The organism is Pseudobutyrivibrio sp. C4 (assembly GCF_900111635.1).
In the GTDB taxonomy this organism is placed as follows: Bacteria; Bacillota; Clostridia; order Lachnospirales; family Lachnospiraceae; genus Pseudobutyrivibrio; species Pseudobutyrivibrio ruminis.
Window position 1 is genome coordinate 288,358 of the sequence record NZ_FOHF01000001.1, and the last position, 230,686, is coordinate 519,043.

The window sequence follows — 230,686 nt, forward strand, 5'->3', positions numbered from 1 at the left end:
TGAGGTAGGTGGGATACAGTAGCGGTAGCCTCGTCATGCTCCTCAGGAGTAAGCTGGATTGGAATGGCTCCAAGGCTTTTTATATAATCTGCAAATTGAGAGTATGTATCTGCATTCATTTCTGAATCAGCTGTAAGGATATAATAAGCGTTTTCTAAAAGTGAAGCAGAAGAGTGCTCGAGACCTGTTAATTCAGAACCTGTCATTGGATGTCCACCAATAAATTGATTGGTCATTTCAAGCTCTCTGGCAACTGCAGTAATATCCCCTTTTACTGAGCCTACATCTGTGATGATACAATCTGGCTTAACTACATCTTTAAGTTTTCTTAAATAGTCACAATTGACTTTAACAGGAGAGCAAAGAAAAATAATATCACACTGACCAAACTGGTGAATCTTAAGCAATCCGTTATTATCTATAAGTCGTTCTTCAAATGCTGTTTCAATAGTTGATTCTCTTGAAGCTGTTGCAAGAATTCTAGTGTTTGGATATGTTTTCAATATCGCTTTTGCGATACTGCCTCCAATTAAACCTAGCCCAACAAATCCTATTGTTTTACTTTTCATAATTACCCTCACCTCTAATTCACTTTCACACTTTAAAGCGATTATTTTCTTTTATAATATCACATTTACTCATTGTAAATAGTCTGAATATTAAATATAATAATTATAAGTTTTATAAACAACATGGCGCGGCGGGGTAAAGGCGTCAAATAACTATTGGGAGGTACGGCACATGAAGGTTTTTACTACGGACAAGATTAGAAATGTTGTGTTACTTGGTCACAGCGGGGCGGGCAAAACCAGTCTCATCGAATCAATGGCTTTTCTAGCTGGTCAAATCAGCAAGCCGGGCACTATCGAGGCTGGTAATACCATTAGTGACTATGACAAATTGGAACAAAAAAACAAGTTTTCTATCTACACATCTTTAGCACCTATCGTATGGGGCGATACCAAGATTAATTTCCTAGATACACCAGGATTCATTGATTTCGTTGGAGAAGTTGAGGAAGCTGTTAGTGCAGCTGATGCAGCTATTATTGTTATATCTGGAAAAAGCGGAATTGAAGTTGGTACAAAAAAGGCCTGGGAGATGTGCGATAAGTTTAATCTTCCTAGAATGGTATTTGTAACTGACATGGATATAGATGATGCCAGCTATAGAGAAATCGTTGAAGAACTTCAAGGCTTGTATGGTAAAAAGATTGCTCCTTTCCATTTGCCAATTCGTGAAAATGGAGAGTTTGTTGGCTATGTAAATGTTATACAGCAAATTGGAAAGCGCTGGAAGGCAGATGGCACTGTAGAACATTGCGACGTACCTGATTATAGCAAGGAATACTTAGAGAAATATCGTGAGGCTTTGATGGAATCTGTTGCCGAGACATCAGAGGAATTCATGGACAGATATTTTGGCGGCGAAGAATTTTCTGAGGATGAAATTCGTCAGGCTCTTCGTGCAAATGTAGGCACAGGCGACATTGTTCCTGTTATGATGGGCTCAAATCTTACAAATCGCGGGCAGTATACAATGCTTACAGACGTTGTAAAATATCTTCCTAGTCCAGAGGATCGCAAGGTTTCTGGAATTAACGCAAATACGAATGAGGTTTACGAAGCAAATTATGATTTTGCTAAGCCAAAGAGCGCGTACGTATTCAAGACTATTGTAGATCCATTTGTTGGAAAGTATTCATTGATTAAGGTTAATTCCGGCGTTCTTAAAACTGATGATTTGCTTTACAACAAGCATAAGGAAACAGAAGAGAAAATCGGAAAACTTTACATTTTAACAGGTAGTAAGGCAGAGGAAGTACCTGAGCTTCATGCTGGTGATATCGGTGCTTTATCTAAGCTTTCAAAGGTTGCTACAACAGATTCTCTTTCTACAAAGGCTAATCCAATCCTTTACATCAGAACACCTTTATCTACACCTTATACATACAAGAGATATAAGGCGAAGAATAAAGGGGACGAGGATAAGATTGCTCAGGCACTTGCAAAGCTTTGCGCCGAAGATTTAACTTTAAAAGTAGTTAACGATGGCGAAAATAGTCAGTCACTTATCTATGGTATTGGCGACAGACATATCGATATGCTTGTTCAAAAGCTCAATGAAAAGTATAAAGTTGATATTGAACTGAGCCAGCCAAAGATTGCATTTAAAGAGACAATCAGAGGTAAGGCTGATGTTGAATACAAGTATAAGAAGCAAACTGGTGGACATGGTCAGTATGGACACGTAAAGATGACTTTCGAACCTTCAGGAAATATGGAAGAGCATTATAACTTTACAGAATCAGTTGTAGGTGGCGCTGTTCCTAAAAATTATTTCCCAGCTGTAGAAAAAGGCTTGCAGGAAGCAGTACTTGCTGGTCCACTTGCAGCATACCCAGTAGTTGGAATTCATGCTAATCTTTACGATGGAAGCTATCATCCAGTTGATTCTTCTGAAATGGCATTCAAAGTTGCCGCAAAAGGTGCTTTCAAGGATGGTATTATGAAGGCTAATCCTATTCTGTTGGAGCCAATTGAAACTCTTAAGGTTATAGTTCCTGATGCTTACACAGGTGACGTTATGGGCGACTTGAACAAACGCCGTGGCCGTGTGCTTGGAATGAATCCTACAGAAACAGCTGGCAAGACAGAAGTACTTGCTGAGGTTCCTATGGCAGAGCTTTATGGATACGACACAACACTTCGTTCTATGACAGGTGGATATGGTACATTCTCTTATGAATTAGCTCGTTACGAGCAGGTTCCATCAGATGTTCAAGCCAAAGAAGTTGAGCGTCGTGCTAATAAGATAAAGGATGTTGATGAAGAGTAAATAACAGATAAAAAGTAAACTAAGGGGCTACCGAATGGTAGCCTCTTTTTTAGTAGTCAATTGCAACTTTAGTATTGACTTTGCATATAGAAAGTATTAATATACTACCTAGATAAACAATTCAAAGGAGAAAAGTTATGTTAATTTTATTTGGTACACGAAGAATGAATAAAGAGATGGGAGTAGACAATCGTCAGTTATACAAATGTCCACATTGTAACAATGTTTCCCATTACAAGATTGTAAGAAATAGGCTGTATTTTACATTATTCTTTGTTCCGGTTCTTCCGTTGTCGTCAACATATTATGAGGTTTGCCCAATCTGCGAAAGAGGTGGAATTATAACAAAAGCTATAGCTAAAGAAGCAATTGTAGCTCCAGAAGCTATAGCGGTTAATCAGTAATTATTTAACAGAAGAGCAACGTAATCTTTGTATTCCTGGATTTTGTTTGCTTTTCTGATTTTTTTGATTGCTTTTTCACAGTTATTAAAATTTGATTGCCAGAAAGACCAGAATTCCTTCATACGATGAAGAACAGGTTTCTCACCTGAAAGGATATCAATGTATTGATTCAGTAATTCATCGTGGAGCTTTTTGAATGTATCTAAATCAATAGTTTGGTTATCTATTTGATTATTGTAGTTTGATGCTAATTCTGGATTTGAAATCAAACCGCGGCCAAGCATTATCGCATTTACGTTAGGATATTCTTCCTCGATTAGTTTGATGTCATTAACGGAAGTCAAATCTCCATTATATACAATAGGGTGTTTGGAATTTTCCATTGCATAATCAAAGAATTCCATTTTGATTGGCTCTCTATAATAATCTGATTGAATTCTTGGATGGATAGTCAATTCTGAAATAGGATATTTATTATATATACTCAGTATTTCATAGAATTCTTCTGGTTCTACTTTGCCAAGGCGAGTTTTAATTGATATATTTGGTACCTTAGCATTTTTGATTGCACATTCTGTTTCAAGTCTGTTGAAGATGCTATCAAGCATCATATCCAATTCCTCAGGGTAATACAAAAGTCCTGAACCTTTTTTCTTGGCAACAACAGTACCACTTGGACAACCAAGGTTAAAATTGATTTCTTTAAAGCCTAAAGCTGCTATTTCAGCAGCTGCCCATAAAAAATGATCTTCGTTATTGGTTAATAATTGAGGAACGGTGATATTGACATCATTTTTATCAGGATCAATATCTTTAAATTCTCTTGTTGTAAATTTAAAAGTAGAATTAGGAGATATGAATGGGGTGTAAACCTTATCTACGCCGCCATAATATTTGCAAAAAGTATTTCTATATATGCTGTCTGTTACGCCCTCAAGTGGAGCTAAATATAATTTCTTCATATGGGTATTTTATTAGGCGCATGTAGGAATTGCAATAGAATTAAATTTTTATATGACAATACTTGAATTCTTTTAAGTATTATACGAAAATATATTTTGTTTTAACGGGAGGAATGTATTTATGAATAAGTTTATGACAAAGTATTTCATGGCCATCTTTGGTGGTATTTTCGCGCTTGTTGGAACTATTATCATTATTGTTGGTATTATAACCAATGTTAAAACGTCTCAGTTCAAAGAATCCGCAGTTGAAGTGAATGGTGTAATTGAAGATATCGTTATTGAGGAACATACAGATGAAACCGATTACGATGTATACGTATCCTATGAATATGATGGAGAGTATTACGAAGATGTTCACTTAGATTTCTATTCAAGTAGTATGTATGAGGGGCAAGAAATAGATTTGCTTATTGACCCTGATAACCCTACAGATGTTCATACCAGCGACGGTGATTTATTCTTCACTTTGATGTTTGTTGGCTTAGGAGGACTCTTTGCCTTAATTGGTTACATTATTCTTATTGTTAGTATTCTTAACAAGAAAAAGAAGGCAGGATTGCTGGAAAGTGGCCAGCATATTTATGGTGAAATTGAATCTATGGATCAGGATTACAGCATAACAATTAATGGTAGACATCCTTTTAGAATTTATTGCAAATATAAGAATCCTACTGATGGATATATTTATAAATTTAAAAGCAATGTTTTAGATTTTAATCCATGGGATTCTTATAAGATTGGAGATTCTATTGATATTTATGTGAATCCTAATAATTTCAAAAAGTACTACGTAGATGCTGTAGATAAGGCTGCAGACATAGTAAGAGACTACACCTAATAGGCGGGAGGATATAATTCAATGACAGAATATGATTATAAAGTACATGAGTCTGGTATCGTTATAGGTTTGGGTATTTTTGTTGAGATAGTTGCAATTGGATTAGCTATTTTAGGCCTATTTATAAGCCCTGAAAATGGACAGTCAGTATGTTTTGGAGCTGCTATAATAATAGCGCTTTTAGGCGGACTCATAATATTAGAATACTATAGACGTAGCTTATATATCGTCAGAGAAGGACAGGAATATTTATATAGACCATTTATTGGCTCATCAAAAAGCTTTCGTAGATCTGATATAGCTAGATATGAGATTCGTCCAGTGAAGCTTTCTCCACAGGATGAATGTATTGTTTTATATGATTACGAAGGTAAAAAGCTTGTAGGTCTTGAGCTTAATATGGTAAACGCCAAAAGATTTGCCGAGGAGATTTCCAGTGCAGAGGAAGTAGATGCTCGTATCCAAGAGGATGCCAATAAATCAGTCGGAGATTATTTCGTGGAGGATAATTGGTCCACTGACAAATCCATTACAAAAGAAGAAAAGGATTCTAGAAGAAATAAAGTAAATATTTTGCAGACTATAAATTATGTTTTAGGATTTGTATTGTTTGCTGTGCCATGCATTTCGTTGATTATCGACACTAAATTATTCTGTATGATTTATATCTTTTGTATTATTGGTGCTTGGATATACTTTATCATCTTTAGAAATTACATGGTTTTCGAGCATAAGGACAATACTAATTACGATAAAAACATGTATGCATCAGGAGAAGTACCTATCTGGTGCGCCGCAGTGTCTTCTCTGTTTGGCTTGTTAAAAGTATTCTTAAATATTAATCATGTAAATTATATCGTATTTACGATTGAAATTATTGGCTTTGCTGTTATTGTCACTTTACTGTTTGGCGTTCTTCCAAAAGAAAGAGAATATAAAAAATATTTTTATATTTGTGTAGCAATTCTTGGAGTATATAGTGGGTGGCTCTTATCTGATTCAGTATCTGTAGTTACAGCAGAGGTTGAATCAGCGGAAGAGCTAACTATTGTCGATGCCGAAATTCATCACAATAATAGAGGTCCTGATACTCACTATTTGACAGTGGATTCTGAGTCATTCGAGGATGAAGAATTAAGTGTTACTGATGACATTTATTATCTGGCCACCGAAGGTTATGAGGATGAACTTAGATTATATATTGCAAAAGATATTTTTGGCGTAGAGGTATATTACATAGATGAAGTTCAGTAAGATTTGTATTATTTCTGTTTGCTTATCAACATTATTATGTTTTCTTGGTTGTGGCAGCATTGAGCCCTCCCATGAATATGGCGTATACATAGGGGCTAATCCTGAGGATTTAGAGGACAGAGATTTACCATCTACAATTGTTATTGATGCTCAGTATTATTCTTCTGAAGAGATTTCAAGCTTACAAGTTGATGGTCATATCGTTTATACGTATCTTAATATAGGTTCTATAGAGAATTTTAGAGATTATTATAGCGATTATGAAGATATTACTCTAGGAACATATGAAAACTGGGAGGATGAACAATGGGTTGATGCATCCCAGGCAAAATGGCAGGAATTTATTTCTGCTAAAGCTGATGAACTTATGGATAAGGGAGTAGACGGATTCTTCGTAGATAATTGTGACGTTTATTATCAGTATCCTACGGAAGAAATCTTTTCTGGTGTATCAAACATACTGGAGGATTTAAAAGATAAAGGCGGATATGTTCTTATCAATGGTGGGGATTCCTATGTAACCGAGTATTATAATCGCTATTATTCTTTGGATGCCATTCTTGATGGAGTTAATCAGGAGAGTGTATACACCTGTATAGATTGGGATAACGATTCCTTTGGAGTTAATTCCGATGAAGACAGAGAGTATTTTAGTGATTACTTAAATATGGTCTTGGATGATAATAAAGATGCATATGTACTGGAATATACAAATGATTCCGAGGTAGAAGAAGAGGCATATAACTATGCTAGCAAAATGGGTTATATCCCATATATATCACATTCACTTGAATTAAAATAAGTTAGACAACCTTGTCTAATGGCTTAAAACAGGGCACTCTCGTTTTGTGTCCTGTTAATTTTTAGCTTATATTTTATACTTCAATTATCAACGAAAGGAGGAAATTCACTTTGGATCAACAGAAAATTGGCAAGTTTTTAAAACAACTTAGAAATGAAAAACAAATGACTCAAGAAATGCTTGCCCAGGTTTTCAATGTGAGCTCAAGAACTATATCAAGATGGGAGACTGGAAGTAATTTACCAGATATATCTTTGCTGGTAGAAATAGCTGACTTTTTTGATGTAGACGTTCGTGAGATAATTGAAGGTGAAAGAAAAAGCGATATGATGAATGAAGAATTACATGATGTTGCTGAAAAAATGGCTGATTACGCAGATGCTGAAAAGACTAATCTTCTTAATTGGGTGAGAGGCTTCAGTTTGGTGGGGACCTTTTTACTGACTCTTGCTATTGCACTTCAATGCATTAATTATGAGCCCAATTTTATGAGGGCTTTGGCTATTCTTTTTTCTTTTCTTGGCTTTGTTGGTATGGCAATAACCACTTTGTATACTAATGGCATTTTGCAAAAGCTGGCGAAGAAAAAGCATTTTAGTCTAGTTGTAAAAGTTATTGTAGGAGTTCTTGCTATATTTAGTTTGCGATTTATTCTTGTGTTTTTATTTATATATGTTCTTTGCTTTTATGAAATGTCGCAACCTTATGTACATAAAACGGGAATTGAAAACTATGATAAAGAATACATATTAGAGGAATACGGAGGAGATCTAAACAGTAGTTTATTAATATTTCCTGACGATGTATCTGATATGTTATCCTCAGACTATGAGTATTTTCTTAAAACAGGGCTTTTTGATACAGATGGCGACATAATTTTAGAGGCCACGTATACAGATGAGAATTATGATAAGGAAGTAGAACGTTTATCTGAAATTAAATGTACTATCTATGACACTACCAAGGAAGATAGTGACTATCATATAAACGAGATTTTGTATGACGATGAGTCTTATAATTATCCTGCATATATCGCATCTGATGGTCAAAGTAGTGTATATGAGTATGCGTTACTTGATGACGATGATAATAAAATTGTTTATGTATATCTATCATATCCGGATAGCCTTATTAATGGAGGGCATCTGGTAAAATATAAAGACTATTTATTGAAAGATTTATCTTCATATGTTTTTGAGGGTAATACATTAGAGCGATTTAGCATTTATTATTACAATTTTGGTGACGACATTTGGACAGGATATGACCCAGAGGAAGAAGGTCGTGTCACCACAGGACAAGAGCGATAATTATTAATAAGCTGTAGATGTTTTCATTGCAAAACTCTACAGCTTTTATTATAATTTCGGGTAGTTGTATAGATTACGAGGTGAGAAAATGAAACATAACTTTAAAGCTATTGAGAAAAAATGGCAAGCAGCTTGGGAAAAGGACGAGATTTTCAAAGCTGTTGACGGTTCTGATAAGCCAAAATTCTATGGTCTTGTAGAGTTCCCATATCCATCTGGTGCTGGTATGCACGTTGGACATATCAAGGCTTATTCTTCAGTTGAGGTAGTATCTAGAAAGCGAAGAATGCAGGGATACAATGTATTATTCCCTATCGGTTTTGATGCATTTGGTCTTCCTACAGAGAATTACGCTGTAAAGACAAACACTCATCCAAGAAAGATTACAGATGACAATATCAAGAAATTTACTACTCAGCTTAAGAGTGTAGGATTCTCTTTTGATTATAGTCGTACAATCGACACTACACAGGAGGACTACTACAAGTGGACTCAGTGGATTTTCCTTAAGATGTTCGAGAAGGGCCTTGTTTTCAGAGATAAGACTCTTGTTAACTACTGCCCACATTGTAAGGTAGTACTTTCAAACGAGGATTCACAGGGCGGTAAATGTGATATCTGCGATACAGACGTTATCCAGAAGGAAAAGGACGTTTGGTATCTTCGTATCACAGAGTACGCTGATAAGCTTCTTCAGGGACTTGATGGTCTTGATTTCCCAGAGAATATCAAGCAGCAGCAGGTTAACTGGATTGGTAAATCAAAGGGTGCTTTCGTAAACTTCACACTTGAAGGAATCGAAGACAAGCTTGAAATTTACACAACACGCCCAGATACACTTTGCGGTGTTACATTTATGGTTATTGCTCCAGAGCATCCATATATTGATAAATATGCAGACAAGATTTCTAACATGGACGCTATCCTTGCTTACAGAGCAGAGTGCCAGAAGAAGTCTGAGTTTGAGCGTACACAGCTTGTTTCAAAGGATAAGACAGGCGTTCGTGTTGAGGGATTTGATGCAATCAACCCAATCACAGGAAAGAAGATTCCTGTATTCATTTCAGATTACGTAATGATGGGCTACGGTACTGGTGCAATCATGGCCGTTCCTGCTCATGATCAGCGTGACTGGGACTTCGCTACTAAGTTTGGTATCGATATCATCCCTGTTATTGAGGGTGGAGATGTTACAAAAGAAGCTTACACAGGCGAAGGAAACATGATTAACTCTGAGTTCCTTAATGGTCTTAACAACAAAAAGGACTCAATCGATAGAATGATTCAGGAACTTGAAAAGCTTGGATGTGGTAAGGCTGGTGTTCAGTTCAAGATGAAGGATTGGGCATTTAACAGACAGCGTTACTGGGGTGAGCCTATTCCAATCGTACATTGTCCTACATGTGGTGATGTTGCAGTTCCTTATGAGGAGCTTCCACTTAAGCTTCCTGTAATGGAGAAGTTTGAGCCTGGTACAGATGGAGAGTCTCCACTTGCTAGAGTAGAAAGCTTTGTAAATTGCAAATGTCCTAAGTGTGGCGGCGCTGCAAAGCGTGAGACAGATACTATGCCTCAGTGGGCTGGTTCTTCTTGGTATTTCCTTCGTTACATCGACCCACATAATGACAACGAATTTGCTGCTAGAGAAAAGCTCAACTACTGGATGCCAGTAGATTGGTACAACGGTGGTATGGAGCACGTTACTCGTCACTTGATTTACTCACGTTTCTGGCATCACTTCCTATATGACCTTGGTGTTGTTAATACTCCAGAGCCATATAAGAAGAGAAGTGCTCAGGGTATGATCCTTGGCGAGGACGGACAGAAGATGTCTAAGTCTCGTGGCAATGTTATCGATCCACTTGATATCGTAGATGCATACGGTGCTGATACACTTCGTACATACGTATTATTCATGGGTGACTATGGCGCAGCTGCTCCTTGGTCAGATGCTTCAGTTCGTGGATGTAAGAGATTCCTTGAGAGATTTGCTGGTCTTACAGATATCATTACAGATGAAGCAAATAGCGAAAAGATTGAAACAGGAATTCATAAGACAATAAAGAAGGTTACAGAAGATATCGAAGCTATGAAGTTCAACACAGCTATCGCTGCAATGATGGGACTCCTTAACGATATCGTAGCAGAAGGTCATATTACAAAGGATAACCTTATGCTTCTTGTAAAGATTCTCAGCCCATTTGCACCACATCTTTGCGAAGAGATGTATGCAGAACTTGGTGGTGAGGGATACTGCTCACTTGCACAGTGGCCAGAATTTGATCCTAAGAAGATTGTAGAATCCTCAATTGAGATTGCTGTTCAGGTTAACGGAAAGCTTAAAGCTACAATCACAATCCCTAACGGATGCGATAAGGATGAGGCTCTTTCAATCGCTAAGGCTGATGAAAATGTAGCAAAAGCTCTCGATGGCAAGAACCTTGTTAAAGAGATTTACGTACCAAACAAAATCGTAAACCTCGTGGTAAAGTAATACTGTAATTTGATTGTTAATTGAGCCAGTAGCTTGATAGCTACTGGCGGACTGGGTTAAGGAGATAATGTATGAGCAAAATTCAGATGACGACACCTTTGGTTGAGATGGACGGAGACGAGATGACTCGTATCCTTTGGCAAATGATTAAGGACGAGCTACTTCTTCCATTCATTGATTTAAAGACTGAGTATTATGATTTAGGTTTAGAGCACAGAAATGAGACAGATGACAAAGTTACAGTGGAGTCAGCTGAAGCTACAAAGAAATATGGTGTTGCTGTAAAGTGCGCCACCATTACTCCTAATGCTGCACGCATGACTGAATACAACCTTAAGGAAATGTGGAAGAGTCCAAATGGTACAATTCGTGCAATCCTTGATGGCACAGTTTTCCGTGCACCTATCGTTGTTAAAGGCATCGACCCAAATGTTAAATCTTGGAAAAAGCCTATTACAATTGCTCGTCATGCTTACGGTGATGTATACAAGAATACTGAAATGAGAATTCCAGGAGCTGGAAAAGTTGAGCTTGTATACACAGCTGAAGACGGAACAGAAGAGCGTTCTCTTGTTCATACATTTAATGGTCCTGGCGTTGTTCAGGGGCAGCACAATCTTGACAATTCTATCGAAAGTTTTGCTCATAGTTGCTTCAAGTACGCTTTAGATACAAAGCAGGATCTTTGGTTTGCTACTAAAGACACTATTTCAAAAAAATATGATCATAGATTCAAGGATGTGTTCCAGGAAATCTTTGATAAAGAGTACAAAGAAGCATTTGATAAGGCTGGTATAGAATATTTCTATACACTTATCGATGATGCAGTTGCTCGTGTAATGAAATCTGAAGGCGGTTTCATATGGGCATGTAAGAACTATGATGGTGATGTAATGAGCGATATGATTTCATCAGCGTTTGGTTCACTTGCTATGATGACTTCAGTTCTAGTTAGCCCAGCAGGCTATTATGAATATGAAGCTGCTCACGGTACTGTTCAGCGTCACTTTTACAAGCACTTAAAAGGTGAAGAGACATCTACAAACTCTGTAGCTACAATCTTTGCTTGGACAGGAGCACTAAGAAAGCGCGGTGAATTAGACAATATTCCTGAGCTTTCTGCATTTGCTGATAAGCTTGAGCAGGCTTGTATTAAGACAATCGAAGATGGTAAGATGACCAAAGACTTAGCGCTCATCACATCCATCGAGAACCCAACAGTCCTTAATTCAAGGGATTTCATCATTGAAATCCGCAAGACTTTAGAGTTACTTTAAAATTGTCTGACAACTACATATAGTGGTATATCGTGTTGACATACACAATATAGTCTTTTATAATGGTCTCATACGTGGTCTAGGCGTACGAGACCATTTTATTTTCGTAGAAGATTGAATTTAGATACAAGTATTAAATATTTAGATGAGTCTGTAGGCGTAACAGACGGACTATAGGGAGAGAAAAGCTTGGAAATGAATGTAAAGCTTCAGGCGTTTGAGGGGCCGCTGGATTTACTTCTTCACCTGATAGATAAAAACAAAGTTGATATTTACGATATTCCTATTGTTGAGATTACTGATCAATATATGGAATATGTCCGTGCTATGGATCAAAGTGATTTGGATGTCATGAGTGAGTTCTTACTCATGGCCACCACACTTTTGGATATCAAGAGCCGTATGCTTCTCCCTCGAGAAGAAAAAGAAGAGGATGGAGAGGAAGCTGAGGATCCACGTGCAGAGTTGGTACAGCAGTTATTGGAATACAAAATGTACAAAACAATTTCTTACCAGCTTAGAGACAGACAGATGGATGCAAGCCTTGTATTCTACAAGGAGCCTACTATTCCTGAGGAAGTTCTCAAATATGAGCAGCCAGTTGATTTAGAGGAGCTCATGAGCGACTTAACTCTTAACAAGCTTAACGACATTTTTAATCAAGTTCTTAAGAGACAGGATAATCGCCGAGATCCAATTCGTTCTACATTCGGCAAAATCAAAAAAGAAGAAGTTAGCCTTGAGCAGAAAATGGAATGGACCATTGCTTTTGCAAAGGCTCACAATACATTTAGTTTTAGAAATCTTCTTGAGGCAGCTCATTCAAAGACAGAGGTTATCGTTACATTCCTTTGCATTCTTGAGATGATGAAGGCTGGTCAGATTAATATTACTCAGGAAGATACATTTACAGATATTCTTATAGAATCAAAGATTGCTGCCTAGACAGCTTTTGAAGGGGTATTATGGAATTAAAAGAAATCGAAAACATAGTTGAGGGTATACTTTTTGCAATGGGTGGCACTGTTGAGCCATCTAAGATAGCAAAGGCTCTTGAAATAGAAGAAAAGCAGGTAGTTGAAGCTATTGAATCTTTAAAAAATAGCTATAAAGAACAAAATAGAGGTATTACAATCACAGAAATCGACGGGGCTTATCAGATGTGCACTAGCCCTGATATTTACGAATACCTTATTCGTATAGCAAAACAGCCTAAGAAATATGTTCTTACTGATGTTTTGCTAGAGACACTTTCTATTATTGCTTACAAACAGCCAATCACTAAATCAGAAATCGAAAAGATTCGTGGTGTTTCCTGCGACTTTGCTGTTTCAAAGCTTGTTGAGTTTGGTCTTTGTACAGAGCTTGGCCGTCTCGATGCGCCTGGTAGACCTATGCTTTTTGGTACTACAGAAGAGTTCCTTCGTTCTTTTGGTGTAAGTTCAATCGAAGAGCTTCCAGAGCTTTCTCAAACTCAAATTGAAGAGTTCAAAATCGAGGCTGAAAATGAGGCTAGCAATGTAGAAGTTACCATTTAATTTTACATGCGTTTTATATAGTCAATCCATCCCTTGGATTGGCTATTTTTGTGCCTATTTTTCAAGGAAAATAATGACCAATCTTTTTAACATAAATTTATGACAATTTTTTAACACATTCGCATTGAAATGGGGGCTAAAAATGGTTATCATTAAACTTGCGAGAAATTTTGAAATAATTTATATAAATGGAGGTATAAGATGGGTAATGATTTAAGTCAGGCTCAGGCTAGAATTAACGCGTTACTTGATGACAACAGCTTTGTTGAGCTTCAGTCATTAGTAACAAGTCGCAACACTGATTTTAACCTTGATGCGAAAAAGGAACCATCAGACGGAGTAATTATTGGACATGGTCTTGTGGATGGAACTTTAGTATTCGTATTTAGCCAGAATGCCGATGTTTTGGGTGGCACAATTGGCGAAATGCACGCTAAAAAGATTCTTTCTGTATATGACATGGCACTTAAGGTTGGTGCACCAGTAATCGGCTTTATTGATTGTGGTGGAGTTCGTCTTCAGGAGTCGTTCGATGCACTTGAAGCACTTGGTTCTGTTATTGAAAGAGCCGCTGATGTTAAAGGGGTTATTCCACAGCTTATTTGTGTAGCTGGCAACTGTGGTGGAGGTCTTTCAGTATTACCTGCACTTGCAGATTTCACATTTATGGTTGATGGAGCAAAGCTTTTCATTAACTCACCAGATACAATTTCTGGAAACAGTTCTGATAAATGCGATACTTCTTCAGCTACATTCCAGTTTGAAGAAGCTGGTACAGTAGATATGCATGGTTCACTTGCAGAGGTTGTTTCATCTATGAGACAGGTTATTTCTATGATTCCAAACGACATCGTAGAAGCAAGTGATGATCTTAATAGAGCAGCAGAAGGCCTTGAGGGTAAGCTTACAGATGCAGCTGCAGTTGCTACAGAGCTTGCTGATAACAGACAGTTTGTTGAACTTAAGGCTGGTTTTGCTAAAGAAATGGTAACAGGTCTTATTAAGCTTGATGGTGTTACTATCGGCGTTGTTGGTAATAGAGAGGTTGATGGCGAAGCTGTTCTTTCAGCTGCTGGCTGTGAGAAGGCTGCTGATTTCGTAGATCTTTGTGATATGTATGAAATCCCAGTTCTTTCAATTACTAATGTTGCAGCTTTCAAGTCTTGCACATGTCAGGAAAAGAGACTTCCAAGAGCTCTTTCACAAATGACACAGCGCTTTGTAGATGCTAGCGTTCCAAAGATTAATCTTATTACAAAGCAGGGCTACGGCACACCTTATGTACTTATGAATTCTAAGTCACTTGGTGCAGATTTAGTTTATGCTTTTGATAGCACATCTGTTGGAGCAATGGAAGCTTCTAAGGCTGCAAAGATTCTTGCAGATAATGGTACAGATGCTGCAGCAATCGAAAAAGATTATGCTGAGCTTCAGGATAGTGCCCTTACAGCAGCTGCTCACGGACATATCGATAGAATCGTTTCAATGGCAGATGCTAGAAAATATATTATTGCAGGATTTGAAATGTTCTTTTAAGAGCAGGAAGGTGAACATATGAAGAATAAATTAAAGATTTGCTTATGCACCTTAGCGCTTGCTCTTGGTTTGATGGCGTGTGGCGGCCAAAAGGATGATACATTAGGTGGTCGTACAGAAGCTGACTATCAATCAGAATTGTCTAGCATGCTTACACAGCTTTCAACACTTGATGAAGCAGCAATTGACTACAATATTTCATATATTTCGTCATATGAAGATGGTGCAACACTTGTAACACTTCTTGAGGATTACAAGGATTGTTACGATGAGTCCAATGAATATGTTGGAATCGGCGAATTTAATGTCGAGAAATCTGGTAAGACAATCACTGCAACACTTATTGGAGATTACTCAAAAAGAGATTTAAAGATGACTTTTGTTTACAGTACATTAGATGCATCTACTCCAACTGCAATGAATATCGAGCCAGTATACACTTTAGGTGAGACAATGCAGAAGGCTGCTTTGAATACAGTAATGGGTATCCTTATTGTGTTCTGTATGCTTGTTGTAATGTCTGGCGTAATCAAGCTTTTTGAAATTATTCCTAAGCTTGAAAAGAGATCTAAAGAAAAGAAAGAGGGTGCTGTGGCTGCTCCAGTTGTTAGCAATACACCTGCACCAGTTAAAAATGAAACAGATGATTTACAGCTTGTTGCTGTAATTGCCGCAGCAATCGCTGCTAGTACAGGAGCTTCTACAGATTCGTTTGTAGTTCGTTCTATCAAGAAAAGACATTAGAATTAGGAGGATTTTTCCATGAAAAATTATACAATCACTGTTAATGGAACAGTATATGATGTTACTGTAGAAGATAAGGGAGGTTCTGGTGTTTCTCCAGTTACTCCTTCAGCTGCACCTAAGGCAGCAGCACCAGCTCCAGTTGCTACAGGCGCTGCAGGCGGTGTTAAAATCGAAGCTGGAGCAGCTGGTAAGGTTGTTAAGATTGCAGCTGCAGCTGGTACAGCAGTTAAGAAGGGTGATCCTGTAGTAGTACTTGAGGTTATGAAGATGGAAACACCTGTTGTTGCACCACAGGATGGTACTGTTGCATCAATCAATTGTAACGAAGGACAGCAGGTTGAGGCTGGCGCATTACTTGCAACTATGAACTAATAGGAGGATTACACATGAGTTACGTTGGAGAGACATTGTTAAATCTCGCCGGTCAAACTGCATTTGCAAATTTGACTTGGGGAAACTTTGTCATGATAGCGGTTGCCTGTGTTTTCCTTTATCTTGCAATTAAAAAGGGATATGAACCACTTCTTTTATTACCAATCGCATTTGGTATGTTATTGGTTAATATTTACCCTGACATTATTGCATCACCAGAGGAAACATCTAATGGTGTAGGCGGCTTGCTTTATTATTTCTATACTCTTGATGAGTATTCAATTCTTCCTTCGCTTATTTTCATGGGCGTTGGAGCAATGACTGATTTCGGTCCACTTATCGCTAATCCAATAAGCTTTTGGCTTGGCGCTGCAGCACAGATTGGTATTTTCACAGCTTACCTTCTTGCAATCCTTTTAGGATTCTCAGATCAGGCAGCAGCTGCTGTATCAATTATCGGTGGAGCAGATGGACCTACATCTATTTTCTTGGCTGGTAAACTTGGACAATCAGCACTTATGGGACCAATTGCTGTAGCAGCATACTCATATATGTCACTTGTTCCAATCATTCAGCCACCAATTATGAAGGCACTTACAACAAAAGAAGAGCGCTCAATCAAAATGGCACAGCTTAGACCTGTATCAAAGCTTGAAAAGATTCTCTTCCCAATCGTTGTTACAATTATTGTATGTTTGATTTTACCTACAACAGCTCCTCTTGTTGGTATGCTTATGCTTGGTAACTTATTCAAGGAGTCTGGTGTTGTAAATCAGCTAACAGAGACAGCATCAAATGCACTTATGTACATCGTAGTTATTTTACTTGGTACATCAGTAGGAGCGTCTACATCAGCTGAAGCATTCTTGAATCCAGCTACACTCAAGATCGTTGTTCTTGGTCTTGTTGCTTTCGTATTCGGTACAGCTGCTGGTGTATTATTCGGAAAGCTTCTTTGCCATATTACAGGTGGAAAAATCAATCCACTTATTGGATCGGCAGGTGTTTCTGCTGTACCAATGGCAGCCCGTGTTTCACAGAAGGTCGGTGCAGAGGAAGATCCTACAAACTTCTTACTTATGCACGCTATGGGACCTAACGTAGCAGGCGTTATCGGAACAGCCGTAGCAGCCGGTGTATTCATGGCTATATTCGGTGTTTAGTTCTTATATATTAATTATTCAGGAGGGAATTACAAATGGCAGATATTAGTCCAAAGCCAGTTAAAATTACAGAGACAGTGCTCCGTGATGCGCATCAGTCTCTTATAGCAACACGTATGCCTACCTCAATTATGCTTCCTATCATTGATAAAATGGACCAGGTTGGATATAACGCAGTAGAGTGCTGGGGTGGTGCTACATTTGATGCATGTCTTCGTTTCCTTAAGGAAGATCCATGGGATAGACTTAGACAGCTTCGTGATGGATTTAAGAATACAAAGCTTCAGATGCTTTTTAGAGGTCAGAACATCTTAGGATACAGCCAGTATCCAGATGATGTTGTTGAATACTTCGTTCAGAAGTCAATTGCAAATGGTATCGATATCATTCGTATTTTTGACTGCCTTAACGATATCAGAAACCTTCAGACAGCAGTTAATGCTACAAACAAAGAGAAAGGACATGCGCAGGTTGCCCTTTCATACACTCTTGGTGAGGCTTATACACTTGATTACTGGAAGGATATTGCAAAGCGTATCGAAGATATGGGTGCATCTTCAATCTGTATCAAGGATATGGCTGGTCTTCTTGTTCCAGCTAAGGCTTCAGAGCTTGTTTCAGCATTAAAAGAATCTACAAGCCTTCCTATCGAGCTTCATACTCACTACACATCAGGTGTTGCAAGTATGACATATATGAAGGCTGTAGAGGCAGGATGTGATATCATCGACTGCGCAATTTCACCTTTTGCACTTGGTACATCTCAGCCTGCTACAGAAGTTATGGCAGCTGCATTCGAAGGAACACCTTATGATACAGGATTTGATCAGGAACTTCTTTCAGAAATTGCTGATTACTTCAGACCATACAGAGAAGAGTGCATCGAAAGTGGTCTTATGTCAACAAAGGTACTTGGCGTAAACATCAACACACTTCGTTATCAGGTTCCAGGCGGTATGCTTTCAAACCTTATCAGCCAGCTTAAAGAGCAGGGCAAGGAAGATAAGCTTCGCGAGGTTCTTGAAGAAGTACCACGTGTACGTAAGGATCTTGGTGAGCCACCACTTGTTACACCTTCTTCTCAGATTGTTGGTACACAGGCTGTATTCAATGTTCTTATGGGTGAGAGATACAAGGTTGTTACAGAGCAGACTAAGGATATTCTCCTTGGAAAGTATGGTCAGACAGTTAAGCCTTTCAACCCAGAGGTTGTAGAGAAGGCACTTGGTGCTGACAAAGATAAAGCTATCACATGCCGTCCAGCAGACTTACTTGAGCCAGGACTTAAGAAGTTTGAAGAGGAATGTGCTAGATGGAAACAGCAGGATGAGGATGTGTTATCATATGCATTATTCCCAAAGGTTGCTACAGAGTTCTTCGAGTATCGTGAGGCTCAGCAGACAAAGGTTGATCCTGCAAAGGCAGATAAGGAAAATAAAGCTTATCCAGTTTAATTTCAATAGCGATGAGGCAATGCAAGATTTCTTGCATTGCCTTTTTTTGCATAGTATAATAAATATCTCAATGATTAGTAAAAGGAGTGTTTATGGCTACTACAACTGATTTAATTTCAAAAATTAATGAAAATTACGGCAGAATGTCAAAGGGACAAAAGCTTCTCGCAAATTATATTATTGATAATTTTGACAAGGCTGTTTTCCTTACTGCAGCAAAGCTCGGAGATATTATTGGCGTATCTGAATCTACCGTAGTACGATTTGCTTCTTTTATTGGGTATAAGGGTTATCCAGAGTTCCAGCAAGCTTTAGAGGAAATGGTTAGAACAAAGCTTAATACTACAGATAGAATTGAGCTTACAAATGGAGGCATCGAGCAAAATGGTGTTTTGCGTTCTGTATTATCTGCAGATGCCTTAAAGGTTAAAAACACCATGGAATCTATTGATGAAGCTGCTTTTGAAAATGCAGTTGAAGCAATTAATAGTGCTAGAAGAATATACATCGTAGGTCTGCGTACATGCGCACCATTGGCTTCATTTTTAGCATTTTATCTAAATATGATTTTTGATAACGTAATTAATCTTCAAACAAGCTCTACTTCAGAGCTATTTGAACAGATGATTCATATTAACGAGGAGGACTGTATCATTGGTATTTCCTTCCCACGCTATTCAATGCGCACATTGAAGGCTTTGGAGTTTGCAAATAATCGCAGAGCTCATGTAGTGACTATTACTGATTCTATTCATTCACCTATGAATCTTTACAGTTCTTGCAATCTCATTGCAGAAAGCGGAATGCATTATGTAGTAGATTCGCTAGTGGCCCCTTTGTCTGTGATTAATGCATTAATCGTTGAGCTTTGTAATCGCAATCAAGCTACGGTTGCCAACAATCTAGATATGATTGAAAACATATGGAATGATTATCAATTCTACGAAAATGATGAAATAGATTTGGTGGATGATTCTATTAAAATGAATTATTCAGGAGATTTTTAATGAGTAAAGTTATTGTTGTTGGCGGCGGTGCTGCCGGCATGATGGCAGCTTATGCCGCTGGTATGTGCGGCCATGATGTCACTTTGTTAGAGAAAAACGAAAAGCTAGGAAAAAAGATTTATATCACAGGAAAGGGTAGATGTAATTTTACAAATGCCTGTGATGAGACAGATTTTTTCAAGAATGTTGTTAGCAATCCTAAGTTTTTGTACAGTGCATTATATACCTTTAATTCAGATGCTATGATTGGCTTGATTGAAATGCATGGCACCGAGACAAAAGTTGAAAGAGGAAATAGAGCCTTTCCTGTGTCGGACCACGCTTCGGATATTACAAAAGCCTTAAAAAACGGTCTTGATGAATACAATGTAAATATTCTTCTTAACACAGAAGTTTCTAATATATTAATTGAAAATGATACAGCTGTTGGAGTATCACTTAAGGATAAAACTCAGTTAAAGGCTGATCATGTTATTGTTTGTACCGGAGGGCTTTCATATCAGACTACCGGTTCTACAGGTGATGGTCTTCGCTGGGCTAAAAAAATCGGCATAGGTGTTACTGATACAAGACCGGCTTTAGTTCCACTTAATGTTAAAGAAGACTATGTTATGTCTATGCAGGGCCTTTCTCTAAAGAATGTAAATCTTTCAATCTATAATGGAAAGAAAAAGCTCTATGATAATTTTGGTGAAATGCTATTTACCCATTTTGGTGTATCTGGTCCACTTGTGCTTTCAGCAAGCTCTATAATTGGCAAGACTTTACAAAGTGAAGGGAAGCTTAATGCTTTTATCGACTTGAAGCCTGCTCTTTCTGTTGAGGAGCTGGATGCCAGAATACTTAGGGACTTTAATGACAATATGAATAAGCATCTTAGCTCAGTTCTTAGGGGTCTTCTTCCTTCATCTATGGTTCCTGTTTTTATAGAACTCTTGGATATTGATGACAGTAGACAAATCAACTCTATCACCAAGGAAGAGCGAAACAATATTATTAAGCTCCTTAAGAATTTCCCTTTTACTATTACGGGACTGAGAGATTTCAAAGAAGCAATTGTCACTCAGGGTGGAGTTTGCGTCAAGGATATTGACCCATCCACTATGAAATGTAAAAATATAAATGGCCTTTCTTTTGCTGGAGAGGTTTTGGATTTGGATGCCTTTACAGGCGGATTTAATCTTCAGATAGCATGGTCTACAGGTTATCTTGCTGGACTTAGTATTTAATTATTTTACGGAGGATATATATTATGGCAATGAATGTTGCAATCGACGGACCTGCAGGTGCAGGTAAATCTACAATAGCTAAAGCTGTTGCAGCAAAGAAAGGATATGTATATGTAGATACTGGTGCTATGTATAGAGCAATGGCACTTTATTTTCTTAGAGCAGGTATCGCTTCAGATGACGAGAAATCTATTTCTGAAAAGGTAGATGAAATAGTTGTTTCTATTAAATATGAAGATGGTGCTCAGCATGTAATCCTTAATGGCGAGGATGTTACTGGCCTTATCAGAACAGAAGAGGTTGGAAACATGGCCAGCGCAACATCAGTTTACTCTGCAGTTAGAACAAAGCTTGTTGCTTTACAGCAGGAGCTTGCTAAAACTACAGATGTAATTATGGATGGAAGAGATATTGGTACAGTAGTTCTTCCTAACGCAGATGTTAAGGTTTTCCTTACAGCTTCTGTTGAATGCAGAGCGAAGAGACGTTTTGATGAGCTTAAGGCTAAGGGAGTCGAGGCTGATTTTGACCAGATTGCAAAAGATATTGAAGAGAGAGATTATAGAGATTCTCACAGAGAAATAAGCCCATTAAAGCAGGCTGATGATGCAGTATTAGTTGATAGTTCAGACATGACTATTGATGAAGTGGTTGCTGCAATTATAGATTTATGTAAATAAAGGTATTTTATATGGAAGTAATCTTAGCTAAATCTGCAGGTTTTTGCTTTGGAGTGCAAAGAGCTGTTGATGTTGTAAACAAACAAATAGAAGAGGGAGTTTCTCCACTTTATACCTATGGTCCTATTATTCATAATGAAGAAGTTGTAAAAGACTTCGAGAGCCATGGAGTTCAGGTTATGGACGAGGATTCCAATAAGAATTATGAGCCAGGAACTGTTATCATTCGTTCTCACGGTGTTACAAAAGCTGTTGAGGAAGGTTTGAAGGCTGCTGGTCACAATGTTATTGATGCTACATGTCCTTTCGTAAAAAAGATTCATCGTGCAGTTGATGAACATTCTAAGAATGGAGAGTACATTGTAATCATTGGAAATCCGGATCATCCTGAGGTTCGAGGCATAGTTGGTTGGATTAACGGAGATAAGTATACAGTGATTTCAGGAGAGCAAAGCGCTAAAGACTTTTCAGTTAATTCTCACGATACTATTTGTATTGTTTCTCAAACCACCTTTAACCACAATAAATTTCAAGAATTAGTTGAAATTATAAAGCAAAAAGGTTATCATATTATTGTTTTGAATACAATATGCGATGCGACTAATAAAAGGCAGGTTGAGGCTTTTGACATTGCGTCACAGGTCGATGCTATGCTTGTTATTGGAAGTAAAAATTCATCCAATACACAAAAGTTGTACGAGATATGCAAAACACGATGCAACAATACTTACTATATACAGACGGCTGATGATTTCCAGCCATCTGACCTTAGTTCCATTGAAAGTGTAGGTATTACCGCAGGGGCATCCACCCCAAACAATATTATTGAGGAGGTTCAAAAGAAATGTCAGAAATGAGTTTTGAACAAATGTTGGAGGAATCATTTAAAACTATACACAATGGAGAGGTAGTAGACGGTACTGTTATTAGCGTAAAGCCAGATGAAATCGTTTTAAATATCGGTTACAAGTCAGATGGTATCATAACACGTTCAGAGTACACAAATGAGTCAAACGTCGATCTTACTACTGTAGTTAAAGTTGGTGATCCTTTATCAGCTATCGTAATCAAGGTAAATGATGGTGAGGGTCAGGTTCTTCTTTCATACAAGAGACTTGCTCAGGAAAAGGGCAACGAAAGACTTGCAGAAGCTTTTGAAAGCGGAGAGGTTCTTACAGCTACAGTTGATAAGGTTCTTAAGGGTGGCCTTACAGTTGTTGTTGATGAGGCTAGAGTATTTATTCCAGCTTCATTTGTATCAGATGTTTATGAAAAGGATCTTGGAAAGTACCAGGGTCAGGAAATCAGCTTTGTAATCACAGAGTTCGATCCAAAGCGTCGTAGAATCATTGGTAACAGAAAGACACTTCTTGTTGCTGATAGAGCAAAGGCTCAGGAAGAGCTTATGTCTAAGATTGCTGTTGGACAGGAATTCGAAGGAACAGTTAAGAATGTTAAAGACTTCGGTGCATTCATCGATTTAGGTGGTGCTGATGGTCTTCTTCATATCTCAGAGATGAGCTGGGGCCGTGTTGAGAATCCTACAAAGACTCTTAACGTTGGCGATACAATCAAGGTATTCGTTAAGGAAATCAAGGATGGCAAGATTGCTCTTTCTTGCAAGTTCGATAACGAGAATCCATGGAACGGCGCTGCAGATAAGTATGCAGTAGGTTCTGTAGTAAAGGGTAAAGTAGTTCGTATGAAAGACTTTGGTGCTTTCGTAGAGCTTGCTCCTGGAATCGATGCACTTCTTCATGTATCTCAGATCTCTAAGGATCGTATTGAAAAGCCTTCAGATGTTCTTACAATTGGTCAGGACATCGAAGCAAAGGTTGTTGAATTCAACGATGCTGAGAAGAAGATTAGCCTTTCTATCAAGGCTCTTCTTGAGCCAGAGGCTGCTGATGATGCAGATGTTGCAGATGTAAATATCGAAGAAGTAGCTGCTACAGAAGAATAATCTTTTGACTATTTTTAAGGTCTAGGTTTTAAATCTAGACCTTTTTTCTATTTCAAATGCAATTATTCTTAGAAAAATAACAATAAATACACAAATAATGTATATAATGTATCTATTCCGAGTTACAGAAAGAAATATAAAAATAGATAGGAGAAGATTTTATGGACAATTACGATGGATTCAAGAAAGAGGTTTATGATCTTACTAAAATCGATTTAAGTTCCTATAAAGAGAAGCAGATGCGTAGACGTATCGATTCTCTTGTTACTAAACATAAATGCAAGGAGTATCACGATTATGTTGCTCTTTTAAAGAGTGATAAAGAAGTTTTTGATGAGTTCGTTAATTTCCTCACTATAAACGTTTCTGAGTTTTATAGAAATCCAGAGCAGTGGGATCTTCTTACAAAAGAATTCATTCCGGAGCTTATCAAGCATTCTGGCCAGAATCTTAAAATTTGGAGTGCTGCTTGTTCCACTGGAGATGAGCCTTATTCGTTGGTAATGGCTTTATCGCAGCATCTTCCTCTTAATAAGATTAAGATTCTTGCAACAGACATTGACAAGCAGGTAATTGCAACTGCAAAGGTTGGCCTATACAATGCTAAAAGTATTGCAAATGTTCCTGCAGATTTAAAAAAGAAGTACTTTACACCAGTAGGAAATTCATTCCAGATAAGTGAAGAAATAAAGAAGTGTGTAGAATTTAAAGAGCATAATTTGCTTCGCGATACATATCCTACAAACTACGACATGATTGTTTGTCGAAATGTATTGATTTACTTTACAGATGAAGCAAAGGACGAAGTTTATGATAAATTCTGCAAATCACTTCGTCCTGGTGGCATTTTATTTATCGGCTCTACAGAGCAGGTTATTAATTACAAAGATCTTGGATATAAGCGTCGTTACTCTTTCTATTATGAGAAGAACTAGTGCTTAAGCATGTATCTTACAACCTTCAGTAGAAGATTAGGAGTAATGTCATTGACATCCACAAATGCCTCCTTTGATTCATATGAAGGTTTGAATATTCGGGTAGTTCCAATATCGATTTTTTCAGGGAGGGCAAGGAATTGTCCTTCCTTTTTTACTTTACAATCTTGTTTTTTAGCTGGACGTCGACTGCTTTTATCCATGCTTTCTCCCAATGATTTAGGTATTATCATATCCTCATTTATCAGATAATAATAGTTCTTGTAATCAGGCAGGAAGGTGAGCAGTTCTCCGTCAAATAAATCCAGCGTAACGTATATACGATTGTCCTTTATAATGTATAATCCGTAATCTCGCTGCTTATTAATTGAATTCGGAATTGCGATATCAGTTTCTACTATAAATCTGAGTTTATCAGCTTCAAGTTCATAAGATACATATCGTAATTGCGAATTAAACAAATCAGGGTATGCCAAAATATCGGTAATATATATCATACCTTGAACATCTTCATAATTATGGAGAAGAATAAGTTTTTTGGACTCTAAATCGCCTGTTTGAGAGTATTTTTCGTATACAGGTATAAGTTCTCCTCCGTTGTATTTATCATCGCGATTTAACCCTAGATATTGCTCGATAGTCTTTTGTTTATAATTTGGAAGATCAAGAAGGCATCTGGCTTTTGTAGTTTTTAAATACATATCCATATGATTCTTAGATTTAATCTTGGTGTTGAAATTGTATTTTCTACATCTTTCTACAATAAAAGATTCATCGAATCGTGTAGAGTTGAATCCGAGCAAATTATCGTATCCAGACATGACGTTTTCAAATTCTGTAATAATATCGATTTCCTCAGATTCATTCGCTGCCAATAACTGTGTGATAGTAACTGTATTTTCGCTTCTTGTAGCATATCCAATTAAATAAATGAAAGATTTCCTAGGAGATAGGCCTGTGCACTCAATATCGAAGAAAAGTGTGGTTTTATCAAAATATTTGTCAATTGCATAGCTTAAGTTATCTAATTTGTAAGTATTTTTAATTATTTCCATAATATAACGTGCCTTTTAAAGTTTTTTTCATTAAATTATACACAAATTTTTCATACTTTGGTATTTAAAAATGTACAATATTAATGATAAATTTTCTCTACTTCAGTATTTTAAATGATATAATTTAATTAACGTTAAAGAAAGAGAGGAGTAAATGCTAATGGGCCTTAGAACATTTAAAGGTGGCGTTCACCCTTATGAAGGCAAGGAACTTTCCAAAGAAAAGCCTATTAAGGATATTAAGCCACAGGGCTTGATGGTATATCCATTATCCCAGCACATAGGTGCACCAGCACAAGCATGTGTCGCAGTAGGCGATAGTGTGCTCAGAGGTCAGAAAATTGCTGAAGCAGGCGGATTTGTATCTGCACCAATTTTCTCAAGCGTTTCCGGTACAGTCAAGGCTATTGAGCCAAGACGCGTCGCAACAGGCGACATGGTTAATTCTATCATAATTGAAAGTGATGGCCAATTCATTGAGACAGGTTTTGAATCTTGCGAGGATTTCACAAAACTCTCCAATGAAGAAATCATCAAAAAAATTCAGGATGCAGGTATCGTAGGCATGGGAGGAGCTGGTTTCCCTACTCATGTTAAGCTTTCACCAAATAATCCTGAGAAGATTGAATATATTATTGCAAACTGTGCTGAATGTGAACCTTATCTTACATCAGACTATAGAAGTATGGTTGAAGAGCCTGAAAAGCTTATCACTGGCATGAAGATTATTCTTCAGCTTTTCCCAAAGGCAAAAGGTTTACTTGGCGTAGAAGACAATAAATCTGATGTTATTGCATCATTAGAGAAGCTTGTTGAGAACGAGCCACGTATCGAAGTGGTTCCACTTCTTACAAAGTATCCTCAGGGTGGTGAGCGTCAGATTATCAAGGCGTGTACAGGTCGTGAAATTAATTCAAAGATGCTTCCTGCTGATGCTGGATGTATCGTAGACAACGTTGCTACTATAAATGCTATCTATACAGCAATTGTTGAAGGAAAGCCAGTTATGGACCGTATCTTCACACTTACTGGTGATGCAGTTATGGAGCCACGCAACTACAGAATCTGCATTGGTATGAGCTGCAAGGAAATCCTTGAAGCAGCTGGCGGATTCGTTAGAGAGCCAGCAAAAATCATTTCAGGTGGTCCTATGATGGGATTTGCTGTTATGGATGCTGATATCCCTACAACAAAGACATCTGGCGCACTTGTTTGTTTATCAGAAGATGAAGTTTCAATGTACGAAACTACTGCTTGTATCAATTGCGGTAGATGTGTTGAGGCTTGTCCTGAAAAATTAATACCTTCTAGACTTTCTAAGTTCTCTGATCACGGAGACAAGGAAACGTTCGAAAAATGGTATGGTCTTGAATGTATTGAATGTGGTAGCTGCAGCTTTGCTTGCCCAGCTAGAAAGCCACTTGCTCAGTCAATTAAGACTATGAAAAAACAAATTCTTGCAGATAAGAGAAAAAAGTAGAAAGGATGGGGTAGAAAGTGAGTAATTTATTAAAAGTTTCTTCATCTCCACATGTCAGAGCGAAGGACGACAGTAGTATTATCATGTTATATGTGATAATTGCCCTTATGCCAACTACACTATTTGGTATTATCAATTTTGGAATTCGTGCATTATTACTTATAGCAGTATGTATCACATCTTGTGTATTATCAGAGTTCTTATTTGAAAAAGCAGTAGGGAAGAAGAATACAATCGGCGATTTAAGTGCAGCTGTTACTGGACTTCTTCTTGCACTCAACTTACCACATACACTTCCTGTATGGCAGGCAGTGCTCGGTAGCGTTTTTGCAATCGTAGTTGTAAAGATGTTATTTGGCGGATTAGGTCAGAACTTCATGAACCCAGCACTTGGTGGACGTGTATTCTTGCTTATTTCATTCGCAGGAACAATGACTCATTTCGAGTACGATGGCGTTGCTGGTCCTACACCTCTTGCATCAATCGGTGGTGGTAATGTAAACACTCTCGATATGTTGATTGGTCGTACAGCAGGTACAATTGGTGAGACTAGTGCTCTTTGTATTCTAATTGGAGCAATTATCCTTATTTTATTAGGCGTAATTGATTTAGTTATTCCTGGTGTTTATATTCTTACATTCTCCATTTTTGTTATTTTATTTGGAGGACATGGATTAGATACAACATTCCTTGTTGCACACCTTTGCGGTGGTGGATTAATGCTTGGTGCATTCTTCATGGCAACAGATTATGTTACATCACCAATCACACCTCTTGGCAAAGTTCTTTTTGGTATTTGCCTTGGTGTTTTAACAGGTATCTTCAGATTCTTCGGAAACAGCGCAGAAGGTGTTAGCTACGCTATCATCTTTAGCAACCTTCTTGTTCCACTTATCGAGAAGATTACAGTACCTAGAGCCTTTGGAATTTCAAAGGAGGTGAAGTCTAATGAATAAATTGGTAAAAGACGCTTTAGTCCTTACCTGTATTACTCTTGTAGCAGGCTTCGCTTTAGGACTTGTATACGAAATCACAAAAGCTCCTATTGAGAAAGCTCATCAGGATGCTATGAAAGAAGCATATTCTTCAGTATTCGCAGATGCAGCTTCATTCGCTGAAATTGAGGATTTTGATTCTTCAGCTGCAACTGATTATGTTAATCAGGCAGGATACGGTACAGAGACAATCGATAATTGCGTAGAGGCACTTGATGCATCAAACAACGTAATCGGATATGTTATTACAGTTACTACATCTGCTGGTTATGGCGGAAATATTACATTTTCTGTTGGTATCACAAATGATGGCATTATCAATGGCTATTCAATTACAGATATCTCAGAAACAGCTGGTCTTGGTATGAAGGCTAAAGATACAGGTGATGGTTCATTCTCAGCTCAGTTCATTAACAGAGCAGCAGAAATCTTTACAGTTACAAAGACTGGCGCATCTTCATCAAGCGAAGTAGATGCTATTTCAGCTGCCACTGTAACATCACGTGCTATGACAGGTGGTATTAACGCATGTGTCACCTACTTCGAATCTATTGTAGGAGGTGCTTCTAATGAATAAGAACCTAGAAAGAGTTTATAACGGACTTTGGAAGGAGAATCCTACCTTTGTATTAATGCTTGGTATGTGTCCAACACTTGCTGTTACCACATCAGCAATTAATGGTATTGGTATGGGTCTTTCTACAACAGTTGTTCTTGTTTTATCTAACATGCTTATTTCTGCACTTAGAAATATCATTCCAGATAGAGTAAGAATGCCAGCTTTCATCGTTGTAGTTGCATCCTTCGTTACAATTGTTCAGTTTTTGATGGAAGGTTTTACACCTTCATTATATGAATCACTTGGAATTTATATTCCACTTATCGTAGTTAACTGTATCATCTTAGGACGTGCAGAGAGCTACGCTAGCAAGAATCCAGTTATACCTTCAATGTTTGATGGTATTGGTATGGGTCTTGGTTTCACAGTAGGACTTACTCTTATTGGTATTGTTCGTGAAATTCTTGCAAACGGATCTATCTTTGGAGCAGTTATTGCACCTCTTAATGATTATCATATTACATTATTTGGTCTTGCTCCTGGAGCTTTCTTCGTGCTTGGTTGTCTTGTTGCAATCATGAACGTCGTTAGACGTAACATGGAAGCAAAAGGCAAGCCACTTCCAGCAGTGCAGGGATGCTTAGGCGGAGATTGCTCAGGTTGTAGCTTATCAAGTGCATGCACAGGAAAGTCTTTGGTTCACAAGGCTGATGAGGTTCCACCGGTTGACCCTAAGGATGTTGCTAAGCCACAGGCTGTTCCTACAGAAACAAAACAGACTGCAAATGCAAAGAATACAGAAGACGTAGAGAAATCTGGTTCTGATTCTTCATATGCTGACGATATCGCTGGAAAGGAGGAGAAATAATGAGTTACGTAACAAGCTTAATTCTTTTATTAGTAGCTTCAGCTATTGTTAACAACGTTGTTCTTTCTCAGTTCCTTGGTCTTTGTCCATTCCTTGGAGTATCAAAGAGGGTTGAGACAGCAGCAGGTATGGGTGGAGCAGTAATCTTCGTAATTACTATTTCATCATTTGTTACATCACTTATTTATAAGTTTATTTTAGCTCCTACTGGATTTGAATATATGCAGACAATCGTTTTCATTCTTGTTATTGCTGCACTTGTTCAGTTCGTAGAGATGTTCCTTAAAAAGAGCGTACCTTCACTTTATAAGTCGCTTGGTGTATACCTTCCACTTATCACAACAAACTGTGCAGTGCTTGGTACAGCTATCAATAACGTAACTAAGGAATATGACATTCTCGAATCAGTAATTAACGGTTTTGGTGTTGCACTTGGTTTCACAATTGCAATCGTTATCATGGCTGGTATTAGAGAAAAGATTGAATACAACGATTTTCCACAGGCCTTCAAGGGCTCAGCTATCGTTCTTGTTACAGCAGGACTTATGGCTATGGCTTTCATGGGCTTCGCTGGAGTAATTTAAGGAGGGCTAACAAATGAGTATAACAGGAATTTTACTGGCAGCTGTTATAGTTGGCGCTACCGGTTGTATAATTGGATTTTTCCTTTGCTTTTCATCTGAAAAGTTTAAGGTTGAAGTTGATCCACGTGAAGAGGCTGTTCTTGCAGCACTTCCAGGAAATAACTGTGGTGGTTGTGGATACGCTGGATGTTCTGGCTTGGCTGCAGCTATCGCAAAGGGAGAGGCACCTGTAAATCAGTGCCCAGTTGGTGGCACACCTGTTGCGGCTCAGATTTCTGAGATTATGGGTGTAGCTGCTGAAGAAGGTGTTCGTAAAGTTGCATTTGTAATGTGTCACGGAACATGTGAAAATGCTACTCAGCTTTACGATTACACAGGCGTCGAGGATTGCCAGGCTATGGCATATGTGCCAGGTGGCGGTCCTAAGGCTTGCTCTTATGGTTGTATGGGCTTCGGCTCATGCGTTAAGGCTTGTCCATTTGACGCTATTCATATTGTTGACGGTGTAGCTTTAGTTGACAAAGAAGCTTGTAAGGCTTGTGGTAAGTGTGTGGCTGTATGTCCAAATCATCTTATCGAGCTTATTCCTTACGATTTTGGTCACGCTGTTCGTTGTCACAATAATGACAAGGGAAAAGATGTTATGAGCGTTTGTAAAGTTGGCTGTATTGGTTGCCACAAGTGCGAAAAGGTCTGTGAAAGCGATGCTATTCATGTTGATGGATTCTTTGCTCACATAGATCAAGATAAATGTACAAGCTGTGGCAAATGTGCAGAAGCTTGTCCAAGAAAGATCATTTTGTAAGGAGGAAATATGCGTAATAGTACAAAGAAAATTTTAGGTGTAACAATCTGTATATTACTTGCATTATTCTGTGGTTTAGCTCCACTCGTAAAGAAAGGAGCTTCTGGTAAGTCTTATGTTGCTAATGCACAAGGCTTTGGAGGTAACATCGAAGTAACTGTATATGTTGATGGTGACACTATTACAGATATTACTTACGAGGCTCCAGATGAAACACCTTCAGTTGGTGGTGTTGCAATGAGCAACTTAAAGACTCAAATTATTGAAGAGCAGAACAGTAATGTAGACGTTATCGCTGGTGCTACATACAGTTCTACAGGTTTCCTTGAGGCTGTAAATGCAGCCCTTAATGAAGCTGGCGTTGTTGCTGATGGTTCTAATGGTACAAAGACTGTTGCCGAGGACTACGAAGGAACTGCTGATATCGTAGTTATCGGTGGTGGTGGAGCTGGTATGACAGCTGCTATCAGTGCTGCAGAGGAAGGAAAGTCAGTTATCCTTCTCGAGAAGAACTCAATCCTTGGTGGTAACACTGCACGTGCAAGTTCTGGTATGAACGCTGCTGAGACTCATTATGAGGAAGAGCAGGGTGTTGAAGATTCAGTTCAGTCATTTATCGATGATACAATGGCAAGTGGTAAGAACATGAACGATCCTGAGCTTGTAAAGGTATTAGCTGAAAATACATCAGGTGCTATCGATTGGCTTGATTCAGAGGGTATCGAATTAAACGGACCTCTTGCAACTATGGGGGGGTTAAGTGCAAACCGTACACATAGACCAGTTGATGCTGACGGAAACATTATTCCAGTTGGTTCTTACCTTGTAGATAAGCTTTCTGCAAGAATGGATGAGCTTGGAATCGAAGTACATACAAACACAGCTGCTACAGAAATCATTATGGAAGATGGTAAGGCTGCAGGCGTTAAGGCTACAGGCTCATCTGGAAACAATGTTACAATTCATGCTGATGCTGTAATTGTAGCTACAGGTGGTTTCGGTGGTAACATGGATAAGGTTACAGAATATCGTCCTGACTTAGAAGGATACATTTCTACAAACGTTACTACAGCAAGTGGTGATGCAATTGATTTCTTAGGAGATCTTAACGCTGATTTTGTTGATCTTGATCAGATTCAGCTTCATCCTACAGTTGTTCCAACAGATGGTACATTAGTTGGTGAAGCTCTTCGTGGTGATGGTGCTATCCTTGTTAATAAGGAAGGCCACAGATTCTTCAATGAGACAGGTACTCGTGATGAAGTTTCAGCAGCGGAAATCGAGCAGCCTACAGGTAATGTATGGCTTATCGTAAACCAGGATATGTATGAAGGTTCAGCTGTTATTTCTAAGCTTGAAAAGGGTGGATACCTTGTAAATGGTGATACTCTTGATGATCTTGCAAAGGCAATGGAGTTTGATGCTGATGCAACTGCAGCTTTAAAAGAAACAGTAGAGACATGGTCTGGTTACGTTGCATCTGGAGTTGATGAAGACTTCGGACGTGAAATCGGTGCTGTAAAGACTGACCTTTCTTCTGGTCCTTACTATGCAGTAAACGTTGGACCTGGTATCCATCACTGTATGGGTGGTGTTAAGATTAACACTTCTGCAGAGGTTATTGATACTGATGGTAATCCAATCGAAGGCTTATATGCTTGCGGTGAGGTTACTGGTGGTATCCACGGCGCTAACCGTCTTGGTGGTAATGCTGTTGCTGATATCGTTGTTTATGGTAGAATCGCAGCTGAAAGCGCAATTGAATACATTGATAAATAAGCATTATTTATATTTATGCTCCTCGTTTATTACGGGGAGCATTTTTTTGTTAACAAAAGTTTAAATATTTGTTAGAATTATCTTTGTTTTTTGAATTAATTCTACTGGAGGAATTTGATGATATTAATTAGAAATCAATTACATATAGCTTTTTTTACAGCAGCTCTTGCAATAACGATATCTATTCTTTTGTTGACTTTACTTAAAAGAAGAACAGAAAAAGCTCAGCACAGATGGTTTTTGTTTTTGCTTTTTATAATTGCGTTTAATTCATTATCCCAAATATTTACAGCATATTTTGAAATAACTTCTTCGGAATCCATATATAATCAATATTTGTTGCTGTTATCACAAAATACATATTTTATATTTCACACAGCATTATGTCCTGCTTTGTATAATTATGTATGTAGTGTAACTGGCAAAAATAGAAGACGAGATTTTATTTCTGGAATGCTTTTACAGGTTCCTTTTTTTATTACAGAAATAATTGCACTGTCAAATCCTTTTACAAATTGGGTGTTCTACTATGATTCCAACAACGTGTTCCATAGAAATACTGGCGAGTACTTCATATATTGGGCGGCAATTTTCTATTTTGTATTAGCATTCTTTGAAATATTGTTTTCATGGAAAGCACTTACTCACAGAAAAAGTGTGGCACTCATCTATTTCTTCTTTATTGTCTTTATCGGTGTATGGATACAATACAAATTTATAAATATTAGATGTGAATTGTTGGCGGAAGCTTTAGGAATGATGGGAGCTATGCTTGCAGTTGAAAATGAGGACGATAGAATCGATGCAGGAACCCGCCTTTATAATAGAAGAGCCTTCCAGATGGATGTTCACAATATGCTTGTTATGAATGAACATTCAACTTTGATCTTCGTAAAAATCTTAAATGCTAATAAACTTGAAAGAATAGCCCGTTCTTCAAATTATGACTTACTTATTTTATCCTGCGCAGAGTTTTTTAAATCGTTAATTCCTGCTTACCAAATATATCATCCAACCAGAGAGACTTTTGTACTCATATGCAGCAAAAACGAGAGTAGTCTTGTAGAAAAACTTATAACTACCATTGAGAACAGATTTAGTAACATCTGGGAATTAAATGATTCTGCCATTAAGCTTGATGCAAATGTTTTTCAAATGTCTATACCTGGCGATTTAAAGAATATTGACGATATTATGTACATTTCTGATTGCATTGTTCCTTCAAGCGTAGCCAACAATAACGCTACAATAGAGTGGATAATGCGTCGTTCTGATATAGAGAAGGCTATCAGAAAGAATATTGCCAACGATGGCTTTGAAGTATACTATCAACCTACTATTTATATGAAGGATTTTAAACTTCATGGAGCGGAAGCTTTGATTAGAATGAAGGATAAAGAACTTGGTTATATTTCACCTGAGGAATTTATCCCTATTGCAGAACAAATTGGTATGGTTGAACAGATAGATGATTATGTTCTTAGAGAAGTGTGCAACTTCATAAAAGAGAACATTCAAACAAATAACATAATTGATTGTATAAATGTAAATCTATCAGTTGTTCAATGTCTTAAGCCTGGTTTCTTTAAACATATTACTAACATAGTAGATGAATACAACATAGATTATTCTATGATAAATTTTGAAATCACTGAAACAGTTGGTGCTGAAGATTATGATATACTTGCAACTGTCGCGCACAAGCTCAAATCAGTTGGTTTTTCAATATCTATGGACGATTACGGAACAGGATATTCCAACATGGAAGGCATTTTCTCATTGGATTTTAATGTTATAAAAATCGATAAGACTTTACTTTGGAATGCTGAAAATCATGAAAGAGGAAGGATTATTCTTAATAATACTGTCAAGATGATTCATGATTTAGGCTGTGAGATTTTAGTTGAAGGCGTGGAAACGGAAAAACATGTAAAAATGTTGCAAGATCTAAATGTAGATTATTTGCAGGGATATTATTTTTCAAAACCAATTCCTAAGGCCCAATTTATTGAATATATGCAAAAATAGTGGTATTATGTACCGGATATTATTTGGGGGAAGAATATGTACGGTGTAGATTTTACAAAAAAGAAAAGAGTTATTGTAAAGGTTGGTTCATCAACCATAACACATGATGCAACTGGAAATATTGATTACACGAAGTTGGAACGACTTGTTAGACAGCTCTGTGATTTGCGTGCTCAAGGCAAGGATGTATGTCTTGTATCTTCAGGTGCGATTGCTGTTGGACGATATGCAATTGGTTTAAAAGAACGTCCTTCAGATTTGGCTACAAAGCAGGCTTGTGCTTCTATTGGCCAGGCTTATCTTATGTCGGTTTATCAAAAGCTTTTTTCTGAGTACAATCAAAGAGCCGGCCAGATTCTTATGACCAAAAAGACAATGACCGATCCAGAATCTAGAGAAAATGCTCGTAATACTTTTGAACAGCTGTTTAATCTAGGGGTTATTCCTGTAGTTAATGAAAATGATACTGTTGCCACTCATGAAATTCAGTTTGGCGACAATGATTCATTGTCAGCTATCGTTGCAGCCCTTGTTAACGCTGATGCACTTATTCTTTTATCAGATATAGATGGTCTTTATACTGACAATCCAAACACAAACCCTAATGCTGAGTTTGTGCCAGTTGTAAAGGATATAGACTCTGTTTTTGAAATGGCTTCATCTGATAGTACATCAAATGTTGGCACAGGAGGAATGACTGCAAAGCTTAGAGCAGCACAAATAGCTACATATTCTGGTGCGGATATGGTTATTACAAACGGCACACATATAGGAAATATTCATCGTATTTTCGAAAATAAAGATAAAGGCACACTCTTTACAGCAAATAAAAGAGATGATGTCCATATATTAGATTTGTTAGAGGATTAATTATGATTACAGAGAAAGATATCGCAAGAATTAATGAACTTTACCATAAGCAGAAAGGTGAAGGTCTTACTGATGCTGAAAAAGCAGAGCAGGCTAAGCTTAGAAGAGCTTATATTGATGCAATTAAAGGCAATATCAGAACCCAGCTTAACAATATCGATATCGTAGACGAAGATGGTAAGGTAGAAAACCTTGGCGAAAAATATGGAAGTAAGTCAAACTAGTAATGATATTAGATTAACTTATAAAAGAATTAGAGATGGTATTTCAATTTCAGAAAGAAATCGATTGTCATCCCTTATTAGTGAAAATGTTTTGGCTCTTTTAGAATCTGATTTTAAAGGAGCTAATATTTTTTTATGCTTTTATCCATTTGGAAGCGAAGTTGATTTAAAACAGTTATACTCCATTTTATTACAACAGGGAAAGCATCTATATTTCCCAAAATGTGATAAAAAGAATCATCAGTTGTATTTCTATGAAATAGTCGATTTAGAAAAGGATTTTTCTATTGGTTCATACAATATTATGGAACCGAAATCTGACATGAATTTACTTACTGATTTCAATCAGTCAATTATTTCTATAACCCCAGGGTTGATATTCGATAAAAAGCTTAATAGAATTGGTTATGGAGGCGGCTTTTATGATAGATTTTTCGAAAAGCATCCAGAAATAACAAGCATTGCGCCTTGCTTTTCAAAGCAGCTGGCGGAGAATATACAAATCGAATCCCATGATATACCGATGGATTATATTGTTACTGAAAACTTGGTTTTGAAAGGAAGTAGATCATGACATTAATTGAGCAGGCAACAAAAGCAAAAGCAGCAAAGTACAAAGTAGCTTTATTATCTACCGAGGCTAAAAACAAAGGAATATTAGCAGTTGCAGATGCTCTTGAGGATAATAGCTCTGATATTATTAGTGCTAATAAAATCGACATGGCTAACGGTGAGAAAAAGGGCTTATCCCAGGGACTGCTAGATCGATTGAAGTTAGATGAATCTCGAATTAGCGGAATGGCAGAGGGATTGCGTCAGGTTGTAGAACTGGAGGATCCAATCGGAAAAATCACCGAAGAATGGGATAGACCTAACGGGCTCCATATAGCCAAAAGGCTTGTGCCAATTGGTGTTGTTGGCGTCATTTACGAGGCTCGTCCTAATGTAACTGCCGATGTGTTTGGCTTATGTTTCAAGACTGGCAATGCAACTATCTTAAAAGGTGGTTCGGATGCTCTTGAATCAAACAAGGCTATTGTAAAGATTATCAGGGATACTCTTGTGAAGGAAAATCTTCCAGTTGATGCTATTACATTAATCGAAGATACTACAAGAGAATCTACAAATCAGCTTATGCGAATGAACGGATATGTAGATGTTCTTATTCCTCGAGGAGGAGCTGGCCTTATCAAATCAGTTGTAGAAAATGCTTCTGTCCCAGTAATAGAAACAGGTTCTGGCAACTGCCATATTTACGTAGATTATGATGCAGATATCGATATGGCTATATCTGTTATCGAAAATGCGAAAACACAGAGAATTGGTGTATGTAACGCCTGTGAATCTCTTGTTATACATAAAGATATAGCAGCCAAGCTACTTCCTGCTCTAAACGCAAAGCTTAGAGAGCACGGCGTACAAATATTTGCCGATGCTGATTCTAAGCAGTACCTCGAGGGTTCTTTTGATGTAACAGAGGAAGATTTTGGTAAGGAATATTTAGATTATATAATTTCAGTTAAGACTGTTTCTTCAGTAGAAGAGGCAATTGAACATATTAATAAATACAATACAGGTCATTCAGAATCGATCATTACTAATGACGAAGCTAATGCTAATATGTTCTTGAATGGCATTGACGCATCTTGTGTTTATGTTAATGCTTCAACCAGATTTACAGATGGATTTGAGTTTGGGTTCGGAGCAGAAATAGGAATTAGCACACAAAAACTTCATGCAAGAGGCCCTATGGGACTTTTAGCATTAACAAGTTATAAATATACAATCCGTGGTAACGGACAAATTAGATAATAGTTAGGAATTAAAATGAGTATTACAGATTTATTAAACAATGCTCCAACAGAGGAGCCAGAACGCCAATATTATTTCATTAAGGAGGCTGCAAAAATTGTAGCTAAAAGAGAAGAAGAGCTTGGAAGAAAGCTTACTTGCTGTGTTGTTACATTTGGTTGCCAGATGAACGCAAGAGATTCCGAGAAGCTTCTTGGTGTTCTTAAGGAAATTGGTTATGAAGAAACAACAGATGAAAACGCTGATTTTGTAATCTACAATACATGTACCGTTAGAGAGAACGCAAATAATAAAGTTTACGGTCATCTTGGTATTCTTCACGGTTACAAGAAAAAGAATAAGAATATGATGATTGGTCTCTGCGGTTGTATGATGCAGGAGCCTACTGTTATCGAGCACTTGCAGAACAACTACAAATTTGTAGATTTAATCTTTGGAACACACAACCTTTACAAGTTTGCAGAGTTATTTACAACAGCGTTACTCAATAAAAAGGGAATGATTATTGATATTTGGAAGGATACCGACAAAATCGTAGAGAATCTTCCAATTTCTAGAAAATTCCCATTCAAATCTGGTGTAAATATCAGTTTCGGATGTAATAATTTCTGTACATATTGCATCGTACCTTATGTTAGAGGAAGAGAACGTTCTAGAAAGCCAGAAGATATCGTTAACGAAATTAAATCATTGGTGGCAGATGGCGTAGTTGAAATTATGCTTCTTGGTCAGAATGTCAACTCATACGGCGTAGGCCTTGAAGAAAAGGTTACCTTTGCAGAGCTACTTAAAATGGTAAATGATATCGAGGGACTTGAGCGAATTCGTTTTATGACTCCTCATCCAAAGGATCTTTCAGATGACCTTATTGAGGCAATGGCTACACTTCCAAAGGTTTGCAAGCACATGCATTTACCTCTTCAGTCTGGAAGTAGCGAAATCCTTAAGAAAATGAACAGACGTTACACAAAGGAGCATTATCTCGGCTTAGTAGAAAAGCTTAGAGCTCGTATCCCTGATGTAGCGATTACTACAGATATTATCGTTGGTTTCCCTGGCGAAACAGAGGAAGATTTCCTTGAAACAATGGATGTAGTAGATAAGGTTCACTATGATAGCGCCTTCACATTCATTTATTCTAAGCGTACTGGAACTCCAGCAGCTACTATGGATAATCAGGTTCCTGAAGACGTAATCAAGGATAGATTTGATAGATTACTTGCCTTAGTACAAAAGCATGGACACGAAAAAGTAAAATCTCTTGAAGGAACTGTTCAAAAGGTGCTTGTTGAAGAAGTAAATGAACAGGATTCATCATTGGTATCAGGCAAGCTTGAAAACAATACAACAGTACATTTCCCAGGAGATGCATCTTTGATTGGAAAAATCGTTGAGGTTAAGTTAAACTGTTGTAAAGGATTTTATTTTATTGGGGAGAAAATATGATAGCATTCATTCGAGGCACACTTACTGATATTGATGGCAACGTCATTATCGTTGACAATAATGGAATAGGTTATGGTGTTAATTCTTCAATGAATACAATTGGCAGTCTTCCTGCTATTGGTTCAGAAATCAAGCTTAACACCAAGCTGATTCCAAAAGAGGATTCTCTTACTTTATATGGATTCTATGACAAGGAGGAGCTTAAGATGTTTGAGCTTCTTCTTTCTGTCAGCGGAATTGGGCCTAAGGGGGCTCTTGCAATCCTTAGTTCCATGACCGTTTCAGACATTCGTTTTGCTGTAGCAGGAGGCGATTCCAAGGCCTTTGCTAAAGTTCCTGGAGTAGGAAAGAAAACAGCAGAAAGAGCAATAATCGATTTAAAGGATAAAGTTGATATTGTAGATGCATTCGAAGGTAAGCTTTCAGCAGGCCAGACAAAGATTGCCACCACTTCAACTGTAAAAGAAGAAGTACTAGAGGCACTTGTAGCACTTGGTTATTCTCCAAGCAATGCTGCTAGAGCTTTAGACAAGATGACAATTACAGATTCTACAACCACTGAACAGTTGCTTTCTGATACACTAAAACAAATGTCATTTATTTAAGGGTGAGAATATATGCTTTCAAACAAACAAATAACATCTACAATTGCATCTCACGAGGATTTAGTTACAGATAACGCTCTTAGACCAAAGAGCTTTGATGGCTACATTGGTCAGAACAAAGTCAAAGAGAACATGCAAATCTATATCGAGGCTGCAAAAAAGCGTGGTGATGCATTGGATCATGTGCTTTTATATGGACCTCCAGGTCTTGGCAAAACCACTCTTGCAGGGATTGTAGCTTCCGAGATGAACTCAAATATTAAAGTTACATCTGGCCCTGCGATTACCATACCAGGTGAAATAGTAGCAGTTCTTATGACTTTGAAGGATGGTGATGTTTTATTTATCGATGAAATTCATCGTCTTTCAAAGCCGGTAGAAGAGACTCTGTATTCTGCAATGGAGGATTTCGCTGTAGATATTGTTATGGGCAAAGATACAACAGCTCGTTCAATCCATACAAAGCTTCCTCGTTTTACACTTATTGGAGCAACCACTAGACCGGGTCTTTTATCAGCTCCACTTCGTGATAGATTCGGAATAATCGGCCATATGGATTATTACACTCCAGAGGAGCTATCAACAATCGTCACAGCTTCTGCTGGAAAGCTGGATGCCCCTATAGATTATGAAGGAGCTTACCAAATAGCTCTTAGATCAAGAGGAACTCCTCGTTTAGCAAACAGGTATTTAAAACGAGTGAGAGATTACGCTGAAGTTAAATTTGATGGTGTTATCACAAAGGATGTAGCTGCCGCCACACTAGATTCTTTAGAGGTTGACACATTAGGATTAGATAATAACGACAGAAACATATTGCTTGCAATAATCGAGCGTTTTAACGGTGGTCCAGTTGGCCTGGACAATCTTGCCGCCACAGTAGGAGAGGACTCAGGAACAATTGAGGATGTTTACGAGCCATATCTTCTCCAAAACGGCTTAATTATCCGCACTCCAAAGGGTCGAGTTGCAACAAAAGAAGCATACGAACATTTTCACATGCCAATTCCAGAAAATGTAATGTGAAATCTTGTTTTTATGCAAAATAATATATATAATTATAATTGATTTTCTACAGGGAGGATGCGGTATATGGTTTCCGAGAAGAGCGCAAAAGTGCTTATAGGCGGAAAAGTTTATACGTTGAGCGGTTACGAAGAGGAGGAATATCTTCAGAAGGTTGCCAACTACATAAATTCAAAGCTTGACGAGTTTAATTCAATAGACGATTACAAGCGTATTTCTGCTGATTTAAAGGCTACTTTGCTTGAGCTAAATATTGCTGACGATTACTTCAAGGCGAAGACCCAGGTTGAATCCCTTGAATCTGATTTAGATATTCGTGATAAAGAAATTTACAATCTCAAACACGATTTAATATCAGCACAGCTTAAGACAGAGACTTTAGAAGAAACAATTACAAAGCTTGAAAGGGAGAACAAGGAGCTTCTTCTTCACAAGACAAAGCTTGAGGCTTCCCTAGAGGATGCCCTTCTAGGTTCTATTTCAGATGTATAATAATTGGGTCCCTTGATGGGGCCCTTATTTTATGAGGATATCTATGAATAAATTAGAATTACTTTCGCCAGCAGGCGATTTACAAATATTTAAAGCTGCTATCAATTCAGGAGCTGATGCAGTGTATTTTGGCGGAGATTTATTTGGCGCCAGAGCTTATGCTAAAAACTTCTCAATCGAAGACGCCAAAGAGGCTATTAAATATGCTCATTTACACGGTGCGAAGGCTTATCTTACTGTAAATACTTTGCTTAAAAATCTTGAAATCGAAGGCAAGTTATACGAATACCTTAAAGCATACGTAGAAAATGGAATCGACGCATTTATCGTTCAGGATTTTGGCGTATTTAATTTTATAAGAACATATTTCCCGGATACTCATATTCATGTGAGCACTCAGGCTAGTCTTTGTACCGAATATGGTGCCAAGTTTTTTGAGGATTTAGGTGCATCTCGTATTGTTACAGCTCGCGAGATATCTATCAATGAAATTAGCAGAATCCATAGTACTTGCCCCGATTTGGAAATCGAGTCTTTTGTGCACGGTGCTCTTTGCGTTTGCTATTCTGGACAGTGCTTGATGTCATCAATTTTAGGTGGAAGATCTGGCAACAGAGGAAGATGTGCTCAGCCTTGTAGACTTCCATACGAAGCTTTTGATGATAAAAATAATAAGCTTAACAAAAAAGGAAATTACATCCTTAGCCCTAAGGATTTTTGTACTATAAAGTATCTTCCTGAAATGATTGAAGCAGGTGTAATGTCCTTTAAAATCGAAGGAAGAATGAAGCAGATAGACTATGCAACGGGAGTTTTATCTGTATATAGACATTATATAGACCAGTATTTATACAAGGGTTCTGCTAATTATTCTGTATCAGATGAGGACATAACACGTCTTTTAAATTCAGGAAACAGAAGCGGATTTACTGATTTATATTTGCATTCCCACAACGGCCCTGAAATGATGACTTTCGAGGCACCATCACATACAAAAGCAGAATCTTCTAATGCAGAAATTTCAGAAAGAAAAATAAAAGTTAACTGCAAGGTTAGCGCAAATCTAGGAAAAGAGCTTCAGGTTACTTTCACGGATGATAACGGAAATGAAGGTAAATTTACAGGAAGTGTTATTGAAAAAGCTCAAAATAGAGCCACCAGCAAAGAAGATATCGTAAAAGCGATATCTGGTCTGGGAAATACATCATTTGAAATTGATAAATTAAATATTGATTATGATGATGATATTTTCTTGCCTGTTTCTGCTTTGAAGACCGCCAGAAGAGAAGCCATTGCAAAGCTTACTGCTGTATTATCTACTGAGAAGAATAAAATAGTGGTTCCATTTGAGGAATTAAAGGTTCAAAGCAATATTCAGACTTCCCCAAAGGCTTTCATCACATTGCTAAAAGAAGAGCAGATTAAAGCATTGAAAAACTTTGATTTTATTAATGCTATTGCGGTTCCATCCCATTTATTCGAGACTGCAAAACAATATTTCTCTGGCGAAGTATATATTTACCTGCCAGCAGTGTTTAGAAGCAGCAAAATCAAGTCTTTAGATATAGACGATAGAGCAGACGGTGTAATAGCAGCAAGCTACGATGAGCTAGGTTATTTATCTAGTATTAAATATCCTCAGGAAAAAGTTATTCTGGACCACAGGTTATATACTTTTAACAACCGAAGCGTTAAATCATTCGAAAAGCTTGGATTCAATTATAGCTGTATCCCTTATGAGCTTTCATTAAAGGAATTAAAGCACAGAGATAATCATAATTCTCAGATGATTATTTACAGCCGTATTCCTATGATGATTACAGCTAATTGCACTGTTAAGAACACTATCGGATGTAAAAAGGCCAACAGCCAGATTACACTAGTAGATCGAAAAAATGAAAACTTCATTGTAGCATGTGACTGTAATAATTGTTACAACACTATCTACAACAGCAAGATATATATGGCATTTGATTTAAAGGATGAATTGCTATCTCTCGGTGTTAAAGAATTACGATTAGATTTTACTGTTGAATCTGAATCAGAAACCGAAGAAATACTTAAGCTTTATAAAGATGTATTTATCAAGAATCAACCTTTTAAATTCAAAGAAGACTTTACTAAAGGACATTTAAAAAGAGGGGTAGAATAACGTTGGTTAGCGTTCTGATAACTTTTTCCAGAATTACAATTTTAATCTTTGTAATGGTGTTTACACTATTAGATGTTATACAGATATTTGAGGCAAAAATCGGTGAAGATTTATCGGGGATTTTATCTACTATTCAATCTATCATGGTGGTCTGTTTTCTGATAAACGGCTCCATCATTTTATACTATGTAAAAGAAGATCCTAGAATTATTCTATTGACTATCTTTCAGCTGGTTTTATTTATAGCGATAGGCATATCAATGTCAAAGCTCAACTATAGTAAATCTGGGGCATTATTAAACAATATGTTAATGCTTCTAAGCTTTAGTTTTATTGCGCTAGAAAGACTTGATATGAGCAGGGCAACCAGACAGTTTGTTTTTGCCATTGCATCTGCCGGATTTGCTATTTTAGCTATGCTGGTACTTAAAAACATCAAGCATATCAATCGAAAACTATTTATTTTTGCCCTTATTGGTATTGCGCTTCTTTTAATTGTGCATTTCGCAGGAAAGGTGGAGTATGGCGCAAAGCTATCACTTTCGTTTGGAGGCATAAGCATACAGCCTAGTGAATTTGTTAAGCTTACTTATCTGTTCTTTATCAGCGGTTGCATAGTCACTTACAAAGATATGCGTGGCTTTCTGTTTTCTACAATAGGAGCTGCATTACATGTTTTGGTATTAGTTTTTTCGAAAGATTTAGGAACAGCTATGATATTTCTTGTTGCCTATGTTTTTATCATTTTCATAGCTTACAAGAATTATATTGTTTTATCGTTGGAATTTATTGTAGCTTTTGCAGGCGGAATATTCGCATACAATAGATTTCCTCATATACAATCTAGATTTATTGCATGGTCTGACCCATTATCAGTTATCGATGATAAAGGATATCAAATTACACAGTCATTATTCGCAATAGGATCTGGAGGATGGTTCGGCTCCGGACTCACAAATGGTCAGCCAAATAAGATTCCGGTTGTTACCAAGGACTTCATATTTGCAGCTATTTCTGAGGAATTAGGGGCAGTTGTTGCTATATGCTTAATAGTTATTGTAATGTGCACCAGCATTATGCTTTTTAATAGAGCTTTTGCATGTTCTAACAGCTTTTATATGTTGATTATCAATGGAATCGCTATTATTTTTTCGATTCAAGCTATATTAAATATTGGTGGCGTAATCAAATTTATACCATCCACAGGTGTCACCTTGCCTTTTATCAGCTATGGTGGCAGCTCTTTACTTTCAATGTTTATTTGTTTCTACATCGCACAGTGTTCTGATGAATTAATTTATATAAACAAAGGCAGAAGACGTTATGACTAAAAAGAAGACTACTAAGAAAGCAATTCGAAAAGAAATATATGTTATAGCAATTATGTTTGCCATGGTTTTTATTGCTATGATTGTCTACCTTTCTTATTACGTGAAAGAAGGAGCAAAAGATTTCATATACAATTCTTATAATTCAAGATTTTCTGCTTTTTCAGATGATGTAACCAGAGGTAGCATATATACCGCAGACGGGCATATTATAGCCAAAACAAGCTACGATGATTCCAAGCAGGAAATACGTGTATATCCAGACGAAAGGCTATTTAGCCATGCTGTAGGCTATGTGGATCAGGGAATGGCTGGGCTAGAAGCCTATTATTCATTCGATTTGCTGAAGAGCCACATTTCGCTTAAAGATCAGATTAACAATAATCTCAGCGGCAAGAAAAGCCCTGGAGACGATTTATACACTACATTTGATTATGAAACTCAGCTAGCTGCTTACGAAGGTATGGGAATGTACGACGGGGCAGTAATAGCAATCGAGCCATCTACAGGAAAAGTTGTTGCCATGGTATCAAAACCTGATTACGATCCAAACACAATTGCAACATACTGGGATGATATTAATAGTGAATCCAACACTAAGTCAGTACTTTTAAATAGAGCCACCCAGGGAGCTTATCCGCCTGGTTCCACATTTAAAATTGTCACCACCATTGCCTATTTAAGAGCAAATAATGGTAATTCTGATTTCAGTTTTAATTGTAAGGGCTCCCTTAAAGTAGGAGATTATACAATTCATTGTAGTAGTAATGAATCTCACGGTTCAGAGAACCTATTAAAAGCATTTTCCAACTCCTGCAATAGCGCCTATGCATATATGGGAATCAATCTTGATAAAGATGAGTTCACTGAAACAGCAGAGGAATTATTATTTAACGATACATTGCCTACTCAGATTGAAGCTACTAAAGCATCCAATTTTTCTCTTGCAAATAGTAACGATAAGCTTGTCGGTCAAACATCCATAGGTCAGGGTAACACCACAGTTTCACCACTTCACATGTGCATGCTTGTTTCTGCAATTGCAAACGATGGTGAGTTGATGGAACCATATTACGCTGATAAACTGGTAAGCGCCGAAGGCGATATTGTTAGTCAGACAGATGAAAAGAGTTACGGACAAATTATGTCCGATTCTGAGGTAGATTTACTTAATGAATACATGGAAGCTGTTGTAATGGATGGAACTGCTGATAGCGTAGATTTTGGCGATTTAAAAGTATACGGCAAAACTGGAACAGCAGAGTACACAACAAATAAAAGTATGACCCATTCCTGGTTTGTTGGATACGCGATAGATAATACTGGAAAAGAACTGGCTATTGCTGTTATAATGGAAGGAGCAGGATACGGAAGTAAGCATGCAGCACCATTGGCAGCAAAGGTTTTTAATGCATATTTCCAGTAACACACTATATTTAAAAAATAAAATCAAGATATAGTGAAAAAATCATTGCAATTTACAATTTGCTTTGCTATAATTCGATTGTTGCGTTTAGTCAATGCAATTTGTTTTTGAAATAAATTACAAGGAGGTGCAATCATGGCAAAATGTGCAGTTTGTGGAAAAGGCGCTCATTTCGGTAACAATGTGAGCCATTCTCATAGAAGATCCAATCATATGTGGAAGTCTAATGTGAAGTCCGTTAAGTGTAATGTGAATGGAACACCTAAGAAGTTATATGTATGTACTTCTTGTTTACGTTCTGGCAAGGTTGAGCGTGCTTAATCTTACACACGATATTGAAAGTCACTCGGAAGGGTGGCTTTTATTTTTTGTTTTAGGCATTAATCCTTACTTTCATTTTTAGTAAACATAGTATATAATGTTCTCATCATGAGTAAATATGCGAATTTGGAGGTAATTTTATGCAAGGTCAAATGGAAACAGAGCTTGGTAAGATTGTTATAGACACAGATGTTATTGCTACTTATGCCGGTTCAGTTGCAGTAGAGTGCTTCGGTATTGTAGGCATGGCTGCTGTCAATATGAAAGATGGCTTGGTTAAGCTTCTCAAGAAAGATTATTTAAATCACGGAATTAGTGTCAATATCAATGAGGACAACACAATTTCGTTAGATTTTCATGTTATTGTTTCATATGGTGTTAGCGTTGCTGCAGTAGCAGAAAACCTCATCGAAACAGTAAAATATAAAGTTTCGTCTTTTACTGGTTTAACTGTTGATACAATCAATATCTACGTTGAAGGCGTAAGAGTTATTGACTAAGGAGGATTTATACGTGGAGATTCAAACTATCGATGCGTCTTTATTATCAAAGATGTTCCTTTCGGGCGCAAAAAATCTTGAATCTAAAAAGGAATGGATTAACGAATTAAACGTTTTCCCAGTTCCTGATGGTGATACAGGTACAAACATGACTATGACTATCATGTCTGCAGCAAATGCTGTAATGGAGCTTCAGGATCCAGACATGAAGACATTGTCTAAGGCTATTTCATCTGGCTCACTTAGAGGCGCTAGAGGTAATTCAGGTGTTATTTTGTCTCAGCTTTTCCGTGGTTTTACAAAGGTTATTTCAAGCCACGACGAAGTTGATATTCCACTTTTAAATGAGGCCTTTGAAAAGGCAGTTCAGACTGCTTACAAGGCAGTTATGCAACCAAAGGAAGGTACAATTCTTACAGTTGCCCGTGCTGCTGCTGACAAGGCTGCAGAGATGGCTACAAAGACAGACAATATCGTAGAATTTGCTGAAGCTGTTATCGCAGAAGCAGAGGATACACTTGCAAGAACTCCAGATATGCTTCCAGTTTTGAAGCAGGCTGGTGTTGTAGATTCAGGCGGACAGGGTCTTGTTCAGGTTCTTAAGGGTGCTTACGATGCCCTTATTGGTAAGGAAGTTGATTACACAACAGAAGCTGTAGAGGCTCCAAAGGCTAAGCCAGCTATTTCTAAGTATGCTGTTGAATTCGTTATCGAATCTGAGAAACCACTTGCTTCATACCAGATCAAAGAATTAAGAGCAAAATTAGAGAAGTTAGCATCTGGAAAGGTTTCTGATCTTACAATCACAGAGACAAATTCTGATGAAGTAGTATTCTCTAGCGAGAAAGAAGATGTTAAAGAAGAAGCTCCAAAGTTTACAGAGCCTGCAAAGGAAATGGGATTCGTTTCAATTGCTACAGGTGATGGTCTTACATCTATCTTTACAGAGCTTGGCTGTGACTACATGATTCCAGGTGGACAGACAATGAACCCTTCTACAGACGATATCCTTTCAGCCGTAGAAAAGGTTAATGCAAAGACTGTATTTGTTTTACCAAACAATAAAAACATCATTCTTGCAGCAAATCAGGCAGCTGCTATTTGTGAGGATAAAAAGATTATCGTTATCCCTACAAAGACAATTCCTCAGGGAATTACAGCTCTTATTTCATTCGCTGCAGACGCTAGCGTTGAAGATAACCAGGCAGCAATGACAGAAGAAATTTCTAATGTTAAGACTGGTCAGGTTACATACGCTGTTCGTGATACTGTTATTGATGACAAAGAAATCAGAAAAGATGACTGGATGGGTATGGGCGATTCAGGCCTCCTTTCAGTAAATGCTGATATTTCAACTGCATTCCTCGAGATGATCGATGAAATGGTTTCTGATGATTCCGCTGTAGTTTCTATCTACTGGGGTGAAGGTTCAAATCAGGATGATGCTCAGGCACTTGGAGACAAGGTCCTTGAGAAGTATCCAGATCTTGAAGTTGAAATTTCAGAAGGCGGACAGGCTGTTTACGCATATATCGTTTCAGTGGAGTAATATTATGGAGTTGTTATCACCGATTGACACTATTAAGGGCGTTGGAGAGAAGACAACTAAATTATTAAATAAGTTAGGAGTATATACCATAGAGGATATACTCCTTTTTTTTCCGCGTACCTATTTAATTTATCCTGAGGTATCTGTACCAAACAAAGATAACGTCAATTCACTTGTTAGTATAGCCGGGCGCATCAAGACAAGCCCAAAGATATTTAGAACAAGAAACAAACTGGATGTATTATCAGCAACAGCCTATGTGGATGATATGGCAGTTGATTTAGCCTGGTTTAATTCGAATTATATTAAATCCAGCTTGGAACCAGGCAAAATATATGTTTTCTACGGAAGGCTATTATTTGACAAGGGTCGATACAAGATTACACAGCCTTTAATATTTGAAAGAGATAAATATGAGGAAATCCGCAAGCAAATACAGCCTATTTATCATTTAACTAAAGGCCTAAGCAACAATCTTGTATTAAAATCAGTTAAAAGTGGATTTGAGCACTGTAACATTCCAGAAAACAGGTTGCCTGAGGATATAGAATCCAAAAATGATTTTATGTCATATAAGGATGCGATTTACGCCTATCATTTTCCTAAGGATTTTGATGAGCTGGTAAAAGCACGCCGTCGCCTTGCTTATGAAGAAATGTTTTTCTTTATACTTAATTCCCGTTTACAAGAAGAAAAGGGCGTTTCATATCCGAATACATTCAATATCACACATCACCAGGAAACGGACGATTTTAGAAACTCATTACCTTTCGCTTTAACTAATGATCAATTAAAGGTTATTGATGACATTTCTAGTGATTTGACAGGAGAATACATTACTCAGAGATTAATTCAAGGTGATGTAGGAAGTGGTAAAACCATCGTTGCCTTTTTGGCCATGTTGGATGTTGCATTATCTGGATATCAGGCAGCAATCATGGCGCCTACAGAAGTGCTTGCAAAGCAGCACTATGAAAGCTTCAAAAAATGGGTTGATGATGCCGGATTAGATATTCCAGTAGCTTTATTTACAGGCTCTATGAAGGTTTCTGAAAAGAAAGCTATGCAAAAGCTTGTAGATGAAAATGAGCAATGCTTAATCATTGGCACCCATGCCTTGATTTCGGAAGGCCGAACTTTTGGAGAATTGGCATTAGTAATTACCGATGAACAGCATAGATTTGGCGTACAGCAACGAGATAAGCTTTCCTCAAAGGGAAATCATCCTCATATTGTTGTTATGTCAGCAACCCCAATTCCTAGAACCTTGGCTATGATACTCTATGGAAATATGCATGTTTCTGCAATCAAGGAGCTTCCAGCTAATCGATTACCTATAAAAACATGTGTAATCAAAGAAAGTATGCGAGCAACCGCTTACAAATTTGTTTCCGATGAAATAGCAAAAGGACATCAGGTATATATAATTTGTCCACTTGTTGAGGCATCAGAAACAACTGAAGCGCAAAACGTTACGGATTACAGCAAGAAACTAAAAGAACACTTTAAAGATAAATATCAGATTGGTGTATTACATGGAAAAATGAAGCCTGCAGAAAAAAATCAGGTAATGGATGATTTTGCTAATCATAAAACTGATATATTGGTTTCTACAACTGTTGTAGAGGTAGGTGTAAATGTCCCAAACGCAACAGTCATGATGATTGAAAACGCCAATAGATTTGGTCTTGCAGCTCTTCATCAATTACGAGGACGAGTTGGTAGAGGCGACGCTCAGAGCTACTGTATTTTGATGAATTCAAGCTCTGATAATCATGAATCAGAACGTTTAAATATAATGCTTAAATCAAACGATGGTTTCTATATTGCTAAAGAAGATTTGAAATTACGAGGTCCAGGCGATATGTTTGGAGTTCGTCAAAGTGGCGAATTCAGCTTTAAGGTTGCAGATATTTATCAAGACGCCGACGAGCTAGAGATGGCTTCATCTGATGTAGATGAGATAATAAAAAAAGACCCAGAACTGGAAAATCATCCAGCTCTAAGGTCCACATTAAACTCATTCTTGGCTAATCAATTTTACGTGCTCTAAGGTAGGAGTAGCCATAAGAGAGTAATTAGTGTAATAAACTACAAAGCCTGCTACAGCGCTAGCGGGCTTTTTTACGTTCTTCTTTTGTAAGTAATCAATCTCAACTTTTTGAGAATCGCGACCAGAAGAATAGTAAGCGGCCAACTCTGCAGCATATTCATATGTACTGTCTGGTAATTCCTTACCATTTGCTTTAACAATTACATGACTGCCATGTATCTTTTTTGTATGGAACCACCAATCATTTCCTGTAGCAAATTTAAAAGTAAGTTCATCGTTCTGGTAGTTGTTTTTACCAACATAAATATCGAATCCATTATCATCAACAAAATGTAATGGTTTGCTTTTCTTGATTTTTTCTTTTTTATTACCAGAATGTTTCTTAATGAATCCGTGATCAGATAATTCGCGTCGAATTTCAGCTAAATCATTTTCATTTTCAGCGATATTCAAAGCAGCCTCGATAGATTGTAGTAATTCCAATTCCTGCTTTGACTGTTCAATATAAATATTGAGAGCTTCGGCTGTTCTTTTTAACTTTGCATATTTATCAAAATATTTCTTGGCATTTTCTGTAGCAGACAAATCAGGATCAAGAGGTATGGTCAATTCCTTGTTGTCATAGTAATTAATAACCGTTATGGATTTATCCTTTGGCTTTGCTTCGTAGCCGTAGGTGTGAAGCATTTCACCGTAAATCTTGTATTTATCGCGTTTCTCTGTATCTTTTTGCTGCTTTAATTGCAAATCAAGTTTCTTAGAAGCTCGCTCTATGTGATTTGTAATAATCTTACGTAAATCAGAGGATTTCTGACGAATGTTTGTGTATTGATTACGCTTAGCGTAAAACTCAATTAATACTTCAGACATTGTCTGGAAAGATTTTGCTTCCATATCCTGATACATTGTAAGGTTAACAGGCGCATATTCAATTGGCTTGCCATTTGCTCCATCTACAATGATATTGTAAGAGTAGTTATCATTTCTAATATCATCCATCAAGCCGGTAAAGTTATTCCAAAGCTTATCTTTGTGTTCGTCAAAAAGAGAAGCGCAGCTTGCATCAGAATCTATTCCCGCTCTGAAACAAATTTCATTGGCAATTGTAGGGCTTATACCAATATATGATGACATAAGTGCTCTAAACACGGATTCACTTCGTTTAAGAACTGTATTCTTAAAGGAATCCTCTGATGACTCCAAAGGATTTGTTTTGCCTTCCTGGGTTGGAATAAAGTAGTCTCGACCAGGCAAAACTTCTCTTACAGAACTAACTGAAGATGGAATATGCTTTATGGAATCCAAAATCATATTATCTTCGTTGCAAAAGATTATGTTAGAATGCTTACCCATAATCTCAATATAAAGATATTTGTATGTAATATCACCCATTTCGTTTAAATGCTGTATTTTAAAGCGAACGGCGCGTTCCATTCCCATTTGAGAAATTTCGATGATTCTTCCTGCGCCTATATGCTTTCTAAGCAACATACAAAATCCTGGAGCTTGGGCTGGTGCAGTTTTATTTTCATCTGTGATATACATAAATGGAAGAGAAGCGTTTGCCGATATTAACAATCGTTTGTTTCCATTTTGAGTATTTATAGTAATCAATAATTCCTCTTTTTCAGGCTGAGAAATTTTATTGATTTTTCCATTCAAAAATGTCTCGTTAAATTCATGTACTAATGCATGAATAGAAATACCATCTAATGCCATTTTCTTGTCCTTTCAAAGTACTAGTACTTCATCCTTTATTGTTGACTATCATGATACATTTAATTATAATTAATTACAACTGTGTACACTTCAGAGTAATGTAATTTTTATTATAAAATTCTAAGGAGAGACATCTTCACATGGTACGTAGTATGACTGGATACGGCAAGGGCTTTGCTGAAAATTCTGATGCCCGTGTCACAATAGAAATGAAGTCTGTTAATCACAGATATCTTGATTTAAATATCAAACTCCCAAAGAAACTTAATTTTTTAGAGAGTGTAGTTCGCAACAAAATTGGCGAAAGTATTTTTAGAGGAAAGGTAGATGTTTACATCACTTTACTCGAGCATTCTGATGCCTGCTATCAGGTATCTATCAACGATGCTATGGCAGCTAAATACTATGAATCTATTTCTGCTATGGCTGAAAAGCTCGGTGTCGACAACGATATGAAGGCTAGCAGCATTGTTCGTCTTCCGGATGTTATTGAGCTTACAGAAAATGATGCTGATGAAGATAGCCTGAAGGAATTAGTGCTTTCAGCTCTTTCAGATTGCATCGATCAATTCGTAGAGTCAAGAATAGCAGAGGGCCAGCGTTTAGAATCTGATTTAGTTTCTAAGATGGATGACATGCTTGTTCTCGTTGACAAGCTCGAAAAACGTAGTCCACAGATTATCGAAGAATACAAAGCTCGTCTTACTTCAAAGATTCAAGAGCTTCTTGATGATACTAAAATCGACGAGGCACGTATCGCTCAGGAAGTCACTATGTACGCAGATAAGATTTGTATCGATGAAGAAATGGTTCGTTTAAAGAGTCACGTAGCAGAAACAAGATCTGTATTTGATTTAGATAAGGAAGTTGGTAGAAAGCTTGATTTCCTTGCACAGGAGCTTAATCGTGAAGCAAATACCATTCTTTCAAAATCAACAGATGTTGAAATTGCTGATATCGGCATCACTCTTAAAACACTTATCGAAAAGGTTAGGGAGCAGATCCAAAATATAGAATAATATGGCTTTTATAAATATAGGTTTTGGAAACATTATTAATAGCAATAAAATTGTATCGATGATCACCTCCGATTCGGCACCTTCAAAGCGTATAGTTGCCAATGCAAAAGAAAAAGGCAACATAATTGACGCAACACAGGGGCGTCGCACTAGATGTGTGATAATATGCGATGAGTATGTGGTTTTATCTGCACTTATGCCAGATACAATAGCAAATAGAATTAGCGATAATTCATTTAAGGAGGAGATAGACAATGATTAGTGATAAAGGTCTTGTAATTGTCCTTTCAGGCTTTTCAGGAGCTGGCAAAGGAACAATCATGAAGCATTTGCTTGAGGCACATCCTAATGATTACAATCTTTCAATTTCCGCTACAACACGTGATATTCGTGCAGGAGAGAAGGATGGAAGAGAATACTTCTTTAAAACAAGAGAAGAATTCGACAAAATGATAGAAAACGACGAGTTACTTGAGTATGCAACTTTCAATGGTAATTCATACGGAACACCTCGTGCTTACGTTGAGCAGTTAATCGAGCGTAAAAAGGATGTTATCCTTGAAATAGAAATCCAGGGTGCACTTCAGGTTAAGAAAATGTTCCCTGATGCACTTTTACTTTTCACAATGCCACCATCAGCTAAGGAGCTTGAAAACAGACTTGTTGGCAGAGGCACAGAAACAGATGAAGTAATCAAAGAGAGACTAGCAATTTCTTGCAAGGAATCTCAAAACATGGACAAGTATGATTACCTGATTGTAAACGATTCATTGGAAAAAGCTGTAGATCAGGTTCATAATATAATTCAGGCTGAACATTATAGAGTAGAAAGAAATCATTCAGCTATTAAAGAAATGCAAGAAGAATTAAAGATATTTGAAAGGAGTAATTAATTATGATACATCCATCTTATGTTGAACTTATGGAAAAGGTAAATGAAAATGTTGAGGTTGGAGAGGAGCCAGTTGTAAACAGCCGTTACACAATCGTTGCTGCTACAGCAAAGCGTGCTCGTCAGATTATCGACGGAGCTGAGCCACTCATCAACTGCCAGAAGGGTGAAAAGCCACTTTCAATCGCTGTTAATGAGCTTAACGAAGGCGCTATTAAAATTATTAATGAGGATGCAAACAACTAACCTATGAATGTATTATTTGTTTCATTAGGCTGCGATAAAAACCTTGTTGATTCAGAGCACATGCTTGGTGATCTTATTGACCACGATTTCACAATTTGTGACAACGAGGAAGACGCAGATATCATTGTTGTTAATACATGTTCTTTTATCGCTGATGCAATGGAGGAAAGTATCCAGACTATCATCGATTTAGGAGCATATAAGGAGTCAGGCAAGCTTAAGGGACTTATTGTTTCTGGGTGTCTGGCTCAGCGTTTTACTGAGGATATTCTTGAAGAACTTCCTGAGGTTGACGCTATCATTGGAACTAATTCCTATGATGAATTAGTTAATGCAATCAATATAGTCTTAGAAAAGAACGGTGAAAAGCCTGTTTTCAAGAAAGAATTAAAAGGGCTTCCTAAGGATGGCCGAAGAGTTCTTACAACAGGTGGTCACTATGCGTACCTTAAGATTGCTGAAGGCTGCAACAAACGCTGCACCTACTGTATAATTCCATTCTTACGCGGCGATTATCGCTCTGTACCTATGGAAAAGCTTTTGGCAGAAGCAAAACAGTTGGCTGCAGATGGAGTAAAGGAACTCATTCTTGTTGCCCAGGAAACAACAGTCTACGGTATGGATATTTATGGCAAGAAATCACTCACAGATCTTCTTCACAAGCTTTGTGAAATCGATGGAATTGAATGGATTCGTATTCTTTATGCTTACCCTGAGGAAATCACTGATGAGCTTATAGAATGCATGGCATCTGAGCCAAAGATTTGCCACTATATCGATATGCCTATACAGCATTGTAATGATCAGCTTCTCCATAATATGGCTAGAAAAACAAATAAAGCTGACATTATGAATATAGCAGACAGATTGCGCAAGGCTATGCCAGATATTTCCCTTAGAACCACTTTGATTTGTGGCTTCCCAGGGGAAACAGAAGAGATGCATGAAGAGCTTTTACAGTTTATCAAGGATATGTCTTTTGATAGACTTGGCGCTTTTGCTTACTCAAAAGAAGAAGGTACTGTAGCTGCTACTTGGGACGATCAAGTAGATGAAGATTTAAAGAAAAAATGGTTAGATGAAGTTATGCTTTGCCAAAAAGATATATCTTTATCTAACAATAAAAAATACATCGGAAGAACACTGAGAGTTTTCATTGAAGGAAAGCTTCCAGAAGATGGAGTCTTTATAGGTAGAACATATCGCGACACACCTTCAGTGGATGGTTTTATTTTTGTAAATAGCGAAACTGAACTTACCAGCGGACAGTTCGTAGATGTTGAAGTTACAGGTTTTGACGAATATGATTTAATAGGAGATGTAAAGTTATGAATTTAAAGGAAATGAATTTACCTAACAAACTTACATTATTCAGAGTTGTACTTATTCCTTTTTTTGTTTTATTTTTACTTATCAACCCTGAAAATCAAGCACTTCGTATTATTGCTGATTTAATCTTTATTGTAGCGTCTCTAACAGATATGTTAGATGGAAAGATTGCACGTAAATACAATCTTGTTACAAATTTTGGAAAGTTTATGGACCCATTGGCAGATAAGCTTTTAGTTTGCTCAGCAATGATTTGTCTTATCTCTACAGGTCAGTTATATGCTTGGATTGTTATTATTATCGTAGCAAGAGAGTTTATTATTTCCGGCTTTAGACTTATAGCTGCTGAGAATGGTGTTGTTATAGCTGCAAACATTTTTGGAAAGCTTAAGACAGTTTCACAGATGATTATGATTATCATCCTTGTTGCAAACCTTCCATTCGGTTGGTTGCAGGTATTAGGACAGGTGTTCATTTGGGTATCACTTGTACTTACAGTTCTTTCACTTGTAATATACATTTACCAGAATAGTGAAGTTCTCAAGGAGCAAAACTAATTATGGAAATTTCCAATATTCTTGAAAGATTGATAGCTAACAAGCTTACAGTTTCAACTTCTGAATCATGTACAGGTGGTATGATTGCAAGCTCTATTGTAGATTTTCCAGGAGCTTCAAATTGTTTCAATGAAGGATATGTTACATATTCCAACGAGGCCAAAATCAAGAATTTAGGCGTAAAAGATGAAACACTTATGGCTTACGGTGCTGTTAGTGAACAGACTGCAAAAGAAATGGCTATCGGAGTCAAGAAAAAGGCAAGGGCTGATTTCGGTTTATCCTCAACCGGTATAGCTGGTCCAGGAGGCGGTTCTCCAACTAAGCCAGTAGGCCTAGTTTATATTGGATGTTCATATGGTGAGTCCAACGTAAAGGTTAAAGAATTGCATTTGACTGGAAGCAGAACAGAGGTTAGAGCGCAGGCTACAAATCTCGCATTTCAGCTTCTAGATGAATGCATGAGAGAACTTAACATATAATGAGGTAATAGTTTTGAGAATAATTTCCGGAAGTAAACGTGGGATGAATTTACAGACTCCCGAAGGCCTCGGCACCAGACCTACTTCTGATAGAATCAAAGAAACATTATTTAATATGATTTCTTTTGATATACCTGGTTGCAGATTCTTAGATTTGTTTTCAGGTAGCGGTCAAATGGGTATCGAAGCTCTTAGTAGAGGAGCAAGTGAAGCTGTTTTTGTAGAAAAAGATAAAACAGCCATCTCATGCATCGAGAATAATTTATCCAAAGCAAAGTTCACAGATGAAGCTACACTTTACAAAGAGGACGTATTTTCAGCTTTGAACAAGCTAAATGGAAATGAAGAATTTGATTTTGTTTTTATGGATCCTCCATATAACAAACTTATAGAAAAACAGGTTCTAGAAGTATTGGCAAACAAAAGCTATATTTCTAACGAAACCACCATTATAGTAGAAGCCAGTCTTGATACAGATATAGACTATGTTTCAGAATTAGGCTATACAATTACCAAAGAAAAACTATACAAGACTAATAAGCATATATTTTTAAAGAAGGCGTAAAATGAGACGAGCAATTTATCCAGGAAGCTTTGACCCAATCACTTATGGGCATCTTGACATTATTAAAAGGGCTAGCAAGCTTTGTGATGAACTTGTTGTTGGCGTTTTAAATAACAAGCAAAAAAATCCGTTGTTTTCCATTGATGAACGTGTTAACATGATAAGAGAATTGACTGAAAATTTAGACAATGTCAAGGTCGATTCTTTTGAGGGACTTACAGTAGACTTTGCGAAGGCAAAGGATGCACAGGTAATAATTAGAGGGCTTAGAGCTGTTACTGATTTTGAAATCGAAATTCAAATAGCTCAATCTAATAAAGTTCAATATCCTGATTTAGAGACTTTATTTATGCCTACATCTTTAAAATATTCTTATTTGAGTTCTACAGTCGCAAAGGAATTTGCGTCTTATGGAGGAGATATCAGCCTATTTGTTCCACCTCAGGTTATACCTCTCATAGAAGCCAAAATTAAAGACAAGGAGAAGTAATTACCATGGCAAGTACAAGCAAAATTGAAGATATCATTGACGAAATCGAAGCTTATATTGATGATTGTAAGCCATCTGCTTTTTCTACAAACAAAATCGTAGTTAACAAGGACGAGCTTGAATCACTTTTACAGGAGCTTAGAACAAAGACTCCTGATGAAATCAGAAAATATCAGCGAATGATTGCAAACAGAGAGCAGATTCTCGCAGATGCAAAAGCAAAGGCTGATGAAATAATTAGTCAGGCACAGATTCAGACAAACGAACTTGTTTCTGAACATCAAATTATGCAGCAAGCATATGCTCAGGCTAATGAAGTTATTCTTATTGCGCAGAAAAACGCTCAAGAGAAAATCGATAGAGCTACAGAAGATGCTAACAACATCAGAATGGGTGCTATCGCTTATACAGATGAGCTATTAGCAAATATTCAAACTATACTTGCAAATGCAATTGACACAACAAGAGCACGTGACGACGCATTCCTTGGCACTATGCAGGTTTACTTAGATACAGTTAATGGAAACAGAGCAGCGCTTGTTCCTGATTCATTAAATGACGGCGATTCTGATCCAGCTCAGAGTTTAGATTCTACAGGTGATGCAGCTGTGAATGAGCCAGCTCCACAACAGCAGGCAGATGTCACTTCAAACGGTAATGATGCTGATGAGGATTTACCAGCACTTGATATTCCTGAGCAGTTCTTTAACAAGGAATAATCATAAGTTTAGATTTTACAGCCAACTTGTATTACATACAGTTGGCTTATTTTATTTAAGAGGTTTATATGGCACAATTTTTACCAATTAGTAAGCAAGATATGAAAGATAGAGGTATCGAACAGCTAGATTTTGTCTACGTCTGTGGAGATGCTTATGTAGACCACCCATCCTTTGGTGCTGCAATAATCTGCCGTATACTTGAATTACATGGATATACAGTGGGTATTATAGCTCAACCAGACTGGAAGGATGATAATTCTATCAATATTCTTGGCGAGCCAAGACTCGGCTTTTTTGTTAGTGCCGGAAACATGGATTCTATGGTTAATCATTATAGTGTTTCAAAGCACCGTAGAGATTACGACAACTATTCTCCAGGTGGCAAAATTGGTCTTAGACCAGATTATGCAACAGTAGTTTACTGTAATTTAATTAGACACACATACAAAAAGAAACCCATTATTATAGGTGGAATAGAAGCATCCCTTAGAAGACTTGCTCATTACGACTATTGGTCAAATAAGGTTCGTCGTTCTATACTTTTAGATTCTGGTGCGGACTTGATTTCTTATGGAATGGGAGAGCGTTCTGTAGTAGAAATAGCTGATTGTCTTGCATCTGGAATGGATGTTAAGGATATCACATATATCGATGGCACTGTATTTAAAACTCGAGATAAATCCTTCACTGAAGATGCAATCATGTTACCTTCTTATGAAGATATAAAAGCAGATAAAGCTACATACGCAAAAAGCTTCTATACTCAGTACGTAAATACGGATGCATTCACAGCCAAAAAACTGGTTGAGACTTACGATGGTGCAATGTATGTAATTCAAAATCCACCTCAGAAGCCTTTAACAAGACAGGAGATGGATGATGTATATGCTATAGAATATATGCGCACATATCATCCTATCTATGAAAAAGATGGTGGTATCCCAGCTATCAAAGAAGTTAAGTTTTCATTGATTAGTAACCGTGGCTGCTTCGGAGGATGTAATTTCTGTGCCTTAACATTCCATCAGGGTAGAATTATTCAATCACGCAGTCATGAATCTATTATAAATGAAGCAAAGCTTATAACTCAGGATCCAGAATTTAAGGGTTATATCCATGATGTTGGTGGCCCAACAGCCAACTTCAGAAATCCTTCTTGTAAAAAGCAGATGGAAAAGGGCGTATGTATGCATAGGCAGTGTCTATTCCCTACTAAGTGTCCTAATCTAGAAGTAGATCACAAGGATTATGTAAGCCTTCTTACAAAGCTACGCAAGCTTCCAAAGGTAAAAAAAGTATTTGTACGTTCCGGCGTCAGATTCGATTATGTAATGTATGATAAAGACGACACCTTCCTTCGTGACCTATGTAAGTATCATGTTAGTGGCCAGCTGAAGGTAGCTCCAGAACATATTTCAAACAATGTACTCAGCTACTTAGGAAAGCCTGATATTTCCGTTTACAATAGTTTCTGCGATAAATATGCCAGGATTAATAAAGAGCTTGGTTTAAAGCAGTATTTGGTGCCATATTTGATGAGTTCTCATCCAGGAAGCACATTAGATGATGCAATCGCCTTGGCAGAGTATCTTCGCGACCATCATTTATCACCAGAACAGGTACAGGATTTCTATCCAACACCTAGCACAATCTCTACAACAATGTACTATACAGAGATTGACCCAAGGGATATGAAGCCCGTTTATATATGCAAGAATCCTCACGAGAAAGCAATGCAAAGAGCTCTTATACAGTACAAGAGACCTGAAAACTATGATCTCGTAAAAGAAGCTCTTATCAAAGCTGGAAGAGAGGATTTGATTGGATTTGGAGAAGAATGCTTGATTCCACCTAGAAAGATTAAAGGCAAGGAATTCAAAAAGAATAATAAAAATACTAGAAAACAGACTTCTGGAAAACAAAGTAAGACAAATGAAAGAACTAAAAATAGACGTAAACGATAGTAATCAGCGTTTTGACAAATATCTGAAACGTGTTCTTAGCGAAGCAAGCTCCAGCTTTATATACAAAATGCTTCGTAAAAAGAACATCACACTTAACGATAAAAAAGCTGATGGCACAGAAAAACTAAATACTGGCGATATTGTAAAGATTTGGTTTTCGGATGAAACATATGCAAAAATGACTGGAGCTGGAGAAAGAGATGAATTGTATTATTCTCTTAAAGAAGTAGACCATAATATCAATGTGATTTACGAAGATGATGAAATGATTATCATCAACAAGCCTGCTGGTATTAAGTCTCAAAAAGATACACCATCAGATATCTCGATTAATGAGATGGCTATATCTTATTTGATAAACGAAAAAGGCCTTACAGAAGAAAGCTTCAAGCACTTTCACCCTAGCATATGCAACAGACTGGATAGAAATACTTCAGGCATAGTTTTATTTGCTAAGACATTAAAGGCCGCACAGGAACTTGGGGAAGCTTTGAAGGAGCGTAGCTGTAAGAAATTGTATCGTGCAGTTGTGCTTGGTAATATCGAGCAAAATCAGCAGATAGAAGGCTTTTTATCAAAGGATGAAGCAACTAATAAGGTTTCTATAACACATACCGAAACAAAGGATTCTAAGCCTATTAAAACAGCTTATAGGCCTATATCCCATGTGGTTGATAAATTTACCTTACTGGAGATTCACTTAATCACAGGTAGAACCCATCAGATAAGAGCACACCTTGCTTCAATTGGTCATCCTATATTAGGTGATAACAAATACGGAAACACATCAATTAATAAAAAAGAAAATGTTAGAGGACAGCTTTTACATGCGTACTCAATAGAGTTTGAAGATGGTAGAAAGTTTGTCTGTGATTTACCAAGGGAGTTTAATGGCTACATATAAATCACGTGGACTTCGTGGTTCCACATTCGAAGAATTTATTAATAAAACAAATGAGGTGTACGCCGAAAACGGTTTGGCCCTCATTCAAAAGATTCCAACACCAATCACACCTATTGATATGGATAATAAGGGTCATATAACACTTGCTTACTTTGATCAAAAATCCACTGTCGATTATGTAGGTGCCATCCAAGGTATTCCTGTGTGTTTTGATGCAAAAGAGTGCAATAAAGACACATTCCCTCTCCAAAACATACATGAGCACCAGGTAAATTTCATGGGAAATTGGGAGGCACAAGATGGCCTGGCATTTATTCTGATTTTCTTTAGCGAGAGAGATGTATATTATTACCTGACCTTTGAAAAGCTAAAGGAATTCTGGGATAGAATGCAAGAAGGCGGCAGAAAAAGCTTTAGAATAGAAGAGCTTGATGAAAAATATTTCTTTACTACAAAGCCTAATCTGCTAGTACCTTATCTTGATATGATAAATATTGATTTGTCTTCAAGAACATAAAGCATTATAAATGAACATAAAAAAGAGTTGCCTGATTGCAACTCTTTTTTTCTTTTTATAAAATCTTCAATTTACAAAATATGGTGATTATTGTTAACAACTTCGTCATAATCCATTGATATAATCTTTCTTGATAAATATATTGAGGAGGTTATATTCAATGGGTGCGAAAAAAACTGCTTTTGAAGTATACCTGTCAGCTGTATTTAAGTGGGGTATTATAGCTTTAACAGGTGCATGTATGTTTGCTACTTGTATGTTCATAGTAGAAAAACTTTTAGGTTTCTACCAGACAATGCCATGGCTCGCCGTGATCTGCTTTGCTTTAATGGATGTAGGCTTCCTTTTGGCTGGAATGTTTATTTTAAAAACATCCTTTGATGACGAAGGATATCTTCTTGATGGAAAATTACAATTAGGTAAGATTTTCTGCTCAGTAGTTCTAATCATTCAATGGACTTACATTGTATACATGTGTCCTACCCGTAATTTCTGGGGATTTTTAGCTTTCTTTTTAACACTCATAGGATTTTTCTTGGATATTAAACAGTTACTAATAACAGGTGTCATTTGTATAGTTTCTCTTATAAGCGGTTGGATTGTAAGAGGAAGCGCATTATTGCCTGCTAAGGACGAACTTTTTGTAACTGATATTATAATGTGTATTGTAGGATTAACCATTTCATTGGCAGGTATTACACTGTTCATATTCTTTGTTTCTCAATTCCTTGTAACTGCAAAAAAAGACGAATTAGAAGAAAATAATAGAAGAGTTGTAGGCGTAATGGATGCAGTAAAAAGCATTTCTGAAAAAATGGTTACTGCAGGGTCGGCGCTACTTGATATTGCATCCGATGAAAGCGCTTCAGCAGAAGAATTATCAGCTACTAGTGATGATCTTGTTGAAAGTAGTAATCAGCTGAGTGTTAAAGCAGATGAAAGCATGAATAACCTTTCAGAGCTTAGCGATTGTGAGAACATCGTGGAAGAAAATGTAGGAAAGGTAGAAACAACTTCAGATAATCTCCTTATCAAATCTAATGAAAACGAAAGATCTCTTAATGATTTGCAAGGAATTAACACCGAAGTTTCTGAATCTATGGCTACTACAACTGATGTGGCGGAAAGATTATCAAAAGCAGTGGAAGAAATAGGAACTACCTTAGAATTAATTCAAGGAATTTCATCTTCAATAAGCCTTCTTGCATTAAATGCATCAATTGAAGCAGCTAGAGCTGGTGAAGCAGGCAAAGGATTTGCTGTAGTAGCAACAGAAGTTGGTAAACTTGCTGAAAGCACCTCTAATTCACTAAACGATGTAGGCGCTGTAATTGATAGAGTTCAAATGAATGTTAAAGAAATTACAACTCAAGTAGAAAACAATGCAACTAAGCTAAACGAACAGAATGAACAGTTCAAGAAAGTATTTGGCGATATTAGAGATATGAGCGTCATGCTTCGTGAATCTGTAGATGCAGTCAATGAAATGAATACCGCTATTCAAAGACAGGCAGATATTATAAGGCAAACCGTTGACATTAACCAGAATATTGCAGAAAGCATCAGAGATGAAAATGAGCAATTTGTTGCTATCAGATCTATGGCAGAAAGCAATGCCAAAAATACTGAAGAAGTCGCAGCTCAAGCTAAGACTATCAATGAAATGGTAGATGAAATAAGCAGATTGTTAAACAGCTAATATCCAAGAAATAGTGTGCCCCGAGGCCATGTTGACTTCGGGGCTTTATTAAAGTATAATAACTTTAGTTCTTTATCACGCTAAAGTATAGTTTTGTACAAGAGGTGCGAAATGAAAAATTTAACTTTACACACTCCAGAAGGAGTCAGAGACATTTATAACAGTGAATATGAGCAGCGATTGGATGCGCTTTATAATCTTAGAAAGTGTTTTAAGGAGGCGGGATATTCTCCAATATCTACACCTACATTTGAATATTTTGACACTTTTTCAAAAGAAGTAGGAAGCTGCAAATCTAACGAGATGTTCAAATTCTTTGACAGAGACGGCAATACACTTGTTCTCAGACCTGACATTACACCTTCAGTAGCTAGAGCTGCTGCAATGTATTTTTCGGATACAGATGAGGCAGTGAAGCTTTCCTATGAAGGAAATGTTTTTATTAATTATCATAGTCTGCAGGGTCGATTGAAAGAAAGCACTCAAGCTGGTTGCGAATTTATCGGAGATAGCTCTGTAGATGCTGATGCAGAGATTCTTACAATTACCGTAAATGCGTTAAAGAAGCTAGGCTTAAAAGAATTTGAAATTGGCGTGGGCCATATCGATGTTGTTAGAGGATTAATTGAAGCAGCAAACCTTTCTGACGACCAGGAAGAAAAGCTTATCAATCTTATCTCAAATAAGAATTTCTTTGGAGCAAAGGAGCTATTGCAGCAAGCAGAAGTAAGCAAGGGTTTAATAGATTTGTTTGATATTACAGGCAAAATCATGAATTCCCCTAAAGAATGGGCGCCTTATTTGGAGAAGGCAAAGAAATATAAAAAAGTATATGATGCCTTGGAATACCTTACAAAGCTTTACGAGCTTTTAAACAACAATAAGGTGATGGATTACATCTCATTTGAGCTTGGAATGATTTCTGAATACAAATACTATACAGGCATCATATTTACAGGATATTCCTATGGCGTTGGAGAGCCTTTGGTAAAAGGAGGTAGATATGATTCCCTCCTAAGCCACTTTGGAAAGGAAGCTCCAGCCATTGGTTTTGCAATTACAGTTGATCAATTAATGTTAGCACTTAGGAGACAGTCATGAGTGAAGATAGATATTTAACATTTGCCCTTGGAAAGGGACGTTTAGCAAAAAAGACCTTAGAGCTCTTTGAAACTATTGGTATTACTTGTGAAGAAATGAAAGATCCTGATACAAGAAAGCTTATCTTTGTTAATGAAGACTTAAAGCTTAAATTTTTCCTAGCCAAAGGCCCTGATGTGCCTACATATGTAGAGTATGGTGCTGCAGATATTGGCGTTGTTGGAGAAGATACAATTCTGGAGGAAAATAGAAATATTTACGAGGTATTGGATCTTGGCTTTGGAAAATGTCGCATGTGCGTCTGTGGACCAGCAGAAGCAGCAGAGCTGTTAAAGCATCATGAGCTTATTCGTGTAGCAAGTAAATATCCTAGAATCGCAAAAGACTATTTTTATAATATCAAAAATCAGACAGTAGAAATAATAAAGCTAAACGGTTCTATCGAACTAGCACCTATTGTTGGTCTATCTGAGGTGATTGTAGATATTGTAGAAACTGGATCAACACTTAGGGAAAATGGTCTTGTGGTTCTGGAAGAGGTTTGTCCATTATCAGCCAGAATGGTAGTAAACCAGGTATCGATGAAAATGGAAAACGAAAGAATTACTGACCTTATTGAAAAGCTGAAGGGAGCATTAGAAAATGAGAAAGCTTAAGCTCACTAAAGACACAATTAACAACATACTAGAATCACTACTTAAGCGTAGTCCTAGTCAATACACTGAGTATGAAAGCACTGTTAATGATATCGTAAATACGGTACGTGAAAAGGGAGACGAAGCGGTATTCGCATATACGAAGCAGTTCGACGGAGCAGATATTAACGCTACTAATATTGTTGTAACAAAAGAAGAAATTGAAGAGGCTTACAGTCTTGTTCCAGAAGAGCTTGTTGAGGTAATAAGAAAAGCCCTTGTAAACATCGAAAGCTATCACGCAAAACAAAAGCAGAACAGCTGGTTTACATCTGAGGAAGGAATTATCCTTGGCCAGAAAGTATCTCCTCTTGCAAGAGTTGGAGTTTACGTACCCGGAGGAAAGGCTGTATATCCATCATCGGTTCTAATGAATGTTATGCCAGCAAAGGTTGCTGGAGTTCCTGAAATATACATGACAACACCTTGTAACAAAGAAGGAAAAGTCAACCCAAGTACACTAGTAGCCGCTAATGAAGCCGGGGTTGATGTAATTTACAAGTGTGGTGGTGCACAGGCTATAGCAGCTCTTGCCTTTGGAACTGAATCTATTGCAAAAGTAGATAAGATTGTTGGCCCAGGCAATATATTTGTTGCTCTTGCTAAGAAGGCTGTATTTGGATATGTTTCAATCGATTCTATTGCTGGTCCTTCTGAGATATTGGTACTTGCAGATGAAACAGCTAATCCAACCTATGTAGCTGCAGACCTTCTTTCACAGGCTGAGCATGATGAATTGGCATCTGCAATTTTAGTAACTACATCAGCCGAACTAGCAGATAAGGTTGAGAGCGAGATAGAGCGTTTTGTAAAAATACTATCTAGAAAAGATATCATTCAAAAGTCTTTGGATAACTTCGGATATCTATTGATTGCAGAGAACAAAAAAGACGCCATAGAATGCGTAAATGCTATTGCATCAGAACACTTAGAAATCGTAACCGCAAATCCATTTGAAGATATGACTTATATAAAAAATGCGGGAGCAATTTTCCTTGGTCAGTATTCATCTGAGCCATTAGGTGATTACTTTGCAGGACCTAATCATGTGCTTCCAACAAATGGTACAGCGAGATTTTTCTCACCTCTATCAGTAGACGATTTCATCAAGAAATCAAGCATTATTTCATACTCAAAGGAAGCATTAGAAAAGGTTTATCCTGACATTGTTAAGTTTGCAAACAACGAGCAACTCACAGCTCATGCCAACTCAATTAAAGTGCGTTTTGAGTAATATAGTTACTTTAATATTTTGTAATATTTAGGTATAATAAAAAAGGTTGTAAAAATAATTATTTGGGGCGGTGTTATGTCGGAAGAACGTAGAGCACGTGTTGCTAGAAAAACAAAAGAAACAGACATTACCATCGATTTTAAAATAGATGGTTCAGGTAACTGTCAGGTAAATTCAGGCATTGGATTTTTTGATCATATGCTTGATGCATTTACAAGACATGGCTTATTTGATATGACTGCAGAAATCAGAGGGGATTTGCAGGTAGATTGCCATCATACCATCGAAGATACAGGTATAGTTTTAGGCAATGCTATCAAAAAAGCATGCGGCAGCAAAAAGAGCATGAAGCGATACGGTAGTTGCATTCTTCCTATGGATGAGACTTTAGTTCTTGTTGCAGTAGATTTATGCAATCGCCCATATTTATCCTTTGAAGCAGATTTTCCTACAGAAAAAATAGGATATATGGACACAGAAATGGTAAAAGAATTTTTCTATGCAATTTCATATTCTGCAGCTATGAACCTTCACATCAAAGTTTTAACACCAGGCAATTCTCATCATATGTGTGAAGCAATTTTTAAAGCTTTTGCAAAAGCCTTAGACCAGGCAACCACTATTGATCCTAGAATTGCAGATACAATGACAACAAAGGGTTCAATCTAGTATTAAAGGAGCGGTATTTACAATGGAGCACAAAAATATAGTTGCCACCATCTACATCAAAGATGGAATGGCAGTTAAAAGTCCAACAGAGCTTGAAAATAAAAAGGACGTATTAGAGCTTGCATCTGTTTATGATGATAGCGGAATCGATAAAATCATTTGCTACGATTTATCATCTACAGATGAAGAGCACGAGAAAAACATTTTAGCAATCAGAGAGATCAATCGAAACGTTCAGGTTAAGACAGCAGGCGGTGGAAATATTAAGCGTCTTGAGGACGTTAAAAAGCTTTTGTATGCTGGCTGTATCGAAGTCATTTTAAATGGTTCAAAGCCTGAGACAATCGACTTAATAAAAGAAGCATCTGCAAGATTTGGTGCTAACAAAATGCTTGTTTCACTTTCAACTGTAGATTTCCTTTTCAAAACAAAGGATTTCCTTCAGGATAATGTTCACGAGCTTTTAATCATGAACACCACTCTTTTGGAGGGCCTTGAAAATATCACAAGCATTCCATACATTGTTCAGGTTGATAACAATGATTTTGCATATGTAGAGAAATTACTTAAATCAGATCAAATCAGGGGAATCTCTGGTGCCTTTATCAATGATACCAATACAGATATCATGCAGTTAAAGAGCGAGCTTTCAGATTCTGGCATTAAAATGGACAACTTTGAGCCAAAGCTTAGCTGGTCAGATTTAAAACCAAACTCAGATGGCCTTGTACCAGTTGTAGTTCAGGATTTTCAGACAGGCGAAGTTCTCATGCTTGCCTACATGAACGAAGAGTCATTGAACTCTACAATACGTACTGGCAAGATGACATATTATTCTCGTTCAAGAAAAGCTCTTTGGGTTAAAGGAGAAACAAGTGGCCATACACAGTACGTCAAGTCATTGACTGCTGATTGTGATTTTGATACTATTTTGGCGAAAGTTTCTCAAGTTGGAGTAGCATGTCATACTGGCGCACCAAGCTGCTTCTTCAACGAAATAGTTAAAAAGGAGTATGTTGAGCGAAATCCACTTAAGGTTTTCGAAGATGTTTATGCCGTCATTATGGATAGAAAAAAGAATCCAAAGGAAGGCTCATACACAAATTATTTATTCGATAAGGGACTTGATAAAATCCTTAAAAAGGTGGGAGAGGAAGCTACAGAAATCGTTATTGCAGCTAAGAATCCTGACCCTGAGGAGACTAAATACGAAATATCTGATTTCCTTTATCATATGATGGTTCTCATGGCTGAAAAAGGTGTAACATGGGAAGACATCACATCGGAGTTAGCTCAAAGATAATTTATTTATGAAGAAATTAGCATTACCAGACGATATTCTGATGCAGATTGATAAGCCTGCACGTTATATCGGCAATGAATTTAATAGCGTAATCAAAAATCCTGCTGACGTAGACATCAGATTTGCCATGTGCTTTCCTGATGTCTATGAAGTTGGCATGTCTCATTTAGGAATTGCCATCCTTTACGATATGCTCAACAAGCGTCAGGATACATATTGTGAAAGGGTATATTCGCCATGGCCAGATTTGCATAATCTGATGAAGGAGCGTAATATACCTCTTTTTGCGTTAGAATCTCAGGACCCTATCAAGGGCTTCGATTTTATCGGTATGACACTTCAGTACGAAATGTGTTATACAAACATTTTGCAGATTCTTGATTTAGCCGGAGTTGCATTAATTAGCAGTGAAAGAGAAAATGACGATCCTATCGTTATTGTTGGTGGTCCTTGCGCCACAAATCCAGAGCCAATTGCTGATTTTGTTGATTTGGTATACGTTGGCGAGGGCGAAACTAGCTATCCAACACTTCTCGAGCTATACAAAGAACACAAGAAAAAGGGTTTCGATAGAAAGAATTTCCTCAGAGAAGCCAGCCATATTCCCGGCATATATGTACCATCACTTTATGAAGTATCATACAAGGAAGATGGAACAATAGCAGATTTCAAGCCAATCTATGATGATGTTCCTGCAACAGTCGAAAGACAGGTTGTTAAAGATATGGATTCATCTAGCTATCCTACAAAGATGCTTATTCCATTTGTCCGTGCCATCCAGGATAGAGTAGTTCTTGAGATTCAGCGCGGATGTATTCGTGGATGTCGTTTCTGTCAGGCAGGAATGATTTATCGTCCAAATCGTGAAAAATCAGTTGATGTTTTGAAGGCACAGGCCAAAGAATTATTAGCATCTACTGGCCACGAAGAAATCAGCCTTAGCTCCCTTTCATCTAGTGATTATCATGCACTTGGTGAGCTTATGGATTTCCTTATTGATGATTGCTTATCAGAGGGTGTAAATGTATCGTTACCATCCTTACGTATTGATGCATTTTCTTTGGATGTAATGAGCAAGGTTCAGGATGTTCGTAAATCAAGCATCACATTTGCTCCTGAAGCTGGTTCCCAGAGAATGAGAAATGTCATTAATAAGGGCCTTACAGTAGAAGATATTATCGGCGGTGCTACACTTGCATTTAAGGGCGGATGGAACAAGGTCAAATTCTACTTCATGCTTGGTTTGCCTGGTGAAACAGACGAGGACATGAAAGCCATTCCTCAGCTTGCAAATGAAGTTGCTGCTGCATACTATGATACAGTTCCAAAGGAACAGCGTCAGGGCAGATGCCAGATTACTATATCTACATCTTTCTTTGTTCCAAAGCCATTTACACCATTCCAGTGGGCTCCAATGTACGAAGCAGGAGAATATCTCCGTCGCGCAAAGGTTGTAAATGACGAAATGAAGGCACAGCTTAATCAAAAGTCGCTTAAATACAATTGGCATCATTCTGATGTTACTGTACTTGAGGGTGTATTTGCCCGCGGAGACAGACGTCTTTGCCCAGCAATATTAGATGCCTACAATAGCGGATGTTTCTTTGATGCGTGGGGTGAGTACTTCGATTTTGATAAATGGCTTGCTGCATTTGAAAAAAACAATATTTCAATTGATTTTTACGCTTACAGACAGCGTGATTTAGACGAAATCTTCCCATGGGATTTCATCGATTGCCATGTAACAAAAGATTTCTTAAAGAGAGAATGGAATAACGCCATGGCTGGCAAAGTTACTCCAAATTGTAAGATGGGCTGCAGTGGATGTGGCGCAAAATCTATAGGTTCGGGGGTATGTCACAATGCGCGTTAGAGTTAAATTTGAAAAAACAGGAATAATGAGATATGTTGGCCATTTGGATTTAATGAGATTCTTCCAGAAAGCTGTAAAAAGAGCAAATCTCCCAATAAGATATTCAGAAGGTTTCAATCCACATCAGATAATGTCTTTTGCAGCACCTCTTGGTGTAGGACTTACATCTACTGGCGAATATATGGATATCGATTTAAAACAAGAAGTATCTTCCAAAGAAGGCCTCGAAAGCCTTAATCAAAATATGGTAGAAGGCTTGGCAATTACAGGCTTCAAATATCTTCCAGATGATGCAGAAAAATGCATGAGCGCTGTGACTGCAGCAAGCTATATTGTTACCTATAAAAATCCTAAGGATGATGCTTGCTATATTGATAACATCATCGATTTAAAAGAAAAGTTTTTTGATGAAGCTGCTTCTATAAACATTGTAAAGAAAACAAAAAAAGGTGAACGAGAGCTTGATTTAAAGCCATTAATTTATCGCTTCAACCTTGAAGTAAAGGATAACGTTCCTGTATACGACTTGCTTCTTTCAAGTGGTAGTACAGATAATATCAAGCCTGAGCTTGTCGTTAAAGCATTTCACGAGTATTTAGGTTTGCCTGAATTTGATGAGCTTTCCTTAGATATTCAGCGTGTAGATATGTACACAGGAGAACCAGACAGCTTTGTTTCTCTAGGAGAAATAGGAGATGAACATTAAAAAAGTTGTAATTACAACAGGAATATATTTAGATAAGGAGCTTCGGCTCCTTGTTTCTTTTGATGAAAATGATAAGCCAGTAGATTTAATCAATCTGGATGTCACCAAAATCGGCGAGGTATACCTTGCTACAGTAGAAAAAGTGCTTAACGATGTAGACGGTTGTATCCTAAAGCTTGATTCAAACACAAAAGGATATATCGAGAATAAAAAGCTTATTCCAGATTCTTATGTCACAAGGCATTCCGACAAGAAAAAAGTTTGCCAGGAAGATCAATTCTACGTTCAAATTTATCAGGATAGAAAAGGAATTAAGCCATATTCTTGTAACTTCATAAAGCAGGAAGACTATACTGAGAATCCTACATTCATAAAATACTATTTAGGTAACTATTGTGATTCTGATACAGAAGTTATCACTGATATGCCGGACATCCATGAAGCTAATCCATCATTTAGATATTACATTGATGATTCCTTATCATTATGGAATCTCTATGGATTAACTAAACTATTAGATAATATTTGTTCTAGAATCTGTCATTTGAAATCTGGTGGAAACATCGTAATTGAACCAACAGAAGCTTTGACTGTAATCGATGTCAATTCCGGCAAAAACTACGGAAAACAAAAACCATTTGAGGTTAATGTAGAGGCACTGGAAGCAGCTTTCAGTGAAATCAGGTTACGTTCTATATCAGGAATAATCCTTATAGACCTACTTAAAGTGTCAAAAGCAGAAGAGGAGAAATTGATTGAAGTAGCAAACAGCTTGGTTGACGAGGATATTTCTAGAATTACGATCCACGGCTTTTCAAATCTGGGGCTTCTTGAGGTTACCCGCAGTAAAATCTTTTCAACCTTTACAATATAAAAAGAAATAGAGCCTAAAAAACGACTCTATTTCTTCCTGCTTGTTTTCCGAAGTATAATTTTTTATCAGCCGCTTCAATGGTTGATACCGTTCCGATGGTTCTTGAATATTCTTCCAAGCCAAAGGTCATTGTCACATTAAAGCTTTTATCTTTATATTTAAAATCAAAATTTCTAACCTTATTTCTTAAATCTTCCAATAGCAAAAGAGCTTCATCCCCATTTTTATTTACAAACACAAATAAAAATTCTTCTCCGCCCCAACGTGCCACAAAATTTGGAAGAGTCATGGAGGACTTGAAAAGCTCAGCCAGCTCCGAAAGAACATAATCGCCGCAATCATGACCATAGGTATCATTAATGTTTTTAAAGAAATCTATATCGCCAATAGCTATAGATATAAATGAAATGTCTTTTGCTTTTTCAATATCTTTCAATTCATTCTGAGCAAAACGTCGATTCATAAGACCAGTCAATGTATCAGTTTCAGACATTAACTTAAGCTGCTTATTATTAATACGAAGTGTTCTTTCAACATCTACATATAAGGTGCAGTAGAAGTATGCTGTCAATGAAAGGCAAATTGAAAATTCTATAATGTTCGCGCCTACTAAAATCTTAAATTCTAATGATTCAGGATTTAAGATTGTTCCGCCAAACGGAGTTAAAGTTGATAATGAAAGAAATATAGCTGTTATTATCAAGCTCAGACTTATTTTTACTTTTAATGAACTCATAGCATCATACCAGAGAATAAGGAAAGCAATATATATCATATTTTGAAAAGAACATCGCCATCCAAATCCATATGTAAGAATATAAGTAGATGCTATTGTTGTAAGAATAACTATGAAAGCGCATGCGCGAACTCTAATTTTATAGGAAAGATTTAATGCGATAGCATATATCACGACAGCTATCGCTAAAACTGCTGAATATAAAAAGTAGCCTCTTATAATGGTATAAATCAGAACAGCACAATAATAAGGAATCCACGCCAAAAGAAGATATCTAACAAGAGATATCATACTACTGGAATCTTCACTATGAGCTGGCGCTTTTTTTATCCATTCATTAAGCTTTTTAATAGGCATCTTTTATACTCCACTGTTGTATAAATTACATATTTTATTATAATTTTAATTGCATGCAATGTAAATAACGTCAGCCTCAGCTTTTTCAACAATAAATTACTTTTGAAATTAGGAATAATTACAAATCTGGTTCTATAACAGATTAAACATAATATGATGATATAATTCATATGATTTGGTGCAAAACATTGATTCAGAAAGGAATAATCCTTATCATGGGATAGGCATCTATTATGGAACTAAACGAAATAATTCCTGTAGTAGAGAAAAAGGCTGAACAGATTGCAGACCAGGAGATTGTAAAATATAACAAAGATTTTCCTGAGGTAAACTTAACTGACGATGCTAGAATTGCTGTTAAACAGCGTGCAATTTCACAGCTTACTTTGCAATTGAGCAAGTTTAGATTTAAATCAGACACTGACCTAGAAGAGCAATTCGATAAATGGTTTGAAACTACGGAGCAGGATGATTTGCACAGAGCTTGTAGGCATTGTCTTGAAGATGAAGCTAGAAAAATAAGAGAAAGTAATGGTCATAATCTTTCATCTTTAGATCAATATCTTAAGAAACATCTTGGAGATGTACATACAGTAGAGTAATCTTTAATTAAATTATTGACGATAGCCAATTGCTGTGCTATTATACTTGAGTATGCCGCTCAGTGTGGTTTTTGAAGTGTGTTTCATAACGAAGCACCACCGAAACTGGCGAGTAATGATAAAAAGGAGGAGCAACCATGTACGCAATTATTGCAACAGGTGGTAAGCAGTACAAAGTTTCTGAAGGCGATATCATTACCATTGAAAAGCTTGGCGTTGAAGCTGGTGAGAAGGTTACTTTTGATCAGGTTCTTGCTGTTAGCGACAAGGATCTCAAGGTTGGTGACCCTACAGTTAAGGGCGCAACAGTAGAGGCTTCTGTTGTTAAAGAAGGCAGAGGTAAGAAGGTAATCGTTTATAAGTACAAGAGAAAAACAGGTTACCACAAGAAGAATGGCCACAGACAGGCTTTCACACAGGTTAAGATTGAAAAGATTAACGGTTAATTATGGTTTCCGTGATTATTTCCAAGCAAGCAGCAGATATTAAACAGATTTCTTTGGACGGCCATGCCGGTTCCGAGGAAGCAGGGCAAAACATTGTTTGTGCTGCAGTTTCAGTATTAGCTATTAACACATTTAACAGCATTGAGCGTTTTACTGATGATGCTTTTAGTGTTGAGGCTGCTGAAGATGGAGGACATTTAGTTATGTCTTTTTCAGAAAAGCTATCTGATAGAGCTCAGCTTTTGATTGACTCTATGTTGCTTGGTTTGGGCGAGATTCAAAAACAATACGGTGATGAGTATATTTCACTAGAAATTAAGGAGGTGTAAGACATGCTACAGATGAACCTTCAGTTCTTCGCTCATAAAAAGGGTGTAGGCTCTACAAAGAACGGTAGAGATTCTGAGTCTAAGAGATTAGGTGCTAAAAGAGCAGATGGTCAGTTCGTTAAGGCTGGCAACATTCTTTATAGACAGCGCGGTACAAAGATTCTTCCAGGCAATAATGTAGGTCTCGGTGGAGACGATACACTTTTTGCTTTAGTTGATGGAGTACTTCGTTTCGAGAGAAAGGGAAGAGACAAGAAGCAGGCTTCTGTCTATCCTGTAGAGCAGTAATTATTTGACCCGACTATACGTGTTACGTAAAGTCGGGTCGTTTTTCATTTCAGTATAAGGAGATTTTTATGGCATTTGCTGATAGAGCAAAGATTATTATAAAATCAGGTAAGGGTGGCGATGGTCACGTTAGTTTCCGTCGCGAAAAATATGTACCAAACGGTGGTCCAAATGGCGGCGACGGTGGTAAAGGTGGCGATGTAATTTTCGAAGTAGATCCAGGCCTTAACACACTTACAGATTATAGACATCGTAGAAAATTTGCTGCAGCTCCTGGTCAGGAGGGTGGCAAAGACAATTGTCATGGCAAAAATGGAGAGGATTTAATCCTAAAGGTTCCAGAAGGAACAGTTATCAAAGATGCCGAATCAGGAAAGGTTATCGCAGATATGTCTGGCGATAATAAGCGTCAAATCGTTCTTCCTGGTGGTAAAGGCGGACTTGGAAATCAGCATTTTGCAACTTCTACAATGCAGGCACCTAAGTATGCAAAGCCAGGTGTAGATGCAATTGAATTAGAGGTTATCCTTGAGCTCAAGGTTATAGCTGATGTAGGTCTTGTAGGTTATCCAAACGTTGGTAAATCAACATTTTTATCACGTGTAACAAATGCAGACCCTAAAATTGGAAATTATCATTTTACAACACTTAGCCCAAATCTTGGTGTTGTAGATGTTGATGATATAAATGGTTTCGTTATTGCTGATATTCCAGGCCTTATCGAAGGTGCATCTGAGGGAATCGGACTAGGTCACGAATTCCTTCGTCACATCGAACGAACAAAGGTTATCATTCATATGGTTGATGGTGCTTCTGTAGAAGGCCGTAATCCTGTTGAGGATATTAAAACTATCTCAGCTGAGCTTGAAGCATATGATTCAGCGCTTCTTAAAAAGCCACAGGTTATCGCAGCCAACAAAATGGATGTAATCGGAGAGGAATCTAATCAGGTTCTTGAAGAATTAAAAGCAGAATTTGAGCCTAAGGGTATCAAAGTATTTGCTATTTCTGCAGTTAGCGGTCAGGGCATTAAAGAGCTTTTATACGAGGTTGTACGACTTCTTGATACATGTGATGATGCTCCAATCGTTTATGAGCAGGAGTTTGATCCTACAATCAGAGCATTCAATGATGAGCCTTACACAGTAGAAATTAACGATGAAGGCGATTACGTTGTTGAAGGACCACGTATTGAAAAAATGCTTGGATACACTAACCTTGAGTCTGAGAAGGGATTCTTATTCTTCCAGAACTTCCTCAAAGAGCAAGGCATCTTGAAGGAGCTTGAGGAAAAGGGTATTCAGGAAGGCGATACAGTTCGTATGTATGGTCTAGTATTTGATTACTACAAATAAAGAGGTATAGAAATGACAAATAAACAGAGAGCTTATTTATCATCTTTAGCAGCCGATATGAGCCCTATTTTACAAATCGGCAAGGCTTCACTTACACCAGAATATACAAATGCTGTTGATGAAGCTTTAGAGGCTAGAGAGCTTATAAAGATAAATGTATTAAAAAATTGTTTTGATGATCCTAAGGAAATCGCTCAAGTATTAGCTGAGCGTACACGTGCAGAAGTTGTTCGTGTTATCGGTCGCAAGATCGTGCTTTACAGAGCTGCTAAAAAGCCTGTTATTAAGCTTCCACAGTAAAGGAGACATCATGAGAATTGGCATTTATGGTGGTACATTTAATCCGATTCATAACACTCATATAGAAATTGCGCAGGCTGCTAAAAGGCAGTTTGACTTAGATATTGTCTATTTCCTTATTTCAGGCACACCGCCTCACAAGGATACTAGTGAGACAGTTGCTGATTTATGCAGATACGATATGGTGCGCCTTGCAATCGAAGGCATCGACGGGCTAGAAATAGACGACAGAGAAATATATAGAGCTGGAAAGAGTTATTCTTATATTACATTTACAGAATTACATCAAGAGCACCCGGATGATGAATTATTCTTTATTATGGGTAGCGACAGCCTAATCAATTTCAAGAATTGGGTTAAGCCTGAAATTATTTCCCAGTATTGTATTGTGCTTGCAGCACCTAGAGCCGGGGATGATATGAATAAAATAGAGCAATCTATCCATGAATGCAAAAATATCTTTGATGGTGATTTTTTCTTAATTGATTATATTGCAAACGATATTGCATCCTCATCAATAAGAAACAAAATCAGAATAAATCCAGATATTAAAAATCAGATGCCTGAAGCAGTTTATAACTACATTCTTGAGCATAATCTTTATGCCCCTGATTCATACACCATGGAAGACGTCATGCGTCTTGATGATGAAATGAAAAAGGAGTTAAAAGTAAGTAGATATGTTCATACCATAGGAGTAGCTCAAACAGCATATAGCTTAGCAATAAGATGGAATTATCCAGCCATAAACGCTATGGTTGCTGGTATGCTTCACGACTGCGCAAAATGCATCTCAGATGAAAAACGTATCAGCGTATGTGAGAAAAACAATATTCATATCACTGATATAGAGTATAAATATCCTCACTTACTTCACGGCAAAGTTGGAGCCTATTACGCCAAGGAAAAGTATGACGTAAAGGACAAGCAAATCGCTCATGCTATTGAAGTTCATACTACTGGATGTCCAAATATGAGTTTATTAGATAAAATCATATTTGTAGCAGATTATATTGAACCAGGCCGTGACAAGCAGCCAAGGTTAGATATTATTCGTTCTGTAGCCTATAGCGATTTAGATTTATGTGTATATATGATTCTTGAGGATTCTGTTAACTATCTTAATACCAATCCTGATATGGTAGATCCAACCACAATAGATACGTTTAATTATTATCGTAAATTACTTAATAAATAGAAGAGAGGTACAATATGGATTCAAGAGAAATGGCAAAACTCGTTTGCAAAGCACTTGACGATAAGAAAGCTATCGATGTTAAAGCTATCGATATTTCAAATGTAAGTATCATGGCTGATTATTTCATCGTTGCTTCTGCATCAAACCAGAGTCAGATGAATGCAATGCAGGACGAAGTAGATAGAATTCTTTACGAAAACGGAATTCACGCTAAATCTATCGAGGGTAACAGACAGAGCACATGGGTACTTATGGACTACGAAGATGTTATTGTTCACTTATTCTCTGAGGAAGATAGATTATTCTACGATTTAGAAAGAATTTGGAAAGATGGCATCCTTATTGATGCTGCTGACTTATAGAATTAATAAAAGCCAATCCGAAAGGATTGGCTTTTTTCATAGCTAAAATTAGAAGAAACGGAAAACACCGAATACTTTACCAAGGATTTGACAGTCTGGAACAATGATAGGATCCATAGTGTCATTTTCAGGCTGTAAACGAATGTGTCCATCCTCTTTATAGAATGTCTTAACAGTAGCGCTGTCATCCACGAGAGCAACTACCATATCACCATTTTTAGCAGTGTCTTGCTGCATAACAATAATAGTGTCTCCATCAAGAATACCAGCATTAATCATTGACTCACCCTTGACACGAAGCATGAAAGCCTGCTGATTAGGCATGTGCTCAGCTGGAATAGGGAAGTATTCATCGATGTTCTGAACCGCAAGAAGTGGCTGACCAGCAGCAACATTTCCAACTACAGGAACATTGACTACCTCACGACGAACAATATTAAAATTATCATCAACGATTTCAATAGCACGTGGCTTTGATGGGTCACGCTTGATATATCCGTTCTTTTCAAGAGTCTCCAAATGAGAGTGAACAGATGATGTAGATTTAAGATTACATGCATCACAAAGCTCTCTAACAGTAGGAGGATAACCTTTATTTAAAATTTCTTTTTTAATAACTTCAAGGATTTCGCGCTGTTTTGCAGAAATTTTTCCGTATGCCATAGGAAAGGCTCCTTTCTTTTTTATTAATTTTACAATAGCACAAAGAACATACTTTTGCAAACACATTTTCCGAAATTTTGTTCGAAAAAAGTATTGACAAAACGAACGTTCGGATTTATATTGATACCAGAACAAAGGTTCCGAACATTTATTTTGGAGGGTTTGATATTATGAAGGTATATAACAAGTCAGAACGTATCGTTAGAAATAGAAAAATCATGTTATTAGCAGCTATCATAGCTTCTTTATTATTTGGTTTTATCTTCTTTTCAAATAGAGCAGCAGCTGAAACAAATCGTCAAGTTTACACTTATTACACCAGCTACGAAATCCAGCCTGGTGATACTTTGTGGTCTATAGCAGATCAGTTCATGGGCCCGGATTATACTGACAAACAGGATTTCATCAGTAATATTAAATCCATGAATCATCTTCTGGACGATGATATTACAGCTGGGAATTATCTCGTTATCGAATACTCTTCATACGATATGTTGTAGTAAGTATTCACAGGGCTCCCCCATTTATGGTACTATCATATATAGAGAATATGGATAGGGAGTTATTATGATTCGTTTTTTAATAGCAATTCTGTTTAACGCAAAACGAGGACCTGAAATAGTTCCGACTATGCGTAAAATGATAAAACATAAAGAAAAATACCCAGAGAAAACAAGATACGCATATGCACTCCGACTTATACGTTATCTTAAGAAATCTGCCAGAATTACCACAGAGGTATATGGCACAGAAAACCTTCCTGAGGAGGGCGGATACATCATGTATCCAAACCATCAGGGCAAATACGATGCTCTTGGAATCATGTATGCGCATCACAATCCATGCACCTTCGTTATGGATAAGGCCAAATCATACGGTTTCCTTGTTCGTGAGATGGTTGATTTGCTTGGAGCCAAGCGCCTAGCATTGGATGACGTACGTCAAAACGTTCGTATCATGGCTCAAATAGAAGAGGAAGTAAAGGAAGGAAAGCGCTTCATTCTTTTCTCCGAAGGTGGATACGCCAGCAATGGTAATATTGTCCAGCGTTTCAAGCCAGGCAGTTTCAAATGTGCAATGAAGGCTCAGGTGCCTATCATTCCTGTTACACTTATTGATTCTTACCTTGCTTTTAATAGCTTTAAGCCTGGTCCAGTTACAACAAAAGTAATATTTGGTGAGCCTATTTATTACGAAACCTATAAAGATATGAAGACCTATGAGGTTGCAGATATCGTTAGAAATACAATTATTTCTACCATGGAAGAATTTGGAGTATATGTAAATAATCCAGAAAAGGATCCTGAGTATTAATCTGCATTTGAAATACAGGTATATGATATGAAGTTACATCTTTTCCATACATCCTACGAAGAAATCAAAAATCCGGACATTCATCACGGTCGCAAAAACGCCGATTTTGGTCAGGGTTTCTATACATCTGATGATTCAGACTTTGCCGGCCGTTGGGCCCGTGAAAAGGCAGGATATGACATCATAATTAATAAATATGAATTGGAATTAGACGGACTGCATATTAAGGAATTCAGTCGTAGCTCAAAGTGGGCTGACTATATTTTCAACAACCGCGCCGCCAAAGATGACTATTTATCTGAATACGACGTTATAAAAGGCCCCATTGCAAACGATACTTTGTACAATACCTTTGGCATTATAACTAGTGGCTTTCTTTCCAAAAAAGAAGCTCTTGAGTTACTTCTTCAGGGAGGATGTTACTATCAAATAGTATTAAAGACTCAGAAGGCTGCAACTCATCTTGAATGGATTGGTTCAGAAATCCTCAGTCACGAGAAAGCCCTATGTTATCAGGATATTGTTAAAAAGGAAGAGGAAGAATACCAGGAAGCAATATCTCAAATACTTTCATAAAATACTGTAAAAATGCTCCGTAATCATTTAAAATGATTTCGGAGTTTTTTATTGGAGAGTATAATATATGGAAAAATTTAAAAATACTACTAAGAATCTAGTAGATTCATTGATAATTCAAGATCCTCATATTACCGTCACAAGTCCTAGTCAGGGATATTATTACTTTTCATTATTTTATATTTTTGTTCATACTGCTTTAGAAGTTTTTTACATAGTTGCCGGTTGCACTCCAATGGCTATCATCAACGTATTTAGCATCGCTTTATATATATGTACATGTCATCTATGCAAGATCGGCTATGAGCTGGTGGCGTACAGAATGGGCATGACAGAAATCTATTTACACATCGTTTTAGCAACTGTATTTCTAGGCTATAGTTGTGGTTTTATTCTATGGTGTTTTGGTATGTTGTTGGGAACAGTCACTCCATACTATACCCCAATGAAAACAATAATTGACCGAGCAATCATGTATCTATTTGTGATTCTCATTATGGTGACATTTTTTGTTTTAACTATACTTGATTACAATGAAATCATATATACGCGATATTATGTTTCGGAAAACATCGCCAAAATTTTATTTGCCATTAATTCATTGTTAATCTTTATTGAAATTATTGTACATGTATACAATTCGTCCTTAAGAACCAATCAGTATAGTTATGATGTAAAAATGATAGCAAATACAGATTATCTTACTAAGCTGTATAATAGACAGTACATGCAAAGATATACAAATGATAGGATTACATGCTTCAACAAGTCAAAAGATACTACAGATATTTCGATAGCAATAATGGATATCGATTACTTCAAAACTATAAATGATACATATGGACATTTAGCAGGTGATTTTATCCTAATAGAACTATCAAAAATTCTCAGTTCTCAGAAACATATAAGAGTATCTCGATGGGGTGGAGAGGAGTTCTTGCTAATATCTTCAAGAGAAACAGATAATAAAACATTCCGCAATATAATTGAAGGTCTATGCAAAACTATAGCTAATCAGAATTTAAAGTATAATGGTACATCTATAAAGGTCACAGCATCATTTGGAGTTGCAAAATACCAGCCTAATGAAAGCCTAGAAAACTTCATCAAGAGTGCTGATGAAAAATTATACGAAGCAAAACAAAATGGTAGAAACCAGGTTTGCTAAAATAAATAATGTTTTAAAGGGGGACAATAATGTTTATTACTGATGACGGCATTAAGCTAAATGCAAAGCTTGATATGCCTACAAATGGGGCTACTAAATGTCCACTATGTTTAGTATTTCATGGATTTACAGGACACATCGAAGAGGACCACATCCTTGCAGTATCTAAGGGATTAAATGAAATAGGAGTTGCCACTTTAAGAGTAGATTTATACGGTCACGGCAACAGCGACGGTGAATTCAAGAATCACAATCTCTATAAATGGCTTAACAACATTCTTACAGTTGTAGATTACGCTAAAACTCTTGATTTTGTTACAGAAATGTATATGTGCGGCCACTCACAGGGAGGTCTTGCAGTTACACTTGCTGCAGCAATGGAAAGAGATGTAATTAAGGCTTTAATTCCACTTTCTCCAGCTTATGTTATAATAGAAGGAGCAAAACAAGGGGAATTGTTGGGGCAGCCTTTCGATCCTGAAAACATTCCAGATATGCTTCAGTCATGGGATGGAAGAGAGCTTAGTGGCAATTATATAAGAGTTGCTCAATCCATTGATTTAGATGCAGCCATAAAGAAATATTCTGGCCCAGTTCTAATTGTACATGGCGATGCAGATGAAGCTGTTCCTGTAGAATATGGAATAGAAGCCTCAAAGAAATTTGCTAACTGCACATTGAAGCTTATACCTGGTGATACTCACTGCTATGATTACCATCTTGATCAAGCTGTTGAAGCTGTAAAGGAATTTGTAAAAGGTTTATGATTTAATCGCGAGGGAGGCCAAAGAGCTGCACACCCTATACCACCAAGATAATACTTTAGGACCTATTCATAGAATAGGTCCTTTTTTCACACCTATTGCAACTTGTGGCGCTGGGACGTAAAATAAAATATGTAAAAGGAGACGGCTTATGGAATTATGTTATGACATGGTAATAAATATAGGGCTACTGGCGTTAATTGCTCTAGCTTTGACAAAAATTCCATATATTGACCATATTTTATGTCAGGATAGCGGTCACGCCAAGCTAGGACGGTTTGTGCTTGGCGGAATTTTTGGTGGATTTTGCATATTTTCAACCTGCACTGGAGGTGTCGTCCAAGGTGCCATCCCAAATACAAGAGTATTGGGGGTTTTAGCTGGCGGGCTACTTTGTGGACCAATAGTTGGCATTACAGCAGGAACGATAGGCGCAATTCATCGATTTCTATTTGACCCACATGGATTAACCACATTTGCTTGCGCATTTTCTACATTTTTAGAGGGAATACTGTCAGCTGTCATATATCAAATTCTTAAAAAGAAGAATTATACATTAAAATGGACCACGCTACTTGTAATTACAGCTGCTGCGGAAGGGTTTCATATGATAAATCTTTTAATATTCGTGAAACCATTTTCCATAGCAATAGAAATTGTAAAGACGTTAACAATACCAATGGTAATAATTAATTCCATAGGTATGCTTTTATTCTTTTCAATTTTTAAAGATGTATATATGAGACAAATGCTTCAAGCAGATAATGAAAGGCTTGAAACAATAAACAACGATTTACTTGAAAAGACAAAAGCCAAGCAAAAGATTGGCCCTTTTGGTCTACAAGCAGGAGATCACACAGAACTAGTTGAAGCTGATAATATATACTACATAGAAGCGATTCATAAAGGCGCTAAAGTATATTGTAAAGACCACGTTTATTTCAGTAATGAGCCACTAATTGAATGGGAGAAGAAACTAGAATCTGACGACAACTCATTTGTAAGAATTCATAGAAGCTATATTGCAAATCTTACAAAAGGTGATTCCTTACAACCAGATGCCAATAACGGATATGCTCTTTGTATGAAAGATGATAATCATACTATTATTCCAATCAGCAGAAAAATAATCCATGAAATAAAGGACTATTATAGCATGTAAATCAGTACCTGTTTTTAGCATTTCAGTCCGAACCCGTTGTTGTAGGTAAAATTAGATACTATACTCCAAGTTAAGAGATGTCCTTATAGGACAAAATAAATGTAACGGGGGTGAATGTATATGATTAGTTTTATTATTTGTCTGGCAGTACTTATGGGAGGGTACTTTGTCTACGGAAGGGTAATAGAAAAACTCTACGGACCAGATGATAGACAAACGCCAGCCGTGAGAATCAATGACGGCGTCGATTTCGTTGTAATGCCAAAATGGAAGCTATTTTTAATCCAGCTTCTAAATATTGCAGGACTTGGTCCAATTTATGGTGCATTAGCAGGAGCGCAGTGGGGCACTTCAGTATTTCTTTGGATTACACTAGGAACCATTTTAGCTGGTGGAGTTCATGATTTTTCTGTAGGATTTATGAGCATGCGTCACGATGGAGCCAGCGTATCAGAGCTTACAGGCTTATACCTTGGAAATGTAATGAAGACAGTTATGCGCATATTTAGCGTAGTTCTTCTTGTAATGGTTGGTACAGTATTTGCTGTTGGTCCTGCCGGTCTTATTTCCCTATTAATTGGAAATCAGGGTGGTACAGGTCTTCTGACTAACACGTATTTTTGGTTGGCAATCATCTTAATTTATTATTTCATTGCCACATTTATTCCAATCGATAAAATCATCGGAAAGTTTTATCCAGTATTTGGTATATGCCTTATCGTTATGGCTTTTGGTGTAGCCATAGGTATTTTTACACACGGTTATACCATTCCAGAGATTCAGTTGGCCAACTTACATCCAGATAACACACCAATATGGCCAATGATGTTTGTATCAGTTGCTTGTGGTGCTATTTCAGGTTTCCATGCAACTCAATCACCACTAATGGCTCGTTGCTGTTCTTCAGAAAAAGAAAGCCATATGGTATTCTACGGTGCTATGGTTAGTGAAGGTATCATCGCTCTTATCTGGGCAGCAGCAGGTAGTGCAATTTATGCAACAACAGGAGGTCTTACAACTGGTTTAACAGCAATGCTTGCAAATGGTCAGGCTACTTGTGTATACGATATTTGTACAAAAACAATGGGTGGTTTCGGTATCGTATTAGCAATGCTAGGTGTTATAGCATGTCCTATTACATCTGGTGATACAGCTTTCAGATCTGCACGACTTGTAATCGCTGACTGGTTCAAGATTGACCAGAAGCCATACCTTAGCCGTCTGTATATTTGCGTTCCACTTCTTGCAGCCGGTGCATTGATTAGCCAATTAAACTATGGTGTAATCTGGAGATATTTCAGCTGGTCAAATCAAACACTTGCAATGATAGCTCTTTGGACCGCATCAATGTATCTATATAAAAATGCAAAGAATTACTGGTTCACAGCAGTTCCTGCAACATTTATGTCAGCAGTTTCTGTCACATATTTCTTCTGTGCGCCAGAGTGCTTGCATCTATCTACAAAAATAGCTTATCCTATAGGAATAATTGCAGCCGCTGTTTTCCTTGGATTATTTATAAGAGCTACATTAAAGCAACATGATACAGTTTCTCATTTCAAAATGATGCATCACGTATGATATAATGCGAATAAATAGGAGCCGATAAGGTAAGCATATAGTACAAATCAAAACACTTATGGTTGATTAGAAATTTTCAATCATAAGTGTTTTTTATATACATCTCTCAAAAATATGGTAATTTACGCTTTAAATTATGCCTAAAAACAACTAAAATAAAGACAATTAATGACGTTAGAAGACGAGAAATTACAATGAAAAAGAGAAAAATCAAAGAAAACACAGAAAACCAAAAAATTATTAATAAAAAAATCCCAAAACATCTTAAAGAGATTCCTTTATATGAAACAGGCGAGGCTCTTATGAGTTCAGATTATTCATTCATAGGAGGCGTTATCTTATTTATAACAGGTATGATTTTCATATGTGATTTTGGTGATGATTCAATTCATTTGAAACCATGGGCCGCAGTGATTATGTATTTGCTGTTTCTCTTTGGATTATATTTAATCTTTGCAAGAAAGAAGGTTAGAGCATACAGAGAAAAACATATTCCATCTATGGATGGCGATGGTATAAATTACCCTTGGTTTTTTGGAATAGAAAATAAGCACAGCTATCTTGAATGGGCTGATTCGGCACTTGCTGGTCACTATAAAGTTGGTCCAAGAGGCTTTGAATTTAGGCTTGGCTTTGAAAAACTAGTATTTTTCTATAATGTAGGTATATCCAAGGAAAGAACAGATTCCCAAAGGAGATACAATATCTTTAGAGAGCATTTAGTAGAATGTCAGCCTATGTTGGATCAACAGCTCCCTAAATTTACAAAGGAAAACATAGATTTTCTCGACAAACGTTGTTTTTACAGATACAGTCGAAGGAATCAGTTTTTAGTTTTAGCTTGTAACATGGTAGCATTTTGGTTTTTCAGAGATGTTGGCGGAGAAACCGGAATTTTTCTTACATGCCTGGTATGTGGACTAGTAGAATTCTTTGTATTTTATTTTTTATTGAAGGGCGCATATTACAATTACCTAAATGAAAATAACATAAGAGAAGCACTACCAGATGATGTTGGCTTCATAAAAGATGATGGCATAGGCGCACTAAGACCTTACTGGGGCTTTATTTACCTGCTACTGTTACTAGCACTAAATTATGCACTCCAATGTCTTTTAATTTGGATGTAAAACAAAGGGAAAAATAATGATACGTGAAAAAATATATGAAATTCAAAAGTGGAAGGGTGTTGTACATACCACATGGAATCCTAATGGACCTGGTGTAATCAGAATTCATTTAATACCACCAAAATTCACCCCCTTCAAATTTGTTCCATCAGTTGTCATTTTAAATGGGCAAGATGTACTTCCTATAAATGAATCTTGGGCGATACTTTTAACCGAATTCATAAATGGTGTAAATGAATACGGTGATAGTCCAATGGATTCGGATGTTCTCGAGGAGATTTTATTAGACGCTTTTCATAGAGTAAGAGAAGTATACCCTACAGTTGATGACAAAATCTTAAGAGATGATTTAAAAACAATCATCGAAACATTTGATGCAATCGCAAAAAATCAGATACCCGCAATCGATATAGGGACTATGAGTTTAGCAGAGTATGCTCCTAATATGACTGCACCACATAGAATGGATTTAATGGTTTCTGCTATGGCAAAAGAAGGGCACTGGGCATGTAATCAGCATTGTCTTCATTGCTATGCTGCTGGCCAAAAATATGCTGAATCTAAAGAGCTATCTACAAATGAATGGAAAGTAATAATAGATCGATGCCGAAATGCTAGAATACCTCAGCTGACTTTCACAGGCGGTGAGCCTACCCTTAGAGATGATTTGCCTGAGCTGATTTCTTATGCAAGATGGTTTGTTACAAGATTAAATACTAATGGAATCTTACTTACCGATGAACTAGTAAAAAAACTGGTAGATGCAGAACTTGATAGTGTACAGGTCACATTGTATTCCCATGTTGAAGAAATCCATAATAATTTGGTAGGAGCCAAGCATTTCAAAGATACTGTGCAAGGTATTAAAAATGCCTTGGCAGCCGGATTGAATCTTAGTGTAAATACACCACTTTGTTCTTTGAATAAAGACTATGTGCATATGCTGGAATTTCTTCATAATCTAGGAGTTCGATATGTTACCTGTTCCGGATTAATAGTGACAGGTAATGCAACTTCCCAGGATTCAAGGCAGTCTCAGCTATCAAGCGAAGAGCTTTATGAAATATTGAAAAATGCTAAAAACTATGCAGATAGCCATGATATGGAAATAGATTTCACATCTCCTGGATGGATTGAAGAAAATAAACTCGTAGAACTTAAAATGATAGTTCCAAGCTGTGGGGCATGTCTTAGCAACATGGCGATCACCCCAGATGGACAAGTGATACCTTGCCAGAGTTGGCTTTCCTCTGATTCATTAGGAAATATGCTTACAAACAAATGGAAGGAGATTTGGAATAGCCTTAAATGCCGTAATATTCGAGCTAATTCGGCTAAAGCCGAAGGAATTTGTCCGCTTCGTATTATGAATTCAGTGGAGGTGGACCATGAATAAGAGAATTCTAATTAGACTTGCTATATTATTCTTATTTATTATTTTACCTTTTACCAAGGTTGAAGCGAAGTCTCCTTTAGACCATATTCACAATTATGAAATAACAGTTGATGTGCGAGAAGATGGTTCCTGCGATTTGATGTACAGAATTGAATGGGAAGTATTAGATAGTACAACAGATGGTCCGCTCACTTGGATTAAGGTTGGTATACCAAATAAATATGCTGATGAATTTGTAGCACTTACTGATAATATCTCAAAAATCAAATACTACGGCAATGGTGGAGATTATGTACGTCTAGACTTAGACAGATCCTACAAGGCCGGTGAAACATTGTACTTGGCTTTCTCATTACATCAGGCTAATCTATTTGAACTTAAGGAAGACGGAGCATACTACGAGTTTACTCCTGGTTGGTTCGAAGATACGCCAGTTGATGTAATTACCGTAAAATGGAATGCAAATAATGTAGAATCCGTAGAGGGGAATCCAGAGCTTATAGATGGCTACTATGTGTGGACCAATAATGATGGTGGTTATAATCTTAGAGAAACAGTAAAACTAGTTTACGACGAGAATCAATACGAATATTTAGAGGGAAACATATCTGATAGTGAATACTATTATACTCTGAGCCAAAAAAGACTACTTACAGTTTTAATTATAGTAATTCCAATAGTAGGACTTATAATTGCCATAATGTTAATTAGGAACTCTAAAGTATTCCGACAGGACGGTTATTCTTCTCAAAGAGGACTTGGTGCAAATTATCACAGAATGGTAACCTACACTCACCATTCAAGCTCAGGGGGAGGCGGCTGTGCTTGTGCCTGCGCTTGCGCATGTGCAGGTGGCGGAAGAGCAGGATGCTCTAGAAAAGATTTCTATGGCACCAAGCTGTACACTAAGGATATCTATAAAGCAATTGAAAGTCATAAATAAGACAAGCTACGTAAGAGGTGTAAATGTATTTAATATCAGCATATTTTGATAAAAATACAACTGAAAAGCTTCAGGAATATATTTGCAAAATAGCAGAGGCATCAGGCAATAGTTTTATGCTAGATAATAACGTGCCTCCCCATATGACGCTAACCGCAATAGAAGCTAGAAGCATAGATGTACTGGTGCCTACTTTTGAAAATCTTAATAACAAATTACATGGCGGTGATATATCAATAATATCTGTAGGACAGTTTATGCCAAAGGTAATATATGCTGCGCCATATTTAAACCAGTACTTGTTTAATCTTCAGCAGGATATATGTGAAGCTTTTGCTAATATTCCGGAAACCACTATCAGCAATTATTACAAGCCTTTATCATGGCTTCCACATATTACACTAGGCAAGACATTAACTATCGATCAAATGAATGAAGCTGTTAAAGCTATGTGTGATTTTAAGAATATTGAAGCACAAATTGTTCGCATTGGATTAGCAAAAGTTAATCCTCATGAAGATGTTTGTAATATAGAATTATTTTGACATATGTCAGTAATAGCGATATATTATATTTGACATATGTCAATAAAGGCAGGAGGATTCTATTGTGCCTAGATTACCAAAATGTAGAAAGATACGTGTTTTTCCAGATTACTATAGCTTTGTTCCAGAAAATTCGGAGAAACCTGAGTTGGAGACAATCACCCTTACTCTAGATGAGTATGAGACTTTGAAACTTTTAGATGCTGAAGGTTTGAATCAAGAAGATTGTGCAGACAGTATGGGGGTAGCCAGAACAACTGTTACAGCTATGTATGAGAGTGCCAGAAAAAAAATAGCTACTGCGCTTATAGAAGGAAAGCGAATTCGTATATCCGGTGGTAATGTAGTGTTGAATAGAAACCAAGCTTTTTTTGATAATAAATTGAAATCAAAAGGAGTAAATATAATGAGAGTAGCGGTAACTTATGATAATGGAAATGTATTTGGACACTTCGGAAGAACAGAACAGTTCAAAGTATACGATATCGAGGATGGTAAGGTCGTTAACTCTGAGGTTGTAGGCACTAATGGTGAGGGCTGTGGCGCTCTTGCAGGTGTTTTAAATCTTGCAGAAGTAGATGTTCTTATCTGTGGTGGTATCGGCGGTGGTGCTGTAATGGCCCTTCAGGAGGCAGGCATTCAGTTATACGCTGGTGCAAGTGGAAATACTGATGAAGTGGTAAATGCATTCTTAGCAGGTACACTTGCAGCTTCAGGTGAAGCAAACTGTTCGCATCACGACGAAGAACACGGTGAAGGTCATAGTTGCCATGGACACGGTCATGGAAGCTGCCACAATTAAATACATGTAAGATAACAAAGGAGTTGGAGGTATTAAATATCCTAGCTCCTTTTTGCTGTTACAGTAGTAATCAGCGCAACATCAAAGAACTTTTTTCTGAGTATTCTCAGATTAAAGGCGCAGAAGGCTGTTTGTGCGACCAGATATTGTGTCTATGAGAATAGACTTACTAAAATTGGAGGCGTAGTTTTGCCAATATTAATAGAATTATTTCTTACTTTTGCCAAGATAGGTATGTTTACCTTTGGTGGAGGTTATGCGATGATTTCTCTTATAGAGAATACATGCGTGGAAAACAAAAAATGGATAACACATGATGAGATGATGACAGTCACAGTTATAGCTGAATCGACACCTGGACCGATAGCAATTAATTGCGCAACTTATGTAGGCTATAAGAAGGGAAAACTTTCAGGCGCAATTGCGGCAACACTTGGCATGGTTTTACCGTCATTTATAATCATTTTTTTGATATCAAAATTCTTAAATCATTTTTTGGAGATAACTTGGGTCGCGAACGCATTCAAAGGAATCAAGATAGCTGTTGGAATTCTCATTGTAGATGCTGCGATTAAGATGTTTAAGAAAATGAAAAAAGCTTCCATGCAAATTGCTATGTTAGGATTTGCTGTGGTTTCCATGGTACTAATTAATGTTTTTGCGTTAAATATATCATCCATGGTACTGATGCTTGTCGCTGCTCTAACAGGAATCATTGTATTTGTTGTTAAGAATAGCACAGGAAAGGAGCACGAAGAGAAATGATATATTTTGATTTATTTATCGGATTTCTAGAAGTAGGCTTCTTTTCTTTTGGTGGAGCATATACAGCTATACCGCTTATTCGAGATGTTGTTATGGCACATGGTTGGCTGGATGATGAGATGCTTTCTTATATGATTGCCATAAGTGAAAGTACACCTGGGCCAATTATGGTGAATATGGCTACCTATGTTGGAAGCGAAAAAGGCGGTTTACTTGGAGCTGCTATAGCTACATTTGCAGTTGTTTTACCGGCATTTATAATCATTTTGCTATTGATGGTTGTACTTAATCATTTTCTCCAGAATGGATATGTAAAAGCTGCGCTTAGCGGATTAAAGCCATGTATTATAGGGATTATCCTTGTAACGGGTATCTTTATGATAGTTAGGAATTGTGGATTGATGCCGAGGTACAACATAGATGTATTAACAACGGTTCTTACGGGTCTCATTGCTTTAATCTATTTTGGCTCGAGAAAAGTTCTGAAAAAAGGATTAAATCCTATTGCACTGATTTGTTTATCAGCAGTAGTAGGGATTGCAGTTTATTCATTATAGAATTATAAAATAACGCTAGTCTTTGATGTTGAAACTGGAGATTATTGGGCTGGTACAAATATTCAGAGTTTAAATATTTATGGTAAATGCCAAAACAATGACTATGATGCTGACTCACAATTGATAAGTTACGTGGAAGGATACTGGGAATTTCCTGAATATGATAATTTCTACGAATATCTAGCATCAATGGATTGGTTAAAAGAAAGCGCAAACGACATTGATTAGTAATCCCTCACGTAAAGATGGAAAAGATTATCTAGAGGTAGCCTATGTTTTTCAAGAAAAAAGTCGAAAAGAAAACATATGATAAAACCACAAAGAAACCTATAATTAAAGCTAGTATATGCACAGGTGAGCAGGTAGCTGGATTTAGGGATATTGCCACAGGTTCTTTTGAGGAAATAATGCTTATAAAAAGCCAAGATGATTTGGCTGCATTTAAGGCAATGTATGATATTAAAGAAGAATTAGAAAAGATTTACTAAAGGAAGAATAGTTATGTTTTTTATTATGGGGATTACTGATGGTCGCAAAGACTTTGACTTTAGCCAGACTGTCATATGCGATAATTGTGGGAAATATGGAAGATATCAGGTTTTCATGCTCTATACAGTTCTATCTCTTTTCTTTATCCCAACTTTTAAATGGAATAAAAGATATTACGTTCAGATGAGCTGCTGTGGCAGTATATACGAACTTAATCCTGAAATAGGTAATCGAATAGCTTCAGGAGAAGACCTACAAATCAAGCCTCAAGATCTCACTAAAGTAGGCAATGGTAGAGACTTCTTCAAACACTGCAATAACTGTGGCTATGAGACATCAGAAGACTTTGATTTTTGCCCTAAGTGTGGAATGAGGTTTTAAAATGCATTACAGATTACTCGAACCAAATGATAACTCGATACTAGCTGAAATAATCAGAGAAAATCTTAAAAGTCATAACCTGGATATTCCTGGGACAGTATACTTTGACGATAACCTAAATCATCTCAGTGATTTTTATCTGGCATCTCCCAAAAGAGCATACTTTATTGTGCTTGATGATGATAACAACATTATTGGTGGAATAGGATTGGCAGAACTTGATTTTATGGATGATACGGCCGAGCTACAAAAGCTTTATCTAACCAACGCTGCTAAAGGCCACGGATTATCTTATAAACTTATAGAATTAGTAGAAGACACTGGTATAAATAAAGGCTATAAGCAGATGTATCTTGAGACTCATACAAATTTGAAGACAGCGATTCATGTATATGAAAAATGTGGATATAAGCTAATTGAACGGCCTAAAGAAGTCGTTCATAGCTCAATGAATAGATTCTATCTAAAAGAATTATCATAAAGAGTAGAATTCATTTATCTGCAATAAAAGAACCATTTATTAAATAAAGTTAGACATAACTAACTTTTGGCGATATAATAAATATAGAGATAGAAGAGGAGGTGTTTACTATAACGCTTATTCAGATTCTTTCGATTATATTTATTGTTGGAGCTTTAATTTGGCAACAATATTATTTACGCAAACATAGACATTAAAGAAATTGAAGAAATACCAATGACAAAAACAATGTTCTAAGACTATCTGGGGGATATTAGTATGAATAACCTTACATCACGCCAGAAGATTATGTTTGGCGTATATTCGATGATTTTAGCTATGATAGGTGATTATCTGCTGGGTTACAAAACATTTAGTACCTCCAGCTCACCTGAAGCATATATGGGAATCACTTGGAATGTAGTACCTGATTGGAGATATGCAACATCTTCTATATTAGGCTTTATGTGTGCTGCACTATTTGCCGTAAGTGCTGTGGAAGTAATCAGCGTATTAGATAAAAAATACAAACTAGGAAATTCAAAACTATTTAAACTCTTCAAAATAGCAAATTGGGGCGGTATTCTCTACTTCGCATTTATTCATATAGGAATATGTATGCTTCCCGTTGTATTCAACGCTGGAATGGAAGTAACTGGAGATGTTCAAACCTCTGTAAATATGGTTTTCAGAGTATTAAAAAGTATTGCGGTACCATTAGCTGTAGGTTTTATAGTATGTGATGTATTCGTAACTATAGCCTGGATTGGAATGATTCTAAAAAAGATGATTCCAGTTAAAATAATTGGAATCATTTGTTGCCCTGTAATTACTGCACTTTTGGGTCAGCTTATGAATTACATTTCTGAAGGAGCCGATTCAGGATTTGAATCATTCGGATGGTTACTTATGTACTTGATTTGTGCGTTTTCTTTAGTTAATAAAGAGGAAAGAGTATAACTATCTGATATGACTATCGTTCAACAAGGAGAAAAAAGTGTCAATTCAAGGATTAAATCAAGCAGACAAAATAATCTCAATGGCTAAAGAAGGGGCTAACTGGAAAAAAATGCCTCAAAAAAAAGGTCCTAGAAAGAAAAAATACAAAGGATCTGAAAAATATATATGTAATAAATTTGGAAAAACAATAGTAGTATATAGTGATTACAATCCAGCTGAAATATTCTGGAACCCTTTAAATCTTTTATTTTTGATTCCTTTTATACCAATTATTGTTTTTCTAACTCTTGGGTATTATAAATACTTGAATGATAGCAAAGGCATATTATTTCTCATTTTGGATATTATTATTTTTATTTTATCTCTATGGACAATAGATATTTCGTTGCTAATAAAATATTTTAGATATAAAGATTTCGTTAGAAATTAAAGGAAGGTGTTTATATGCCAAACATTAAACCAATTTCAGAAATGAAAAATTATACAAGTATTGTCAATGAATTATCTTATGGTAACAGAATCTACTTCACTAAAAATGGACATGGATTATGTGCTCTAGTTGATATGAAAGAACTTGATGAATTGGATACTCTCAAGGCAAAACTTCAACTTCTAACTAAACTAAATGAAGCTAAAGTATCAATCAAAGATGAAGGCACAATCTCCGCTGATGATTTAGAGAAGGAGCTTGGACTATAAGAATGGCAAATTATAAATTGGAATACATAGGTGATGCTTGGTCAACTGATTAGATTTCATTTACATTTCACATAACTTCCATCATAAAGACGCATAGGGAGACTAATATATAACCATCGCAAGAGCGATAATAAAACTTTTTCATATATCATTCTCCCTTTATAAAGGCTGCCGAGGAGGCAGCTTTTTGTTATGTCTGAAACTAGAAATATCGGACTTACAAATCAACACTTTTTACAAAACCTGTCGGGACCTGTGCTCCTGAAATCATCATATTTTGCAAAAAGTGTTGTTCTTTTTGCAGGCTCATTTTTCTATAATGACTTCAAGCTCAAAACAGAGAGCAAGAAAACAAATTGAAAATAAGAGAGGAAAAGATAAATGAGCAAAACAAATAAGAATGTAGAAACAATACTTAAGAATGGTGACAAGGCTTTGTCTGGAATGCCTTATTTATACAGGTCCAAGGGCCTTCCAAGTGAGGTTTATGATGTCAGGATGAGGGAAGACATAAATGATGAAATTCTTGAACTGGCGATAGCAGACACTGTCATCAGATACCCTTACTTTAGTGTCAAATTCATAGAAAAAGATGGAGATTTCTATGCGGTAAGGAACGAAATGAAGCTTGAGGCACATCACAAAGATGGATTTATCCCACTAGGCGGACATAGTAACAATTATCATCTCATGGGAGTTACATATTGGGAAAAGAGCCTTAAACTCTCTTTTCATCACGGACTTACAGATGGAAGAGGTGCAAAGACATTTCTCGAGACATTGCTCAGATTCTACAGTGATTATAAAAATGCTGACATGGGTGAATATGAACAGATAAGAGAAGAACACCACTTGCTGGCATCTGAACTGTCGGAAGCCGAACTTACTGATCCGTGTGAAAAGAAGTATGCGCTAAATGGAAAAAGCATGAAGATTGAAGGCCTGTCCGACAAGGGATATAAGCTTCCTGAAACAAAGAATAAAGATGATCATAGGCGTTATGAAATCAGTTTTTCACAGAAGCAGTTTATGGATGCCTGCAAGAGCATAGGCGCATCTCCGATCACATATCTGAGCATACTGATGAGCAGAGGGATAAAAGAGAGTTCTTTGGACTGTGATAAGACTATAGTAAGTAATTTCCCTATGGACGCAAGACATATATTAGGTTGTGATGACACCTTCAAAAACTGTGTTAAGAGTATGACTCTGCCTTACGGAAGAGAAGAGGAGAACCTTTCAGACAGTGAAATAGCTGCGAAATATAAAAGGCTTCTCAATGCCCAGAAAGATCATGATTACTGTGCAAAAGAATTTAATAATATCAATATGCTTCTGAGTGTCATAGGACATTTTCATTCATTTGCAGGAAGACAGAAACTCCTTGGATTCATGGAAAATCTTGCGCTGGACACTTATCTTATAAGTTACATAGGTCAGTTTGATATGCCGAGTGAACTTGTGGATGAGGTACACCTGTATTCAAACTGTTCAAGCGGTCTTGTGCTAAATATGACATGTCAGAGTGGAAAATTTATCATTGATCTGACACAGGATTTTTCGACTGACAAATATGTAAATGCACTTAGGAAGCAGTTTGAAAAGGCAGGAATAGATTTGGTAGTATCTGATGAAATCATATTTGAAACGCCATTTGATGAACTCTCAGAAATCATAACATCACCGGCAGACACTGGGGAACAGGTAAGAGACTGGCTTGATAAGTTTGTTGCTGGTGCAAAGGCCTCATCGCAGGCTGCAAAGGAACGTGCAGAAGCGGCCAGAAATATGAGCCCTCAGATTACTGCGCTATATTATGATGCTGCATCAGGCACAATGAAGAGCTTTGATCCAACTAAGAATACTCAGGAAGAGATGCAGAAACTAGCGGAAAATGCCCACTCATTGTTTATTTCGTAAATATTCAAATATTATAATGAACAAATATTGGAAATATGGTAATTAAAGCTTTCTTTAGGCTGTTAAATCAACTAAAATAAAGACAATGATAAATTGAGATTTGTTGCGATAATTGTATTTCAGGATAATGCACGATGGAGATTGAGATAATGATTGAGATTACATACTTACAACTCTTTTTACTAATAACGATTATATGGATTATCACTCGTTTAGTTGTAGCTGCTAAAACAAAAGCATTTTCGATTAAGCGAGAACTCCAACTGTTATTGGTTTACGTTTGCATCGTTGTTATATTTCGATTTGTGTATTTTGGATTTCATCTTGAGAATGGAAAGATACCAACGTTAAAGATAGGCTTTGGAGATGATATCCATGATATGATCAGTATCATTCCATTCTACTTCCTTGTAGATCGATATGATGGCTGGAAGATGAATGTCATCGGTAATATCACGATGTTCATACCGGTTGGAATCGTGTGGCCAATTTGTTTTAAGCAACTCGATACGATTCGAAAAACTATATTCGCTGGTGCGGGCTTTACACTGTTTATCGAGTTGACTCAACTGGTTTGCATTGGACGACATACTGATATCGATGACTTGATTTTGAACACAATCGGTGTAGCAATTGGCGCGTGTATTGTGTTCTTGATTCGGAGGAACAAAGGGAAAGAGTGTTGAGAGAATTTGACTAGTGAAATGGGGTATTCCGAAAGATAAGCAAGATCAGGTTCTTGAGGCTTTAAAACTATATAACGAAGCATGCGATAAAGTGGAGGACAAATGTTGTGATTAGACAGATGATGGATAGTGACTGGGAAAGAGTATCAGAGATTTACAAGCAGGGAATGGAAGGCGGTACAGCAACCTTTAATACAGAGTGTCCTAGTTTCGAAGAATGGGATAAGGGACATATTAGGGATTGCAGATTTGTTTATGAGGACGAAGGAAAGGTAATCGGCTGGGTTGCAATCAGTCCCACATCAAGCAGAAGCGTTTATAAGGGCTGCGTTGAAATGAGCATTTATGTGGATCAAAAGTACAGGGGACACGGCGTTGGAAGTGCTCTTGTAAATGAGTTGATTAAGGGGGCAGAAAAAGCAGGATATTGGAGTATATATTCGGCAATAATCTCTATTAACAGGGCTAGCATAGCATTACATAAGAAGTGTGGTTTTAGAGAAATAGGATATAGAGAAAGAATCGCGAAGGACAGATTTGGAGAATGGCAGAATACAACCCTGATGGAGTATAGAGCTTCATAATAACGAGAGATTTAATTAGAAGGAGATAACAAGAATTGGGAACTTTTGATGTAAAAGAATGTAATGATATTGAGGTGGCAAAAGCATTATTCATTGAGTACTCTCAGATAAAAGGTGCCGAGGGATGCTTTGTTTCTTTTGATAAAGAATTGGCCGATTTAAATAATTTTTACAAGGATGGAGCAATTCTCGTTGGTTATGAAAATAGTAAACCTGTAGGCTGTATAGCTATAAAAAAAGTAGATGTCACAACCTGCGAAGGAAAACGATTGTTTATTAAACCAGAGTATCGTGGGAAAGGGTATGCAAGAGTTCTACTTAATTCCATGATAGAAAAGTCGCGAAAGCTTGGGTATGACCAACTGACATTTACTACTAAACCTAAAGTAATGAAAACAGCCTATGAATTATATAAGCGTATGGAGTTTGAGGAATTAGGCTGTGAAAATGGAACGGTATCTATGAGAATAGTATTATAGGGCTTAATATAATCAAATATAAAAACATTGAAAAATCGTTGTTTGTAGGAGTGACACAATGCTTACAGATATACCATGATTTTACAAAGGTTACTGCAAAAAATGTGGTAGCCTTTTTTAGTTGACAGGAACGGAAAAATAGTATCTTGTTGTGACTATTGTAACTACAACAAAAATGATTTAAGATAGAGTCGATGGAGGTGTCAGAATGCAGATTTCAAGCAGATTTACAATAGCGGTTCATGTGCTTATAGCAATTGAAACATTTAAGAATGACCATAAAATCACCAGTGAATTTCTTGCGTCCAGCGCAAATGTAAATCCGACGGTAATCAGAAGACTCTTGCAGCAGCTGAAGAAGGCGGAGATTGTAACAGTGAAGCGGGGAAGCGGCGGTGCCGATATAGAGAAATCCTTGACGGAGATAACGCTTCTGGATGTTTACAATGCCGTGGAGCCTGTCGAAAATGGACAGTTGTTTCATTTCCATGAGAATCCGAATGAGTTATGCCCTGTGGGACGGAACATTCACAGGATCATGGATCACAGGCTTGAAGAAATACAGAATGCCATGGAAGATAAAATGCGGCGAATAACCATAGCTGATGTAATGGCGGATGCGAACAAGCTGATAGAATTTTAAAAAGTTTTGTTGTAACACTTGACATCACAACGGGGGCAGTGGTACACTTCCGTTGTATCAATCAATATCACAACAAATGGAGGTATCAGAAATGTCTAACTATAGTAAGGTAAGTGTTGCAAGCAATCCGAGAACTGAACTACATGATCAGCTGGGACTTACAGGGGCTGAGATCAGCATCAACCATCTTCCGGCAGGTGCGAGTGTTCCTTTTGTTCATTATCATAAGACCAATGAAGAGATTTACATCATTCTTTCCGGCAAGGGAAAAGCGGTAGTTGACGGTGAGGATATAGAGCTTTCTGCCGGTGATATCGTGCGTATTGCGCCGGATGGGAAAAGACAGTTCTTCGCGGCAGATGATTCTGAGATCAGCTATGCCTGTATCCAGGTGAAGGCAGGTTCTCTTGAAGCGTATACCGCCGACGATGCAGTAATCGAGTAAGTATGAGTTTTAAAGTTGTGGGCATTTCTGCAAGCAGATGTCCATAACTTTTTATGTGGAGAGCTATGAGTATTTGTATTAAAGATCAGATTCAGAACATGAATCTTGTTATAGGGTGCACTGTTGGATGTCCGTACTGCTATGCCAGAAACAATACGAGGCGTTATCACATCATAGATGATTTTGAAAAGCCACAGTTTTTTCAAGGCAAGCTTCGTATGATGGAAAAGAAAAAGCCGCAGAATTTTCTGCTGACCGGTATGAGCGATTTCTCGGGCTGGCATGAGGAATGGAGAGAGGAAGTCTTTAAAAAGATAGCAGAGAATCCTCAGCACCAGTTTCTTTTTCTTACCAAACGACCGGATCTTCTGTCTTTTGAAACAGATCTTGATAATGCATGGTTTGGCGTTACAGTTACGAGAAAATCTGAGTTATGGCGTATTGATGCACTGCGGAGCAATGTAAGGGCAAAGCATTATCATGTGACCTTTGAGCCTTTGTTCGATGATCCGGGTAAGGTTGATCTTACAGGCATTGACTGGATTGTGGTGGGAACTATGACAGGTGCAAAGAGCAGGACTGTTAAAACAGATCCCGGGTGGGTTTATTCATTGACAGAACAGGCTCATGAACTGAAAATTCCTGTATTCTGGAAAGAAGATCTTGTTCCGATTATGGGAGAAGAAATGATACAGGAAATGCCGGATGCTTTTAACAAAGTGTTGGAGGAACAGAGGATATGGAACAACCAGAAATCAAAGTAAATCATATAGAAACAAAAAGTGTAATGACAAAATCGAATACTCCTATTGGAGGATATTCGGTGAATCCCTATGTGGGGTGCCCCCATGCCTGTAAATACTGCTATGCATCTTTTATGAAACGCTTTACAGGGCATACGGAAGAATGGGGAACCTTCATGGATGTGAAAGACTGGCCTGAAATAAAGAATCCAAAGAAGTATGCCGGCCAGAAGGTGATTATTGGAACAGTTACGGATGGTTATAATCCGCTAGAGGAAACATATAAAAATACAAGAAGACTTCTGGAAGAACTAAAGGACAGTGATGCGGACATACTTATCTGTACAAAGTCAGACCTTATACTAAGAGATCTGGATCTGCTAAAAGAGATCAATGAAAATAGTAGACTTACAGTATCATGGTCAATCAATACTCTCGATGAAGAGTTTAAAGATGATATGGATGCGGCAGTAAGCATAGAAAGAAGGCTTGCTGCAATGAAAGAGGTATATGCGGCAGGCATTCGTACAATTTGCTTCATTTCACCCGTGTTCCCGGGGATTACGGATATAGAAGCAATCATAGACAGGATAAAAGATCAGTGTGACCTTGTATGGCTTGAGAATCTGAATCTTCGCGGAGGTTTTAAGGCAGATATCATGAAATACATTTCCGATAAACATCCGGATTTGGTGCCGCTGTATGACGAAATTTATAACAAAAAGAACCGCAGCTATTTTGAAGCGCTGGAAAAGAAAGCAGAAGAGCTGGCTAAAAAGTATGATTGCAGGTTTGTTGATAATGAAACTCCGTATGAGAGAGTAGAGAAAGGACATCCAACAATCGTAGATTACTTTTACCACGAAGAAGTAAGAGGAACTGCCAATAGTGGAAAGAGAAATGTAATACATAATCCTTGATTGAAGAAAAAACTGGAAGTAAATCGCACAAATTCAAGTTTGTCTAACTAAATAAACATACTATAAGGAGCTGGTTTAGCTCCTTTATTTATGCATATTATTTCCAGAACTAAATGCAACAGTAATGTATGTTTTGCTTTTACCTCTATAATGTTGCATTAAGTTTAAGAAATTTGCATTTACATAAAAAAGTTACTCTTAGAATTCACATTACTCTTGATAAAAATCGCAGAAGAGAGTAAAATGTATCTATCGGATAAATATCTGTTTATCCGATAGATAGTATTAAAAAAGCCTGAAAACACGGCATTTCTATCTATCCCCTGTTTTTCAAATTTTTGGGAGGATTTACAATATGGGTAAAGATTCACAGTTCTATAAAGACAAAACAAAGAATCAAAAAATCAAATTACGTGAGTTAATCTCACAGCTTCCTAAGTGTGCTGCTGATTATATTTATTCTAAGGAACATACAACTCAGCCTAGCACCTTAATTTCATATTCCTATGATCTATTAACTTTTTTTCGATTTTTAGGAGCCTCCAACCCTACAATTGATGGTTCAGACCTCAAAAAAATTGATTACGGCGTTTTAAATAAAATTACTGCTGATGATATTATTGAGTACCAACGTTACTTAGAATTAAATGTTGTAGGTGAACAACACGAAAATGATAAAAAAGCAATCGCTCGTAAAATGTCTCCATTACGTGGTATGTTCAAGTATCACTATACCAGACACAATATTGACGATGATCCAACGGCTACAGTTGTATTGCCAAAGCTCAAAAAAGACAAAAACATCATTAGAATGAACAATTATGAGGTTCAAGCAATTCTAGACGCCATTGATAACGGAACCGCCTATACATCTGAGCGCCAACGCATGTATAATCAAAAAACACGTGGCCGCGACCTGGCAATCCTTACTTTGATGCTAAATACTGGAATACGTGTCAGCGAATGTAATGGCCTGGATTTAAATGATGTAGATTTTCATGTTAATTCTTTAACAATCGTTCGAAAGGGAGGCGGACAGGACGTTATCTACTTCAATCAGGAGGTTGCAGACGTTCTAAAAGACTATATAAATGGCGAACGCCAATATATAAATCCTATAGAAGGCCATGAAACTGCTCTCTTCTATTCCCTCCAAGGAAAAAGAATTAGTGTAGATGCAATTGAAAATCTTGTTAAGAAATACGCCAAAATAGTGGTTCCAAACAAAAAAATCACGCCTCATAAGCTACGAAGTACCTATGGCACTGCCCTCTATCGTGAAACCGGCGATATCAGGCTTGTAGCTGATGTACTAGGCCACGAAAACATTAATACAACTATCGACTACTATGCTGCTATTGAAGATGAGCATAAACGACAGGCCCGTAACGCAGTAGATTTCCGAAGAAAAGATACATAAAAAATGGTATAGGAATTTCCTATACCATTTTTCTATATTTATTAAGTAAATCTTCAAAATAAGCAGGCAACGGAGCATCTACTTCAACATATTCTCCAGTAGTAGGCTGTATGAAGCCAATTGTCTGGGCATGAAGAGTCTGGCCCTGAAGATTCTTAACCGGCTTTCCATAGACATCATCCCCAAGCAATGGATGGCCTATATGAGCCATGTGAACACGAATCTGATGGGTTCTTCCGGTTTCTAGCTTAAACTGTACATAAGAATAGCCTTTATATTGTTCTAAAACCTTGAAATGAGTGATTGCATCTCGACCATCGCTTACTACAGCCATTTTCTTTCTATCTTTCGGATTTCGGCCAATTCTAGCATTTACAGTGCCTTCGTCCTCTTTAAAATTCCCAATAACGATTCCCTTATATATACGATTTACTGAATGCACTTTAATTTGAGCTGCAATATCATTATGAGCTTTATCATTCTTGCATACTAATAGAGACCCTGTAGTATTCATATCGATTCTATGTACAATTCCTGGTCTAATTTCTCCATTAATTCCAGATAATGAATCTTTGCAATGATACATAAGTGCATTGACAAGTGTACCAGAATAATGACCTGGAGCTGGATGCACAACCATTCCCTTAGGTTTATTAACAACAATAACATCCTGATCCTCGTAAAGGATTTCAATAGGTATATCCTCTGGCACAATATCAATCTCTTTTACCGGCTCAATACTTACAACAATATCGTCACCAAGTTTGGTCTGATATTTAGATTTTACCTGTTTTCCATTAACTAAAACAAAGCCACTATCAATAGCTTTTTGATAGTAGCTTCGTGATTTCTCAGGTAATGCTTGAGCTAAATATTTATCTATTCTGACTCCACAATCTGCAGAATCCTCAATTGATAAAGTAAATTCATCCATTCTTTGTAATCTTTAATCCTTTTTTAATATCATCTAAATCTTCATCTGTATAATACCACATAATAAGAATTAACAGTAAAATAACAGAAACTGTAACGTAGCAATCTGCAACATTAAATACAGGAAAATTAATAAGGGAAAAATAAATAAAATCAACAACATAATTATTCATGATTCTATCGATATAATTGCCTATAGCTCCTGCAATCAAAAACACAATAATATAATCTAAAGCTTGATATTTCTTAGTCTGAGGCATCTTTACCAAAATATAGCAAAGAGCTATCAGAAGTATTGGTGTAATAATTGCAAATACAATCTGCTTTCCCTCTAAAATAGAAAAAGCCGCGCCTGTATTCTCCAAATAATGCAGCTGCAATACATTTGGAATAAGAATTATATCTGCTTTATTCATAAGATGTCTTACAGCCAAAACCTTAGTAAACTGATCAAGAGCAATAAGTAAAACTGTAAGTATTAAACTATAAAGCAATGAAACTGATTTTTTATATTTGTAAAACATTAAACTAGCACCTTATCTATAGCCCAAAGCAAATCTTCATCGGAAAAATCCAAATATGAATCGGCCTGACCTACCGCCTTTAATATAGTAAATTTAATCTTATTTCCAGTCATTTTTTTATCTGACTTGGTAGCTGCAAGAACTTCTGTCGAATTCAAACCATCTACACTAACAGGAATATCAAACTCCTTCAAAGTCTCAATAATATCAGAAACCTCATCATCCGATATGTAAGATAATTTGTTAGATAAATAAATTGCTGAGACCATTCCAAGTCCAACACACTGTCCGTGTCCCAATGTAAAGTTCTTAAGCTTCTCAATAGCATGGCCAATGGTGTGACCAAAATTAAGATACGCTCTGATACCTTTTTCCTTTGGGTCAATTTCAACTACATGACCTTTTATTCCACAACACTTTCCAACAGCATATGCCAAGGCATCATAATTACGCTCTTTTAACAATGTAGAATTATCCTTAAGCCAAATATAGAAATCCTTATCTGCAATAAGAGCACTTTTAATTACCTCGCCCATACCACAAATAAAGTTATTATCATCCAGTGTATTTAAGGAACCAATATTCATATAAACAAGCTTTGGCATATAGAACGCCCCAACCATGTTTTTATATTGGTTAAAGTCAACACCTGTTTTGCCGCCTACAGAACTATCAACCTGAGAAAGCAATGTAGTAGGAACTTGAATAAAATCAATGCCTCTTAAAAAAGTAGCCGCAGCAAAGCCAGTTAAATCGCCAACAACACCGCCACCCAAGGCAACAAGTAGTGAGTTTCTGGTAAATTTATGGTTTATTAAATGTTGATATAACAAATTAACAATACTAAGATTCTTAGATTCTTCTCCTGCATCAAAGCTAAATGAGTATACTTCCGAATCAGTATTCTTAAATCCTGATATAATTTCAGATAAATATAGCTTAGCTACATTGGAATCCGTAACAATACAAATCTTATCGTATTGATGGTTTACTTCTGAGTTAAATACATTTATTAAATCAGAAAAATCTGGTCTAAATACAATTTTATAACATGGCTTGTTCTCGTAATTGATTAGTAATTCTTGAAGCATTTTATTCTCCCGTAATGATCAAAAGCAAGTCAACATAAGTCAAAAGAAAAAAGCACCAGATTATCTGGTGCTTAAAATTTAAAAGCCTGTTTGAATTCCTGTAAAGTCAAAGGCATCAACGATTCCTGCTAAATCACCAGATAGCTCAACTCCTGCAGGTGTGATAATGAAGATGTAATCTTCGATTCTCTGAAGGTTACCATCGATTGCATAACATGTACCGCATGTGAAATCAATGATACGCTGAGCAACTCCTAAATCCAAACCTTTCATATTAAGTAAAACGGTTCTATCAGCTAAAAGTGTCTCAGAAATCTCTCTGGCATCCTCGAATGAAGATGGCTTAATAACACAAACCTCCATAACAGTTCCTTTCCCTTTATTTCTCATAGGTGTAATCTTTGGAGCTGGTTTAGCAGCTCTAGTCTCTTTTTCAGAAGGCTTGTTCAAAACTGGACGTCTTTCTTCGTCTGAATTCTTTCCGAATTTGTTGAAGAAGGATTTATCCTCTTCCTCATCATATAATTCATCATCATCATAATCGTCGTAGTCGTCACTAAGATGCATCGCGTCAAGCATTCTTTCAAACATAACATACTCCTCTTTATTTAAATATTATAGTTTCTCTCACCGAAGATTGCTGTACCTACACGTACATGAGTAGCACCTTCTTCTATGGCAACTTCAAAATCATTTGTCATTCCCATAGATAAAATTCTCATATCTACATTATCAAGGTTTTTACTTGCTATGTCAACCGATAAAGCCTTTATTTTGTTAAAAATTGGTCGATTTTCTTCAGAAACCACTACATTTGGTGCTATAGTCATTAATCCTTCGATGTGAACATTCTCCAAATGAGAGATTTCTTCACAAAGCTGTAATGTTTCTTCAAGCTTAACACCAAACTTTGTAGCTTCGTTAGCTGCATTTACTTCGATAAGAATTGGTACAACTATTCCATGTTTTTTAGCCTGAATATTAATCTCTTCAGCTAATCTGTAACTATCTACAGAATGAATAAGCTTAACCTTATCTACAATATATTTAACTTTATTACGCTGGAGGTGACCGATTAAATGCCAATCAATATCATTTGGCATCTCAGGAATCTTTCCTGTAAGTTCCTGAACTTTGTTCTCACCAAAGCTGCGAATACCCGCGTCATAAATCACCTGCAAATCCTCTACTGGCTTTGTCTTACTAACTGCAATAAGAGTAACTTCCTCTCTTGCTCTTCCAGCTCTCTTGCAAGCAGCCGCAACTCTTTCCTCTACATTTGTTAAATTCTCTTTTAATTCTTGTTCTCTCATCCAAAAGCTCCTTAATTAAATCAAGATTGTATTTTTTAATTTATGATTGAATTTTCTTCTACTTCATCGCCCTGTAATACAATATGGTCATACATGGATATACCATAGTTTGTACCTGTTTTAATTATTGAATAATCATCATTCTGATAAAGTATTTCTATCTGCTTAAATACTGCATAGCCTTTATTGACATTATATACGCCTTCCAATTTATCAGTTGTAGAACCAACTACATACTGCTCATTAGAATTAGGCTTAATTAACTTATCGCCTCTGGTAACAATTTCATCATCTATATAGTAATACTCATCAGACTCATAATATATTGTTGGAGTAATATACATATTTTCTGAACCAGATTGAAGAAGGAAGCCAGCATCATCAGTATTGTTTCCCTGCATCATATAGTCCTTTGGTATTGTATAGAACTCTTTTTCAACGATTGACGAATTAGGAATCTTTAAGCCAGAAATATTGTTATTAATAATCTTCACATGTACATAACGAGAATCCGCGAAGCGATCCATGGAATCATCCAAAGTTAAAACAAGATAATATTTTCCGGCCTTCTCCTGGAATTCAAGATTTGTCCAGGTTTCAGTATCATCCTCTAAGAACCTTATCTTTAAATATGATTCTCCTTGCAGAGAATCATATAAATCCTCATCTACTTCCAATACTAAATTCCAATGATCCGATGTAATAAGCTTATATACAGGCTGACCTACAACAACAGATTCTTGTGCTTTAAGATTTTCAGTAGAATATTCTGAAGTATCAAAAGAATCTGCAGTAAATGTATCAGTTGTTAAATCTTCCATACCATCGATGGAATAGACCACCAGGCCTGGTGTAGCACTGTTGTATATACTAAACGAACCAGAAGCTATTGCAGAGTCCAGAGAATCCCCCATAGATTCCATAGCCGAAACTGTATATAATTGTTCAACCTGAGATTCTAAGTCATTTTTAAATGAATATGTCTTAGTAAAATTAATACCGTCATAATCAATTAAATAATTAGAAACTGTAGATTGAATCTTAGAATAATCTTCTTCATCTAAAACAATCTCTGAATCATCACCAGTATCCTCCAGTGAAGATAAGATTTCTCCGGTGGTGTCTAACGCATACACCTGGGATTTTGAGCCAACTTTACCAAAATTTTCAGCAAGGTACAAAATATCTCCAGAATTATCCGCATACACGATCTGCTCTTGTCTGATAGCAAGAGCATTATATTCTAGATTTGAAGATATAGAACCCTGTGACACCTCATAAACAGTAATGTTATCTGCAGTGACATAAGTAAATAAATGATACATCATATAGATAAACATTACGCCTATGACGATAAAACCAATAGAAAAATGGTATTGCTTTGGGTATTTAATTATTTTGTTATCATTTTTCTTTTTTCTTTTCATATATTGTCTAACATAATTATAGGGCACGCAAACCGTGCCCTAATACTCATTAAATTATAAAGAGATAATGATTTTGCCTTTCGCATTTTCTGGCAAATCCTTTTCATTTTTACTAACTGATAAAACGAATTTAACATCATACATGTTGCAAATCTTATCAAGCTTATTAAGGGCTACATTAAGACCGTCTGATGAATCAACGTAGGAAACAGTAAGAAAACTATCAAGAAATACTTCTTGAATATCCGCATTCTGAGATAAAACTCCACTAAGGAAACCTAAAAACTCATCTGTAGATTCAACTGGATAATCCCCCATGTTTATCAATCGAATCTTCGAATCAAGTTCGTACATGTGCTTCGTATTCTTGTCAATGTAAACAACAGATCCGTCAACCTTTTTGACATCACTGTTAACCTTGTCAAGTAAATACTTTGTCTTGCCTTTACCCTTTTCGCCTGAAATAATTTCCACCATGTCAAAATACCTCCCTTAAATTTTTAGTTACATCAATTTTAACATAATGCTGTTAAAACCTAAATACTAAATGCCAAATTATAGGCAATAGTTACTAAGTATTTCATTCATGAGCAGATATAAATTAGAACGACAATCTGCGTTAAAAACAATCGATATTATTTTGTCGTGGTCTTCATTTTCTGAAAGAAGAACCAAACAATAGCCTGCAGCTCCTGTTGTACCAGTTTTACCACCTAAAATAGTGAAGCCTGAAGGTGTATTTACATTTCCAGTAATGTATTGATTTGTGGTCTTCCACTCCTGAGTCTTTGCTTCTCCACCACTTGTATAGCTAGCCGTATATGTGCTTGCTGTAAAAATAGTATAGAACTGTTCATTAGACATAGCTGCATTTAATATTAAATACATATCATAAACAGTTGTGTAATGGTTTTCATCATGCAAACCATTAGGAGTAACAAAATTTGAATTTGTTGCGCCAAGAGATTTGGCTGTGCTATTCATAAGAGCCGCAAATGTATCTACATCGCCGCTGATACCTTCAGCAATAGCAACTGCAGCATCATTTCCAGACCTAAGCATCAAACCATATAGCAAATCTCTCAGGGAAATTACATCCCCTTCTTTAAGATTGATAACTGATGAATCGCTAGCTTGATCAACTGCATTTGCGCTTACCGTGTAATAATCATCTAAATTACCATATAAACAAGCTATATAAGCCGTTAAAATCTTGGTAGTAGATGCAGGATACATCTTTTCATGTAATGACTGTGCATATACCACTGATTGCTCTGTAGTATTGAAAGCACCTGCAGCGCCAGCCACCTGTGAATCTACTGCTGAAGTCCCTAAATCATCCGTACCGGCAACACACAGATTCTTAGCAAATAACTGAACATTAGATGTAGAACCATTATGTGTGATACCGTATGTAAAGGAAGTATCATACATCTGATAGGATGTAACAGATTCTGTGGTGTTGCCACATGCAACAAATGGTAAAGATATACAAATAATCAGTATAAAGCTTAATAATTTATTTATACATCTCACGCCACTCAAGATCTCCTCTATCAAGTGATTTAATAAGTAACTCAGCTGTTGCTAAATTTGTAGCAAGAGGGATGTTATTAGCATCGCATATACGAACAATGTTATTAACATCAGGCTCATGAGACTTAACAGTAAGTGGATCTCTAAGGAAAATAACCAAATCAATCTCATTCTGCTCAATCTGAGCACCTAATTGCTGTGTGCCACCTAAATGTCCAGCTAAGTATTTATGTACACTAAGATTAGTAACTTCCTCTACAAGTCTTCCAGTAGTACCTGTTGCAAAAATTTCGTTCTTGCTAAGAATACCTCTGTAAGCAATACAGAAATTTTGCATAAGCTTCTTCTTAGAGTCGTGTGCTACCAAACCAATATTCATTTAAAAAAGCCTCCCGTTGTTATTTTTGGACTGAAGCCCTACATTTAAAACAATACCTATACCAAAATAAATTGTTACAAGTGAAGTCAAACCATAACTAACAAATGGCAATGGCAAACCTGTATTTGGCATTAAGCCTGTAACAACGCAAATATTAACAAAGCTCTGGAATCCAATAAGAGCAGCCATACCTATGCAGATAAGCTTGCCAGCAATGTCCTTTGCATTCTTAGCTATCATTAGTATTTCGATAGTTATAAAAAATATAAGTATTATTATAAGTGCCGAACCAACAAAACCTAACTCTTCTCCCGCTACGGCAAAAATAAAATCTGTATGAGGTTCAGAAATATAATTTCCGTTTTTAACCGAGTCAAACGCCTGATTACCAAGACCTTTTCCCAATAGCTGGCCTGAACCAATGGCCATGATAGAATTCTGCTGCTGATATGAGCTTGCAGGATATTCATCAGGCTTGAGCCATGCAAGAATTCTAAGACCTTGATATTCATCGAGAATCGTCTGACCTTCTCTTGTTACAAGAAACAGTAATAATGCAATACCAGGTACTGTAACACCTAAGATTGCTCCTACTAACTTGTAACTAACTCCCGTTACAAATATCATAACACAAATAATCATCATTGTGACAATTGTGGTTGATAAATCTGGTTCTTTTTCAATCAAAAGCAGTGGAAACATTGATAATACAATAGTTATAGCTAAAGTTTTTGGCTTATTAATATCTTCTTCATGCATCATAAAGAACCATGCAAAAAACAGAATAAGCAAAATCTTAGCCAACTCAGAAGGTTGGAATCTGATACCAACATCAATCCAACGTGTTGCACCACCTGATTTTTCACCAAAAAGCAAAACAGATGCCAAAAGGCCTAATACAAGAAAATAATATACCCAATGAAAATGCAACAGGAAATCATAGTCTAACAGCGCCATACCAGCCATTACAAAGATTCCCAAAATCATTCCTAAAATCTGTTTTTGCTGATTTGCTTCATTTGCACTACCAATAACGAAAATACCAATGATGGTAAGAGTAATAACAGCAATTATTAACTTTACATCGAGATTTTTAAACTTATAATTGTGAAACATTAATTTTTAATCCTTCTAAGTAATCCACTGCTAAGAGGCTCAGCTAAGAGCTCTCTATTCCATACAGATACGCCCATAGGCTCTATCTCTTTCTTATGAACTCTAAAAGACCATTTCTCCTGAATTCTAATAGTGCCATTAACAGTACCAATCTGAATGTTGTTGCTATCTAAAAGGCCAGTTGCTATATAACATCCAGTATTATCTGGATATCCGGCATAAGCTGCGCCTTCCAAAGAACCTAAGACAATAATATTACCCTTAGCCTGAACTGACGCCTTAGACTTAACGTCTCCAAGTATAACAAGGCTTGAATCTGAAGTAATAGAATCATTCTTCATAACAGAGCCTCTAATGATTTTGGCATTTTCAAAAATCTCGTCAGAATAGAATTTATCAATCTGACCAAGCATTCTTGTATCCTTGAGTTCATTGTTTTCATGAATAAGGATAATTTTGATTTTAGAATTCAGCTCGATAGCTTGAATAATAACCATTCCCTCTTCGGCAGTAAGCTCTCTACCTTGAGTTTCCAAAATCATCTCAGTCTCACCGAAGAAATCGGCAGACTGAGCAAACTTTTTGCAAACAGCTCTTACAAGGTCTTCGAATGGAATAGTCGCATCCAACTGAAGAGTTAATCCATATTTATTACTTTTTAAAATGACTGGGTCATTACTCATAATATTATCTCCCTTTATTGTTAAAAAGTATTTTAATCTGTAAATTCATTTTCTGAATTTGAAACAGTACTAGCCTCACCACTAAGTAAGTCTTCTGTTGCAGATACACCAAAGTAATAAGCCAAAATATCCTTTGAAACCTCGGCAGCATTATGTGATGTATAACCATAAGCAATACGTGTAGCGATAGAAATCTCTGGATCACTATATGGTGCAAAGCCAATAAATAAAGCGTGGTTAGGACGAGATGCAACCTGCTGAGCAGTACCAGTCTTACCTGCAACTTCAACAGAAAATCCGTTAAATGATGAAAGCGACTCGCATACCATTCTCATACCATAATGTATAGCATCCCATTCTGATGCATTAAGTACATCTATTTGATTTCTAACTGAAGGGCTATAGCTTTCTATAACATTGCCTTCAGAATCTCTAACACTATCAAGAAGTGTAAGGTTATATACTGTTCCCTCACTTGCAATAGCTGCCGCATATCTTGCTAAACCAATTGTGGTGTAGTTGTTATCTGACTGACCGATTGCAGCCATGACAGGATACTCTGTAGCAATATGAGGTGAGTTTTCTTCTACTTCAATACCGGTTGTCTCATCTAATCCGTAAAGTGATGCATATTCTGTAATCTTATCAATACCAGTGGCGTCATCATATGCGCCATCACCACCAGCTAATCTCCAACCAACTTCATAGAAGAAGTAGTTACATGAATCTCTGATAGCTTCCGAAACATTGATGCTACCGTGATTACTTGGATAAATCCAACACTTAGGATTATTTGATACCTTTGTATATTGTCCTAAATCGACGATTTCAGAGGTTGTAGTAATAACATTTTCTGCCAAACCTGCTGTAGAGCTGACAATCTTAAATGTAGAACCAGGGGCTGTTCTCTGCTGAGTAGCGTAGTTATACAAAGGATTAGCCGCACTATTTGTAAGGTACGAATAATAGTCTGCATCTACAGAATTAGCAAGCTTGTTATTATCATAGCCAGGATAAGTAACCATCGCTAAAACTTCTCCTGTCTTAACATCGATAAGAACAGTAGAACCTGAACAAGGATCAAGTGCAAGCTGGCCAGGTGTAATCTCCAACGATTTAATCTTTGAAAGCATAAATTCATATGCTGTAATCTGACCACCAGCAAGCTTTGTGTAATCTTCATCATCTTCCTTAGAAAGGACACCCTGCTCATATAAAATCAAACAAAGCTGGCTTCCAGAAATATTATCATCCAAAAGAAGGTACTTATAAACTAGCTTTTGGAATGAAGTATCAGTTGAAAGGTAATCGATTATATAATCAACTAAATCAGCGTAAAGCTCATCTGTATCAGCGTACTTAGCTTCTGATTCGTACTTGGTAATATCAATCCAGTTCTGCTCGATTGCATAGATAAGGTATTTGTTTACAGCCATCTCCTCTGATGTCCAGCTTGTCTGTACATCTGAAGAAGTATCAATAGCGCTAGCGTCAAAAATACCAAGGCTCTTAAGTGTAGTAACGATATAAGTAGAATAGGCCTGGTACTCATCTGGAAGCTGATTGTAAACTGTCTCATTAGAGGCCTTTAACTGGCTCTTTAAAGTTGCCAAAACCTCTTTTTCTTTAACCTCGTATGCACTCAAAACATCCTTTTCAGTCTGTGAGGCATTAGGATCAGAAAATGCGTTAATATCGATGATTCCATTTTTTATCAAAGAATAATAAACATCGTAGATTGGTACAACTACATCACTTGAAGATGTTGTGCTGTATTCTTTGATGTTTTGAATCTTTGAATATAGAATACCTGCTATCTCCTGCTCCAAAAGAATATAAGCTGCCTTTTGTAAGTCCATATCAATAGACAGATAAACATCATTTCCAGAAACAGCCGCCTGGTAATCTCCCTCTGCGATAGTATTACCTACACTATCAACGTACAAAGTTTCAAAGCCCTTTGTACCAGAAAGATAATCATTCATATATTTTTCAATACCTGATTTACCAACTATATCTGTTGTTTCGACGGTGCTATCTGTGGCAGAAAGCTCTTTATATTCTGAAGTGGAAATCTGACCAGTATATCCAATAATATGAGCAAAGTATTCGCTGTCTACATAACGGCGAAGTGACTTTTGTTCTACATCTACACCAGTAAGCTCGTTAATATTTTCCTTGATGAATGCAACTGATTCATCGGAAACATCTGATGCAATAACTGTAGAGATATATTTCTGATATGAATTCTGGCCCATATTATAACGAACAACCATAATCTCATAGCGAAGCTTTTTAGAATATTCATCAGAGATGTTATAAACTTTTTCGCCTTCAAGATATTCAACAATCTGATCAGCTGTTGCAGTTGCTTCGTCTATTCCAAGCTTTTCGTTATATTCCAAATCATCAACGCTATTTTTACCAAATATATCAGCTCTAAAACGCTGTAACGCAGAGCCGGAACTTAAAAACTGGAATGAACCTGATGAGTCAATATAAATTCCAAAATCGTTATCAATGGTATCCCCATTACTTTCAAGCTTAGAAATGATTTCAGCAATTTCTGTATTTAACGACTGGCTTCTCTCTGTTGTAGAAGAATAAGTTCCAGTATCCTGAATAGTAACGGCGTATACCAGCTCGTTATAAGCCAGCAAATTACCGTTTCTATCGTATATATTTCCTCTTGTAGCTGCAATCGATTCAGTCTTTTCAAGTTTTAAATTGTAATTGTCCTGATATTCACTACCATTTAATATTTGCAAATAAAAAAGACGTGAAACAAGAATAGCAGCAAAGGCAATCATTGCTACTATAACCACGCGAATACGTGAAGAAAATGCATTTTCAAAAAAGTCCTTAATAATATCCAATTCTATCAGAACCTTTCTTTTCTAGTTTTTCGACCCAATTGTTTATGTGAAGAATTGCATAATAAACAAAAATGGATACAAGTAAAGTGTAAACAACCTCAGGTAAAATGATATTCAAAAGATAATAAGAAAAATCATACTGAGATCTGATTGCAAACAAAGTGAGATAAGTGGCAACGCCATAGATTAAATCACTTGTCCCAATAAGAATCATTGGAAGACGTAAATCGTCACCAAAGAACTGCTTTTTAAAAAGGCCATTTAAAAGACCTATATACATATAAATCAGAGCGTACATTCCAAAAAGTCCGCCTGAAAAAATATCCAAAAGAATACCTACAAAAAATCCAATTAAGATACCGTATTTGCGGCCTTTCATGAAGCCGTAAGTAGATACAACACAAATCAAGACATTAGGTGTAACACCTGCAAGTCTATATCTAGAAAAAACACTTGTCTGCAGTAAGAAGCATACATAAATGACAAGGGCTATAATCAATATTTTCTTTAAATATTGCTTAAAATCACTCACTTTCGTATGACTCCTTTAACTGCTTAATAACAAGGACATTTGATAAATGTTTAAAATCTACAATTGGTGTGACTGTTCCAGATTTTGTAAGTTCATTTTCATCTAAAGAAACAGATGAAACATATCCAATCATCAATCCTGGAAGATATTTGTCAGAAATGTTAGATGTAACGATAACATCGCCAATAGCTACCTCATCATCGTCATCATCCAAATCTGAAAACAAGATAAGATTGCTGGCTGTCATGTTCTCAAGAGAACCTGAAACAATACAGTTATCTTCGGTAGATGATATAGTTGCGCTAACATTCGATGTGTCATCAATGATTGCACGAACAACTGCATAAGAATCTCCAACAGAAGTGACAATACCAACAAGACCGCCATCTGCGATAACGTTCATATCTACTTCTATTCCATCCTTGGTACCTTTATCAATAGTAAATGTATTGAACCAATTAGATGTGCCTTTGCCGATGATTCTGGCACCAGTTGTCTCATAGTCATAGTAAGTTTGATCTAGCTCGTATAATTCCTGTAATTCATCTAATTCTTTTAGCTTAAGCTCGTAGTTGTTGATAGTAGAATTGAGCTCATCAACCTGAGCCTGAAGCTCTTCGTTCTCAGCAACCAATTCCTCACGAGTCTTGGTATCAGCTGAAGAAATGGCTATAGAGCTGCCAATGTAATCTATTCCTTTTTGCATTGGAATAAAGATGTGATTGGCAATTGTCTCTAATGGACCACCTGAAAAACCAGTTGAATAACTGAAAAACAAAAGCATTATACAAACAATAGATAAAATCATTAGCAAATATTTACTTGGAATACCGCCATTTGCTTTTCTTTGTCTCATTATTTGAAAATCCTTGCCCTCATGCTATATCCATAAATTTTGTATTTAGAATCTGAAAGAACCTGTCCTAAACCTCTAACACAAGATTCCTGTGGCTCATCCATCACGTTAACCTTGATGTTTGTAACCTCTGAGAATAAATCTGTCAATTGATAAAGCTGAGATGTACCACCTGTAAGATAAATACCAGAGTGAACAATATCCTTTGCAAGCTCTGGTGGAACCTTTTCAAGGATAAGCTTTACATTTGTGCAGAAGCTCTCTAAATCATTCTTGATAGCGTTGTAGATTGTATCACTCTCAACTTCCATCTCAATAGGAAGACCGCTAACTACATCACGTCCTACAACAGTAAGCTTCTGTCCTCTTCCTTCCTGAGCTGAACCGATTTCTTCTTTAAGCTGCTTAGCAGTCTTTTGTCCAATAACAAGATTAAAGTTTCTCTTGAGGTATGTAACGATTGACTCGTCGATTTGATTTCCACCAAATGGAAGAAGCTCTGATAAAACAAGACCACCAAGGGAAATAACAGAAATCTCAGTTGTGTCTGCACCAAGATCTACTACCATAACACCAGTAGGCTCTGAAACATCAAGCCCCATACCGATAGCGCTGGCAATAGGCTTCTCGCAAACTCTAATAGAATGTGGCTTGTTCTTTGCTTTGCTAAATAAATCAGAGAAAGCCTTCTTTTCTACCTCAGTAATGTCAGTAGGTACAGCAACAACAATGTCACTTCCCTTAATCTTGCCCTTTAAGTCCTTTTCGATAACTTCGAAAAGCATAGTTTGCATATTATCAAAATCAGCAATAACACCAGAAACAATTGGGAATGAAACATTGATTGTGTCTGGAGCTTTTTCGTACATAGAATAAGCTGCATCACCATATGAATACATCTGATTCTTGTTAACGATTGCTATAGTATTTTTTATGTCAGTAATTTGATTATTAGAACCGCTAAAAATCTTAAGATTCTGGGTTCCTATATCAATACCAAATGAATTGGCCATGGTTTTCCTCCGTATATATTTTTATATAAAACATCCTAAAAATTTTAACACAGTTGTGACTTCATCACAAGGCAAGCATCCACTAGTTTTTGGAGTGAATTTAGTATACCAAGCTTAGCATGATTCCATGTAAGGCCGCCCTGGAAGAAGGCTGTATATGGGTCACGAAGAGGGCCGTCTGCTGATAATTCAATTGATGAACCCTGAACAAATGCACCGGCTGCCATGATAACCTTACTGTCGTAACCAGGCATATCCCAAGGCTCTGGAGTAACGTATGAATCTACAGGAGCAGCTGCCTGAATTCCCTCACAGAAAGCAATAAGCCCTTCTGGTTTAAGGAATGAAACAGCCTGAATAATATCATGTCTTGATTCTGTAGAATTAGGGACGCAAAGGAATCCAAGCTTCTCATATACATTTGCTGCAAAAATAGCACCCTTTAAAGCACCAGCAACAACTGTAGGTGCAAGGAAGAATCCCTGATAGAATGACTGCATAATTCCAAGTGAAGCACCAACTTCCTTTCCAAGTCCTGGAGAAGTTAATCTGTGTGCAGCATTTTCAACGCATTCCTTAGTTCCTACGATATATCCTCCAATAGGAGCAAGTCCGCCGCCTGGATTCTTGATAAGAGAACCTACGCACATATCAGCACCAACCTCTGTTGGCTCGATTTTCTCAACAAATTCTCCGTAGCAATTATCTACCATGCAGACAACATCTGGCTTAATACCTTTGATGAATGAAATAAGCTCTCCGATTTGTGAAACTGATAATGTAGGACGATTTGCATATCCCTTAGAACGCTGAATAGTTACAAGCTTTGTCTTTTCATTAATAGCTGCTTTGATTCCATCGTAGTCAAATCCGCCATTTTCAAGCAAATCAACCTGTGCATATGTAATGCCATACTCAGCTAAAGAACCGTTTGAAGGACGAATTCCAATTACCTCTTCAAGTGTATCGTATGGCTTTCCTACTGGTGAAAGTAACTCATCACCTGGTCTAAGATTACTCATTAATGCAAGTGCAAGAGCATGTGTACCACATGTAATCTGTGGGCGAACAAGAGCATCCTCTGTTTTAAAAACTGATGCATACACCTTTTCCAATGTATCACGTCCAACATCATCATAACCGTATCCAGTAGATGTGTTGAAGCACTCAGCTGCAACCTTATGTTCCTGCATAGCCTTAAGAACCTTAAGCTGATTGAACTCTGCTGTTTTATCGATTTCCTCGAATCTGTCTTTAAGACCTTTTAGAATCTCCTCACCGTAATCATAAACTTCTTTAGAAATACCAAAATCCTTATAAATACTAAACACTTTCTATAATTCCTTTCTCTTTCAAACAAGTTAAAATCTTTTCAAGTAAAGCATCACTTGTCGTATAAACTGTTTTATCAAGCCAAATGACTTCTTTTTCTCTTCTAAACCAAGTGAGTTGACGCTTGGCGTAGTTTCTAGAGTTCTTTTTGATAAGCTCTACTGCCTCATCTAAAGATATCTCGCCATCCTTGTAAGACAATAATTCTTTATAGCCAATACCATCCATGGAAGTCATACCCTTTTTGACGCCAATAGCAAGTAGGCTATCGATTTCGGATAACAAGCCATCCTCCATCATTATATCAACTCTTTTATTAATTCGATTATATAGCAATTCCCTATCGTCATTTAATACAAAATAAGCAAAGTTATAAGGGCTAGTTTTTTCTCTTTGAGTAGCATTGTGAACAGAGAACTTTTCACCTGTCTGCTCATAATACTCAATAGCTCTAATCACTCTTTTTCTATTTGCAGCTGGAATAGTTTCTGCCGACTCAGGATCAATTTCCTTAAGCTTTTCATGCAAAGCATCATTTCCATACTTATCAGCAAAATCTTCTAGGGACTGACGATAGGATTTATCGATATCGTTTTCTGTAAAATCAATATCATACAAAATCGCTTGTATGTAAAATCCAGTTCCTCCGCAAATGATAGGTATTTTACCTCTGGAATAAATATCTGCCATGGCATCCTTTACCATTTGCTGAAACTTTACAACGTGATAATCCTCTGTTGGCTCAATCACATCAATCAAATGATGTGGAACCCCGTCCATTTCTTCAGGTGTAACCTTCGCTGTACCTATATCCATTTTTCTATAAACCTGCATGCTGTCAGCAGAAATAATCTCGCCATTTATAGCCTTGGCGAGATTAATTGATAGTGAAGTTTTGCCGACCGCAGTTGGTCCAGTTAAGATTACTAATTTATCCATTAAACAATCCTTTTAAATTTCTTTGCTAATTCGTATTCTGAAAACGAAATCATTGTAGGTCTACCGTGAGGGCAATGATATGGATTATCAAGCTTTAACAAATCATCGATTAGGGTTTTAATCTCTGGAATAGAAAGCTTATTATTACCCTTTACAGCAGCCTTACAAGACATTGATGCCACTCTCTCAACTATCATGTCAAATGAATCTGATGCCTTGAAGCTTTCACAATCTGAAAGTATCTCAAGGAAAAATGTCTTTGGATCCAGATTTAATAGGTTACCTGGAACTCCATTGATAGCAAGCTCATTTCCTCCAAATGATTCCACTCTAAATCCAAGCTTCTCAAAAGCCTCATGATAGTTTTCAAACAAAAGAACATCCTGAGGTGACAATGAAATAATAACTGGCGGGCTAACCATCTGAGATGTCATTTCATTGTTTTTGAGACGAGCCATTGTCTTTTCAAAAAGAACTTTCTCATGAGCAGCATGCTGATCTATGATATACATATTTTTATCATATTCAATAATCCAATATGTATCAAATACCTGACCGATAATTTTGTGCTCTTTAACTGCTTCCTGCTTTAAAAAGCTAATCTGCTCGTACTTTGTTTTGTCTAGATTATTCTCAGCAAATTTCTTTTCGTAAGGTGTGTCCTGTCGAATTTGACTTGTAACCTGAGCTTTTATCTTTTCAAGTCTATCCCTTTCGAATGGTTCAGGAAGCTTTACCTTCACAGGAGGGATAATTTCCGGTTCCTTTTCTGACACAGAATCATTAGAGACTTCATATGAAGATGAATCTGATTCCTTTTCTACAGCTGGCTTAGAAACAAACTCTGTATATGTTTCAATTACAGGCGCAGGAGCTGATGCTTTTGGCTCATCAATATGAGCTTCAAGAACATCTTCCCTTTTTCTAAGACGATCATTTATTACTTTAGTAAGAATCTCAAGTATAAAAGCCTCATCCTCGAAACGAACTTCCTGCTTTGTTGGATGTACATTAACATCAACAGCACCATCTTCAAAATTGATATTAATTACAAAGAATGGATACTGATGTCCCATCAAAAAGCCGTAATATCCCTCTTCGCAAGCCCTGGAAAGATTATTGCTTTTAATATATCTGTTATTTACAAAGAAATGCTCGAAAGCTCGATTTCCTCTGGCGATAACTGATTTTCCAATAAAGCCGTTGATTGAAACTCTCTCATCTTTGTAATTTATCTCCAAAACATTGGATGCTATCTGACGTCCGTAAATCTGATATATAGTATCTGAAAGAACACCATTACCAGAAGTCATAAGCTTTTCTTTGCCGTTAAGCAAGAACTTAAAGGAAATTTCTGGATGTGATAACGCCAAATGCTCAACAACATCAAATACATAGCTTCCCTCAGTGCTTTCAGACTTTAAAAACTTCTTTCTAGCTGGTGTGTTAAAGAACAGCTGTCTGATGATAAAGGTAGTGCCATTAGGGGCTCCAATATCTGTAAGAGATACTTCCTTTGCGCCTTCGATAATGTAGGATGCACCAAGTAGAGAGTCCTTAGTTTTTGTAATAAGCTCGACTTTAGCTACAGCAGAAATGCTGGATAAAGCCTCTCCTCTAAATCCCAATGATCTAACATTAGCTAAATCAGCAGCGTTTTCGATTTTGCTGGTAGAGTGACGTAAAAATGCGATTTGGATTTGATCCTTATCAATTCCAGAACCATTATCGGTTATACGAAGATATTCAATTCCTCCGCCCTTTATCTCAACAGAAATAGCAGTGGCTCCAGCATCAATACTGTTTTCAATAAGCTCTTTTGCAACAGAAGCAGGTCTTTCAACAACCTCTCCTGCTGCTATTTTGTCAATAGTTTCCTGGCTAAGTAAATTAATTTTTCCCATTATTCTTTCACCTTATTGTGATACTCAAACAATATGTTCATAGCTTCAAGGGGAGTTATCTTTGTAACATCAAGATTCTTTAGCTCTGTAATTATCTGTGCCTCAGATTCAGAAATCTCTAATCCTGTAGCTTCTTTGAGCTTTTCTTCGAATTTTTCCTGCAGAGCAATCTTATCCGAAACTGCAGCAATATCATTTTCATTTAAAGAATCTACGATTGTACGTGCCCTTGAAAGCACCTCCTCAGGTAAGCCTGCCAGTCTGGCTACCTGTATACCGTAACTTTGATCTGCGCCGCCAGAAATGATTTTTCTAAGGAATATAATATCCTCTCCCATTTCCTGTACTGCGATGCAGTAATTATGTACTCCTTTTATCTGACCTTCCAGTTCTGTAAGCTCATGATAATGTGTTGCAAATAAAGTTTTTGCACCAATATTGTAAGCCACATGTTCAACAACAGACCATGCAATTGAAAGTCCATCATATGTGGAAGTTCCACGGCCTATCTCATCAAGAATCAAAAGTGATTTGCTAGTAGCATTATGCAAAATATTAGCTACTTCATTCATCTCTACCATGAATGTAGACTGACCAGTCGATAAATCATCTGATGCACCTACTCTGGTAAAGATTCTATCTACAACACCAATTGTTGCGCTAGTAGCTGGAACGAAGCTACCGATTTGAGCCATAAGCACAATAAGAGCAACCTGTCTCATGTATGTAGATTTACCAGCCATATTAGGGCCTGTAATAATTGCGATGGTGTTGGAATCCTGATCCAAATAACAATCGTTAGATATAAACTGGTCGGCATTTATCATCTGCTCAACAACAGGATGACGCCCTTCCTTGATATCAAGGACTCCACGATTGTTGATTACTGGTCTCACATAGTGATTCTTTTCAGCAACAACAGCAAGTGAAATAATTGCATCAAGTGTTGCGATTGCCTTTGCACTAATTTGAATTCTATCTACCTCGCCAGCAATTGTATCTCTGACTGCTTTGAAGAACTCATACTCGATAGTATTTAATCTATCCTCAGCTCCTAGAATGCTATCTTCCAGCTCTTTAAGCTCTGGAGTGTAGTAACGCTCCGCATTTGTAAGTGTCTGCTTTCTAACGTAATAATCAGGAACCAAATCCTTATATGAATTAGTAACCTCAAGATAAAATCCAAAAACCTTGTTGAACTTTATCTTTAGATTTTTAATTCCGGTCTTATCACGTTCTTTTGCTTCAAGCTCAGCAAGCCACTGCTTGCCATCTATCTTAGCAGAACGAAGTCTGTCTACTTCTTCGTTGTATCCGGTCTTAATAATATCGCCATCACGTGAGCTGATTGGAGGCTCCTCTGCAATAGCATTATCAATAAGCACATATAAATCCTTCAGATCATCGATGCTTGCATTTAAATCTCTGATTAGATGTGAATGAAAGCCATCAAGCAATGTTTTGATTGGAGCAAGCATGCCGATAGATTGCTTAAATGCTATCAAATCTCTTGGATTTGCTGATTGATATGTGATTTTAGTAATAAGACGCTCTAAATCATAAACTGATGAAAGATACTCTCTGAGCTCTTCTCTGTCAATTAAAGAACCATTAATATCTTCGATAGCATCCTGTCTTTTAATGATTTCATCTACCGATACAAGTGGCTGTTCAATAAAGCTCTTAAGCTGTCTTGCACCCATGGCAGTTTTAGTTTTATCCAAAACCCAAAGAAGTGATCCACGCTTTTGTTTATCTCGCATTGTCTCAGTCAATTCAAGATTTCTGCGAGTAGAGCTGTCAATCAGCATAAATTTGCCATCTGTATATGGAGTGATATGTGTTAAATGTGTAAGCTCTGATTTCTGTGTCTCTTTTAAGTAAAGTAATAATGAACCCGCAGATACCTTTCCAACAGTAAAATCTATCAAGCCCAATCCCTCTAAGGAATGAGCTTTAAAATGATTCAAAAGCTCACGTGTGCTTAAGGTATCATCAAAGTAAGATTCATCAAGCTGAGTAAGCGCGATATTTAATTTGTCCGCATAATCAGTAATATCAATTCCTGATTCATAGATTGATTTGCTGTAGATTATTTCAGCTGGAGTAAATCTGTAAAGCTCATCTGTAAGCTTTCTGGTTTCGTTTACCTCGGTTAAATAGAAATCAGCAGTAGAAACATCACAGCAAGCAATTCCAATCACACCCTTTGTATAATACAAAGACATGATGTAATTATTGCTTCCTTCTTCTAGTGCAAGCTGATCAATGTTTGTACCAGGAGTAACAACTCTAATTACTTCTCTTTTAACAAGTCCCTTTGCTTCCTTTGGGTCCTCCACCTGCTCACAAATTGCAACTTTATAGCCCTTTGCAACCAAGCGATTAATATATGTGTCTGCAGCATGGAAAGGAACGCCGCACATAGGTGCACGTTCTTCTGCTCCGCAAGACTTTCCTGTAAGTGTTAATTCAAGTTCTCTAGATGCAGTCTTTGCGTCCTCGAAAAACATCTCATAAAAATCACCTAGACGGTAAAACAAGATACAATCTTCATATTCCGCTTTTGTTTTAAGATACTCCTGCATCATTGGAGTGTATTCAGCCAATTATTATCCCACCTATTCTTATAAATTCATGTTGGATATAACAGCCTCTGCAACTTTCATTCCGTCCATTGCAGCAGATGTTATACCACCTGCATAGCCTGCACCCTCTCCGCAAGGATATAGACCTTTTATGTTAGCCTGATAGAATTCATCACGACTAATTCTTACTGGAGAAGAAGTTCTACTTTCAACACCAGAGAAAATCGCATCATCTCTATCGAACCCTTTTATTTTAGTCCCAAAAACACCTATGCCGTCAATAACAGACTGGTAAATTTCCTGAGAAAATATATCAGATAGCAATCCAAATGCTGTCTGCCCCTTTGTTTCAGAAGAGAAATCACCGAAGCTAGAAGACAATTTCTTTAGTTTAAAATCTCCAAGCAGCTGCTGTGGAATTTTTCCATTGCACAAGCTAAATGCTTTTTCTTCAAGGGTGCGCTGATATTCTACGCCTGCAAGAGGATTTGTTTTATCAAACTCTCGCCCACCAACTGATACGACAATGGCGCTGTTGGCATTTTTGCTATCACGCTTTGAATAGCTCATACCATTAACAACAAGCCTGTTTTCCTCAGATGAAGAATTAACTACAAAGCCACCTGGACACATACAGAATGAATAAACGCCACGGCCATTATCAAGATTAGTAGCAAGCTTGTATGGTGCAGGCTCAAGGTTTTTGTAGCCATCTGCATACATGCTGCGAGAAATCATCTCCTGAGGATGCTCGATTCTAAATCCAACAGCAAAATCCTTTGCCTCCATATAAACGCCAGATTCGTGAAGAATTTTGAATGTATCTCTTGCGCTATGTCCTACTGCAAGAATCACATGACTTGATTTGTATGTTTTATCACCAGCTTTTACACCAATGATTTTCTCATTTTCAATAATAAATTCATCAACAGCTGTACCAAAGTAAAACTCACCGCCAAGTCTGATGATTTCATCTCTCATATTTGCAATGACATTCTTTAATACATCTGTGCCGATATGAGGCTTGTAATCATATAAAATATTACTGTTAGCACCAAATTTCACAAATGTATCCAGAACGAATTTGTTACGTCCCAATTTGTCATTTACAAGGGTGTTTAGCTTGCCGTCTGAAAATGTTCCAGCACCGCCCTCGCCAAACTGTACATTAGATGTGGTATCAAGAATTCCAGTCTCCCAGAATTTAACAACATCAGCTGTTCTTTCATCAACCTTTTTTCCTCGTTCAAAAACTATAGGATTAAGGTTGTTTAAAGCAAGAATATATGCTGCAAATAATCCAGCAGGTCCAGCACCAATTACAATAGGTCTATCTCCGGTCCAATCTGATGCTTTTGGCATATTGTAAGCTTTAGGAACATAGCTATTTATATTGTTATCTTTTTTAAATTTAGCCAATATTCTCTTTTCATTATCATTTGATAATTGAACAATTATCGAATATACGAAGTAAATAATTGGCTTTTTTCTGGCATCTACAGACTTCTTTAAAATCTCTAAAGACTTGATTTCACCTTCGCTGACTTTTAACTTCTTTGCAATTACCTGTTTTAAATCAGCTTCTTGTCCTGATACCTCTACCTTAACTTGATCAATTCTAATCATTGTAATTCCTTTATAATCGATTTAGATGCAATATCAGCAGATGTATATGCCCAGTTAAGATTGTATCCTCCGCATATTCCATCTACGTCTAATACTTCACCAGTAAAATATAAACCTTTGCATTTTAGCGATTCCATTGAAGAAGTATCGATTTCTGATAAATCAACACCTCCAGCTGTAACTTGAGCGCTGTCAAAGCCCTTTGTTCCATCTACAGAGATTGTGAAACTCTTGAAGAAGTAAACAAGATTCTCTAAATCCTCTTCGTCTAAGCGATCAACAGTGGTGTCACCATAAATTCGAGAATAACTAACCACCTGTTCAATAGCTTTTTCATTACAAAGACCAACCAACGCAGTCAAAATTGTGGCTTCTGGATTACGATTAAATCTTTTAGTTAGCTCATCCTTCAATTGTTCTGCTGAAAGGTAAGGAATAAAATCAATTCGTATATCCGATAGCTTTTTATCCAGCTCATCAAAGCCGATGAAACGGCTAATGCACATGATTGGATATCCTGACACGCTATCTTTATTGAATTGGATTTCTCCCTCACAACTGTAATCCTTGTATGAAACTACACCTGTAGCTCTCACTCCTGCTAATTCTTTTAAGCACTGGCTTGAAGATTTAACACCAACAAGGGCCGGCGAAAGCTTAGTTGTTTTCATTTTAAAGCTTTGTGCTATTTTATAACCGATTTTAGAAGAACCAAGAGTTGCAGCAGCAAGTCCACCTGAAGCAACGCAAACCTTCTTCGTATTTACGATAGTTCTAGTGGTAGTAACTTTAAATAAATCTGCCTTTGAAACTTCTGTAACTCTATTATCAAGAAGAACATCGATTCCAAGAAAACCAATTTCATTTTCAAGTGCTTCTCTAACTGTTTTAGCTTGATTTGTAATCGGATAATAATATCCATCCAAATCCTTGTCGTATACCCCTAATTCATTAAGAAATTGGCGTAAATCATTATGATTATCTGAAATAAAATCAAGGCTGTGATTGCTGTAATAATACTGAGCCCCCATTCTACTGTTTGTGAAGTTGCATCGGCCATTGCCAGTAGATAAAATTCTTCTGCCAACCATACGATTTAATTCCACTAAACAGACCAAAAGACCTGCTCTCGCAAGTTTGATTGCGAGAACAAGTCCTGAAAAACCGGCACCTATTATACAAACATCATATACCTTTTCATCTGTATTCATAAAACTACCTCAACAAATGTAAATTATATGCTATCTGACAAAGTCTTGTTCCACCAGGGAATTTTAATAGTGTTTCCTCATCTATACCTTTAAAGAGAAGCATAGCAACAAAGTAAACTACCGCTCCAACAACTATAGAAATAACACATGCAAAAAGGTTTGCTACCTTTTCTGACATACCAATAACTAAAATGGCATCCAGCATATGATAAATGAGATAAACAACTAGTCCCATAAGAGCTGATGCTTCAAGTGGCGCAAGTACAACCTTTTTAACATCAATCCTTGCTCCAGAGAATCTAAGTACTGCAGATTGATTAAGGAAGCACATCATAAGTGCATAAAAAGCATTAGCAATGATTACAGCATAGATGTGTAATTTAAATACTTCCATCAATACAAACAAAAGTGCAACATGAGCAACAAGTGCAATAAGCGCATTTTTTACAGGAATAGTCATTTTATCAATTCCCTGTAGAATTCCATTGGAAAGAGTTGAAAGGGAATAGAAAACAACTGAGCATCCACCAATAATAAGCATTAATGCAGATGAGCTTTCAGCATCATTGAATAACAAAAGCATAATTGGTGAAGCAAGTACCATAAGTCCTACAGCACATGGGAAAGCAATCACCATAACAAATCTATTAGCTGCGTTAATCTGTCTTTTAACTACTTCTTTATCATTTGAATTGAAAGCAGCAGTTAAACTAGGAACTGTAGATGCAGCCATTGAAGATGCAATTGCTAAAGGTACATTTATAAGAACCTTATACTGACCAGTGAACACACCCCATGATTCACTGGTAACCTTTGAATCATAGCCCTGCAACAAAGCAAGATTTTTGAAAATACCCTGATCTATTATAGAGCTTATATTGTAAACCGTTGTACTAAGCAGTACAGGGATTATTGTCATAATTAAAACTGGTAAAATATCCCCAAAGGTTTCAAAATGCTTATGTCTATCCTTCTTTATCATTCTCTTAAGGACCTTCTTGAAAGCAAAGAAAATGAAAATAATGAAACAAAGAGCAAACAAAGCACCTGTAGATGTTCCAAGTGTTCCACCAGCCGCACCAAAAGCAGCTGCATAATCTGAAACATTACCTAAAACACCGCCAACCTTTTTTCCGTAGCTGAATAATATAGTTGCTGCCACTACAGAAACAACAGCGTTAACCAACTGCTCTCCTATCTGAGAAATAGCACTTGGAATCATTGTGCCAAGGCCCTGGAAAAAGCCTCTAAATACACCAAGAATAGCAACTACAAGTAATGTAGGCGCCAAAACCTTTAAAGCAATAGCCGCAAGAGGTGTCTTTAAAACAGTACCTGTAAAGAACTCTGCTCCAAAGAATACAATTATGGATGCAATACCACCACTTATAAACGCAAAAAGAAGGGCGCCATGTAAAACCTTAGTTGCGTCCTTAATGTGCCCTTTGGCTATTCTCGCTGAAACTAGCTTTGATACCGCGAGAGGTATGCTATAAGAAGATATAAGTAATATTATGTTGTAAATTTCATAAGCGGTACCGTAGTAATCATTTCCTGTTTTTCCAATAGTAGCCGTAAGTGGGACTCTGTAAATAAGTCCCACAATACGACTGATAATTGAAGCCATAGCAAGAATTGATCCCTGCATTAAAAAGCCGGTATCGCTACGCCTTTTTTTAGCATTCATAAACTAATTAATTTGCCTTACTAAATTCTGATTTATCTGCATAGTATACAGTTTCATCTGTGTAATCCTGCTGGCAAGCCTGAATCCAAGTTACACCAACATTAAGCTGAATTTCTTCGCCTGAGTTTAAGTCATAATAATGTGTGATATCAGTATCACCATCTTTTGACCAAACAATATCAATCATCTTTCCATTAGAGATGTACTTACCAGTACCTGTGTTGTATGAAAGAAGGTATCCAAGATACTGAGATCCTTCATATGTCCACCACTCTACATTCTGAATAATAATGTTCTTAGCTGTAAGCTGTTCACCAGTAATTGCATCAACCTGCTTCTGATTGAACTCGTATCTGTAATATAAACCATCATCCTCGTTGTAAATCCAATAAGGCTTGTTTGTATAGTAGTAAAGCTGGATAGCCTGGCAATCTTCACCGCTAGAAAGGTCATTACCATCTGCAGCAAATGTGAAGTGAGGCTCATAGTTTGATGGAAGCTCTGTGTCATATCCAAGCTTTTCAATACCAATATCAATACCATCAGAATTTGTATAGAGAGTGTGCTCACCCTTACCTGTTCTGAAAGCAGCTGCCTTACCCTTTGTACCTTCTACTGTAAGAGCATTGATGTTGTCTACAAGATTCTTGTCATCAATAAGCTCGAATGCTGCTGGGTTTCCACCTGCATGCATGTAAATAGCATCATACTCACTAGCAAAATATACGTAATAAGGACGTGAACTACGGATATTACCAATCTGGTCTAATCCTGAATAATCATCAAAGATAGCCATCATACGTGTGATTCCACCTTCAACAACACACTCATAGATAACACCAGCATTACCAATACCATACTGTGGTAAACATGCCTTTGTGTTCTCAATCATGACTGCAACTGGGCGCTGTCTGCCATACTCAGCATCAACCCAATCTCCAGTTAAGTAGCTTCGAACCTTGCCATCTTCTGAAACCTGATCCCAAAAAGCTGCAGAATCATCAACTGGTTCAACTACCTCCTGTGCTGTATTGCTTGCTGCATCATCAGCCGCTGTATCGTCTGCTTCATCTTTGCCGCAGGCAATCAATGATGTGCACATAGTCAAAACAAGCAATGCGGATACTAATTGTTTTTTCATAGATTAGTGTCTCCTTTTCATTAATCTCGAGAAATATTTAGTATGTTTAATATCTCCCTTTGTTTTTCTTCCATAACAGAAGCTTCCTCCTCTGTCATGTGATCAAACCCCATTAAATGTAACATACTATGGGCTATAAGAAAAGCATACTCTCTGAGATTTGAATGCTGATATTCCTCTGCTTGCGCATGAATACGAGGAATATTAAGAACTATATCTCCAAGAATTACTTCTCCTGTCTCAGGGTTAAATAAATCATCATTCTCTTCTATTTTTGAAAAATCACCAGGATTTTCATACTCAATCATTGGGAATGATAATACATCGGTAGGTGAATCAATACCTCTGAATTCTTTATTGATTACCTGTATGCCATCGTTGTCTGTCAGAGTGATGCTTACTTCAGTTTCGAAAGGGAATTTCATATAATCCAAAGCAGTGTTCACCACATCTTTTGCAACTTTCTCGTAATCGAAGTCGAAATCAACTTCTGTTTCGCTTTCCATTAAAATTGTCATGCTAAAATATCCTCATTTGCTAAAATCTCACGAATCTTCAAGAACTGATTCATGGTCAGTCCTGAGTTGTCGTAGAAGCCTTTTTGTGAAAGCTCATTAATGGTTTGATATATAACCATATTTTGATTCCAACTACTGCTCATTGAATCAGAATCAAAAAGCTCTACCTTTGTAACAACTGAATCCACCATATGAACAATGGCCGATTCTTTTGAGCTAGGCAAAATAACTATTCCGCCATACTCAGCCAGAATTTGAATAACCTCAGCTGGAAAACAATGATTGTTTGCAATTTTGATTGCGTTATCAATCATTGGCTCACCTTCGATTTTGCCAAGGCGATAATAAAGTCCTGCGCAAGCAGCAAGATTTTCGTTGGCATTAATTGCTGCGGCACACTTTCTAGATAATCTTGAAAGTCTCATTGCATGCTGGTATTCGATGTAGGATAGCTTACGGATTTCATTGCATAGAGTGTAATCCGGATCCAAGAAGGTATCGTATATCAATACCTGTTCTCTATCCACAAATCTGCTAATTACAGGGAAGATAGCCGCTATAATTAAGCATGCCACTACGCCATCAATCAAGCCATAAAATAACACTGAAAATGATAACTCAAGATAATTAAAGTAATAAAATACTATAGACACTAGTGTTGTAATTGCAAAAACCATAATTAGCGCATACAACTTTTGAAGTGTCTCTCCTTTTCTAAGAAATGCGGATAGCACACCGCCAAAAAGAATCAGCGTAATATAACAAAGAATAGTGTAACTATTGTAATCCCAGCAAAGAGATGTAATTACCACCAAATAAAGACTCAAAGCATTTGAAAGGCTATCCTCAAAAACACTACTGGCAATAATCGGAAGCACTATGAATGGAGCAAAAAAATCAGGTGCCCACAACGACATAGCGATAACCAAAATCCATTCTACCAAAATAACGAATGTAATTTTTCCGTAGGATATATAGTTTTTTTCTGGAAGCTTTTGCTCTAAGCGTCTTCTGATAATAAGTAAAAACTGTAAGCAAAAGAAACAAATATTAATTGCAACTAAGCAAATATATTTGTCCATAAGTACAGAGGCAAAGGAACACATTAAAGTGTTGGCAATAATAAAAACAAACGCCATGCCTATTGCATACAATAATCTTGTAGTGGAAAAACGATTAGTCCATTTCATTATTTCGCCTTTTTATTTTTGCTTTGTATTTTTTTGTCGTGTACTTCATACGCATTTACAATCTTTTGAACAAGTGGATGTCTAACAACGTCCTTTGCATCAAGATTGCAAATCTTTATGTCATCAATGTTCTTTAAAACTGCCATGGCATCATCAAGGCCTGATTTAACTCCTGTAGGTAAATCCTTCTGAGTCTTATCACCTGTGATTACAGCCTTTGAACCGAAGCCAATTCTAGTAAGGAACATCTTCATCTGGGCTGGCGTAGTATTTTGTGCCTCGTCCAAAATGATGAAGGCATTATCCAATGTACGGCCTCTCATATAAGCAAGAGGGGCTACCTCTATAAGGCCCTTTTCCATGTTGCGCTGAAATGCTTCAGCACCCATTATCTGATACAGAGCATCATATAATGGTCTGAGGTAAGGATCTACCTTGCTTTGCAAATCTCCTGGAAGGAAACCTAGCTTCTCTCCTGCCTCAATAGCTGGACGAGTAAGAATGATTCTAGAAACCTCCTCGTTTTTAAAGGCTGTAATAGCCTTTGCCATAGCAAGATATGTTTTACCAGTACCTGCTGGGCCCACGCCAAATACAATCATGTTGTTGGTGATTGCATCTACATATTTCTTTTGTCCTAGTGTCTTAGGAGCTACAGGCTTACCTGTGGTTGTATGGCAAATTATCTCGCCTCTAGCTTCTGAAACATCATGATTTTCTATTTTTTCCTGCTCAATTGACATAATATAATTAACATCCTGTGTAGTTATAATACTTCCCTTTTTTGAAAGGGATAAAAGCTCATCCACAACAACGATTCCATGTTCAACATGGGATTTTTCACCTACTACTTTGATAACATCATCCCTAAGAATAAAGGAAATTCCCATCCCCTTTTCTATGGTTTTGATGTTTTTGTCAAACTGGCCAAAAATATTGTCGATGTGCTCAGCCGGAATACTAATACTTAAAGAAAAATCGCTCATTTTATTCAACAATATCGATAATCAAGTCCATGTGGTTACATTTTTCTGGAGCAATAACTGTAGCTGAGTTAATCATCTCCATAGCATTTTTGATTTTGCTCTCATCATTTGCGTGGATATAGCAGATAGGCTCGCCCTTTTTGATTTCATCCCCAACCTTTTTGTTGAGAACAATACCAACAGCCATATCGATAACATCCTCAAATGTCTCGCGACCTCCGCCAAGAGACATAGAAGCAAGACCAAATGCCTCTGCTTTCAATGCGTGAACATATCCATCAGACTGAGCCTCAACTGGCACTACATATTTAGCCGGCTCAAATTTACTAATATCAGTTGCAAAGCTTGAATCGCCACCTTGTGCCTGAATAAACTCTACAAATTTGTTAAATGCACTACCATCTGCTACTGCATTTTCCATAAGCTTTCTAGCTTTAGCTTTATCAGTCTCAATTTCTGAGAAAACAATCATCTGAGAACCAAGCTCATAAACAACTTCCATTAAGTCCTCTGGACCATTTCCTTTTAAGGCATTGATTGCTTCAATAACTTCGAGATTGTTTCCTACTGCAAAACCAAGTGGCTCATCCATATTTGTAAGAACTGCAGCAATCTTTTTATCTGCTCGCTTACCAATATCAACCATGGATTTTGCAAGCTCTAATGCCTTTTCTTTTGTCTTCATGAAGGCGCCATCGCCAACTGTAACATCAAGAACGATAGCATCTGTACCGGCAGCAAGCTTTTTAGACATGATAGAACCTGTGATAAGAGAAATCTCATCAACTGTGGCTGTAACGTCTCTAAGTGCATAAAGCTTTTTATCTGCAGGAGCAAGATTTTTAGACTGACCAGTAACTGCGATTTTAATATTGTTTACCTGATTAATGAAGGCCTCCTCAGAAAGAGCTCCATTGAAACCAGGAAAAGCTTCAAGCTTATCAATAGTACCGCCAGTATGGCCTAAGCCTCTACCACTCATCTTTGCAACAGGCACACCAATAGATGCGATAATTGGTCCAAGGACAAGTGTAACCTTGTCGCCAACACCACCTGTAGAGTGTTTATCAATTTTAACACCATCGATTGAAGACAAATCAAGAATATCGCCAGAATCACGCATAGCCATAGTAAGATCATAGCGTTCTCTAACATTCATGCCTCTAAAATAGATAGCCATAAGAAGTGCAGAAATCTGATAATCTGGTATCTCGCCATTTGTATATCCATTAACAATATGATAAATCTCCTGGGTAGAAAGCTCCTCTCCAAGTTTCTTTTTTTCAATTAAGTCGTACATTCTCATAGTAACAAAACCCCTTATATTTATTGCCTATTTGTGATAAGGCTCGTTATTCATAATTCGCATTCCCCGATATATCTGCTCAAGTAAAACCACACGCATTAATTGATGAGGGAAAGTCATCTCAGAAAAAGAAATTTGATAATCACTACGCTTCATAACTTCATCAGAAAGCCCCAAAGAACCACCTATAACGAAAGCTATACTGCTGTGTCCAGAGATTCCAAGATTCTCTATATATTTAGAAAAAGCAACAGAATCCAGTTGCTTTCCAAGTATTGCAAGGGCAATAACAAAATCTTTTTCTTTAATGTGCTTTAAAATTCTTTCGCCTTCTTTGGATTTTACAAGTGATATTTCAGTATCAGATGCATTCTCTGATGTCTTTTCATCGGAGACCTCTATTATCTCTAAATTGCAGTATTTCGAGAGCCTCTTCGAGTACTCTGAAATTGCATCTCTAAAGAATTTTTCTTTGATTTTACCTACGCATAGAATTTTAACATTCATAGGTTATATTTTAGCCCATTTGAATGATTTAGACAACATAAAAGACACGCCTGCGGTGACGTGTCTTTCAAAGGGAGAATAATGTTATGAAAAATGTATCTCTTAATGAGATGATGTAATGATACTAATTAATTATGTAAAAAATTCGGAAATCTTGTGAACATTCTGTTAAACATAAATTAGTTAGTAACATCAATTGTCACATCCTCTCCCGTACTTTCTTCTGGTTCCTCAACTTCAGGGTAAGTAATAGTGTATGTAGCACTAACAATATCAGAGTATTCTCCTGCATCATTTTGTGCTACAGCCTTTATTTCTGTAGTACCCTCAGTCAAAGGAATCGGTTTTGTGTATTGTTTGCCTGTTGTAATTGGGCTTTTACCATTCAAGGTGTAAAAGATTTTATAATCTCCGCTAACGGTAATCTGGATAAGAAGATCCTCTTCATAATTGCCTCCAGCTAAGTTGAATGTAGGTGCTGAAAGAAAATATGAATTAATCATCTCTGTAATTTCATCACTAGGTGATGTTTCCAGCAAAGCTGAAATTCCATCCATATCACCATTTGCGTATAAAGCATTGAGAAGATATGTATATATTTTTTTATTGGTAGGATCACTATCTAGCGCAAGATAAAGCATCTCTATAGCGTCGTCATAATCCTTAACCATGTAATACATACGGCCCAAACCATAAATAACCTCAAATGATGTAGGGTCGATTTCATATGCCTCTTCATAGTAACCTAAAGCCTTTGCATATTGCTCATTAGATTCGGCATCCACTGCTTGATTCATAATATTGTCATAAGTATGCGCACCCATATAAGGAATAAACATGCAAACACCTATTATGGCAACAAGCAAGCACGCTACCAAAAGAAAAGCCTTTATCTTTTTTGTAAAAACCTTTGGCTCAGGCTTTGGTTGAGGTTGAGTCTTGGATGGTGTGTTTGCAGCAGGTGCTTCCTCTTGAATCTGATAAACACCTGTAGCAAACTTATCATCCTTTGATTTGTTTTTATCTTCTACAACTTTTGAAAGTAATTCTTCTTCTAAAACATTGTAATCAGGCACAAGCTGAATAGACTCCCCACAAGATGGGCAGTACATAAGACCATTTTCAATTTCAGCTCCACATTTTTTACATTTCATTTTAGAACAATCCTGTAATTACTCCATCGTCAGTAACATCGATATTGTTGGCAGCTGGCTGCTTTGGAAGGCCTGGCATTGTCATAATGCTTCCTGTTACAGCAACTACAAAACCTGCGCCAGCTGAAGCATATACTTCGCGAACATTTAAAGTGAAATCTGTTGGACGGCCAAGCTTAGTAGCATCATCAGATAATGAATACTGAGTCTTTGCCATACATACTGGGAAATCTCCCATTCCAAGCTCTTCTATTCTCTTTAATTCGCGTTCAGCTGCAGCTGAGTATGCCACATCCTTTGCGCCGTAAATCTCTGTTGCAACGGTCTTAATTTTATCTTTAAGTGAAAGTGAATCATCGTAAAGTGGCTTGAAATTGCTTTCTTTATTTTCTAGAACATAAAGAACCTTCTTTGCAAGCTCTACGCCACCTTGTCCACCTTTCTCCCAAACCTCAGAAAGTGCAAATTCGCATCCACGAGACTCGCAGAATTCTCTAACGAAGTTAGTCTCTGCTTCTGTATCGGTAATAAATGAGTTAAGAGTAACTACTACTGGTACATTATATTTCTGAAGGTTTTCAATATGCTTTTCAAGGTTAACAATACCCTTCTTTAAAGCATCTAAGTTTTCTGTAGTAAGCTCTGTTTTAGGAACACCACCATTATATTTTAAAGCACGAACAGTTGCTACTAAAACAACAGCATCAGGCTTCAAACCTGCCATTCTACACTTGATATCAAAAAACTTTTCAGCACCAAGATCAGCACCGAAACCAGCCTCAGTAATTGTGATATCTGCAAGCTTCATTGAAGCCTTTGTAGCTCTAACAGAGTTGCATCCATGTGCAATATTTGCAAATGGGCCCCCATGAACTATAGCTGGTGTGTGCTCAAGTGTCTGAATCATATTAGGCTTTAAGGCATCCTTAAGCAGGGCTGCCATAGCGCCTGTAGCCTGTAAATCATTAGCAGTAACAGGCTTTCCGTCAAAACTATAAGCAACGATGATTCTTCCAAGTCGCTCTTTCAAATCTTTCATGTCGTTTGCAAGGCAAAGAATAGCCATGATTTCAGAGGCTACTGTAATAACAAAATGATCCTCTCGAACCATTCCATCTGCCTTTGCTCCAAGACCTACGACAATATTTCTAAGGGCTCTGTCATTCATATCAAGACATCGCTTCCATACAATCTGTCTAGGATCAATTCCTAGTGAATTACCCTGCTGAATGTGATTATCAAGCATAGCTGCAAGCAAATTATTTGCAGATGTTATAGCATGAAAATCACCAGTAAAGTGAAGGTTCAAGTCTTCCATTGGAACAACCTGAGCATATCCACCACCTGCGGCACCACCTTTGATACCAAAGCAAGGTCCAAGTGAAGGCTCTCTAAGGGCAAGACATGCCTTCTTACCAAGAACTCCCATTGCCTCACCTAAACCAACAGAAGTTGTTGTTTTGCCTTCTCCGGCTGGTGTTGGATTGATTGCAGTTACAAGCACAAGCTTGCCATCTTTATTACCCTGAATGCTGGATAATAATTCATCAGATAATTTAGCTTTATATTTTCCATAAAACTCTAAATCATCCTCCCTGATATCAAGTGAAGCTGCTACCTCCTTGATATTGACCATTTGTGCTTCCTGAGCGATTTGAATGTCTGACTTCATTTGAAATGACTCCCTTTTAATTTGCTTTTATTAGTTCTTCAAACTCTGAAATGGACATGCGTATTTCTCTAGGTTTAGTACCCATTTCAGGACCAACAACGCCTGCTTCCGCAAGCTGATCCATGATACGTGCCGCCCTATTAAAGCCTATCCTAAAGTTTCTTTGAAGATAGCCAATAGAACCCTTTTGATTTTCTATAACAAGACGACCTGCTTCATTGAATAGTTGATCTCTAGAATTGTCAGGTTCTCCAGAGATTGACACTGAACCAGATCCAGTCTCAGAGTTTTGAATTTGAGCCTCTATATTCGAATCGTATTCTGCATTTTCGTTATTATTTTTAAGGAAATCCACTACTGCACTTACTTCATCATCACTGACAAAGGCACCCTGTACACGAATAGGCTTAGAAAGATTTTGTGGAGCATAAAGCATATCACCATTTCCAAGCAAATCCTCTGCACCATTCATATCAAGAATAACACGTGAATCTGTTCCTGATGAAACAGAGAAAGCAATTCTTGAAGGAACATTAGCCTTGATAAGACCAGTAATAACATTAACAGTAGGCTTCTGTGTAGCGATAATCAAGTGAATACCTGCTGCCCTGGCAAGCTGAGCCAATCTAACAATTGAATCTTCTACATCAGCTGCGGCAACCATCATAAGGTCCGCAACCTCATCCAGAATAATAACAAGCTGTGACATTCTCACACGCTTTTCCTCTGGTATAGACTCAGGCAATGCATCAGAATCAACTTTTTCGTTGAATCCTTCGATATTACGCACTCCTGCCGATGCCAAAAGCTCGTATCTATCTGTCATTTCCTTTACAGCCCAATGAAGAGCTCCTGCCGCCTTTTTAGCGTCAGTAATAACAGGTAAAAGAAGGTGAGGAATTCCATTGTATACAGAAAGCTCTACCATCTTTGGATCAACCATTATCATCTTAACCTCATCAGGTGTGGCATGATAAAGAATACTCATGATGATGGTATTGATACATACTGATTTACCAGAACCCGTAGCACCTGCAATAAGAAGGTGAGGCATCTTTTCAATATTTCCAACAACTACGCTACCTGAAATATCCTTTCCAACACAGAAGGAAATCTTTGACTTAGCATTCTTGAATTCTTTCGAAGATACAAGCTCTTTGAAAGAAACCATTGTCTTTTCTTTATTTGGAACCTCAATACCAATAGCAGATTTGCCAGGAATTGGGGCTTCTATACGAACGTCAGTAACAGCCATATTAAGCTTAATATCATCAGAAAGGTTTACAACCTTTGATACTCTAGTACCCTCTGCGATTTCAAGCTCATAACGAGTAACTGATGGTCCCAAAGTAACCTCAGTAACATTAGCCTGAACACCAAAATTGCCAAGTGTACGCTGTAGCTTACCAGCCATCTCCTGAAGATACTCTCTAGAATCTCCCGCGCCCTTCTTAGCATCCTTAAGTAATGAAATAGGTGGAAGCTTAAATGGCTTCTTAGGTTTCTTTTTATCTGACTCAATAGAAGCTCTAAGAGATTCTGATGAATCCTCTATTTCTGCCTGAGTAGAAGCCGATGGCTTAGGCTTTCTAGTAGAAGTCACTGGTTCCATAACTGCTTCTGGCTCTGGTGTAGGCTCTGGAGCAGGTGTAGGAGCCGGAGTATTAATAACAGGCTCCACTGGCTTAGGTGCAACAGCAACCTTTGGCTCAACCACTACTGGCTGCTCTGGCGAAATAAATGTAGCTGTTTCGTTTGTAGCCACAAGAGGTGTAACATTCTTGAAAGAATGTGTGCTCTTAGACTTTTTATCTCCGGAACGAAGGCGATGCCTGCTTGTATTTGTAATTTCTACATCAGACTCTCCTTCAGCCATGTTGATTTTGATTTCGTTAACACCATCAGCAGACAATGATGCTTCTGAAAAATCTGGCATAAGTGTTGTGTTGGTAGTAACGCCAGAATGCTTTCTCTCTCTTCTTGAACCACCCTTTTGATTCATTTGCTCAAGCTCGAGAGCTTTTTCCTCGTTAATTTTATCAATAATAGCCTGACGGTCAGAATTGTATCTGGTTTGATTTGCTTCACGTTCCATAAGCTGACGTTCTCTTCTTGCGCGTCTCTTAGCAGCTGCCCTATCAGCATGATATCTAGATGATTGCTGCACTCTATCGAAAGCAAAACGCTCAATAATAATGATTGTAGAAACAACCATTGCGATAATATCTATTAAGTAAGCTCCAAACAAACCGAAGCTATCATATATTCCAAAAACGATGGCGCCTCCCAAAAGGCCTCCACCATTGTGGTTATCCCTCGAATATTCAAATGTAGAAAGTGGCCCTAATACATCCTGCCCATGGATAATAAGCTCCACAAATACGCTAATAAATATAAGTAAAACAGAACCTGCAATAACTTTCGCTACTGCTACCTTGTTACCATAGTTTGAAATAATGAAAAATGCAGAAAATGCAACCATAAAAGGCAAGATAAACTGAATAATGCCAAAAATACCAAACAAGAAATCGGCAATGGCATTACCTACAACTCCGCCAAGCCCAAAATTGCTAATACAAAGTAAAATGCACAGCACTAAAGAACCCCAAAGGATAATTTCCTTTGAAGAATCCTCGAAAAATGGGTCCTCGAATTCAACCTCCATAGAAGCCTTTTTAGCTCTTGTGGAAGTAGATTTGTTGTTGCTTTTTTTAGTAGTGTTTCTGCGGGAATTATTTGATTTTCTTTTAGAATTATTCGTCCCTTTTGTTGCCAATATATAACCTCTTACAATCAAAAGAGAATAGTCAAGCTATTCTCTTTTGTAAATTACTATTTGTTAACCTATCAAATAGTTGTAAATATTTTCGTATTTTTCTTTTTGTACAGCCCAAGAATAGTTCTTGTTCATGCCACGCTCAACCATTTTATTCCACTGAGTCTTTTTATCGAAAAATACAAACTTACTGTAATTTACAGTGTTAAGAAGCTCATCACCGTTGTAATTTGCAAATGAGAAGCCATCTCCTGTCTTTTTGTACTCATCAAAAGCTTCAACTGTATCGCTAAGACCACCAGTCTCACGAACAATTGGAACTGTTCCGTATCTAAATGAAATAAGCTGTGTCAAGCCACATGGCTCGAATCTTGAAGGCATCAAAAATGCGTCCGCTGCCGCATAAAGCTTGTGAGCAAGATTGTCGTCATAACAAATGTTAGCAGAAATCTTCTCTGGATACTTCCATGCATAATGCCTGAACATATTCTCGTACTTTGACTCGCCTGTGCCAATAACAACAAGCTGAGTAAAATCATCAACTATTCCTTCAATGCAATAATTGATAAGATCAAGGCCTTTTTGATCTGTAAGTCTAGAAATAAGGCCGATCATGTATTTCTTAGGGTCAACCTCAAGACCTAAATCAGCCTGAAGCTTTGCCTTATTAACCTTTTTGTTTTTACGGAATGTAGAAACATCAAAGTTTTTGTAGATTTTAGAGTCCTTAGCAGGATCATATACATCGTTATCAATACCATTAACAATGCCCTGCATGTCGTAGTGGCGAGCACGAAGCAAGCCATCTAGCCCCTCTCCATAGTATGGGGTCTGAATCTCATCGCAGTAGGTTGCAGAAACTGTTGTGATATAGTCTGCATAAACAAGACCACCCTTAAGCATATTTCCGCATTTTTTGTATTCAAGCTTATCTGGAGTAAATAAATTCATAGACAAGCCCGAAATACCAGCTACTGTCTTGGTGTCCCACATACCCTGGAACTTAAGGTTGTGAATAGTCATGACTGATTTCATCCCCCAGAAGAACTGGTCTCCCTGGAAATCATTCTTTAAATAAACAGGAATAAAACCTGTCTGCCAATCATGACAATGAATAAGATTTGGCTGGAATCCGATAAGTGGAAGCATTGATAAAACAGCCTTATCAAAGAATATAAACTTTTCAAGATCCCATCTATCCTCAGAATAAGGATAGAAACAATCGAAATAATCATGATTATCGATGAAGTAGTAAGTAACCCCATCTAACTCATATTCAAAAACGCCAACATATCTAGTACCTACAAGTGGTCCCATGTTCATTTGGAAGCTAGTTAAAAACTTGAAGTCCTTCTTGTATTTCTCTGGAATAAATGTGTAGTATGGCAAAACCACCCTTACATCAAAGTACTCCTTTGAGAATTCCTTAGGAAGTGCTCCACAAACATCTGCCAATCCGCCGGTTTTGACAAATGGTACGCACTCGCTGGCAGCGAAAAGTATCTTATTCATAATTATAAACCCCTCAATTTTTATTTATTCATTCCAGTTGTGATATACGTTCTGAACATCATCGTCATCATCAAGAAGATCAAGAATCTTGTTGATTTTGTAGAGATCCTGCTCATCTGTAAGATCAACGTATGTCTGAGGAATCATTGTAACCTCAGCATCAGCCATAGGAATATTTTCAGCCTCAAGAGCTTCTCTAACTGCTGAGAAATCCTCTGGAGCTGTATAGATTTCGAAGCAATCCTCTTCCTCAGAGAAATCTTCTGCACCTGCATCAAGTGCAATCATCATAAGATCATCAGCTTCCATAGAGCAATCCTCTTTAGAAACGATAATCTGACCCTTATTATCAAACATGAAAGATACGCAACCTGGTGTACCGATGCTTCCGCCGCCCTTTGTAAATGCTGAACGAACGTTAGCAGCTGTACGGTTACGATTGTCTGTAAGGCAGTCAACGATAATAGCTGTACCGTTAGGACCATATCCTTCGTATGTAACAGACTCGTAATTTACAGCATCTGCGTTACCAGCAGCCTTCTTGATACCATTTTCAATTGTTGCATTTGGTACGTTGTTAGCCTTAGCCTTAGCGATAACATCACGAAGCTTAGAATTATTATTAGGGTCTGGGCCGCCTTCCTTAACTGCTACAGCGATCTCACGACCAATTATTGTAAAAATCTTACCCTTTGCAGCATCATTCTTTTCTTTTTTGTGCTTAATATTTGCGAACTTTGAATGTCCTGACATAAAATTATTTACCTCTTTTCTATTCTAAATCTCAAAAAATTATAACAAATCACGGCCTTTTATTCAACGTGCCTTTTGCGTCTAACATATACGCTATCTATGACTTTATCGGATACATTTTTAATATAAAAAACGTAATTATCATCCTCTAAAGTAAAGGAACTGCCATCCTCAGGAATCTTGCCATTTAAGGAAATTAAGTATCCATTGAGAGTTTCATAATCATCAGATAGCTTTGTACCAAGAATTTCTTCAACCTCTTCAAGAGAAGTTCCTCCATCCATCACAAAAGAATCCTCTGTCTTAACCTCTATAGAGTTTTCCTCCTCATCATGCTCATCCTCAATATTTCCAACGATTTCCTCAAGAATATCCTCCATGGAAAGTAAGCCGGAAACCTGTCCATATTCGTCAACTACGATAACCATATGGCGCTTTTTAGACTGCATCTTAGCAAATAAAGTATTGATTCCATGTGTTTCTGGAACAAACTCAGCCACTGACATAAGTTCATGTAAATCCTTAACTTTCACATTATCAATATCCTTATCATAGTATGTGAGTAGATCCTTTATATGTAAAATGCCAATGATATTGTCTAAATCCTCAATATAAACCGGATAACGGCTCATATTATTCTCATTTATAAAATTTATAGCCTCTCGCAAGGTACTATCACCATTCACCGCAACGATGCTTTTTCGATGAGTCATGATATCCTTTGCATCGGTATCGGAAAACTCAAAGATATTCTGTATCATAGCTGCTTCGGAGGCCAAAATATTGCCATCCTCGTGCCCCTCATTTACAAGAGAAATAACATCTTCCTCGGTAATATTTTCTTGCTTAGACCTTCTGTACAAAATAATTAGCCCTATTGCTTCAATAACAACAATAGCCAATAAAAAAATAATTAAATAGGGATTGGACCCGTCTTCCATAAATACTCCTTTCTCGAAATACGTAAATTATCACACTAATAATGATACCATATATATAAGAAAAAGACTAAACATTATGGTGTTTAGTCTTTTAAAAAACAGTGAATTCTATTCGTCTGTGGAAGACTCTGCTTCCTCTGTATCTTCTTTTGATTCTTTGGAAACGGCATCCAAATCAACTTCTTCAAGCTGAATATCTGATAAGTCTGTTTTGTCGTTTTCATCCTGCTTGTCAGCAGGTGTTTTAACAGAATCGCCCTTGTCATCGATTGTTCCGATATAGAAATCTCCATTCTGCATATCAAACAGATTTAGCACTTCCATACCAAAAACATCATGCATATATGAATAAATCTCTTTATTGTTAATCTCACGATTATGCTTACGAATAACGTTTTTCTTAAGCTGAACCCTTACATCCTTAATCCAGTTAGTGATTTCCTCGGCTTCTGTAGAATTAGTGCGGAGTTTATCATAGCAATAATCCATAGTAGCCAACATCAATTCTCGATTAACATCATCTGTCTGCTGTGGAAGTTCGCTAAGCTCGTCTTCATTTGACTGAATACGTTCTTTGCATTCCTCCAAAAGTCTTTTATCATCATCCAACTTCTTAGAAACTAAATCTGAAGTTCCTTCCATATTGGACATGACTGAAGCCATCAAGTTTTCTTTGACCTTCTTAAGGTCCTTAAGTTCCTTTTTAAGCTCAGCCTCACGTTTCAGTAAGTCATTTTCCTGCTTTTCAAGCTCTTTAACCTGTTCTGGCTTTCCACCTAAAGCAAAAAGTCTATGCCATTTCTGATCCAAAATAAGCATAGGAACCTTGATTTTGGAAATGGCAGTTGTAAAATCCCTGTCCGCCATATACATTCACCTACTTCTGTTGAGTAATGTTATAAGAAAGTTGCATCAAACTATCTGATAAATGAACATTCTCTATAATAACATCAGGAATATCATCTAAATCAACGTGAGCAAAGTTCCAAATTGCATGAACACCAAGAGAAACAAGCTTTAAAGCTGTAGATCTGGCGTTTGACTTTGGCAATGTCAAAGCTGCAATCTCAACATCATTATGTTTAATGAATTCTGGAAGCTCATCAAGCATCTGAACAGGAATGTCTCTAACCAACTTTCCTTTAAGCTCAGGATTAACATCGAATAATCCAATAATTTTGAAGCCTACACGCTCAAATTTAACATAACCTGCAATAGCCTGGCCTAAGTTACCAGCGCCAATAACGATAACATTATGTGTTTCGTTAACTCCCAAGATATTTCCGATTTCATCATGTAAATATGCAACATTATATCCATAACCCTGCTGGCCAAAACCACCAAAGTTGTTAAGATCCTGTCTAATCTGAGATGCTGTAACATGCATTCTCTTACTTAAATCATTTGATGAAATTCTTTCAACACCATCGTCTAAAAGTTCGCCCAAATATCTGTAGTACCTAGGAAGTCTTCTGATGACTGCTTGTGAAATCTGTTTATCCAAACCATATACCTCCTAATTACAATTTTCAATCTTAATTATAAAATCACACAAAAACTATGTCAAGATTTTAACAAAGACTTAATAAATGCTTAAGATAAACTTAACTCCTCCCACTGAGAATATAAATCTTCCAATTTTAAATCTATTTCATTCTGTTCTGCAGTTAATTCGTTGAGCTTTGCAGAATTTGTCATATTCTCTGGCTTTAAGAATTCGTCTTGAATCTTTGCCTTTTTTTCTTCTAGTTTTTCTATCTCTTCTTCGATTTTTGAGATTTTGTTTTGAAGCTTTCTCTTTTCTGCTTCAATTCTCTTTTGTTCTTTAAAATCAAGTTTTGCAGCTGTAGCGTTAGAATCTGCTACAGATTCCTGGGTTGAAACAACATTTGCTGCAGAAAGTTGTTCCTTCTTTGCAATATAATCATCGTAATTGCCAAGGTACTTTGTAAAATGACCATCTGAAAGTTCAAGAATCATATTTGCAGTACGGTTAACAAAATATCTATCGTGACTTACATAAAGCAAAGTTCCATCATATTCGTTAAGTGCTTCCTCAAGCATTTCTTTCGAATCCATATCAAGATGGTTTGTAGGCTCATCAAGGATTAAAAGATTAGACTTAGAAAGCATAAGCTTTGCAAGAGAAACACGACCTCGCTCTCCACCGGATAACTCGCTAATGCGTTTAAAAACATCATCCTCTGTAAACATAAATGCAGCTAATGTGTTTCTAACCTGAGTCTCTGTAAGATATGGATAAGCATCATGAAGCTCACTGAAGATAGTGTTTGACTCAGTAAGTCCTTGCTGCTCCTGGTCATAATATCCTACAGTAACATTTGCCCCAAAGCGAATCTCTCCTGATTCAAAATCCGTGAGACCATTGATACACTTAAGGATTGTAGTCTTTCCTGTACCATTATCACCTAAAATGGCAATTCTATCCCCTTTATGAACCTCAAAGGATAAGTCTGTAAAGATATTTTTATCATCATACGATTTTGTCACATGAGAAAAATCTAAAACATCCTTCCCACTTTCCTTTTCCACCTCAAGGGTAAGTCGCATTCTAGGCATATCCTTATCAGGGGCATCCATAATATCGATCTTATCAAGCATTTTCTTTCTGCTTTCCGCTCTTTTAATGGATTTTTCCCTGTTGAAGGATTGAAGCTTTTCAATAACAGCTTTCTGGTGTTCTATTTCCTTTTGCTGCTTTTCATAGCTGCGCTCATATGTGAGCTGATATAAAGCCTTTTGCTCAGAAAAAGCTGTATAATTTCCTGTATATACACTAGTGCGTCCGTAGGATAAATCAACAACATGATCTACAATTCTATCAAGGAAATATCGATCATGAGCAACAATTACAACTGCGCCTTTATATGAAGATAAATATCCTTCCAACCACACGATTGAATTCAAATCCAAATGGTTTATAGGCTCGTCTAATAAGAGCAAATCTGGCGATGATGCAAGAAGACGTCCCAAACTAACTCGTGTCTTCTGACCACCAGAAAGCTCATTCATGCTTTTATTTAAATCATCCCCTTCAAAACCAAGGCCTTTTAATATGCCTACAGCTTCCGAACGGAATGTATATCCACCTAATAAATCAAATTGATGCTGTAACTTGTGATAACTTTCCATAAATGTCGCAGCATCTTTACTATCAAGATTTGACATCTCCATTTCCATGTCTGAAAGACGTTTTTCCATGGAAAGCAAATCTTCACGTGCACTAAGTACTGTATCTAAAATGCTACTACCGAAAGAATCTTCCTGATACTGAGCTAAATAGCCCATAGTAGCATCTTTTTTAAGAGTAACTTCACCACTGTCCGCTGGTAAATCTCCAACTATTATTTTTAATAGGGTAGATTTTCCTGTTCCGTTGTTACCAACGATAGCTACTTTAGAACCCTCATCTACTGTAAAAGTGGCATCTTTTATAATGCCATCTTCACCAAATGATTTAAAAATATGCGAAACATTAAGTAACATAGTTTTTCCTTAAAAAATGCGCCTGACTAATGTCAGGCGCCAAATAAAATCTAATTTTACTGAACATCCTTAATAGAGAAGCTGATGCGTCCCATCTTGTCCTTGCCAAGGCATACAACCTTAACAGTATCACCAAGAGTAAGAACATCTTCTACTCTGTCAATTCTTTCCTTAGCAATCTTAGAAATGTGAACCATTCCTTCCTTGCCTGGAGCGAACTCGATAAATGCACCGAATTCTTTGATGCTTACAACCTTACCTGTAAGGATCTGACCCTGTTCGAAATCAGTTGTAATGATTTCGATCATTCTCTTAGCCTCATCCATCTTTGCAGCATCTGTACCACAGATTGAAACGTTTCCGTCATCTGTAATATCAATCTTAACATCACATCTAGCAATGATTTCGTTGATTGTCTTTCCACGCTGTCCTACAACATCACCAATCTTCTCTGGATCAATTGAAAGCTGGATAATCTTTGGAGCATACTCGCCAACTTCCTTACGTGGCTCAGCGATTGCCTTGCTCATGCAGTTGTCCATGATGAAGAATCTAGCCTCACGGCAACGAGCGATAGCACCCTCAACGATTGGACGTGTAAGACCGTGAATCTTGATATCCATCTGGATAGCTGTGATACCTTCTTTTGTACCTGTAACCTTGAAGTCCATATCGCCGAAGAAATCTTCAAGACCCTGGATATCTGTAAGAAGAACGAAATCGTCATCTGTATCGCCTGTAACAAGACCACAAGAAATACCAGCAACCATAGCCTTGATAGGTACACCAGCTGCCATAAGTGACATACATGAAGCACATGTTGAAGCCATTGATGTAGAACCGTTTGACTCGAATGTCTCAGATACAGCACGGATTGCATATGGGAATTCTTCTGGTGTAGGAAGTACTGGAAGAAGTGCTCTCTCTGCAAGTGCACCGTGTCCAATTTCTCTACGTCCTGGTCCTCTAGAAGGCTTTGTCTCACCTACTGAGTATGCAGGGAAGTTATAGTGATGCATGTATCTCTTCTCAGTAACGAAAGCATCAAGACCGTCAATCTTCTGAGCCTCTGAAAGAGGAGCAAGAGTTACAACGTCGCAAATCTGTGTTTGTCCACGAGTGAACATAGATGAACCGTGAACACGTGGAATAATATCTACTTCTGCAGCAAGTGGACGAATCTGTGTGATCTCACGACCATCTGGACGCTTGTGATCCTTAAGAATCATCTTACGTACTGTCTTTTTCTCGTACTGGTAAATTGCCTCACCAAGAACAGCAAGCCATTCTTCGTTATCAGCAAATGCTTCTTCAAGACGCTCAGTGATCTGACGGATATTCTCCTCACGAACCTGCTTCTCGTCTGTGAATACAGCACCTTCCATCTCCTCAGGAGTAACGATTTCCTTCATCTTTGCGAAGAGCTCCTCAGGAATTGCGCATGATGTGTACTCATGCTTTGGCTTACCGCATTCCTTAACCATCTCATCGATGAATGCGATAACTGTCTGGTTAACATCATGACACTTGTAGATAGCTTCAATCATCTTGTCCTCTGGGATGATGTTTGCGCCAGCTTCAATCATGATAACCTTTTCTCTTGTAGAAGCAACTGTAAGCTTAAGGTCACCCTTATCCCACTGCTCCTGTGAAGGGTTTACGATAAACTCTCCATCGATCATACCCATCTGTGTCATAGCGCAAGGGCCATCAAATGGGATATCTGAAATACATGTAGCAATAGCTGCACCGAGCATAGCAACAAGCTCAGGACGGCACTGTGGATCTACTGCCATAACCATGTTGTTAAGTGTTACGTCATTACGATAGTCCTTTGGGAAAAGTGGACGCATAGGTCTATCGATAACACGAGATGTAAGAACTGAGTTCTCAGATGCCTTACCCTCTCTCTTATTGAAACCACCAGGGATTTTACCAACAGCGTATGTCTTTTCTTCAAACTCAACAGAGAGTGGGAAGAAATCGATACCATCCCTAGGCTTGTCTGATGCAGTTGCAGTTGAAAGAACTGTAGTCTCACCATACTGAATAAATGCTGCTCCATTAGCCTGTGCAGCAACTCTGCCGATATCAACACGAAGTGTTCTACCAGCCAAATCCATTGTAAATGTCTTCATGGTTTTCTCCTTCAAATATTTTATTATTTAAGCATCAACCCGAAACTACTGAAAACGAAGAGTTATACTCTCCTAATTCAGTGGCTTCGGATCTTGCTTGAAATCGAAAAACAAATAAGAAAATGAGCGGAGTAAGCAATACTCCGCTCTTATAGATTACTTTCTTAAGCCAAGACGCTCAATGATTGAACGATATCTCTCAATGTCAGTATTCTTAAGGTATGCAAGAAGGTTTCTTCTCTTACCAACCATCTTCATCATACCACGACGTGAATGATGGTCACCTGGGTTAGCCTTAAGGTGCTCTGTGAGCTCAGAAATACGAGCTGTAAGAACAGCAATCTGAACCTCTGGAGAACCTGTGTCACCAGCTGTTCTAGCATACTCATTGATAATTGCCTGCTTCTTCTCTTTTGTAATCATTTTAACTACCTCCTAAAAACTTTTAATATGCCGTAACTAAGGAAAAGGTCGGAGTGTCCAAAACCTGAGTTACAGTAAATTTCGTACCGATATATAATAACACAGCTATAAAAATATGTAAACTATGTATAAATAGGCTTTTTTAAACTGTTACTGTATTAAATCTTCGATTGCATATTTATTAACACCTGCTAATTTTCCACTATTTACATAAACAGTAGAAAAATCATAATTCAATGCAAAATAAATCTGTCCTGTTTCTTCATCAGTTTTACCTAACGAAATAAATGTTGAATAGCCGTTTGCATCCTTAATAATGTACACAGGTGAATCCTGATTTAGGCCGTATTCATCGCCATTTCCATCTTCATCCTCATTGGCAATGATGTCTACAAATCTAACATCTGTAATATAATTCAACAGCTTTTCTATTCTATCTTCGTTTATATCGATGCTAGGGTCATCTGTGTAAACCCAATCCTCTCCATCTCTTTCAAAGGTTAATAGAATGTTATTGCTATCAGTCATCTGGAAGCTATAAACTTCTTCATTATCAAGCAATATAACATTATCGCCTTCATCTTCTATTTCGCTGGCTTCATCCAATACTTCTGCCTGTTCATCAGAGCCATCAAGGTTTTGTATCATTTTTGCTGGGTTTTTAGAATTAAAAGTAATAATCAAAACCACAATAAGCAAAACAATGGCCAGTACAAGAAATATGCCTTTATAATTCTTTGAAATAAACTTCTTCATCATTTCCTCCAAGAAAATATTCTTTACTTAGTATAACAAAAAAGTATTAACAAACAAAGAAGCCGGAGCCATAAGCTCCAGCTTCTAAATAATTATCTGTAGATGATATCGTCTCTTCCAGGACCATTTGAAACCATTGTGATTGGAAAGCCAATTTCCTTCTCAATGAACTCAATGTAGTTTCTGCAGTTCTCTGGGAGATCTTCGTATTTCTTAATTCCACGAATATCTGTCTTCCATCCTGGAAGCGTCTTAAGTACTGGCTTAGCCTTTTCAAGCTTGCTAGTAACTGGGAAGTCTGTAGTAACCTCACCATCGATTTCATAGCCAACACATACAGGAATCTCATCAAGATATCCAAGTACATCAACAACTGTAAATGCTACATCTGTTGTTCCCTGCATTCTACATCCGTACTTTGAAGCAACACAGTCGAACCATCCCATACGACGTGGACGACCTGTAGTAGCACCGAACTCACCGCCATCGCCACCGCGACGTCTAAGCTCATCAGCTTCATCACCGAAGATTTCAGAAACAAATGCACCTGCACCAACAGCTGATGAATAAGCCTTACATACTGTAACAACCTGCTTTAACTCCTGAGCTGGGATACCAGCACCGATGCAACCGTATGGAGCAAGTGTTGATGAAGATGTAACCATTGGGTAAATACCATGGTCTGGATCCTTCAAAGTACCAAGCTGGCCTTCAAGAAGGATAGTTTTATTTTCTTTAAGTGCGTTCCAAAGGAATGCTGATGTATCGCAAACATAAGGAGCAATCATATCGCGGTATTCATGTAATGTCTCAAGGAGCTCCTCTGGATTAAGGAGTGGCTTGTGATATAAATGCTCAAGAAGAACATTCTTCTGATCACATGTACGAACAACCTTTTCCTTCAAAAGCTCATCATCAAAAAGCTCCTGAACCTGATAACCGATTTTTGCGTATTTATCTGAGTAGAAAGGAGCTATACCGCTCTTTGTTGAACCGAAAGAAGCCTTTCCAAGACGTTCTTCCTCGTATTGATCAAAAAGGATGTGATATGGCATAACAATCTGTGCTCTATCAGATACAAGAATGCGAGGTGCTGGTACTCCTTTCTCTACAATAGAGTTAATCTCTTTGATAAGGATAGGAATATTCAATGCGACGCCATTTCCAATGATGCTAGTGGTGTGATTATAGAATACACCTGAAGGTAATGTGTGAAGCGCGAACTTACCATAGTTGTTTACGATAGTGTGTCCTGCATTTGCACCACCCTGAAAACGAACAATGATATCAGCATTCGCTGCCATCATGTCTGTAATCTTTCCTTTGCCTTCATCGCCCCAATTGGCACCTACAACTGCTTTAACCATAACAATCCTCCTAAATTACAATTAAATTAATTTATATCAATCAATTTCTTAGTCACTGTACAAGCAAGTGCGCCTGGTCCAATGTGACATGAAACTGAAAGTGATAACGGATCTATCCAGATATCTTTGCCTGGGAATTCAGCTTCTAATTCTTCTTTAAATTTTTCTGCGGCTTCCTGATTCTGTGTGTGAGCTATAGAAATCACAACATCATCAAGATTGTCTGTATGAAGGACATTTTGCATATCCTTTTTTAATGCTTCAATCATAGTCTGCTTTGCAGCCTTAACTGTACGAGCCATTGAATACTTATCAAGCTTCTCTCCGTAGATTGAAAGTACAGGCTTAATCTTTAACAGTGAACCGATTGCAGCAACTGCTGGAGTAAGTCTTCCGCCCTTTTTAAGGTATTCTAGTGTATCTACAGTGATGTAGATAGTAGATAAAGACTTGATTTCCATAAGAGCATCACAGATTTCCTGTGCACTCTTTCCTAAATCGGCAAGCTTTTTAGCCTCCAGTGCTGAAAGCTTCTGTGTAACTGAGATACGCTGATTATCTACAACTACAACCTTGCCATCGTAATCATCTGCCAGCATTTTAGCTGTAGCGCAAGATGAAGATAAACCGCTAGACATAGGAATATAAACTATTTCATCATACTCTTTAAGAAGCTTATCCCATGTATCCATAAGATTTCCTGTGATAGGCATTGAAGTAGTAATCTCGCCGCCCTGTGTAAGCTTCTCATAGAACTGTTCCTGAGTTAAATCGATATCCTCGTAATATAACTCACCATCAATATAAAAAGGCATAGGTATAACAAAAACTCCATAGTCCTTGGCCTGTGCCTGTGTAATGCCACTATTGCTATCTGTAAGAATTGCAACTTTGCTCATAAATCACCTCAAAAAATACTCTGTGTTAAACAAAACACCGCTGATTATTCTAACATAATCAGCGGTGAAAAGAAACAACTAAAGCATAATTTTAGTACATGCCACCCATTCCACCTGCGGCAGCAGCGGCAGCTGCAGCATCAGCAGTAGGATCTTTAATATCTGCAACAACAGACTCTGTTGTAAGAAGTGTTGCAGCAACAGAAGCAGCGTTTAAGAGAGCTGTTCTTGTAACCTTAACAGGATCAAGGATACCAGCCTTAACCATGTTTACATACTCTTCGTTGTAAGCATCGAAACCAATACCAACTTCTGACTCGCGTACCTTGTTGATAATAACAGATCCCTCAAGACCTGCATTTGCAGCGATGTAGAATAATGGAGCTTCAAGAGCCTTAACGATAACGTTTGCACCTGTCTTCTCATCACCAGAAAGTGTATCAGCAAGAGCTGCAACTTCCTTCTGAACGTGGATGTAAGCAGATCCACCACCCTGGATGATACCTTCCTCTACAGCAGCACGTGTTGCGTTAAGAGCATCTTCCATACGAAGCTTAGCTTCCTTCATTTCTGTTTCTGTAGCAGCACCTACACGGATAACTGCAACACCACCTGCAAGCTTAGCAAGTCTTTCCTGAAGCTTTTCTTTATCAAACTCTGATGTTGTCTCATCAATCTGTCCACGAATCTGAGATACACGAGCCTCGATTGCAGCCTTATCACCAAGACCATCAACGATAACTGTGTTCTCCTTGTTAACCTTTACAGACTTAGCACGACCAAGCTGCTCAAGAGTTGCATCCTTAAGCTCAAGGCCAACTTCCTCAGAAATTACCTGGCCACCTGTAAGGATTGCGATATCCTGAAGCATTTCCTTACGTCTGTCACCATATCCTGGAGCCTTAACTGCAACAACGTTGAATGTTCCACGAAGCTTGTTAAGGATAAGAGTTGTAAGAGCCTCGCCCTCGATATCCTCAGCAATGATAAGGAGTCTAGCACCTGACTGAACAACCTGCTCAAGAAGTGGAAGGAGTTCCTGAATGTTAGAAATCTTCTTGTCTGTAATAAGAATATATGGATCATCAAGGTTTGCTTCCATCTTGTCCATGTCTGTGCACATGTAAGCTGAAATGTAACCTCTGTCAAACTGCATACCTTCTACAAGGTCAAGCTCTGTCTGCATTGTCTTTGATTCCTCGATTGTAATAACACCATCGTTAGAAACCTTTTCCATAGCATCAGCTACCATCTGACCTACTTCATCATCACCAGCAGAAATTGCTGCAACACGAGCGATCTGCTCCTTGCCATCTACAGCCTTAGACATTTCAAGAATAGCCTTAACAGCACAATCTGTAGCCTTCTTCATACCCTTTCTAAGAACGATTGGGTTTGCACCAGCAGCAAGGTTCTTCATACCTTCCTTTACCATAGCCTGTGCTAAAACTGTAGCTGTTGTAGTACCATCACCTGCTACATCGTTTGTCTTTGTAGCAACTTCCTTTACGAGCTGAGCACCCATGTTTTCGAATGCATCCTCAAGCTCAACATCCTTAGCGATAGTAACACCATCGTTAGTGATAAGTGGAGCACCGTAAGACTTTGAAAGAACAACATTACGTCCCTTTGGTCCAATAGTAACTCTAACTGTATTTGCTAATTTATCTACGCCTGCCTCAAGAGCCTGTCTTGCTTCAGCGCCATACTTAATTTCTTTTGCCATAATAATCTACCTCTTTTCCTAAATATTATTCTACAACTGCGAGAATATCATTCTGACGAACGATAATGTACTCCTCGCCTTCAAGCTTAACTTCTGTACCAGCGTACTTTGAATATATAACCTTCTGGCCTTCTTTAACCTGCATTGTGATTTCCTTACCGTCGACAATTCCGCCAGGGCCAACAGCTATAACCATAGCTTCCTGTGGCTTCTCCTGTGCTGCAGATGCAAGAATAATACCAGACTTTGTAGTCTCTTCTGCTTCGCACTGCTTTAATACAACGCGATCTGTTAATGGAACTAATTTCATTTTATATTACCTCCTAATTTAAGTATCAAAATCATTTATTAGCACTCCATTCAGTCGAGTGCTAACCACAAAGAGTATAATAGGATTCTCTCGAATCAGTTGCAAGCAATTAAGGTTAGTAGTTTTCGAAAGAATCCTATGAAAAGCTCTTATTTTCTCTTTATTTCTCATTTTTTCTCATTATTAAACTTTTAGGTAGCTTAGAAAGCAGAGAATGCTTAAGACTATCGCCACCTGCAGCCGCAAGTTTGCCAAATACATCCAAAATCAAAGCCTGATTCTTCGGATCAAGAGTTTGTATCTCTTTTGTTAGCGACGCAATAGACCTGACTTTACTAGATGTAATCTGCGAAAGCCTTGTAGCCCCTGATGAGCTAATAAGCGATGAAAAGAAAACATCACCAAATGCAGCCCTGGTCTCATAATCAAACTGAACAGCCCATTTCTTGATGACTTCATCAATTAAAACTGAAGACGAGGCAACTGCATCTACCTGTTCAAATTTATTGCGTTTTATCTGCCAGCTCAATGGGTCATGTTGGTTAATCCCCTTCGCATCGCTGACAATAACCTGCATCTTTGCCTCTGTATACATAAGCATTCCAATAATAGATTCTTCCGGAATAAACTTATGAACTCTATTAATCATAGCTTTATAAGCAGGCTTTTTGAGGACTTCCGGAATAAATCCAGGTCCATCAAAATTGTATACTTCTAAGATACTATCCTGTATATGGCCCCTGCAGAATGTGCTTCCATAAACAGCAAAATTACCACCCTTTGAGTGGCCACCAATTCGAAGCTTTTTCATTGTCCTAGCAAAATTGGTATTGAGATAATCTGCCGCCTGAAGCTGACCGCCAGTGCCTTCGGAAAAGCACATATTAAAATCTTCTTTCCACCCAACAAGTGTATCGTCAGTTCCTCTGAAAGCAACAAAAATAGTGCCATCAGGCAAATAAAAACTGCAAACAGCAAACTGAGTCTGTTTCCTAGCGTCAACATCATTAACAAAACCTGCAAGCTTCATTCCACCAAATCTTTTAGAATTAGCCATTTTAGGCATAATAAAGGGAGCAAGCTTAGTCATAGCTGTTCTTGCCATCAAACCTTCTTCTGTGAATTTTTCAAAAAATTTTTTGTTGAGATCTTCTATCGAGATTTTTTCTTTAATGCCAGGACCAGGCACTAAACCATCAAAAGGTGCATACACCAGCTCACAAAGAGCCAGTGCATCCACCTCATTAAACGGATCTATATTGAAAGGGACATCCCCTCTCCAGTCAAGATAATCAAAGATGTTAGCCATACAACATACTATTCCTCAAATAAAGCATCTGAGCCAGCCTCAGGCTGTGACTTTTTTTCTTCTGCAAACTCAACTACAGGCTCTTCCTCAAAAATAGATTCATCTACTTTGTTTTTGCCTGAAATTGGAGAATCCTCCATGTTGCGATTAAAGTTTCTATTAGAATCCTTTTTATGATCCCTAAGGCCAATCGCCATAAGTAACAATGAAAATAGAGAAAATGCTCCTACCACTACTAAGTAAGTGCATGCATAAACATTTCCATCAAAAATCTTGATAGGTGTTAAGAGCAGGTAAATGCTTGCGGCAATTGTAGCTGCTCCAAGAATCAAACTTAAGAACCAAGAGCCTCTTTGAATGTGGAACAATGCAAATGACTGCTGAAGCATGATTGCACCAAAAACCACGCCAATGAGACAAACAAGGGCATCAATAAATGCTGATACAATATCCGCATTTACGATAAAAACTGCACCTATTACAACAAGGATGACACCCATTGTAAAACCATAGCTAGTGATTCTAGTAAATTCATGATTAAAGAAATATTTAATCATGTAGTACATTCCAAAACAAATAAATAAAATACCAAAACCTAAAATAGAGAATGAATATACCACTTTTGAAATAAACTCTACATTAAGTGTGAGCAAACAAATACCAACAGCCAGGTAAGCAATCGCTCCGATAATATTGGCAATCAAGCCTGCCTTTGAGTCCTTAATTTCTTCTTGTGTGTGAGCCATAGTCTCCTCCTTAGTATTGATTAAGTGATAATAATCAGTATTTAACCAAATAATATAGCAGTAAGATTTATTAAACAGTGAGCAATAATGCACATAGATAAACGTTTATTTTTAATATACATAAATCCAAGGGCTGCTCCCATCAATACTGCATATATGAATTGTACTATATTATTGTGTAGAATTCCAAAACAAATTGAGGAAATCACTACCGCTGGAACCGGGCCATACCATAAGCATAGCTGGCCTGTTAGAATCCCTCGCATTAATAATTCCTCCAATATAGGAATTACTAAACAATTGCATAACACCTTCATTACTAAATCGCCATCAGTAAGTATGCTGTTGGCTCTGGCAAAGCCTGCCGACGATTCAACCAACCCACTATGTGTCAGAGCTACGTTAAGTAAAACTGCCACAGCTACTGTTGCCACAACCCATATCGCATATACGAAGACTTGCTTTTTGTTTTTAACAGGCTCCGGAATAAGCTTTGGAACATTTGAATAAATAATATACATTGGCACAATGCAAACAATGCCTGCTATAAGCAGACATGTAAGCTTGCCGTATTTATCTCCTATGATATCAAGAAGCAACGAAACTCCCAGCTGATATACAAAGAAATAAACAAGCAATGGATATATAATTTGAATGATTCTATTCTGTCTAATTTGCTTCAATGTATTCAAGCACCTCATTTGGATAGTCTAAAATAGTGACAGCTCCAGCATCTTCCAAATCCCACTTTGAACCAAAGCCCCAGGAAACACCAATGCAATCGATACCTCTTTGTGCAGCACCTTCTGCATCGAACTTAGTATCACCAACAAGAACAGTTTCTTCCTTTTTGTGCCATGGTGCACGCGAGAAGCATAAATCAATAACCTCTGCTTTTGTATCTATTGATGCATCCAATGTAGCTCCACAAATATCAGTGAAATAATGGTCTATACCAAGCTTTGCCAAAAGCTTTCTAGCTGTAGGTTCAGGCTTTGATGTACAAACAAACAAGCAATAGCCTCTTTTGTTTAATGCAGCAAGAAGCTCTTCTATACCAGCGTAAACCTTGGCATTGAACATACCATTTTCCTTGTCATAGTACTGTCTGTAAGCGGCAACAGCACCATCAAAATCCTCATCCTTAATATGTAAAAGCTTTGGAAAAGAATATGTAAATGGTGGCCCTACGCATTTACGAAGTGTAACAAAATCCGGAATGTCATATCCGTATTTTGTAAGGGCAACCTTCAGCCCCTCAATAATACCAGGAGCTGAATCAACAAGTGTGCCATCTAAATCAAAATAAACATTTTTTATCATTTCTTAACGCCCTTTGTGTCTCTGCTTGCGATGTGAAGTCGTCCGATTGAAACAGTTTTGTCTTTAACCTTAACATCTACATTTTCGCCTTCGCCAAGAATGTAAATATTAATAAGCTCGTCACCCTTGCCAAGTTTCATTCCACGGACACCAACTGCTGTCTTTTTCTTTTCAGGAATTGTGTCCCCTTCAATTCGAAGGAACATATCCTTTGCAGACTGCATTACAACAGAGCTACCAGGATTAAGCTTGCCAACACAAATAACCTTATCGTCATCAGCAAGTTTAGTTGCAGCAATTTGCTTTCTAGTAACGTCAAATTCTGCACCCTCAACAACCTTAATCATAGATTGCTTAGTACCGAATAAAAGTCTTGATTGGATAATGTTAGCCATTGAATCTGCAAAGATAAGATTCTGCTTTGTAAGGTCAATCTTTGAGCCCTTTTCTGCAGTGTCGATTGGCTGTCCCTTGTCGCGGAACTTACCAAATGGCAAGCTGAGAACCTTAATCGCATGCATATCTCCGTCGTCTGTAAAGAGACAAATCTTGTCTATATTTTTACAGAAGATAATCTTTTTAGATTCTGTCTCTGCTGCTTCTTTATTACGCTCGAATGTAGGCATATCTACTACACGAGCATATGCAAATCTGTCGATAAGAACTGCCACATCGATTTCCTCGATTGGCTTTTCTTCTACAACAGCCTCTTCTACATTATCAATGACTGTACGACGCTCTCTAGCGTACTCTTTCTTGATAGCCTGTAAATCCTTGATGATAACCTTTGCCATCTCTGCACGGCTTTCAAGAATCTTTGTATAATCAGCAATCTTCTGCATTGTCTCAGCATAATCACCACGCAATGCTTCGATTTCCAAACCGATTAATCTGTGGAGACGCATATCAAGGATAGCCTGAGCCTGACGCTCAGTAAACTTGAGTAAAGCTGCATCCTTTTTCGACTGCTCTGACTTAAACTTGATACCTTCTGTGATACCTTCAACAAGACATGCCTTAGCCTGCTTTACATCCTTTGAACCACGAAGAATTTCGATGATAAGGTCGATAACATCGCAAGCCTTAATCAGACCTTCCTGGATTTCCTTTTTCTCACGCTCTTTTCCAAGCAAATGAGTGTACTTTCTAGTGCAAAGCTCATACTGGAAGTTAACATGATGTCTGATGATTGGAACGATGCCGAGAGTCTCTGGCTTTCCATCAGCAACAGCAAGCATGTTTACACCAAATGTATCCTCAAGACGAGTCTTCTTGTAGAGGAGGTTAAGGACATTCTGAGCATCCGCACCCTTGCGAAGCTCAACAATAATTCGCATACCATCCTTTGAAGATTGGTTTGAAATATCTGTAATATCGTTGGTCTTTTTAGACTCAACAAGTGAATATATATCATTAAGGAACTTTCCGATATTGGCACCAATCATAGGATAAGGAATCTCCGTAATTACGATTTGTTCCTTACCACCTTTAATCTTTTCGATTTCTGCCTTACCACGGATTTTGATTTTACCAACACCTGTAGAATAAATCTCAAGCAAATCATCCTTGTTAGTGATGATGCCACCAGTTGGAAAATCTGGACCAGGAATTATTTTAAGCATCTGAGCTGTGTTAATATCTGGATCCTTCATATATGCAATAACGCCATCAATAACCTCACCTAGGTTGTGCTGAGGGATTGATGTAACCATACCAACGGCAATACCGTCGGAACCATTGATAAGAATATTAGGAACACGAACAGGAAGAACCTCTGGCTCCTTTTCTGTCTCATCATAGTTTGGTACGAAATCTACAACATTTTTATCAAGGTCCCCAAGATAAACCTCCTGGGCAACCTTAGCAAGACGAGCCTCAGTGTAACGCATAGCAGCGGCACCATCACCTTCGATGGAACCAAAGTTACCATGGCCATCAACAAGTGGAAGGCTCTTCTTGAAATCCTGTGTCATAACAACAAGTGCTTCGTAGATTGAGCTGTCACCATGTGGGTGATATTTACCCATGGTATCACCTACGATACGGGCACTCTTTTTATATGGTTTATTATAATCAACCTTTAACTCGTACATATCGTACAGGGTACGACGCTGTACAGGCTTAAGACCATCTCTAACATCTGGAACTGCACGTGCAAGGATAACCGACATAGAATAGTCTATAAAGGATTTCTGCATAATCTCAGAATATTCGGTTCTTATAATCTCACTAGGCATCTATCTCTGCCTCCTTTGCATGTTTGTAAATAAAGTCTTTTCTAGGAGCAACGTCGCTGCCCATAAGAAGCTCTGTTACCTCGGAAGCCATAAGAGCATCCTCAATTTCAACAAGCTTAAGCTTACGACGCTCAGGATCAAGTGTAGTTTCCCAAAGCTGATCCTTATCCATCTCACCAAGACCTTTGTATCGCTGAAGAGTGAATGTCTTTCCATTCATCTTTTTACGATATTTATCTAGTGCAACATCATCGTAAAGGTATTCTTCCTCGCCCTTTGTAGGAATAGCCTTGTAAAGAGGAGGCATAGCGATGTATACGTGACCTTCCTTGATAAGCTCTGGCATAAATCTATAGAAGAATGTCAGAAGCAATGTACAAATGTGGGCACCATCTACGTCGGCATCGGCCATGATTACGATTTTGTCATAGCGAAGCTTTGAAATATCGAAGTCGTTACCATATCCCTCAGAGAAACCACATCCGAAAGCATTGATAAGTGTCTTGATTTCAGCATTTGCAAGAACCTTATCCATTGATGCCTTTTCAACATTAAGAATCTTTCCTCGGATAGGCATGATAGCCTGGTACATACGATTTCGAGCCATCTTTGCAGAACCGCCAGCGGAATCTCCCTCTACGATAAAGATTTCACACTTGCTTGCATCTCTTGATTCGCAGTTTGCAAGCTTACCATTCTGGTCGAAAGAAAACTTCTGCTTTGTAAGAAGGTTTGTCTTTGCCTTTTCTTCGGATTTACGAATCTTTGCAGATTTCTCTGCACAAGAAATAATTGCCTTTAATGTATCTAAGTTTCTATCGAAATAGAGAACAAACTCATCCTGACAAATCTTCTGAGTAGCCTTTGAAGCATCTGGATTATCAAGCTTTGTCTTTGTCTGTCCTTCGAAGCGAGGATCTGGATGCTTGATAGAAACAATAGCTGTAATTCCGTTACGAACATCGGCGCCAGTGAAATTAGCATCCTTATCCTTTAAGATACCAAGCTCACGGGCATAGTTATTGATAACAGTTGTAAGAACTGTCTTGAAACCTGTGATATGTGTACCACCCTCAGAGTTGTAGATATTGTTACAGAAACCAAGGATATTCTCCTTGAATTCGTTACAATACTGGAATGCAACCTCAAGCTCGATTCCATCAGCGCTACCGCTGAAATAGATAACATCATGAAGAGCTTCTGCAGTTTTATTAATCTCCTTTACAAAGCCCTTGATTCCCTCTGGCTCATGGAAAGTGAGATACTCTGGCTCCTCACCACGTAAATCTGCATAATTGATTGTAAGACCTGGATTAAGATATGCAGTCTCGTGAAGACGTGACTTAATATCTTCCTCCTTGAAATAAGTCTTTTCGAAGATTTCTGGATCAGGAAGGAAGTTGATTTTTGTACCGTGCTTTGTTGTCTTGGCAATCTTTGGAAGAAGTCCATCAACAAGCTTTTCTGTAGGTACGCCTCTTTCGTATCTATCGTGGTGAACGTAACCCTCACGGGAAATATCTACAGTCATGTATGTACTAAGAGCATTTACAACTGAAGAACCTACACCGTGAAGACCGCCGGATGTTTTATAGACACTGTCATCAAACTTACCACCTGCGTGAAGTGTAGAGAAAACAAGACGTGCAGCAGGCACACCCTTTGCATGCATTCCAACTGGAATACCACGACCGTTATCCTCTACTGTACAGCTGCCGTCCTTTTCAAGAGTAACATGGATAGTGTCGCACTCACCGGCCAAATGCTCATCTACCGAATTGTCCACTATCTCATATATAAGATGGTTCAAGCCCTTTCGTGATGTTGAACCAATATACATGCCGGGTCTTTTTCTAACAGCCTCAAGACCTTCTAAAACAGATATACTGCTGGCATCATAAGTAACTTTGTTTGCCATAAAATCATACTCTCTTTCGATATAATTTATAAAAACGCTGAAAGGCGTCTGGTACAAAACCAGGCGCCAACGTAATAAATACTAATGTTTTCCAGTGGAACCAAATCCGCCTTCTCCTCTAGCGGTATCAGATAAATTTGAAACCTCATTAAAGTCAACAGATAAAAATGGTACAACCACCAGCTGAGCAATCTTTTCAGCTGGTGTAATAACTCTAGCCTGCTCTCCATCGTTGTGAAGGGCAACCTTTATTTCTCCCCTGTAATCAGAATCTACCACGCCAACACAGTTTGCTGGTCGAAGACCTTCCTTTGCAGATAATCCGGAACGAGCAAAAATGCCTCCGAAATACCCTTCAGGAATCTCCATCGCAAGACCTGTTCCAATCATCTTGGTCTCGTGAGGCGCAATAGTAACATCCTCTGCAACATCAGCAAATAAATCATAACCAGCTGCTGATACTGAGCCACGCTCAGGAAGCTTTGCAGAATCAGTCATACGCAAAATATTAATATTCATTTTTATTCTCCATTTATTAATCTACATGCAAAACGATTTGTCCAAGCTTTCTAGTCTGTGGAACATCAATAACACGCTGATTGATACTTCCCCTCCATTTTGCCTGCAAATCTATCTTATCAATTTCAAATTCTCCGTCAACCAGAACATCCAAATATTCCATAATTTCCAGAGATTTAATTTCTTCATAAGTGAAGCCCGTGTAAAGCCAGACGGTCTTCCCGGGAAATCTCTCCCTAATCTCCCGGGCAAGGGCCGTCACTTCCTGACGATTGCCAGGATAAAGTGGATCTCCGCCACTAAATGTTATGCCTGATATATAGTCGCGAGATAAGACCTCGTATAATTCATCCTTTGCAGCCTGATCAAATTTAAGTCCTCCATCAGGATCCCAAGTAACCGGGTTCTGACACTCCTTACAATGATGATCACAGCCAGCTACCCAAAGTACAGTGCGAAGGCCGTCACCATTGAGCATGTCATCCTTTGTAATGTTATGGTAATTCATATTCTTCAAGTCCTCTACATTGATTTACGATCGGCAATCTCTGCCATCTTTGCCTCATTCAAACGTGTATCTCCCTTTACACGTGAATATGACAAGTATCCATTCATACGGTCGATTTTTGTAAGATTCTTGCTGCCGCAAACTGGGCAAACATCCATCTCTAATTCTTCGTGACCACAATCATCACAGTATGAAAGGGAAAGGTTAACTCCTTCGTAGAAGCCCTTTGCCATAGCGCGACGAACAAGTGTCTTTACAGCGTCGCGGTTGTAATTGATTGGGTAACGAACGTACTGAATCTTTCCACCGTTTGAAAGCTCCCAGAATCTGCCTTCCAAATCCTGCTTTTCAATTGGTGTAATGTCTTCTGTAACATGACAGTGGAATGAGTTTGAAACGTACTCTCTGTCAGATACATTCTCAATGATTCCATATTTGTTTCTAAACTGCTTTACCTGAAGTCCGCAGAGGTTCTCAGCTGGTGTGCCGTAGATAGCATAAAGATTGCCATCCTCCTCCTTGAACTGATTTACTTTTTCATTGATATGCTTAAGAACCTCGATAGCGAACTCTCCGTCTTCTACAAGAGATTTGCCATTGTAAAGCTCCTGAAGCTCATTAAATGCGGTAATACCGAATGAAGCAGTTGCAGCCTTAAGAAGTGGCTTAATTTTATCGTGGAAACCAAGGTGTCCACCGTAGAAGCCGCCCTCGCAATAAGCAAGTGGATTTGTGCTAGCGCGCATTTCTCCAAGATATGCATATGTACGAATGTGAAGCTTTCTAATCATTTCAAGATAGTAATCAAGCACTTCGTAGAAATCCTTTGATTCCTGACGTGACTTAGCAAGAATCATAGGAAGGTGAAGTGATACTGCACCAATATTGAAACGACCAATAAATACTGGCTCATCATTTTCATCTGCAGGCTTCATGCCGCCCCTTTCATACCAAGGTGAAAGGAATGCACGGCATCCCATAGGTGAAATTACCTTGCCATATTTCTTGTACATGCTGGCAATGTAGCCCTCACCCGTAAGAGAAAGCCAATCTGGATACATTGTCTTACGTGAACAATCGATACCTGCTTCAAAAACATCCTCAAGCTCCTTACCAGGGCCGTGAAGATTTTCATCATAAAGGAATACAATCTTAGGGAAAAGAACTGGCTTTTTGAAGCCTGGCTTTCCCTGGCCGATTGAACGAACCTTTAAGCATGCCTTTGATGCCATCTTTGCAAATACTGATGTACCAAGACCAATTGTAACAGTGATAAATGGATAGTCACCACGGCTGGAAGCAACTGTGTTGAACTTGTACTCCCATCCCTGGAAGCCCTGTTCCATTTCTCTTTGTACTTCTGCCATTGATACTTCGTGAGCCTTTTCCTCACCAATACCAAGAGCGATGTATTTTTCCATGTATTTATCGAATGATTTCTGAGCATATTTCTCAAGAATCTGATCAGCCTGAGGAATAGTGAAACCACCGTACTGCTGGCTTGCAGCAGAAAGAACGATGTCACCGATTACATCAAATGCTACATCCAAACTCTTAGGCTCGTTGTAGAAAATGTTACCCATTTCAAAGCCGCCCTCAAGAACTGACTTTACATCGAAAAGACAACAGTTCATTGTGTCTCTTCTGGCGTTCATATCGTGGATGTAGATATAGCCATCACGAATAGCCTGAACTTCCTCAGTAGTAAGGAAAAATTTCTTGTAAAGCTCCCTATTAAGCTCATTGAAAATTAAAGAACGTTTTGTGGATACAAGCGCAGAATCAGTATTTGAATTTTCCTTGTCACCAATGTACATGATGTTTTGAGACTTCTTATAAACATCATCCAACATCTGGACAAAATCCTGCTTGTAATTGCGGTAATCGCGGTAAGATTTTGCAACCATAGGGTTAACACGTTCCAAAGCACCCTCAACAATGTTATGCATTTGCGCAATTTCAATTTTCTCAAGGCCAAGTTCCTCCACTCTTTCTTCAACGAATTGACAGATAAACTTTTCCTGCTCAGGAGTAAATTTTACAAGTACGCGTGTAGCAGATTTTCCAACAGCTTCTACAACTTTTTGCACATCAAATGGTTCAAGTGAGCCATCCTTTTTAACTACATATCTTTTCATGTTCCGCCTCCGGGTTTTATATAAGAATGAATCGTATTGTATATAATATTCAGTCAATATCTAGTTGATTTAAAACAAAAACTACTAGATATTGTGTTGATAGAATTATACTACCACCACATTATCTAGTAGTCAATAGACTTCTGTACCACAAAATAAAGTTTCACAATTTAGTCATAATAACACCCTACATCTTTATGATTTAAATCACCATAGGTGGCATAAGTAAGACATTTCAATCCACCCTTACAGAATGAACAATAGTCACAATCCATACATTCATCAGGAGTAGTGTCGTCTCTAAGCTCCTGTAGCACCCTAGAATTATGATATAAATCCAACATGTTATCCTCTAGCAGATTCCCAACCACTATCGGCATACGTCTACAAGGAACTAAATCGCCATTTTCCATGACAGTCAGCAAGGTATCTCCTGCTGTGCAGGAATAAGGCAGATTATTAGTCTTTAAAAATTGCAGAGCACGATATAGCGCCACTTCTGTTTTACACCCCTGTCTTCTTAGTGCAAAGCTCGCCCTTGTGATCATATCAAGGTACTCTTTCGTTTGCTCTTTATTCATGCAAAGGTTAACCTCTGGAGAATTCAATGGAATATATCTATCCGACCATACAGTGTCCACTCCATATCTTTTTGCAAACTTAACAACGTTTGGCAACTCTTTATAATTGAGCGCCGTTGCAGTAAAAGATAAAGAAACATAAACATTGTACTTTTTCAGCAGCTTTACAGCCTTTGCCACTTTAGAATAAACACCCTTGCCTCTTATGTAGTCGTTAGTTTTCTTGCTGCCTTCCAGGCTCACCTGAACATATTCTGGGCCATAACTGGCAATCCTTTTTGCTATCTCATCCGTGATAAGAGTGCCATTTGTAAGAATCGAGAAACTATATAAATCACTATCCTTCTTAAATTCTTCTAAGAGCTCAAAAAAATGAGGAGAACACAGTGGTTCCCCTCCTGTTATATTAATATGTCCTTTGATTTTCTGCTCCTTAAGAAGCTGTCTGTATTGATTTAAAATACCCAAAAGCTGCTCACTATTAAGTGAAACGGGTACATGACCTTCTTGATAACAATGTAAGCATTTAAGATTGCAGCTTTCACTGATATGCCATTGCAATACAAATTCTCTTACCATGAGCCGCCTCCGCCGCAAGAAGAACATCCACCACCACAAGATGAGCATCCGCCGCCACATCCTGAGCTAGAACCAGAGCTAGAACTGCTGCTTGTATATGTATCTGTATAATACACAGAGCTTGTTATATTATCTGTATACTTTCGATATCTGTTTGTTGCATCTGCAGTGTAATCATATTTCTGTACGAGCTTTTTGGATATACCCAGAATAAAAGCGTATGGAAGAATCTCATCAAAATAATCAGGGTCTTCCTTAATCTTTGCCTCTAAATCTGTCTTTTTTATTCCAGAAAGATAATCCTTATATGCTTCAACTCTAGCTTGCAACTCTTCGCCATAGGCACTCTTTTTAGGCGTATTAGCTGCAAAAAATCCTATAGCTATAATTGCAAGGAATGCAGGCAAAAAGAACCATCTAAGAGTCGGATCCATATCCTCCGACTTAATATAGGCAAATCCCCAAGCTACACAGGAAGCAAAAAACAGAAAGCTAGATATAAAAAACTCTACGTAAGATGTAATATTGTAAATTTGAGAATCAAACTTCGCTTCTAACATTTTGCAAAGCTTACCATTTAGCTTACGAACACTTTTATCCTCTGCTGGGTTCACCTCAGAACCATTTTGGAAAAGCCCTTCATATACAAGCTTCTCTGCTTCAGTCATATTACCAATACTTGTATTTACTTTATGAATCTTTAATTTTGTTTTACTACTAGGGTTCTTAATACGTACGTACCCTTTGGCAGCAAGCTGAATAATTACAGTTACCAGAAGAAGCTGTCCACTTCCCTGGTAGATATAACCCATTTCAACAGCTTCAAGGCCACCAGGAGCTGTCCCAGAAACATATTCGCCATCAACCAAATCGCTATCTTTGTTTTTATTCCAGAAGAAAAAGCTAATTAAAACACTGGCCAGGCAAATCAGACATAGTCTAAAGGCAAGGCTCTTATAATTAACTGTAGAATCTGTGAAGTACCCCTCCGGCAATTCAACATCAACAGTGAGTGCTCCATTTAGATGATAATCCTTAGAAACCACTGCTGTAATGGTATTACCATCAACTGTGTAATCTACCTGGGAAGAAATATCTTTCTTACGCTTTTTGTCCGCAAAGAATGACACTTTGCTGGATGAATCAATATCCTTAGGCAAAGTGATATTAACCTTAGCTCCATTGATTTCAGTGCCCCAATAATCGCCAAAAGCATGAAAAATCAACTCATCAAAGCCCTTGTAAACATCGCCCCCCATATCATAATCGTAGGATATTACGTAGTCATAATCACCTTCATCTAAAGTATAATAAGCACTTCCTATTTTGATTCGCTTCTTTCCATGAATGGTATCAACTGTATATTCTTCGTTTTCGCACTCCAGGTTAGTAATTTCACCCTTTCTTGACATAGTTTTCTTGTCTTTTGAGGTATACTTGAGCCATTCTGGAATAAAACGAAAAATACCATGATGCCCATCTTCATAGAAATTTACAGTAATATCTTCAGTAACGTGAATTTTATTATTTTCATCCACATCAAGATTCACTTCATAAGCTTCAATTGTAAAACCATCTGCCTTGGAAGCCTTGGATGATGAGCTATTTATAATAAATCCCACTATCTGGATTCCACAGAGAATCAGGCAAATTATCCCTAAAATAAAAAAGGTTACACCGAAGAAGTGTAACCATTCCTTGCATCTTTTAAACACCACAACACTCCCACTCTAAATCTGATGTTTCATCCTTCTTAGAACGAGTCATCAGCTCATATACTGCATCCTTTGCAGCAAGTCCATCGAAAAGAACCGCATTTACGATATCTACGATAGGCATTTCGATATTGTATTTCTCTGCAAGCTTCTTTGCCGCCTTTGCAGAATATACGCCTTCTACAACCATGGCAACCTTTTCCATAGCCTCATCCTTGCTCATACCCTGGCCAATATAGTAACCAGCCATTCTGTTTCTAGAATGAATAGATGAGCATGTAACAATCAAATCACCGACACCTGTAAGACCTGATAATGTCTCGGCCTGGCCACCCATTGCAACTGCAAGAGCAGAGATTTCCTTGATACCACGAGTAATAAGAGCAGCCTTTGCATTGTCGCCAAAACCAAGGCCATCTGACATACCAGCAGCAAGTGCGATAACGTTTTTCAACGCAGCACCAACCTCTATACCCTTAACATCTGGTGATGAATATACTCTGAAATATTTGTTCATGAAAAGATTCTGAACAAAAAGCGCTGTCTGACGGTCTGTTGAACCAGCAACTACAAGTGTAGGCTTGAATACAACAACCTCCTCAGCATGGCTTGGGCCAGATAATACGCATATACGTTTATCTTTTCCTAGCACATCCTCCAGAATTTCTGTCTGTGTGAAAAGAGTATCTTCCTCAATACCCTTTGTAACAGTAATGAAAATCTGATTTGGATTAACAAAGGATTTAATCTTTTCAGCTGTCTCTCTTGTTGCTTTTGATGGGACAGCCATCAAAATAACATCAGCGAACTTTGCTGCAGACTCAATATCTGCAGTAAACTTCATAGATTCTGGAAGCTTAACTCCCTTTATTTTGTCACTGGTATGAGTGTCGTTCATCTGATCAACCTGTGACTGACGATGTGACCAAACCTCTACTTCATGACCATTTTTGTCAAGCATTACAGCAAGGGCTATACCCCAGCTTCCTGCACCTAAAACACTAATTCTTGCCATTATGCCCTCGTTTCTGGATGGAATGAGAATTTGTTCTCTTTTCCATTGATTAGACGTCCAATATTTGCATGGTGAAGTGCAATTGAAAGTGCAGAAACAAGGCAGCAAATAACAAGTGCTTCCTTAAGCTGTGCTCCTTCAAATTTGCCATCTAAAAGTCCCATCTTGGCACCGATAAGCATCTCGATTGCAAATGAAAGCTCACCAATGATAGAACCAAGTGATACATAGCGAGTAAGTGCAACAATCGCTATAAATACACATGCTGGAATTGGAAGTCCCATTGGGAAAAGTGCGATGATAAAACCAAGTGTAGATGCAACGCCCTTTCCACCTTTAAAATGCATGTAACATGGGAAATCATGACCAAGCACACAGCCAAGGCCTGCATATACCATGTAAATATTAACGTTTTCTACAAAACGTCCAAAAATCAGCCAAACAAAAAATACCGCTACTACGCACTTAAGGCAGTCCCATGCAAGTGTAGCAAGACCTGCAGGAACTCCAAGAGTTCTCATTGTGTTAGTGGAACCAACATTACCACTACCAACCTTTGTTAAATCAATATTCTTAGATTTACCGATGAGATATCCCATCAAAATCATTCCAAAACAATAGCCAATAAGTAATGCTAAAATTCTCCCCAAAACAACCATTATTCGTTTTCCTTTCTCTCTCTAATGATAAATTTTAAAGATGTACCTTCAAAACCAAAGGCATCTCTGATTCTGTTTTCCAAGTATCTAACGTAAGAGAAATGCATCAGGTATTTCTCGTTTACAAAGATAACGAATGTAGGTGGCTTAACAGCAACCTGAGTTGTGTAGTATATCTTAAGGCGCTTGCCCTTGTCTGTAGGTGGCTGCTGAAGTGCAACTGCCTCAGATACGATTTCGTTAAGAACACCTGTAGCTATACGCATTGAGTTGTTTTCAATAACTGCATCGATTGTCTCGTAGATTTTGCCAAGGCGCTGACCGCTCTTAACAGAAATAAAGAGAATTGATGCATATGGCATAAATGAAAGAATCTGACGAATCTTTGTCTCATGCTCCTTCATTGTTTTATCGTTCTTTTCGATAGCATCCCATTTGTTAACACAGATGATGATACCCTTTCCACGTTCATGAGCAATACCAGCGATTTTAGCATCCTGCTCAGTAACACCTTCTGTAGCATCAATCATGATGATAACAACATCTGCCTTTTCAACAGAAGCAACAGCACGAACTATTGAATAGCGTTCAAGGTCCTCCTTGATTTTGCTCTTACGACGAAGTCCTGCTGTATCGATAAAGATGTAATCCTTGTGATTGTAACGAACCTTTGTATCTACAGCATCACGTGTGGTACCGGCGATGTCAGAAACGATAACACGCTCTTCACCACAAAGCTTATTAATAAGCGATGATTTACCAACGTTTGGCTTTCCGATAACTGCTATACGTGGTGTGTCATCCTCTTCTTCGTTTTCTGTAGGCTCTGGGAAATAGCTGCAAACAACATCAAGCATATCACCAAAACCAAGACGTGAAGATGCTGAAATCGCGATTGGATCACCAATACCAAGATTGTAGAACTCGTAAACATCAGCCATATCACGCTCAAAGCTGTCTACCTTGTTAACAACAAGAACAACCGGCTTGTGACTACGTCTAAGCATATCTGCAACCTTTGAATCGCTATCCTGAAGACCTTGCTTTACATCAACAAGGAATACGATAACATCTGCTGTATCGATAGCAATCTGAGCCTGCTCACGCATCTGTGATAAGATGATATCCTTTGAATCTGGCTCAATACCGCCTGTATCAATCATAGTAAAATCGTAATTTAACCATGATATATCTGCATATATTCTATCTCTTGTAACACCAGGGGTGTCTTTTACAATTGAAATTCGCTCTCCTGCGAGTGCATTAAATAATGTGGATTTACCAACGTTAGGGCGACCTACGATGGCCACTACTGGTCTTGCCATATTATACCTCTTTCTAATGTCCGATTATGGCGTAAACTAAATCACGCCCGTCTGATTGTACTATACGAGTTTTGACTTGTAAAGCCGACTCAAGCTCAGATAAAGTGATGTCATCAAGGAATACTTCCTCGCCACTTCTAAGCATTGTACAAGACAATAATAAACTATCTCCAAGCTCTCTATTTGAAAGCTGTTTTATTAAATCCTGTCCTGTAATTAATCCAGAAACAGTAATTTCTTCACCGAAAAATTCGTTTGTAATTGCCACAACATCAACAGTAACTCGATTAAACTTTTCTGTAATCAAATCTGCAAGCTGACGCATAAATGGAGCTGCAAGCTTTCCTGTTGCGATTGTCACATGGCGCTTTTTCATAAATAAAGGCTTTTTAATATCCTCAAGGGCATCTAAAACCTCTTCATGAAGAAGCCTAAGCATTCCAACACCATTTTCGAGCTGAATAAAACCATCGTATCTATCAGCCTCTGGAAGTGGTCTGCCTGCAAGAATATACCACTCATCAGATGCTTGAACAAAATGATTTCCAAAGCGTTCCATTGCAATTTGCTGCCAGTGCTCAATTTGGTCGATTACCTTTCCTGCTTCCTCAGGTGTGTAGGTGCGAAGTGGGAAAAGTCCATCTCTGAACTTTGTGACACCAACAGGCACTACTGACATAGAGCTCATGACAGGCGCAAACTCCATCAAATCAGAAATTGTTCTATCCAATTCTGGTCCATCATTAAGACCTGGGCAGGAAACAACCTGTGCATTCATAGGAATCTCTGCTTCATAAAGCTTGCGAATCTTATCAAGAATATCTCCTGCAAATCGGTTGTGAAGAAGCTTCACTCTAAGCTCAGGATTAGTTGCGTGAACAGATATATTGATTGGACCAAGCTTATAAGCAATGATACGATCTAAATCAGCCATCTTCATATTTGTCAGAGTAACATAATTGCCCTGTAAAAATGAAAGACGTGTATCGTCATCCTTGAAATAAAGAGTCTCTCGCATGCCTGGTGGCATTTGATCGATGAAGCAAAATGCGCATTTATTGGAGCATGATTTGTAATCATCCATAAGACCATTGCAGAAAATTACGCCAAGGTCTTCTCCCTCTTCCTTCTCAACAAAAACTGAAGAAGTAGTCCCATCCTCATGGAGAAGCTCAACAGTGATATCAGCATCATCTGAATAATAATGATAATCAAAAATATCAACGAGCTCTGCATTATTAATTTTTGTGATTATATCCCCAGGAATAAGTCCCGCCCTATCTGCCGGGCTGCCTTCACTTACCTGAGCAATTTTATGACTTGAATTTAACATACTGGTATATACTCAAAAGCATTTTTAATATGCTTTAAATGTCCTTCCTCAATTGCAATAACATCAAACCTAACACTTGTGCCGCCATCCATGTGACGACTATACATATAAAAATCTGCGACTCTAGAAATCTTACGCATTTTATTAAAGTTAACTGCCTCAAAGCCGGTGCCTCTTGCAGCAGATTTTCTATATTTTACTTCTACAAAAACTAAGTAGCTGCCATCCTTTGCAATAATATCTACCTCTCCCATTTTACAATAAAAATTCATTTTGAGAATAGACATTCCTTGACGCTTCAGATAGTCAGCTGCCAGCTTTTCAAAATCATTTCCTTGCGTTCTGTAATTCAATAAAACCTCAATTCTAACCTAGCTTTGATTTAATCTTTTCCATATCATTTACAAAGACCAAAATCTCAGCAACAACCTCGTATAACTCTGGTGGGATTGCATCACCAATATTTAGTTTACTAAGGGTCTGAGCCAATTCATTATCCTGGTAAAAAGGCACATCTGCCTTCTTTGCCTCTTCGATGATTTGCTCAGCCACATAGCCCTTTCCTGAAGCCAAAATCTTTGGTGCTGTATCTCCAGCCTCGTAAGAAAGGGCAACAGCAGTTTTGTTTTTATCAAATGTCTTTTCTTCTGCCATAATTATGCCCTCATATCAAAGCTATATCTGTGAACCATGCCCTCTGCTGTGTTTTCAGTAGATACTGGCGCAGCCCCAAGAAAATCCTCTACAAAGTTTTTCTTCGGCTCACCACAGGTTACTTCAGATGTAACCGAGAAACCTTTCTTGGCAAGTCGCTCTGTAAGGATATCTAAATTGTCCTCAATAAGCTTCATAGAATCTTCGCTAGCAAGATTCCATTTGCAACCAACCTTGGACTCTTTCAAACTAATGAAAACATCTGTAGAACCTAAATACTCCATATCAAAGTGAAGAAATGCAGTGATTTCCTCACCCTGCTCATAAGATGCCTTTTTGTTCTGGCGAACATAAAGCATACTATCAGTGTTCTGATTGTACATCTTAAGCGGAATCTGGATGAAATTGTACATTTCATTTGCAGAATTCATAAAGTTGACATTCTGCTTAATCTGAGATGTCTGAGTTTTGATTGTGTCTGCAGCCTTATTATTGAAGTTTGCCACAAGACGCTCTAAGGCCTCCGTCTGCTTTAAAACTCTTTCATATAGCTTTGAAATCTCGCCCGGCTTTGTAACCTCTTTTGGCTCCATAGCAAAGCTATTTGTAATTATATTTTTAAGAAGTCCTTTATATAAAGGCGCTCCAATAATATCATTGAGTGTCTGCTTAGGAATATCAGGATGATTATTAAGATAATCAGTGATTTCCCTGAAAACCTGATTCATATCTGCGTCTGCCTTGAGAGTGCCGTTTTCAGCAAATATCTCATGATTATCCTTTGGAAAATCTGGCAGAGTGTTCAATATAGTATTGAATGAATCAATCTGTTTTTCAGATGCAAATGTATTTAAAACCTGTGTACCAAGCTCATTTTCCATAACTTGAGCCTGATTAACAGCGGTGCTTTCTGTCTGATTAGAAATAATAGCCTCAGTCTCTACCATGCCTGACTGAACCTGATTAGGATTCAATGCCTGCTCAGCGATAGCCTGCCCATTTACCTGAGGCTGCTGGCCAGCTTCTATAACAGTGGCATTTTCTGTGGCAGCAGCTGGATTATTTGTAACATTAGTAGTGTTTTCTGTAACAGCAGCTGTGGTGTTATCAGCAACTACAGGAGCACTTTCTGCCTCAGCAGTAGCTTCTGCAACAATAGCTTCATTAGTGTTAACAAATATATCCCTTATAGCATTATTAATGCCAATTACATCTCCTGTAGATACCTCACTGCTAGTCATTATCTCGTGAAGCATATCTGAAATCACATCAAAATTATCCGATAGCACAGCCTTGTCATTAGCATAGTTTTGGAACATGCTGACGTTTTCAGGTGTAATCGGAAGATTTGATTTAGACATGGTTACAAGAGTCTGAATATCCACCCCTGGATTATTAATCATAGCACGATTCATAGCTGTCAAATTCTCAGGGCTGACAGACATAGAATTCTGCATCATTGAGTTAACCATGTTGATTGTACGCTCTGTAGCAGCCAAATTGGCCATATCCAAAGCTTTTAGAAGTGTAGGATTAGCATCTAGACTAGTAAGAGAAACTGGACGAATTTGTATAAGATTCCCATCGTTGCTTTTAACTTCAAAAAACACTGACTGACCAGGAGTAAGGCTAACTCCTGCATCCAAACGAGCTGTCATAGTCTGACCGTTGGCAAGCCCAATTGTAACCTTGCCATTGTCAATCGAATTAACAGAGCCCTCAAAAACCTCGCCTTCCTTGAGGTTGTCAGTTACTGAGCCCGTAAGGGACTGACTCTGACTAAGCTTTGTCATGTCAGCTCCGTTAACATAATTTGAGTTGTAAGGATTCAGTCCAGTGTTAATGTTCATAATTCACCTAATTATACAAAGTTTCCTATGAAGGATCTTCTATGAATTGGACAAGGGCCGTATTTCTTGATAGCCTCGATATGCTCTGCGCTACCGTAACCCTTGTTAGATGCAAAATGATATTCAGGATAAATGCTATCGTATTCTACCATCATTCTATCCCTGGTAACCTTCGCAATAATGCTGGCTGCGCCGATAGATATTGATTTAGCATCACCCTTGATAATCGGAACTTGTTTTATCTTTACCTCAGGTATGGTTACTGCATCATTTAACAATACCTGTGGCTCTACTGAGCATTCTGAAATAGCCTGGCGCATTGCTTCGTATGTAGCCTGAAGAATGTTGATTTCATCTATGCGCTGCTCTGAGCAAACACCAATTCCTACAGAGACTGCCTCTTTCATAATGATTTCGTATAATTCATCTCTTTTAGAGGCTGAAAGCTTTTTGGAATCGTTGATATAAAGGATGCTACAATCCTTTGGCAAAACAACGCAAGCTGTGACGACAGGTCCTGCAAGTGGACCTCTGCCGACTTCGTCAATACCGCCGATATAATCAAACTCTGGCCAATATTGATTCTCAAATTCCTTGAGGTGTTCGATACGTTCGCGCTCTATGCGAAGCTTTTCCATACGCTTCTGGGCCATGCCAATGATTTTCGAAACACCTGGACGGCCATCATTAATGTATTCCTCAATGAAATCTGGAAGTAAAAGCTCGCTAGTCTCTTTATATTCTTTTTGAATTTCTGAAATCTTCTTTTCGCTCATGTCTATTCTATATTCTCTACAAGTCCAAATGAGTTAAATGGGTAAACTCTAAGCCAAGCTCTGCCCACGATGTCTTCACCTTTAACATTTCCAACAGCATCAAAACGTGAGTCAGTACTGTTGTTTCGATTATCTCCTAGAACAAAGTATTCATCAGGTCCAAGAAGAATTTCGCTGCTAGCAAGACCAGCATTCATAATAACGTCTGTGCCGTATTGCTCATCAAGCACTTCGCCGTTGATATAAATAGTACCTTCGCTATCAATACTAACTACCTCGCCCGGCAAGCCAATGATACGCTTGATGTAATATGTGTCCTCCTCGTATTTAGGTGGAAAAACAACTACATCAAAACGCTCTGGATCATTGAAGCGATAGCTGATTTTGTCAACGATAAGATTGTCCCCATCTGACAAAGTATCTTCCATGGATGAACCACTAACTACCGTACGTTGTCCTACAAAATGAGTAATTAGAAAAACGACGCCAAAGCAAACCAGTACATTTATGATTACGCTAATAATTTCCTTAGCTACTGATGCCTTGGTGAGAGGTTCTTCCTCATCATCCTTCTTTTTCTTTTTTTCTTTTTTAGGCTTTGAATCGAAGTCCGACAAGTCTTCTACTTCTTTGATATTCTGTCTAGCCCTTTCGATGTCTCTTTTGATTTCTTGCTCTTCCTCGTTAAAGTCGATAACCTTCATGCTTATGGCCTTTCAAGTGAAATTTTTCCTAGACTACCATTTCTAAATTCATCTATTAAAACTGAAGCAGCCTTGTCGAAATCTGGCTCTGAGCCCTTTTTCAAGAAGTTTCTCTTGAGGGCGATTTCAGTAATAATTTCATGATTAACTAAATCTTCATTTATTTCATAACGAGCAGCTAATGCTCCTGGATAAGTCTCTTTTATAAAATCTGCAAGCTCCATAGCAAGCTCTCTGGTTTCGATGATTGCATCATTGATAGAGCCGATAAATGCTAAATGTAAGCCAACAGTATTATCCTCAAACTTTGGCCAAAGGATACCTGGTGTATCAAGAAGCTCCACTGATTTATTAAGCTTAATCCATTGCTTGCCCTTTGTAACGCCTGGCTTGTTGCCAGTTTTAGCAACGGCCTTGCCCGCGAAAGAATTGATAAATGTAGACTTTCCTACATTAGGAATACCTACAACCATCGCTCTAACTGGGCGATTCTTAATACCACGCTTTCTGTCCTTTTCAAACTTTGCAGCGCAGACCTCATCAAGTGTGGCCTGAACCCCCTTCATGTTCTTTCTATCACGAGAATCCAGCTCAACACAATAAAAGCCCTGATCCTTGAAATAAGAAATCCATTTCTGATTAACAGATTTATCTGCAAGATCAGATTTGTTTAAAAGAACAAGACGAAGCTTGCCATTAGCAAGCCCATTTATATCAGGATTTCGGCTAGATATAGGACATCTAGCATCGATAACCTCGATAACCAAATCTATAAGTTTTATATCCTCCTGCATCTGACGCTTTGCTTTGGTCATATGCCCTGGATACCATTGAAATTCCATATTCACCTCTCGTTAGAATGGGTATTTAGCCCAAACCTTACCTAAAATATCTTCGTTGGAAACGAAACCAACACTTTCATAACGCGAATCCTCTGAAGAATTACGATTATCTCCCAGTACAAAATACTGATCATCCAAAAGCGTAATTGGAGTCGCTGCAATACCTGGATTTTCTATGCGCTCCACATCAAGATTTTCTTTGTATAATTCATCATTGATGTAGATACGACCATTGCTGATATAGATAGTATCCCCTGGCACTGCAATAACACGCTTTACACTGTAGCTAGCGTTAACATTAGACTTTGGCTTGAATGCGATAACATCCCCTGCCTCAGGCTCAGAAAACTTGTAAGCAATAGTGTTTACAAGTAATATATCGGATGTTTGATAGGTTGGCTCCATAGATGCATTGGAACATTCTACTTGTTTACCGAATGCAGTAACAACTCCAAATGCCAAGCCAATCACAAGCACTAATTCCAGCAAAAATATCAAAACGTATCTTACTTTATCGAAATTTATTTTCTTGCGGCGTCTTCTAAAATTTAGCCCATCGTTTCTACGATGAAAGGTTTTATTAAATAATCGTTTAATTGATAAAAGCATACAAAAATCCCTTTAAATCTTTAGTATAAATATACCGCACTTTAGTCTAAAAATAAAGAACAGTCACAATAAAGTGACTGTTCCAGTGGATTCCGAGATTAGATTCTCTCCTTAACCTTTGCCTTCTTACCTGTGAGCTCTCTGAGGTAGAATAGCTTAGCTCTACGAACTTTACCTTTTCTAACTACTTCAATCTTCTCAACGTTAGGGCTGTGAAGTGGCCAAGTCTTTTCAACGCCTACGCCGTTTGATGACTTACGAACTGTGAATGTCTCACGGTTGCTTCCACCCTGTCTCTTAATAACTGTACCCTCGAATACCTGTGTACGAGTACGGTTACCTTCAACGATACGGCCGTAAACCTTTACTGTGTCACCTACCTGAAACTCAGGTACTTCTGCCTTAAGCTCGGCAGCTTCAATGTTTCTGATAATCTCGTTTGCGTTCATTTTAATTCCTCCAAATTTAGCGACATTCTTAATATTCCCTATTGAATAACAGCGGAACATCTCTTTTTTGCAACTCATTTATAATAACATGGTTGTTTATAATAATCAACAATCATTTTCCAAATATTTAGCATATAAATCAGGCCTACGCTCTTTTGTGCGTTCAATTGACTGTTCGTGTCTCCACGCATCAACCTTTGCATGATCACCTGATAAAAGAATAGCTGGAACTCGTCTGTCGTTCCAAACCTCTGGCCTAGAATACTGAGGATACTCCAAAAGATTGTTTTCTAAAGATTCATCCTCTCCTGATTCTGAGTTTGTAAGTACCCCTGGAACCATACGTGAAATAGCATCAATCATAACAAGTGATGGAAGCTCGCCACCAGTAAGTACATAGTCACCGATTGAATAATACTCGTCAACGATTTCCTCAAGTACTCTTTCATCGATGCCCTCGTAATGTCCGCAAAGTAAGCAAATATCTTCTTTTAAAGCAAGTGTCTTTGCATCTGGCTGCTTGAAAAGCTTACCCTGTGGTGTCAAATAGATGCAATGAACCTTGTGACCTGCCTTTTCGCAGACTGCCTGATATGCGTCGTATATTGGCTGAGCCTGCATAACCATGCCGGCACCACCGCCATATGGATAATCATCCACCTTTTTATGCTTATCAAGTGTGTAATCACGAATATTGATAGCTTCGAATGAAATAGAACCAGCCTTGCTAGCACGGCCAAGGATGCTGGTATTTAACGCATCCTCAATCATTTCTGGAAAAAGGGTTAAAATATAAAACTTCATATTAATCAATCAATCCTTCCATCAAATGAATTTCCATTCTGCCACCTTCGATATCTACATCCAAGATGCAATCCTTGATAGCTGGGACAAGAACAGTTTTACCGCTTTCAAGGGTAATCTCATAAACATCATTAGCACCTGTTTCCATAACATCAGAAATAGTGCCGAATCTATTGTCCTTATCAGAATCAAGATAAACATCACAGCCAATAAGATCTGCGATGAAATACTCATCCTCCTTAAGATCTACGCGATTGTCCTTTGTCACATAAAGGCCGTGGCCCTTATATTTTTCAATATCATTGATATTATCGATGCCTTTGAACTTGAGGATAACAAGATTCTTCTGTGGACGAGCATTTTCAACCTCAAGGCTGATATAACCCTCCTTACCTGCATCCAAAAGCAAATTCTTCATATTCTTAAATCTGGAAATATCGTCTGTAAGAGGAAAAACCTTTACCTCGCCTCTAATTCCATGAGTCTGTGTAATTGAACCAACCTGATATAAATCTTCCAAACTATTTAACTCCTAATTTTTTCTATTAGACTATCATATACAAATAGTTCTTTGCAAATGATAGGGCTATCAATTATTTTACTCATTGGCCTTGAGGCTTGCAACCATATCTATCTTTTTAAGATTACGGGACAAAGCAATACTTGTAACAAACATGATTAAAAGTTTACCTACCTCTTTCCTTGCCCTTATGGACTAGATGCCTGTCATTAACAATCTATGATAGCAAGTTCAAGTCATCATCCTAATTTAATACTGAACAATGAAGCCTCTTTCATCAGCCTCAATAGGAATCTGCTGCTTTTGTATATCGTCAATGCCTATATACCTATCATTAGCCAGCGACTTAATAAACAAGTATATAGCTTCCTCGGCTCCCTGAACCTCTACAGTGACCGAGCCATCATATTCATTTTTCACATACCCAGTAAGGTGATACTGGTTGGCTGCATTATTAGCTGTATATCTAAAACCAACTCCCTGCACTCTACCGGTAAATATCATTCTATATCTAACCAACTGATTCACCATCGCTTTCATCCTCTTATTTCTGACCATGTAAATTATTATAATGCTAAACAGCGTTAGAATAATGACAACAAGCGTTATCACTGACATAAAAATAAACATGGTCGCCGTCATCAAACCTGTAGGATGCCCATGTGCATCTGGATTACCATTCACTTCCAATTCAAACGTAAAATGTAAAACAAGATAATCAAAGAGTAGCTGAAACGGAATGATTATCAGCAGTATAAAAGGATTAAATTCTCTTGAAATATTCTTTTTGTTCATTATCCTCCCTAAGTCTTCCAATGCACTTATTTAATACGTTTCAGGAATAACCAGGTTCCACTGGTCTACAATTTTGCTGTTATCCACTAGACCAAGAAAATATGCAGTTACCTCCCCAACTTCATTGTTAATTGAATCATAAAGATAATCATCTGTAGTTGCATCTGAACAGGTTAGCATCAAATCATTTGACATGTTTTCATTTACATAATTAAGAAAATCACTCGTAATGTTGTACAGAGAATCTTCAACATATAAATCAGGCGCTCCAAAAGTATGCAAAATCTCGTGTGCATATACAGCTGGACCATTTAAGCATTGGCTGTCAATATTGAACAAATACACTATTTCATCATCCGATTCAATACCTTCATACCAGCTTCTTGTACATGAAATAGCTGTATTACTTTCATCAGAATCAACAAATACCATATATACAATATTATCCGCATTATACTTTTGTTTTAGCGCATCTTCATCGATATTCTTGTCGATAAAATTCCAAACAACCGTATCGCATTCTCCATTATTGATATATTCCTGATCTGTAATTTTTTTATCAAATGCCATGGAGTATTTTAGATCAGAGTTTGTAATAAAATCAGTTATGAAATCAGCAGATTTATTATAGCTTGCAACAACATTTTCTAAATAATCTCCAGCTATAGCTAGATAATTGTTGATATTAGATATCTTTTCTGCATCTTCTGTGCTGTCCCACTTTGACTCTGTATCATCGGCAAACAAACTAACAACGATAGTCGTACCAGCAATATTTCCAGCTGATCCTTCTGCGTGATACGCTATTTTAACATTACTATTGCGATTGTATACAAAACCGCCTACTGTAATTATAAGAATTGCCAAAATAACTAGTATTGAAAAATATCTTTTCTTTGTCATTCTAAAAATCCTCCTAAAAATTTTATCCAAAAACAGCGACATATTATCATATAAAAAAAATAATATGTTTAATCTTTAGACTTCTTTAGGATTCTTTACATTTACAACTATAGAAAAAGTGGAATCATAGAGATTCCACTTTAATTTTTAATTTACAAATACTGCACTAGCCCAGCCATTCTGCTCTAATAAGATTCTTAAGTTAAAATCATCATCAAGAGTGAACTTAGTTTGATCTGTAGTACCAAACAAAACTTTCTTTTTCAACATTTTTTCGATGTCTTTATTTACTGTTTCTGTATCTCTTTTTAGTGCCTTTGAAAAATCATAAACAGTGTATTCTGGATGATTTACCATCAAAACACCGTACTCTCGAATATTGTCAGCCACATTATTGATTTCATTATATCTATAAAACTCAAGAACGGTTAAAGCTAAGAATAAAACTGCTGGAATAATTGCAGCACCTATTAAGCAAACTAATGTAATAAGTAAGCAAATTACTGCAGCAACCAACTTGAAAGTATTACACCAAATCACACGGTAAGCCTTGCCATTTTTCTTTCTGTATTTTTTGTCCATCATGATTTAGGCCTCCTTTTTGCTTTCAACATATGTAAAGCTACTGTCTGACATTGCAATATGATTACAGAAAGCCTTAGCCTCTGATTTCTTAATTTTTCTTTCAAAAGTACAAGCAGGACAAACAACTGAATAACGTGTGTGTAATGGAAGCACCGGAATGAAAAACAGTGTAAAATACAGTCTGTTTCTGATTACAGCATGCTTCACTTCATTATTGCAGTTCATGCAAAGCTCAGTTGATTCCATTTCTGTCATAACTTTTGTTTTTTCTTTTGTTCCCAATAAGATAAACATTTTCATTCTCCCTTCGATATGTAAGAAATACTACTGCTGTAACTCAAATTCAAGGCTAACTACAGTACCATCGCTTTCTGAATTAACTGTGATAGAACCATCTTCATTTAGAGTGCCCTTATCTAAGAGCAATTCGTCTTCACCATTAACTACAAAGACAACTGAATCTTTCTTAACTTTATAATCGCCTGAAACCGAATATTCCTGTAGTTCCTCATCAATTCCAGAATATATATCATCTAAAGAACCTTTAATCTCGTTCTCCAAATCTGCGAACAAAGCATCGGCACTTTCATAACCAGCATACTGTGCAACTTCATCAGTAATATCTGATCTTGAATAACCTTCTGACTCTAAATACTTATCAATGATTGTATCCATGTTATCATCTACAAGTGTAGAAAACTGATCCTTGAAACTTGTAGTATCAAAAGCCATTGTGAATGTGTTATCATCTGATAACTCTAATGTCACATCCATAGTGATATCTCCGGCATTAATTCCTACATCAGCTAATGCCTGCATATCCTCTTGACTTGAAAACTGAGCAAGTTTGATTTCCGAAACATAATTTCCAGAAATGTCCTTTCCACCGCATCCAGTAAAAATTGTTGCAACTGCTGTTACTGTTGCTAGCATTAACGCTAATTTCTTTTTCATATTACGTCTCTCCTTAAAAATTATATTTAATGATGTGAATTGCCACACCGTATAAAATTTTAACAAATTCAATTTTTTTAGTAAAGCATTTAAAAAAATTTTTAAATTTGTAATTTAAAAGCATTATTAGTCCAATAAAAAAAGGAACCTGAAAACTCAGGTTCCTACAACATTAGTCAACGTCAACAATATCAACGATAACTTTCTTGTCAATCTTTGAGGCTGCAGCCTTTACTACAGCGCGGATAGCCTTGGCAATTCTGCCCTGCTTTCCAATAACCTTACCCATATCAGATGGTGCAACGCGAAGCTCAACAACGATTGATTTAGCGTCTTCCTTCTCTGAAACTACAACCTCCTCAGGATTGTCTACAAGTGACTTAGCAATTACTTCAACTAATTCTTTCATCACTATTCATTCCTTTCGAGTGTTTACTGAACGCCTGCCTGCTTGAAAAGTCTAGCAACTGTCTCTGTTGGCTTTGCGCCGTTTGAGATCCACTTCTTAGCTGCCTCAGCATCAACTGTAACTGCTGCTGGCTCCTGGTTAGGATCGTATGTACCGATTTCATCGATGTTTCTACCATCACGAGGTGCTCTTGCATCTGCTACTACGATTCTGTAGATTGGTCTCTTCTTCTGACCCATTCTCTTTAATCTAATCTTTACTGCCATTTTTAATTCCTCCTAAATAATAAAACTAAATGGTCTTGGCTAAAATGGGAAGCGCATTCCGCGGCGACCCTTGCCCATCATATTTGGCATCTGCTTCATCATCTTCTTTGATTGTTCGAATTGTTTAACGAAGCGATTAACCTCTGCTATATCTAAACCAGCTCCAGCAGCTATTCTGTGCTTTCTGCTAGGATTTAGTAATTTTGGATTCTCACGCTCTGCAGGAGTCATGGAAAGGATGATAGCTTCGATGTGTGCAAGCTTTTTATCATCCACTGCCCCTTCAATCTGAGCCAACTGGCTAGAATTGATACCAGGCATCATTCCAAGGATGGATGAAAGGCCACCAAGCTTTTTCATCTGCTCCATAGAAGTGAGATAATCGTTGAAATCGAATGATGCTTTCTTTACTTTCTTTGAAAGCTGCATTGCTGCATCCTTATCGATTTCGGCCTCTGCCTTTTCGATGAGTGAAAGTACATCACCCATTCCAAGGATTCGGCTTGCCATTCTGTCTGGATGGAACTGCTCCAAATCTGAAAGCTTTTCGCCCATACCAGCGTAAAGAATAGGCTTTCCTGTGACAGCCTTAATAGAAAGGGCTGCACCGCCTCGAGTATCACCATCAAGCTTTGTGATGATAACTCCGTCAATGCCAATCTTTTCATCGAATGTAGCTGAAACATTAACTGCATCCTGACCTGTCATGGCATCAACAACCAAAATGGTGTTGAGGATATCGATATTGCTCTTTATAGCTGCGAGCTCATTCATCATATCCTCGTCTATGTGAAGACGACCGGCTGTATCGAAGATAACAACATCGAAGCCGTTCTTTTTAGCATAAGCCATTGCCTCTTTGGCAATCTTTACAGGCTTTTCTTTATCTCCTAAAGAGAAAACCTCAACATCCTGCTTTTTACCGTTTATCTGTAACTGCTCTATAGCAGCAGGACGATAAATATCACAAGCTACCAATAAAGGCTTTTTGCCCTTTTGTTTTACCTTGCCAGCAAGCTTTGCTGTGGTAGTTGTTTTACCGGCACCTTGAAGACCTACCATCATGATTGTGGTGATGGCGCCGCCTGTGCCAAAAGTGATGTCTGTAACCTCTGAACCCATTAAATTAACAAGCTCTTCGTTTACAATCTTTATAACCATCTGCCCAGGATTCAAGCCGTTCATAACATCTGAACCAATTGCTCGCTCTGTGACAGTGTTTGTAAATTGCTTTACAACCTTGAAGTTAACATCGGCCTCAAGAAGTGCCATCTTAACTTCCTTTAAAGCAGCCTTTACATCAGCTTCTGTAAGTCTGCCCTTGCTTCTTAGATTCTTAAATACGCCTTGAAGCTTTTCTGAAAGTGAATCAAAAGCCATAAATTATAGTTCCTCTAAAATCAACTGAGATAATCGGGAAATCTCTGATAAAGTAGCTTCGCTAGGATTTCCTTCTGTCAATTCGTTTATACGAATGACATCTCCTCTAATGTTCATAAACTTTTCTACGAGATGGAGCCTAGATTCATAATCCTGTAAAAGCTTGTCGCATCTCTTTAAAATATCGTGCACCGCCTGACGGGAAATGGAAAGTGAATCTGCTATTTCTGCAAGGGATAAGTCATCATTGATGCTCATCTCATATACGCTACGCTGATGCTCTGTTAAAAGCTCACCATAAAAATCATATAAATAACCAGATTTAATCTTGTCTTCCATATCTCTCCTTTTAGCGACCTTAAATAATATACTATAATAAAATAGAGGTGTCAAGTATAAATACTTTACACCTCTAATATTATTAAAGTGAAGTTCTAACTATCTTTGGTCTGTAACCACCTTCATCCAAAGCCTTAAGAATCTGCTCCTTGTGGTCTGTACCGAATGCCTCAAGAGTGATGCGAAGCTCAACAGCTGCAGAACGATTTGTTGTAACAAACTGATTGTGCTCAAGCTTGATAACATTGCCCTGCTGATCTGCAATAAGCTGTGAAACCTTTGCAAGCATACCTGGCTTATCAGGAAGAAGTACAGATACTGTGAAGATTCTATCTCTGAAGATAAGTCCCTGCTGTACCACTGAAGACATTGTGATAACGTCCATATTTCCACCAGAAAGTACAGATACAACTCTCTTATCTTTGAAACCAAGATGATTTAATGCAGCAACTGTAAGAAGTCCTGAATTTTCAACTACCATCTTGTGATTCTCTACCATATCAAGGAATGCAACGATAAGCTCATCATCGTCTACTGTGATAATCTCATCGATATTTTCCTGAAGATAAGGGAAAATGTTTGAACCTGGTGTCTTTACTGCAGTACCATCAGCAATAGTATTTACAGAAGGAAGTGTTGTAACCTCTCCCTTTGCAAATGACGCCTGAAGTGAAGCTGCTCCACTAGGCTCAACACCGATTACTTTAATCTTTGGATTAAGAAGCTTTGCAAGTGTAGATACACCTGTTGCAAGTCCGCCGCCACCGATTGGAACAAGAATATACTCAACAAGAGGCAACTCCTTGAAGATTTCCATTGCAATAGTACCCTGACCAGTTGCAACTGCTAAATCGTCGAAAGGATGAATGAATGTATAGCCATGCTCATCAGCAAGCTTGTAAGCATACTCACATGCCTCATCATATACATCACCATATAAAACAACATCGGCACCGTAGCTCTTTGTACGGTTGACCTTAATAAGAGGAGTTGTTGTAGGCATAACGATTGTTGCCTTTACGCCATATTTGCTAGCTGCATATGCAACACCCTGGGCATGATTACCAGCAGATGCTGTAATAAGTCCCTTTGCTCTCTCCTCATCTGTAAGTGTGCTGATTTTGTAATATGCACCTCTAAGCTTATATGCACCTGTAAGCTGCATATTCTCTGGCTTAAGGTAAACCATATTTCCGCACTTCTCACTAAAATAATCGCTGTAAACCAGCTTTGTCTCGTGTGTTACCTCAGTGACAATCTTTGAGGCTTCTTCAAATTTGTCCAATGTAAGCATAATTAGTCTCCCTCTTGTGTGGCTTACTATTGTTCAGCGTAGAATAATGCATCAACAAATTCATCTGCGTTGAACTTTTCTAAGTCGTCAATTGTTTCTCCAACACCAATATATTTTACTGGCAATTTTAACTCAGATTGGATAGCAATTGCAATACCGCCTTTTGCAGTTCCATCTAATTTTGTAATAACAATACCAGATATATCTGTAACCTCAGAGAATTCTCTAGCCTGAACAAGGGCATTCTGGCCTGTTGTACCGTCTAACACAATAAGTGTCTCACGATATGCCTCTGGGAATTCTTTTGAGATAGTGCTGTTAATCTTAGAAAGTTCGTTCATAAGATTCTTTTTGTTGTGCAATCTACCTGCAGTGTCCACAAGAAGAACATCTACATTTCTAGCTTTTGCTGCGTGAACAGCATCATAAACAACTGCCGCTGGATCTGAGCCCTCTGGACCACCGATAAAATCTACTGATGCTCTATCTGCCCATTCCTTAAGCTGATCAGAAGCAGCTGCGCGGAATGTATCAGCACCGGCAACCATAACCTTTTTGCCAGCAGCCTGAAGCTTTCCAGCAAGCTTTCCGATTGTGGTTGTCTTTCCAACTCCGTTTACGCCAATTACTAAAACAACAGATGTCTTCTTTTCAAAATCAAATGATGTCTCATCGAGAGCCATCTGCTCTTTAATTTCGTTGATAAGAAACTGCTTGCACTCGGCAGGCTCCTTGATGTGCTCCTTTTTTACTGCCTCTCTTAAATCGTCGAGGATAGTCTCTGTAGTGCGCACACCAATATCGCCCATGATAAGGACTTCTTCAAGCTCCTCGTAGAAGTCCTCATCGATATTTGAAAAGCCGTTGAAAATGTAATCCATCGACTTTATAAAATTGTCTCTTGTTTTGGTCAGGCCCTTTATAAGGCGCTGCCAGAAGCTGATTTTTTCTGCCATATAACCTCCAGCTAAGGATTAATCATCCAACTGTGCTTCGATAAGATTTACAGAAACAAGAGCCGAAACACCCTTCTCCTGCATTGTGATACCGAATAATCTATCTGCTGCGTTCATAGTACCACGTCGGTGAGTGATAACGATGAACTGTGTATTCTTTGTAAGCTTGTGTAAGTATCCAGCAAATCTATCTACGTTTGCATCATCAAGAGCCGCCTCAATCTCGTCCAAGAGACAGAATGGAGATGGCTTAAGGTTCTGAATAGCAAACAATAATGCGATTGCAGTAAGTGATTTCTCACCACCGGACATCTGCATCATATTGATAAGCTTCTTTCCTGGTGGCTGTGCGTTAATGATAATACCTGTCTCAAGTAAGTCCTCACTGTCAACAAGCTCAAGTGTACCATGTCCACCACCGAACAATTCCTTGAATGCCTTGTCGAACTGCACCTGGATATCCTTGAATCCTTCAGCAAACTGCTTTCTCATTCCCTCATCAAGCTCATCGATAATACGAACAAGAGAAGCCTCTGCCTCAACCAAATCATCGTGCTGTCCCTTAAGGAAGTTGTAACGCTCAGAAAGCTCCTTGAACTCCTCGATAGCGTTTACATTAACATTTCCCATAGCTCGGATAGCATTCTTGATTTTAGAAGCATCCTTCTTCATCTGATCCAAATCGTTGTACTCTGGATCCTTTAATTCTTCTGCTGAATGATATGTGAGCTCATATTCATTCCACATGTAATTGTTCTGGTATGAAATAGCATCGCTGATTTTCTCTCTCTGAGAATCCAGACGATAGATTTCCTTGTCTAATTCAGCAATTCTATCTGTAATTTCCTGGCGCTGTTCAAAGAAGTTCTTGTGTGAGTTATTAAGCTCTTCTTTTCTTGCAACAGCTTCTTTGATTTCTTCCTCAAGCTTTCCAAAGGACTCGTCAGATGCAGAGATTGTGGCCTTAATCTCGTCGATTCGGGCTTTCTTTGCCTCTGTCTCTTCCTTAGTAGACTGAGCATTTTCTTTGATGACAGCAATATCAGCAACACACTTTTCGATTTCGGATGTGATACGGTCTAAGTTCTGCTGAACGAAATCAACCTTCTGTCTAGCATTAGCCTCCTCAATCTGAACCTCAGACATTGTTCTGTTAACAGAAGTCTCCATGTAAGTCTTCTCATCAACTTCGTCTGAAAGCTTTTGGATTTCAGCTTTGAGCTCTGCTTCTTTGTCTTCTGATTCCTGCTTTTCGAACTCGATTTCTTTCTTGCCTGCAGCGATTTCAGTGAGCTGTGTTTCAAGCTCTTCGCTTTCCTTAGAAAGACCTTCGTAAGCAGTTAAGCTTTCCTTCTTCTGCTCATTTGCTCTATCTAAGCCAAGCTTTGCTGTATTTAATGCAATTGCAGCTTCATTAAGCTTTGTAGTGTTGTCATCTCTGTCACTTTCAAGAAGTGCAACAGCTGTCTCGATTTCGCCCTCACGGTTCTTGAGCTCATCCATCTCCTTAGAGATAACATCAAGCTTGCCTTCAAGCTCCTCAATCTCACGATTTCTACCGAGAAGATTTGATTTGTTCTTGAAGTGACCACCGGCCATTGAACCACCTGGTGCAAGGTATTCACCATCAAGTGTAACGATATGAATGCTGTAGTTGTTTTTCTTTGCAAGAGCGATAGCTGAATCGATATTGTCAGCAACTACAACTCTACCAAGAAGATAAGCTACAACTCCATCAAACTTGCTATCACATGTAACAAGCTCTGATGCAAGACCAAGAACGCCCTTGTCATTAAGAACTTCTGTCTTTTTGAAATTGCCTCTTCCATCAACGGATGTCAAAGGAAGGAATGTGGCACGACCAAGCTTGTTTTCCTTTAAGTAGCTGATAAGCTTCTTTGCACAAGCCTCGTCAGCTGTAACGATATTTTGAATGTTACCACCGAGAGCTGTCTCGATAGCCATTTCGTATTTCTTTTCAACATGGATAAGGTCAGAAATAACACCCTCGATACCATCGATTCTGCCCTTCTGCTCCATGATTTTACGAGTAGAATTGCCGTAGCCCTCGTAGCGCTCTGCAATGTTCTTGATTGACTCTAATCTAGTCTGAACACGAGCGAACTCATCCTTCTTTGCCTGTAATGCAGTAGAATTCTCACGGCTCTTCTTTTTCCATTCAGCTGCCTTTTCTGTATATTCCTTGTCCTTTTCCTGAAGTTCAAGAAGAAGTGACTGTGCATTCTTAAACTCGTCCTCTGCAAGTGCAACAGCAACATCCAAATCCTCTTCACGAGTCTTTCTTTCAAGGAGACGTTGATTAAGCTTTGCCTTGCGGATGTTTGTCTGCTCAAGCATAGTCTCAAGACGTTGCTCCTTAGACTTGATTGAAGCACGATTGTTGAGCAGTTCCATGATTGCTTTGTTGTCCTGCTCGATTTTTTCGTTATTTGAAATGATTGCAACCTGGAGTTCACTGTAATTAGCCTTAACAGAATTGAGACGTTCTACCGCTTCCTCCAATGTTTTATCAAGATTTTCCTTTTCAGCCTTAAAATCTGCTAACTGGCTTTCCTTATCTGCCTTATCTGCCTCGATTTCAGCGATACGGCTTGCCATATTTTCATCTGTGGCATTAGCAGAACGAATCTGCTCCTCTAAAAGGGCGATTTCGTTTTCCAGCTTGCCCTTCATGAGAGTAGAATCTGACTGATTCTTCTTTAAGGTTTCGATTTCAACATCAAGGTCGTTGATCTGCTGCTCCAAAGAGTCGTATTTTGTACGGATTTCCTCCTGAGCTGTCTTGCTTTCTTCCATGTGTTCTCTAGCAAGATTTGCATTCTTTTCAACCTCATCTAAATTAGCCTGAAGTCTATCAACCTCAAGCATGAAAGAGTTTACATCGATACGCTTAAGCTCTTCTTTGTATTTTAAGTATTGCTTTGCATCCTCAGACTGCTTTTCCAAAGGCCCAATACGACGCTCCTGCTCAGAAAGAATATCATTTACACGAACAAGATTCTCTCTCTCACTTTCAAGCTTCTTTACAGATGCTGCCTTACGCTTTTTGTACTTTACGATACCAACAGCTTCATCGAAAAGCTCACGTCTATCCTCTGGCTTACCAGACAAAATCTTTTCAATCTGGCCCTGTCCGATGATAGAATAACCTTCCTTACCGACACCAGTATCATAGAAAAGCTCTGACACATCCTTCAAACGGCATGGTGTACCATTGAGAAGATACTCACTTTCGCCTGAACGATAAACACGACGAGCAATTGTAACCTCTTCGTAATCTACTGGAAGCACATGGTCAGAGTTGTCCATTGTAAGTGCTACATATGCATATGAAAGAGGCTTTCTAGCCTCTGTTCCTGCAAAGATAACATCCTGCATGCTGGCACCACGAAGCTGCTTTGCAGACTGCTCACCGAGAACCCAGCGAACAGCATCAGCAACGTTACTTTTACCGGAACCGTTAGGACCAACGATACCTGTGATACCATTATGGAATTCGAATTTCATCTTGTGTGCAAAAGATTTAAATCCGTATAATTCAATACTTTTAAGATACATTAAATTCTCCCTAATTAATTATATAATCTTGATAGAGTCTTCTTTGTGGAGGCGCATCAAGCCTTCATAAGCAGCTTCCTGCTCAGCAGCCTTTTTGGTGCTACCAACACCTGAGCCAAGAACTCTATCCCCAACTAAGGCTTCAACCTTAAATTCCTTAGCGTGGTCTGGACCAGTTTCAGAAATAAGCTGATATGTAAGTGGCTCCTTGAAATTAGCCTGAACAACTTCCTGTAGTCTGGTCTTGCTATCGTAAAATAGCTGCTTGTGTTCTATGTCATTTAAAACAAACCTATGGATATATTCAGAAGCAGGCTCCATTCCACCATCCAAAAAGATAGCGCCGATTGTAGCCTCGAAGGCGTCAGAAAGAATAGACTTTCTATTTCGACCGCCTGTCATGTCCTCCCCTTTAGATAGGCGAACATAGTCACCAAGGTTTATTTCCTTGCAAATGTAAGCCAGAGTAGGCTCACAAACTATGCTAGCTCTAAGTCTAGATAATTTACCTTCATTTAATTCGGTATAATTTAGATACAAAAACTCACTCGAAACGATTTCAAGCACTGCATCCCCAAGGAACTCAAGTCTCTCGTTGTCGCTAAGCTTTGGCATATGGTTTTCATTTGCATATGAACTATGTGTCAAAGCCTGTTGTAGTAAGCTTTCGTCTCTAAACTCATAACCGATAATCTTTTGAAATTCCTTTAAACTATTCAAAATACTACCTCCTGAGTTTAAAATAGTGTCCACTGAAAGTGGACACTAAACGTGTAATTGTTGCGGCCCTATAATAGGCCGCATTTACACATAAAATTACTTGTTTGCAACTGTCTTCTTGATAAGCTCAACTGCATCACCTACAGTAGAAAGCTTCTCAGCTGCCTCTGTATCAACCTCGATGTTAAGCTTTTCCTCAACACCCATGATAATCTGGAATACATCAAGTGAATCTGCACCAAGATCATCAACAAATGTAGTCTCTGTAGTGATTTCAGCTGCATCAACATTTAATACCTCTGCAATAATCTCTTTGAGTAAATCGAATTCCATCTCTAGTCCTCCTTTTTCTTTTCTATAACTATATTGTCTCTAATAAACTCGTTAATCTGCTGCTCTTTGAAGGTTACACACTGGAAAATAGTGTTTCTAACCTCTCCAGCCTTTGCACTACCGTGAGTCTTAACAACCAGCCCCTTTAAACCAAGAAGTGGGGCTCCGCCGTATTCACTGGCATCGAACTTCTTGAGAGTCTTCTTTAAAGCTGGAAGTGCAAGTGCAGCGCCGATTTTTGATCTGAGGGTACTCATTAAACCACCCTTAATAACAGTGATAAGTGTACCTGCCAAACCTTCGTATAATTTAAGAATAACATTACCAACGAATCCGTCACAGATAATAACATCTGCATCTCCGTTTGGAATATTTCTAGCTTCAATGCTACCGATGAAATTAATATCTTCGCATTCCTTTAAAAGTGGCAGAGTCTCTTTTACGAGAGCATTACCCTTTTCTTCTTCGGCACCAACATTGACAATGGCAACACGAGGATTTTTAACTCCTACTACCTTTTCCATGTAGATGCTGCCCATCTTGGCAAACTGTACCAAGTGGCTAGGGCGACAATCAACATTTGCTCCGCTGTCTGCCAAAAGAGCAACGCCAGTCTTTACTGGGAAAAGTGTACCAAATGGTGCACGCTCAATGCCACGGATACGACCAACAATGCCAAGACCACCTGTAAGAAGAGCTCCGGAATTGCCTGCTGAAACAAATGCATCTGCCTCACCATCCTTTACAAGGTGAAGGCCTACTACCATGGAAGAATCCTTTTTTCTTTTGATGGCAGCTACTGGATGCTCAGCTGTCTCGATAACCTCTGTAGCATTTTTTATTTCAATCTGGTCCTGTGGGTATGTGTAAGATGAAAGCTCTGTTTTGATAACATCTTCCTTACCAACAAGAATAACTTTAATAGCTTTGTTTGCATTAACAGCATCAACAGCGCCCTGTACCATTGCTGATGGTGCGTTATCTCCGCCCATTGCATCAAGTGCAACTATAGTATAATCACTCATGATAATATCCTTTCATACATACTTTAGAAATTATACTTTAAATTAGGCATTATTTCAAATAAAAAAACCTTTCGGAAACTCCGAAAGGTTTTTAAAATTAATCAACTGCGATGATTTCTTTTTTGTTGTATGATCCACAGTTCTTGCAAACTCTATGTGGTACCATAAGCTCTCCACACTTGCTGCACTTAACGAGTGTTGGTTTGCTCATTTTCCAGTTTGCTCTTCTTTTATCTCTTCTTCCCTTAGAAGATTTGTTCTTTGGACAAATAGACATGCTATTTCACCTCCTTAAAGCTATTAAAGACATCTAAAAATTGTGCCATTCTAGGATCTAAGACTGTGTCGTCACATCCACAAGACTCGATATTACGATTCTTGCCACAGACTGGGCAAATACCCTTGCAGTCGTCCTGGCACAATATCTTTGCCGGGAAATTCACTAAGATCTCGTTTAATATGAGTTCATCTACAACTATTTCCTCACCATCAACAAATGAGTAAGGACCTATTTCTTCATCTGGAACTACCTGCCCTTCTGAAACCTCAACAGTTTCATCAACAGCCACAGGTACATCAAATGAAACATCTGTCAAGCATCTGTCACATGAACCAGTGATATTAGCACTAGTAGTGAATGTAATATGAAGCTTTTCAGAACCAATCATAGACAAAACTACATCAAATGGCTCTGTGCGATTGATAGTAAACTTACTGCCAAGATAAGAAAAATCATGTATGTCGCAAGTTCCAGTAAACTTCTTATTTTGATCAGGTAATGAAGTGATATCCTTAATAGAAATCTTCATATAAAATCTCCTATCCACACTTTGCCAATTATACTAAGCTTTAATATGCTTGTCAAACACTTTTAAGAAAAAAGTGCATTAATTTTACAAAAATTTGATGAAATTATTTGCCAGATACAATAGCTGCTGTATCTCTTGCAATCATAACTTCCTCGTTTGTAGGTACAACGTATACCTTAACCTTTGAAGAGTCAGAAGAAACAAGTCTCTCCTCGCCAGCTACGTCGTTTCTAGCGTCATCGATTTCAACGCCCATGAAACCAAGATGGCTACATACAGCCTTTCTAAGGCCTGCATTGTTCTCTCCAAGACCAGCTGTGAAGCAGATGATATCTGCACCGTTCATAGCAGCTGCATATGCACCAACATACTTAGCGATGCGGTATGCAATCATATCCATAGCAAGCTTTGCTCTCTCGTTGCCTTCTGCTGAAGCAGCAATAAGATCACGGAAGTCTGAAGAAATACCAGAAACACCAAGTGCACCAGATTCCTTGTTAAGTACGTTCATAACACCAGCGAAATCAAGACCTTCCTTCTTTGCCATGAACTCAACAGCTGAAGGATCGATATCTCCTGAACGAGTACCCATAACAAGTCCTTCAAGTGGAGAAAGACCCATTGATGTGTCTACTGACTCACCATTGAGAACTGCACAGCAAGATGCTCCGTTACCAATGTGGCAAACGATGATTTTTGAGTTCTTAAGGTCGCATCCGTCCATCTCAGCTACACGCTTTGAAACATAGCTGTGTGATGTACCGTGGAAACCGTAACGACGTACGCCGTACTGCTCATAATATTTGTAAGGAACTGCATACATATATGCTTCCTTAGGCATTGTCTGATGGAATGCTGTATCAAATACACCAACCTGTGGCTTACCTGGCATAAGCTCACGGCATGCATTGATACCGATGATATTTGCTGGGTTGTGAAGTGGAGCAAGATCGTTGCACTCTTCTACAACCTTAATCATCTCGTCTGTGATAAGTGCAGAAGCTGCGAACTTCTCACCACCGTGAACGACTCTGTGACCTACTGCATCGATTTCGTCAAGAGACTTAAGAGCACCTGTAGCTTCGTTTGTAATAGCGTTGATTACAGCTGCAACAGCCTCCTTGTGTGTAGGCATAGGGATTTCTGTGATTTCCTTATCAAGACCAGCCTTCTGATAAACGATACGTCCATCGATGCCGATTCTCTCGCAAAGTCCCTTGCAAAGTACCTGCTCGCTCTCTGAATCAATAACCTGATACTTAAGAGATGAGCTACCACAGTTGATAACTAAGATCTTCATAATAATAAAGTTCCTTTCTTTATATGTTTTCTTTCTTTAATAATTGTATTCTTAAACAACATTTTAATTATATCACTAAAATTTGTCTTCTCAACCAAATTTTAATGTATAATACCCATGTAAAAGTATTTTCGGAGGAACAAAATGGTAATTGGTATAGTTGCGGAATATAATCCCTTTCACAATGGCCACAAACTTCAGATTGAATATGCACGAAATGTATTAGGTGCTGATCAGATAATTGTCGCTATGTCAGGCAGTTTTACTCAGCGTGGCGAAATAGCCTGCTTCGACAAATATACAAGAGCCAAAGCTGCTCTTATGTGTGGTGCCGATATAGTACTTGAAATCCCTACCATTTTCGCCACCAGCTCTGCAAGAGAATATGCGTCAGCCGGTGTTGCTTTGCTTAATGCCACTGGTGTTGTTGATACTATTTTATTCTCAGCAGAATGCGACCGCAAAGACTTATTCATTGAGGAAAGCAAAAAACTGGTGGAGCTTGAAAATTCCGGCGAGATCAACAATGAAATCAATACACTCGTATCTCAGGGAATTAGCTATGCCACTGCCAGAGCAAAGGCTTTAAAAGCATTTTTAGCTGAAGATATTATCTCCTCTCCTAATAATATACTAGGAATCGAATACTGTCGTTATATCCAAGCAAATCATCTTGACATGGATATAGCTGTTATGAAGCGACAGGGCAACGAATACAATGATTTAAGCTTATCTGGACAGCTTAGCTCTGCCAGCTCAATACGCCAGCATTACAAGCTGTCAAAATCTTTTGAAGCAGTACCTGAAGAAGTAATAAATTTATATAACAACAGTCCATTTGTGACTTCCGATGATATTTCAGAATTGCTTCATTACAAGCTTCTTACCACAGAAAGCTTCGAGCAATATTTAGATTGCAACAACGACCTTTCAGATAGAATCAAAAATAAGTTGCCGGAATTTGTTTCCTTTAGTCAATTCTGCGAAGTTTTAAAAACCAAAAACTTTGAATATTCCAGAATCAGCCGTGTGCTCTGTCATATTCTTTTAGGTATTACAGAAAATGATTTTAAGGAAGCAAAAGAAGCTGGATATATATCGTATATGCGAATGTTAGGATTCAGTAAAAACGGAAGTGTTCTTCTTAGTAAAATAAAAGAAGCATCATCTGCCCCTTTACTTACAGCACCAAATGAAACAATTAATAAATACGATATTATTTCCAGTGATATTTACCGCACTATCCTGACATCAAAAACAGGCAATGCATATCCTACGGAATATACTCGTAAATTTGACTTAGCAAATATATAAGAATAACAAAAAAGACACCTGAAATCAGGTGTCTTTTTTAGCAGTTCCTAGCGGAATCGAACCGCTGTTTTCGCCGTGAGAGGGCGACGTCTTAACCGCTTGACCAAGGAACCATATTGCCCTGTCGCTATCAGCGACAAGACATATAATACTATGTGAATTGACTTATGTCAACACTTTTTTTAATCTTCGTATCCATTCGGATTATTCTTCTGCCATCTCCATGAATCTGCGCACATTTCCTTGATGCCAAACTCTGCTGTCCAGCCAAGTTCTTCCTTAGCTTTTGTAGCATCTGAGTAGCATGTAGCAATGTCACCAGCACGACGTGGCTTAATAGAATATGGAATCTTTACCCCAGTAGCTTCCTCAAAGTTCTTTACAATATCAAGAACTGAGTATCCTACTCCTGTACCAAGGTTGTAAATCTTGAGACCTGCATTCTCCTCGATTTTCTTGAGAGCCTTAACATGTCCCTTTGCAAGATCAACAACATGGATGTAATCACGTACACCAGTACCATCTGGAGTATCGTAATCATCACCAAATACACCAAGTTCTGGAAGCTTTCCAACTGCAACCTGTGTAATGTATGGCATAAGGTTGTTTGGAATACCGTTAGGATTCTCTCCCATTGTACCAGACTGATGAGCACCAATTGGATTGAAATAACGAAGAAGAACTACGTTCCATTCATTATCTGCTTTCTGCATATCTGAAAGAATCTGCTCAAGCATTGACTTTGTCCATCCGTATGGGTTTGTGCACTGTCCCTTAGGGCAGTTTTCTGTGATAGGTATCTCTGCTGGATCACCGTAAACAGTTGCTGAAGATGAGAAAATAATGTTCTTGCAGTTGTGCTGTCTCATTACATCAACAAGTGTAAGTGTACCTGCGATATTATTCTCATAGTATTCCCAAGGCTTCTGAACTGACTCACCAACAGCCTTAAGACCTGCGAAATGAATACAAGAATCAATTTTTTCATTTGCAAATACTTCGTTTAATCTATCTCTATCTAAGATATCGCCTTTGTAAAACTTAACTGGCTTTCCTGTAATAGCTTCTACTCTCTCAAGTGACTTTTCAGATGCATTGCTAAGATTGTCATATACAACTACATCATAGCCTGCCTGCTGAAGCTCTACACATGTGTGGCTACCAATAAAACCAGCACCACCCGTAACTAATATTGCCATAAAGCACCTCCTTAAAGTTCGTTACCACATAATAGATTAGCAGAATACTAGAAAATGTTAAATAGTTTTCTATTATATTTCTTGCATATTAGCTTAATTTTATAACAAACAAAAAGTCCTAGGACTACTCCTAGGACTTTTAATCGTTTGTTTTGAAATTAAGCTACCTTAGACTTTGCAACTTCAACAAGCTTAGCAAAACCTTCTGCATCGTTAACAGCGAGCTCAGCGAGCATCTTTCTGTTCATCTCAACACCAGCGAGCTTAAGACCGTACATGAACTTAGAATATGAAAGTCCATTGATACGTGCAGCAGCGTTGATACGAGCGATCCAAAGCTGTCTGAACTGTCTCTTCTTCTGCTTTCTACCAGCGTATGATGATGTAAGGGCACGCATAACTGACTGCTTTGCAACACGATACTGCTTGCTTCTAGCGCCTCTGTAACCCTTTGCTAACTTTAATGTTCTATTATGTCTTTTCTTAGCGTTTAATCCGCCTTTAACTCTTGCCATTTTAAATTCCTCCTAACCAAATAAATAACATTTCCAAATCTATTTTAGAGATATGGAAGTACTTTCTTCATGTTCTTTACGTTTGTTGAATCAACGATTGCTGACTGACGAAGATTTCTCTTTCTCTTTGTAGTCTTCTTGGTTAAGATGTGGCTCTTGTATGCCTTGTTTCTCTTAAGCTTTCCTGTTCCTGTTACCTTAAAGCGCTTTGCAGCTGCTCTTCTTGTCTTCATCTTTGGCATGATAAATTTCCTCCTGTATTACGATTTCTTTTCTGTAAGCACCAGGCTCATACTACGACCCTCAATCTTTGGTGCCTTTTCCACTACTGCAACATCAGCAAGTGCCTCAGCAAAATCATCAAGAATATGCTTTGATGACTGCATGTGAGCCATTTCACGGCCACGGAAACGAAGTGTTACCTTAACCTTATCGCCCTTTGAAATGAACTTCTTAGCTGCATTTACCTTTGTGTTCATATCATTAGCATCAATGTTTGGAGACATACGAATCTCTTTTACCTCAACAACATGCTGCTTTTTCTTAGCTTCCTTTTCACGGCGTGCCTGCTCATAACGGTATTTACCGTAATCAACAATCTTGCACACTGGTGGATTAGCCTTTGGTGAAATCTTTACAAGATCTAATCCTTCATCATCGGCAAGCTTCTGTGCCTCTCGTGCTGACATAATGCCAAGCTGTTCCCCATCAGAGCCAATTACACGAACTTCTTTGTCGCGAATCTGCTCATTAATCATTAATTCGCTAATGGTACTACCTCCAAATAATAAAAAAATAGTGGATACAGAATATCCACCATAAATCATCACAAACAAGGTTTGTGTGAAATATAAGACCCAAGTCACTGTAAATATACGTGCTAAGGTGAGAGTGGATACTCTACTTTGTTTTCACAACACGAATAATATATCACGTAAACCCCGCAGAGTCAACAATTTTCTACGAATTAAGAATAAATTTGTTGATTGCCTCTGCTACTGCTCCATTATTATTATCTAAAACTGTAATATAGTCTGCAACTGCCTTAAGCTCATCTCTGGCATTTGCCACAGCAACTCCTACACCGGCAGCCTGAACCATACTGATATCGTTTCTTTCATCGCCACATGCTACTGTATCTTGCATATCTATATCAAGGATAGATGCAAGCTCTGCAAGCCCGGCGCCTTTGCTAGAATCCTTTCCAACATACTCAAGGAAAGCAACATTTGAAAACATGCTGACAAATGAATCTTCCATTTCGGCCTTATGAGCTTCCTCAAACTGGAACAGCTTTTCATGGTCTTCGAAATTAACTACCATCATCTTTGTAAGATTATGGCCCCTGAGATCCTCAGGTGATTCAATTACAGTAATTGGCTCCTTTGAAATCTCAGAATATCTGTCTGTATCTTCGTTTAACGAAAAAGAATAAATCTGACCAAATTCAAAAATAATGGTGGTTAACCCGGCATTTTTTGAATAGGTCATAAGCTTTATTGCTGCTTCATTATCAAGGAAATGTCCAAATAATACTTCATCATCGGTGGCTCTAGTACCAACGGTTCCCTGGTAACCTAAAAGATAAACATTTTCTCTATCAAAAACTTCAAATCGCTTTAAAAGCTTTTTCATGACGTGTGTGGGACGGCCTGTATCTACAGCAAGCACATGCCCTGCATCAAGCATTGCATTTAAAGCATCAAGATTGGCCTTACAGATGTCCTTATTGTCATCGAAAGTTGTGTCGTCCAAATCAACTGCAAGTATTTTTCTGTTCATTTTAAACCTCATTGCCAAAGATAGGCGTAAAGGTACGCTTTTTGAAATAATCAATCTCTGGCTCGTTATTTTTCTTTGCCTCTCGACAGAAGGTGTCCTGTGCTCCCACAGGCTTCTTGCCGCGAACAGGCTTTATTCTAACATAGTTTCCATCCTCTGTCATCTCATAAGCCTTTAGGGTATCTCCCAGCTGAACATCCAAAATATGCTTAACTTTATTCTTTAAAATAACATCCTCAACTGGGAAAATTATTTCAACACGTCTATCCAAATTACGAGGCATCCAGTCCGCTGAACCCATGTATATATCTTCTAATCCATTGTTGTAGAAGTAGAAAATACGTGCATGCTCAAGGTAGGTGCCAACAATTGATGACACATGAATATTCTCGCTTACGCCTGGAATACCTGTTCTAAGGCAGCATATTCCTCGAACAATAAGATTTATCTTTACTCCGGCATTGCTTGCCTCGTAAAGCTTTTCGATTATTTCTTTGTCACAAAGGGAGTTCATCTTAGCAATAATGCGAGCTTCCTTTCCCTCTTTGGCATGACGAATCTCTCTATTAATCAAAGTGACGAAGGTGTCCCTTAGCCAAAGTGGAGCTACAACAAGCTTATTCCAGCTTGCTGGCTCTGAGTATCCGGAAAGCATATTAAATACAGCGGTAGCATCTTCGCCATATTTTTCATTACAGGTAAACATACCGCAATCGGTGTATAGCTTAGCTGTGGAATCATTATAATTTCCGGTACCAAGATGAACATAGCGGCGAATACCATCATCTTCTCTTCTAACAACAAGAGCAATCTTGCAGTGAGTCTTTAATCCTACTAAACCATAAATTACATGACATCCAGCTTTCTCAAGCTTCTTGGCCCAGATTATATTATTCTCCTCGTCAAAACGAGCCTTCAGCTCAACAAGGACTGTAACCTGCTTTCCATTTTCAGCAGCATGAGCAAGGCTTGCTATGATAGGTGAATTACCGCTAACTCTGTATAAAGTCTGCTTGATAGCAAGCACCTGTGGATCAAAGGCTGCCTGTGCAATAAAATCAACAACAGGGTCAAAGCTTTCATATGGATGATGGAGGAAAATGTCACCTTTTTTAATCTCATCAAACAGCTTTTCACCTGGTTTAAGGCGTGGATTGTTCTGAGGCTTAAAGCTTGGAGCTCTAAGCTCGCCATGACCTTCAATTCCATAAAGCTTCATAAGATAGGTTAAATCAATAGGTCCCTTGATTTTATAAATATCTATCTCATTTACACCTAAATTTTTCTTTAGAATTGATAGGAGCTTTTTATTAATTGTAGATTCCACCTCGAGACGAATTACTTCGCCCCATTGTCGTGATTTAATCTGTTTCTCGATTTCTAAAAGCAAATCTTCTGCACCCTCTTCATCAATTGAAAAATCGGCATTTCTCATGATTCGATATGGAGAGGCTGCAACCACATTGTAGTTTAAGAAAAGCTTGTCCATGTTGCGCTCGATAATCTGTTCCAAAAGAATAAAGCAATCGTGATGTTTTTCGTCTGATGGAAGGGATACAAATCGAGGTAAAACTGAAGGAACCTGAACAGTGGCAAACTCAACATCATCACTGTCGTTACCTGCTACTGTAGACCCCTTTTTCTTTTCAATCAACGCTGCAATATTTAGAGATTTGTTTCTTATAAGTGGAAATGGTCTAGATGCATCAAAGGCCATCGGAGTAAGAACAGGATAAACCTGGCTCATAAAAAATGAATCCACGAATTTCAACTGTTCTTCATTTAAATCCTCATATTTATCATAGAGGATGATTCCGTTTTCCTTTAATGCCGGGTTGAGATGCTTTCCCCATATGTTGTACTGAAGCTCTACCAGCTCTCTTGTCTTTTCGTTGATTGCAATGAGCTGCTCTGTAGGTGTCATTCCTGCAATGTCAGGCTTTGTGTAGCCTGCATGCTCCATATCTTTAAGAGAAGCTACACGAACCATGAAGAATTCATCCAAATTGGACGAAGTAATACTTACGAATTTAATGCGCTCCAAAATAGGAAGCTCTTTAACCATAGCTTCATTCAATACTCTTAGCTCGAACTTTAACCAGCTAAGTTCTCTATTATCATAGTATTTTGCATCTGAAATATTGATTTTGCTTCCCATAACGCCTCCTAAAAATCTAGTTTTCTCTAAGAACTGGTTTTATAGAAAAGATTTCCTCGAAATAATCTGCATTCTTTTTGAATAATCCCTTTTCAAGGGCAAGTGAGCTGTTAGCCTCTATAGTAATAACAAGCTCTCTATCTTTTACTCTCATTGAAACATTTTTAATCTTCTGCTTATGCGATCTATCAAGAGCATTGGCAACCTTTAAAATTGCAAGCAACTTCAAAATGGTTACATACTCTTCCTGGGTGAACTTGTCCGAAAGGTTCTCATATGGTTCAACAGGCTTTCTGTTAAACTCAACAGTAGTGGCAATTATCTCCCTCTCCTTGTGACTAAGTCCAAGTATTTCAGAAGACATAATAATGGTATATGAGCAGCTTGATGCTTCTGATAGTGAAATGTATTTTCCACAGTCATGAAGAATAGCTATACATTGCATAAGAACTCTCTGTCTTTTGCCTAGCCCGTGATACTTTTTCATAGCATCAAATATTTCACTGGAAAGCTTGAACAAAGCCTTTAAATGTGGCTGATAGCTATCATATCGTTTGGCAATAGCCCAAGCTGCTGAAATAATATCATTATCAAAATCGTGGGATGATGTAAGCCATTTTTTAGAATAGCTATAATTATATGCAACGCCCTCACTTACAGACACTCCCGGAGCATACACGATTTCAGGAGCCAGTGTTTCAGCCAATACTTTATAAAGCATTACCATTGGCTCGATAAGATTTTCGTTATCCAGATAAACATCATGCTTAAGCTCGAATGCTTTAATATAGTTTTTATTAATCTTGTTTAGGAATTCAAGGTAGTCCTTTGTTTTAATCTGTTTTGAGGAAAAATTGGATATTCTCTCAGCAATGGTACTAACCTGCACACCTAAAAGAATCATGTACTTTGGAACCATGTCCCTCAAGAACATAGTCTTGAAAACTTCCAATTCCTTGTACATCATCTCGTAGGTTTGCTCAAAAGAATTGTTTGATATAGTGCCTAGTTTCCTAAGGTTCTCACTTATTGAAACTGTACCCATAGACAAATGTTGAGTTGTAACGATTTTCCCTTTTGAGAAAAGAGTGATTTGAAGTGAGACACCGCCCACATCAACAAGAACAGCGGATTCGTTAATGAGCTCTTCGAAGCCCTCTGTGGATGCAACTGCTTCGTATCCTAAGAATCTCTGCTCAGAATTAGAAAGAACATTTACCGTAAATCCGGTATGCATTTTTATTTGTTCAAGAAAGATGATAGCGTTTTCAGCCTGTCTAATATTAGGACCTGCCACTACAGAAAAGCTGTCCACTTTGTAGCCTTCCATAGTGCGACGCATATCATTTAAAACATGACAAAGCTTGTCCGTAGTCTGAGGTAAGATACGGCCATGCTCAAGCACATCTCTGATAATATCAGAAGGGATTTTAAGAGTGTCCACAGTCTTAATCCCCTTCTGCTTACTAACTTCAAAAACTTTCATTGTAGTCTCATAAGAGCCAATGTAAATGCTTGCAAATAATTTCATGTTCCCCCCAATACGAAATTAATAGTTTCCTAAAACTCTAATGCTTACGCATTCCTCTTTTAGACCAGTAAGTGCATTTCTAACTGCCTCATCGTTAAGATTGCCATCTATGTCGATAAAGAATCTGTACTGCCAATTAACACCTTTAATTGGTCTAGATTCGATTCGGTTCATATTGATACCATTGAAAATGAGGTTTGAAAGAATCCTGTAAAGACTTCCTGGTTCGTGAGAAATCTCTAAGCAAAGACTAATTTTATCTGCAGATTTTTTATATTTTTTATCCTTTGAAACAATGATAAAACGGGTCTCATTATTTTTATCATCCTGAATAGATTCTTCTAGAATATCAAGATTATACAAAACTGCATTATATTTGCTACCAATAGCAGCCTGAGTCTTGTCGCCATCATCCTGGATTTTCTGAGCACTCATAGCTGTATTTCGTAGGTTTTTAACATCCCAATCAATGTGATATTTACGAATGTAGTTTTCACACTGGGCTATCGCCTTAGGATGAGAATATACTGTTTTAATATCATTTATTGTGGCACCCTTAACACCAAGCAAAGCATGATCAACCTTGAGAATCTGCTCGCCAATAATGGCAACATTGTATTCAGAAAGTAAATCAAAGTTCTCCTCAATAGAACCAGCCAGGCTGTTTTCTATTGGAAGAACAGCATAGTCAGCCTTGCCTGTGCTGATTGCCTCCATGGCATCGCGCCATAAATCAACATGAAAGCTATCTTTCATTTCGTCGTCAAAAAACGCCAGCATTGCCAGCTGGGAATAAGCCCCTTGAACTCCCTGAAAGCAAACGATTGCATCAGAAAAATCGAATTTATCTACCTGAGTAAAGCCTGTGTCAAAAGATACTCCTCGCTCTTGCAAAATAGCAAATTGCTTTTTGCGGCTGATGGACATTATCTGTGTGTATAGCTCTTTGACAGCCTGCTCGCTAAAATCATCATCAACATAGGATGAAAGCTTTTCAAGTTTTGCATCCTCACGCTCTTTGTCGTAAACCTTTTTACCTGTAGCAATTTTGTACTCAGCTACCTGGCAGGCAAGCTCCATTCTCTTGTTGAAAAGATTGAGAATCTCCTTGTCTACCTGATCGATTTCTACCCTGATGTCTCCTAAGTCTCTCATGTTACTCCTATTCTGTTACTTGTCTAATGCTAAAATTGGTGGATTGAATAGCCCAACTTCTGTGCTACCATTTGCCACATGGAACGTTGTACCTGAATAGTAATCAGCAAAATATACATATTTGCTAGTTACATTGATGTTGTTAAATTCACCTTCAGCAAGAAGAACCTCGGCACCTGTAGTCAAATCCACTCTGTACATACCATCAGGATTGCCCTTGATGGATTGATAGTACAGGTAATTGCCAGAGATATTGTATCCAGATGTACCGTATGTGGTTATACCTGTTTTGTTGTCGCCAGAAAGAGTACTTCTGAAAACTCGATTGTTTTCATCCAGATTCATGTAGTACAAAGTGTTACCATCGATGATTGGAAGCCACAAATTCTCTGATGAAACATAGGTAGAATCTTTTGTGTCAAGATTCATACTATGGAGATTGTGATCACGCTCCACACCTGAATAATAAAGCTTTTCGCCTACCATGCATCGTGGATCAATTGGAGCTTTTGAAAGCTGGACTCTTTCTTCACCGTCGATACCTACCATGTAAAGAGATGTGGCATCTTCGGAATCATAGTGAAAATAAACAACTCTATTTCCAGCGAGAGCAGCCGCATTACAGTTTGCCTGATCAAGAATAATGACCTTTTTATTCTTCTTTGTCATTCTACACAAGCTTTCTGTGTTTACATCAAGCACGAAATCTGCGTTATCGTTGTGATTACGACTGTAATAAAGGTAATGTGAATCGGCATTAATAAAATAAACGCTATCAGTTGCGACAATTTCTATATCAGATTCATCTGGATTCATTTTATAAATTCTGCCCTTATCATTTGGATTAGAAAAATAAACTACTCCATCTGATTCACAGAACAATCCATTTCCGTATAGATTGCCAATAGTGTTTCCATTTGTGCCTGGTTCATTATAATAGGTCACAGTATTTATGTACTTATAAAAACCAAGACCAGCCACAATACCAATAGCAACAACTATTGCTATGATTCTTTTTAATACCTTCATTCAACTGCCCTCCCCAAAATTAAAAATTAAAAAAGTCTGATAGTGAAAGCTGATTTGATTTTGGAAGATCTTTTACGATTCCAAGCTCAACCATTTTATCAAGAATAGTCTGTGATACCTTTCCTCTATCGCGAATCTCGTCTTGTGATAAGAACTTTCCTTGGCTGGCAGCAATCTGTAACTGCTCAGCAGCCTTATCACCCATTCCGGAAATAACATTGAATGGTGGAAGAAGCTTCCCATCTACTATTTTAAAGTATCTTGAGTCAGATTGGTATAGGTCCATAGGTAAAAATTCAAATCCACGGGCATACATCTCCTGACACAATCTAAGCGCAATCAAAATATCCTTATCGGTAGCTGATAAATCTGGCTGAGATTTGTAGTACTTAATCTCCTGCTCACATCTAGCCTTACCCTGACAACACTTTTCATAATCAAAACCACCGGCTCTGATTGAGAAGAATGCTGCATAGTATGCTAAAGGATAATTTATTTTACAGTAAGCAACACGCCAAGCCATCATAACGTATGCGGCAGCATGGGCTTTAGGGAACATGTATTTAATTTTTTCACAGGAACCGATGTACCAATCTGGAACGCCATGCTCTTGCATGTGTTGTTTGTATGTAGGCCACTCATCGCATTTACCTTTAGCAACGATACCCTTACGAACTCGCTCCATAATTGTAAATGATTCAGCAGGGTCAAGGCCCATATGAATCAGATAAACCATGATATCATCACGAGTACAAATAGCCTCAGTGATAGTGGCAACACCATTTAGGATAAGGTCCTGAGCATTTCCTAGCCATACGTCAGTACCATGGGCCAGTCCGGCGATTCGAACTAAGTCAGTGAAATACTGAGGCTTTGCCTCAACAAGCATCTGCATAGCGAAATCAGTACCGAACTCTGGAATTCCAAGAGTTCCCAGTGGTGTTCCCATAATGTCATCTGGTGTAATACCAAGAGCCTTAGTGCTTTGGAACAAAGACATAACATCCTTGTCATCAAGAGGAATCTTTGTGGCATCAATTCCGGTCAAATCCTCCAGTCGCTTGATCATGGTAGGATCCAAATGTCCTAAGATATCAAGCTTCAGCAGGTTGGCATCGATTTTATGGTAATCAAAGTGTGTTGTAACAATATCTGTATCTTTATTAGCTGGATGCTGAACTGGTGTGAAGGAATAAATATCCTCTCCATTAGGAAGAACTACTACACCACCTGGATGCTGACCAGTAGTAGACTTAACACCTTCAACACCTTTTGCAATACGCTCGTTTTCAGCACGTCGCTTTCTAATATCTCGCTTATCAAAGTACTTTAATACATAACCAACGGCGTTCTTATCAGCAAGTGTAGACACAGTTCCGGCCTTGAATGTCTGACCATCACCGAAAATAACTTCAGTGTATTTGTGGGCCTTTGACTGATATTCGTTGGAGAAGTTAAGATCGATATCAGGCTCCTTATCTCCCTTGAATCCAAGGAAGGTTTCGAAAGGAATATCAAATCCATCCTTTGCCAAAGGCTTGCCACAATTAGGGCAAATCTTGTCCGGCATATCGACACCTGAAAGACCTTTATCGATTGTTTCCTTTACTTCTGGACCGTCAAAATCTACATAGAAACATTCTGGACATCTGTAATGTGGAGGAAGTGGGTTAACCTCTGTAATACCAGCCATTGTTGCTGCAAAGGATGAACCTACGGAACCACGTGAACCTACCAGATATCCATCCTCGTTCGACTTCCAAACAAGCTTCTGGGCAATAATGTACATAACGGAGTATCCATTACCGATGATAGAGTTAAGCTCTCTCTCAAGTCTGGCTGATACTATTTCAGGAAGCACAGGTCCATACACCTCATGTGCTCTTGTTTCGCAAATACGACGCAAATCTTCCTCTGAATGCTCGATTACAGGTGGACATTTATCAGGACGAACCGGGTGAATACGCTCCACCATATCAGCAATCATATTAGTATTTTCTACAACTACTTCATGTGCCTTAGCCAGTCCCAGGTAAGCAAATTCCTCAAGCATCTCATCTGTAGTATGAAGATATAGAGGTGCCTGCTGGTCCGCATCATCAAAGCCCTTGTTGGCCATGATAATACGACGATATACTTCGTCCTCAGGATCAAGGAAATGCACATCACAGGTAGCAACAACAGGCTTTTTAAGCTCGTCTCCTAATGCAACAATCTGCTTATTAATCTCCTGCAAATCCTTAACAGAATTGATATTTTCGTATTTACGTTTATCAGAACGAATCATGAATTCGTTGTTGCCAACAGGCTGTATCTCAAGATAATCGTAGAAATTAGCTATACGCATAATCTCTGATTCATCTCTGCCATCTACAATGGCATCATATAATTCTCCTGCCTCGCAGGCAGAACCAATAATCAGTCCCTCTCTGCACTCCATCAGCAAGCTCTTTGGAACTCTAGGATATCTGCTGAAGTAATAAAGGTGTGATTCTGAAACCAATCTATAAAGATTAATACGGCCTAAATCGTTCTTTGCAAGAACAATACAGTGGTTGGCACGCATTTTCTTAATCTGCTCTGGGCCTGGTTTACTATGATCATTAAGCTCTGATAAAGTGAAAATCTTTTCATTTTCAAGCTTTGTAATGAACTTTTCAAATACCTTTGCTGTAGCCTCTGCGTCATCAACTGCTCTATGATGATGCTCGTTTACAATATTTTCTGCCTTACATACAGCATCAAGGTTGAACCTAGCCATATTTGGATGTAAGTATCTTGCAACCTCAACTGTGTCTACATGGGTGTAGTCATATTCAAGTCCCAGTTGCTTACAGTTGTATCTAATGAAGCTGGTATCAAATCCAGCGTTGTGTGCAACTAAAACAGAACCTTTACAGAACTCCATAAACTTTGGAAGGATCACATCGATTGTAGGGGCATCCTCTACCATTTCGTCCTTAATCGAAGTGAGCTCTGTTATGTTGAATGGGATTGGCACCTGTGGGTTTACGAACTCAGAAAATCTATCAACAATTTCTCCATTTACAAACTTAACAGCACCAATTTCAATTATCTTGCATGTCTTAGGATTGAAACCTGTAGTCTCTATATCAAAAACGACAAACTCATCTCGTAAAGTCTGGCCCTTATCGTTGGTAACAATAAGCTTTGTATCATCTACAAGATAAATTTCGCATCCGTAGATAACCTTGAAATCTCCAAGGCCCTTCATATGATCCGCATCACAGAATGCCTGAACAACACCATGGTCTGTAATAGCAAGCGCCTTGTGTCCCCACTCCTTTGCCCTACTAATAATTGTGGTGATTTCGGATACACCATCGAAATCCGACATCTTTGTATGGCAGTGGAGCTCAACACGCTTATCTACTGCAGTATCCTGTCTGGTTACTCTGAAATCTCGAATTCTATTGATAGAATTAATACGACCTACAGTAAGCTCCTTTGAATAAATATCTTCATCAAGCTTACCTGCGATCTTATAGAACTCTCCAACCTTGAGAGCTTTTTCAAGTTCACGTCCCTGATCTGCATCACTGAAGAAAAGCTTGATAGAGATAGAGTCGGTAAAGTCGGTCATAGCACCAGTTCCAAAATATCCGCCCTTCTTTGTCTCTCTAAACTCAAGAGCTGTAAGCTGTCCACGGATAATAATTGGTCCAAGAAGCTCTCCGTTAATGTCCTCCATTGGAGTTGCATTATCGAAGATTTCATTGCCGTAGATGCAATCTGGGTCGTCAGATTTAGTAAGAGGCTTGATAACCTTCGTCTCAGCTTCCTGTGGCTTCTTGTTATCAGCATCCTTTTTCTTGTCAGAATTATCAGAACCAGAATTATCGCCGTCAGATGACTCATGACTAACGCTCTGCGCATTGATTGCAGCGATTTTATTTTCGATTTCGAGAATTGCGTTCTCAAGATACTTGCTTTTAACAGGCTCTTTATAATCGAAATCAATAACAATATTCTGATGACATCTGCGACAAAGAATGGAATGAAGAATATCAAACAGCTCATGCTCTTTCTCGCGGGCAATTATGGTATCTTCGATAGTTACTTTAAGATGGCCGTCTTCAGTAAAGTCTAAATCTGCTTTTTTATATATGTTAAAAAGAAGAGCACTTCTATCCTCTAGCTCCTCTAAAATACTATCATTATATGAATTTAAAAGATTTTCAGGTGTGTACTGACTTGATAAATCGAATTCTTCAAGGATTCGAATTGTAACACCATTATTAGGGAAGAATTGTTTTTTAATAGATTTTTCCAAATGCCAGATACGGCGCTTAGGAATAAGGGTATTGAAAGTAACGTATATACGAATATCATCCTTCGAACGACCGGTACTTACCTTAGTGACAGTGGCGTCACTAAGGGCTGTATCCAAATCATTCCCCGCATCCATATTAGGGAAAACTTCATAAAAACTCATTTGATCCATATCATTATCTCCGTGGCCAGTTTGTAAGCTCCTCACGTAATGCATCAAGAAGCTCACTCTCAGGCATCTTGCGAACGACTTCGCCATGCTTTATAAGAAGGCCTTCTCCAATGCCGCCAGCAACACCTAAATCAGCTTCCTTAGCCTCTCCTGGTCCATTAACTACGCAGCCCATAACAGCTACTTTTATATCTAAATCTGAGAACTCTTCAACAAGATTCTCTACTTTATTTGCAAGTCCAATTAAATCTATCTGTGTACGTCCACATGTTGGGCATGATACAACTTCGATTCCGCCCTTTCTAAGACCAAGTGTACGAAGAATAAGCTTTGCTGTCTTAATTTCTTCGATAGGGTCACCTGTAAGCGAAACACGGATAGTATCGCCAATCCCCTGTGAAAGAATCATTGATAAGCCACATGCGCTTTTGATATTTCCGGCTTTGATTGTGCCTGCTTCTGTAATGCCAACATGAAGTGGATGTGTTGTCTTGTCTGCAATCAATTCGTGAGCCTTAACACACATCATAACATCAGATGATTTGATACTGATTACAAGATTGTCATATCCAAGGCGTTCAATAATAGCCACCTTATCAAGGGCCGATTCTACAAGGCCTTCAGCTGTAACACCGCCATATTTTTCAACAAGATTCTTTTCGAGAGATCCTGAATTAACTCCTACTCGAATAGGAATATTCTTTGCTTTCGCAGCATCAACAACAGCCTTAATACGATCTTCGCTTCCAATGTTTCCAGGATTAATACGAATCTTGTCAGCTCCATTTTCAATTGCAGCAATAGCAAGTCTGTAATCAAAGTGAATATCCGCAACAAGAGGGATGTGAATCTGCTCTTTGATTTTGCCAAGAGCCTTTGCCGCTTCCATGTCAGGTACAGCGCAACGAATAATATCACAGCCAGCCTTTTCGAGCTGAAGAATCTGTGCAACTGTTGCCTCTACATCCTGTGTTTTTGTGTTTGTCATAGACTGGATAAGAATTGGATTTCCTCCACCTATAACTCTATTTCCAATTTTAACTTCAGTAGTCTTCATAATATTACCTCTACATAAGCTTAAGAATATCGTTGTACATAACAACAACCATTAAAACCATTAACAATGCAAATCCCACCAGATTGATACCGTTTTCAATCTCTGGCTTCATCTTCTTGCCTCTAATTCCTTCGATAATAAACAAAAGAATTCTTCCACCGTCAAGTGCTGGGAATGGCAATAGGTTCATAACGCCAAGGTTGGCAGTAAGAAGAATTGCGATTGATAATAGATTGATAAATACGTAAAACAAACCACTGCTTATTGATTGATCATAAACATCAGAAATGGTAGTAACAACTCCCACAGGACCTGATACTTCATTTACAGAAATCTGACCCGTAAATAACATCTTTAAGCTAGATAATGTAACGTAAATCTGATATTTGATTTCGTAAGCTGCGTATTTTAAAACACCAATTGGTGATACCTTTTTGTATTCCGCGTTCTTGATAATGCCAATCATTTTTCTGCCGGTTTCTTCAGAGTATGTTGGCACTATCTCAGTCTCATATTTTTCACCATCACGTGAATAAACAATATCGTAACTATCCGCATCAGCATGAAGGAATGTGTAGATGCTTATTTCATTGTAAAAATGAACATTATAGCCATTAATACTAATGATTGTATCTCCAGCCTCCATGCCTGCTTCTTCAGCTGCATAGCCTTCCATAACATCAGATATGGTAGCGTCATTTACACCTAAAGCTGCTATGTAAACAACAGAAAGTATATAAGCTAAAATAAAGTTAAATAAAGGACCAGCGAAAACGATTTGGAATCTCTCCCATAGGGATTTTTTATTGAACGCTCTATCACTATCGCTTTCTTCATCCTCTCCTTCCATAACGCAAGAACCACCAAATGGAAGAAGCTTTAAACAATATTTTGTTTCGCCTTTTCCCCAAGAAATCAGAGTTGGGCCAAGACCCAAAGTGAATTCATTAACCTTAACCCCGCACTTCTTTGCAAAAAGAAAATGTCCTAGCTCATGAAAAATAATAATGAAACTAAAAATTAGTATAGCTAGAATAATCTTCATTTTTTACCACCTGCTCTCAATGAAATCGTAAGTCATCTTTTCAGTTTCAAGAACCTGTTCGATTGTAGGATTCTCAATGAAATCTACATTAATCATTGCTTCTGATACGATTTCTGGTATCTCCAAAAACTTGATTTTATTATTTAAAAACTTTGCAACTGCTCTTTCATTGGCAGCATTGAAGACAGTAGGAACATTTCCACCTGCATCCATTGCATCATAAGCCAAAGAAAGGCCATAGAAAGTTTCCATATCCGGCTTTTCAAATGTAAGTGAACCTACTTTGAATAAATCTAAAGGCTCTGCGTAAAGAGTCTTACGGTTTGGATAAAATAGAGCATAAAGGATTGGCAATCTCATATCTGGTGTGCCCATCTGGCCAATTACCGCTCCATCCATAAATTCAACAGCAGAATGAAGCACGCTCTGTGGATGCACCACAACCTCAACCTGGCTAAGATTTACATCGAATAGCCACTTAGCTTCCATAACTTCCAAACCTTTGTTGATCATTGTGGCAGAATCGATAGTGATTTTTGCGCCCATAGACCAGTTTGGATGCTTCAATGCATCTTCTACCCTAACATTCTCTAACTGCTCAAGAGTCTTTCCTCTAAAAGGACCGCCTGAAGCAGTAAGAAGAATCTTTGAAATTTTATTGTGTCTTTCTCCATTTAATGATTGGAAAATAGCACTGTGTTCGCTATCAACTGGAAGAATAGAAACACCCTTTTCCTTTGCAAGAGGCATAATGATATGACCTGCAGTAACAAGTGTCTCTTTGTTTGCTAAAGCAATTGTCTTTTTGGCATTGATAGCCGCAATAGTAGGCTGAACTCCAATCATTCCAACTACGGCAGTAACTACAGTGTCAGCCTCTTCACAAGTGGCAACAGCAATAAGTCCTTCCATTCCAAAATGAATATCTATATCCATATCAGAAAGTCTTGTCTTTAAATCCTTTGCAAGCTCCTCTGTTCCCACAGAAACAAGTGTAGGATGATACTTTCTGATTTGCTTTTCAAACAAATCTAGATTCTTTCCACAGGACATTGCAACTACCTGCAAATCCTCTGGATTTTGTGAAACTATGTCCAATGTCTGGGTTCCAATAGAACCAGTTGAACCAAGTAAAGCTAACTTCTGTGACATTTTACTACCTCTTTATACGTAAAAATAATAAGCTAAGAAGAAAATAATAGGTGCTGTGATAATTACGCTATCAAATCTATCCAGCACTCCACCATGTCCTGGAATCAATTTTCCATAATCTTTTATTTCGAAATTGCGCTTAATGGCTGAAGCAGCTAAATCACCTACCATGGAAATTAAAGCGCCAACTCCTGAAATAATTACAAGTGGAAGGATTGCAAAGTCATCCATCTTGAATACTGCTGAAATAACGTAGCAGTAAATCGCTGTAAATAACATTGCACCAACTACTCCACCAACTGCTCCTTCGATAGATTTCTTAGGAGAAAGAATTGGAGACATCTTGTGCTTTCCAAACAATACGCCAACACAGTATGCAGATGTATCGCATCCCCAAGAACAAAGGAAAATAAGCCATACAATAAACTGGCCATTTGTAAGCATTCGTGTCTGGTAGAGGAATGAAAGCATCACTCCTACGTAGAATAAGCCAAAGAATGCTGCCATAATCTGATGACTATGGAACTTTGGATAGCTAAACACGAATACAGCTAAAAGCAAAATCAAAAATGCAAGGACAATTACCATAACATCCTGGCAAAATTGAAATCTTAAATCTAAATAGTATGTAATACAAGCGAGATACCCTAGTATTCCAGGTAGACTCTTTTCAACTTTAAAGATTCTGTATAGCTCGAACATGCCGATGAGAGACAAAACTAGCATTACTGCTAAAAGAACATCTCCACCTGTGCAAATAAATAAAAGTGCAAGAGCTACAAGAATAATTCCACTAATTAATCTAGTAATAAACATATATAATCCTTCCTATATACCACCAAATCTACGGTTTCTCTTATCATATTCCTCTACTGCCTTTTTAAGCTCCTCTGGTGTGAACTCTGGCCATGGAACAGGTGTAAAGTAGAACTCGGAATATGCTAATTGCCATAATAGATAGTTTGAAAGACGCTGCTCGCCAGATGTTCTAATCATAAAATCTGGATCAGGGATATCCTTAGTATCTAAGTAGCTTGAAAAAACATCCTCTGTAATATCTTCTGAATTGATATTGCCAGCTTTAACATCCTCGGCAACCTTTCGAATTGCTCTAGTCATTTCGTCTCTACTACCATAATTTATAGCAATAGTAAGTGTAAGACCTGTAAACTGTGATGAATACTCTGTAAGCTCAGCTATAGCTGCTCTAAGTTTGTCATCCAGTTTTGTCAAATCACCAATAAATCTAACCCGTAAGTTATCCTTTTTGGCAGTCTTCATACAAGTCTTTATATATTCCCCTAAAAGCTTCATAAGAGCTTTAACTTCATCGTCAGGTCTAGACCAGTTTTCAGTAGAAAAAGCGTACATAGTAACATATTTTACTCCTAAATCGTGTGCCGCTCTACAAATGGTTTCGACATTTTTTGCCCCTACAGTGTGTCCGTATGTACGAGGCATTCCTTTTGATTTGGCCCATCTGCCATTTCCATCAAGTATTATAGCTATATGCTCTGGTACGTTCATAGCACCTCCAAAATAAAATATAATGAAAAAGGGCACAATAACTGTGCCCCATAAATAGACTAGTTTAAACTGTCATAATCTCTTTTGTCTTAGCCTCAACAGCTTTATCTACCTCAGCGATGAACTTATCAGTCATCTTTTGGCACTTATCCTCAAGGTCCTTTATCTCATCCTCAGAAACGCCTTCATCCTTTGAATGCTTCTTTAACTGATCGATAGCATCTCTACGGATGTTGCGAATAGCAACCTTTGCATCTTCGCCATGCTTTTTAACATCTTTGGCAATTTCCTTACGACGCTCTTCTGTAAGCTCTGGGAAAACCAAACGAATAAGCTTACCATCGTTTGTAGGATTGATACCAATATCAGACATATTAATTGCCTTTTCAATCTCCTTTACCAATGATGGCTCCCAAGGCTGAATCTGAATAAGTCTTGGCTCAGGAACAGAGATATTTGCAACCTGCTGAAGTGGAGTTGGTGCTCCATAATAATCAACAGTAATCTTGTCAAGAATATGTGGATTAGCTCTACCTGCTCGAATAGTTGTAAACTCGCTTTCGAGATTGTTGTAGCTCTTTGTCATTTTCTCCTCGTAAGTTGAAAGTATATTATCCATTAATCCTCCTTAACACACACAACTGTGCCATTAAATTTGCCTGAAATTGCTTTTACTATAGAATCCTCTTCATTAAGAGAGAATACGTACATTGGCATCTGCTGCTCCATTGCGATAACAGAAGCAGTCATATCAACAACCTGAAGCTTTTTATCGATAACTTCCTGGATGCTAACCTTGTCGTAACGCTTTGCATCAGGATTCTTAGCTGGGTCACTGTCATATACACCATCAATCGACTTAGCAAGAAGAATAACATCTGCTTCGATTTCTACTGCACGAAGTACTGTAGCTGTATCTGTTGAAAAATATGGATGACCTGTACCACCTGCAAAGAATACAACCATTCCTCTTTCGAAATACTTGTTTGCTCTATCCTTAGAATAAAGCTTTGAGCAATTGCCACACTCAAAAGGTGTAAGTACTGCTGTACGCATGCCTGCTGCTCTGAAGATTTCAGATACATAGATACAGTTCATAACTGTAGCAAGCATTCCAATCTGGTCTGCCTTTGTACGATCAATATTCTCTGATGAACGGCCTCTCCAGAAATTGCCGCCGCCGATAACGACACCAACCTGAACACCATCATCTACAAGCTTCTTAACCTGCTTTGCTACCATCATACATGTAGCTTCGTCAAAACCAAACCCCTTATCGCCTGAAAGTGCTTCTCCACTAAGCTTAAGTAATACTCTCTTCATTTGTAATAATCCTTTATCTATTAGATTGCGAATACGCTGTTTACATCAACATCTGAGTAGCTCTGTGAGCAGAAGCCTTCGATAACAGCACCATTGTTAATCTGTACTGAACGAGACTTAATGTTACCCATAACAACAGCTGATGTATCAACAACTACTGGACCATTAACATCGATATCGCCCTTTACAGCACCTGCAATAACTGCTGATGTAGCTGTAATGTTACCGATGATAACTGAACCAACGCCAACCTTTGCTGTACCTGTTGTAACTACTTCGCCTTCGATCTTTGCAGCGTCAGCGAAGAATTCTGAAGATGATGAGTTACCATTAACCTTACCTGTAACAACAAGCTTGCCATTACATGCAACATCTCCTACAATTTCTCCCTGTACTTCTATAGAACCGATTGATTCTACATTACCTGTAACTTTCATTCCTGCTGTAATAACTGCATTCTCATCTGCAACTGCTCTGTTAGTATCAGCAGCATTTCCCATAACATCCATTGTTCTTGGTGCCTCCATCTTAGTTTCTTTCTTTGTCTCTGAGAAGAAAGACTTTTTCTCCTCTACTGGCTCTGTAGTAACAGGAGCCTCTGCCTGCTTTTCAGCTGGTGTTTCAACCTTTTTAGTGACCTGCTCTAAAAGACCATCAAGCTTGTTAAGCTCAGACTCAACGTCAATATCGCCATCTAAGGTATTAACCATAACTTCTTCTGTAGATGTCTCTTCTGCGCCAGCCATTTCGTCTAAAGCGTCATTAAAATCCTCTTTGAAATCCTTAAAAAAGCCCATTACAATTCCTCCATAACATTTTATTGTACAACGTTTACGTGCTGTATAACGGTTGTTTCATCTGTGATTGGTAAAATCATGGCCCCCTGCTCTTGTAAAGATTCAATCAATCCAGGTAAAGCCTCAACTGTCGCATTTTTATTTGAAGCGTCATGCAACAATACTACAGACGTTTTGTATTTTACCACATCCTTCATTACATTATCAATAAGCTGTTCTGTTGTAAACGCAGAAGATGTAGCATCTCCCGAAGCAACATTCCAATCGTAGTATACAACGCCCTGATTATTTAAGTAATTAATGAATGTAGACATGCTTGTAGTGCTGACCTTATTACTGCTTCCTCCTGGGAAACGATAATATTTAGTGTCAACACCAGTAGTTTCTAATATTAAATTATGAATTTTGTTATAATCTTGTGCAAAAGCATCCTCAGACGCATATATCTCGCCAAAATTATGGCTATATGAGTGCATACCAATAGTATGACCTTCGTCCACGATGCGTTTGTATTGTTCACCGTAAAGCTCTAAATCCTTGCCACAAACAAAGAATGTAGCCTTTACATTATAATCGTCTAAAATATCTAATATTTCATCTGTGTTGCTGCTAGGGCCATCATCGAATGTGAGATATACCATAGGTATATCACCCTCTTCAGCAATATTATCAACGTTATCAACTTGGTAGACATCATCCAATATACTGTCATCCACCATTTCATCTTCATTCTCTACATCAGTAGTAACATAAACCTGCTTAGCAAGGCTATCCAACTGCCTCTGTAAAGAGAAAACCTCAAACAAAAGGAAGCTCATTACAGAAATTGTAAGTAGCATAAAAACTAAAACAGTAGTGACAATAAATTTTTTCATTCTGGCAACGCGTCTGCGCTTTGCCCTTTGTCTCTCAAGCCCCTCAAATGAACTCTCCAAAACAAAATCCTCCCCATAAAAATTTCTCTTTTATTTTATCACAACGATTTCTCAATATAAAGGGGGTAAAAAATAAAGAGCCCACTAAATGTGGACTCTTTAAAGAAAACAAATTTGAAATTAAAGCTGAGCTGCAACCTCTGCTGCGAAATCCTCAACCTTCTTCTCAAGACCTTCGCCTGTCTCAAAACGAACGAATCTCTTGACGTTGAGCTCAGAACCTGTCTCCTTAGAAACCTGCTCTAAGTACTTAGCAACTGTCTGCTTTCCATCTTCAGCCTTAACATAAACCTGATCAAGTAAGCAGATTTCCTTAAGCTCCTTAGATACACGACCTTCGATCATGCCATTGATAACCTTCTCAGGCTTCTGTGACTCCTTAGGATCGTTCATAATCTGAGCAAGAAGGATTTCCTTCTCGTGAGCAATATAATCAGCTGATACTTCATCACGGCTAACATACTTAGGATTAAGAGCTGCAATCTGCATAGCAAGATTTGTAGCTGCTTCCTTAGCTGCATCACTCTCAGCGCCAGCCATATCAACGATAACGCCGATACGTCCACCACCGTGTGTGTAAGAAACAACGAATCCGTCAGATACTACCTTCTCGAAACGACGAAGTGAAAGCTTTTCGCCGATTGTAGCTACCATCTCAACGTGTACGTCGTTAACTGTCTTTGATGAATCCTCTGCCCATGGCTGAGCAAGTAACTCATCGATTGTAGTAACATCAGACTTAAGGATCTGGTTTGCAACCTTCTCAACATATGCCTGGAACTTCTCGTTCTTAGCAACGAAATCTGTCTCTGAGTTAACCTCAAGAACAACAGCTGTATTGCCTTCAACTACAACTTTGCAAATACCCTCTGCAGCGATACGAGATGCTTTCTTTTCAGCCTTTGCAGCACCGTTCTTACGAAGGAGCTCGAAAGCTGCATCCATATCACCATCACACTCAGCGAGTGCTTTCTTACAATCCATCATACCTGCGCCAGACTGCTCGCGAAGGTCTTTTACCATTGCTGCTGTAATAGCTGCCATAATTATGCCTCCTCTTCTGCTTCTGCTGACTCCTCAGCAACCTCATTCATTTCACCCTGCTTTGCTTCGATAACAGCGTCTGCCATCTTAGCAACGATAAGCTTAACTGCACGGATAGCATCATCGTTACCTGGGATAACGTAATCAAGCTCATCTGGATCACAGTTAGTATCACAAACACCTACAAGTGGAATACCAAGTGCGTGTGCTTCCTGAATACAAATGTGCTCCTTCTTAGGATCAATAACAAAAATAGCATCTGGAATACGGTTCATTTCCTTGATACCGCCAAGAACCTTTGTAAGCTTCTCCTGCTCCTTCTTGAGCTGAGTAACTTCCTTCTTTGGAAGAAGGTCAAATGTTCCGTCTGCTTCCATCTTCTCGATTTCCTTAAGACGAGCGATTCTTGTCTGAACTGTCTTAAAGTTTGTAAGCATACCACCGAGCCATCTCTCGTTTACATAGAACATACCGCAACGCTCTGCCTCTGTAGCGATAGCATCCTGAGCCTGCTTCTTTGTACCTACGAAAAGGATTGTACCACCCTGCTGTGCGATGTCGAAGATAACATCATAAGCATCGTCTACCATACCTACAGACTTCTGAAGGTCGATAATGTGGATACCATTACGCTCTGTGTAGATGTATGGAGCCATCTTAGGGTTCCATCTACGTGTCTGATGTCCAAAGTGAACACCTGCCTCGAGTAACTGCTTCATTGAAATAACACTCATTTTAATACCTCCTGGTTTGTTTCTTCCGCATAATTCCTCCTGACAACCACCCCGCCTACTGTAGGTTGGGAACCAATGTCAGTCCTTATGCGTGTATTTTCAACAGCTCTAAAAGTTTACCATAAAAAAACCCACCATGCAACACCTATTATTAGGTGTTACTCAGTGGGTGGTGTTGTTGTTCTATGATCTTTGTTAACAAGTAAAACAATAATATCATCGTATGTACTATCTGCTCTTACATAGAATGTGCCGGACTGAATTCTGTTATCAACCCCTAGCGTATTCATGTAGTCGTTGAATTCCGATGCAGAATCAACTAAACCTGCCTTATAAAGATTAGCTGCAACTGTATCTGATGACTCTCCGCTGTTTACTGTAAACGGAATGTATTTAACTGTAGACTCAGAGCTTTCTACAACAGGTTCATTTTCAGCATCAGTCTCTTCTGTCTCTTCAGGCGCTACTTCTTCTGTTGGTTGTTCCTCAGAAGCGGCTGCATCTTCTTCAGATGTTTCATCCTGAGTCTCCTCTTCAGATGCCTCGTCTTCCGGCATAACCATTCCAAGCTCTGTTGCTTTTTCAATTATTTCTTCATCAGTCATTTCCTTTGAAGAAAAATCAGTTCTACCGAAATAAAAACTAATGGAAAGCACAAGTGTTGCAAAAATAACACCTATGCCTATACCTCTCATGTAATATTTAAGTCTCATTATTTGCCCTCCTGATATAATCCGAGAACAAATTTAACTTCGCCTAAACCTCTACCAAGCTTCTTAGCTATCTCAACTTCGCTAAGACCTTCATCGTGAAGTGTTAGGATTTCAAGATTATCATTTTGCTTTGGTCGAACTGTTTCATCTGCAAATTTTTCAGCTAGAGCCTCAGTAAATGATACTGGCTCAGCTGCCTTGCTTTCAGTGGATTGAGCCTCAAATTCGATTTTGGCCTGCTCTAGCTTTTGCTTTTCTTCGGATATTTCGATTTCTCTATCGCGAAGTAAATCAAGCTTCTTAGCAATAGATGAATCCAAAGCAACAAGTGTATCTTCTAAATCTGAAAGCTTTTTAGTCATATCAACTGTATCCTGCTGCTTTTCATTAAGCATTGAATACATGAATGTAACTTCTTTATGGGACTTGTCAACAGATTCCAAAACTGTATCTGAATACTGAGAGATTTGCATAATCTTCTCGTTTGTTTCTTTATCTGTTTTTCGATCCATTTCTTCAATGGCCTCATCAATTGTAGCAGAAAGCTTATCTTCCATTTCTACCTTTGCATCAGCCATTTTGTCTTTTATAATTTCTTCTATTTGCTCTTTTGTAAGCTTTTGAAGATTTTCTTTGTCTTTGCTTGATAACTTTTCAGACACAAAAAAACTCCCAATACAAAAGGCTAAGCCTATGATTAGGAGTGTAATTTCAAGAACGGTCATTTCAGTCCCCCTATTAAACTCTCATATCAAATGAAGGTGTAGGCTTCTCAGATACCTTTCCATCACCTTCTAGCTTTTCTTCTTGTTTAATCTTAGAGGGTTTACGTTTTTTATTTCCTTCATAACCTTTGCCATTGCCTTCACGGTCATATTTGTCTTCAGTACGCTTTGCGTTGTAAAGATCATTGACCTGTTTGGCTTGCTGCTCCTGCTTCTTTTCGACGGTCTGCGTCAAAACTTCCTGCTGAAGCATTGGCTTTTGATCCTCAGTAGCCTTTGTATGGCTAATCTCGTTGGTGTTTTGGATCATTCCGTTAAAATTAATAGGACTAATTGACATAACATTCCCTCCCTATGGAATACCACACAATTAAACTGCCAACACTATTTTATTAGTATCCCCATGTATTCTCCAAGTGATCCTCTCATCTTTTGAAGGGCCTTGGTATGGAGTTGTGATACTCTTGATTCTGAAACCTCAAGAGCTGCACTTATTTCTTTTAAAGTCATATCTTCGTAGTAATACAAAAGAATGACTTGTTTTTCTTTTTCTGTAAGTTTATCTAATGCCTCTTGTAACTTTTGAGTAAGCTCCTGCTTAGAAATGTTGTCTTCTGGCTGAATGAAATGAGAATTGTGTTCTGCTTCCATAACTGGTTCATTTCCAGCTTCAACAAATTCATTCAATGAAACAACATTAGTAACATTAAGCTGTGATTGCCATTTCAAAAATTCATCAGAAGATATATTTAATTCTGCTGCGACTTCCTCGTCCGAAGCACTGTGTCCAGTGCGAGCTTCAATTGTCTTGATTGCATCATCAATCATACGCTGACGCTGTCTGATTGTACGTGGAATCCAATCCATTTTACGAATCTGATCTAAAATGGATCCTCTGATACGAAGACTTGCATATGTTTCGAATTTAACATCCTTTGCTAAGTCAAACTTATCAATCGCATCAATGAGGCCAAAGATACCATAGCTGCATAAATCCTCGTATTCAACGGTGTTACCCAAGTACATACAAAGACGTCCTGCAACAATTTTAACAAGCGATGCATATTCAAGTATTAACTGCTCTCTAAGCTCTGGGGATGGGCTAACCTTATATTTGTCCCAAAGCTTTTCCTTGTCAGCTGCCTTCATTTATGCCCCCTTTAGTAACGTTTAATCAGAAATATTTAGCCTTCCTCTGATTCTAACGAGTTGTCCTCTGTGGTGTCGATTTCTTCTGTTTGCTCAATATCCCCTGCATCCGGAACTACGCCGTCCAATTGATCATCAATGGAAGCTGGTGGTTCTAATGTACGGAAGGAATAATCAAGCACCATTTTAATGATAGTTCCCATTACTAAAAAAACGGCAACTACAATAACTAGACGGCTGAGGAAAACTGAAAAGCCAGTCCTTTGTACAATTGAAACAACACAAGATATAAGCGCTGCTGCTAGCGTAATTATTATAGGAATAGGCTTAGTATTCATTTGTTCCTCCAACCACTTATTATATATTTTAAATAATCTTAAGCTCTTTGCCAACTGCTTTTATATAGTACTCTCCAGTTTCGCTATAAATCTCAACTGTACGACCATAATTCAAGCCACAGTCTTCTGCAACAAGCCTAACTCCAAGCTCCTTTAGCTTCGCTTTTGAAGCCTCTGCATTTCTCTCCCCGACATTAATGCCAGCAGCGGACGCGCCAGGCATTTCAAACATCTTAGCGCCCCCTGCTATTTTTGCTACTAGCTTCATTTTGTTTGCCCCAGCTTTAAGCATATCATCATAAAGCTTCTGTATGCCTGTATCTGCAAACTTCGCAATATTTGAATTGTTGCGAATAGCTGTGCTATCAGGCAACATTATATGTGCCAAGCCAGTAATCTTTGTAGATGGATCATATAATGCAATTCCAATACACGAACCGAGACCAATTGTAGTCAGTGCATCCGGAGCTTTACATATTTTTAGATCGGCCATGCCGACTTTAATCATCTGCCCCATACTCTCACTCTCCTTAGATTGGTACACCAAGTGCCGTTAATATTTTCGCATAAGAATCTTCTTCTGGCATCAAAATAAAATGCCCCTTGATTCCCAAATCATCAGAGAATTCTGTATTGATCATCAGTGCATTATCTCCGAATATACCAAATTGTACTGCAGGCACAGAAAGAATAGCCGCTGCCATATCAACTGCTACAAATGGTACTGAAGGAACTATTGTAAGATTTGTAAGTCCTGAAAGTGCAGACAAATAAGATCCTGCAATAATGTTTCCGATTTCCTTAATAGCTGATAAATCCATCTCGTCGAATGGTTCAGCATAGCTATCATCTCTCATCATAAGCTTATTAACAATATGATGAGCTGATGCCATATCCATAAGGAACATCATGGAACCATCGATGTCCTGTTCAACACCAAGCATAATGCCTACTATAATCTCGTCCTCTGCTCCAATCGCTGTGCCTAAATCCTCAACTGGCAAAAAAGCCACCTCTGGAACGCTCATATCGATTCTTAGGCCAAGCATATTGGCGATGGCAGTTGTTGCATTGCCAGCGCCAATATTACCTATTTCCTTGAGAACGTCAAAATATTTTGAATTAACCTCATCTAATGTGAGCATACTTACCTCCCTTTAAGAAGCATCGTTCTCCCCAATAATTGAGCTAATTTCGAAAATAGAAATAAGCTCATCTCCATTCTTTCCTACACCGTTAATGAATGAGTTCTTGCTCTTAAGTGTAGATGATGGAGCCTCAATATCATCCTCTGATAATGAAAGAACTTCCTTAACCTCGTCTACGATAACACCCATTAATCCGCCGCCATCAAGCTTAAGGATAATAATTCTAGATGCATCAGTAAACTCATCATCATCAAGATTCATTCTTCTACGGAGACTCATAACTGGAACAACTTCGCCTCGAAGATTGATAACTCCTCTGTAGTAAGAAGGAGCCTTTGGAACTCTTGTGATTTTACTCATACGAACAATGTTATCAATATAGGAAATGTCGATACCATAATGCTCGCCGCCTATTTTTACTACAATGTATTGCTTTTTTTCTTTTTCAACTACATCATACATAGCTAAATCTGACATGGTCTCACCTCCTATTAAATAACTGCATTGACATCAAGAATCATAGCGATTTCACCATCACCAAGGATTGTAGCACCGCTGATGAGTTTGTTGTTGTCAAGCTTACCAAGTGACTTAATAACGATTTCTAACTGGCCAATAAGGTTGTCAACGATAATACCACCAAGAGTATCACCTTTCTTACAAATAACAACTGTCATTGTATCTTCGTCGCTTTCCTTTGGCTCCAAATCAAGAATATTATCCAAGTGAATAAGAGGAATAACCTGTCCTCTAAGGTGGATAACCTCCTTAGATTCAACGTACTTGATTTCAGACTTAGGTATATTTTCAATGTTCATAATTGAAGCAAGTGCGATTGCATATTTTTCATCTCTGATTTCAACCATAAGAGCCTGAATAATAGCAAGTGTAAGTGGAAGTCTAACTGTAAATGTAGATCCCTCACCCATAACTGATTTAACAGTTACATCACCGCCAAGTGCTTCGATATTACTCTTAACAACGTCAAGACCAACGCCTCGACCAGAGATATCTGTAATCTGCTTTGCCATAGAGAATGAAGGCATAAACAGGAAGTCGATAATCTCTTTCTGTGAAAGGTTCTCTGCTTCTTCTGGTGTAACTAATCCACGTTCAACAGCTTTATCACGAACCTTATCTGTGTTAATTCCGCCACCATCATCACCAACTTCGATGATAACGTTGTTGCCCTCCTGGAAAGCGTTAAGGAAAATTGTTCCTTTTTCTGGCTTGCCAGCTGCGCGTCTATCCTCTGGTGACTCAATACCATGGTCAGCAGAGTTACGAAGTAAATGCTGAAGTGGATCACCAAGCTGATCAACTACAGTTCTATCAAGCTCTGTGTCCTCACCAGTCATAACAAGCTCCATTGGCTTATTGAGCTTTCTATCAAGGTCACGAATCATACGAGGGAATTTAGCAACTACTGATTCGATTGGAACCATTCGAACCTTCATAACTGACTCGTGAAGGTTTGTTGTAATTCTCTCGAGGTATTCGATATTTTCATGTAATGTCTGGCCATCAATCTCGCCAGATGCATTGCTTTGAGAAGCAAGTGAGTTCTTTGCAATAATAAGCTCGGATACCTGGTTCATCAAAGCGTCAAGCTTTTCAATATCTACACGAATTGTACGAGAAGTAACTGGCTTGTTAGCAGGCTGATTCTTGCCACCTGCCTTAGCTGCAGGTGCTGCTGGCTTAGCAGCTGGTGCTGGTGCAGGTGCAGCTGGTGCTGCAGGTGCTGCCGCCTCTGCTGGAGCTGCTTCTGCTGGTGCTGCTTCCTCTTCCTTCTTTTCGTACATTTCAGGTGTTACTTTTTCTGCCTCTACAGATTCAATTTCAGAAACAGCCTTAACTGCCTCGAGAATTGGATCTAATTCTGCTTCTGTAGATAAGATAAATGAGAAATCAAATTCGAATTTCTCATCTTCAATATCTGAAGAGCTAGGATCAAAGGCCATAATTGTACCAAAGTCTTCAACTGCTTTGAATACAAGGAAAGCTCTAGCTGCCTTAAGCAAACATTCTTTGTTGATATGGATTGTGAATCCATATAACTGCTTTTCGCCCTTTAACTTTTCAATAGCCTCAGGATCAAGCTTAATTTGCTTGAATAATGGGCCATCTGCTGCGTCTGATGATGCTTCAGCTGCTGGCTCTGCTGATTCTGCAGGAGCTGCATCTGCTGGTGCTTCACCACCTTCAGCCTGTGTAAGGTAATCATTTAAAAGCTTAATAAGGGCTTCATTTTCTTCTGTACCCTCATTAGATGTCGCTTTAACAGTATCCAAGTATGCTTCGATAGCATCCAAGCACTTGAAAAGAATATCGATAAGTGAAGAATTAACCTTTACATTATCGTTTCTTACTTCCTGGAAAACGTTTTCCATATCGTGGGTAAGATGCTGCATTCTCTTGAATCCCATTGTACCAGCCATACCCTTTAAAGAGTGAGCTGCACGGAAGATTTCATTAACAACATCCTTGTTATCTGGCTCCTTTTCCAACTCCATAATATTGTCGGAAAGGCTCTGAATATGACCACTTGTCTCGTCGATAAAGATATCTAAATACTGACTTACATCCATCTTACAAACCTCCAAGTTTCTTTACTATTGAATTTGCTACTGATTTAAGTGGAACAACTTCATTTGATAATCCGCCCTGTTCCACCGCCTTCGGCATTCCATACACAACACATGTGGAAGCTTCTTGCGAAATAACGTAAGTCTTTTTGTACTGGTTCAAATATCTAATACCCTCTGAACCATCTGCGCCCATACCTGTAAGCACAACACAAATAATCTCATCAAAGCTTGATTTTGCCAATGACTGATACATTACATCTGCACATGGCTTCAAGCTATTTACAGGTGGACTGTCATCAAGCTGACAATAGGCTGCGTGACTTCCGTCTTCGCAGATTTTCATGTGCTTACCTCCAGGAGTGATATAAACAACACCTGGTTTAAAGAATTCTCCATCTTCCGCTTCTTTCACTTTGATGCCGGAGATTTGGTCAAGTCTCGCAGCTAGTGAAGCTGTAAAGCCTTCTGGCATATGCTGAACCAGAACAAGCGGTACAGATAGGTTTGCAGGAAGCATTGGCACAAAAGTATGTAGCGCCTGTGGACCTCCTGTTGAGCAAGCCAAAGCTATAATCTTTTTGGTTCTAACTCCGGTGCCCTTTGGTACTGTTGGTCTATCATTAGATACTAATGGCTTTGCTATAGGCTGAGCTTTAGGCTCTGGTGGATTGGTTTGCGCACTACCAACTCCTTTTGCCTCTGCTAGTCTACTACGAACTCCTGCAAGCCTTTCAACAGTATTCCTTCTTGATTCTCCAACTGCCTGGGTAGCTGATGCAAACCCGGTCTTTGAAGCTGATGGTCTGAAAGCTCTAGATTTAATAACATTATGTAGAGAGTCTACTAATTGTTTGCCAAAGATTTCTCTTGTTTCACCACTAGAACGAATAGGCTTAACTACAAAATCTAAAGCACCATATTCCATAGCTTTCATCGTGCTGTCAGCATCCTCTTTCAAGGATGAGCTGATAAGTACAGCATTGCATGCTACTTTTTCATTGTAGAGCCTCTCAAGGAGTGCAACACCCGGAAGCTTTGGCAATACCATATCCAACACAACCAAATCGTAAGAATTGTTCTTTATTTTGTTGTAAGCGTCCTCGCCGTCTGCACTAACGTCGATTACACGAAAATCATTATCCGCGTTTATAATATCACAGATAATCCTTCTCATGAGTGCAGAGTCATCAACAACTAAAATCTTATACATTCTTTACCCCTGATCTTTTTTTCTTAAACGTCGGTCCTCGTCAAAAATGTACTTTATTATAGTCTCCCTATCTTCCGGCTCTTTGAACAAAAATTCTATACGATGTTCGTACATACCAGAATCGCTTTTTATTTCGGTTTTGATGCGTCTTGCTATAACATTAATTGTTTGGTCTATCGTGCGAGTTTTAAGTTTAAAAGACACATACATATATCTATCAGTATTTATATCGGTCTTTGCACTGATTTTCGCTCCACCGCCGCTTAAATCAAGAATATTTCCTGATACTGGAGCTCCATATGTATTACCATATTTTTCCAAATCATCTTCTACTAAATCCATGTTTGGAAGAATTGCCACATCCTGTGGTATTGGTAAAACCTTTACAGGAATTAGACACTGAAATCTAAAGTAGTCACGCCTTTGAACCTTTGAAAGCTTAGTGCTAGGAACAAAAACATATACTGGAAAGTTTTCAAGCCTTCCACGTTTTGTAATTTCACCGGAAAGCTGAAATAATCCTTTTTTTGTATTGAAAACTGCATTAAATGGGACATTCATTGGTATTGTTACAGTGTGTCCCTTTCGAGTAGGAATGTGAAATATTATTTCTCCTTTTTTAGTTACGCCAAAAACACTAGAGATATAAATACTTCGATCCTCTTCGATATTGTTTTCAATGTCAGAATTTGTGCTGGCAATTGAAAATTCAATAGGTGTGCCAGGTCTTAGATCTATAATTTCCATAAGCTATGCCCTATCCTTCAACAATGAGTTAAATATATGAGAAACACCCCATCTAAAGTGGGTGTTATCATCCTTTTTCAATAGCTTCGCAGCCAATGATTCAAAATTCTTCGCAGCTCTTGAAGATGGATATTCAAGAGATACTACCTTTTGATTTCTTACAGCCTTCTCCAGCTGATTATCGTAAGGCACATATCCTAGATAATCCAAATCTCCCCCCAGGAACTTTTGAACCACTGAACGCAATTTGGTATAGACCGCATTTGCCTCGGCTTCACTTTCAACTTTATTGGCAACCAAATGAACATTGGTGCCTTCCTTTGAATATTTAGGGCTCTTGTATAGCGCCTTCATCAAAGAATAAGAATCTGTAAGTGAGCTTGGTTCTGGTGTAGATACTAAAACCACTTCCGGGGATGCAAGAACAAATTCTAGAACTTGATCTGAAACCCCCGCACCTGTATCTATTATAAGAATATCACATAAATCATTTAAAAGTGATAGGTTGTGGACTAAAAACGCAATTTGTTCACGATTTAGGTTGTTTAGACCCACAACTCCTGAACCTCCTGATACAAAGCCAATCCCCATTGGGCCTGTAGTTATAATGTCTCGGATGCTCATTCCCTTGAAAATTACATCTGATAGATTGTAATTAGGCAAAGTTCCAAACATAACCTCCACATTTGCAAGGCCAAAGTCTGCATCAAGAATGATTACTCTCTTGCCCATACGTGTAAAGTGAACCGCTAGATTAACTGCCATATTAGACTTGCCAACGCCACCTTTTCCAGATGTGATGGTAATAACCTTAGTTCTCTCAACACTTCGTATGTTTTGAGCTTTTATAACATTTCGTAAATTTTCAGCTTGATCCATTTAATTTCCTCCCAATAACTGTTTTACCAGCTTCTGGGTGTTAAGGATTTCAATGTCGTCTGGTACATTTTGTCCTACAGTAATATAAGATAACTGAGCCTTTGTATATTGTTTCATGTTGAAAATATTGCCAAGGCACTTTGTTTCGTCAAGCTTAGTAAAAATCAAGTTAAAATCAGCAAATTCCATGTAGGAATCGGCAATATCAATTAAATCTCTATGCTTTGTTGTAGCTGAAAGCACAAGATATACTTCTGTATCATAGAAACCATCAAGTGCATTTATAAGCTTCTTTGTATCCTGTCGTTGTTCTTCGTTTTTATGTGAAAAACCAATGGTATCAACAAGAATAACGTCCAAGTCCTCGTATTCTCTGCTCTGCTTTTTTACTGTATCAAGAAGCTCATCAGCAGAGTAAATAACATTTAAAGGGACACCGAGAATATTTGCATAAGTCTGAAGCTGATTTGCCGCAGCCATACGATATGTATCAGCTGTGATAAGTCCAACTTTTTTGCCTTCTTCAACCTTAAACTTTGAGGCTATTTTAGCGATTGTTGTAGTCTTGCCAACGCCTGTTGGTCCAATAAAGAATACAACCTTTGGCCTTCTCTCTCCTGGCTCAATCTTTGTTGGAGTGCCAAGCTTCAGAACCATTTTTTGATATACATTTGAAAGCAAATTATCTAAAGAATGGCTTGTTTGAAGCACCTTATCCATATCCTCAAGGACTTGATTGATGTATTTTTCTTGAACTTCATTTTCAAGAAGAACGTTGTAAAGCATCTTAACAAAAACATGATTATCGCCGTCAATAGATGGCTTTGAATTTCCATGCTTTACCTGAATGCTATCATCAAAATCATTAACCGCAGTTCTCTGTGGCATTTCTCTTTTTACGGTAGGCTTTGGAACTGGCTCACTGTATGTAGGTGCTGCTGGCTTTGGCTGTGGCTGCACTGGGCGAGCTCCTACTGGCTTTGAGTAAGTAGGTTCAAAAACCTGGGCTCTAGGTGCAGTATCAAAAAGTGGCTCAAAATCTTTACTTGCAGCTTCCTGTTTCTCAAGTACTTCATTTACAGCAGAAAAAGCGTCCTTAAGTTTGATTGCATCATCTGCAACAGCCTCAAAGGTGCTTGTCTTAGGCTCCGCAGCAGCCTCCGCCTGTGGTTCTTGCTGAGTAGGAACTGCAAAAGCTTTTGCATCATTAGAGAATCCATCGTCTTCTACAGCCGCTGTAACCTCGTATGTGTTTCCCTTAAAAAGACCACCAAGTCCTTTAGGCTTTACCACCTTTACATTCATTATGACAGCCGCACTTCCAAGCTCCTTGCGGACCTTTTCCATAGCTTCTTCTTCAGTTTTTCCCGTATACTTATTAATAGTCATTTATTCTACCCTGTTACCATGCCTACAGATGAAAGTTCAACATTTGAATCAATTTCATTGTAGGAAACAACGATAAGATCCTTTACATAATCTTGTGTTAAACCTTTGAAATACATTCGAACTATTGGAGATGTAACAACAATAGGTGTTTTTCCCATATCCTCAAGTTTTTTGATTTCTTCCTCAAGGGAAGCAATAATTGCTTTAATACGTTCTGGATCAAGTGTAAGATATGCTCCTTGTTCCGTCTGTTTAATTGATGCCATAATATCCTGCTCAACCTTAGGATCAACAGTAATTACTTGAGTGACCTCATTAGGTGCAAAATATCTGCCTGATATTGCTCGCTTCAATCCCTGACGAACATACTCAGTAAGTACGTCTGTGTCATGAGTAGTTGTTGCATGATCTGCCAATACTTCGAAAATAGAAAGCAAATCTCTGATTGAAACTCCTTCTGAAAGAAGATTCTGCAATACCTTCTGAACATCGCCCAATCCAAGCAACTTAGGAATAAGCTCTTCAACAATAACTGGATTGCTCTCTTTAAGATTATCAATAAGATTTTGAACATCCTGGCGAGTAAGCAATTCTGCTATGTGACTTCTAATAACTTCGGTCAGATGTGTAGCAATA

233 protein-coding genes and 1 tRNA gene (2 of these 234 running past the window's edge) are annotated in these 230,686 nt (G+C 38.0%); 105 read left to right on the forward strand and 129 right to left on the reverse strand.

Going from position 1 to position 230,686, the window contains the following annotated elements; genetic code table 11:
- Nucleotides 1-569, reverse strand: the 5' portion of a protein-coding gene (locus BMY66_RS01355) for a prephenate dehydrogenase (RefSeq protein ID WP_044934603.1). 532 nt of this gene lie to the left of the window's left edge; only the first 569 of its 1,101 coding nucleotides appear in the window; the start codon lies at nt 567-569; the stop codon falls past the left edge of the window.
- 172 nt (nt 570-741) lie between these two features.
- Between BMY66_RS01355 and BMY66_RS01360 the strand changes: the two genes are divergently transcribed.
- A complete protein-coding gene (locus BMY66_RS01360; protein ID WP_044934600.1) occupies nt 742-2,838 on the forward strand; it encodes an elongation factor G in 2,097 nt (698 codons plus the stop codon).
- Between the two features lie 137 nt (nt 2,839-2,975).
- Nucleotides 2,976-3,242 (forward strand): zinc-ribbon domain-containing protein, encoded by a 267-nt coding sequence (locus BMY66_RS01365; RefSeq protein ID WP_049960262.1) that lies wholly within the window; start codon nt 2,976-2,978, stop codon nt 3,240-3,242.
- Here the strand turns inward: BMY66_RS01365 and BMY66_RS01370 are convergent.
- On the reverse strand, nt 3,236-4,204 hold the full coding sequence (locus BMY66_RS01370; protein WP_090393904.1) for a tRNA dihydrouridine synthase: 969 nt from the start codon (nt 4,202-4,204) through the stop codon (nt 3,236-3,238). The two genes, BMY66_RS01365 and BMY66_RS01370, sit on opposite strands and share 7 nt — an antisense overlap.
- Before the next feature lie 121 nt (nt 4,205-4,325).
- Between BMY66_RS01370 and BMY66_RS01375 the strand changes: the two genes are divergently transcribed.
- From BMY66_RS01375 to BMY66_RS01465, 19 genes are all read left to right on the forward strand, one after another.
- Complete coding sequence (locus tag BMY66_RS01375; RefSeq protein ID WP_090393905.1) at nt 4,326-5,045, forward strand: DUF3592 domain-containing protein; 720 nt, start codon at nt 4,326-4,328, stop codon at nt 5,043-5,045.
- A gap of 21 nt (nt 5,046-5,066) precedes the next feature.
- Complete coding sequence (locus BMY66_RS01380) at nt 5,067-6,299, forward strand: hypothetical protein (protein WP_090393906.1); 1,233 nt, start codon at nt 5,067-5,069, stop codon at nt 6,297-6,299.
- Nucleotides 6,286-7,101 (forward strand): endo alpha-1,4 polygalactosaminidase, encoded by an 816-nt coding sequence (locus tag BMY66_RS01385; protein WP_090393907.1) that lies wholly within the window; start codon nt 6,286-6,288, stop codon nt 7,099-7,101. Before BMY66_RS01380 ends, BMY66_RS01385 begins: the two co-directional genes overlap by 14 nt.
- A 110-nt stretch (nt 7,102-7,211) precedes the next feature.
- A complete protein-coding gene (locus tag BMY66_RS01390) occupies nt 7,212-8,411 on the forward strand; it encodes a helix-turn-helix domain-containing protein (protein ID WP_090393908.1) in 1,200 nt (399 codons plus the stop codon).
- 88 nt (nt 8,412-8,499) lie between these two features.
- Nucleotides 8,500-10,905 (forward strand): leucine--tRNA ligase, encoded by a 2,406-nt coding sequence (gene leuS / locus BMY66_RS01395; protein ID WP_090393909.1) that lies wholly within the window; start codon nt 8,500-8,502, stop codon nt 10,903-10,905.
- Nucleotides 10,906-10,976: 71 nt separating this feature from the next.
- Nucleotides 10,977-12,182: an NADP-dependent isocitrate dehydrogenase gene (locus BMY66_RS01400; RefSeq protein WP_090393910.1), complete on the forward strand. Its 1,206-nt coding sequence runs from the start codon at nt 10,977-10,979 to the stop codon at nt 12,180-12,182.
- Between the two features lie 189 nt (nt 12,183-12,371).
- Nucleotides 12,372-13,127, forward strand: a complete 756-nt coding sequence (locus BMY66_RS01405) for a segregation and condensation protein A (RefSeq protein ID WP_090393911.1) — start codon at nt 12,372-12,374, stop codon at nt 13,125-13,127.
- 20 nt (nt 13,128-13,147) lie between these two features.
- Nucleotides 13,148-13,720, forward strand: a complete 573-nt coding sequence (scpB, locus tag BMY66_RS01410; protein WP_044934581.1) for an SMC-Scp complex subunit ScpB — start codon at nt 13,148-13,150, stop codon at nt 13,718-13,720.
- 201 nt (nt 13,721-13,921) lie between these two features.
- Complete coding sequence (locus BMY66_RS01415) at nt 13,922-15,256, forward strand: carboxyl transferase domain-containing protein (RefSeq protein WP_044934578.1); 1,335 nt, start codon at nt 13,922-13,924, stop codon at nt 15,254-15,256.
- An 18-nt stretch (nt 15,257-15,274) separates the two neighbouring features.
- Nucleotides 15,275-16,000: an OadG family protein gene (locus BMY66_RS01420; protein ID WP_090393912.1), complete on the forward strand. Its 726-nt coding sequence runs from the start codon at nt 15,275-15,277 to the stop codon at nt 15,998-16,000.
- Nucleotides 16,001-16,018: 18 nt separating this feature from the next.
- On the forward strand, nt 16,019-16,375 hold the full coding sequence (locus BMY66_RS01425) for a biotin/lipoyl-containing protein (protein WP_044934573.1): 357 nt from the start codon (nt 16,019-16,021) through the stop codon (nt 16,373-16,375).
- A gap of 14 nt (nt 16,376-16,389) precedes the next feature.
- On the forward strand, nt 16,390-17,538 hold the full coding sequence (locus tag BMY66_RS01430) for a sodium ion-translocating decarboxylase subunit beta (protein WP_044934570.1): 1,149 nt from the start codon (nt 16,390-16,392) through the stop codon (nt 17,536-17,538).
- 35 nt (nt 17,539-17,573) lie between these two features.
- The gene (locus BMY66_RS01435) at nt 17,574-18,992 is read left to right on the forward strand and encodes an oxaloacetate decarboxylase subunit alpha (RefSeq protein ID WP_044934568.1); all 1,419 of its coding nucleotides are present in this window, start codon (nt 17,574-17,576) and stop codon (nt 18,990-18,992) included.
- Between the two features lie 92 nt (nt 18,993-19,084).
- Nucleotides 19,085-19,999 (forward strand): MurR/RpiR family transcriptional regulator, encoded by a 915-nt coding sequence (locus tag BMY66_RS01440; RefSeq protein ID WP_044934565.1) that lies wholly within the window; start codon nt 19,085-19,087, stop codon nt 19,997-19,999.
- Nucleotides 19,999-21,228: a BaiN/RdsA family NAD(P)/FAD-dependent oxidoreductase gene (locus tag BMY66_RS01445; RefSeq protein ID WP_090393913.1), complete on the forward strand. Its 1,230-nt coding sequence runs from the start codon at nt 19,999-20,001 to the stop codon at nt 21,226-21,228. The genes BMY66_RS01440 and BMY66_RS01445 overlap by 1 nt, the downstream gene beginning before the upstream one ends.
- 23 nt (nt 21,229-21,251) lie before the next feature.
- Nucleotides 21,252-21,908, forward strand: a complete 657-nt coding sequence (gene cmk, locus BMY66_RS01450) for a (d)CMP kinase (RefSeq protein WP_090393914.1) — start codon at nt 21,252-21,254, stop codon at nt 21,906-21,908.
- A gap of 11 nt (nt 21,909-21,919) precedes the next feature.
- On the forward strand, nt 21,920-22,765 hold the full coding sequence (ispH, locus tag BMY66_RS01455; protein WP_044934558.1) for a 4-hydroxy-3-methylbut-2-enyl diphosphate reductase: 846 nt from the start codon (nt 21,920-21,922) through the stop codon (nt 22,763-22,765).
- Nucleotides 22,753-23,871 (forward strand): 30S ribosomal protein S1, encoded by a 1,119-nt coding sequence (gene rpsA / locus BMY66_RS01460; protein ID WP_044934556.1) that lies wholly within the window; start codon nt 22,753-22,755, stop codon nt 23,869-23,871. The genes ispH and rpsA overlap by 13 nt, the downstream gene beginning before the upstream one ends.
- A 161-nt stretch (nt 23,872-24,032) precedes the next feature.
- Nucleotides 24,033-24,806: a CheR family methyltransferase gene (locus tag BMY66_RS01465; RefSeq protein WP_044934554.1), complete on the forward strand. Its 774-nt coding sequence runs from the start codon at nt 24,033-24,035 to the stop codon at nt 24,804-24,806.
- On the opposite strand, the gene BMY66_RS01470 is transcribed toward BMY66_RS01465, so the two are convergent.
- The gene (locus BMY66_RS01470) at nt 24,803-25,861 is read right to left on the reverse strand and encodes a ribonuclease H-like domain-containing protein (RefSeq protein ID WP_090393915.1); all 1,059 of its coding nucleotides are present in this window, start codon (nt 25,859-25,861) and stop codon (nt 24,803-24,805) included. The genes BMY66_RS01465 and BMY66_RS01470 overlap by 4 nt on opposite strands.
- A gap of 160 nt (nt 25,862-26,021) precedes the next feature.
- Between BMY66_RS01470 and rsxC the strand changes: the two genes are divergently transcribed.
- The 23 genes from rsxC (at nt 26,022) to recG (ending at nt 50,763) form a co-directional block, all read left to right on the forward strand.
- The gene (rsxC, locus tag BMY66_RS01475) at nt 26,022-27,341 is read left to right on the forward strand and encodes an electron transport complex subunit RsxC (RefSeq protein WP_090393916.1); all 1,320 of its coding nucleotides are present in this window, start codon (nt 26,022-26,024) and stop codon (nt 27,339-27,341) included.
- Nucleotides 27,342-27,358: 17 nt separating this feature from the next.
- The gene (locus BMY66_RS01480; RefSeq protein ID WP_081828627.1) at nt 27,359-28,297 is read left to right on the forward strand and encodes an RnfABCDGE type electron transport complex subunit D; all 939 of its coding nucleotides are present in this window, start codon (nt 27,359-27,361) and stop codon (nt 28,295-28,297) included.
- Nucleotides 28,290-28,913, forward strand: a complete 624-nt coding sequence (locus tag BMY66_RS01485) for an RnfABCDGE type electron transport complex subunit G (RefSeq protein ID WP_090393917.1) — start codon at nt 28,290-28,292, stop codon at nt 28,911-28,913. Before BMY66_RS01480 ends, BMY66_RS01485 begins: the two co-directional genes overlap by 8 nt.
- Nucleotides 28,906-29,763 carry an electron transport complex subunit RsxE gene (rsxE, locus tag BMY66_RS01490; RefSeq protein ID WP_044934544.1) on the forward strand — a complete coding sequence of 286 codons (858 nt, stop codon included), beginning with the start codon at nt 28,906-28,908 and terminating at the stop codon, nt 29,761-29,763. The genes BMY66_RS01485 and rsxE overlap by 8 nt, the downstream gene beginning before the upstream one ends.
- Nucleotides 29,763-30,347, forward strand: a complete 585-nt coding sequence (gene rsxA, locus BMY66_RS01495) for an electron transport complex subunit RsxA (RefSeq protein WP_033154153.1) — start codon at nt 29,763-29,765, stop codon at nt 30,345-30,347. The genes rsxE and rsxA overlap by 1 nt, the downstream gene beginning before the upstream one ends.
- Before the next feature lie 13 nt (nt 30,348-30,360).
- Entirely contained in the window at nt 30,361-31,152 is a 792-nt protein-coding gene (locus BMY66_RS01500) for an RnfABCDGE type electron transport complex subunit B (protein ID WP_090393918.1), read from the forward strand.
- A 9-nt stretch (nt 31,153-31,161) separates the two neighbouring features.
- Nucleotides 31,162-32,931 (forward strand): flavocytochrome c, encoded by a 1,770-nt coding sequence (locus BMY66_RS01505; protein ID WP_090393919.1) that lies wholly within the window; start codon nt 31,162-31,164, stop codon nt 32,929-32,931.
- 453 nt (nt 32,932-33,384) lie between these two features.
- Nucleotides 33,385-34,959, forward strand: a complete 1,575-nt coding sequence (locus BMY66_RS01510; protein WP_177175552.1) for an EAL domain-containing protein — start codon at nt 33,385-33,387, stop codon at nt 34,957-34,959.
- Between the two features lie 36 nt (nt 34,960-34,995).
- Nucleotides 34,996-35,829, forward strand: a complete 834-nt coding sequence (gene proB / locus BMY66_RS01515; protein WP_074788937.1) for a glutamate 5-kinase — start codon at nt 34,996-34,998, stop codon at nt 35,827-35,829.
- 2 nt (nt 35,830-35,831) lie between these two features.
- Nucleotides 35,832-36,053: a DUF896 domain-containing protein gene (locus BMY66_RS01520; protein WP_177175553.1), complete on the forward strand. Its 222-nt coding sequence runs from the start codon at nt 35,832-35,834 to the stop codon at nt 36,051-36,053.
- Complete coding sequence (locus BMY66_RS01525) at nt 36,034-36,627, forward strand: 5-formyltetrahydrofolate cyclo-ligase (RefSeq protein ID WP_090393921.1); 594 nt, start codon at nt 36,034-36,036, stop codon at nt 36,625-36,627. The genes BMY66_RS01520 and BMY66_RS01525 overlap by 20 nt, the downstream gene beginning before the upstream one ends.
- Complete coding sequence (locus tag BMY66_RS01530; protein ID WP_090393922.1) at nt 36,624-37,865, forward strand: glutamate-5-semialdehyde dehydrogenase; 1,242 nt, start codon at nt 36,624-36,626, stop codon at nt 37,863-37,865. The genes BMY66_RS01525 and BMY66_RS01530 overlap by 4 nt, the downstream gene beginning before the upstream one ends.
- Nucleotides 37,866-37,880: 15 nt before the next feature.
- Nucleotides 37,881-39,311, forward strand: coding sequence for a tRNA (N6-isopentenyl adenosine(37)-C2)-methylthiotransferase MiaB (gene miaB, locus BMY66_RS01535; protein ID WP_090393923.1), 1,431 nt, complete (start codon nt 37,881-37,883; stop codon nt 39,309-39,311).
- Nucleotides 39,308-39,916 (forward strand): Holliday junction branch migration protein RuvA, encoded by a 609-nt coding sequence (gene ruvA / locus BMY66_RS01540; protein WP_044934530.1) that lies wholly within the window; start codon nt 39,308-39,310, stop codon nt 39,914-39,916. The genes miaB and ruvA overlap by 4 nt, the downstream gene beginning before the upstream one ends.
- A 12-nt stretch (nt 39,917-39,928) precedes the next feature.
- The gene (ruvB, locus tag BMY66_RS01545) at nt 39,929-40,942 is read left to right on the forward strand and encodes a Holliday junction branch migration DNA helicase RuvB (protein ID WP_090393924.1); all 1,014 of its coding nucleotides are present in this window, start codon (nt 39,929-39,931) and stop codon (nt 40,940-40,942) included.
- Between the two features lie 66 nt (nt 40,943-41,008).
- Nucleotides 41,009-41,434: a cell division protein ZapA gene (locus tag BMY66_RS01550; protein WP_044934527.1), complete on the forward strand. Its 426-nt coding sequence runs from the start codon at nt 41,009-41,011 to the stop codon at nt 41,432-41,434.
- Nucleotides 41,435-41,477: 43 nt separating this feature from the next.
- Complete coding sequence (locus BMY66_RS01555) at nt 41,478-43,586, forward strand: U32 family peptidase (protein ID WP_177175554.1); 2,109 nt, start codon at nt 41,478-41,480, stop codon at nt 43,584-43,586.
- A gap of 53 nt (nt 43,587-43,639) precedes the next feature.
- Nucleotides 43,640-44,917, forward strand: coding sequence for an FtsW/RodA/SpoVE family cell cycle protein (locus BMY66_RS01560; RefSeq protein WP_143064491.1), 1,278 nt, complete (start codon nt 43,640-43,642; stop codon nt 44,915-44,917).
- Complete coding sequence (locus BMY66_RS01565; protein ID WP_090393927.1) at nt 44,910-46,340, forward strand: peptidoglycan D,D-transpeptidase FtsI family protein; 1,431 nt, start codon at nt 44,910-44,912, stop codon at nt 46,338-46,340. Before BMY66_RS01560 ends, BMY66_RS01565 begins: the two co-directional genes overlap by 8 nt.
- 135 nt (nt 46,341-46,475) lie before the next feature.
- Nucleotides 46,476-46,661, forward strand: a complete 186-nt coding sequence (gene rpmB, locus BMY66_RS01570) for a 50S ribosomal protein L28 (protein WP_015549663.1) — start codon at nt 46,476-46,478, stop codon at nt 46,659-46,661.
- Nucleotides 46,662-46,801: 140 nt separating this feature from the next.
- Nucleotides 46,802-47,161, forward strand: coding sequence for an Asp23/Gls24 family envelope stress response protein (locus tag BMY66_RS01575; RefSeq protein ID WP_033154141.1), 360 nt, complete (start codon nt 46,802-46,804; stop codon nt 47,159-47,161).
- Nucleotides 47,162-47,174: 13 nt separating this feature from the next.
- Nucleotides 47,175-48,710, forward strand: coding sequence for a DAK2 domain-containing protein (locus tag BMY66_RS01580; RefSeq protein WP_090393928.1), 1,536 nt, complete (start codon nt 47,175-47,177; stop codon nt 48,708-48,710).
- A 4-nt stretch (nt 48,711-48,714) separates the two neighbouring features.
- On the forward strand, nt 48,715-50,763 hold the full coding sequence (gene recG, locus BMY66_RS01585; RefSeq protein ID WP_090393929.1) for an ATP-dependent DNA helicase RecG: 2,049 nt from the start codon (nt 48,715-48,717) through the stop codon (nt 50,761-50,763).
- Here the strand turns inward: recG and BMY66_RS01590 are convergent.
- Nucleotides 50,731-52,482 (reverse strand): Rqc2 family fibronectin-binding protein, encoded by a 1,752-nt coding sequence (locus BMY66_RS01590; protein WP_090393930.1) that lies wholly within the window; start codon nt 52,480-52,482, stop codon nt 50,731-50,733. The two genes, recG and BMY66_RS01590, sit on opposite strands and share 33 nt — an antisense overlap.
- Before the next feature lie 140 nt (nt 52,483-52,622).
- Between BMY66_RS01590 and BMY66_RS01595 the strand changes: the two genes are divergently transcribed.
- From BMY66_RS01595 to BMY66_RS01700, 22 genes are all read left to right on the forward strand, one after another.
- Nucleotides 52,623-53,501, forward strand: a complete 879-nt coding sequence (locus BMY66_RS01595; protein WP_074788927.1) for a YicC/YloC family endoribonuclease — start codon at nt 52,623-52,625, stop codon at nt 53,499-53,501.
- 1 nt (nt 53,502) lies between these two features.
- Nucleotides 53,503-53,763: an extracellular matrix/biofilm biosynthesis regulator RemA family protein gene (locus BMY66_RS01600; protein ID WP_044934514.1), complete on the forward strand. Its 261-nt coding sequence runs from the start codon at nt 53,503-53,505 to the stop codon at nt 53,761-53,763.
- On the forward strand, nt 53,759-54,394 hold the full coding sequence (gene gmk / locus BMY66_RS01605; RefSeq protein WP_044935020.1) for a guanylate kinase: 636 nt from the start codon (nt 53,759-53,761) through the stop codon (nt 54,392-54,394). Before BMY66_RS01600 ends, gmk begins: the two co-directional genes overlap by 5 nt.
- Nucleotides 54,395-54,396: 2 nt before the next feature.
- Nucleotides 54,397-54,639 carry a DNA-directed RNA polymerase subunit omega gene (gene rpoZ, locus BMY66_RS01610; protein ID WP_044934512.1) on the forward strand — a complete coding sequence of 81 codons (243 nt, stop codon included), beginning with the start codon at nt 54,397-54,399 and terminating at the stop codon, nt 54,637-54,639.
- A 3-nt stretch (nt 54,640-54,642) separates the two neighbouring features.
- The gene (rimO, locus tag BMY66_RS01615) at nt 54,643-55,971 is read left to right on the forward strand and encodes a 30S ribosomal protein S12 methylthiotransferase RimO (protein ID WP_090393931.1); all 1,329 of its coding nucleotides are present in this window, start codon (nt 54,643-54,645) and stop codon (nt 55,969-55,971) included.
- 11 nt (nt 55,972-55,982) lie between these two features.
- Nucleotides 55,983-56,525 (forward strand): CDP-diacylglycerol--glycerol-3-phosphate 3-phosphatidyltransferase, encoded by a 543-nt coding sequence (gene pgsA / locus BMY66_RS01620; protein WP_044935017.1) that lies wholly within the window; start codon nt 55,983-55,985, stop codon nt 56,523-56,525.
- Between the two features lie 2 nt (nt 56,526-56,527).
- The gene (locus tag BMY66_RS01625) at nt 56,528-57,007 is read left to right on the forward strand and encodes a CinA family protein (protein ID WP_090393932.1); all 480 of its coding nucleotides are present in this window, start codon (nt 56,528-56,530) and stop codon (nt 57,005-57,007) included.
- A gap of 13 nt (nt 57,008-57,020) precedes the next feature.
- Nucleotides 57,021-57,572, forward strand: a complete 552-nt coding sequence (gene rsmD, locus BMY66_RS01630) for a 16S rRNA (guanine(966)-N(2))-methyltransferase RsmD (RefSeq protein ID WP_090393933.1) — start codon at nt 57,021-57,023, stop codon at nt 57,570-57,572.
- Nucleotide 57,573: 1 nt separating this feature from the next.
- Nucleotides 57,574-58,062 carry a pantetheine-phosphate adenylyltransferase gene (gene coaD, locus BMY66_RS01635; RefSeq protein WP_033154133.1) on the forward strand — a complete coding sequence of 163 codons (489 nt, stop codon included), beginning with the start codon at nt 57,574-57,576 and terminating at the stop codon, nt 58,060-58,062.
- Nucleotides 58,063-58,067: 5 nt separating this feature from the next.
- Nucleotides 58,068-58,781 carry an ATP synthase subunit B family protein gene (locus tag BMY66_RS01640; protein ID WP_177175555.1) on the forward strand — a complete coding sequence of 238 codons (714 nt, stop codon included), beginning with the start codon at nt 58,068-58,070 and terminating at the stop codon, nt 58,779-58,781.
- A 68-nt stretch (nt 58,782-58,849) separates the two neighbouring features.
- Nucleotides 58,850-60,748 (forward strand): YgiQ family radical SAM protein, encoded by a 1,899-nt coding sequence (locus BMY66_RS01645; protein ID WP_090393934.1) that lies wholly within the window; start codon nt 58,850-58,852, stop codon nt 60,746-60,748.
- Nucleotides 60,717-61,652 (forward strand): RluA family pseudouridine synthase, encoded by a 936-nt coding sequence (locus BMY66_RS01650; RefSeq protein ID WP_044934500.1) that lies wholly within the window; start codon nt 60,717-60,719, stop codon nt 61,650-61,652. The genes BMY66_RS01645 and BMY66_RS01650 overlap by 32 nt, the downstream gene beginning before the upstream one ends.
- Nucleotides 61,639-62,169, forward strand: a complete 531-nt coding sequence (locus BMY66_RS01655; protein ID WP_044934499.1) for a Holliday junction resolvase RecU — start codon at nt 61,639-61,641, stop codon at nt 62,167-62,169. The genes BMY66_RS01650 and BMY66_RS01655 overlap by 14 nt, the downstream gene beginning before the upstream one ends.
- 160 nt (nt 62,170-62,329) lie before the next feature.
- On the forward strand, nt 62,330-63,868 hold the full coding sequence (locus BMY66_RS01660; protein WP_090393935.1) for a methyl-accepting chemotaxis protein: 1,539 nt from the start codon (nt 62,330-62,332) through the stop codon (nt 63,866-63,868).
- Nucleotides 63,869-63,979: 111 nt separating this feature from the next.
- The gene (gene hisZ / locus BMY66_RS01665) at nt 63,980-64,969 is read left to right on the forward strand and encodes an ATP phosphoribosyltransferase regulatory subunit (RefSeq protein WP_090393936.1); all 990 of its coding nucleotides are present in this window, start codon (nt 63,980-63,982) and stop codon (nt 64,967-64,969) included.
- Nucleotides 64,966-65,625 carry an ATP phosphoribosyltransferase gene (gene hisG, locus BMY66_RS01670; protein ID WP_033154127.1) on the forward strand — a complete coding sequence of 220 codons (660 nt, stop codon included), beginning with the start codon at nt 64,966-64,968 and terminating at the stop codon, nt 65,623-65,625. Before hisZ ends, hisG begins: the two co-directional genes overlap by 4 nt.
- Nucleotides 65,612-66,898: a histidinol dehydrogenase gene (gene hisD / locus BMY66_RS01675; RefSeq protein WP_090393937.1), complete on the forward strand. Its 1,287-nt coding sequence runs from the start codon at nt 65,612-65,614 to the stop codon at nt 66,896-66,898. The genes hisG and hisD overlap by 14 nt, the downstream gene beginning before the upstream one ends.
- A gap of 75 nt (nt 66,899-66,973) precedes the next feature.
- The gene (gene hisB / locus BMY66_RS01680; RefSeq protein WP_044934491.1) at nt 66,974-67,567 is read left to right on the forward strand and encodes an imidazoleglycerol-phosphate dehydratase HisB; all 594 of its coding nucleotides are present in this window, start codon (nt 66,974-66,976) and stop codon (nt 67,565-67,567) included.
- 22 nt (nt 67,568-67,589) lie between these two features.
- The gene (gene hisIE, locus BMY66_RS01685; RefSeq protein WP_090393938.1) at nt 67,590-68,870 is read left to right on the forward strand and encodes a bifunctional phosphoribosyl-AMP cyclohydrolase/phosphoribosyl-ATP diphosphatase HisIE; all 1,281 of its coding nucleotides are present in this window, start codon (nt 67,590-67,592) and stop codon (nt 68,868-68,870) included.
- 7 nt (nt 68,871-68,877) lie between these two features.
- A complete protein-coding gene (locus BMY66_RS01690; RefSeq protein ID WP_090393939.1) occupies nt 68,878-70,743 on the forward strand; it encodes a TIGR03960 family B12-binding radical SAM protein in 1,866 nt (621 codons plus the stop codon).
- Nucleotides 70,733-71,449: a TIGR03936 family radical SAM-associated protein gene (locus BMY66_RS01695; protein ID WP_090393940.1), complete on the forward strand. Its 717-nt coding sequence runs from the start codon at nt 70,733-70,735 to the stop codon at nt 71,447-71,449. Before BMY66_RS01690 ends, BMY66_RS01695 begins: the two co-directional genes overlap by 11 nt.
- Nucleotides 71,439-72,323 carry a ribonuclease E/G gene (locus BMY66_RS01700; RefSeq protein ID WP_090393941.1) on the forward strand — a complete coding sequence of 295 codons (885 nt, stop codon included), beginning with the start codon at nt 71,439-71,441 and terminating at the stop codon, nt 72,321-72,323. Before BMY66_RS01695 ends, BMY66_RS01700 begins: the two co-directional genes overlap by 11 nt.
- Nucleotides 72,324-72,336: 13 nt before the next feature.
- Here BMY66_RS01700 and BMY66_RS01705 read toward each other — a convergent pair whose 3' ends face one another.
- Nucleotides 72,337-73,416: a GGDEF domain-containing protein gene (locus tag BMY66_RS01705; RefSeq protein ID WP_090393942.1), complete on the reverse strand. Its 1,080-nt coding sequence runs from the start codon at nt 73,414-73,416 to the stop codon at nt 72,337-72,339.
- A gap of 233 nt (nt 73,417-73,649) precedes the next feature.
- Between BMY66_RS01705 and BMY66_RS01710 the strand changes: the two genes are divergently transcribed.
- The 8 genes from BMY66_RS01710 to rsfS all read left to right on the forward strand — a co-directional run bounded on the left by BMY66_RS01710 (nt 73,650) and on the right by rsfS (nt 78,296).
- Nucleotides 73,650-74,018, forward strand: coding sequence for a hypothetical protein (locus BMY66_RS01710; RefSeq protein WP_074788913.1), 369 nt, complete (start codon nt 73,650-73,652; stop codon nt 74,016-74,018).
- A 137-nt stretch (nt 74,019-74,155) separates the two neighbouring features.
- Complete coding sequence (rplU, locus tag BMY66_RS01715) at nt 74,156-74,464, forward strand: 50S ribosomal protein L21 (protein ID WP_028236391.1); 309 nt, start codon at nt 74,156-74,158, stop codon at nt 74,462-74,464.
- Between the two features lie 2 nt (nt 74,465-74,466).
- A complete protein-coding gene (locus BMY66_RS01720; RefSeq protein WP_033154120.1) occupies nt 74,467-74,793 on the forward strand; it encodes a ribosomal-processing cysteine protease Prp in 327 nt (108 codons plus the stop codon).
- Between the two features lie 3 nt (nt 74,794-74,796).
- A complete protein-coding gene (gene rpmA / locus BMY66_RS01725; RefSeq protein ID WP_015549701.1) occupies nt 74,797-75,081 on the forward strand; it encodes a 50S ribosomal protein L27 in 285 nt (94 codons plus the stop codon).
- 68 nt (nt 75,082-75,149) lie between these two features.
- Complete coding sequence (gene obgE, locus BMY66_RS01730) at nt 75,150-76,436, forward strand: GTPase ObgE (protein WP_033154119.1); 1,287 nt, start codon at nt 75,150-75,152, stop codon at nt 76,434-76,436.
- A 12-nt stretch (nt 76,437-76,448) separates the two neighbouring features.
- Complete coding sequence (yhbY, locus tag BMY66_RS01735; RefSeq protein ID WP_033154118.1) at nt 76,449-76,736, forward strand: ribosome assembly RNA-binding protein YhbY; 288 nt, start codon at nt 76,449-76,451, stop codon at nt 76,734-76,736.
- Between the two features lie 10 nt (nt 76,737-76,746).
- Nucleotides 76,747-77,934, forward strand: coding sequence for a nicotinate-nucleotide adenylyltransferase (gene nadD / locus BMY66_RS01740; protein ID WP_090393943.1), 1,188 nt, complete (start codon nt 76,747-76,749; stop codon nt 77,932-77,934).
- Between the two features lie 14 nt (nt 77,935-77,948).
- Nucleotides 77,949-78,296, forward strand: coding sequence for a ribosome silencing factor (gene rsfS, locus BMY66_RS01745; protein WP_033154117.1), 348 nt, complete (start codon nt 77,949-77,951; stop codon nt 78,294-78,296).
- A gap of 48 nt (nt 78,297-78,344) precedes the next feature.
- Here rsfS and lexA read toward each other — a convergent pair whose 3' ends face one another.
- Nucleotides 78,345-78,959, reverse strand: coding sequence for a transcriptional repressor LexA (gene lexA / locus BMY66_RS01750; RefSeq protein ID WP_044934479.1), 615 nt, complete (start codon nt 78,957-78,959; stop codon nt 78,345-78,347).
- 170 nt (nt 78,960-79,129) lie between these two features.
- Between lexA and BMY66_RS01755 the strand changes: the two genes are divergently transcribed.
- From BMY66_RS01755 to BMY66_RS01895, 29 genes are all read left to right on the forward strand, one after another.
- Nucleotides 79,130-79,459, forward strand: coding sequence for a LysM peptidoglycan-binding domain-containing protein (locus BMY66_RS01755; protein WP_090393944.1), 330 nt, complete (start codon nt 79,130-79,132; stop codon nt 79,457-79,459).
- A gap of 67 nt (nt 79,460-79,526) precedes the next feature.
- On the forward strand, nt 79,527-80,273 hold the full coding sequence (locus tag BMY66_RS01760; protein WP_090393945.1) for a lysophospholipid acyltransferase family protein: 747 nt from the start codon (nt 79,527-79,529) through the stop codon (nt 80,271-80,273).
- A 27-nt stretch (nt 80,274-80,300) separates the two neighbouring features.
- A complete protein-coding gene (locus BMY66_RS01765) occupies nt 80,301-80,849 on the forward strand; it encodes a DUF3990 domain-containing protein (RefSeq protein ID WP_090393946.1) in 549 nt (182 codons plus the stop codon).
- A 67-nt stretch (nt 80,850-80,916) separates the two neighbouring features.
- The gene (locus BMY66_RS01770; RefSeq protein WP_090393947.1) at nt 80,917-82,017 is read left to right on the forward strand and encodes a GGDEF domain-containing protein; all 1,101 of its coding nucleotides are present in this window, start codon (nt 80,917-80,919) and stop codon (nt 82,015-82,017) included.
- A gap of 29 nt (nt 82,018-82,046) precedes the next feature.
- Complete coding sequence (locus BMY66_RS01775) at nt 82,047-82,784, forward strand: alpha/beta hydrolase (protein ID WP_090393948.1); 738 nt, start codon at nt 82,047-82,049, stop codon at nt 82,782-82,784.
- 148 nt (nt 82,785-82,932) lie between these two features.
- Nucleotides 82,933-83,943, forward strand: a complete 1,011-nt coding sequence (locus tag BMY66_RS01780) for a LytS/YhcK type 5TM receptor domain-containing protein (protein WP_090393949.1) — start codon at nt 82,933-82,935, stop codon at nt 83,941-83,943.
- Nucleotides 83,944-84,063: 120 nt separating this feature from the next.
- The gene (locus BMY66_RS01785; RefSeq protein WP_090393950.1) at nt 84,064-85,524 is read left to right on the forward strand and encodes a carbon starvation CstA family protein; all 1,461 of its coding nucleotides are present in this window, start codon (nt 84,064-84,066) and stop codon (nt 85,522-85,524) included.
- A gap of 194 nt (nt 85,525-85,718) precedes the next feature.
- Entirely contained in the window at nt 85,719-86,654 is a 936-nt protein-coding gene (locus BMY66_RS01790) for a hypothetical protein (protein ID WP_090393951.1), read from the forward strand.
- Nucleotides 86,655-86,670: 16 nt separating this feature from the next.
- Nucleotides 86,671-88,050 carry a radical SAM protein gene (locus tag BMY66_RS01795; protein ID WP_090393952.1) on the forward strand — a complete coding sequence of 460 codons (1,380 nt, stop codon included), beginning with the start codon at nt 86,671-86,673 and terminating at the stop codon, nt 88,048-88,050.
- Nucleotides 88,043-88,993 carry a hypothetical protein gene (locus BMY66_RS01800; RefSeq protein WP_090393953.1) on the forward strand — a complete coding sequence of 317 codons (951 nt, stop codon included), beginning with the start codon at nt 88,043-88,045 and terminating at the stop codon, nt 88,991-88,993. The genes BMY66_RS01795 and BMY66_RS01800 overlap by 8 nt, the downstream gene beginning before the upstream one ends.
- A 23-nt stretch (nt 88,994-89,016) precedes the next feature.
- The gene (locus BMY66_RS01805; RefSeq protein ID WP_090393954.1) at nt 89,017-89,538 is read left to right on the forward strand and encodes a 2'-5' RNA ligase family protein; all 522 of its coding nucleotides are present in this window, start codon (nt 89,017-89,019) and stop codon (nt 89,536-89,538) included.
- Between the two features lie 64 nt (nt 89,539-89,602).
- Nucleotides 89,603-90,340, forward strand: a complete 738-nt coding sequence (locus BMY66_RS01810) for a NifB/NifX family molybdenum-iron cluster-binding protein (protein WP_090393955.1) — start codon at nt 89,603-89,605, stop codon at nt 90,338-90,340.
- 189 nt (nt 90,341-90,529) lie between these two features.
- A complete protein-coding gene (locus tag BMY66_RS01815) occupies nt 90,530-91,105 on the forward strand; it encodes a chromate transporter (RefSeq protein WP_090393956.1) in 576 nt (191 codons plus the stop codon).
- Nucleotides 91,102-91,662, forward strand: coding sequence for a chromate transporter (locus BMY66_RS01820; RefSeq protein WP_090393957.1), 561 nt, complete (start codon nt 91,102-91,104; stop codon nt 91,660-91,662). Before BMY66_RS01815 ends, BMY66_RS01820 begins: the two co-directional genes overlap by 4 nt.
- A 272-nt stretch (nt 91,663-91,934) precedes the next feature.
- Nucleotides 91,935-92,150 carry an aspartate dehydrogenase gene (locus BMY66_RS01825; protein ID WP_090393958.1) on the forward strand — a complete coding sequence of 72 codons (216 nt, stop codon included), beginning with the start codon at nt 91,935-91,937 and terminating at the stop codon, nt 92,148-92,150.
- A gap of 13 nt (nt 92,151-92,163) precedes the next feature.
- Nucleotides 92,164-92,532: a zinc ribbon domain-containing protein gene (locus tag BMY66_RS01830; protein ID WP_090393959.1), complete on the forward strand. Its 369-nt coding sequence runs from the start codon at nt 92,164-92,166 to the stop codon at nt 92,530-92,532.
- A gap of 1 nt (nt 92,533) precedes the next feature.
- On the forward strand, nt 92,534-93,013 hold the full coding sequence (locus BMY66_RS01835) for a GNAT family N-acetyltransferase (RefSeq protein ID WP_090393960.1): 480 nt from the start codon (nt 92,534-92,536) through the stop codon (nt 93,011-93,013).
- 258 nt (nt 93,014-93,271) lie between these two features.
- The gene (locus tag BMY66_RS01840) at nt 93,272-93,952 is read left to right on the forward strand and encodes a DUF6796 family protein (protein WP_090393961.1); all 681 of its coding nucleotides are present in this window, start codon (nt 93,272-93,274) and stop codon (nt 93,950-93,952) included.
- Nucleotides 93,953-93,989: 37 nt separating this feature from the next.
- Nucleotides 93,990-94,382, forward strand: a complete 393-nt coding sequence (locus BMY66_RS01845) for a hypothetical protein (RefSeq protein WP_090393962.1) — start codon at nt 93,990-93,992, stop codon at nt 94,380-94,382.
- Nucleotides 94,383-94,396: 14 nt separating this feature from the next.
- A complete protein-coding gene (locus BMY66_RS01850; RefSeq protein ID WP_090393963.1) occupies nt 94,397-94,651 on the forward strand; it encodes a prevent-host-death protein in 255 nt (84 codons plus the stop codon).
- 381 nt (nt 94,652-95,032) lie between these two features.
- On the forward strand, nt 95,033-96,571 hold the full coding sequence (locus tag BMY66_RS01855) for a hypothetical protein (protein ID WP_090393964.1): 1,539 nt from the start codon (nt 95,033-95,035) through the stop codon (nt 96,569-96,571).
- 269 nt (nt 96,572-96,840) lie between these two features.
- Nucleotides 96,841-97,257 carry a VanZ family protein gene (locus BMY66_RS01860; RefSeq protein ID WP_242942664.1) on the forward strand — a complete coding sequence of 139 codons (417 nt, stop codon included), beginning with the start codon at nt 96,841-96,843 and terminating at the stop codon, nt 97,255-97,257.
- 107 nt (nt 97,258-97,364) lie between these two features.
- Nucleotides 97,365-97,841, forward strand: a complete 477-nt coding sequence (locus BMY66_RS01865; RefSeq protein WP_330387037.1) for a GNAT family N-acetyltransferase — start codon at nt 97,365-97,367, stop codon at nt 97,839-97,841.
- A 35-nt stretch (nt 97,842-97,876) separates the two neighbouring features.
- Nucleotides 97,877-98,320 carry a GNAT family N-acetyltransferase gene (locus tag BMY66_RS01870; protein ID WP_090393966.1) on the forward strand — a complete coding sequence of 148 codons (444 nt, stop codon included), beginning with the start codon at nt 97,877-97,879 and terminating at the stop codon, nt 98,318-98,320.
- Nucleotides 98,321-98,528: 208 nt separating this feature from the next.
- Nucleotides 98,529-98,963, forward strand: a complete 435-nt coding sequence (locus BMY66_RS01875; protein ID WP_029070341.1) for an Rrf2 family transcriptional regulator — start codon at nt 98,529-98,531, stop codon at nt 98,961-98,963.
- 91 nt (nt 98,964-99,054) lie between these two features.
- Entirely contained in the window at nt 99,055-99,408 is a 354-nt protein-coding gene (locus BMY66_RS01880) for a cupin domain-containing protein (RefSeq protein WP_015549746.1), read from the forward strand.
- A gap of 65 nt (nt 99,409-99,473) precedes the next feature.
- Nucleotides 99,474-100,172, forward strand: a complete 699-nt coding sequence (locus tag BMY66_RS01885) for a radical SAM mobile pair protein A (RefSeq protein WP_090393967.1) — start codon at nt 99,474-99,476, stop codon at nt 100,170-100,172.
- Entirely contained in the window at nt 100,148-101,071 is a 924-nt protein-coding gene (locus tag BMY66_RS01890) for a radical SAM mobile pair protein B (protein ID WP_090393968.1), read from the forward strand. The genes BMY66_RS01885 and BMY66_RS01890 overlap by 25 nt, the downstream gene beginning before the upstream one ends.
- Before the next feature lie 355 nt (nt 101,072-101,426).
- Complete coding sequence (locus tag BMY66_RS01895) at nt 101,427-102,491, forward strand: tyrosine-type recombinase/integrase (RefSeq protein WP_090393969.1); 1,065 nt, start codon at nt 101,427-101,429, stop codon at nt 102,489-102,491.
- Between the two features lie 19 nt (nt 102,492-102,510).
- On the opposite strand, the gene BMY66_RS01900 is transcribed toward BMY66_RS01895, so the two are convergent.
- From BMY66_RS01900 to BMY66_RS02245, 70 genes are all read right to left on the reverse strand, one after another.
- Entirely contained in the window at nt 102,511-103,425 is a 915-nt protein-coding gene (locus BMY66_RS01900) for an RluA family pseudouridine synthase (protein ID WP_090393970.1), read from the reverse strand.
- The gene (gene lspA / locus BMY66_RS01905) at nt 103,418-103,948 is read right to left on the reverse strand and encodes a signal peptidase II (RefSeq protein ID WP_090393971.1); all 531 of its coding nucleotides are present in this window, start codon (nt 103,946-103,948) and stop codon (nt 103,418-103,420) included. Before lspA ends, BMY66_RS01900 begins: the two co-directional genes overlap by 8 nt.
- Nucleotides 103,948-105,039, reverse strand: a complete 1,092-nt coding sequence (aroB, locus tag BMY66_RS01910) for a 3-dehydroquinate synthase (protein WP_090393972.1) — start codon at nt 105,037-105,039, stop codon at nt 103,948-103,950. The genes lspA and aroB overlap by 1 nt, the downstream gene beginning before the upstream one ends.
- A 78-nt stretch (nt 105,040-105,117) precedes the next feature.
- Nucleotides 105,118-105,630: a cell division protein SepF gene (locus tag BMY66_RS01915; protein WP_033154092.1), complete on the reverse strand. Its 513-nt coding sequence runs from the start codon at nt 105,628-105,630 to the stop codon at nt 105,118-105,120.
- A gap of 17 nt (nt 105,631-105,647) precedes the next feature.
- Nucleotides 105,648-106,352 (reverse strand): YggS family pyridoxal phosphate-dependent enzyme, encoded by a 705-nt coding sequence (locus tag BMY66_RS01920; protein ID WP_090393973.1) that lies wholly within the window; start codon nt 106,350-106,352, stop codon nt 105,648-105,650.
- A 35-nt stretch (nt 106,353-106,387) separates the two neighbouring features.
- A complete protein-coding gene (locus BMY66_RS01925; RefSeq protein ID WP_090393974.1) occupies nt 106,388-107,779 on the reverse strand; it encodes a biotin/lipoyl attachment domain-containing protein in 1,392 nt (463 codons plus the stop codon).
- A 54-nt stretch (nt 107,780-107,833) separates the two neighbouring features.
- Nucleotides 107,834-108,256: a cupin domain-containing protein gene (locus BMY66_RS01930; protein ID WP_044934379.1), complete on the reverse strand. Its 423-nt coding sequence runs from the start codon at nt 108,254-108,256 to the stop codon at nt 107,834-107,836.
- Nucleotides 108,257-108,334: 78 nt separating this feature from the next.
- On the reverse strand, nt 108,335-109,315 hold the full coding sequence (locus BMY66_RS01935) for a D-alanyl-D-alanine carboxypeptidase family protein (RefSeq protein ID WP_090393975.1): 981 nt from the start codon (nt 109,313-109,315) through the stop codon (nt 108,335-108,337).
- Entirely contained in the window at nt 109,299-109,694 is a 396-nt protein-coding gene (locus BMY66_RS01940) for a methylglyoxal synthase (RefSeq protein WP_028236218.1), read from the reverse strand. Before BMY66_RS01940 ends, BMY66_RS01935 begins: the two co-directional genes overlap by 17 nt.
- Nucleotides 109,695-110,810, reverse strand: coding sequence for an FtsW/RodA/SpoVE family cell cycle protein (locus BMY66_RS01945; protein WP_044934375.1), 1,116 nt, complete (start codon nt 110,808-110,810; stop codon nt 109,695-109,697).
- The gene (locus BMY66_RS01950; protein WP_090393976.1) at nt 110,810-111,493 is read right to left on the reverse strand and encodes a septum site-determining protein MinC; all 684 of its coding nucleotides are present in this window, start codon (nt 111,491-111,493) and stop codon (nt 110,810-110,812) included. Before BMY66_RS01950 ends, BMY66_RS01945 begins: the two co-directional genes overlap by 1 nt.
- 32 nt (nt 111,494-111,525) lie before the next feature.
- Nucleotides 111,526-114,369: a penicillin-binding transpeptidase domain-containing protein gene (locus BMY66_RS01955; protein WP_242942665.1), complete on the reverse strand. Its 2,844-nt coding sequence runs from the start codon at nt 114,367-114,369 to the stop codon at nt 111,526-111,528.
- Complete coding sequence (gene mreD, locus BMY66_RS01960; RefSeq protein ID WP_044934371.1) at nt 114,356-114,901, reverse strand: rod shape-determining protein MreD; 546 nt, start codon at nt 114,899-114,901, stop codon at nt 114,356-114,358. Before mreD ends, BMY66_RS01955 begins: the two co-directional genes overlap by 14 nt.
- The gene (mreC, locus tag BMY66_RS01965; RefSeq protein ID WP_044934369.1) at nt 114,894-115,757 is read right to left on the reverse strand and encodes a rod shape-determining protein MreC; all 864 of its coding nucleotides are present in this window, start codon (nt 115,755-115,757) and stop codon (nt 114,894-114,896) included. The genes mreD and mreC overlap by 8 nt, the downstream gene beginning before the upstream one ends.
- Nucleotides 115,757-116,770 (reverse strand): rod shape-determining protein, encoded by a 1,014-nt coding sequence (mreB, locus tag BMY66_RS01970; RefSeq protein WP_044934366.1) that lies wholly within the window; start codon nt 116,768-116,770, stop codon nt 115,757-115,759. Before mreB ends, mreC begins: the two co-directional genes overlap by 1 nt.
- A 44-nt stretch (nt 116,771-116,814) precedes the next feature.
- On the reverse strand, nt 116,815-118,101 hold the full coding sequence (locus BMY66_RS01975; protein ID WP_090393977.1) for a methionine gamma-lyase family protein: 1,287 nt from the start codon (nt 118,099-118,101) through the stop codon (nt 116,815-116,817).
- A complete protein-coding gene (gene miaA / locus BMY66_RS01980; RefSeq protein WP_090393978.1) occupies nt 118,094-119,041 on the reverse strand; it encodes a tRNA (adenosine(37)-N6)-dimethylallyltransferase MiaA in 948 nt (315 codons plus the stop codon). The genes BMY66_RS01975 and miaA overlap by 8 nt, the downstream gene beginning before the upstream one ends.
- Nucleotides 119,041-120,945 (reverse strand): DNA mismatch repair endonuclease MutL, encoded by a 1,905-nt coding sequence (mutL, locus tag BMY66_RS01985; protein WP_090393979.1) that lies wholly within the window; start codon nt 120,943-120,945, stop codon nt 119,041-119,043. The genes miaA and mutL overlap by 1 nt, the downstream gene beginning before the upstream one ends.
- Nucleotides 120,945-123,536, reverse strand: coding sequence for a DNA mismatch repair protein MutS (mutS, locus tag BMY66_RS01990; protein WP_081821955.1), 2,592 nt, complete (start codon nt 123,534-123,536; stop codon nt 120,945-120,947). Before mutS ends, mutL begins: the two co-directional genes overlap by 1 nt.
- A gap of 36 nt (nt 123,537-123,572) precedes the next feature.
- Nucleotides 123,573-125,159, reverse strand: a complete 1,587-nt coding sequence (locus BMY66_RS01995; RefSeq protein WP_090393980.1) for an NAD(P)/FAD-dependent oxidoreductase — start codon at nt 125,157-125,159, stop codon at nt 123,573-123,575.
- On the reverse strand, nt 125,156-126,370 hold the full coding sequence (locus BMY66_RS02000) for an aminoacetone oxidase family FAD-binding enzyme (RefSeq protein WP_090393981.1): 1,215 nt from the start codon (nt 126,368-126,370) through the stop codon (nt 125,156-125,158). The genes BMY66_RS01995 and BMY66_RS02000 overlap by 4 nt, the downstream gene beginning before the upstream one ends.
- Nucleotides 126,371-126,374: 4 nt before the next feature.
- Nucleotides 126,375-128,018: a putative polysaccharide biosynthesis protein gene (locus BMY66_RS02005; RefSeq protein WP_242942666.1), complete on the reverse strand. Its 1,644-nt coding sequence runs from the start codon at nt 128,016-128,018 to the stop codon at nt 126,375-126,377.
- Nucleotides 128,019-128,064: 46 nt separating this feature from the next.
- Nucleotides 128,065-129,198, reverse strand: a complete 1,134-nt coding sequence (locus BMY66_RS02010) for a DUF3048 domain-containing protein (RefSeq protein ID WP_090393983.1) — start codon at nt 129,196-129,198, stop codon at nt 128,065-128,067.
- Between the two features lie 20 nt (nt 129,199-129,218).
- A complete protein-coding gene (ybeY, locus tag BMY66_RS02015; protein WP_090393984.1) occupies nt 129,219-129,716 on the reverse strand; it encodes an rRNA maturation RNase YbeY in 498 nt (165 codons plus the stop codon).
- Nucleotides 129,713-130,855 (reverse strand): hypothetical protein, encoded by a 1,143-nt coding sequence (locus BMY66_RS02020; protein ID WP_177175556.1) that lies wholly within the window; start codon nt 130,853-130,855, stop codon nt 129,713-129,715. Before BMY66_RS02020 ends, ybeY begins: the two co-directional genes overlap by 4 nt.
- Nucleotides 130,856-130,905: 50 nt before the next feature.
- Nucleotides 130,906-131,892, reverse strand: coding sequence for a PhoH family protein (locus tag BMY66_RS02025; RefSeq protein ID WP_090393986.1), 987 nt, complete (start codon nt 131,890-131,892; stop codon nt 130,906-130,908).
- 1 nt (nt 131,893) lies between these two features.
- The gene (locus BMY66_RS02030) at nt 131,894-133,198 is read right to left on the reverse strand and encodes a pyrimidine-nucleoside phosphorylase (protein ID WP_090393987.1); all 1,305 of its coding nucleotides are present in this window, start codon (nt 133,196-133,198) and stop codon (nt 131,894-131,896) included.
- 27 nt (nt 133,199-133,225) lie between these two features.
- Complete coding sequence (gene rlmH, locus BMY66_RS02035) at nt 133,226-133,705, reverse strand: 23S rRNA (pseudouridine(1915)-N(3))-methyltransferase RlmH (RefSeq protein WP_044934340.1); 480 nt, start codon at nt 133,703-133,705, stop codon at nt 133,226-133,228.
- Nucleotides 133,706-133,884: 179 nt separating this feature from the next.
- Nucleotides 133,885-134,859 carry a tetratricopeptide repeat protein gene (locus BMY66_RS02040; protein WP_090393988.1) on the reverse strand — a complete coding sequence of 325 codons (975 nt, stop codon included), beginning with the start codon at nt 134,857-134,859 and terminating at the stop codon, nt 133,885-133,887.
- 1 nt (nt 134,860) lies between these two features.
- Nucleotides 134,861-136,531 (reverse strand): formate--tetrahydrofolate ligase, encoded by a 1,671-nt coding sequence (locus BMY66_RS02045; protein WP_090393989.1) that lies wholly within the window; start codon nt 136,529-136,531, stop codon nt 134,861-134,863.
- 16 nt (nt 136,532-136,547) lie between these two features.
- On the reverse strand, nt 136,548-139,307 hold the full coding sequence (locus tag BMY66_RS02050; protein WP_242942667.1) for an FtsK/SpoIIIE family DNA translocase: 2,760 nt from the start codon (nt 139,305-139,307) through the stop codon (nt 136,548-136,550).
- Nucleotides 139,308-139,370: 63 nt separating this feature from the next.
- A complete protein-coding gene (locus BMY66_RS02055; protein ID WP_044934336.1) occupies nt 139,371-140,819 on the reverse strand; it encodes a glycogen synthase in 1,449 nt (482 codons plus the stop codon).
- Nucleotides 140,820-140,843: 24 nt separating this feature from the next.
- Nucleotides 140,844-141,572, reverse strand: a complete 729-nt coding sequence (locus tag BMY66_RS02060; RefSeq protein ID WP_033154067.1) for a YebC/PmpR family DNA-binding transcriptional regulator — start codon at nt 141,570-141,572, stop codon at nt 140,844-140,846.
- A gap of 59 nt (nt 141,573-141,631) precedes the next feature.
- Nucleotides 141,632-142,435: a hemolysin family protein gene (locus BMY66_RS02065; RefSeq protein WP_242839251.1), complete on the reverse strand. Its 804-nt coding sequence runs from the start codon at nt 142,433-142,435 to the stop codon at nt 141,632-141,634.
- Nucleotides 142,436-142,621: 186 nt separating this feature from the next.
- Entirely contained in the window at nt 142,622-143,380 is a 759-nt protein-coding gene (locus BMY66_RS02070; RefSeq protein ID WP_090393990.1) for a hypothetical protein, read from the reverse strand.
- Between the two features lie 10 nt (nt 143,381-143,390).
- Nucleotides 143,391-144,017: a redox-sensing transcriptional repressor Rex gene (locus BMY66_RS02075; protein ID WP_033154065.1), complete on the reverse strand. Its 627-nt coding sequence runs from the start codon at nt 144,015-144,017 to the stop codon at nt 143,391-143,393.
- 89 nt (nt 144,018-144,106) lie between these two features.
- Nucleotides 144,107-146,020, reverse strand: coding sequence for an ABC-F family ATP-binding cassette domain-containing protein (locus BMY66_RS02080; protein ID WP_090393991.1), 1,914 nt, complete (start codon nt 146,018-146,020; stop codon nt 144,107-144,109).
- A gap of 56 nt (nt 146,021-146,076) precedes the next feature.
- Nucleotides 146,077-148,158 carry a polyribonucleotide nucleotidyltransferase gene (locus tag BMY66_RS02085; protein WP_044934332.1) on the reverse strand — a complete coding sequence of 694 codons (2,082 nt, stop codon included), beginning with the start codon at nt 148,156-148,158 and terminating at the stop codon, nt 146,077-146,079.
- 156 nt (nt 148,159-148,314) lie between these two features.
- Nucleotides 148,315-148,581: a 30S ribosomal protein S15 gene (rpsO, locus tag BMY66_RS02090; protein ID WP_028247035.1), complete on the reverse strand. Its 267-nt coding sequence runs from the start codon at nt 148,579-148,581 to the stop codon at nt 148,315-148,317.
- Nucleotides 148,582-148,731: 150 nt separating this feature from the next.
- The gene (locus tag BMY66_RS02095) at nt 148,732-149,337 is read right to left on the reverse strand and encodes a DUF4340 domain-containing protein (protein ID WP_177175557.1); all 606 of its coding nucleotides are present in this window, start codon (nt 149,335-149,337) and stop codon (nt 148,732-148,734) included.
- Between the two features lie 92 nt (nt 149,338-149,429).
- Nucleotides 149,430-150,704, reverse strand: coding sequence for an adenylosuccinate synthase (locus BMY66_RS02100; RefSeq protein ID WP_044934328.1), 1,275 nt, complete (start codon nt 150,702-150,704; stop codon nt 149,430-149,432).
- Nucleotides 150,705-150,730: 26 nt separating this feature from the next.
- On the reverse strand, nt 150,731-151,603 hold the full coding sequence (locus tag BMY66_RS02105; protein ID WP_090393993.1) for a DegV family protein: 873 nt from the start codon (nt 151,601-151,603) through the stop codon (nt 150,731-150,733).
- A 91-nt stretch (nt 151,604-151,694) separates the two neighbouring features.
- Nucleotides 151,695-153,329 (reverse strand): chaperonin GroEL, encoded by a 1,635-nt coding sequence (gene groL, locus BMY66_RS02110; RefSeq protein ID WP_090393994.1) that lies wholly within the window; start codon nt 153,327-153,329, stop codon nt 151,695-151,697.
- Between the two features lie 25 nt (nt 153,330-153,354).
- The gene (locus tag BMY66_RS02115; protein ID WP_033154058.1) at nt 153,355-153,639 is read right to left on the reverse strand and encodes a co-chaperone GroES; all 285 of its coding nucleotides are present in this window, start codon (nt 153,637-153,639) and stop codon (nt 153,355-153,357) included.
- 160 nt (nt 153,640-153,799) lie between these two features.
- Nucleotides 153,800-154,948 carry an Mbeg1-like protein gene (locus BMY66_RS02120; protein WP_090393995.1) on the reverse strand — a complete coding sequence of 383 codons (1,149 nt, stop codon included), beginning with the start codon at nt 154,946-154,948 and terminating at the stop codon, nt 153,800-153,802.
- A gap of 8 nt (nt 154,949-154,956) precedes the next feature.
- The gene (locus BMY66_RS02125; protein WP_090393996.1) at nt 154,957-155,694 is read right to left on the reverse strand and encodes a DUF308 domain-containing protein; all 738 of its coding nucleotides are present in this window, start codon (nt 155,692-155,694) and stop codon (nt 154,957-154,959) included.
- Nucleotides 155,695-155,735: 41 nt separating this feature from the next.
- Complete coding sequence (locus BMY66_RS02130) at nt 155,736-156,377, reverse strand: CPBP family intramembrane glutamic endopeptidase (RefSeq protein ID WP_177175558.1); 642 nt, start codon at nt 156,375-156,377, stop codon at nt 155,736-155,738.
- A complete protein-coding gene (locus BMY66_RS02135) occupies nt 156,364-157,017 on the reverse strand; it encodes an HAD hydrolase-like protein (protein WP_033154055.1) in 654 nt (217 codons plus the stop codon). Before BMY66_RS02135 ends, BMY66_RS02130 begins: the two co-directional genes overlap by 14 nt.
- On the reverse strand, nt 157,014-159,254 hold the full coding sequence (locus BMY66_RS02140; protein WP_074790468.1) for a DNA gyrase/topoisomerase IV subunit A: 2,241 nt from the start codon (nt 159,252-159,254) through the stop codon (nt 157,014-157,016). The genes BMY66_RS02135 and BMY66_RS02140 overlap by 4 nt, the downstream gene beginning before the upstream one ends.
- The gene (locus tag BMY66_RS02145; protein ID WP_090393998.1) at nt 159,247-161,172 is read right to left on the reverse strand and encodes a DNA gyrase/topoisomerase IV subunit B; all 1,926 of its coding nucleotides are present in this window, start codon (nt 161,170-161,172) and stop codon (nt 159,247-159,249) included. Before BMY66_RS02145 ends, BMY66_RS02140 begins: the two co-directional genes overlap by 8 nt.
- An 81-nt stretch (nt 161,173-161,253) precedes the next feature.
- Nucleotides 161,254-161,691: a dUTP diphosphatase gene (dut, locus tag BMY66_RS02150; RefSeq protein ID WP_044934314.1), complete on the reverse strand. Its 438-nt coding sequence runs from the start codon at nt 161,689-161,691 to the stop codon at nt 161,254-161,256.
- A 16-nt stretch (nt 161,692-161,707) separates the two neighbouring features.
- Nucleotides 161,708-162,199, reverse strand: a complete 492-nt coding sequence (nrdG, locus tag BMY66_RS02155; RefSeq protein WP_090393999.1) for an anaerobic ribonucleoside-triphosphate reductase activating protein — start codon at nt 162,197-162,199, stop codon at nt 161,708-161,710.
- Between the two features lie 14 nt (nt 162,200-162,213).
- Complete coding sequence (nrdD, locus tag BMY66_RS02160) at nt 162,214-164,337, reverse strand: anaerobic ribonucleoside-triphosphate reductase (RefSeq protein WP_090394000.1); 2,124 nt, start codon at nt 164,335-164,337, stop codon at nt 162,214-162,216.
- A 170-nt stretch (nt 164,338-164,507) separates the two neighbouring features.
- Nucleotides 164,508-165,497, reverse strand: a complete 990-nt coding sequence (locus BMY66_RS02165; RefSeq protein WP_177175559.1) for a radical SAM/SPASM domain-containing protein — start codon at nt 165,495-165,497, stop codon at nt 164,508-164,510.
- Complete coding sequence (locus BMY66_RS02170) at nt 165,491-167,212, reverse strand: DUF2207 domain-containing protein (protein ID WP_177175560.1); 1,722 nt, start codon at nt 167,210-167,212, stop codon at nt 165,491-165,493. Before BMY66_RS02170 ends, BMY66_RS02165 begins: the two co-directional genes overlap by 7 nt.
- Complete coding sequence (locus BMY66_RS02175) at nt 167,205-168,227, reverse strand: NAD(P)H-dependent glycerol-3-phosphate dehydrogenase (protein WP_074790462.1); 1,023 nt, start codon at nt 168,225-168,227, stop codon at nt 167,205-167,207. The genes BMY66_RS02170 and BMY66_RS02175 overlap by 8 nt, the downstream gene beginning before the upstream one ends.
- Nucleotides 168,227-168,886 carry a glycerol-3-phosphate 1-O-acyltransferase PlsY gene (gene plsY / locus BMY66_RS02180; RefSeq protein WP_049960244.1) on the reverse strand — a complete coding sequence of 220 codons (660 nt, stop codon included), beginning with the start codon at nt 168,884-168,886 and terminating at the stop codon, nt 168,227-168,229. The genes BMY66_RS02175 and plsY overlap by 1 nt, the downstream gene beginning before the upstream one ends.
- Nucleotides 168,886-170,211 carry a ribosome biogenesis GTPase Der gene (gene der, locus BMY66_RS02185; RefSeq protein ID WP_044934299.1) on the reverse strand — a complete coding sequence of 442 codons (1,326 nt, stop codon included), beginning with the start codon at nt 170,209-170,211 and terminating at the stop codon, nt 168,886-168,888. The genes plsY and der overlap by 1 nt, the downstream gene beginning before the upstream one ends.
- Nucleotides 170,212-170,224: 13 nt before the next feature.
- Nucleotides 170,225-171,544, reverse strand: a complete 1,320-nt coding sequence (locus BMY66_RS02190) for a radical SAM protein (protein WP_044934296.1) — start codon at nt 171,542-171,544, stop codon at nt 170,225-170,227.
- The gene (locus tag BMY66_RS02195) at nt 171,538-171,897 is read right to left on the reverse strand and encodes a YraN family protein (protein ID WP_033154043.1); all 360 of its coding nucleotides are present in this window, start codon (nt 171,895-171,897) and stop codon (nt 171,538-171,540) included. Before BMY66_RS02195 ends, BMY66_RS02190 begins: the two co-directional genes overlap by 7 nt.
- Nucleotides 171,898-171,910: 13 nt before the next feature.
- The gene (locus BMY66_RS02200; protein ID WP_033154042.1) at nt 171,911-172,198 is read right to left on the reverse strand and encodes an EscU/YscU/HrcU family type III secretion system export apparatus switch protein; all 288 of its coding nucleotides are present in this window, start codon (nt 172,196-172,198) and stop codon (nt 171,911-171,913) included.
- A 2-nt stretch (nt 172,199-172,200) separates the two neighbouring features.
- A complete protein-coding gene (locus tag BMY66_RS02205; protein ID WP_090394003.1) occupies nt 172,201-174,048 on the reverse strand; it encodes a flagellar hook-length control protein FliK in 1,848 nt (615 codons plus the stop codon).
- Between the two features lie 11 nt (nt 174,049-174,059).
- The gene (locus tag BMY66_RS02210; RefSeq protein ID WP_090394004.1) at nt 174,060-174,824 is read right to left on the reverse strand and encodes a ribonuclease HII; all 765 of its coding nucleotides are present in this window, start codon (nt 174,822-174,824) and stop codon (nt 174,060-174,062) included.
- Nucleotides 174,825-174,826: 2 nt separating this feature from the next.
- Nucleotides 174,827-175,348: a signal peptidase I gene (lepB, locus tag BMY66_RS02215; protein WP_242942672.1), complete on the reverse strand. Its 522-nt coding sequence runs from the start codon at nt 175,346-175,348 to the stop codon at nt 174,827-174,829.
- A gap of 182 nt (nt 175,349-175,530) precedes the next feature.
- Entirely contained in the window at nt 175,531-176,370 is an 840-nt protein-coding gene (ylqF, locus tag BMY66_RS02220; protein WP_044934288.1) for a ribosome biogenesis GTPase YlqF, read from the reverse strand.
- Nucleotides 176,371-176,382: 12 nt separating this feature from the next.
- Nucleotides 176,383-176,979, reverse strand: coding sequence for a signal peptidase I (gene lepB / locus BMY66_RS02225; protein ID WP_052169867.1), 597 nt, complete (start codon nt 176,977-176,979; stop codon nt 176,383-176,385).
- A 98-nt stretch (nt 176,980-177,077) separates the two neighbouring features.
- Nucleotides 177,078-177,428, reverse strand: a complete 351-nt coding sequence (rplS, locus tag BMY66_RS02230; RefSeq protein ID WP_033154038.1) for a 50S ribosomal protein L19 — start codon at nt 177,426-177,428, stop codon at nt 177,078-177,080.
- 105 nt (nt 177,429-177,533) lie between these two features.
- The gene (trmD, locus tag BMY66_RS02235) at nt 177,534-178,232 is read right to left on the reverse strand and encodes a tRNA (guanosine(37)-N1)-methyltransferase TrmD (protein WP_033154037.1); all 699 of its coding nucleotides are present in this window, start codon (nt 178,230-178,232) and stop codon (nt 177,534-177,536) included.
- A gap of 1 nt (nt 178,233) precedes the next feature.
- Nucleotides 178,234-178,752 carry a ribosome maturation factor RimM gene (rimM, locus tag BMY66_RS02240; protein ID WP_090394006.1) on the reverse strand — a complete coding sequence of 173 codons (519 nt, stop codon included), beginning with the start codon at nt 178,750-178,752 and terminating at the stop codon, nt 178,234-178,236.
- 249 nt (nt 178,753-179,001) lie between these two features.
- On the reverse strand, nt 179,002-179,283 hold the full coding sequence (locus BMY66_RS02245) for an acylphosphatase (protein WP_177175561.1): 282 nt from the start codon (nt 179,281-179,283) through the stop codon (nt 179,002-179,004).
- 61 nt (nt 179,284-179,344) lie between these two features.
- On the opposite strand from BMY66_RS02245, the gene BMY66_RS13940 reads away from it, so the two are divergent.
- Nucleotides 179,345-179,470 (forward strand): hypothetical protein, encoded by a 126-nt coding sequence (locus BMY66_RS13940; protein ID WP_278335576.1) that lies wholly within the window; start codon nt 179,345-179,347, stop codon nt 179,468-179,470.
- A 107-nt stretch (nt 179,471-179,577) separates the two neighbouring features.
- Here BMY66_RS13940 and BMY66_RS02250 read toward each other — a convergent pair whose 3' ends face one another.
- From BMY66_RS02250 to BMY66_RS02330, 17 genes are all read right to left on the reverse strand, one after another.
- Nucleotides 179,578-180,450: a hypothetical protein gene (locus BMY66_RS02250; RefSeq protein ID WP_090394007.1), complete on the reverse strand. Its 873-nt coding sequence runs from the start codon at nt 180,448-180,450 to the stop codon at nt 179,578-179,580.
- Nucleotides 180,451-180,597: 147 nt separating this feature from the next.
- A complete protein-coding gene (locus BMY66_RS02255) occupies nt 180,598-181,035 on the reverse strand; it encodes a hypothetical protein (RefSeq protein ID WP_090394008.1) in 438 nt (145 codons plus the stop codon).
- Between the two features lie 3 nt (nt 181,036-181,038).
- Nucleotides 181,039-181,329, reverse strand: coding sequence for a zinc-ribbon domain-containing protein (locus BMY66_RS02260; RefSeq protein WP_044934250.1), 291 nt, complete (start codon nt 181,327-181,329; stop codon nt 181,039-181,041).
- Between the two features lie 30 nt (nt 181,330-181,359).
- Nucleotides 181,360-181,989: a hypothetical protein gene (locus tag BMY66_RS02265; RefSeq protein ID WP_090394009.1), complete on the reverse strand. Its 630-nt coding sequence runs from the start codon at nt 181,987-181,989 to the stop codon at nt 181,360-181,362.
- 172 nt (nt 181,990-182,161) lie between these two features.
- Nucleotides 182,162-182,398, reverse strand: coding sequence for a KH domain-containing protein (locus BMY66_RS02270; protein WP_033154032.1), 237 nt, complete (start codon nt 182,396-182,398; stop codon nt 182,162-182,164).
- 23 nt (nt 182,399-182,421) lie between these two features.
- Nucleotides 182,422-182,664, reverse strand: a complete 243-nt coding sequence (gene rpsP / locus BMY66_RS02275) for a 30S ribosomal protein S16 (protein ID WP_033154031.1) — start codon at nt 182,662-182,664, stop codon at nt 182,422-182,424.
- 39 nt (nt 182,665-182,703) lie between these two features.
- A complete protein-coding gene (ffh, locus tag BMY66_RS02280) occupies nt 182,704-184,044 on the reverse strand; it encodes a signal recognition particle protein (RefSeq protein ID WP_033154030.1) in 1,341 nt (446 codons plus the stop codon).
- A gap of 3 nt (nt 184,045-184,047) precedes the next feature.
- Complete coding sequence (gene ylxM, locus BMY66_RS02285) at nt 184,048-184,383, reverse strand: YlxM family DNA-binding protein (protein ID WP_033154029.1); 336 nt, start codon at nt 184,381-184,383, stop codon at nt 184,048-184,050.
- Nucleotides 184,384-184,465: 82 nt separating this feature from the next.
- Entirely contained in the window at nt 184,466-185,677 is a 1,212-nt protein-coding gene (gene ilvA / locus BMY66_RS02290) for a threonine ammonia-lyase (RefSeq protein WP_090394010.1), read from the reverse strand.
- A 26-nt stretch (nt 185,678-185,703) separates the two neighbouring features.
- Entirely contained in the window at nt 185,704-186,633 is a 930-nt protein-coding gene (gene ftsY, locus BMY66_RS02295) for a signal recognition particle-docking protein FtsY (protein WP_033154027.1), read from the reverse strand.
- An 18-nt stretch (nt 186,634-186,651) separates the two neighbouring features.
- Entirely contained in the window at nt 186,652-190,212 is a 3,561-nt protein-coding gene (smc, locus tag BMY66_RS02300; RefSeq protein WP_090394011.1) for a chromosome segregation protein SMC, read from the reverse strand.
- A gap of 18 nt (nt 190,213-190,230) precedes the next feature.
- A complete protein-coding gene (rnc, locus tag BMY66_RS02305) occupies nt 190,231-190,932 on the reverse strand; it encodes a ribonuclease III (protein WP_044934237.1) in 702 nt (233 codons plus the stop codon).
- A 96-nt stretch (nt 190,933-191,028) separates the two neighbouring features.
- Nucleotides 191,029-191,265, reverse strand: a complete 237-nt coding sequence (acpP, locus tag BMY66_RS02310) for an acyl carrier protein (RefSeq protein WP_033154024.1) — start codon at nt 191,263-191,265, stop codon at nt 191,029-191,031.
- A 2-nt stretch (nt 191,266-191,267) separates the two neighbouring features.
- Nucleotides 191,268-192,290 carry a phosphate acyltransferase PlsX gene (gene plsX / locus BMY66_RS02315; protein WP_090394012.1) on the reverse strand — a complete coding sequence of 341 codons (1,023 nt, stop codon included), beginning with the start codon at nt 192,288-192,290 and terminating at the stop codon, nt 191,268-191,270.
- 97 nt (nt 192,291-192,387) lie between these two features.
- Nucleotides 192,388-192,567 carry a 50S ribosomal protein L32 gene (gene rpmF, locus BMY66_RS02320; RefSeq protein WP_033154022.1) on the reverse strand — a complete coding sequence of 60 codons (180 nt, stop codon included), beginning with the start codon at nt 192,565-192,567 and terminating at the stop codon, nt 192,388-192,390.
- Between the two features lies 1 nt (nt 192,568).
- A complete protein-coding gene (locus BMY66_RS02325) occupies nt 192,569-193,099 on the reverse strand; it encodes a YceD family protein (RefSeq protein WP_090394013.1) in 531 nt (176 codons plus the stop codon).
- Nucleotides 193,100-193,202: 103 nt separating this feature from the next.
- On the reverse strand, nt 193,203-194,399 hold the full coding sequence (locus BMY66_RS02330; protein WP_044934233.1) for an acetate/propionate family kinase: 1,197 nt from the start codon (nt 194,397-194,399) through the stop codon (nt 193,203-193,205).
- A gap of 144 nt (nt 194,400-194,543) precedes the next feature.
- Here BMY66_RS02330 and BMY66_RS02335 point away from each other — a divergent pair, with 144 nt between their 5' ends.
- On the forward strand, nt 194,544-195,713 hold the full coding sequence (locus BMY66_RS02335; protein WP_090394014.1) for a tRNA(Met) cytidine acetate ligase: 1,170 nt from the start codon (nt 194,544-194,546) through the stop codon (nt 195,711-195,713).
- A gap of 41 nt (nt 195,714-195,754) precedes the next feature.
- Here the strand turns inward: BMY66_RS02335 and BMY66_RS02340 are convergent.
- The 36 genes from BMY66_RS02340 to flhA form a co-directional block, all read right to left on the reverse strand.
- Nucleotides 195,755-195,826 (reverse strand) — tRNA-Glu (locus tag BMY66_RS02340).
- 69 nt (nt 195,827-195,895) lie between these two features.
- A complete protein-coding gene (galE, locus tag BMY66_RS02345; protein WP_044934231.1) occupies nt 195,896-196,912 on the reverse strand; it encodes a UDP-glucose 4-epimerase GalE in 1,017 nt (338 codons plus the stop codon).
- A gap of 158 nt (nt 196,913-197,070) precedes the next feature.
- Entirely contained in the window at nt 197,071-197,427 is a 357-nt protein-coding gene (rplT, locus tag BMY66_RS02350) for a 50S ribosomal protein L20 (RefSeq protein ID WP_033154018.1), read from the reverse strand.
- A 44-nt stretch (nt 197,428-197,471) separates the two neighbouring features.
- The gene (rpmI, locus tag BMY66_RS02355) at nt 197,472-197,669 is read right to left on the reverse strand and encodes a 50S ribosomal protein L35 (protein ID WP_028236330.1); all 198 of its coding nucleotides are present in this window, start codon (nt 197,667-197,669) and stop codon (nt 197,472-197,474) included.
- 18 nt (nt 197,670-197,687) lie between these two features.
- Nucleotides 197,688-198,185 (reverse strand): translation initiation factor IF-3, encoded by a 498-nt coding sequence (gene infC / locus BMY66_RS02360; protein WP_033154017.1) that lies wholly within the window; start codon nt 198,183-198,185, stop codon nt 197,688-197,690.
- A 202-nt stretch (nt 198,186-198,387) separates the two neighbouring features.
- Nucleotides 198,388-199,209: a Cof-type HAD-IIB family hydrolase gene (locus BMY66_RS02365; RefSeq protein WP_044934227.1), complete on the reverse strand. Its 822-nt coding sequence runs from the start codon at nt 199,207-199,209 to the stop codon at nt 198,388-198,390.
- A gap of 1 nt (nt 199,210) precedes the next feature.
- On the reverse strand, nt 199,211-201,367 hold the full coding sequence (locus BMY66_RS02370; protein ID WP_044934224.1) for an RNA degradosome polyphosphate kinase: 2,157 nt from the start codon (nt 201,365-201,367) through the stop codon (nt 199,211-199,213).
- Between the two features lie 16 nt (nt 201,368-201,383).
- Nucleotides 201,384-202,898, reverse strand: coding sequence for a Ppx/GppA phosphatase family protein (locus BMY66_RS02375; protein WP_090394015.1), 1,515 nt, complete (start codon nt 202,896-202,898; stop codon nt 201,384-201,386).
- An 18-nt stretch (nt 202,899-202,916) separates the two neighbouring features.
- Nucleotides 202,917-204,053, reverse strand: coding sequence for a prephenate dehydratase (gene pheA / locus BMY66_RS02380; RefSeq protein ID WP_090394016.1), 1,137 nt, complete (start codon nt 204,051-204,053; stop codon nt 202,917-202,919).
- 15 nt (nt 204,054-204,068) lie between these two features.
- Complete coding sequence (locus tag BMY66_RS02385) at nt 204,069-205,082, reverse strand: DUF5050 domain-containing protein (protein WP_090394017.1); 1,014 nt, start codon at nt 205,080-205,082, stop codon at nt 204,069-204,071.
- A gap of 19 nt (nt 205,083-205,101) precedes the next feature.
- Nucleotides 205,102-209,547 (reverse strand): PolC-type DNA polymerase III, encoded by a 4,446-nt coding sequence (locus tag BMY66_RS02390; RefSeq protein WP_090394018.1) that lies wholly within the window; start codon nt 209,545-209,547, stop codon nt 205,102-205,104.
- A 4-nt stretch (nt 209,548-209,551) separates the two neighbouring features.
- Nucleotides 209,552-210,604 (reverse strand): flavodoxin-dependent (E)-4-hydroxy-3-methylbut-2-enyl-diphosphate synthase, encoded by a 1,053-nt coding sequence (gene ispG / locus BMY66_RS02395; RefSeq protein WP_074790422.1) that lies wholly within the window; start codon nt 210,602-210,604, stop codon nt 209,552-209,554.
- A 10-nt stretch (nt 210,605-210,614) separates the two neighbouring features.
- A complete protein-coding gene (rseP, locus tag BMY66_RS02400) occupies nt 210,615-211,649 on the reverse strand; it encodes an RIP metalloprotease RseP (RefSeq protein WP_090394019.1) in 1,035 nt (344 codons plus the stop codon).
- 3 nt (nt 211,650-211,652) lie between these two features.
- Nucleotides 211,653-212,801: a 1-deoxy-D-xylulose-5-phosphate reductoisomerase gene (locus BMY66_RS02405; protein WP_044934206.1), complete on the reverse strand. Its 1,149-nt coding sequence runs from the start codon at nt 212,799-212,801 to the stop codon at nt 211,653-211,655.
- Nucleotides 212,802-212,813: 12 nt separating this feature from the next.
- A complete protein-coding gene (locus BMY66_RS02410) occupies nt 212,814-213,617 on the reverse strand; it encodes a phosphatidate cytidylyltransferase (protein ID WP_044934204.1) in 804 nt (267 codons plus the stop codon).
- 12 nt (nt 213,618-213,629) lie between these two features.
- Nucleotides 213,630-214,328, reverse strand: coding sequence for an isoprenyl transferase (locus BMY66_RS02415; RefSeq protein ID WP_090394020.1), 699 nt, complete (start codon nt 214,326-214,328; stop codon nt 213,630-213,632).
- Between the two features lie 64 nt (nt 214,329-214,392).
- Complete coding sequence (gene frr / locus BMY66_RS02420) at nt 214,393-214,947, reverse strand: ribosome recycling factor (protein ID WP_044934197.1); 555 nt, start codon at nt 214,945-214,947, stop codon at nt 214,393-214,395.
- Nucleotides 214,947-215,651 carry a UMP kinase gene (pyrH, locus tag BMY66_RS02425; RefSeq protein WP_090394021.1) on the reverse strand — a complete coding sequence of 235 codons (705 nt, stop codon included), beginning with the start codon at nt 215,649-215,651 and terminating at the stop codon, nt 214,947-214,949. Before pyrH ends, frr begins: the two co-directional genes overlap by 1 nt.
- A 20-nt stretch (nt 215,652-215,671) precedes the next feature.
- Entirely contained in the window at nt 215,672-216,448 is a 777-nt protein-coding gene (locus BMY66_RS02430) for a polymer-forming cytoskeletal protein (protein ID WP_044934191.1), read from the reverse strand.
- A gap of 20 nt (nt 216,449-216,468) precedes the next feature.
- Nucleotides 216,469-217,383, reverse strand: coding sequence for a polysaccharide deacetylase family protein (locus BMY66_RS02435; protein WP_242942668.1), 915 nt, complete (start codon nt 217,381-217,383; stop codon nt 216,469-216,471).
- Nucleotides 217,384-217,503: 120 nt separating this feature from the next.
- Nucleotides 217,504-218,427, reverse strand: a complete 924-nt coding sequence (gene tsf / locus BMY66_RS02440) for a translation elongation factor Ts (RefSeq protein WP_044934186.1) — start codon at nt 218,425-218,427, stop codon at nt 217,504-217,506.
- Between the two features lie 2 nt (nt 218,428-218,429).
- On the reverse strand, nt 218,430-219,161 hold the full coding sequence (gene rpsB, locus BMY66_RS02445) for a 30S ribosomal protein S2 (protein ID WP_033154000.1): 732 nt from the start codon (nt 219,159-219,161) through the stop codon (nt 218,430-218,432).
- Between the two features lie 158 nt (nt 219,162-219,319).
- Nucleotides 219,320-219,874 carry an endolytic transglycosylase MltG gene (locus tag BMY66_RS02450; protein ID WP_090394022.1) on the reverse strand — a complete coding sequence of 185 codons (555 nt, stop codon included), beginning with the start codon at nt 219,872-219,874 and terminating at the stop codon, nt 219,320-219,322.
- Nucleotides 219,874-220,536: a DUF6115 domain-containing protein gene (locus BMY66_RS02455; RefSeq protein ID WP_143064493.1), complete on the reverse strand. Its 663-nt coding sequence runs from the start codon at nt 220,534-220,536 to the stop codon at nt 219,874-219,876. Before BMY66_RS02455 ends, BMY66_RS02450 begins: the two co-directional genes overlap by 1 nt.
- 76 nt (nt 220,537-220,612) lie before the next feature.
- Entirely contained in the window at nt 220,613-220,939 is a 327-nt protein-coding gene (locus BMY66_RS02460) for a hypothetical protein (protein WP_044934180.1), read from the reverse strand.
- A 44-nt stretch (nt 220,940-220,983) separates the two neighbouring features.
- Nucleotides 220,984-221,748 (reverse strand): FliA/WhiG family RNA polymerase sigma factor, encoded by a 765-nt coding sequence (locus BMY66_RS02465; protein WP_033153997.1) that lies wholly within the window; start codon nt 221,746-221,748, stop codon nt 220,984-220,986.
- Nucleotides 221,749-221,783: 35 nt separating this feature from the next.
- A complete protein-coding gene (locus tag BMY66_RS02470; RefSeq protein ID WP_090394023.1) occupies nt 221,784-222,086 on the reverse strand; it encodes a hypothetical protein in 303 nt (100 codons plus the stop codon).
- A gap of 28 nt (nt 222,087-222,114) precedes the next feature.
- Nucleotides 222,115-222,603 carry a chemotaxis protein CheD gene (locus tag BMY66_RS02475; RefSeq protein ID WP_074790400.1) on the reverse strand — a complete coding sequence of 163 codons (489 nt, stop codon included), beginning with the start codon at nt 222,601-222,603 and terminating at the stop codon, nt 222,115-222,117.
- Between the two features lie 13 nt (nt 222,604-222,616).
- Nucleotides 222,617-223,231 (reverse strand): chemotaxis protein CheC, encoded by a 615-nt coding sequence (locus BMY66_RS02480; protein ID WP_090394024.1) that lies wholly within the window; start codon nt 223,229-223,231, stop codon nt 222,617-222,619.
- Nucleotides 223,232-223,243: 12 nt separating this feature from the next.
- The gene (locus BMY66_RS02485; protein WP_044934166.1) at nt 223,244-223,711 is read right to left on the reverse strand and encodes a chemotaxis protein CheW; all 468 of its coding nucleotides are present in this window, start codon (nt 223,709-223,711) and stop codon (nt 223,244-223,246) included.
- Between the two features lie 14 nt (nt 223,712-223,725).
- Nucleotides 223,726-225,825: a chemotaxis protein CheA gene (locus BMY66_RS02490; RefSeq protein ID WP_090394025.1), complete on the reverse strand. Its 2,100-nt coding sequence runs from the start codon at nt 225,823-225,825 to the stop codon at nt 223,726-223,728.
- Between the two features lies 1 nt (nt 225,826).
- Nucleotides 225,827-227,035, reverse strand: a complete 1,209-nt coding sequence (gene cheB / locus BMY66_RS02495) for a chemotaxis-specific protein-glutamate methyltransferase CheB (RefSeq protein ID WP_090394026.1) — start codon at nt 227,033-227,035, stop codon at nt 225,827-225,829.
- A gap of 3 nt (nt 227,036-227,038) precedes the next feature.
- Complete coding sequence (locus BMY66_RS02500; protein ID WP_044934157.1) at nt 227,039-227,782, reverse strand: flagellar brake protein; 744 nt, start codon at nt 227,780-227,782, stop codon at nt 227,039-227,041.
- Nucleotides 227,783-227,785: 3 nt separating this feature from the next.
- Nucleotides 227,786-228,661, reverse strand: a complete 876-nt coding sequence (locus BMY66_RS02505) for a MinD/ParA family protein (RefSeq protein WP_044934154.1) — start codon at nt 228,659-228,661, stop codon at nt 227,786-227,788.
- A complete protein-coding gene (flhF, locus tag BMY66_RS02510; protein WP_090394027.1) occupies nt 228,662-230,050 on the reverse strand; it encodes a flagellar biosynthesis protein FlhF in 1,389 nt (462 codons plus the stop codon).
- Nucleotides 230,051-230,055: 5 nt separating this feature from the next.
- Nucleotides 230,056-230,686, reverse strand: partial view of a flagellar biosynthesis protein FlhA gene (gene flhA / locus BMY66_RS02515; RefSeq protein WP_044934148.1) — the 3' end only. Its footprint extends 1,421 nt past the window's final position; the window shows 631 of its 2,052 coding nt (coding positions 1,422-2,052); its start codon lies beyond the right edge, outside the window; its stop codon occupies nt 230,056-230,058.

What these genes read in the sequence shown, in the direction of transcription:
- BMY66_RS01360 (WP_044934600.1), top strand. Translation starts at nt 742, where the DNA reads ATGAAGGTTTTTACTACGGACAAGATTAGAAATGTTGTGTTACTTGGT.
- BMY66_RS01365 (WP_049960262.1), top strand. Translation starts at nt 2,976, where the DNA reads ATGTTAATTTTATTTGGTACACGAAGAATGAATAAAGAGATGGGAGTA.
- BMY66_RS01370 (WP_090393904.1), bottom strand. Translation starts at nt 4,204, where the DNA reads ATGAAGAAATTATATTTAGCTCCACTTGAGGGCGTAACAGACAGCATA.
- BMY66_RS01375 (WP_090393905.1), top strand. Translation starts at nt 4,326, where the DNA reads ATGAATAAGTTTATGACAAAGTATTTCATGGCCATCTTTGGTGGTATT.
- BMY66_RS01380 (WP_090393906.1), top strand. Translation starts at nt 5,067, where the DNA reads ATGACAGAATATGATTATAAAGTACATGAGTCTGGTATCGTTATAGGT.
- BMY66_RS01385 (WP_090393907.1), top strand. Translation starts at nt 6,286, where the DNA reads ATGAAGTTCAGTAAGATTTGTATTATTTCTGTTTGCTTATCAACATTA.
- leuS (WP_090393909.1), top strand. Translation starts at nt 8,500, where the DNA reads ATGAAACATAACTTTAAAGCTATTGAGAAAAAATGGCAAGCAGCTTGG.
- BMY66_RS01400 (WP_090393910.1), top strand. Translation starts at nt 10,977, where the DNA reads ATGAGCAAAATTCAGATGACGACACCTTTGGTTGAGATGGACGGAGAC.
- scpB (WP_044934581.1), top strand. Translation starts at nt 13,148, where the DNA reads ATGGAATTAAAAGAAATCGAAAACATAGTTGAGGGTATACTTTTTGCA.
- BMY66_RS01415 (WP_044934578.1), top strand. Translation starts at nt 13,922, where the DNA reads ATGGGTAATGATTTAAGTCAGGCTCAGGCTAGAATTAACGCGTTACTT.
- BMY66_RS01420 (WP_090393912.1), top strand. Translation starts at nt 15,275, where the DNA reads ATGAAGAATAAATTAAAGATTTGCTTATGCACCTTAGCGCTTGCTCTT.
- BMY66_RS01425 (WP_044934573.1), top strand. Translation starts at nt 16,019, where the DNA reads ATGAAAAATTATACAATCACTGTTAATGGAACAGTATATGATGTTACT.
- BMY66_RS01430 (WP_044934570.1), top strand. Translation starts at nt 16,390, where the DNA reads ATGAGTTACGTTGGAGAGACATTGTTAAATCTCGCCGGTCAAACTGCA.
- BMY66_RS01435 (WP_044934568.1), top strand. Translation starts at nt 17,574, where the DNA reads ATGGCAGATATTAGTCCAAAGCCAGTTAAAATTACAGAGACAGTGCTC.
- BMY66_RS01440 (WP_044934565.1), top strand. Translation starts at nt 19,085, where the DNA reads ATGGCTACTACAACTGATTTAATTTCAAAAATTAATGAAAATTACGGC.
- BMY66_RS01445 (WP_090393913.1), top strand. Translation starts at nt 19,999, where the DNA reads ATGAGTAAAGTTATTGTTGTTGGCGGCGGTGCTGCCGGCATGATGGCA.
- cmk (WP_090393914.1), top strand. Translation starts at nt 21,252, where the DNA reads ATGGCAATGAATGTTGCAATCGACGGACCTGCAGGTGCAGGTAAATCT.
- ispH (WP_044934558.1), top strand. Translation starts at nt 21,920, where the DNA reads ATGGAAGTAATCTTAGCTAAATCTGCAGGTTTTTGCTTTGGAGTGCAA.
- rpsA (WP_044934556.1), top strand. Translation starts at nt 22,753, where the DNA reads ATGTCAGAAATGAGTTTTGAACAAATGTTGGAGGAATCATTTAAAACT.
- BMY66_RS01465 (WP_044934554.1), top strand. Translation starts at nt 24,033, where the DNA reads ATGGACAATTACGATGGATTCAAGAAAGAGGTTTATGATCTTACTAAA.
- BMY66_RS01470 (WP_090393915.1), bottom strand. Translation starts at nt 25,861, where the DNA reads ATGGAAATAATTAAAAATACTTACAAATTAGATAACTTAAGCTATGCA.
- rsxC (WP_090393916.1), top strand. Translation starts at nt 26,022, where the DNA reads ATGGGCCTTAGAACATTTAAAGGTGGCGTTCACCCTTATGAAGGCAAG.
- BMY66_RS01485 (WP_090393917.1), top strand. Translation starts at nt 28,290, where the DNA reads ATGAATAAATTGGTAAAAGACGCTTTAGTCCTTACCTGTATTACTCTT.
- rsxE (WP_044934544.1), top strand. Translation starts at nt 28,906, where the DNA reads ATGAATAAGAACCTAGAAAGAGTTTATAACGGACTTTGGAAGGAGAAT.
- rsxA (WP_033154153.1), top strand. Translation starts at nt 29,763, where the DNA reads ATGAGTTACGTAACAAGCTTAATTCTTTTATTAGTAGCTTCAGCTATT.
- BMY66_RS01500 (WP_090393918.1), top strand. Translation starts at nt 30,361, where the DNA reads ATGAGTATAACAGGAATTTTACTGGCAGCTGTTATAGTTGGCGCTACC.
- BMY66_RS01505 (WP_090393919.1), top strand. Translation starts at nt 31,162, where the DNA reads ATGCGTAATAGTACAAAGAAAATTTTAGGTGTAACAATCTGTATATTA.
- BMY66_RS01510 (WP_177175552.1), top strand. Translation starts at nt 33,385, where the DNA reads ATGCTTTTACAGGTTCCTTTTTTTATTACAGAAATAATTGCACTGTCA.
- proB (WP_074788937.1), top strand. Translation starts at nt 34,996, where the DNA reads ATGTACGGTGTAGATTTTACAAAAAAGAAAAGAGTTATTGTAAAGGTT.
- BMY66_RS01520 (WP_177175553.1), top strand. Translation starts at nt 35,832, where the DNA reads ATGATTACAGAGAAAGATATCGCAAGAATTAATGAACTTTACCATAAG.
- BMY66_RS01525 (WP_090393921.1), top strand. Translation starts at nt 36,034, where the DNA reads ATGGAAGTAAGTCAAACTAGTAATGATATTAGATTAACTTATAAAAGA.
- BMY66_RS01530 (WP_090393922.1), top strand. Translation starts at nt 36,624, where the DNA reads ATGACATTAATTGAGCAGGCAACAAAAGCAAAAGCAGCAAAGTACAAA.
- miaB (WP_090393923.1), top strand. Translation starts at nt 37,881, where the DNA reads ATGAGTATTACAGATTTATTAAACAATGCTCCAACAGAGGAGCCAGAA.
- ruvA (WP_044934530.1), top strand. Translation starts at nt 39,308, where the DNA reads ATGATAGCATTCATTCGAGGCACACTTACTGATATTGATGGCAACGTC.
- ruvB (WP_090393924.1), top strand. Translation starts at nt 39,929, where the DNA reads ATGCTTTCAAACAAACAAATAACATCTACAATTGCATCTCACGAGGAT.
- BMY66_RS01550 (WP_044934527.1), top strand. Translation starts at nt 41,009, where the DNA reads ATGGTTTCCGAGAAGAGCGCAAAAGTGCTTATAGGCGGAAAAGTTTAT.
- BMY66_RS01555 (WP_177175554.1), top strand. Translation starts at nt 41,478, where the DNA reads ATGAATAAATTAGAATTACTTTCGCCAGCAGGCGATTTACAAATATTT.
- BMY66_RS01560 (WP_143064491.1), top strand. Translation starts at nt 43,640, where the DNA reads ATGGTGTTTACACTATTAGATGTTATACAGATATTTGAGGCAAAAATC.
- BMY66_RS01565 (WP_090393927.1), top strand. Translation starts at nt 44,910, where the DNA reads ATGACTAAAAAGAAGACTACTAAGAAAGCAATTCGAAAAGAAATATAT.
- rpmB (WP_015549663.1), top strand. Translation starts at nt 46,476, where the DNA reads ATGGCAAAATGTGCAGTTTGTGGAAAAGGCGCTCATTTCGGTAACAAT.
- BMY66_RS01575 (WP_033154141.1), top strand. Translation starts at nt 46,802, where the DNA reads ATGCAAGGTCAAATGGAAACAGAGCTTGGTAAGATTGTTATAGACACA.
- recG (WP_090393929.1), top strand. Translation starts at nt 48,715, where the DNA reads ATGGAGTTGTTATCACCGATTGACACTATTAAGGGCGTTGGAGAGAAG.
- BMY66_RS01590 (WP_090393930.1), bottom strand. Translation starts at nt 52,482, where the DNA reads ATGGCATTAGATGGTATTTCTATTCATGCATTAGTACATGAATTTAAC.
- BMY66_RS01595 (WP_074788927.1), top strand. Translation starts at nt 52,623, where the DNA reads ATGGTACGTAGTATGACTGGATACGGCAAGGGCTTTGCTGAAAATTCT.
- BMY66_RS01600 (WP_044934514.1), top strand. Translation starts at nt 53,503, where the DNA reads ATGGCTTTTATAAATATAGGTTTTGGAAACATTATTAATAGCAATAAA.
- rpoZ (WP_044934512.1), top strand. Translation starts at nt 54,397, where the DNA reads ATGATACATCCATCTTATGTTGAACTTATGGAAAAGGTAAATGAAAAT.
- rimO (WP_090393931.1), top strand. Translation starts at nt 54,643, where the DNA reads ATGAATGTATTATTTGTTTCATTAGGCTGCGATAAAAACCTTGTTGAT.
- pgsA (WP_044935017.1), top strand. Translation starts at nt 55,983, where the DNA reads ATGAATTTACCTAACAAACTTACATTATTCAGAGTTGTACTTATTCCT.
- BMY66_RS01625 (WP_090393932.1), top strand. Translation starts at nt 56,528, where the DNA reads ATGGAAATTTCCAATATTCTTGAAAGATTGATAGCTAACAAGCTTACA.
- coaD (WP_033154133.1), top strand. Translation starts at nt 57,574, where the DNA reads ATGAGACGAGCAATTTATCCAGGAAGCTTTGACCCAATCACTTATGGG.
- BMY66_RS01640 (WP_177175555.1), top strand. Translation starts at nt 58,068, where the DNA reads ATGGCAAGTACAAGCAAAATTGAAGATATCATTGACGAAATCGAAGCT.
- BMY66_RS01645 (WP_090393934.1), top strand. Translation starts at nt 58,850, where the DNA reads ATGGCACAATTTTTACCAATTAGTAAGCAAGATATGAAAGATAGAGGT.
- BMY66_RS01650 (WP_044934500.1), top strand. Translation starts at nt 60,717, where the DNA reads ATGAAAGAACTAAAAATAGACGTAAACGATAGTAATCAGCGTTTTGAC.
- BMY66_RS01655 (WP_044934499.1), top strand. Translation starts at nt 61,639, where the DNA reads ATGGCTACATATAAATCACGTGGACTTCGTGGTTCCACATTCGAAGAA.
- BMY66_RS01660 (WP_090393935.1), top strand. Translation starts at nt 62,330, where the DNA reads ATGGGTGCGAAAAAAACTGCTTTTGAAGTATACCTGTCAGCTGTATTT.
- hisZ (WP_090393936.1), top strand. Translation starts at nt 63,980, where the DNA reads ATGAAAAATTTAACTTTACACACTCCAGAAGGAGTCAGAGACATTTAT.
- hisG (WP_033154127.1), top strand. Translation starts at nt 64,966, where the DNA reads ATGAGTGAAGATAGATATTTAACATTTGCCCTTGGAAAGGGACGTTTA.
- hisD (WP_090393937.1), top strand. Translation starts at nt 65,612, where the DNA reads ATGAGAAAGCTTAAGCTCACTAAAGACACAATTAACAACATACTAGAA.
- hisB (WP_044934491.1), top strand. Translation starts at nt 66,974, where the DNA reads ATGTCGGAAGAACGTAGAGCACGTGTTGCTAGAAAAACAAAAGAAACA.
- hisIE (WP_090393938.1), top strand. Translation starts at nt 67,590, where the DNA reads ATGGAGCACAAAAATATAGTTGCCACCATCTACATCAAAGATGGAATG.
- BMY66_RS01690 (WP_090393939.1), top strand. Translation starts at nt 68,878, where the DNA reads ATGAAGAAATTAGCATTACCAGACGATATTCTGATGCAGATTGATAAG.
- BMY66_RS01695 (WP_090393940.1), top strand. Translation starts at nt 70,733, where the DNA reads ATGCGCGTTAGAGTTAAATTTGAAAAAACAGGAATAATGAGATATGTT.
- BMY66_RS01700 (WP_090393941.1), top strand. Translation starts at nt 71,439, where the DNA reads ATGAACATTAAAAAAGTTGTAATTACAACAGGAATATATTTAGATAAG.
- BMY66_RS01705 (WP_090393942.1), bottom strand. Translation starts at nt 73,416, where the DNA reads ATGCCTATTAAAAAGCTTAATGAATGGATAAAAAAAGCGCCAGCTCAT.
- BMY66_RS01710 (WP_074788913.1), top strand. Translation starts at nt 73,650, where the DNA reads ATGGAACTAAACGAAATAATTCCTGTAGTAGAGAAAAAGGCTGAACAG.
- rplU (WP_028236391.1), top strand. Translation starts at nt 74,156, where the DNA reads ATGTACGCAATTATTGCAACAGGTGGTAAGCAGTACAAAGTTTCTGAA.
- BMY66_RS01720 (WP_033154120.1), top strand. Translation starts at nt 74,467, where the DNA reads ATGGTTTCCGTGATTATTTCCAAGCAAGCAGCAGATATTAAACAGATT.
- rpmA (WP_015549701.1), top strand. Translation starts at nt 74,797, where the DNA reads ATGCTACAGATGAACCTTCAGTTCTTCGCTCATAAAAAGGGTGTAGGC.
- obgE (WP_033154119.1), top strand. Translation starts at nt 75,150, where the DNA reads ATGGCATTTGCTGATAGAGCAAAGATTATTATAAAATCAGGTAAGGGT.
- yhbY (WP_033154118.1), top strand. Translation starts at nt 76,449, where the DNA reads ATGACAAATAAACAGAGAGCTTATTTATCATCTTTAGCAGCCGATATG.
- nadD (WP_090393943.1), top strand. Translation starts at nt 76,747, where the DNA reads ATGAGAATTGGCATTTATGGTGGTACATTTAATCCGATTCATAACACT.
- rsfS (WP_033154117.1), top strand. Translation starts at nt 77,949, where the DNA reads ATGGATTCAAGAGAAATGGCAAAACTCGTTTGCAAAGCACTTGACGAT.
- lexA (WP_044934479.1), bottom strand. Translation starts at nt 78,959, where the DNA reads ATGGCATACGGAAAAATTTCTGCAAAACAGCGCGAAATCCTTGAAGTT.
- BMY66_RS01755 (WP_090393944.1), top strand. Translation starts at nt 79,130, where the DNA reads ATGAAGGTATATAACAAGTCAGAACGTATCGTTAGAAATAGAAAAATC.
- BMY66_RS01760 (WP_090393945.1), top strand. Translation starts at nt 79,527, where the DNA reads ATGATTCGTTTTTTAATAGCAATTCTGTTTAACGCAAAACGAGGACCT.
- BMY66_RS01765 (WP_090393946.1), top strand. Translation starts at nt 80,301, where the DNA reads ATGAAGTTACATCTTTTCCATACATCCTACGAAGAAATCAAAAATCCG.
- BMY66_RS01770 (WP_090393947.1), top strand. Translation starts at nt 80,917, where the DNA reads ATGGAAAAATTTAAAAATACTACTAAGAATCTAGTAGATTCATTGATA.
- BMY66_RS01775 (WP_090393948.1), top strand. Translation starts at nt 82,047, where the DNA reads ATGTTTATTACTGATGACGGCATTAAGCTAAATGCAAAGCTTGATATG.
- BMY66_RS01780 (WP_090393949.1), top strand. Translation starts at nt 82,933, where the DNA reads ATGGAATTATGTTATGACATGGTAATAAATATAGGGCTACTGGCGTTA.
- BMY66_RS01785 (WP_090393950.1), top strand. Translation starts at nt 84,064, where the DNA reads ATGATTAGTTTTATTATTTGTCTGGCAGTACTTATGGGAGGGTACTTT.
- BMY66_RS01790 (WP_090393951.1), top strand. Translation starts at nt 85,719, where the DNA reads ATGAAAAAGAGAAAAATCAAAGAAAACACAGAAAACCAAAAAATTATT.
- BMY66_RS01795 (WP_090393952.1), top strand. Translation starts at nt 86,671, where the DNA reads ATGATACGTGAAAAAATATATGAAATTCAAAAGTGGAAGGGTGTTGTA.
- BMY66_RS01800 (WP_090393953.1), top strand. Translation starts at nt 88,043, where the DNA reads ATGAATAAGAGAATTCTAATTAGACTTGCTATATTATTCTTATTTATT.
- BMY66_RS01805 (WP_090393954.1), top strand. Translation starts at nt 89,017, where the DNA reads ATGTATTTAATATCAGCATATTTTGATAAAAATACAACTGAAAAGCTT.
- BMY66_RS01820 (WP_090393957.1), top strand. Translation starts at nt 91,102, where the DNA reads ATGATATATTTTGATTTATTTATCGGATTTCTAGAAGTAGGCTTCTTT.
- BMY66_RS01825 (WP_090393958.1), top strand. Translation starts at nt 91,935, where the DNA reads ATGTTTTTCAAGAAAAAAGTCGAAAAGAAAACATATGATAAAACCACA.
- BMY66_RS01830 (WP_090393959.1), top strand. Translation starts at nt 92,164, where the DNA reads ATGTTTTTTATTATGGGGATTACTGATGGTCGCAAAGACTTTGACTTT.
- BMY66_RS01835 (WP_090393960.1), top strand. Translation starts at nt 92,534, where the DNA reads ATGCATTACAGATTACTCGAACCAAATGATAACTCGATACTAGCTGAA.
- BMY66_RS01840 (WP_090393961.1), top strand. Translation starts at nt 93,272, where the DNA reads ATGAATAACCTTACATCACGCCAGAAGATTATGTTTGGCGTATATTCG.
- BMY66_RS01850 (WP_090393963.1), top strand. Translation starts at nt 94,397, where the DNA reads ATGCCAAACATTAAACCAATTTCAGAAATGAAAAATTATACAAGTATT.
- BMY66_RS01855 (WP_090393964.1), top strand. Translation starts at nt 95,033, where the DNA reads ATGAGCAAAACAAATAAGAATGTAGAAACAATACTTAAGAATGGTGAC.
- BMY66_RS01875 (WP_029070341.1), top strand. Translation starts at nt 98,529, where the DNA reads ATGCAGATTTCAAGCAGATTTACAATAGCGGTTCATGTGCTTATAGCA.
- BMY66_RS01880 (WP_015549746.1), top strand. Translation starts at nt 99,055, where the DNA reads ATGTCTAACTATAGTAAGGTAAGTGTTGCAAGCAATCCGAGAACTGAA.
- BMY66_RS01885 (WP_090393967.1), top strand. Translation starts at nt 99,474, where the DNA reads ATGAGTATTTGTATTAAAGATCAGATTCAGAACATGAATCTTGTTATA.
- BMY66_RS01890 (WP_090393968.1), top strand. Translation starts at nt 100,148, where the DNA reads ATGGAACAACCAGAAATCAAAGTAAATCATATAGAAACAAAAAGTGTA.
- BMY66_RS01895 (WP_090393969.1), top strand. Translation starts at nt 101,427, where the DNA reads ATGGGTAAAGATTCACAGTTCTATAAAGACAAAACAAAGAATCAAAAA.
- BMY66_RS01900 (WP_090393970.1), bottom strand. Translation starts at nt 103,425, where the DNA reads ATGGATGAATTTACTTTATCAATTGAGGATTCTGCAGATTGTGGAGTC.
- lspA (WP_090393971.1), bottom strand. Translation starts at nt 103,948, where the DNA reads ATGTTTTACAAATATAAAAAATCAGTTTCATTGCTTTATAGTTTAATA.
- aroB (WP_090393972.1), bottom strand. Translation starts at nt 105,039, where the DNA reads ATGCTTCAAGAATTACTAATCAATTACGAGAACAAGCCATGTTATAAA.
- BMY66_RS01915 (WP_033154092.1), bottom strand. Translation starts at nt 105,630, where the DNA reads ATGTTTGAAAGAATGCTTGACGCGATGCATCTTAGTGACGACTACGAC.
- BMY66_RS01920 (WP_090393973.1), bottom strand. Translation starts at nt 106,352, where the DNA reads ATGAGAGAACAAGAATTAAAAGAGAATTTAACAAATGTAGAGGAAAGA.
- BMY66_RS01925 (WP_090393974.1), bottom strand. Translation starts at nt 107,779, where the DNA reads ATGAAAAGAAAAAAGAAAAATGATAACAAAATAATTAAATACCCAAAG.
- BMY66_RS01930 (WP_044934379.1), bottom strand. Translation starts at nt 108,256, where the DNA reads ATGGTGGAAATTATTTCAGGCGAAAAGGGTAAAGGCAAGACAAAGTAT.
- BMY66_RS01940 (WP_028236218.1), bottom strand. Translation starts at nt 109,694, where the DNA reads ATGAATATTGGTTTGGTAGCACACGACTCTAAGAAGAAGCTTATGCAA.
- BMY66_RS01945 (WP_044934375.1), bottom strand. Translation starts at nt 110,810, where the DNA reads ATGTTTCACAATTATAAGTTTAAAAATCTCGATGTAAAGTTAATAATT.
- BMY66_RS01950 (WP_090393976.1), bottom strand. Translation starts at nt 111,493, where the DNA reads ATGAGTAATGACCCAGTCATTTTAAAAAGTAATAAATATGGATTAACT.
- mreC (WP_044934369.1), bottom strand. Translation starts at nt 115,757, where the DNA reads ATGAGACAAAGAAAAGCAAATGGCGGTATTCCAAGTAAATATTTGCTA.
- mreB (WP_044934366.1), bottom strand. Translation starts at nt 116,770, where the DNA reads ATGGCCAATTCATTTGGTATTGATATAGGAACCCAGAATCTTAAGATT.
- miaA (WP_090393978.1), bottom strand. Translation starts at nt 119,041, where the DNA reads ATGGATAAATTAGTAATCTTAACTGGACCAACTGCGGTCGGCAAAACT.
- mutL (WP_090393979.1), bottom strand. Translation starts at nt 120,945, where the DNA reads ATGGGAAAAATTAATTTACTTAGCCAGGAAACTATTGACAAAATAGCA.
- mutS (WP_081821955.1), bottom strand. Translation starts at nt 123,536, where the DNA reads ATGATGCAGGAGTATCTTAAAACAAAAGCGGAATATGAAGATTGTATC.
- BMY66_RS01995 (WP_090393980.1), bottom strand. Translation starts at nt 125,159, where the DNA reads ATGATTAGAATTGATCAAGTTAAGGTAGAGGTATCAGGACAAGAAGCT.
- BMY66_RS02000 (WP_090393981.1), bottom strand. Translation starts at nt 126,370, where the DNA reads ATGAATACAGATGAAAAGGTATATGATGTTTGTATAATAGGTGCCGGT.
- BMY66_RS02005 (WP_242942666.1), bottom strand. Translation starts at nt 128,018, where the DNA reads ATGCAGGGATCAATTCTTGCTATGGCTTCAATTATCAGTCGTATTGTG.
- BMY66_RS02010 (WP_090393983.1), bottom strand. Translation starts at nt 129,198, where the DNA reads ATGAAAAAACAATTAGTATCCGCATTGCTTGTTTTGACTATGTGCACA.
- ybeY (WP_090393984.1), bottom strand. Translation starts at nt 129,716, where the DNA reads ATGACAATTTTAATGGAAAGCGAAACAGAAGTTGATTTCGACTTCGAT.
- BMY66_RS02020 (WP_177175556.1), bottom strand. Translation starts at nt 130,855, where the DNA reads ATGGCGTTTGTTTTTATTATTGCCAACACTTTAATGTGTTCCTTTGCC.
- BMY66_RS02025 (WP_090393986.1), bottom strand. Translation starts at nt 131,892, where the DNA reads ATGAGCGATTTTTCTTTAAGTATTAGTATTCCGGCTGAGCACATCGAC.
- BMY66_RS02030 (WP_090393987.1), bottom strand. Translation starts at nt 133,198, where the DNA reads ATGAGAATGTACGACTTAATTGAAAAAAAGAAACTTGGAGAGGAGCTT.
- rlmH (WP_044934340.1), bottom strand. Translation starts at nt 133,705, where the DNA reads ATGAATGTTAAAATTCTATGCGTAGGTAAAATCAAAGAAAAATTCTTT.
- BMY66_RS02040 (WP_090393988.1), bottom strand. Translation starts at nt 134,859, where the DNA reads ATGAAATGTAAAAAATGTGGAGCTGAAATTGAAAATGGTCTTATGTAC.
- BMY66_RS02045 (WP_090393989.1), bottom strand. Translation starts at nt 136,531, where the DNA reads ATGAAGTCAGACATTCAAATCGCTCAGGAAGCACAAATGGTCAATATC.
- BMY66_RS02055 (WP_044934336.1), bottom strand. Translation starts at nt 140,819, where the DNA reads ATGAATAAGATACTTTTCGCTGCCAGCGAGTGCGTACCATTTGTCAAA.
- BMY66_RS02060 (WP_033154067.1), bottom strand. Translation starts at nt 141,572, where the DNA reads ATGTCAGGACATTCAAAGTTCGCAAATATTAAGCACAAAAAAGAAAAG.
- BMY66_RS02070 (WP_090393990.1), bottom strand. Translation starts at nt 143,380, where the DNA reads ATGGCGGACAGGGATTTTACAACTGCCATTTCCAAAATCAAGGTTCCT.
- BMY66_RS02080 (WP_090393991.1), bottom strand. Translation starts at nt 146,020, where the DNA reads ATGTTACTTAATGTTTCGCATATTTTTAAATCATTTGGTGAAGATGGC.
- BMY66_RS02085 (WP_044934332.1), bottom strand. Translation starts at nt 148,158, where the DNA reads ATGAAGACATTTACAATGGATTTGGCTGGTAGAACACTTCGTGTTGAT.
- rpsO (WP_028247035.1), bottom strand. Translation starts at nt 148,581, where the DNA reads ATGATTACAAAAGAGAAGAAGCAGGCAATTATCAATGAGTATGCTAGA.
- BMY66_RS02095 (WP_177175557.1), bottom strand. Translation starts at nt 149,337, where the DNA reads ATGAAGAAGTTTATTTCAAAGAATTATAAAGGCATATTTCTTGTACTG.
- BMY66_RS02100 (WP_044934328.1), bottom strand. Translation starts at nt 150,704, where the DNA reads ATGGTTAAAGCAGTTGTAGGTGCCAATTGGGGCGATGAAGGCAAAGGA.
- BMY66_RS02105 (WP_090393993.1), bottom strand. Translation starts at nt 151,603, where the DNA reads ATGAGCAAAGTTGCAATTCTTACAGATAGCAATAGTGGCATTACACAG.
- groL (WP_090393994.1), bottom strand. Translation starts at nt 153,329, where the DNA reads ATGGCAAAAGAAATTAAGTATGGCGCTGAAGCAAGACAGGCTCTTGAG.
- BMY66_RS02115 (WP_033154058.1), bottom strand. Translation starts at nt 153,639, where the DNA reads ATGAAATTAGTTCCATTAACAGATCGCGTTGTATTAAAGCAGTGCGAA.
- BMY66_RS02120 (WP_090393995.1), bottom strand. Translation starts at nt 154,948, where the DNA reads ATGGCTAACATCTTTGATTATCTTGACTGGAGAGGGGATGTCCCTTTC.
- BMY66_RS02125 (WP_090393996.1), bottom strand. Translation starts at nt 155,694, where the DNA reads ATGGCTCACACACAAGAAGAAATTAAGGACTCAAAGGCAGGCTTGATT.
- BMY66_RS02135 (WP_033154055.1), bottom strand. Translation starts at nt 157,017, where the DNA reads ATGATAAAAAATGTTTATTTTGATTTAGATGGCACACTTGTTGATTCA.
- BMY66_RS02140 (WP_074790468.1), bottom strand. Translation starts at nt 159,254, where the DNA reads ATGCCTAGTGAGATTATAAGAACCGAATATTCTGAGATTATGCAGAAA.
- BMY66_RS02145 (WP_090393998.1), bottom strand. Translation starts at nt 161,172, where the DNA reads ATGGCAAACAAAGTTACTTATGATGCCAGCAGTATATCTGTTTTAGAA.
- dut (WP_044934314.1), bottom strand. Translation starts at nt 161,691, where the DNA reads ATGAATATTAATATTTTGCGTATGACTGATTCTGCAAAGCTTCCTGAG.
- nrdG (WP_090393999.1), bottom strand. Translation starts at nt 162,199, where the DNA reads ATGAATTACCATAACATTACAAAGGATGACATGCTCAATGGTGACGGC.
- nrdD (WP_090394000.1), bottom strand. Translation starts at nt 164,337, where the DNA reads ATGAAAAGATATGTAGTTAAAAAGGATGGCTCACTTGAACCATTTGAT.
- BMY66_RS02165 (WP_177175559.1), bottom strand. Translation starts at nt 165,497, where the DNA reads ATGGTAAGAGAATTTGTATTGCAATGGCATATCAGTGAAAGCTGCAAT.
- BMY66_RS02175 (WP_074790462.1), bottom strand. Translation starts at nt 168,227, where the DNA reads ATGGCAAGAATTAGTGTTTTAGGTGCAGGAAGCTGGGGTATAGCCCTT.
- plsY (WP_049960244.1), bottom strand. Translation starts at nt 168,886, where the DNA reads ATGGTTGTTTTGGGGAGAATTTTAGCATTACTTATTGGCTATTGTTTT.
- der (WP_044934299.1), bottom strand. Translation starts at nt 170,211, where the DNA reads ATGGCAAGACCAGTAGTGGCCATCGTAGGTCGCCCTAACGTTGGTAAA.
- BMY66_RS02190 (WP_044934296.1), bottom strand. Translation starts at nt 171,544, where the DNA reads ATGTTAAATTCAAGTCATAAAATTGCTCAGGTAAGTGAAGGCAGCCCG.
- BMY66_RS02200 (WP_033154042.1), bottom strand. Translation starts at nt 172,198, where the DNA reads ATGGCAGAAGAAAAGACATTTGATAAAAACAAAACTGCTGTTGCCCTT.
- BMY66_RS02205 (WP_090394003.1), bottom strand. Translation starts at nt 174,048, where the DNA reads ATGAACATTAACACTGGACTGAATCCTTACAACTCAAATTATGTTAAC.
- BMY66_RS02210 (WP_090394004.1), bottom strand. Translation starts at nt 174,824, where the DNA reads ATGAGCGAAAAGAAGATTTCAGAAATTCAAAAAGAATATAAAGAGACT.
- ylqF (WP_044934288.1), bottom strand. Translation starts at nt 176,370, where the DNA reads ATGGAATTTCAATGGTATCCAGGGCATATGACCAAAGCAAAGCGTCAG.
- lepB (WP_052169867.1), bottom strand. Translation starts at nt 176,979, where the DNA reads ATGCTTTTATCAATTAAACGATTATTTAATAAAACCTTTCATCGTAGA.
- rplS (WP_033154038.1), bottom strand. Translation starts at nt 177,428, where the DNA reads ATGAACGCAAACGAGATTATCAGAAACATTGAAGCTGCCGAGCTTAAG.
- trmD (WP_033154037.1), bottom strand. Translation starts at nt 178,232, where the DNA reads ATGAAGTTTTATATTTTAACCCTTTTTCCAGAAATGATTGAGGATGCG.
- BMY66_RS02245 (WP_177175561.1), bottom strand. Translation starts at nt 179,283, where the DNA reads ATGGTGAATCAGTTGGTTAGATATAGAATGATATTTACCGGTAGAGTG.
- BMY66_RS13940 (WP_278335576.1), top strand. Translation starts at nt 179,345, where the DNA reads ATGACAACAAGCGTTATCACTGACATAAAAATAAACATGGTCGCCGTC.
- BMY66_RS02250 (WP_090394007.1), bottom strand. Translation starts at nt 180,450, where the DNA reads ATGACAAAGAAAAGATATTTTTCAATACTAGTTATTTTGGCAATTCTT.
- BMY66_RS02255 (WP_090394008.1), bottom strand. Translation starts at nt 181,035, where the DNA reads ATGATGGACAAAAAATACAGAAAGAAAAATGGCAAGGCTTACCGTGTG.
- BMY66_RS02260 (WP_044934250.1), bottom strand. Translation starts at nt 181,329, where the DNA reads ATGTTTATCTTATTGGGAACAAAAGAAAAAACAAAAGTTATGACAGAA.
- BMY66_RS02265 (WP_090394009.1), bottom strand. Translation starts at nt 181,989, where the DNA reads ATGAAAAAGAAATTAGCGTTAATGCTAGCAACAGTAACAGCAGTTGCA.
- BMY66_RS02270 (WP_033154032.1), bottom strand. Translation starts at nt 182,398, where the DNA reads ATGAAAGAATTAGTTGAAGTAATTGCTAAGTCACTTGTAGACAATCCT.
- rpsP (WP_033154031.1), bottom strand. Translation starts at nt 182,664, where the DNA reads ATGGCAGTAAAGATTAGATTAAAGAGAATGGGTCAGAAGAAGAGACCA.
- ffh (WP_033154030.1), bottom strand. Translation starts at nt 184,044, where the DNA reads ATGGCTTTTGATTCACTTTCAGAAAAGCTTCAAGGCGTATTTAAGAAT.
- ylxM (WP_033154029.1), bottom strand. Translation starts at nt 184,383, where the DNA reads ATGGAAGACAAGATTAAATCTGGTTATTTATATGATTTTTATGGTGAG.
- ilvA (WP_090394010.1), bottom strand. Translation starts at nt 185,677, where the DNA reads ATGCTTACATTGGACAAATTTGAAGAAGCCTCAAAGATTGTCACTGAG.
- ftsY (WP_033154027.1), bottom strand. Translation starts at nt 186,633, where the DNA reads ATGGCAGAAAAAATCAGCTTCTGGCAGCGCCTTATAAAGGGCCTGACC.
- smc (WP_090394011.1), bottom strand. Translation starts at nt 190,212, where the DNA reads ATGTATCTTAAAAGTATTGAATTATACGGATTTAAATCTTTTGCACAC.
- acpP (WP_033154024.1), bottom strand. Translation starts at nt 191,265, where the DNA reads ATGGAATTCGATTTACTCAAAGAGATTATTGCAGAGGTATTAAATGTT.
- plsX (WP_090394012.1), bottom strand. Translation starts at nt 192,290, where the DNA reads ATGAGTGATTATACTATAGTTGCACTTGATGCAATGGGCGGAGATAAC.
- rpmF (WP_033154022.1), bottom strand. Translation starts at nt 192,567, where the DNA reads ATGTCTATTTGTCCAAAGAACAAATCTTCTAAGGGAAGAAGAGATAAA.
- BMY66_RS02325 (WP_090394013.1), bottom strand. Translation starts at nt 193,099, where the DNA reads ATGAAGATTTCTATTAAGGATATCACTTCATTACCTGATCAAAATAAG.
- BMY66_RS02330 (WP_044934233.1), bottom strand. Translation starts at nt 194,399, where the DNA reads ATGAAGATCTTAGTTATCAACTGTGGTAGCTCATCTCTTAAGTATCAG.
- BMY66_RS02335 (WP_090394014.1), top strand. Translation starts at nt 194,544, where the DNA reads ATGGTAATTGGTATAGTTGCGGAATATAATCCCTTTCACAATGGCCAC.
- galE (WP_044934231.1), bottom strand. Translation starts at nt 196,912, where the DNA reads ATGGCAATATTAGTTACGGGTGGTGCTGGTTTTATTGGTAGCCACACA.
- rplT (WP_033154018.1), bottom strand. Translation starts at nt 197,427, where the DNA reads ATGGCAAGAGTTAAAGGCGGATTAAACGCTAAGAAAAGACATAATAGA.
- rpmI (WP_028236330.1), bottom strand. Translation starts at nt 197,669, where the DNA reads ATGCCAAAGATGAAGACAAGAAGAGCAGCTGCAAAGCGCTTTAAGGTA.
- infC (WP_033154017.1), bottom strand. Translation starts at nt 198,185, where the DNA reads ATGATTAATGAGCAGATTCGCGACAAAGAAGTTCGTGTAATTGGCTCT.
- BMY66_RS02365 (WP_044934227.1), bottom strand. Translation starts at nt 199,209, where the DNA reads ATGAACAGAAAAATACTTGCAGTTGATTTGGACGACACAACTTTCGAT.
- BMY66_RS02370 (WP_044934224.1), bottom strand. Translation starts at nt 201,367, where the DNA reads ATGGGAAGCAAAATCAATATTTCAGATGCAAAATACTATGATAATAGA.
- BMY66_RS02375 (WP_090394015.1), bottom strand. Translation starts at nt 202,898, where the DNA reads ATGAAATTATTTGCAAGCATTTACATTGGCTCTTATGAGACTACAATG.
- pheA (WP_090394016.1), bottom strand. Translation starts at nt 204,053, where the DNA reads ATGAGAGACTTAGGAGACATCAGGGTAGAAATCGATCAGGTAGACAAG.
- BMY66_RS02385 (WP_090394017.1), bottom strand. Translation starts at nt 205,082, where the DNA reads ATGAAGGTATTAAAAAGAATCATAGCAATAGTTGTTGCTATTGGTATT.
- BMY66_RS02390 (WP_090394018.1), bottom strand. Translation starts at nt 209,547, where the DNA reads ATGGATCAAATGAGTTTTTATGAAGTTTTCCCTAATATGGATGCGGGG.
- ispG (WP_074790422.1), bottom strand. Translation starts at nt 210,604, where the DNA reads ATGAAGACTACTGAAGTTAAAATTGGAAATAGAGTTATAGGTGGAGGA.
- rseP (WP_090394019.1), bottom strand. Translation starts at nt 211,649, where the DNA reads ATGAAGATTATTCTAGCTATACTAATTTTTAGTTTCATTATTATTTTT.
- BMY66_RS02405 (WP_044934206.1), bottom strand. Translation starts at nt 212,801, where the DNA reads ATGTCACAGAAGTTAGCTTTACTTGGTTCAACTGGTTCTATTGGAACC.
- BMY66_RS02410 (WP_044934204.1), bottom strand. Translation starts at nt 213,617, where the DNA reads ATGTTTATTACTAGATTAATTAGTGGAATTATTCTTGTAGCTCTTGCA.
- BMY66_RS02415 (WP_090394020.1), bottom strand. Translation starts at nt 214,328, where the DNA reads ATGAACGTACCAGAGCATATAGCTATAATACTTGATGGAAATGGCAGA.
- frr (WP_044934197.1), bottom strand. Translation starts at nt 214,947, where the DNA reads ATGGATAATATACTTTCAACTTACGAGGAGAAAATGACAAAGAGCTAC.
- pyrH (WP_090394021.1), bottom strand. Translation starts at nt 215,651, where the DNA reads ATGAAGAGAGTATTACTTAAGCTTAGTGGAGAAGCACTTTCAGGCGAT.
- BMY66_RS02430 (WP_044934191.1), bottom strand. Translation starts at nt 216,448, where the DNA reads ATGGGCTTTTTTAAGGATTTCAAAGAGGATTTTAATGACGCTTTAGAC.
- tsf (WP_044934186.1), bottom strand. Translation starts at nt 218,427, where the DNA reads ATGGCAGCTATTACAGCAGCAATGGTAAAAGACCTTCGCGAGCAGTCT.
- rpsB (WP_033154000.1), bottom strand. Translation starts at nt 219,161, where the DNA reads ATGAGTGTTATTTCAATGAAGCAGTTACTCGAGGCAGGTGTTCACTTT.
- BMY66_RS02450 (WP_090394022.1), bottom strand. Translation starts at nt 219,874, where the DNA reads ATGAGACTTAAATATTACATGAGAGGTATAGGCATAGGTGTTATTTTT.
- BMY66_RS02460 (WP_044934180.1), bottom strand. Translation starts at nt 220,939, where the DNA reads ATGTCAATTAGTCCTATTAATTTTAACGGAATGATCCAAAACACCAAC.
- BMY66_RS02465 (WP_033153997.1), bottom strand. Translation starts at nt 221,748, where the DNA reads ATGAAGGCAGCTGACAAGGAAAAGCTTTGGGACAAATATAAGGTTAGC.
- BMY66_RS02470 (WP_090394023.1), bottom strand. Translation starts at nt 222,086, where the DNA reads ATGAATACTAAGCCTATTCCTATAATAATTACGCTAGCAGCAGCGCTT.
- BMY66_RS02475 (WP_074790400.1), bottom strand. Translation starts at nt 222,603, where the DNA reads ATGGGGCAGATGATTAAAGTCGGCATGGCCGATCTAAAAATATGTAAA.
- BMY66_RS02480 (WP_090394024.1), bottom strand. Translation starts at nt 223,231, where the DNA reads ATGCTCACATTAGATGAGGTTAATTCAAAATATTTTGACGTTCTCAAG.
- BMY66_RS02485 (WP_044934166.1), bottom strand. Translation starts at nt 223,711, where the DNA reads ATGTCAGATTTAGCTATGTATGATGTAGTTGAAAAAGAAAAAAAGCAA.
- BMY66_RS02490 (WP_090394025.1), bottom strand. Translation starts at nt 225,825, where the DNA reads ATGGATGTAAGTCAGTATTTAGATATCTTTATCGACGAGACAAGTGGT.
- cheB (WP_090394026.1), bottom strand. Translation starts at nt 227,035, where the DNA reads ATGTATAAGATTTTAGTTGTTGATGACTCTGCACTCATGAGAAGGATT.
- BMY66_RS02500 (WP_044934157.1), bottom strand. Translation starts at nt 227,782, where the DNA reads ATGGAAATTATAGATCTAAGACCTGGCACACCTATTGAATTTTCAATT.
- BMY66_RS02505 (WP_044934154.1), bottom strand. Translation starts at nt 228,661, where the DNA reads ATGGATCAAGCTGAAAATTTACGAAATGTTATAAAAGCTCAAAACATA.
- flhF (WP_090394027.1), bottom strand. Translation starts at nt 230,050, where the DNA reads ATGACTATTAATAAGTATACGGGAAAAACTGAAGAAGAAGCTATGGAA.